Genomic DNA, 230,686 nt, shown 5'->3' on the forward strand with positions numbered 1-230,686 from the left:
TAGAGCTAGAATCAGGTTCTGCAGTATCAGCTTGTTGCGCTGCTTTACGGGCTTTCGCACGAGCAACGGCAGCAGCAATAGCGGCTTTCTTCGGATCGACCTCGGCTTCTACCGTTGAAGCAGATTCCGTGTTAGAGCTAGAATCAGGTTCAGCGGTATCAGCTTGTTGTGCTGTTTTACGGGCTTTCGCACGTGCAACGGCAGCAGCAATAGCGGCTTTCTTCGGATCGACCTCGGCTTCTGCTGTTGAAGCTGATTCTGTATTTGAACTTGAGTTGGGCTCAGTAGCATCAGCTTGTTGCGCTGCTTTACGGGCTTTCGCACGTGCAACGGCTGCAGTAATAGCGGCTTTCTTCGGATCGACTTCGGCTTCTGCTGTTGAAGCTGATTCTGTGTTTGAACTTGAATCGGATTCAGCGCTATCAGCTTGTTGCGCTGTTTTACGGGCTTTCGCACGTGCAATGGCAGCAGCAACAGCATCTTTTTTACCATCACCGCTTTCTACTGGTGCTGACGTTTGTTCTTCTGCGGCAACCTTCTCGGCTTCTGCTTTTCGTTCACGTGCTAAACGTTTACGTTCTTCTCGTAATTTCGCCATTTCTGTATTATCAGGAACAGCGGCGCTTTTATCTGTATGGGCCGCTTGTTTGGCTTTTGCCCGAGCAATAGCGGCAGCTACGGCGGGCTTCTTTTCTGTATCTGGTGAATTTGCAGCGACTTGTTTGGCTTTCACGCGAGCAATGGCTGCGGCTACCGCATCATCACCACCCTTAGCTGCAGTTTCTTTACGACGATCATCAGCTGCTTTCTTAAAGCGATTTTCACGCTCAGCTTTGTCTCGTTCCATGCGTGCATTTTTAGCTTCAAAGCGTAATCTTGCGCGCTCGGCATTGGCTTCATCTTGTTTTCTGGCGGTGATTTCAGATTTAGCCTGACGGTAGTATTGAACAAGTGGAATTTCACTTGGGCACACATAAGCACACGCACCACATTCAATACAGTCGAAGAGATTATATTCTTCGCATTTTGCGTAATCTTGATCTTTCGCGTACCACTGCAATTGCTGAGGCAATAAAGACGCAGGGCAAGCTTCTGCACACGCAGTACAACGAATACATGCCATCTCGTGCGTATGTAAAGGTAATTCTTTTCGTTTAGGTGCAAGAATACAGTTTGTGACTTTAGTAACAGGCACATCGGCGTGAGGTAAAGTGAAGCCCATTAATGAACCGCCAATAATGACACGAGGGTATTTCTTATCTGGTTGATAGCTGTAGTTATCAAGCAGGTATGAAATCGGCGTACCGAGGCGCGCAAAAACATTACCACGTTGCTGGAAAGCTTCACCTGTTAATGTTACGACTCGTTCAATCAAAGGTTCGCCATCGATAATTGCACGTTTAACAGCAAAAGCTGTTCCCACGTTTTGTACAACTACACCGACCGATGTTGATCGTGCTTGGCTGGGTACTTCACGCCCAGTCAGTACTTTAACCAGTTGCTTGGAACTGCCTGATGGGTACTTAGTGGGTATCACTCGAATAATGATGTGATCATCTTTCGTAACGTGCTTTTCTAATGCTGTAATCGCTTTGGGCTTGTTGTCTTCAATACCGATAATCGTTAACTTTGGTTTCACGATATGGCGAAGAATACGAATACCGTCAATAACCTCTGCGGCATAATCTTGCATCAAGCGATCATCTGCGGTGATATAAGGTTCACACTCTGCTGCATTGATGATCAGAATATCAACTTTACCCAAACCGCCTTGCAATTTACGGCTGGTAGGGAAACCTGCGCCACCTAACCCTGCAATACCACTGAGGCGTATTTTCTCAATCAGATCAGCAGATTCTTCGGCTGTATAATCAGCAATAGGTGATTGCTCACACCATTGGTCATTACCATCGCTGTCGATAACAATGCATAAGTCGGTTAAACCTGATGGATGAGCGATTGTACGTTGTTCTATTGCAGTGACTGTTCCCGACGTGGGCGCATGCACTGGTACACACATGGCAATATCACCTTGGGTCAGTGGCTGACCTTTTAGGACGTTATCGCCAACCGCAATAATAACATCGCCTCTAGAACCTATGTGTTGTTTCAGAGGGATAATAAGTTGTTGCGGTACGCCAGCGTGTTGCAGTTCAGCTTGATTAGAAATGGCTTTATTCTCTGCAGGGTGAACCCCGCCATGAAAATCCCAAAGCTGACCTTGCTTTATTTGTTCGATAATTGACAGCATGTTTACTCTACCTTGTCAGTATTGGGTTCAGTAGGAAGATTGACGACCGGAATCTGGTTAAGATCCCATTTCCAACTTTCCGGCGTATCTTTAACCGGAATCATCTCAATACAGTCGGTAGGGCAGGGGGCAACACATAAATCACAGCCAGTACATTCGTCTTTAATTACGGTATGCATCGATTTTGTACCGCCAACAATGGCATCAACAGGGCAAGCTTGGATGCATTTAGTGCACCCTATACACATGTCTTCATGGATAAAAGCTACGGTCTTTATATTTTCTTCTTCGTGTGCTGAATCTTGTACTTCCACACCCATTAAGTCGGCTAGCTTTTCAATTGCAGCTTGGCCACCTGGTGGGCATTTATTTATCTCATCGCCGTTTGCAATCGCTTCTGCGTAAGGGCGGCAACCCGGATAGCCACATTGACCACATTGAGTTTGTGGTAAAATGGCATTAATTTGTTCAACAATAGGGTCAGCTTCGACTTTGAATCGAATAGAAGCAAACCCAAGAATAAGGCCAAAAATTGCGGCTAAGACAGCTATTACAATAACTGCAATTAAAATTCCGCTCATTTACAGTTTCACCAATCCAGTAAAGCCCATGAAGGCAAGAGACATAAGACCTGCTGTGATCATTGCAATAGAGGCGCCTTTAAAAGGACCTGGAACATCTGCCGCAGCAATACGTTCTCGCATAGAAGCAAATAAAATCAAGACCAACGAAAAACCAACTGCGGCACCAAACCCATAAATAACGGACTCGATAAAGTTGTGGTGTTCATTGATATTCAATAGAGCAACACCTAATACCGCGCAGTTAGTCGTAATTAACGGTAGGAAAATACCCAGCAAACGGTATAGCGTTGGGCTCGTTTTATGTACCACCATTTCGGTAAATTGCACGACAACTGCAATAACAAGAATAAAGCTAAGAGTACGAAGGTATTCAATGCCAAGAGGCGCAAGAATGTAATTTTCCACGAGATACGCAGACACGGAAGCCAAGGTTAAGACAAATGTCGTCGCCAAGCCCATACCAATTGCAGTTTCCAGCTTCTTAGATACGCCCATAAATGGACATAAACCTAAGAATTTAACGAGTACAAAGTTGTTTACCAACACTGTACCGACAAGTAATAAAAGGTATTCAGTCATACCATCATAATTCTATTTGAAAGAGATCTTAGTATTATCTGATTTTGTGAAGGGTATAACAACTCCTCTCGGGCAGGGTTTTTCAAGTTTGGTGCTATTTTCCTGTTATAAATGAGGTAATGTGCATTTATTTTTATAATTCTGACTGCCTTACAGCATATCAATATGTTGTATTACATGTGTTTTAGTTTAAATCTGTGTTGGCAAACTGTAAGTAGGTAGTGCTTATTGCTGAATAATCAGCCAAAGCATCATCAATAAACTAGCCCCTTGCACTTTTTGTGATCGCTCTCGTTGTAAATATGCGTAATTAGGCGTTATCTGTCTGCTATAAATTCGATGAGTATCAATACAGAACATAAGGTAGAAAAGATGGATATTTTATTGTTAAGTAATGGCAAGATTGCGGGCAACCAGCATGTGATGGAGTTTGCGAGTGAAGCTGTTGTCGAGCAAATCAAACGAACTGGGGCTAAAAACTTAGTTCTGATCCCTTATGCTGTGATTCGTTCTAGCCATGATGCTCGTGTTGCCTTGGTGCAAGAAACATTTGATGCGTTAGGTTTAGATTGCAAAGTAACGGGTTTACATCGTGCAGAAGATCCAGTGAAGGCGATTCAAGAAGCTGAAGGTATTTTGGTCAGCGGTGGTAATACTTGGGTGCTGAACAAAACATTGCATGATTTAGGTTTAGTAGGACCAATTCGCAAAGCAGTTCTTGATCAAGGTACGCCTTATATTGGCTGGAGTGCAGGAACAAACATTGCTTGTCCTACTATTCGTACAACAAATGATATGCCGATCATTACAGGTGCGGTACTTTCGTCATTAAATTTAGTGCCATTCCAAATTAACCCTCATTACCTTGAAGCCAATGTGGAAGGTCACATGGGGGAAACCCGTGATGAACGTATCCAAGAGTTTTTAGAAATTAATCAGTATGAACCCGTTGTCGGTATTCCAGAAGGTACATGGCTACACCTACTAAATGGTGAATTGAGCTATCATACTGCGAACGGTAAGCCGTTAAAGCTGTTTAGCCATGGGGAAGACCCGGTTTACTATACTGCAGAACAAAGTGTTCAGTTTTTAATGGCGCATAGCTGCTAATAAAAGCGTGATGCACCCAAAGAGATAATTTCCCTTTAGTTCAGTTGGTAGAACGGCGGACTGTTAATTTGTGTGTCGCGGGTTCGAGTTCAGCAAGGGGAGCCAAATAAAAGGCCTCATCTTCGGATGGGTTTTTTTGCGTTTATAGCAGAATTTTGGTCGTAGGCATGTAATGGGAATGTAAAAAATCGAGGCGATATCGCCTCGATTTCATATTTCAAAGCAGTTTTTCTGATTTTGTTGGCCTTTGTTGTGTTAAATGTTTGCTTACATTTACAACTATTTGACAATTGAGTTGCTGTTCAAGCAATTGCCATCCAACTTATTCCATCTTACAAGGTTGATCTAACCTTTAGATGTGTCAAAAACGGACGTTATCTAGTGACCATTTTTGTATAGTTCAACAAATGATGGTTGGTATAAAGAGATGATTTTTTCAAAAATACGAGCCATTGTGATTTCCTCAATCAATTTAGGTTTTAATAGGGAAACTGTTTTTAACCCACCTAAAAGATGACTTTTCTCCTCTGGATGGTTCAACCTGTTTCTGCCGCTGATTATAGATATTTTCCTTAAAGTGAAAAGCAAAAAAAATTCTTTTTTTAGATTAGAATAACTAATCTGAAATCTGTTCTATTTTACACGTTAACTCTATAATTTTGATGTTAATGTCTAGGTCATATAGGCATGTAACAGATTTAGAACAAAGGCGAGTTACCCTTCTTTTTTCTAACTATGTATATCCGAGTGATGAATATTTTAAAATAAGGTGTCTTATCCTGTTAATTAGCGCCATATTTTACGAAAAATCTTATCTTTTAATACGTTATGCAACCTGTAAAAAGAGTGCTGTAAAGTTTGATCTATATCAAGTTGAACGGTGTTGATTGAAAAATGAACAGCTTTTATTGATGTTTATCAAAGAAAAATGTGTGATAAATCCTTTGCCGCGGGCGGTGAATGTCAGTAATATTAGCAATGACTTTATTAGCTGTAGCTTAACAATAAATCAACTAATTTGACACATAGCCGCAACATAAGAAGGAAGTCATTGATATCACTTGATATGGCAGCCAGGACGGCAATCAAATTGCGGGTTTGTACGCTACATTTTGCTAAACCCAACAACCGGTACACTGTGTAAGTACTGTCGTCACTCAGCCTGACGAAAAAAGGAGTTCAACATGTTCACTGATGTCGTCGAACTATCGAGATTACAATTCGCATTAACTGCGATGTATCACTTTTTGTTCGTACCACTGACTCTAGGTATGGCGTTCCTACTAGCCATCATGGAATCAGTTTATGTAATGACTGGAAAGCAAATCTATAAGGACATGACAAAGTTCTGGGGTAAGCTTTTTGGTATTAACTTCGCTTTAGGTGTGGCCACCGGCCTTACTATGGAATTCCAGTTTGGTACAAACTGGGCATACTATTCTCACTACGTTGGTGACATTTTCGGGGCGCCTCTTGCCATCGAAGCGTTGATGGCGTTCTTCCTAGAATCCACTTTGGTTGGTTTATTCTTTTTCGGCTGGGATCGTTTATCAAAACGTCAACACCTTACGGTGACATGGTTAGTTGCTATCGCATCTAATTTCTCTGCGCTGTGGATTCTTATTGCTAACGGTTGGATGCAGAACCCAGTAGGGGCTGAATTTAACTTTGAAACCATGCGTATGGAAATGGTGAGCTTTGCTGAAGTTATCTTTAACCCAGTAGCGCAGGTGAAATTCGTTCATACAGTCGCTTCTGGTTATGTAGCTGGCTCGATGTTCGTTCTTGCGATCAGTTCATACTACATGCTGAAAGGCCGTGACATTCCGTTTGCACGTCGTTCTTTTGCCATTGCGGCATCATTTGGTATGGCTGCGATTGTTTCTGTCATCATTCTTGGTGATGAATCAGGCTACGAGCTGGGCGATGTTCAGAAAACGAAGCTTGCTGCGATTGAAGCAGAATGGCACACAGAAGAGGCTCCTGCAGCATTCACTGTGTTTGGTTTGCCAAATCAAGAAACAATGGAAACCGACTTCGCCATTAAGATCCCATATGTGATGGGTATTATTGCGACACGTTCTACTGATACCCAAGTAACTGGCTTACGTGATCTGAAAGATGAACACGAAGTTCGTATTCGTAACGGTATGGTTGCGTATGGTTTACTTGAAAAATTACGTAATGGCGATCGCTCGCCAGAAAATGTAGCTGCGTTTGATGCAGTGAAGCAAGACCTTGGTTATGGCTTCCTACTTAAGCCATATACTGACAATGTTGTTGATGCAACGCCTGAACATATTGCTAAAGCTGTAGATGATTCAATCCCTACTGTTTGGCCGCTGTTCTTTAGCTTCCGTATCATGGTTGCTGCTGGATTCTTAATGTTGGGCATCATTGGTGCTGCATTTATCCAAACGTGCCGTCACAAGATCACAGAGAAGAAGTGGTTACTCAAAGCAGCGCTTTACGGTTTACCACTACCTTGGATTGCAATTGAAGCCGGTTGGTTCGTTGCAGAGTATGGTCGTCAACCATGGGCTGTAGGTGAGATCTTACCTGTATCTATGGCGGTATCTGATCTTGAGCCATCAGCAATTATCACAACATTGGTGTCAATGATTGCACTTTACACTGTGTTCTTGATTGCTGAAGTGTACTTGATGCTTAAGTTCGCACGTAAAGGTCCAAGTAGCCTGAAAACAGGTCGTTATCACTTTGAACAAAATGATGCACCACAGAATGTGGTATCGCGTCAGGTTGAAGCGTAATTCAGGGAGAGTAAGCAATGTTTGAATATGAAGTATTGCGATTCATCTGGTGGTTGTTAATTGGTGTGCTTTGCATCGGTTTCGCTATTACAGATGGTTTCGATATGGGTGTAGGTATCTTGTCTAACGTTATTGGTAAGACAGATACAGAACGCCGAATAATGATTAACTCAATTGCACCGCATTGGGATGGTAACCAAGTTTGGCTTATCACTGCAGGTGGTGCTTTATTTGCGGCTTGGCCTCTTGTTTACGCAACAGCGTTTTCTGGTTTCTACTTCGCAATGGTGCTAACACTGGCGGCTTTATGGTTACGTCCGTTAGGTTTTGATTACCGTTCTAAGATTGAATCGCCAAAATGGCGTAATACTTGGGACCGTGCAATCTTCGTTGGTAGTTTTGTGCCACCAGTTATCTTTGGTGTGGCTTTCGGTAACTTGCTGCAAGGTGTTCCATTTGTCTTGAGTGAATTTATGGTTCCGTCATACAAAGGTACATTCTTAGGCTTGCTAAACCCGTTTGCATTACTGTGCGGTATTGTTAGCTTGATGATGATTGTGACTCAAGGCGCAACCTACCTACAGATGAAAACAACAGATGCTTTGCATGATCGCTCTCGCAGCGTTGCATCGATTACTGCTGTTATTACAGCGGTATGTTTTGCTGCTGCTGGTGTATGGGCTCAGAGCATTGACGGTTACGTAATTACGTCTGAAATCATCAAAAATGGTCCTTCAAACCCATTAACAAAAGAAGTAATGCGTGAAACAGGTGCATTGTTCGCAAACTTTGATGCTTACCCATTACTATGGATTGCACCAATTCTTGCGGTTGTTATGCCATTGCTAACCGTTGTCGCTTCTCGTGCTAATCGTGCAGGTTTTGCATTTTTGACATCAAGCTTAACGATGGCAGGTGTTATCCTGACATTTGGTTTCGCATTGTTCCCGTTCATTATGCCTTCAAGCCTAGTACCATCGAATAGTTTGACAGTATGGGATTCAACATCAAGTGAGCTTACGCTGAACATTATGACTGGCGTAGCATTTGTTATGGTGCCAATTATTCTTGCGTACACTTCATGGTGTTACTACAAAATGTTTGGCCGTCTTGATAGCAAGTTTATCGAAGACAACAAAACTTCACTGTATTAAGGAGACAGACTATGTGGTATTTCGCTTGGATTCTTGGTGTTCTGCTAGCCTGCTCATTCGGTATTATCAACGCTTTATGGCTTGAAACAACTGAAGATATGGATAACAAAGGTGAGTAGCCTCAGCTTATGGGTCACACAGGCTCATCAGTTATTAGATAATGCACTATTACGTGCATTATCCTTTCTACTGGCGCTAGCATCTGCTGGGCTGGTCGTTTGGGAGCCTACTCATTTTGCTCTGGCTATTGGTGGTTTTGACTTAGTTACATCACCAACATTAATATGGGCAACCTGCTCGGCAATGATTTATGGGGTGGGCTTTGTGCCGCGCCATTGGTATTGGCAAGTTGTGTTTACTCCATTTATCGCCTTACCTATCTTGAGCTATATTATGTGGCTGCGTTTTAGTTACTAAACAAGGTTACATTTAGATACATAATAGACAGCCTATTACTAATTGAGTAATAGGCTGTTTTTTTTGCGTGAAATATACTTAATACCAAATCCATCAATTATCTGAACAGTTCAGCGAGAGTTAAAATGCTTTTAGGCAAGGAGATAAATAGAGGATCTAGTGGCTCTAAATTGAAATTTATTAACGCAGTATAAAAGTATTTTAAACTCGCCCAAAGGGAACACCACTGGAAGCCAACTTCTGTGTCTAGCGATTTCAAAAGAGAACCACTCTTCTATCAAACACTATCCTTGAACTCGACTCCCAGTGGTATTCTGAATGGTCAGATAATTAATGGAATTGGTATAACTAGCAAAGAAACGCTGTACAATACTGTTCTTGTTAGAAATGATATGCGTTGCTGCTGAAGATACTTTCGGGATATTTCATAAAGCTGATGAAGTTAGGTATAGTAGGCAAATTAAGCCTTTAAAGTCGTTATTAGGCATTTAGTTTCATCACTCTTGTGGATTAAACATGGCAGAAGAAAACATATTTAAATGGCCAATCACTATTTATTATGAAGATACTGATGTAGGCGGCTTGGTTTACCATGCTAATTATCTAAAGTTTTTTGAACGTGCAAGAACGGAACTATTAAGAAGTATCGGGGTCAGCCAACAAGAGCTATTTAAAAATAAGGCGAGCTTTGTTATTCGCCATATTGATATGGATTATTTAAAAGGCGCGCGTTTAGATGAGCAACTTATCGTGCAAACACGTGTTGAAACTGTAAAAAAAGCATCAATTATATTTTGTCAGGGTTTAGTTAACAATGCAGGTCATACCTTGTGTAAAGCTACTGTTAAGGTAGCCTGTGTCAATCCTGAAACCATGAAACCAACTGCAATTCCTCAATTTATTATGTCGGAGATTTCTAAGTGAGTGCTGAACTGTCAATTCTGGATCTTTTTCTACAGGCAAGCCTGTTAGTTAAGATCGTAATGCTAATCTTGCTTGGTATGTCAGTTGCTTCTTGGGCAATGATCATTAAACGTTCGCAGATTTTGTCTAACGCTGCTTCAAAAGCAGAGCGTTTCGAAGACCGTTTTTGGTCAGGTGTCGATCTGTCACAACTTTATAAAGAAGTTGAAGCGCGTAAAGATGATCTAATGGGATCTGAGCAAATTTTTTACACCGGATTTAAAGAGTATGCCCGTTTGCATCGCAGTAATGGACAAGTACCAGATGCTGTAATGGAAGGCACCTCTCGAGCAATGCGCGTCTCGCTTTTACGTGAAGTTGATGAACTAGAAACCAGCTTACCTTTCCTTGCAACGGTCGGTTCAATTAGCCCTTATATCGGTTTGTTTGGTACGGTTTGGGGTATTATGCACGCATTTATTGCACTTGGTGCAGTCAAGCAGGCAACACTCGCAATGGTCGCTCCAGGTATTGCAGAAGCGTTAGTTGCAACAGCTATGGGTTTATTTGCTGCGATTCCGGCGGTTATGTTTTATAACAAATTGACGAACCAAGTTTCTAAGCTTGAGCATACCTATGCGACCTTTATGGAAGAGTTTTCAAGTATTCTTCACCGCCAGGCATTTGCCGCTAACCAGGAGTAATAAGCAATGGCTTATCAACCTAAAAAGCGAAAAATGACAGCTGAAATCAATGTCGTACCTTATATCGATGTGATGTTGGTACTCTTGATTATTTTCATGGTTACTGCACCTTTTGTTACACAAGGGGTCGATGTTGAACTGCCGACTACTCACACCGCGAAAACTGTCGCTGATTTATCTGGTGATAATCCAGGTGCGCCAATTATTGTTGAGGTCGATCAAAACGGTGAGTTAGGTTTAAGTGTTGATAACGGTGACATGCTTCGCGGGTTAGCGCTTAATGATTTATTGACTCGCGTGAAAGCTGAATTGCAACTTAACCCTAAATCATTAGTGATGGTTGGTGGTGATGGACGAGTACCATACTCTTTTATTATCGAAACTCTTGATGCATTAAGTCAAGCTGGGGTTGGGTCTGTTGGTTTAATGACTGAACCATTAGACCAATAGGTAGGTAGTAGGATGAAAAATAATAATTACACTACTGCCGTCATCATCTCGTTACTTCTTCATGTTTTATTGTTAGTTGTATTGCTTTGGGGAACGGATTTCTCTATGAGCAAGCCCAAGCCTTCTGGTAATACGATTCAAGCAGTGGTTGTTGATCCCGCGTTAGTTAATCAACAAGCCAAACAGATTCGTCAGCAACGTGAAGCCGCCAAAAATGCGGAGCAAGACAGATTAAAGCGTCTTGAGCAGCAAGCAGCGTCATTAGAGAAGCAACGTAAAGCAGAAGAACAACGTTTAAGGCAGTTAAAATCCGATAAAGTTAAAGCGGAACAAGAAACGCGCCGTGCAGAAGCTGAACGAAAGCGAGTGAATGCTGAAAAGCTAAAAGTCGCTGAAGAAAAACGTAAAGCAGATGAAGCGACAAAAGTGGCTAAGCAACAAGCAGCCAAAGCAGAAGCGGATAGAAAGCAGAAACAAGAAGCTACGAAAAAAGCTGAATTAGCAAGGCAACAAAAAGTCGAGCAACAGCGTAAAGCAGAAGAAGCGACACGCAAAGCCGAAGCCGATCGTAAAGCTGCAGAGGAAGAACGTAAAGCACAGGTGGCTGCGAAGGAAAAAGCTGAAGCTGCTGCGCGTAAAGCAGAAGTAGCACGCAAAGAAGCCGTTCGTAAAGCGGCTGAAGCAAAAGAGCTTCAGCGTCAGCAAGAAGCGGCTTTAAACGATATGTTTTCAGGTCTTGAAACGGAAAGTGAGCAGCGAGGTGGTGCTCGTGGGCAATTTGTTGCTGATGAGGTCTCTCGTTATGGTGCAATCTATACTCAGATGATCCAGCAGAATTTGTTGGTTGATCAAAGCTTCGTTGGTAAAGAGTGCATTTTAACAATGCGCTTATCAGCTAATGGCTTGTTACTTAATGCATCAGAAGCCGGTGGAGATAATCGCCTCTGCCGTGCTGCGAAAGCTGCCGTTGTTAAAGTCAGTCAGTTCCCGATGCCAGATGACCCTCAGGTTGTCGAGAAGCTTCGTAGTATTCGACTTACGGTAAGCCCACAATAATGAAGGAGATATTGATGAAACGTTGGATAATGGGCCTATGTATTGCTCTGCTGAGCTTTAGCCAAATCGCACAAGCTGAACTTGAGCTAGTGATTACAGAAGGTGTCGACTCAGCTCGCCCAATCGGTGTTATACCGTTCACGTGGGAAGGTGAAGGTAAACTACCGACTGATATATCTTCGGTTATTGCATCTGATTTACAGCGAAGTGGTAAGTTTAGCCCTGTGGCGACAAGTAAAATGCCACAAACCCCCGATAGCGAAGAGCAAATTGATTATAACGCTTGGACTTCAATGGGGGTTGATGCGCTAGTAACGGGAAAAATTACCAAGAATGCAGACGGTAATTACGTTGTTAATTATCAGTTGGTTGATGTTGTTCGTGGCCAGTTAACCAGTGGTGAAAGCCGTGGTTTAGCAAATGGTGAATTGGTATTAACCAAAGATCATTTACTCGTTAATAATCGTGCAACCGTGAAAGAAACCCGTTTACGCCAGTATGCCCACCGTATTTCTGATGTGGTTTATGAACAGTTAACTGGCGATAAAGGTGCTTTTTTAACTCGTATTGCGTATGTAGTGATTGATGATAAATCAAAACATCCTTATCAACTTCGTGTTGCTGATTACGATGGGTTTAACGAACGTCTTGTTTTAAAGTCTCAGCAGCCGCTGATGTCACCAGCTTGGTCGCCTGATGGCAGTAAGCTAGCGTATGTTAGCTTCGAGAATCAGCAAGCACAGATTTATATCATGGATATCTACAAAGGTACTCGTGAGCTGGTTACTTCATACCCGCGTCATAACGGTTCTCCTCGTTTCTCGCCAGACGGTAAAAAATTGGCGATTGTGCTATCGAAAACAGGTAGCTTGCAAATTTATATTAAAAATCTAGAGACGAAAAAATTAACCCAAATCACATCAGGTCGAGCGAATAATACGGAAGCCTTTTGGGATCCAGATGGTAAGTCTCTGATTTTTACATCAGACAGAGGTGGTCAACCGCAGATTTATCGCGTAAATTTAGCAGATAATTCGACTAAGCGTTTGACTTGGCAAGGAAGTCAGAACCTTGGGGGGCAATTGACTCCCGATGGTCGTTATTTAGTGATGGTGAACCGTTCAGATACAGGTTTCAACATTGCTAAGCAAGACTTAAAAACCGGTGCGGTTCAAGTGTTAACCAAAACATTTTTGGATGAGTCACCAAGCATTGCACCTAATGGCGGCATGGTTATCTACAGTTCAGTTAATAATAAATCTAATGAACTGTCGTTAGTGTCGATTGATGGGCGATTTAAAGCTCGATTACCTACGACAAATGGGCGAGTACGTGCACCGTCTTGGGGCCCGTTCTTATAACATTTAGCGTTTTTGCGATAATAAAGGAAATATAAAATGCAACTTAACAAAATTTTAAAGGGTTTGGCAATTGCGCTGCCAATGATGACTCTTGCTGCTTGTAGCTCAACAGATAGCACTGATAGTTCAGCTGCATCAGAAACAACTGACGGTTCTGCTCAAACAGTAGTAACAACGCCAGTCGATGGTGGTTCAGCTGCACTTTCTGAGCAAGAGCTACGTAGTCAAGAGCTTCGTCAAGAGCAAACTGTTTACTTTAAGTTCGATACAGCAGAAATCCAAGCTGATTACCAAGCGATGCTAGAAGCACACGCTGAGTACTTGAGCAACAGTTCTGATGTTAAAGTGATTGTTGAAGGTCACGCCGATGAGCGTGGTACACCTGAATACAACATCGCTCTAGGTGAGCGTCGTGCAAACGCAGTTGCTCAATATCTACAAGCTCTAGGTGTATCTGCAAGCCAAATTTCAATTGTTAGCTACGGTGAAGAAAAGCCACTAGTGCTTGGTCACACTGATGCTGACTACGCTAAGAACCGTCGTGCGGTTCTAGTTTACTAATAGACAGGTAAACGATTATGAACAGTAACATTGTGCGAAATATCGCATTAGCGTTGCTGATTGGTGCGGCAACTCAAGTAGTTGCCGCTCCTGCTCCTGTTACTGAACTCAGTAAAAGCGGACAGGGCACCAGCCTTGAACGTTTGGAGCGGATGCTTGAGGCTCGAAATCAGGTTCAGCTTGATATGCAGCGTCAGCTTAATCAGTTAGCCTCAGAAATGGATCAACTTCGTGGTTTGGTTGAGCGTAATAGCTATGACTTAACTCAGATGTTAGAACGTCAACGTGAACTTTACCGTGAAGTGGATACTTTAAGTCAACAGCCACAAAAAGCTGCCAAGACAGATACTGCTGATAAGCCTGAGTCGGGTGAAACCTACAGCAGTGATGCCAGTGAAAATGAAGCGTATGAAAAAGCAGTTAACTTAATCTTAAAAGAGAAAGATTATGCGGGTGCAGTCACTGCATTTAATTCCTTTTTAACGACATACCCTGAATCTACGTACAAGGCGAATGCGCATTATTGGCTTGGTCAGTTGTACTTCACTCAAAATCAGCTAGCAGAAGCGAGTAAAGAATTCAAAGCTGTTACCAGCGATGAAAAATCGAATAAACGCTCTGATGCATTACTGAAGCTTGGTGTTATTGCTGAGCGCAGTAAAGATGTTGAATTGGCGAAGAAATATTACCAAGAAGTAATATCGACTTATCCAAGTTCAACCAGCTCACGGCAAGCCGAAGGTAGCCTGAAGCAACTTGGTAACTGATACCCCAAGAAAACGAATGTTTAAGGTCTGCCTGATTAAGGCGGGCCTTTTTGTTTTATTAAACAATCGGTTATGCGAAAGCTAAAAATTCCTTTTTAGACCGTGTATAATGCCCGGATAGTAAGGACTAGCTGATGAGCAAGTAAGTAATGAGCCTAACATACGATCCGTCTGAAACGATTTACCCGTTTCCGCAAAAACCTGTTCCATTATCTGAACAAGAGAAACTGACTCACGTCGAGAAAATCAAAGCGTTGTTGAAGGAAAAAGACGCTGTTTTGGTTGCTCACTATTATACCGACCCCGAAATTCAGGCCCTAGCTGAAGAGACTGGCGGTTTTGTTGGTGATTCTCTTGAAATGGCCCGTTTTGGTAATCAACATTCAGCCAAAACATTGATCATTTGTGGTGTTCGCTTTATGGGTGAGTCTGCAAAAATCTTAACGCCTGAAAAAAATGTTCTGATGCCAACCCTAGAAGCGGAATGTTCGCTAGATTTAGGTTGCCCTGCTGATAAATTCTCTGAATTTTGCGATGCTCATCCAGATCATACTGTTGTCGTTTACGCCAATACATCTGCGGCTGTTAAAGCACGTGCTGATTGGGTCGTCACATCAAGCATTGCCCTTGAAATTGTTGAGCACTTAGACAGTGAAGGTAAAGACATTATTTGGGGGCCAGATCGCCATTTAGGTGCTTACATTCAAAAAAATACTGGCGCTGAAATGCTATTGTGGCAGGGCGAATGTGTTGTGCATGACGAGTTCTCTGCAAAAGCACTTCGCGACATGAAAGCTCTTTACCCTGAAGCAGCGGTGCTTGTTCACCCTGAATCACCAGCAAGCGTTGTAGCGTTAGCTGACGCGGTAGGGTCAACTAGCCAGCTAATTAAAGCGGCAAAAGAGTTACCGAATACAAAATTAATAGTGGCAACCGACAAAGGCATTTTCTTTAAAATGCAACAAATGGTGCCAGATAAAGAATTGGTTGAAGCCCCAACGGCAGGTGCGGGTGCAACGTGTCGTAGTTGTGCGCATTGTCCGTGGATGGCAATGAACGGTCTTAAAGCAATTGAAAATGCACTAGTTGAAGGCGGAGAAAAGCATGAAATCTTCGTTGATGAAGCATTACGTGTAAAGTCATTAATTCCGCTTAATCGCATGCTTAACTTTGCTGCTGAATTACAATTGAAGGTGAAAGGCAACGCATAATTGTGCGGGGCCTCAGTCTTTTAAGTGGCGACCATGTGGTCGCCATTTTTATGTGCTACATTTGGTGTAAACATAATATAAATAGCTGTTATTTAAAATAAAGATAAGGAATGCTTTTCTATGAGCCAGACAATGTTAACCATTGCATTACCGCTAGCGTTAGCATGGATGATGTATTGTGTTGGTCTCACATTAACCTTTGCTGATTTTAAACGTGTTGCAACTTTTCCGAAAAAAATACTGGCAGGTTTAACTGCTCAATTAATCGGTTTGCCAATACTTGCCTATGCATTGATTCATCTATTGGCATTACCAGAGCCTATTGCTGTTGGCTTATGGCTATTGGCTTTAGCGCCGGGTGGGGCATCGTCGAATGCTATTACGCACTTGAGTGGCGGTGATACAGCGTTGTCCATCAGTATGACCGCGATAAGCAGCCTGATTATCCCACTTAGTTTGCCATTGATGCTGCCTTTAGTGTTCAGCGATACTCAGTTGGTTATACCCGTTAAGATGGCAATATTACAGCTGACGGCAGTAACGTTTATACCAGTAATGATCGGTATGATCATGAAGCAATATATTAAGGCTCCATGGTTTTCTTCGTTTATCTCCTTCGCTGGACGATCGTCATTATGGGCATTGTTTTTTACCGTAACCATTACGTTGGCTGCAAATACCCAAGTCTTTAATCAGCTGTTTTCTGTTGGATCTATTGCTGCAATCGTATTGTGCTTGAGTGGGATGATTCTTGGGGTAATTGTAGCTAAAACATTGCGTGGCGATAAGAGATTAGTCAAAACGTTAGCAATAGAGGTTGGTATTCAAAATGCAGGAACGGCTATTTTTGTGGCTGTTGTACAATTACAAAGACCAGAATTAGCACTTACCCCGTTATTGTATGGTGTGCTCATGAATATTCCGGCCCTGCTTATTATTCATCGAAATAAGCGACAAGGTGTATTGTTGAAGCCTTAGTTGACGTTGTAATTGAAAGGCTGCATAGGAAAAAGGTTGCCTGTTATTCGTCATAACATAGGGCAACCTTTTTTCATTTTAACGCTGCAGTTTTCTGATGCAGTGCTCTTGATATAGTACGCGTAATTAGTGAAGCGTCACTAATGCTTGTGCACGCTGTGTTAAGCCACATAGCATGTTCGGTACTGCTGCAAAGATCTCTTCAAACTGTGCCAGTGCATCTGCGCCTTCTTCAGATAATGCGACCATTGCATTTTCTGGATCGTATAGAAGCGTGATTGATAGCAATACGCCACCTAATAGGGCGTTATCTTCACTATGCTCAGGCATAATGTTTTCCCAATCATCACGTGCTAGCTGCCAGCCTTGTAGCATGCCTTCAGCAAAATCACGTGTTTCTTCCGAAACGAGTTCAGCGTCATCAAGTACACAGGTTTCAGGCCATTGCCATGTGCCTTCTAATAAGGACTCACGGCTCTCATTCCAGATATTAATAACTGCATTAGCGTAAGCTTCAAGATCTTCGTGGCTGGTAAATGGAGATGTTTCATCGCCACCCCATAGGTATGCTAACCATTCTGAAGGGTCTAACAAATGCGGTGCTGCTGCCATTGCAGTCACAAAACCATGCGTTTGCGCTTCAGTTAAAAGGTGGTTTGTTAGCTCAGGGTCTTGCAGTAATGCACCCAGTTGTGACTGTGAAGACATAGTTAATCTCGATTAATCGCTTGTATTGACTACTACTCATTGACCGACTCGAATATATACAGAGTGAAGGGCAATGAATAATAAGTAATGATGCGAGGTATTGTAGCAGCCTAGTTAAATATGGGCAGTAGCCACAACGTTATATTTTATGCGTAGTATTTTAACTTTGTCGAAAAGTGAACAATTATAAGACGTTTAGATGATTTTTGTTGACCGATCCTTATATGGTCACTATAGTGGCGCTCCGTTGTGGTATTCGTACCCAACGGAAATTTGTGGTGAGGTGTCCGAGTGGCTGAAGGAGCACGCCTGGAAAGTGTGTATACGGCAACGTATCGAGGGTTCGAATCCCTCCCTCACCGCCATCATTTAAAGAAGCCGTCTTCGTGACGGCTTTTTGCTATCTGCAATACCGAAAATAGTCTGAATAGCTATCTCTTCTGATATACCTTTTATTGGCGTGTTCATTTGTTAACCCCTCGGCAATTATAATGATTAAATATTGACCGACCGATTAGTCTGTCTATTATAGGTGCTAGATTGTTGCAATAATGTTGACTTATTGATTGTAAGGGTAAATATGAGTCAGTTTGATTTTGATAATATAGTTGTGGGGTCGGGGTTTGGTGGTGCTGTAAGCGCATTACGTTTAACCGAGAAAGGCTATCGTGTTCTCGTGCTAGAGAAAGGAAAACGGTATGAAGCCCAAGATTTTGCGAAGTCTAACTGGCGAGTTAATAAATTTCTATGGATGCCGTGGCTTGGGTTACGAGGTCCGCTGCAAGTTGCGTTTACGCGTAAATTGTCTGTTGTTCATGGCGCAGGTGTTGGTGGTGGGTCGTTAGTTTACGGTAATACTCACCTTGTTCCAGACGACAAAGTGTTTAATTCTCCTCCTTGGCTTGATATTCATGATGATTGGCAGCTGCGCCTCAAGCCATATTATGCCTTAGCGCAACGAATGATAGGGTTACAACAGAATGTATGGGAAGGCGAGGCAGATAAAACCTTAAAGCAAGTAGCTCAAGAGTTAGGATGTGGTGATACTTACACGACAGTTTACAGTGGCTTGTTATACCCAGAAGATCATGATGTTTTTGGAGCTGAACCCAACGAATCCACATTAGGTGCAGATCGTGGTGATCCATATTTCAATGGTGAAGGCCCCAAACGCAATAGCTGTAATTACTGTGGAAATTGTATGGTGGGTTGTCGAAATAATGCCAAAAATACATTGGATAAAAACTACCTGTATTTTGCTGAGCGAAATGGTGCTGAAATTCGCGCTGAAAGTAAAGTGACACGGATTGAACCCATTGCAAATGATGCAGGTTTACAAGATGGTAGTGCGGGTTATGTTATTACTGTTGAAGAGGGAGTGGGGCTGATAGGGCGGGAAAAATACACAATAACGACTCATGGTTTAACCTTATCTGCTGGTGTATTGGGTTCAATCCCGTTGCTGCTTAAAATGCGTGATGTTGATAAAACCCTACCCAATATTTCTACCGAACTAGGTCGTCAAGTCATGACCAATTCAGAAACATTGCTGACAGTGAATGATCGCCATGATCGGATGCCGAGTGTTGATCAAAGTCTGGGTACAGCAATCACTTCGATGATCCATCCGGATGATGAGACCAAGATCCAGGTTGTACGCTATGGTGCAACCAATGACGCTTCTTGGATAACTGTTCCCAATATCCCTTTAACCAGTAAACATGCAGGCATACCACGTGTAGCCACTATGCTTGGTAATATGGTTCGTCATCCAATAACGACGTTGCGTGTGATGAATCCAGTAGGGAAAGCGAAAAGAGGGGTATGGCTGCTGGTAATGCAAACTGCCCATAGTTATATCCACCTAGAGATGCGTAAACCGTGGTATTACTTGTTTCTTAAAAATACTTGGGTTCCTACGCAATATGCAGACGATGAAAAGTTGAGAAGCTATTTTCCGATTGCCCAAAAAGTGGCTGAAATGTATTGCAAAATAACGGGAGGAGACGCCGCTAATTTACTTCCAGAAGTTGTTGCGGGTACACCTTTAACGGCACATATGATGGGTGGTGCACGTATCGGTAATAGCGCCGAGAATGCGGTTATAGATGATAGCGGAGAGGTATTTGGTTATCAAAACCTGCGTATACTTGATGGTAGTATTATTCCCGGAAATCTAGGTGTTAATCCCTCATTAACCATCTTAGCGCTAACCGAACATGCAATGGCTCTGCTACCCGTATTTAATGAAGAAAGATCGAATGCAATTACGCCCGTTGCATTCGCTCCAGCGCTGACTCGTAATCCATCAGCTTATCAAGGTGGGGGTGTGTTACATCGACAGGCTGTGCAAGATAGTAATATGAACTGATCCATTTTCTCCTTTATTTATAAGTAGTTAATGTCAATTAGAAGCACCGTAATGGTGCTTTTTCTTTGTCTGATATTTAATATCAAAGTGAACTTGTATCGTGATTGTTGGAAATGTGAGTAATATGTAATTAACTTTCAGTTTGATATGATTTGTTTTTTAATTTCTCTGGTTGTAAATCATGATTTATCGATAGAAGTTGAGTGATTTATTCTGATTTTATACTTTAATTATGATGATAAATGCATGGCGATAAATGTTACTTTTATATGTCCTGTAGCGATAGTGTGATTTGTTGGGTATTTGTCTGGATAAATATAAGAATATACTGGTTAATTATCCGTTATATTTTTATTGTTCAATGTTGAATATTCATGGCTTAATTTTTTATTTCATTGTTAGTGTGTAACTATCTGTTATTAAATGATTTATTATCATTTCTTGTTGTTTTTATTACTGCTTGGTTTTATTGTCATATTTTGTGGGTAAATATCCATTACGGGGTGATTGTAGGTGATATCGATTAATTTTATGTGTTTACTGCCTTTTTAAAGTGCTTTTAATCCAACTTATGGTGGTTAAATGAGGCTTGAGTTTGGTGTTTTTTATCGATGTGGCACGTGAGTGGTGCGTGGGTAGTAAATTGTTCTAAAAACGAGGTTAAAACTAGTGGTAAATTTACCAACATATAAAAAATTCAGTATTTTATTTTAATGAAAACCTGTTCTAATACGCAAATCAACTGGATATAGTTAAGTATCCAGTTCAACTTTCTATTATTACCTAATAATCTGGTTTTATTTGCTATAGCTTGGGGGTTTAAAATGTCTGTCAAAGGTCAATTCAATATGCGTAACGCAGCGGCAGATACGTTTGCCATGGTTATTTTTAGTTTTATTACAGGCATGATGATTGAAGTTTTCGTGTCGGGTATGACCTTCGAGCAGTCTTTAGCATCACGAACCTTGTCGATCCCCGTTAACATTGCGATTGCATGGCCATACGGTGTGTTCCGCGATTACCTATTACGCACAGGTCATCGACTATCTCCCTCTAGTTGGATGAAGGGTTTATCTGACATGGTGGCCTACGTGTTGTTTCAGTCACCGGTTTATGCTTGTATTTTATTGGCTGTAGGTGCAGATAGTGATCAAATCATTACCGCAGTAACAAGTAATGCTTTTGTTTCTGGTGCGTTAGGTATTGTTTATGGGCAATTCTTAGATGTATGCCGTCGTATGTTTAAAGTACCGGGTTACTGTCGAGAGCTATCGCACCCAGAGCCTCAGCATCAAGAAGTGTAATCAATTGAACACGGGGTCTAAATAGAAAAGGCACCTTATTGGTGCCTTTGTTGTTTTTAGCGATTGTGTATCTGATATTCGAGTGTTTATATTTACGCTGTTTTCAAGTTCAGGTTGATCATTTCTATTGGAAAAGTCTCGCTTGGCTCGACGAGTTCATTTTGGGCTAGAATGGTTTGCAATTCCCACTCGTTTAGCTGATGAGTTTGTTTAAGAACGCCATAACAAGCATCATGGCAATGTTGGAATGCACGCCTTGTTGAGTAACCTTTTAATAAACCCGCGGTGAACAACGAAGATATCAGATCTCCAACTCCAACGGGTTGCTGAGCAAACGTTAAATGAGGACGCTGGGCCAGAAAACAACCTTCTGGTGTGGCTAACAGCATGCTGAACTTATCGTCTGAAACACAATATAGATGCTTAACAAGAACAACTTTGGGACCTTTAGCTAAAGCAATGTTGCAAGCTTTCACGGCATCAGACAACGAGTTAATTTCCATTTGTGCAAATTGGCTGAGCTCGAATTGATTCGGTACGATAACATCTGCCATTGGCATTAAATGATCTACCAAGTATTCCGTAATGCCGGGAGCAACGATACAACCTTTATCCGGTGCCCCCATGACAGGATCACAGATGTATAAGGATGAAGGATTTTGAGCCTTAACTTTTTCTACGGTTCTTATAATCGCTTCACATTGTTCAGCGCTTCCTTGATACCCCGTGAGAATTGCTTTACAACGTGTCAGCGCATCAATGTTATCAAGCCCCTGAACTAACTCATCAATATCTGAAGCTGAGAAAGCATGTCCCGTCCAACCTTGTTTATATTGAGTATGATTAGAAAATTGAACCGTATGTATTGGCCATACTTCGAACCCCATTCTTTGCATCGGAAAAATAGCAGAGCTATTCCCTGCGTGTCCGTAAGTAACATGTGATTGAATGGACAGAATGCCATGCATAATGTTTTCCTTTCTATTAGTAACTCAAGGAGGGATCCAAATTGCGTATTTAGAGTTATAGAAATAATCTAAAAGAGCATTTGGTGATTTGATTATTTCTTGTTTTAGGTGAACTTAAAATAATTGTGGGTATTCTAGCTTAAAATACTTAGCCCTATCATCTATAAATGACAGGGCTACTAATTAAGATAAGAAAGAATTTTTAAAACCCTAAACGTTACCGTGAGGCAATAACTTCAATTTCAACTTTTGCATCCAGAGGTAAGCGAGCAACTTCAACACAAGAACGAGCAGGGAAAGTCGCCTCATGAAGATTGAAGAAAGCTTCATAAGCTTCATTTACTCGGGCAAAGTCATTTAGATCTTTTACAAATACAGTGGTTTTAACAATATTATTGGCGTCTAACCCTGCTGCTCTGACAATCGCTAATGCATTTGTTAAAGATTGAGTTGCCTGCTCAGCAACGTCTTCTGGCATTGCTTTTGTTCCTGGATTTATAGGCAGTTGACCTGAGGTGATGACCATATTACCTAAATTCACACCTTGTACGTATGGACCAATAGCTTCAGGTGCATTGAGTGTATTAATTGCTACCATTGTATTTCCCTATTTATTTGAAATTGTTTAGCCTGTAAACGCTGGAAGCATGCCTAGCATCGACATGAAGTGGAATACGGCAGTTAAAATACCAAAGCTAATGACGACAACAATCATTGGCTTGCCACCTGGCGCTTTAAAGCCTTTATCACCATTCTCTAATGTGCGGGCTTTTCTCACGAGAAGTGCTGGAATAATACATGTCCAGACGGTAGCCGCAGCGCCGGCATAACCAATAGCAATGACAAAACCAAACGGAAATAGCAATGATAGGATCAACGGTGGTAGGAAAGTCACTAGCCACGTTTTTGCTCGGCCTTGTTTGGTGTCTTCGAGCTTGAATAAATCAGCCAAATAGTCAAACACCCCAAGTCCAACACCAATGAAAGAAGATAGAATTGCCGCCATTGAGAAGGTATGGATCGCATGCGCCACTTTGTCAGATTCAATGACTGAGCCTAATGTAGTTAGTAGTGCATCTACGTTGCCACCTTGCTCAATCACAGGTCCAAATTGACTTCTAGGTAAATTCCCATAAATGCTGAACAACCATAGAACATACAGACTTAACGCTATTATTGTGCCGCCTAAAATCGCATATTTCGCTTTTTCCTCTTCGCCGTAATAAGCACGCATTGTTGCCACAGAATGGTGATAACCAAACGACGTCAAAGCAACAGGCAGCATTGCCATTGCGTAGGGTGCGTAGCTCGTTTTTTCATTAATGGTATTAAACAAGATGGACATATCTACTTTGATCGCCAGCCCTGACACACCAAATACAAAGCTTAAGACCATAAATAAGATTAAAACAACGGAAATTCGGTCTACTGCTCGAGTTGAGTGCCAAACGAAGGGAGAAAATACCAAAACAAACAAGATTGAAGTAATTTTGCTATCGAGGCCCAAAATATCTTGAAGGATAAGGCCTGAAGATGTGATGTAGGCGTACAGCAAAATACCCCCAACAAAGTACACCATCAGGTTATTGAACATGTTGACCTTATCACCAAGTATGTCTTTGGTTACCGTGTTGAAAGATACCTTTAAGTCATAATTCTTGAATGCCTCTAGCAGCATCCAACCCGAAATGGTCATGACGACCATGGTAATTGTAATCGCGAAAACTGACCATGTTGTCCATGCACCTGCTCCCGCACTTGGGAGCCCCAGCATGCCCGCACCAACGCAGACACTGGCGATAATACATGCCCCTCCTATTAATGACGGATGTTTTTCCTTAACACTGTCACTTGATACTAATGACGGATTCTGTTCCATAATTCAGTCACTCTTGTAATTTCACGTTATTGGATTGATCACCCTAAACTATTTATTTTATTCTGTGCTTAGGAAAAAGAGCGCAACCGTAGGGTGCGCTCTTTGAGTGTGATTAAGCTTCTTCTAGAATCTTGGTTTCCGTTTTCACCGCTGTTTGCACAGGCTCAACTTCTTTAAGTCGAGCAGTAAAGTGACGAAGTACTGCTGGCTCATAAGTAAAATCAAGACCTTTCACATTTGCTGCGTTTGCCTTCACTTTTTGGAACGCTTCTATAACGAAATCCATATGCGTTTGAGTGTAGGTCGCACGTGGGATCGTCAAACGAAGTAACTCCGCAGGACAAGGATGTTGTTTACCTGTTGCTGGATCGCGACCGAGTAATAGAGAGCCAATTTCAACGGCGCGGATACCTGCCACTTTATAGAGTTCGCAAGCAAGAGCATGTGCTGGGAACTGCTCGGTAGAAATGTGTGGAAGCAGCTTACCTGCATCAACGAATGCCGCGTGGCCCCCAGCTTGCTGACATACGACACCGATAGTCTCCAGACCATCGACAAGGTATTGAACTTGACCGATGCGGTATGCCAGCCACTCCTGACGCATGCCGTCATAGAGGCCAACGGCAAGACGTTCCATCGCACCGCCTTCTAGACCACCGTAGGTTGGGAAACCTTCCTGAATCACACACAAAGTACGACACTCGGTGTATGCATCCATCATGGATTCATCTTTGAAGCAAAGTAGACCGCCCATCTGTACCATGGCATCTTTCTTTGCTGACATAGCTAGGCCGTCAGCATACTTATAAGATTCACGCGTGATTTCTTCGATAGTCCAATCTTTGTAAGCCTCTTCACGCTGTTGAATAAAGTAGGCGTTCTCAGCATAACGAGCGGAGTCCATGATCACTGGAATGTCATATTTCTGTGCGATCTCATACACGGCTTTTAGGTTAGCGATAGAAACTGGCTGACCACCCGCAGAGTTACAGGTAATTGTACTCACAATGTAAGGTACGTTTACAGGGTCTGCTGCAAGGATCGCTTCTTCTAGTTTGATGAGGTCAAAGTTACCTTTGAAATCTGCATTGATCGCGGTATCAAACGCTTCTTCTGTATACACATTTTTCGCCACACAACAGTTCACTTGAGTGTGACCTTGTGTGGTATCAAAGAAGTAGTTAGACAGTGCTACCATCTTGCTACGGTCTAGTCCCTTCTCCATTTCACGTTTCTTGATAAGGACAGGAATGTAGATTTGCTCGGCACCACGACCTTGGTGAGTCGGAATGGTTAATTCATAACCAAAGATATCTTTTACCGCGTTAGCAAGTGCGTAGTAGCTGCGGCTACCGCTGTATGCTTCATCACCACGGAACATTGCGGCTTGCATTTCTTGAGTAATGGCACCCGTGCCACTGTCAGTCAACAGGTCGATAAATACGTCTTCACTATCTAGCAGGAATGGGTTCATCCCCGCGTTTAAAATCGCCTCATCGCGATATTCACGAGTAGTGCGTTTTACTGGCTCAATAACACGGATACGGAATGGTTCAGGTAAGTGTTTAAAGTTTTCCATGATAATGCCTTTACTTTTATTTGGTGTTTTATGTCACCAGAAATTAATGTTTGGTTTTTATGTAAATAAAATTAATAGTATGCCTTTAATGTTATTTAATGCTTGATTTTATGGTGAGTAAAGTCGCGTCAAATAAATAACGAAATATAGGTGTATTAACTTTGCCTCAACGAAAAGAGACGTAAATGTTTCTATATTTATTTCGAGGGGAAATAGTAAGATATTTTATAATCTTCTATATACCATGGTGTTAATGATGATAATATTGAAAACTGCCATTTAAGATACATATTCATTTCATGTTCCCACATAAAATCAAAGTGAAAATGAATAGTCAATATTGTAGGTTTAATACGTTAAAGCGTCTTTGCTTGTACATATTAAGTTTAACCTAACAACACCAAAAATTAGTTGTCAAAATATGTTGGATTATTGAGGGCGCATAAAAATGGCCTCTGGAAATTATTCTGAAGACAAATGAAAGGACAGTTTGTGGTCTGCATTATACCAGGCTAACAATATTAGCGTCGAAGTGGATTGCCATTTGAGGTACACGTTCATTTTATGTCCTATATGAAAAAGCAATGCTTTAAACCAATAACGAAAGTATCCTATAGCTAAATTGATAAATATATACTAATTATCAATAAGTGTGACCAAGACAAGCAAAAACTCGCAAGTGGAAATTGAAAGCTTGTCATGTTGTGAACAAAGAACACTGAAAGCACATTTACAATTATTGTCATTATTAATAGTGACAGTATGATCCCTGGTCAGAATTAAAATAATGAATGAAACATACTTGTTACTACTTAAATCGTCACCATGTACTGGTCTACTGAAACAGTACTGTGCTTTAAAATACGAAAAGATATTACCAAATAACTATTTAGCAAAAGGGTGTGGTATTTTATCTTTTATCGATACTTCCAACTGAGGTGACGCAATGGAGATATCATGTTTGATAAATTTACTTTTGATTCGGCAATGTAAGTCATGGGTTAACCCTAAACGATGCCCTGTTTCTGCCGCATAAGCACGTACTTCAAAATTCTGACAGTTTGCCGTTAACCCTAAAAAGAACACTTCAGGTGCGGGGTTATCCAGCACTAATTCACATTCATCGGCAGCTTCAAATAATAACTGGGTAACTAACTCGCTATCAGATAAATATTGAACACTGATTGTAAGCGTTACTCGAGTAATGGCATCTGACAGTGACCAGTTGATAAACTGCTCGGTAACAAAGGATTTGTTAGGCACGATAACTTCTTTGCGATCCCAATCAACGATGGTTGTTGCGCGAGTTTTAATTTTTGCCACAACACCCGTCAACTCCCTAATGGTGACGGTATCACCAATTCGAATCGGTTTTTCGAATAAAATAATGATACCAGAAATGAAGTTAGCGAATATTTCCTGCATACCAAAGCCGATACCGACACCAAGTGCCGCAACAAGCCATTGCATCTTACTCCAATCGAAACCAATCAGCCCAGAGCCGATAATGATACCGGTGAAGATTGCAAAGTAGCGGGTGAGGGAAGTAATGGCATAACCAGTTCCAGGGCTAAGATCAAGGTGTTGGAGTATGAGTAGTTCCATCGCGCCGGGTAAATCTCGCGCGAGAATACCTGTTAAGAAGATAGCGAGAATGGCCAGTAAAACACTCTTAATTGTAATAGCGCTGAGTTGTTCAATACCATTAATGGTACTTGTTACATCCCACAGTGAGATATCTTCAAGTAGCGTGATAGCTTGATATAAGTCGTCCCATATCAATGATAATACGGCGACATAAATTAGTAATAACAATGAACGTAACAAACGTAAAGATTGTGCGCTAATTTTATCAAGATCAACTTCTGGTTCTTCTATTTCAATGTGTAATTCACTGCTTATTGGCGCATCATCTTTGTCTTCAAGTACTTCAGCTTGTCGCTGAGCGATTATTTCCTGGCGTTTTATTTTAGCTCGCTCGAAGGCCAAACGACGTTTTTGAATGAGCATTAAACGCTTTACTAAGTAATAAATAAGCAGAGTAATCACACCGATAACGGCAGACATTTCCATCTTATTCATGACGATTTGAGATGAACCTAAATAACCATTTAAAGCCGCATAATTTAAACCTTGAGGGATTAGAATCAGTGCCCACCAAAAAATGTGGTGTCCAATATGTGCTTTACCTTCAGGCACATCGCCATAAGTCATCGGTAATTTTACTTGCCACATGCGCCAGTGAAAATAACTGACGGCAATATTACTGATAATAAAGGCCAAACGCCCGAGAGTACCACTAATATCAATATCACTATAAAGGTAGGTGAAGTTTTGAATCACCATCATCGGGAGGTAGAACCATAATAGATTCCGATAATGTATAAACGTTTTGTTTACGACACTTTCATCCCAATTAAAGTGGCTGATAAATAAGCCATTATCTCTTACTATTTCACGCATAAAACAATAAACAACTAAAGCCAAAGGTAATGATAAAGCTTGGCCTAAATGATGAACGAAAGGGTACTGCCAGGCAGAGCTGAGTAATAGACCCGTAATGGTGACAATAATGGGTACTGGCCAAGCAAGGCAGAAAGAGAGAAAGACATTGATATAGCTGTAACTGAACTTGTCTTGTGTCACCTTTCCTATTTTTTGGCTCGTTTTCTCAAGGTATTTAAGCCAACGGCTGCGACACCAATTTAAACTCATAATAATAAGGGCGATAATGCCGATACCAATAAAGAGCTTTAGTTTTTCTATTACGCCTGGGGCTTTTAATAAATTAACCCATTGGAATGGTGAGAAAAACCATTTTAGTTTCTCCCACGTATCGGTAATAAGGTTCAGGTTAAACGTTTTGGCATCTGGTGCCCAAAAAAGTCGCTTTGTAGCTTCGGTTTTTAAATCAATAAGCATGTTATTTAACCGATCAAAAGCCACGGTTAATGTTGCTTGTTGGTAGATTAAAGTATCTGAAGCAGCTATTATTTTTTTTAATAAAGCCAAATTAGCACTGACGAGTTTTTTGGCTGTTTGTTGTTGCTCTGACGTAAGGGTTTCGATTTCAGTAAAATTTTTCGCACGTTCAGATAAAGTATCGTGTTGTTGTTGATACTCATATTTATTGATTTGGTTCTGAGCAATGTTTTTGTTTAAGGCTTCAATTGGAGGATTAGAGGGTAAACGATCTATTCGGGTTCGAAGGCTTTCACTGAATGCGGGGCTTAACTTAAGCCATTCAGACATCATATCTAAGTCATCAGCTGTTTTAGAGACGATGGTGATTTGTTCATTCGTTGTTTTTATCTGTTGCTGTACTTGCTCTCTTTTTGTAGAGAAGCTACCAAATGAAGATGACAGTCGTTGATTTGTTACAATTAACTGGCGCAGTACTGGTGGCTGATCAATTAAATTTTCTTGTAACTCATCACTGTTTTCAATATTCGTATCGGCGCTGGTTCGTAGTACTCGGTTCAGCATGTTTTGCAAGTTATTGCGGTAGGCCTGTCTAGCTTCAATTTCTAAATTGGCATAGGTGATTTTCAATTTAGTTAACGTACGACGATTACCTGAACTAAGTTGTTCAGCTTCCAGCATAAAGACTTGGCTAATATAAAACTGTTGTTCGATTTTTAATAACAGGGTTTCATTCAGAGCAGCGGTATCGCTACTGTCATGCTGAGTCTTTGCTAGTTTGGTTTCCACTTTCTTTATTTTTACCCGAAGTGCTTCTGATTGATAAGAAAACTCATCAATCCCATGTTCAATTTCAAGTAGAAGATTTTTGTCATTTTTTCGTGTGACCTCTAATTGAACTAAAGCGCTGTCTTGATCGGCAATTTCAAGGGTTAACTCTTCTTTGCCCCACTCAAAAAAATCAGGAAATTCAGTTGAAGAATAAGCGGCAATTTTTTGTTTTAGTTTATCAGCCTCTTGCGGGAATGTTTCAGTAACCATCTGGTACTGACGTGTTCTAATATTAAATTCTTTAGTTTTATCAATCTGGTTTTGTGCTTGTAAATAGCTATCAAGTTCTTTGATTGTTTCGGGGGTGTTCGGTAATTGGTTAAGTTCTTCAATTTTGCTGGTTAACGCAGCCTGCGAATCTTCAATCTCGTCTGCTATCGTCGAAAATGCAGTAAGAAGAGACAGAAAGAGGAAAAAGATAAAGTGGTGCGCTTTTAACATAGATATGCCTATATAAAATCCATAATCATGAAGGCTCTAAACCATAAACTTACGATAAAACGTATTGAATTACTTCAAAATAAAAGTGTAGCAGTGAATAAATAGAATTGATTGGCTTAAGAATAAGGCGATTTGGGCTAATAGTCGACAAACAAGAGTTGTTTGAAGAAAACCCCTTGACCCTATCGTTCTAAAACATTACATTAGCCGCCGTTGAGACGTAGAGCGTCTTGGCAACAATGTGGTGAGGTGTCCGAGTGGCTGAAGGAGCACGCCTGGAAAGTGTGTATACGGCAACGTATCGAGGGTTCGAATCCCTCCCTCACCGCCATATCTCTTTTAGAGATATAAAGACGGAGAGATGGCTGAGTGGTCGAAAGCACCGGTCTTGAAAACCGGCAAGGGTTTATAGCCCTTCTAGGGTTCAAATCCCTATCTCTCCGCCACATTCAAAGAAACCGCTACTCTGTTAGCGGTTTTTTTACGCCTGAAGTTTGCTAATCAGATAGGGATGCAGAACCCTAGACTGGGTTCACCTGAGCGAAGCGAAAGCACATTGCCCGTACCGAAGGTGCGAAAAGGCAATAGCCCGAAGGGTACGAGCTTGCGAGTAATAAATCCCTATCTCTCCGCCACATTTATCAGCGCCCTTTTTGCGTCTAGCGTATGTGGTAAGAGAGATTTGTTCCAAATCCACCTCACCCAGAACACTCCACCAGATTCAAAGAAAACGCTACTCTGTTAGCGTTTTTTTACGTCTGAATTTTGCTAATCAAATAGGGATGCAAAACCCTATACTGGGTTCACCTGAGCTATATTTTCCTCTCTCTTTAATACCTTGCAGTCCCAAAAATGAGAAAGTGACTTACACTTAATACAGGATAGTCGCAGGCAATTAATGTAGTTAGCTTGTTTAATTATGCCGTGAAAATGGGTCTTATCTATGGGTAAATTTCTGTATGTTTATCTACTTGGTATGCTAATGGTTGGCTGTACTAGCACGACAGCCATTCATCAACCTGATCATCAGTTTCGTCAACAATATATGGAACTCTATAGAACGATGGAGATGACACCAAAGACATACCCGATTCTTATTCTACAGCCGAGTGAAGCATGAGCAGAGGTAGCCATTTGTAAAATAACAACGAGCCTGAGGGCTCTTTTTTATGAAAGGTTAGATCATACAGTGGGTAAGAAATCAGGGTTAATCATTAGGTAAAGCGTGAATATTGAGTTTGGGATGAGGAGAAAACTCCGGTAATATCATCATGCCAAGTCGGTATCGGGTATGGGTATCATGAGCCCCAATAAGTAGGAATTTTCCATGATTATTGAACCAGTAGTAAAGGGGGTTGTTGCACGTTCAGCGCATCCATTTGGTTGCCAGCAGGCTATCCGCAATCAGATCAATTATGTGAGAACGGCTGACCCCGTTACTGATGGGCCGAAAAAAGTATTGGTGCTTGGCGCCTCGTCGGGGTTTGGTCTGGCATCTCGTATTTCACTGGCTTTTGGTGGTTCGATGGCAGATACCATTGGTATTTCTTTCGAGCGAGGGCCGAGTGAAAAAGGTGTAGGCACCGCGGGTTGGTATAATAATATTTTCTTTCGCGAAGAAGCTGAAAAAGCGGGTTTAATCGGTAAAAATTTCATTGGTGATGCTTTCTCGCCACAAATGCGCCAACAGGTTATTGAGTATATAAAGACAGAATTTGGTGGCCAGCTTGATTTGGTTGTATATAGCTTGGCAACGGGAGTAAGGCCGAACCCTGAAACCGGAGAGTTATGGCGTTCGTCAATCAAGACCATGGGTGAGCCTGTAACAGGGCCGACGATCAACATCGAAACCGACACAATGGAACAGATGACGATTGGGACTGCGACACCAGAAGAAGTTGAAGACACTGAAAAGGTGATGGGCGGAGAAGATTGGGCGAGTTGGATTGACATTCTGTCTGATGCGGGTGTTCTGGCGACTGGCTGTAAAACGGTGGCCTATTCGTATGTTGGCCCTAAAGCGACGTATCCCATTTATCACCAAGGAACATTAGGCAGAGCTAAGGCGCATTTGCATGCAACAGCTGATCAGCTTAATAACAAGATGTCTGAAATGGGGGGTGAGGCTTATGTGTCTGTCTGTAAAGCGTTAGTCACTAAAGCCAGTGTTTTTATTCCTGCCTTTTCGCCCTATATTCTAGCTTTGTTTAAGGTGATGAAAGACAAAGGTGTACATGAAGGATGTATTGAGCAGATGCAGCGACTCTATGCTCAACGTCTTTACGGAAAAGACAAAATAGTACCCGTTGATGATAACCGTTTGATCCGTGTTGATGATTGGGAATTAGAGGACGACATTCAGCAGCAAGTGAGTGAGTTAATGGCAAAAATCACCCCTGAAAACTTTACTACAATGGGGGATTACCAAGGTTATAAAACCGATTTTATGCAGTTAAATGGCTTTGATTTAGAAGGCGTTGATTATCAAGCAGATATTAGCTTTGAAACGCTAACGCAATTAGTGGCATAAATGCATAAGGGTCATGTCATGCGCCAAGTCAGTGAAAAACTACAGCCATGGCTTGAAGGTTTTAACCTGCAAGTAGCAGTATTAATTGAAAATGGTTTCAAACCGACAGCAACCAATGCCCGTGAAGGGCTAGCCAATTTAACGAAAGGTTTGGTTACTGATATTCCCGCTATTGCTTGGGTTCAAGATGATGTTGTCATCAACGATGAATGTAATGTACCTGTACGTATTTACCATCCGGCACCAGAGCAGGCTTTACCTGTTTTGGTTTATTACCATGGTGGTGGGCATATGGCCGGCAGTATTACGGTTTATGATCCTATCTGTCGGAAATTAGCGATAGCAACCCAGCATGTAGTGGTGGCTGTCGATTATCGGCTGGCGCCAGAATGGCCGTATCCTGCGGGTGTAAATGATGCTTATGCTGTTGTGAAAGGTATTTGGACAACATTGGATAGCTGTCAGATCCGGTATCAACAAGAATTAGTGATTGCAGGCGACTCTGGTGGTGGTGCATTGGTGGCAGCGGTAAGTGAACAGGCGCAATTTGATGATATGGTGAATATTGCCAAGCAAGTGATGATTTACCCAAGTCTTGACTACACCATGAACTCAGGTTCGATGGAACAAAATGCAACCGGATACTTGCTTCAGAAAGGCAAGGTAGCGTGGTATTTTGATAATTATTTACAAAATAATGAAGACCGCCAACGGGTTTCTCCATTATATGGCCGCTTTACCCCTGCATTGCCAGAAACCTTACTCTTTACTGTTGAGTTTTGCCCGCTTCGTGATGACGGGGTAAGCTATTGCAAAAAGGTTGAAGCGACTGGCGTGCAGGTTGAGCATGTACATTTCCCCGATATGATCCACGCCTTTATGAATATGGAAGATTTGGTAAAAAAAGAGTGCGCTCAAGTTTACCAAACCATTGCCCGTTTTCTACGCACCTAAGCGCGGTATGTTGTATCAGACTGCTGATAAAAGAATGCATTCTTCCTCTAATATTTGTTGTAACTCTGAAACACAACTTCCGCAGCCTGTTCCTGCTTTTGTGCATGCACTTATTTGATCGACTGATTTTAGGTGTTGTTCTCTAATGGCTTGGCAAATTGTATTTCTTCCAACTTGTTTGCACGCACAAATAGTTTTCCCTGCCGCTAATTTCCCCTCAGCAGTACCCGATATGAGTGAGCGCTCGACGGCAATGTCGATAGGTTCATCCAATAAGTTTTGTAGCCAATCTAAATCTTGTTGCTGCAAGTCATTAGCGACGAGATAGCAACTGCGTAAACGTTGTTTCTCGATATTTGCGTAGCGATATTGCCCGCTACTTGCTCCATTGAAGCTCAACTCACGCCCATTTTCGTGTTGGCAGTATTGTGAAAGGCGCAACATTAACTGTTCCGGTAATAAACAACTTGCGATTCGGTATAGATACCCGCCTGTCACTTTCTGACGTACCCAATAATCAAACTCGGTAATATCAAGAACCGTGCTGGATAGCAGCATAGCTTCACTTTTATAAGCGAAAGAGGCAATGGATACAGGAGTAAACTTGAACTCGGGTTGGCCTGATATATCGTCTGTTTTTGGGCTTATTAAGTTACAGACTTTACCGGCACTGGATGTCACGTTATTCCAATGTATCGGCATAAAGAGTTGCCCTTTGCCGACCTGTTTTGATATTTCAACCCGTACCTGAGCACTACCGAATGGGCTAGTGAGCGTAGCTATTGTATCGTGTTGTAGCGCATAATGTTCTGCATCTACCGGGTTAATAGATACAAAAGGTTCTGGTTTATGATCCCCTAAACGTGCTGATAATCCTGTTCGCGTCATGGTGTGCCATTGATCGCGAATACGGCCACTGTTTAACGATAAAGGGTAGTCAGTATTACATTGTAAAGCGGTTGGTTGGTGCTGCACGGCAATGAACTGCGCTTTTCCTGAAGGGGTAAAAAAACGGCCATCAGCGAAGAGACGCTTGTGCGTAATTTCTTTGTCAATATGTAGAACTGGCCACTGTTGTGGTGGTAATTGTGCGTACTGTTCAGTGGTTAGATGAGCGAGGCCGGTTAAGTTTAAATCACGTTTAGCATTATCGAGCCCTGTCATTATGGCGTATTCATTAAAAATTTCGGCTTCATGCTGATAAGTAAATGCCTTAGTAAAGCCCATCGCTTTTGCGACCTCACTGATTATCCACCAATCAGGTTTACCTTCACCAGGAGTAGGTAATAAGCGTCGTTGACGTGATATACGACGCTCTGAATTAGTGACAGTACCCGATTTTTCACTCCAACCTTGTGCCGGTAAAAGTACATCTGCACAACGGGTGGTATCGGTATCTGCAATGCAGTCAGACACCACAACCAGCGGGCATTTTTTGAGTGCGCGTTTAATTTTTTCTGCATCTGGCAAGCTGACGACAGGGTTCGTTGCCATTATCCAAATTGCTTTAATTTTACCATTATCAATTGCATCAAATAGCTCAATGGCTTTTAAACCTGGCTGAGTGGTAAGTGAGTCAGTTTGCCAATAGTCGCTGATTAATTGGTGATGTGTTGGGTTACCAAAATCCATATGGGACGCTAAAGTATTGGCAAGCCCGCCCACTTCACGTCCACCCATTGCGTTAGGCTGACCCGTAACAGAAAACGGTCCCGATCCTGGTTTACCTATTCGTCCCATCGCAAGGTGACAGTTTAAAATGCTATTTACTTTATCTGTGCCTTGAATCGATTGATTGACCCCCTGTGAGTATAGGGTGACGACCTTGTCAGTTTTGGCGTACAAACGATAAAAAGCGTTTAACTGCTCAATCGATAAACCTGTTTTTTCGGCAACCGTTGCAATATCGGCAGCATCTTTAGTAGCAAGATCTACTGCCTGTTCGAAACCTTCGGTATGTGCGTTGATATAAGCGTGATTCAGCTGGTGGTGTTGTTTAAGGTAGCTGAGTAAACCGTTAAACAAAGCCACGTCAGAGCCTGCGTTTAATGCTAAGTGCTGATTGGCGATCTCGCAGGTATCTGTTTTTCTTGGATCGATCACGATCACCTGCAGGTTGGGGCGGCGTTGTTTCTCGGCTTTAATACGCTGATATAGAACAGGGTGGCACCATGCGAGGTTTGAACCTGTAATAACGATCATATCGGCAAGCTCAAGATCTTCATAACAGCCCGGTACTGTGTCAGAACCAAATGCCCGCTTATGCCCAGCGACACTTGATGACATACATAAGCGTGAATTGGTATCGATATTGCCACTGCCAATAAAGCCTTTCATCAATTTATTCGCGACATAATAATCTTCAGTTAATAGCTGCCCTGAAACATAAAAGGCAACAGCATCTTTACCATGCTGTTCAATAATGTCTGAAAATTGTGTTGCCACGTGCTTAATCGCACTGTTCCAATCGACGTTTTGACCATCGATTGAGGGGTATTGTAGACGCCCTTCATGCGTGACTGTTTCGCCAAGGGCGAGCCCTTTTGAACATAAACGGCCATAGTTTGCTGGGTGATCAGTATCGCCTCGAATATCGAGTTGACCGCTGGCAGTAGGCTTCGCTTCAATGCCACATCCTACGCCACAATATGCACAAGTACTTTTAACCCAAGGGGTGACTTTGTTTATTGCCACAATCCTTCTCCTTAGCCTGTTCAGCTTTCTCTTTCTGGTTATATAAGAGACTGAGCAATAACTACGCCACATTGAGATAAGTGCTAAAACTCATGCTAGAGAAAGTATTAATTCTTACTTAACAATTGGTTACGGAGTTATATGATCAAAAATATAGTTTAGGTGATATTTTCACCTACTACTTAAGGGTTAATGCATCAAAAGTCGATGCTTTATTCTGGTGTCTCACGCACTCATTCTGTGCAACAGACCTTTATTTAGAGTGGAGTAATGAGCAATGGGTAAGAGGCTAAAATATGATTTGTGTGAAAATTTAGACTTTAATTCATTGAAATAAAGCGACTTTGTTAACTGAAGGAAACTACAAACGCACTACTGGCACTCTCTTTGCTGTAGCTCAATTCATAGCGTGCATGGAAGCGTAAGAGGAATTGAGTTATGTCGAATGAAGCCCCTACAAATAGCATTGTTAATTTTGCTGCAGTTACTGCCAAAGAAAGCCCGTTTTCAGGGAAAGTCAGCTTAGTGGGTGCGGGGCCGGGTGATCCTGATTTACTGACTTTAAAAGCCTTAAGGGTTATTCAGCAGGCAGATCTGATCTTGTTTGATCGCTTGGTGAGTAAAGAGATCTGTCAGCTATTCCCTTCTTCAACGCCTGCCTTGTATGTCGGCAAAGCCAAAGATCGCCACAGCGTACCTCAAGATGAAATTAATGAGCTTCTCGTGACCAAAGCCCAGCAAGGCTTAAATATCTGCCGCCTTAAAGGAGGTGACGCATTTGTGTTCGGGCGTGGCGGCGAAGAAATGTTGCGTTTAATGCAAGAAGGTATCGAAGTGGAACTTGTTCCCGGTATTACCGCTGCAGCTGGCTGCACCAGTTATGCGGGTATTCCATTGACTCATCGCGGTTTGTCTCAAGGTTGTACATTTGTGACAGCCCATGCAGAGAAAGAACTCGATATTCGTTGGGACAGCTTAGCGCTGCTTGATCACACCTTGGTGTTTTATATGGGGCTAAGCAAGGCAAGTTTGATTGCCGAAGAGCTCATCAAGTCAGGCTTAGATAGCAATACGCCAGCCGCCTTAATCGAAAATGGATGCTGCCCAAAGCAACGTGTAGTACGCGGTAAGCTGAATGAACTTGCTGAATTAGTCACTGAACATGACGTGAAATCCCCTGCATTAATTGTAATTGGTAAAGTTGTGGATCTGGCGGATCAGCTGCAATGGTTTGTGAGCTTGGATAACCAGAAAGCTGAACGTCTGATGGCGTAATCCGCAGATTGATTTAAAGCATTATTAGAAAAATAAGAGGATACAACATGGATAAGCAGCGTATTGTTGTGGTTGGAAACGGGATGGTTGGACACAAATTTATTGACACATTAGTGCAGGATGCCAATGCCGATAAATTTGATATTGTTACTTTTTCTGAAGAATCACGCCTAGCCTATGATCGCGTAAAGTTGAGTGCCTATTTTTCAGGAACAACAGCAGATGAATTGGCATTAACCGATGAAGGGTATTACCAACAACACGGCGTTAACTTTGTATTGAGCGATAAAGTTGTCGCGTTAGATACAGTTAACAATTATGTGGTTACTGAAAGTGGACGCCAAGAACCCTATGACAAATTAATCCTGGCAACTGGTTCATTCCCTTTTGTACCGCCGATTCCTGGGAATGACCAGCCGCACTGTTTGGTGTATCGCACCATTGAAGATCTTGAAGCGATCACAGAATCAGGTAAAGACAGCCAGGTCGGCGTAGTTATTGGTGGCGGCTTACTGGGGCTAGAAGCGGCAAATGCGTTGAAGAATCTAGGGGTTGAAACCCACGTTGTTGAGTTTGCTCCGCGCTTGATGGCGGTGCAGTTAGATGATGGTGGTGCGCGATTGCTGCAACGAAAAATTGAGCAGCTTGATGTTCAGGTACATACCGAAAAAGCGACCACAGAAATCGTGGCGGGTGAAACATGTCGCTACCGCATGAATTTTGCAGATGGCAGCTTTCTTGAAACCGATATGATTGTATTTTCTGCGGGTATTCGCCCTCAAGATGAATTAGCGCGTCAATATGGCCTAGAGGTGGGTGAGCGTGGCGGAATAGTGATTAATGACAACTGCCAAACGAGTGTCGACAATGTTTACGCCGTCGGTGAGTGTGCACTGTGGCAAGGGCGAATTTTTGGTCTAGTGGCACCTGGCTACAGTATGGCAAAAGCGGCTGTTTCACATATCAGTGGTGGTACGGGGGCATTTACAGGTGCAGATATGAGCACAAAGTTGAAGCTGCTGGGGGTAGATGTTGCCAGTATCGGTGATGCGCATGGGCAAACTGCAGGTGCACAATCTTACACCTTTAATGATGAAGTCGAGCAAATATACAAACGTCTTATTATATCGGAAGACGGTAAAAAGATATTAGGTGCAGTATTAGTGGGTGACGTTGATGCCTACGGTACGTTATTACAAATGATGCTCAATGATATGGAATTGCCAGAAAACCCAGCCGCATTAATATTGCCAGCGGTTGATGGCGAAGCAAGTTCAGGCTTTGGTGTTGATGCCTTGCCAGATTCAGCACAAGTATGCTCATGTTTCGATGTAACCAAAGGGCAGATCAAAGAAGCTGTCGCCAATGGTTGTACCGATATGGCGAGTATTAAAGGCACAACCAAGGCATCCTCGGGTTGTGGTGGCTGTACTGGGTTGGCAAAACAAGTGTTAGATGCTGAATTAGCGAGCCTTGGTTTTGAGGTGAAAAATGATATTTGTGAGCACTTTGCTTATTCGCGAAAAGAACTGGCTGACATTATTCGCATTAAGGAAATTAAGACATTTGATGAATTGCTAACGAGTCACGGTGAAGGGCTTGGTTGTGAAGTTTGTAAGCCAACTGTGGGATCGATTCTAGCCTCATTTTGGAATGATTATGTATTAGATGACCAACATATTGGGCTGCAAGATACTAACGATATATTTCTTGGCAACATGCAAAAAGATGGCACTTATTCTGTTGTCCCACGTATTGCTGGTGGTGAGATAACGCCAGAGAAATTAATTGTATTAGGGCAGGTAGCGCAAGAGTTTAATCTTTATACCAAAATTACGGGCGGGCAACGCATTGACTTATTTGGTGCACAATTACATGAACTTCCGAGTATTTGGAAAAAACTCATTGATGTGGGTTTTGAGACCGGTCATGCCTACGGCAAATCGCTGCGTACCGTGAAATCGTGTGTTGGTAGCACATGGTGTCGTTATGGGGTGAAAGACAGTGTTGGTTTTGCGATAGAAATTGAAAACCGTTACAAAGGATTACGAGCACCGCATAAGATCAAATTTGGTGTTTCAGGTTGTACCCGTGAATGCGCAGAAGCACAGTCGAAAGATGTCGGTATCATCGCGACAGAAAATGGCTGGAACCTTTATGTGTGCGGAAATGGTGGTATGCGCCCGCGTCATGCTGATCTTTTTGCATCAGATTTAGATGATAAAACCTTGCAGCAATATGTTGATCGATTCTTGATGTTTTATATTCGCACAGCCGATCGATTACAGCGAACATCGGTATGGCTAGAGAACATAGACGGCGGGCTCGATTACCTTAAAGAAGTCATTATTGATGATAAATTAGGGCTAGCAGAAGAGCTTGAAAACGAAATGGCGCGTAATATTCGAAACTATCAATGTGAATGGAAAACAACCATTGAGTCATCTGAAAAACTCAAACGTTTCCAGCATTTTATCAATAGTTCTGATCCTGATAATAAGCTTTCTTATATAACAGAGCGAGAGCAGCGTCGCCCAGCAACTAAATTTGAACGTATTGATATTGTGGAAGTGACTGATTAGGTCATTCATTTTATCCCTCTATATTAATTAATAGCTGAAAAGGAAAATATAAGATGAGTGATTGGAAAACAATTTGTCACCAAGATGATTTAATTCCCGATACCGGGTTGTGCGCATTATTTGATGATGAACAAGTGGCTATTTTTTATTGTGGTGGTAATCAGAGCCTATATGCATTATCGAATTTTGATCCAATCGGCGATGCGAATGTTCTATCACGTGGTATTGTCGGATCTATTGGCGATGAAGTTGTCGTAGCATCACCACTTTATAAGCAACATTTTAACCTTAAGACTGGAAAGTGCTTAGAAGCGCCTGAACATACATTAAAAACGTACCCTATACGCGTAAGTGACGGCGAGGTTCAGTTGCAGGTAGTGCTGTAATTTAAATAAATCAAATGGTTATGATTTAAATCATAGAGGCTTACTGCCTCTATTTTTTTGTTTATATTTTGTCCTTAATTTCAGTGTTTACCTTGATTAAAGCTTATATGTGTACTATCAGTGCATACTTTTCGTTAGTTGCCCAAATAAAGGGCATTAGTTAACGGTAGTTGTAAAGTTACGAACTAACTTATTGTTTTTAAATGAATGTTTCTGTTTGTTTATGTGGCACGTAATGTGCTTTGTTATAAGAAGAGATGTTATTGATAAATAGAGGGATCTTTTCATGGGCAATAAGGATAAATTCAGTATATTTTCATTTACTGGCAAGATGAAAATACTTCATCTTAGTTGGTTTGCTTTTTTTATTACGTTTATGGTGTGGTTTAACTTTGCACCACTTTTACAATCCGTTAAAGAGTCGCTCGGCTTAACAACGGCAGAAATAAAAACACTGCTTATCTTAAATGTCGCATTTACTATTCCTGCACGTGTTGTTATTGGTATGCTGACCGACAAATACGGCCCACGCATTGTTTATTCGGCATTGCTCGCCATTTGTTCTATACCGTGTTTTGCGTTCGCATTGTCTGAAACATTTATTCAAGCGGCCATTTCGCGTTTTGCACTTGGCTTTATTGGAGCCGGTTTTGTTGTTGGTATCCGCCTAGTCTCTGAATGGTTCCCACATAATGAGCTAGGCACTGCAGAAGGCATTTATGGCGGTTGGGGTAATTTTGGGTCGGCAGCTGCGGCATTTACATTACCAACAATCGCAGTGATGTTTGGTGGTGAAGATGGCTGGCGCTATGCAATGGCAATTACCGGTGCAATGAGCTTGCTGTTCTCTTTTGTATTTTATGCCAATGTAACTGATACCCCTAAAGGCTCGACATATTTTCGTCCTAAGAATCTAGGTGCCATGGAAGTAACATCAACGGGGGACTTTTTCTTATTATTAGTCATGAAGTTACCTATGTACGGTGCATTGGCTTTATTAGCTTGGAAGCTATCACCGACAGGTATAGCGATGCTATCTGACACTATAGTTAACAGTATTTATATTGGACTATCAGTGCTGTACTTATATGAAGTATGGCAAACCTGGACGCTGAATAAGTCGATATTTTCTGAGCCAGTACCCGAGATTCATCAATATAAATTTAAACAAGTCGTGGTGCTGAACATTCTTTATTTTGCTACGTTTGGTTCAGAACTTGCCGTTATTTCAATGTTGCCTCTTTTCTTTTCTGAAACGTTTGAACTTACACCTGTAATGGCGGGAATGGTTGCTTCTGCGTATGCGTTTATGAACCTTATGTCGCGTCCTGGTGGTGGATGGTTATCAGATAAATTTGGTCGTAAACCAACGTTGTTGATTCTAACTGCGGGTTTAGCCATCGGGTATTTTTTCATGGGGCAAGTAAACAGTGAGTGGCCGTTATGGTTGGCTGTAGCGGCAGCAATGGCATGCTCTTTCTTTGTCCAATCAGGAGAAGGGGCTGTGTTTGCGACAGTGCCGTTAATAAAACGTCGTATGACAGGCCAAATTGCGGGTATGACAGGGGCTTATGGTAATGTTGGTGCCGTGTGTTACCTCACAGTATTGTCGTTAGTTGATTACAGCACATTTTTCTTAGTGATTGCAGGTACAGCGGTATTGGGCTTCATTACCTTATTGTTTATGGAAGAGCCATCAGGTCAGATTGCAGAAGTTAATGAGGATGGAAGCGTAACGTTAATTGATGTTGCCAATAATTAATACCATCCTTGATAAGCCTACTGTTGGTTTCATAGAAAAATAGTGAGTGAAGTGAAACGAAAAATGAAGGGGTTAAATAACTATATTGCATGGTTAGTTTAACCACTTCAGCTAATTCGCTAAACCTACTGCTTTGTAAAGAACATAGTTAGAAAGGGGGGCGTTATGACTCAAGCTTCATCGAGTACGCATTCAGCCAAAGAGTGTGTTAGCAACAATGCTTTGAATCGGGGTGAAGTAAAACAAAATACACCGCCTAAACAGCAAAAATCAATGTTGTTGTCATCAAACAAAAAAGTTGAAAATAGATTGCACGTTGCGATGGGCGGCTATTCAATTGCTGGTGTACGACCCATCAATCAAGATGCCTTTTCAGTTAAGCTGCCGAGCAGTAATAATGTCGTGAAATATAAAGGCATAGTGGCATGTATTGCCGATGGTGTTAGCTGCAGTGAAAATGCGCAACAAGCCAGCCAAACCAGCGTTACTCAATTTATTGATGAATATTACAGTACGCCTGATAGTTGGAATGTGAAGAAGTCAGCTTCGGCCGTATTAACGTCATTGAATCAGTGGTTGTATCAACATGGTCAGTACAGTGACTTGCGGCATAATGGCTTGGTTACAACGTTTAGTGGCGTTGTTTTAAAATCGAATACCGCGCATCTTATTCACGTGGGCGATAGCCGAATTTATCGCTATCGGCAGGGGAAATTAACCCTTTTAACCCGTGATCATTGCCGTAAGCAAAAAGGAAGAAATAGCTTTCTTACACGGGCGTTAGGCATGGACAGTCACTTAGAGGTGGACTACCAACAAGAACCTATTGATAAAGGAGATATCTTTTTTTTCTCCACTGATGGTGTACATGAATGGCTCACGAATAATGAAATAACAGCATTAATCTATGAAGGGAAAAAAGAGAAGAGAGATGATAGAGAGCAGCAAGCCAAAGCGATCATAGCGCAAGCACAAGCCAATGGAAGTGATGATAATCTAAGTTGTTTATTGTTAGAGGTACTTGACGTACCTAGCTTGAATATCGAAGAGGTCTATAACCAACTCACTGAAAAAGTAATTCCGCCGATACTCAAAGTTGGTAATACCATTGATAATCTCAAGGTTGTAGATGTGATACACAGTGGTACGCGTAGCCATGTATATTTAGTCAAGAATATTGAGGATAACGCAGAAGTTGCTCAGTATATATTAAAAGCCCCTTCTCCTAACTTTTCTGAAGATCTACTTTATCTTGAAGGGTTCACCAGAGAGCACTGGGTGGGATGCCAGCTTAATAACGCGAGTATTATGAAGATTTATGATCACAATACCAGCTCTCCATTTTTGTACCATTTGTGTGAATATGTTGAAGGGCAAAGTTTACGGCAATGGATGCATGATAATCCTAAACCCAGCTTTGAAAGTGTCCGTATTATTGCCAAAGGAATGATCAAGGCTATTCGTGTGTTTCAACGAATGGAGATGGTACACCGTGATCTTAAACCTGAAAATATCATGCTGGCAAAAGATGGGCGTATCGTGATTATTGATTTTGGTACGGTACAGGTTGACGGTTTAGATGAAATTGCGTCACCAGTATCTGAAGACGTACCCATGGGCTCGGTTGATTATATTGCCCCAGAATACTTGGCAGGAGAAAGAGCGCAGCATCAGTCAGATATTTTTTCTATTGGGGTGATTTTATTTGAAATGCTAACGGGAAAATTACCGTATGCCACACGACCTTCTCGGGTTGTACAGTCTATACCTCATCAAGATTGGCATTATATATCAGCGTGTCAGTATCGTGACGATATCCCATTTTGGCTTGATATTACGTTAAAAAAAGCCTGCCAGCCATCGCCAAAATTACGTTATCAAGCAATGTCAGAATTGCAGCAGGATTTTACATCACCCAACCCTCAAGTTGTTGCTGAATATGAAAGGTCACCACTAATACAGCGTTATCCCATCTCATTTTGGAAGGTAGTCTCTTTAGTGTTACTTGTTATTGTTTTAGCTGAAGGGTATTTTTTAATGATGTTATGAAGATATTCTAAAGACCCCAAATAAGATATTTACCCTAAACACTAATAAATATTAGTGTTTTTTTATGCCCGCATTAAATGTATTTAAGACTGATGGAAATATATGTAATAGCCGTTTTTTGTTCACCCCAGGAAAGGCTATGTTTCCTGCTGTGAACGTTAACTTTATGATTTAAATAATAAAAGTGATCGCCTTCATGATTTTTGAATTGTCTGTGTTATACCGAATAATAATTTGTTTAAGATCAATTTGCGACACAGCAGTGAGGTGTTACAAAGAGTACAGCCAGCGAGAGATATACATCGAAAAAAAATGAACGTACCGAGACTGATTACATTTAGTGGTGCTTTAACAAGATAACGTTAGAGATCATTACCGTAATGAGTTTTTAAATATTATGGAGAATTATTATGAGCAGTGCATTTTTTATCCCCTCGGTAAACTTAATGGGCGCTGGTTGTTTAACTGAGGCGGCAGATGCGGTTAAAGCACATGGCTTCAAAAAAGCATTAATCGTAACTGATAAAGTATTGAACCAAATTGGCGTGGTTAAGCAAGTGGTCGATCTGCTGGCTGAACGCAACGTAGAAGCAGTTGTTTTTGATGGCACACAACCTAACCCAACAATGGGTAATGTTGAAGCAGGTTTAGCGCTATTAAAAGCCAATGAGTGTGATTTTGTTATCTCATTAGGTGGTGGCTCGCCGCACGATTGTGCGAAAGGTATTGCACTTGTTGCTTCAAATGGCGGTTCAATTTCTGATTATGAAGGGGTTGATGTAAGTGCTAAACCTCAGTTACCACTTGTTGCGATTAATACGACAGCTGGTACAGCATCAGAGATGACACGCTTCTGTATTATTACTGATGAAGCGCGTCACATTAAAATGGCAATTGTTGATAAAAATACAACGCCATTAATGTCAGTTAATGATCCTGAATTGATGTTAGCAAAGCCAGCATCATTAACCGCAGCAACCGGTATGGATGCGCTAACACACGCTATTGAAGCTTACGTTTCAACTGCAGCAACACCAATTACAGATGCTGTAGCAATTAAAGCTATGGAGCTTATTCAGGCGCACTTACGTACTGCTGTAAATGATGGTCAAAACCTTGAAGCGCGTGAACAAATGGCGTACGCACAATTCATGGCAGGTATGGCATTTAACAATGCATCTTTAGGTTACGTACACGCAATGGCGCACCAGTTAGGTGGTTTTTACGACTTGCCACACGGTGTGTGTAATGCGGTTCTTTTACCTCATGTTCAGCGCTATAACGCTAAAGTATGTCCTGAGCGTTTACGTGATGTGGCAAAAGCTATGGGTGTGAATGTTGAAGCTATGACAGCAGATCAAGGTGCAGATGCTGCATTAGAAGCCATTCAAGTGCTATCGAAAGATGTAGGTATTCCAGCGGGTCTTAAAGACCTTGGTGCAAAGAATGAAGATATTTCAATTCTTGCTGATAATGCGTTGAAAGATGCATGTGGCTTTACTAATCCCAAACAAGCAACTCATGAAGAAATTTCTGAGATTTTTGCGGCTGCAATGTAATTGTTGTCAATGAAGGTTTACGCGTTAACTACTAGGTTTCGATAGTTAAGTGTAAGGCCTTCGTGCTAATAAAAAAGCGATCATTAATGATCGCTTTTTTTATAGAGTTGATAACCATATTTTTAACGTTAGCTTATAGGCACATTTACTTTTTTTGTCAGACAGTAGCTATTTTGTTGTGCCATTTAGTTTCTATTAAGCCGCATTAAATCGTGTAATATAAAAGGGTAACTCACTTACTAAGATTATATAAATTGTATAGAGGAAGATGTAATGGAAGCCGAACTACTCGAAATAAAGAACTTCCTTTCCCAATATCCGCCTTTTAATGAGCTTCCTGATGATGCTTTAATTTATGCCACCCAACATGTTGAGATTTCTTACTTTCGACAAAATATGCCCATTATTCATTTTGGCGATCACATTCAAGACCTTTATATGGTACGAAGTGGGGTTGTAGAGATTTATCGTCGAAACGGTAAGTTATATAACCGCCTTACACAGGGGGGCTTGTTTGGGCAGATGGGGTTATTAACTAATAATCGTGTCCGCTTTCCTGTTACAGCAATTGAAGACACCTTGGTTTACTGTCTTCCTGAAGCGATTTTTCAAGAACTGTATAATAATCATGATACGTTCGCAGATTTTGTTGAAGTAGAAGATAACGCTCGTCTAAGGCAAGCTATTTCCAATCAAGATGATCAAAACGATTTCACTACATCAAAAGTGAGAAGCTTACTGACTCGCGATGCGCCTTTTGTTTATAAAAATGAGTCGATACAGCTAGCTGCAATTAAGATGGCCGATGAAAGTGTCTCGTCTTTATTGATCATAGACCCTGATATTTTAGATGATAATGATAACGATACTAGCTCTGTAATCGGCATTATTACTGACCGAGATTTATGCACGCGAGTATTAGCTTCAGGTATCGACCCTAATGATACAGTAGCAAGTGTTATGACCTGCGAAGTCGTTTCTTTAGACCATAATGCTTATGTGTATGAAGCTATGCTGACCATGCTTCGTTCTAACGTGCATCACCTTCCTATATTTAAAGATAAAAAACCAATAGGTATTATCGAAACGACAGACATTGTTCGTTACGAATCGCAAAGCTCTTTATTATTGGTTAGTAATCTTTTCCAGCAGCAGAATATTGAAGATCTTGCTGTGATGTCGAACGAAGTAAAAGATAGTTTTGTACGTTTAGTTAATGAAGATGCAAATTCGCATATGGTGGGTACTGCGATGTCTGTTATAGGGCGTAGTTTTACACAACGTATTATTGAATTAGCAGAAGAAGAACTTGGCCCAGCACCTATTCCTTTTTGTTTTATCGCGCTCGGCTCTATGGGGCGGGATGAGCAGTTGATCGTTACCGACCAAGATAATGCGATTATTTTAGATGATAGCTATGATGAACAAAAACATGGTCGTTATTTTGAATCACTGGCTAAATTGGTGTGCGATGGCCTAGATAAATGTGGCTATGACTATTGTACTGGCGACATTATGGCAACCAACCCTATGTGGCGTATGACGCGTAGTGCATGGGAAGCCTGCTTTGCTGATTGGATTGAAAACCCTAGTCCGAAAGCCTTATTGAATACCTCTATATTTTTTGACCTTGATGGGGTGTATGGCAACCTTAAATGGGCCTATCAACTCAATGGGTTTATTGTTCGTCGAGCACGTAAAAATAACCGTTTCCTTGCTTGTTTAGCACGCAACTCATTAAATCGCACACCGCCACTGGGATTTTTTAAAGACTTTGTAATGGAAAAAGATGGTCGTCACAATAATTCCATTAATCTTAAACGTCGAGGAACAGCACCTCTTGCTGATTTGATTCGTGTCCATGCCCTTGCTGTAGGATCGCGATCTAAAAACTCTTTTGAGCGGTTAGATGACATTATCGAGGCGGGTATTCTACCTAAAGGGCGGGGGCGAGATTTACGTGATGCTATGGAGTTTATCTCGATGGTACGTATCCGTCACCAAGCTGTCGATGTAGAGCAAGAAAATGAGCCTGATAATAATATTGAGCCAGAAAACCTATCTGATTTTGAACGACGTAATTTAAAAGACGCGTTTCAGATCTTAAGTAACGCTCAGAACTTTCTAAAGTACCGTTATACCGCAAGCAATAACTTTAAGTAGTATGATGATGAAACGACTTTTTCAAACACCGAGTATAGATTGGACTACCCGGCATGCTAATAAGCAGGCTTCAGCAATACACCCTTTTCTTAAGGCGTTTTATTCTGCTCCACTAGTGACAGGAGACACGCCTTTAGATGAAATAGAATTTGTGGCGATGGATTTTGAAACCACAGGTCTTAATGTTAAAAAAGATGGCATCATTACTATTGGCTTGGTGCCTTTTACGCTTAACCGTGTATACATTAACCGAGCACAACATTGGATTGTTAGGCCACGTCAAAAGCTGAATGAACAGTCCGTCGTTATTCATAATATTACTCATAATGACATTCTGGATGCTCCTGATTTATCTGAAGTGATTGAACCTGTACTTGCAGCGTTGGCAGGGCGTGTCGTCGTCGTGCATTACCGTCGAATAGAAAGGGAGTTTCTTGACCGAGCATTGAAAGATAGAATCAAAGAGGGGATAGAATTTCCCGTTATTGATACCTTGGATTTAGAGGCTCACATTCAGCAGCGACTTAATGGTGGTTTTTGGAACAAGCTTAAAGGCAAAAAACCCCAGTCGGTACGTTTGGCACAAGCGCGTAAGAGGTATGGTTTGCCAGCATATACCCCTCATCATGCTTTAACAGATGCCATTGCCACTGCTGAATTACTGCAAGCGCAAATTGCCTACCATTATGATGCCAAGAAACCCATTGAAGGCTTTTGGTTGTAATGTTGATTACTGTTTAAAAGAAGAGTGCTATTTACCCTCTAAATAGCACTCTTCTTATCAGCAAAATGAGCCGTTTCACTTCAAACCTTACTTTAAGCTTTTTGTTATATCTCTTTAAATTAAAAGGGATTGTTTATCGTTGTGATGATGGGTTCATTGTGCAAATTATGCTTATGTTTTTCCGCAGTTTTTGAGCGAATATTGATAGTGCATTTGGGTGATTTGAGCGTAAAATTATCTTATATTTTCAAGTGTGCGTGAGTGCATAATTATGTCTGCTGAAAGAATTTATGTATCTCATTAACTTAATTTGAAATGTTTTAGTACTACTATTTCTATGTTTAATTAAACCCATTAAAAAATTAATTAAGAGTAGAAAATATTAGTGCACTAAAGAATATTTCAAATGCTCACATTAAAATCGGGTAAAAAACGAGCTGTCCAGTCGTTTTTTCTTCGTTTTCAATTGTTTTTGGTATTTTAATTAAGTAGCTGATAGAATTGCCGCAATATTTTGAATTAATATTGCTATGAGCACGAAGCTGTTTCTCGGTTTTTTTCGTTTGTTTGTTTCGTTCTCATAGTTATTTAACTCAACTAAAGCTACCTTTAGAGAGGGAAAATGACAAAAGGTATTGATAAATACAGTATAGATAGTACCGATTATACTGTTGGGCAGGACAATGTACAAAAATGGGGATTTGATGTTCATAATCCAGTATTTGGTATTAGTGCAGGACTAATTGCATTATTCCTAATTGCAGCATTGGTTTTAGATCCAGCCATAGCTAAAAGTACTTTAGATGGTATAAAGTTACAAATAATTAGCTCGTTCGATTGGCTCTTTATCTGGGCTGGTAACATCTTTGTCTTATTTTGTTTAGCTTTGATTGCTTCTCCTTACGGGAAAATTCGACTTGGTGGCGAAGATGCCGTTGCTGATTATTCTGTTATTTCGTGGCTATCTATGTTGTTTGCTGCAGGTATGGGTATCGGCTTGATGTTCTGGAGTGTTGCAGAGCCTGTCGCTTACTTTACTGGATGGTATGAAACCCCATTAGGTGTTGAAGCCAATACTCCTGAAGCCGCTAAGCTTGCTTTAGGCGCAACCATGTACCACTGGGGACTTCACCCATGGGCTATCTACGGTATTGTTGCTCTATCATTAGCATTCTTTTCTTACAACAAAGGCCTACCACTTTCCCTTCGTTCTATTTTTTATCCAATTTTAGGTGATCGAGCTTGGGGCTGGGCGGGGCACTGTATCGATATTCTCGCTGTTTTAGCGACACTATTTGGTTTGGCTACGTCATTAGGTTTAGGTGCACAGCAAGCTGCTAGTGGTATTCATCACGTATTTGGTATTGACGCCGGCATTGGATTGCAAATTGCCGTCATTTTTATAGTTACGTTACTAGCAGTTATATCTGTTGTTCGTGGTATTGATGGAGGAGTTAAAATCCTCAGTAATATCAATATGATTATTGCATTTTTATTGCTAGTTCTAGTTGCTGTAATTGGATACTCAGTATCATTCAGCTCTATTGCTACGACTTTTATGTCATATGCTGAGAACATTATTCCTCTTAGTAACCCACATGGTCGTAATGATGAAGCTTGGTTCCAAGGCTGGACTGTATTCTATTGGGCGTGGTGGATTTCATGGTCCCCATTTGTAGGTATGTTCATTGCGCGAGTATCTAGAGGTCGTACTATTCGCCAATTTATCACCGCAGTTCTTATTGTTCCAACAAGCGTTACATTAATTTGGATGTCTGTGTTTGGTGGTTTAGCCATTGATCAAGTTATCAACAATATAGGCGAGCTTGGTGCTAGAGGCTTAACAGACGTTTCACTGGCTATGTTCGAAATGTTTGATGTTATGCCATATGGCGCAGTGTTATCGATGATCGCTGTCGTATTGGTGTTGGTGTTCTTTATAACGTCTTCTGATTCTGGCTCTTTAGTAATCGATAGTATTACTTCTGGTGGTAAAGTTGATGTGCCTATTCCACAGCGCATCTTCTGGGCCTCTATGCAAGGTTCGGTTGCTATTGCGCTTCTATGGATTGGTGGAACAGAGGCTGTTCAGGCACTGCAAGCCGCTGTTATATCAACGGCCTTACCATTCACTTTCATATTGTTATTAATGTGTGTGAGTCTGGTTTTGGGTATGCGAACAGAGACTTTTAAGCGTTAACTTAAAAGTGAAATAAGCAACATTGTTTAGTCCTAAAATGGGCTGACAAAAAAGGCTAGCCCATCGGACTAGCCTTTTTATTTTAGGATAAGGGATACAGCATCAACTGACGCTAGATAACGGATTATTTTTCATTGTTGATACAGAGTATGGTTTGAAATATGCGGCCCCATTCTTTCCTTGTTGCTTAACCTCATACATTGCAAAGTCGGCTTGTTTCAGCACTTCTGGAATACTTTTTGCAAACGTTGGAAATTGGCTAATTCCGATACTGGCCGAGATGGTTAGTGACTTACCTGAAATCATGGTTGAGCTATTAAGTAAACTGACAAGCTTGCCTGGTAATAGGGACGGTGTAGCGCCTGAGGTATTTAGCTGAATTAATTCAATCACAGCAAATTCATCGCCTCCCATTCTTGCGCTAAAACAGTGTGGCTGCTCTAACTGTCGAAGGCGGCTAGCGACGTGGCGTAAGAATATATCTCCAGTATGATGCCCTTGTGTATCGTTTATTTTTTTAAAACCATCTAAATCAATTAGATAGAAATTGAATGCCTGATTGTTTTTGGCTAGTTTATCTAGTTTTTTATTTAACCACAGACGGTTTCTAATCCCAGTGAGTGAGTCGAACATTGCTAGGCGGTGATGGTAGCGAGATTCTCGCAATAAGAGATAAGCGATAATCATGCCAGTCAAAATTGTTGAAATTAATAGATACCGAAAAATTATTTCGAGTGTTGAAACCGCATTAATTTTATTACCTAAGTCATCACTCGATAGTCTAAATTTATGGTTTAAGTAGATTTGTAAATCGTCATAATCATTCTTAAAGAGGAGTAACAAACTCGATTCATTCTTGGTTCTTGGTAGTTGAAGAAGCTGTTCTTCCATCGCTTTTATATACGTGAAGTGATGGTCGATTTCGGTAATACTACCCTCAAATTGATGAAGGTGTTCGACGAGCGAGTTATTCACTATTGTGTTGAAACGACTCCACAGTATTTCGTACTGGATCAACATGTCGTTGTAATCACTGGTACCAAGTTGGTAACTCTGCAGTTGGTAAATAAATTCAGAGTATTCTTTTGTGAGTTGCAAAACGAACCATATAGCTTCATTTTGACTTTTCGATATCACTTCTGAGGTCTGTTTTAAATAGCTAACAGTCACCAATATGCTAACCACTAAAATTGGTGTAATGATATAAAGTGCTTTTTTTAATAAACGAACTGTCCATTTAATGAATGGAGAATGACTTTTTAGCTCCACTTTATTCAACCTTTATACTTTCTAGTTGCCAAATCATCTTAGCCAGGTAAGTCGTTTGCTGTAATTCGGCGTATTGGTCGAGAGGGAAAACTAGCCAGAAAGGTCCGTAATCACGGATTTTTAAATATTGTTCATCTTTTTTTATCGCAATAATAGGTTCGTATTGCAGCATCTCTTGCCAAGTAACTTCTGTTGTATAGTCGTTTAAGGCTTTTAGTCTTATTAACGAAGGCTTGATGCTATGTATTTCTAGCAAGGTACTGAGCTTCACGCCTTTGAATGCTGCTTGCCCGTTAATCCAAGGAAGTTGGGTGGTAATTGTTGTTTGTGGCAGTTGTTCGATCTGCTCTAAAGATACTGTAAGTTCGATTTTTTTGCCGTTGGCTTGGTGTGCTGAAAGCGTAATATCAGTACTGAGCGCTAAGGCGGAAGGTGAAGACAGTAAAAATACGAAAAAACAACTCATTAATAAGGGGGGAAACGATAGCTTCATGGTCATCCATGTACCTCTCATTTGAATATCCAGTGTCCTGTGAATTGTAACAGAATAGCAACGAGTATCACTATACAGTGTAGACAGTTCTCTGTACTGAAAGCGGTATTTTTTTGACTATATTTCACCACTCCCTATTGAGTGGGTCATCAATAGCATGGGTGTGTTTTTCGGTTAAAGTAATGGGCTAAACATATAGAAGAATCGTTCGCCCAATTTGTTTAACATTGGACGTCTGGTCCATTCATTATTATCAAGACTCGTTGAATTTTTAATATATTCTTGCTGTAGCCAACTCAATTGCTGGGTAAATTCAAGATTATCAACGGCTAAGGTGACTTCAAAATTGAGCCATAAACTGCGCATATCAAGGTTAACAGTACCAATTAAGCAATGAGTATTATCAATAACCACTGATTTGGTGTGTAGTAACCCGCCATGAAAACGATGAATCTTCACACCTGCTTGTAATAACTCCCCAAAAAAAGATCTACTTGCCCATTCAACCATTGTTGAATCATTTTTATCTGGCACAACAATGTGAACGCTAAGCCCCCGTTCCGCAGCACCTTTTAGTGCATGTTGTAAATGCTCGCTTGGTACGAAGTAGGGTGTCGTAATAACAACACTTTCTTGTGCTTGGTAAATACTTAATAACAGTACTTGGTGAATAATTTCGTCAGGCATACCCGGGCCTGACGGAATGACTTGAACGGTATCCATAGTATCGGGTGATACATCGATACTGCAGACAGGTAATTCAGGTAAGAAGCGTTGGCCTGTTTCGACCTCCCAATCCCATGCTTGAATGCAATTGAGAAGAGGAACGGTTGGTCCTGTTAAGCGCACCATAACGTCAACCCATTGCCCGACATCTGCTTTTGTTTTAAAAAACGCAGGATCAACCAAATTCATTGAACCTGTATATGCAATGGTATTATCAATGACGATAATTTTACGATGCTGACGTAAATCTAAGCGACGTAAAAACATGCGTAACGGAGATACGGCGAGTGCTTCAGTGATCTGAACACCAGCTTGGCGCATAAGTTTTGGCCAATGCGAGCGGAAGAATCGTAAGCTACCTGCAGAATCTAGCAGTAGTCTAACCGACACACCTCTTTTTGCTGCTTGAATTAATGCAACACCAACGGCATCAGCTAATCCACCAGGGTGCCAAATATAAAATTCTAGATGGACCGATTTTTTCGCTTGTTGAATATCTTCAATAATGGAATGGAGAATTTGCTGTGGGGAATCTTGTAACGATAGGGTATTTCCCGTTAAACCTGGTACACCAAGACGATTTTCGCATAAATCACTAATAGGGCGCGCATTTTGGCTCATTAACTGAGGTTGATGACTAGGGCAATCATTGAGCCGTTGAAACCACTCTGCAAATGGGTGAAACATATCGCGTGCACGTTCTGCGCGTTTTTTGCCTAAATTCAATTCGCCAAACAGTAGGTAGGCGAATACGCCACCAATAGGAATGATGTAAATTATCATTAACCAAGCAAGAGAAACGCCGACAATGCGACGCTGGAATACCACACGCATGGTTACACCAGCAATAATGAGCCAGTAAAGAAAAACACCGACCCAAGCTAAAACTTGATAAAACTGTTCCATATAAATGATTTATCAGACAGTAAATGAATAAATTATAAAACCTATTCTGCATCCTTTCTTGAATAAAACATAGCCTTTCCGACTCGTTGCTGTGCGCTATTCTATTTTAGGTGCATAAAAGAAGTGTATCTAAAAAATAATGTGCAATATGTAGGTGTGGCACGGAAAAAGTGTGGAGCGATTTATATTGGAAAACAGGCTATATAGCCAAATAAAAAAGTAATTAATAACTAAAGTGTATGAAATATGTACTAGTTTGTAATGAAATAGCAGTGATTGATCAAGAAATAGAAAAGCAGGCTTCACATTCTATTCTTAAACTGTTCTACTTGCTACTAACAGCATGTAGATGGATAACACTATGCTGTATATAATAGTTTACAGTGTTAATTTAACGCTGTAGTGAAAATAGTAAACACACATAATTAGAGATGTAATATGGCGAGTAGTTCAAGAGCGCAATTTAGTTCACGGATAGGATTCATCTTGGCAGCGGCCGGTTCAGCGGTTGGTCTTGGTAATATTTGGGGATTTCCCACTCAAGCAGCCAGTAATGGCGGTGCTGTTTTTCTTTTCGTATATTTACTGATGGTATTTGCTCTAGCATATCCCTTGTTAGTGGCTGAGCTAACAATTGGTCGCTATGGCAGTGCTAACCCGATTAAATCATTACGCTCTATATGGCCTCAGCAGCGTGGTATAGCCGCATTACTTGGTATTGCAGGTATGATTGCAGTATCAATGATTCTAAGTTTTTACGCCATTGTTGCGGGTTGGTTGTTTGGCTTCTTAGTCGGACCAATCTTAGAAGCAATTGGCTTCACAACGGCTGCTAACTGGCTTGAATCATTCAGTACCAGTCGTAACCTTATTTTGATGATCGTGTTCATGATCATGACCATTATGGTAGTGCGTAATGGTGTCGCAAATGGTATTGAGCGTTGGTCTACCCGTTTAATGCCAGTATTGCTGGTTCTGTTTGTCGTGATGGTGGGTTACATCTTAACGCAAGAAGGGGCAATGGAAGGCTTGAAGATGTTCCTTGTGCCAGATTTCTCTCATTTCAGCTCAGGTCTAGTAGTTAGTGCAATGGGGCAGGCATTTTTTTCCTTATCATTGGGCGTATGTTCAATGATGGTATACGGTTCATACCTGAGAAAAGATACCAATATTCCAAAGACTGCAGCCCAAGTTGCACTGCTTGATACGTCTGTTGCCTTTATTGCTGGTATGTTGATTCTGCCTGCAATGTTTGTTGCACAGCATAACGGTGTCGAGATATATAACGACGCTGGTGCTTTATTAGATTCTGATACGTTAGTGTTCAGTGTATTGCCTGCTATGTTCGAGACCATGGGGTCGGGTGGTGTATTCATCGGTATTCTGTTCTTTGTACTAATGGTTATCGCAGCACTGACGTCGTCTATTTCAATGCTTGAAGTCCCTGTTGCTTGTGCGACAGAAGAGCTGCAACAAGATCGTAAAGTAGCGGTATGGTGGATTGGTGGTCTAATTACAATATTCTCAGCAATCATCGTGTTTAACTTTGGTGATATGTTTGGCCTGGTGATTTCATTAACTACTGAATATGCACAACCAATACTAGGTATGTGTTTTGCGCTACTGGTTGGTTGGATCTGGAAGCGTGACCAAGTACTTCAAGAAATTAAAGAAGGTTACCCAGAATTAGAGCAAAGCTTATTCTGGAAAATCTGGCCTTGGTATGTACGTGTAGTGTGTCCAGTTATGATGCTGATGGTGTTCTTTGCTTAATTGCGCACATCTAAAACATTGAGAATTTAATTAATTAGCCGCTCATTCGAGCGGCTTTTTTACATCAGAGGCCACTCACTCCCTTTCAAACATATTTGACACAGAAGTAGACACGTTGAGTCACTCTAGAAAGGTGAGTTTTATTGGACTCTATACGGTGTTGCTCATTTTTAACGTAGAACCTCTATAAATGAGCGCCTTGCCTAGAACCCAATAAATTCTCGCTGAAACGAGCATCTTGAGGTGACTTGGGTATATACTGCGCGCCTTCAATGTTTTCTCTTTTTTTCTGGGTAATAATTATGTTCACTCTTGTTCATCAACATCCTGATTTTTTGGTTATTAATAAGCACCCAGGGGTGAGTGTCCATAAAGATGATGGCGATCAGCCTTTGCTTGCTGAAGTGGCAAAGCAGACGGGAGATGAGAAACTCTATTTAATCCATCGCTTAGATAAAATGACATCGGGTTTATTGTTATTAGGTCGCAATCGTCAAGCGGCAGCAGAATTATCAGGTAATTTTGCAAAGCGTGATGTTAAAAAATTCTACCTTGCTATTGGTACGAAGAAGCCAAAGAAAAAACAAGGTGTTGTAATTGGTGACATGAGCCGTTCTCGTCGTAGTAGCTGGAAGCTCGACTCGACCAAAGACAATCCAGCGATTACGCAGTTTTTCTCTACAGCGGCAGGCAATGGCCGACGTTGTTTTTTGTGTAAACCACATACGGGGAAAACACATCAAATTCGAGTTGCACTTAGAAGTGTCGGTTCGGGGATCACGGGTGATGAAATCTACGGAAATGAAGAGGCAGATCGTGGGTATCTTCATGCTTATGCATTGTCTTTCCCGTACAAAGGTGAAAATCAGCAGTTTATTTGTGCTCCCGATAAGGGGGAACTTTGGCAGGCTGAAGAGGTTAAACAAGCGTTAGTGGAATGGGCGACCCCTTGGCTTCTTGCATGGCCTAAACTGCCTAGAAAGAACTAAAGCGGCGATATGTTTCAGCCAAGCGAAATGATGGACTAAAATAAGCTGGTTAATAAAAGATCAGCTGAGTAACTGAAAGAATGAAAAGTAAACAGATTGCTAAGGGTTTGTTGGTTAAAATAAAGCTTTAGATCAACATATCGAGTTAAAACGATAAAAAAGAATGTCTATTTCTTCTGGTTGATTATAATTTGAACAAGTGCAAATATCTTTTTGATGAAGATCACATATAATACCCGCCTAGGATTTACCTAGTTTGAGGATTAAAATGCGCCTTACTCGCTCAGTCTCGCTCCGCATGCGTCTTAAAAAGAAAACGAATCAATCTCGTTTTTGGAGCTTAGCGTCAACTCGCCGTAATAGCCAAAAGATTAAGACTCGTATTCAACGTCAAAGACAAGTTCGCATTACTGCTGAGTATGTGGTTCTCGCTAATAGCCGCCTTCCTGAAGAAAACCTCAAATTGGTCGCATAAAGACAGATATTTGGATTAGAATAGCGCCCTTATTTCAATAAACCCAGTAGAGTTATGGAAATCAGCGCGCTACCAATCCTAGAACAACATCTGATCAATGAATTGACAACGCCACCCAATGAAGTACGGCGTTTATTTCATGGCCGTGGTCGTTGCTGGTCAGATTTAGAACAAATTACTGTAGATTGGTTGCAAGGCCAAGTTCTGGTTTCTTTGTTTAAAGAACCTACAGAAGCATTTCTTCAAGAATTGAATGTCTTACTTATCCGTTTAGTTGAGTCAGACGTTTGGAAAAACAGTGAGGCAACCTCCCTATTATTGCAGCACCGATCTCGCCAAGGTTCACCAACAGAAGTACTGTGGGGTGAAAGTTCTGATCATCAAAACGTCATCGAAAGTGGACTAACGTTTAAACTCGATCTTGGTCGTAATCAGAATAATGGTTTATTCCTTGATATGCGTTATGGTCGTCGTTGGGTTCAAGAACATGCACAAGGTAAGCGAGTGCTTAATTTGTTTGCCTATACCTGTGGATTTTCAATCGCTGCGATTGAAGGTGGAGCAGAACATGTTGTTAATCTTGATATGGCAAAGTCGGCATTAACTCGTGGCCGTGAAAATCATCACTTGAATAATCATGATTTAAAGAAAGTGAGCTTTCTTGGTCACGAGTTATTTAAGTCATGGGGTAAAGTCAGAAAGTCTGGACCGTATGATTTAATCATTATTGATCCGCCTTCTTTCCAAAAAGGCAGTTTTGCATTAACCAAAGATTATCAAAAAATCTTACGCCGTTTGCCTGAGCTATTAACAGAAGAGGGCAGCGTACTTGCGTGTGTGAATGACCCTTCTATTTCTTCTCAGTTCTTGATTGATGGTATGGCTGAAGAAGCACCAAGCTTAGTCTTTGAACAACGTCTTGATAATCCACCTGAATTCAAAGAAATTGAAACCGAAGGTGGGTTGAAAGCTTTGGTGTTTAAGCGTAAACAGTCGTAAGTATCTCTTACTAAAAAGCCCCTTCAACGCAGAACTTAGTTTAAGTAACGCATTGAAGGGGCTTTTATTTTTAATATACGTTTAACTTATTTATTGTGACAGTTCAGCACAATATGCAGCGTATACCGGTTGTTCTACGATTTTTCGGCCACGCATATCCATGATGATAATGTTATAACCTATGCCTTCATTAAACAGTGGACTTAATTCGTTACTAGAGCAGTAACTTTTAGCTGCATGGGTAGCTGCTTGGGTTGGGGCTATTTTACTTCCACCACCATATAAAATGGTAATTTCTACGATTTTATCACGCGCTTGTGCCTTCATGATTTGGTATTGATCTACCTTGTCATAAGGGGCTTTATTATTGATTGTCGTCGCTCGGCTTTTCGCCAAAGCAATTACTGCGTCATCTTCTGTTGATGCACAACCCCCAAGAATAAGCAGTGCACTAAGTGCGAGTATTTTTTTAAGCATTAAGGCAGTACTTTTTTGAATGGTTTTACAACCACATTAGCGTAAACACCAGCTGCAATGTATGGGTCTGCATCTGCCCAGGTTTTTGCTGCTTCTAATGAACTGAATTCAGCGATAACAGTAGAACCTGTAAAGCCCGCTTCACCAGGATTCTCGCTATCAATGGCTGGCATTGGACCTGCAACAAGAAGACGTCCTTCAGCTTGCAGTGCTTGTAGGCGAGCAAGATGCTGTTCACGTACACTTAGACGACGCTCTAAACTGTTTTCTACATCCTGAGAAAAAATCACATACCACATTCGGTTATTACTCCCTTCTTATTGTTGGCTGTTTTGCTCTGCCTATACTACCCAATAAAAAAAGCCTGAACTAGACGTTAAGGCTTTTTTGCAGAACAGGTACTATTTATTTGTATAATAAAGAGCGTTTTTATAGAAAAATGTGCTTTTAATACCGTTAAGCTTTTTTGATCGGGCGAGGGCGGCCTTCACTATTAATCGCTACATAGTTAAAGGTAGCTTCACAGACTCTGTAGCGATCGCCTACACTTTCGTGTGCAACAGGTTTAACCCATACTTCTAATCCGACGCTCATTGATGTGTTACCAATACGCTTGCACTCACCGTAACAGCATACAACATCACCCACTTTTACAGGGGCTTTGAAAGCTATACTATCAACAGAAACGGTAACGACACGGCCACCAGAAATCTCTTTTGCTAAGATTGCACCCGCAAGATCAAGCTGAGACATAATCCAACCGCCAAAAATATCACCATTGGCGTTAGTGTCTGCAGGCATTGCAAGCGTACGAAGCAGTAGCTGCCCGCGCGGAATATTATTTTCTGTATTCATTATTTAATCTGAACTCTATAACTTATTCTGAATCGGTTTCTTTCGGCATATGGTGGTAAATATATCCACCTGTGACAAGGGTAAAAATCAAAGTTAAGGCTAATAAACCGAATACTTTAAAATTAACCCACACATCGAGTGGTAAAGTGAATGCCACATAGATGTTTACGACGGCACAGACTGCAAAAAAGCCGGTCCATGCCATATTAATGCGCGTCCATACTGTATCGGGTAGTGTAATTTCTTTGCCCAACATACTTTTAATCAGTGGTTTGCCCATTGTTTGGCTAACTGCTAATCCAATAGAGAAAAGAGCATAGATAATGGTGACTTTCCATTTTATGAAGTTCTCGTCATGAAGGAATAGCGTTAATCCGCCAAATACAGTAACCATCGCGAAGGTCACTAACTGCATTTTTTCCACTTTCTTATATAAGAACCAAGTAACAGCAACCTGAATGGCAGTTGCTACTATCAATGCCCCTGTAGCCACGAAAATATCGTTGGTTTTGTATAAGACAAAAAAGATGATTAAAGGAATAAAATCGAGCAGTTGTTTCATTAAGTGGCAACCTCTACATTATATATCTTGTAAGTATACCCTGAGACAAACAAAAAGGCTGCAGCTAGTCAGGCTGCAGCCTTAATACCAAGTCATTATCTGGTATTAGCGTTTCTCTAAAGTGGTGATATAAACATACAGCAACGTCGAGATTACGTGAATGGCTGCCTGTGTTTGATGTTTGTGTGGGGGGTTACATCACAACATCAACACGACGGTTCATAGCTCGACCTTGTGAGGTTGTGTTACTCTCGATAGGCTGGGTTTCGCCGTAAGTTTTGCTCTTCAAGTTGGTATCTTTCACTTCGTTATCAATCAAATACTGCATGGAGGATTTCGCACGCTGTAAACCTAGCGTGTAGTTGTAACCTTGCGGGCCGACGCTGTCTGTATGGCCGTTTAGGGTTACCGTTTGTGGGCTGTTTTTAAGTTTTTGGGCAATGGTCTTCAGTACCGTTTGTGACTCTGGCGTTAGGTGCTGGCTGTCAAAAGCAAAATACACTCGGGCGATAAGGTTTTTATCCTGTGTTCTCGTTGTGTTCAATAAACCAGCGGTATTCAAGTATTCCCAGCATTGTGAACCAATGTTTGTTTCAGTTATGAGCGCCAACAATGCAGCTTTGATCGCGGTATCGCCAGTAGCCTGGTTGATTTGTAAATAGCCACTGCGGTGATGGGCAATACCGGTTATTTCACCAATTTGTGTGGTGTGAGTGATGGTTTGCGCGCTGGTTGAGCATAATGTCATGATCTGTTGGCTATCAGGTGTTACAGCATAGGCCGTCATTGAACTGAGCAGTACACCGGTTGCTAGGGCGGTCAGTGATAAATCAGAAAAGGTGCGTGGTATTGTCATGGTGATTAACTCTCTAAGTGGCGGTAATACAATTTGCTGATGCCGTCGGTTTTTGAACCTTTTTTGATCATCTCTAAAATTTCTTTAATCAAGTCATCCACATCGTCGACGTTGGTGATGTTGTTTTGGCCTACACAGTTTTTGAAGCCTTGTTGTCCTTGGGCGTCAAACTCAATGCCGAGTACCCCCATGTACAGCGGTTGATCACTGTCATTGAATTGTGCTTTTATGGTGTTACATAACCCTTGATTCACCAGTTGATTGAAGGTGCTGACGTAGGGCATTTCTTGTCCGTCACTTAACATTAAAATCATTTTAATACGTGAGTTATAGGCTGCTGATGTTTCAGTTGAGGGGGAAGTGGGGCGTCCTTGTTCTAATATTTGAGCGCCCCGGATCAGGCCTTGATAAACCGAGGTGCCGCCATCGGGTGACATGTTGTTTTGAATTGGAGACAGAGCTGTCTTCTCTGACGTAAGAGGAATGGTCCAAAAGTTACCCGAACACATCCCCCCGCTGTATAACTTCTGGTTGGTCGATTGGAATTGCAGGTTATTAGCTTTGGCCGTAAAAGTTTTAGCTACACTGCCGGGAAAGTTGATGTAAGAGTATGGGTCAGGAAAATACCATCCGCTCCCCGTTTCCGACTTAGAGGCATTCAAGATCGCATATACTGTGCGAGCATCACGCCTTTTTTTACCTGTGCAACTGTAATAGCCATTACTGCAATCTCTCACTTGGTTACGTGTCCATGTAGACCATGTAGACCAATCAATGTCTTCATAAGATGAATAGTTACCACCATTGAAATTCGGGCGATAGTCTAATTGAGTAATGCACCATCGGGTGTTACTGCGTTTTTCTTGTACACGCATGTTATAAGGCACAAATGCAATGCGGTTAGTGACTTCGACTTCGCCGTCTCGTGGCACTAATATTTCATTGGCAATGGCTTGAATTGCATCTTTGAGTGCTCGAATTTTATTGCCTTTCATCGAGCCTGAGAAATCGGAGACAAAGACAATATCGATATCTTTATCACCGAGATAAATTGGGTAATTACGCGCCAATGCACGGTTAGCAACGGTTTCGGTTGGCGCGAAACTTGGGATAATATCGCTACTTAACCACGAAATATGATTGGTTTTGGCTGTTACGCGGTATTGGAAATACTCTCTTTCTTCATTGCCGTCAGGTGTAGGGTAATTATCAATACCTTCAGAACGTTCAATCTTGATATTGTTAATACTGGTTATATTGCGGATATATGCTTGAATGTAGCCTGTAGCCAACTGGTTTTCATACGTTTTATCATCTTGGTTAGCCGTGGTTATTGCTAATGTGGCAGCTTCAGTAGCATCAGCCAATCGATTTTTTTTCTGGATATAGCGGGTGCCTTCAAGTGCCCAAAAAATCATGCCAAATAAAGGAATAAGGGCAAGTGCGGTATAGATACCTGCAGCCCCCCGCTGATGTCGTGGGCTGGTTATTTTATTCGAGGTGATACCTTGGTGGTTCATTCTCTTGATACTCATATTAACGTCCCACAATCGCTGACGATGAATGTAGATAAGCTTGCTGATTATTGCTTCCCATGAAGCGGCTAAACCAAGAATCGATTCGGTAACACACTGTTACTTGATACAGAGGTGCAGCTTTGCCTGAGGTTGACAATGGCACAAGGTTACGATGTGAGGTGAGCGCATCATCAGGATCACACTCCAAAGTATTATTCATGCTTTTGGTGTAACGATCGTAGTATTCCGTACTGCCGTTATAGCGTAAGGATTCCACCCGTAAACCAAAGGTACCTGTATCGGGACGATCCAATAACCGAGCTGCGAGGGTTTCCATGTCATCGGCATCTTTTTGGCTTACGGCATAACGCACAGTGCGTGAGCCGTCTACGTTTTGGGTGCTAAAAAAGCGGGTACGCTCTTTCAAAATATTGACTAAGGAATAACTGGTGCGATCCAGATTTACCCGATTCAACAACTGGTAGGCGATGTCACCGGTGAAGATTAATAATGCGCACAAGAAAAACAGTACGAAAGCCATTTCGATAGCAAGCACGCCATGCTGTTTATTCTTCATTGATCGGCCACCCTTCATGTTCTTGTTCGGCTAATATGTCGCGTGTAATAGTGCGATCAACTACATTGCCAATGAAAAACATGGGTAAGTAGCGATATTGCAAGCTGTATAACGCCAATTCACAACGCTGACATTCACCAATATGTGGAGTGTCTTTAATCAGGCTTTGATAGGTGTCGTAATAGGTGATTGAAAAGCGGTAGCGTTTTGGTTTTACTAAGTAATGCCAAATTTCACCTTCACTTTCAAATATCTGTTGTAAGCGGTTTTCATAGGCGGTGTTATAGCGTTCACTTTCAAATACGCGGGTATCACGAGTAGATTCGCGCAGAGCAGATTCAGTCAAATTAATTATGTAAATAAGGCGACTAGCCTCAAAAATAGCGAATGTCACCAGAAAGAGAACAATAGCACTCATGGCAAATTCGATACTGAATACGCCCCGTTGTTTATGCCGGTTCATGTTGCTCCTCATTACTTATCTCATGGCTCTCTTTATTCTCTGTATTACCTGATACTCGCAATGCGTACACCAAAGCCATGAGTTGATCGTCAGTAATTCGTTCGCCCAGCACTTGTTTGGCTTGGGGGATATCACCCAGTTGAATCAATGCTATGGCAAGATTGAACGACACTTTTTGTTGTTCAGGACTGTGCTGAAAAACGGGTAATAAGATATCGACTGCTTGTTGATAATGGGCTTGGGCAATAGCCAATACAGCGAGGTTATTTTTGATCGCAATGTCATCGTGCCCTTTCAATCGGGCTTGATCGAAAGCCTCTTTGGCCAAGAGATATTGACTGGTATAGCTGTAAACAATCCCCATTTCGAGATCTAAATCTGATGCGGAATAGCCTTGCTGTTTGGCATGTTGGTACGCTGTGAGTGCGCGCGAATAATCATCTGATGCGGCATACACATTACCTGCGAGAAACGAGAAAGTAGCCCCTTGGTAATTGAGCTTTTCTAGTTGGTCGACATAGAAACGGGCAGATTCAATGTCTTTGTTGCGGTAGTAGGCATCGGCCAGTGACAACATCACTTTGGGATCGTTAGGCGATGTGATTAATGCGGTTTTGTAATAGTTGATTAAGCCTGCATAATTACCGACTGCTTTTAAATCGGATTCGGTAACGGTGTGCTGAGTTGTCGAGGTGACACAGCCGACTTGCGACAGTAAAAGAACGAATAAAAAAGTTAGTCGTATCATTGGCCTATGTCCACTGTCATTTGCATCATTCCCGGCGCTAGAATCAAAATAACGATAGGAAACATAATTAAGAGAATCAGTGGCACACTCATTTTGGCGGCGAGTTTGCCGATTTTTTCTTCCATGGTGAGCACCTGCATTTTCCGCATGTCTTCTGCTAACGCACTTAATACATTGGCGATAGAGGTGCCGTATTGCAGGTTTTGAATCAGTGTTAGCGTAAAACTGCGAACATCTGGGGTAGGAATACGCTCACTCAGTTCGATCAGTGCTTTTTCTAATCCCTTGACGCGTGCCCCATCAGCGGTTTTTTTGATGTGGAAACACAGGTCTTTGTCGAAAGCTTCTAATTCAATGCTGAGGTAGGTGAGCGCGGCTTCAATAGTCATCCCGGTTTGCACACATACCGACATCATATCGAGCATGTAAGGCAATTGGCGTGACGTTTTGAGGATCAGTGCTTTCTTACGCATCGACAGCACCATTTCTGGTACCAGCAAAATAGTGATCATCGCTACAGCGCTAATTGCAGCTTTATTCATTAATGAGAGATCAGATATGATCACCACAACGCAGGTAAAAATGACAAGAGTAAGCTTAGCGGGTACGTAATACTTAGCGAATTGGGTATTATAGAAACCTGCATCAACAAATTGCTGTTCCAGATCTTGCTGGTGGTTTCTGCCTAAGCGCGTAATGAAGCGGTTTAATCGGGTAAGCCGCCCGTCTTTTTTGGCGCTCAGGTAACTTTCGACATGGGCTTGCTTGGCTTGTTCTGTATGCCATTGCGACAGCTTCCATGCGCAAACGGCACTGAGGATAAAAAGGCTAATAAAAATAAAGATCATTAACGAACTCCTCGGATCAATAACCAGATGATGAACAACCCTAACGTTTCACTACCGACTACGTAATACAGTACATAACGACCATTTGGGTCGGTCAGTACATAATTGAGATTTTGTGGACTAATGAAACTCAAGATCACCATAAAAATGAAAGGCAGAGATGCCACTATCTTGGCGGATAAGCGAGCTTCTGAAGTCATGGCGCTTTTTTTCTTGTCGAGAGTACGGCTATCAACTAATACTCGAATCAATCGGGCCATTACGGCTTTTAATTGACCTCCGCGCGACATATTGGCCCTAATGGTGACAACGAAAAATAAGAAGGTTGGGTAGGGGTAGTGTTTGCTAGCACGCTTAAACACTTGTTCAGGTGGTTCACCTAGTTTTAAACGTTCTCCCATGTCTTGGAAAAGATCGCCGACTTTGTTGTCGAGGGTTTTACCTACATAGCTGATTGATTGCATCACACTTTCGCCTGCTGTGACGGCACTCATCATGATGTTGAGGGCATCAGGAAAGGCTTGTTCAAATTCATTCTGACGTTTTTTAATTAACCACGCCCATCCCCATAGAAAGCCTAATGCTGGCATAAGAAACGGTAACCAATAACTGTTTAAAAGCAATAAATAGTTGTTGATGTACACTCCAATCGACGTCAGTAACATCATGAAGATTGATAGCTTAAGCCAAGCTTTGTTACCCAACATGGCAAAGGCAGGACTGAAGTTCATTAGTAGGATCTTCCACCATGTCAGGTGCTGAAGTGATTCCATATTCACGGCCTGAATGGTATCGCTGTTGGTATCGTCTAATGGAGCCACAAAGAAGGTATCTATTAACGAACGCTGGCGACGCTTATACAGTAATATCGCCACGCCAAATAATAAGAGAGAGAGATAAATACTCATTGTTGGCCTCGGAAAGCAGCAACCAGCTCGTCTTGCAGGCCGTAATACGCAGCGCGTTGCATCAGAATAGAACGCTGCATGATGCCTTGTGTAACGAACTTACCGCGTACATTTTCATTAGGTTTACCTTCTGACGCTTGGAAGCGGAACAGCTCTTCCATCACCACGTTTTCGCCTTCTAAACCCACTATTTCAGACAAGCTGGTGATTTTACGTGAGCCATCACGTTGACGGTTTACTTGCACCACCAAGTGCACGGCGCTAATAATCGTTCGGCGAATAGCATCCAAAGGTTGGTTTAAACTGGCCATCATTACCATGGATTCCACCCGTGAAATGGCATCTCGGGGGGTGTTGGCGTGCAAGGTCGACATAGACCCATCATGACCAGTGTTCATAGCTTGCAGCATTTCAAAGGCTTCGGAACCACGACATTCCCCCAAAATAATACGATCGGGCCGCATACGTAATGAGTTAATTACCAGTTCACGTTGTGACACCGCGCCAGTATTTTCAATGCTGGCAGTACGGGTTTCTAAACGTACTACGTGGGGTTGTTGTAACTTAAGTTCGGCAGCATCTTCAATCGTGACGATACGTTCATCTTCACTGATGAAATTAGACAAGGCATTTAGTAGGGTGGTTTTTCCCGAACCGGTACCGCCAGAAATTAAAATATTGAGGCGACACCGAGCGGCAATCATTAATACACGTGCCATGTCTGGCGAGAGTGATCCAAAGGTGACCAATTCTTCTAAACCGATTTTATGTTCACGGAATTTACGGATTGATATGGTAGTGCCATCTATTGCTATCGGTTTGATCACGATATTGACGCGGCTACCATCCTCTAAGCGAGCATCAACCATAGGGGATGATTCATCGACGCGGCGACCGACCCGTGATGCAATGCGCTGGGCGATTTCTAATAATTGCGCTTCGTTGACAAACACTACATCAGAATGTTGCAGTTTTCCGTTGCGCTCGAAGAAGATGTGATTGGCACCATTGACCATGATGTCGGTAATGGTGTCATCTTCAATTAGCGGTTGCAGCGGACCCAAGCCAATCAACTCATCAACCAAGTTTTTGACTAACAAGTTGCGCATGGCTGTGGAGACAGGGCGGTGATAGTTACTCGCCAACACGTCTACGGCATTCTGAATTTGTTTAACCAACTCTTCTTTCGACATTTTGACAATGGCTTGGGCATCCAGTACTTCAAATATTTGATTACGAAAAGTAAGGTAGAGCTCTTTATTGGTATTCATCGTTTAAACAACCCCCTCAATTTCGCCATGGATGAGCGGTGATTACACAAGGTTTTTCCATGTAACAATAGGGCCATATCATTGAAGGGACCTGCCGCACTTTTCTCTAATTTATGCAAGCGCTTACCGTCCAACAATAATGATGCGAATCGTTTGTCATATTGCAAGGTGACATCGACAACTCGACCTAAATAGGTGCTAACTTCTTCTCTCGTTAAGGAAAACGCCACGTCAGGGCGGTGAACATTCATAAAGGTCAGTACACGTATGTCGAGGCTGTGCGTTAGGCTTATTTCTTCAATTTGTTCAATGCGAAAACGAGCCGAACGTACTGAAGAGACGGTCGGCTCAACAACAATGATCATCACGTCATGGCGTTCAACCAATTGATGAAGGTTCAATGAGAAATCGACTGAGCCAGAGAAATCTTCGATGATAAAGTTGGCCTGACGCATTAATAAATCATTAATGCTATCGGTATAACTTTGTAGAGTGCTGGTCGGTTCATTCCCTTCAATTGCCAGCAGACGTAAGTGATCGGTGACTTTAATTAAGTAATCACTGGCAGTCGCTTCATCCATGTCATGCAGCTGTAGCGCCAAGTTATTGGCATCTTGTTTTTGGAATTGTTTAAGGCCTAACACTATATCGATATTACTGAAGGCATACTGGTGGTCGATCAATATGGTTTCTGCACCAGAATGCGCCAAGCAAGCGGCCAGTTCTGCACTGATCACCGTATTACCGACACCACCTTTACTGCCTAATACCGCAACCCGCTTGGCTTTACGATTTTGACTCACACCTGCAAAACGTTGTTGATTGGAATGTACATGGCGTAAGAAATCGGTGATCTCTTGTTTATTTGCAGGCCAAAATAGGTAATAAAATCCCATTTCTTTTAGCCCACGTAAGGTGGTGATAGCATCTTCCTGACCAATTACCACGACGCCTTTGTGGTTCGGTAAACGGCTGGCAAAAGATTTGGCGTCGTCGACCACATTTGTTGATTGGTTTAGCTCAAGAATGATGATTTCTTGCAGTGTAGAATGTTCTAATTTATTGCTTTTTTTACTACTGTAATCGGTGCTTTGGCTTTGATTTTTAAGGCAATCAGGTGCTTGCCAGCCTTCAAAACGAAAGACTTCTTGCACCAAGTTTAAGCAGGCATCTGTTTGGTAGAACAAGGTACAACCTGTCGGTCCCTGATGTTCTCGGCTTTTTTCGGTGGTCTGACTAATCGCTTTAGCGAGATCGAACATGATTAATCTTCCCTTATCGCGTTAATTGTTCAGGGTGACTGATTTGCTTCAAACGTAAGCTGTCGACAAAGCAGCCTTTACGTAGTTGCTTAACACCTGAAGTTAAGATCGGACACGTTTCAGTTTTCACTTTGTAAGCCGAGATCGTGACAGCGTAATCGGAGGTTGTTGTGGCGGTTGACTGTTCGGTGCTTTGACGTTGTACGGCGATATCGCTGGGCTTTAAGCCGTTGTTCAGGAGGCGTTGCTTCACTTTTAACGCCCATAGCTTGCCTTGCTGGGTGCTGTAACGTACATCGACTTTGCCGTTGGCCCCATCGGCTTCAAACGCAGTCAGATAATCCAACAGTTGTTGTTGATCGTGTTTGGCCGCATCGTGTTTCAAGCTGATAGTGAACGTGTCGACTTGTTGGTACACCAAGGCTTCGCTGCCTAAAGTATCGTCAGCGTGATCGGCGCAAGCTGTTAAGACGGTTATGGCAAAAAAAAGAGTCAGTAAGCGTTTCATTGAATGAACCCTCCTTCGCTGAGCATCTGGATTGCAAGCTTATCAGCGTGTGTTTGGTTAGTTTGTTGGTATTCAGCCGATTCTTCGTTTTGGGTTATATTGAATAAGCGGCGTAGCGTGGTGGTTTTACGCATGTGTGGTAAACGTACATCCGTCGGTGAAACTGGCTTGACCAAATTCACGGTTGCGACAATCACCAACTCGGTTTTCTTTCGGGTGGTGCTAGATTTACGGAATGCGGCGCCTAATATAGGAATGTCACCCAGTAGCGGAATCTTGCTGATTTCTTCTATGTCATCGCTGCTCATCAAACCACCGAGCATGAAGCTGTCGCCATCGGCCAATTGAATGGTAGTCATGGCACGGCGTGAAGACAGTTGTGGAACTTCGATGCCCGCGGCTTTTACATAACCATCAACGGCACTGACTTCTGGCGCGAGTTGTAATTTGATCTTTTTATTGCTCAATACTTTGGCTGACAGTTCAAGTTTGATACCGAATTCTTTGAAGCTGATATTGGTCGAGTTATCGTTGGTGACGATGACGGGGACTTCCCCACCGACTAAGAAGCTAGCCGATTCGCCGGATAAGACGGTAAGGTTAGGTTCCGCTAATATTTCGGCAATGTTGTCGTTACCAATTGCGTTAATCACGGTAGATAAGTCGTTGGCTTTAAATTCTAAAAACGAAAATTCACCGACACTACGGCCAACTGTGGACCAGTCGACCCCGATGGTTTCATTGAATTCTTTTGTGACTTGTGCAACAGAGATTTTGACGTTTACTTGTTGTGCTTGGGCAACCACTAAACCTTCAATTATGCCTTCCCAGGTGTAATTTTTGCTGTAGCGGACCCAATTGGCTTCTTCAAAGCCGGATTCGACAAACTTCAGCTTTTCGGCTTCGTTATAGCGTTCGATTTCTTTTTTGCTTAGTAAGGTGGCAACCATGCGGTAGATATCGTCACGCTGTTTTTCATTGTTGACGGTGCCACGAATAGCCACTTGTTCGCCCACTGAAGTCACAGAGATACTTAAGTCTGGGTAGTAAAGCTTGAGTTGTCGGCGCACTTGCGACAGGTTGATGTCGACATGGTAGCGCTGTGATAGCAGCACTTGGTTATCTTTACCGTAAACGATAACTTTGGCTTGGCCAATTTTATTTGAAAAAATGACCAATTTACGGCTGTCGATCACTTTGTAATCGAGGATGTCAGGTTGGCTGACAAACACTGTGCCGATTTCTTGTGAAAATTCGAGATTATTGGCGTCATTCAAGGTGACGAATTTATCCGAAGCGAAAACGGGTGAGCTGAGGCAGATGAGCATCAGGCTAATCACCGTTTCGTTGAAAGATAAAACAGAGCGAAAAGGATTGAACATTAGAAAACTTCTCCAAGACGATCGCGACCAGCACCACGCAACTCAACGATACCTGTGTAGTTTTTGATGACGTCACTGACATCAGCATCAGGTGTTTGGCGGTAATGTTGGCTACGGTAAATTTCGATGTACATGGTGCGTTGTGCTAACGATAACTTGGCTAAGTCGTCTGGATTTACTTCGATAACGACAGTGGATTCATTTTCATTCGAGATATTGACCTTAGGACGAATGGTTGAGGTTGTTGTCGATCGTTGACCGGATTTTTCTGCCAATGTGTTTGACTGTCCGACTGACATCACTCGAATTCGTTGCATCAGTAAAGATGCACGTACGCCCTCAAAATTTTCTAACGTCGATGTGGTATTTGAGAGATTGGTTCGTGGTGAGCTGACTGCCATAATGTCAATGTAATCGCCTGGCTGAATGTAATTATCAATCAGGTTTTTGGACGCAATGGTCAACGGGTAGAGGGTCATGTCACCACGAGTGATCAGGTTGAGGTAACCTGCTTCTCCGGGTGAGGTTTGGAGTTCTGGAAATACCAATGCCCCTTGTTTAACGTCCATATTCATCAATGTTGTGGGCTCAAATTTTAAGGTCACATCGCTATTTATCCCTAATGAAAGGGCGGCTTCTTCGGTTAATTGTTCTCGCGTAAGTGATGACGGCGACAATGCTTGTCCGCGTGCTAACGGAGATGTTGCACGCCACACTGTGATGTATTTGATTTCTTTTTCTTCGGTCGCGGAAGTGCTGGCGGTATCTGTGGTTGATAACAAGGTATCGGCCATGCCATATAATCCGGTGAGTACCGCTAAAAAGGCGATTACAAAAATAATTTTTGAGTTCATCGTTATCTTTTATAAATAACTGGCAAAGATCTGTAGACCAAACCCACAGGCAATGGCTACGCCATAAGGTAGACCACGGGCTTTTTCAGGCGAGCTTCGCTGTATTAATTGATATTTGATGAGATAGATCACGGCCACGACGCCACCGAATAGCGACGTAAAATATAAGGCAGAAATCAGCTGCTGCGGTGACAAAGCCACAGCAAAAGCAGATGCTAGTTTCCCATCACCAGCCGCTACAATATTAAAATAAAACAGTAGCAAGCTTATTAGAAGCATGATGATTGAACTGATTATCCCATCAGCTAGTTGATGCTGAGAAAATGCTAGAATGAGCGACAGTGAAAACACTGCCGCACATACAATATTAGAAATACGGCGATACCGAATATCTAAATAGGTGACCCATAGCATTAAAAGTGGCATTAGTTGTAATGAAATGTTCATATTTTAGTAATGCCAAGGTTTATTTTTAAGGAGCCATTTTTGTTAGTTCGGCAGTAATCAATGCAAAACCTTTTGTTAAGGCTTGAATTAAACTTCCCTGTGTACTGAAAACTGCACCTAGTAATACCGCCATTGCAACAGCAATTAAGCCGTATTCAATCGCAGTTACACCACGCTCATCATTTTTGTATGTGTATAGAAACGCCATAGTGTTCGCATATAAATTGTTCATTTCTTTCCCTTTATTGTAATAACTTGCCCGTTGAAATAGCCAATGAGGATATATTAAGGTACCGCTGTATTGATGAACAATTAGGAACCATATGTATTGCTTATATGTCGACGTTAAAAGTGCGACTGGTATGTGCAGATCTCTCATTGCCGATATAGTGATAATAAGTAACGATTCAAAATAGCGGCAAGATATATACGTATCAATTAAAGAAATAAAACGCTCAGGGGTACGTTATATTAATTAACTTAAATCTTTGTATGACAATTTATTACTAATGACTGTATTTACAAAAATAACTTCTGGGTATTGGGCCCTAAAATAGAGCCCATTTTCTGAATGTTCCTTTAAAGTATATCTATATCGGTGAGGCGTTTTTGTAGCCACATAAGGGCTGGAGTTAATAAGGTACTTTTGGGCCAAATGAGTGAGGCTTTCCAGTAATTGTTTTTGAGTTTATTAAATGAAAAGGAGATTTTTCGTAAACGTTGTAGCTCAAGGTCTTGTTTCAGAACAAAATCGGGTAAACAACTTACGCCCATACCCGTTCGACATAAAGATAGAATAGTGTGAATGTCTTCTACGTGCCATAGCTGGGAGGCAGATTTGATTTCACTTAACCCTAGGTCATCAATATTTCCTGGAACCAGTAAGCGGAGTTGGCAAAAATCGTGATAACTGATCACATTCGACTTGGTATTGAGGTATGTTGGGGATGCTACCCATGAGCTATTCATATGAAAAGCCGTTGTAAATTCAAAATTGAGCTTATTTTCAAATGGAAAAATGCCTAACGCCAGATCGAGATGTTTGGCATGGACTTCTTTTGCTAATAAAGCACTGCTTTGCTGCATTAAGAAGAGTTCGACATTGGGGAAAGCTTCGGAAAAGTCACGGATGATCTGGATAACATCGGGGCCACAAACTAAAGGGTCGACGCCTATCTGTATTTTTACATCATTCATGGTGTAGATTGTTTTCGAGCTTTCGATGAAGCTGTTGTAATGCGACATCATGAGTTTGGCATTACGTAAAAGCTGTTCTCCTTTTTGGGTTAATCGTGGGTATTGATTGGTACGGTCAAACAGTTGAAATCCTAAATCTATTTCAAGATTTTGAATGGCCAAACTAACGGCGGCTTGCGTTTTTTTTAGTTCCCGGCCAGCGGCGCTGAAGGAACCTTGTTCGGCAGCAGTGATAAACGAGTTTATATTTTCAAGTTGTATCTTCATTTTCTTGTTCATTATTTTTATTTTTAATAAGAAATTACACGTTTGTATTTCGCCATGCGTAAGTGCTTAAACAGAGTAATGGTTACTTAAACAGAGTAGTGATTACTGAATAACAGTCCTGTTGCTTGTTATTTATTAGCAAATATGAATATAAAATTAGTGCTTATATTTCATACGAGAATACCTATAGCCTAATTGTCTAGCTATTCATACATGTATAAGCCTAAAAGATGGTATCAATAAAAAATTATTATATGGTTAATTGATAAGAATTCGAATTCGTAACTTTATGTAATGGCGAGATTCACGGTGACACTTAAGTTAGAATAAAATAAGCTCTTTATTTTTGACTGCAATATGGATAAATGAGACGCAATTGATTTATTTACTTAGATAATTAAGAAAAGGTATCGCAGGGGACAGGGTAGAAACGTCTACTTTAATATCGTTAACGGTAAGATGAATAAAACAGGACGTGAAGTTTAGAGTAATATGAGATTTTTATTTTTGTCAAAGCTGATTCTATAAGGTATTAGATTTGAACATATGAAGTAAAATTTTTTCCCCTTTAATGGTATGAGTAAAGCTAACTAACAACCTAGCTCTAAAAATAACAGATAAAAAAACCACTCTAGGAGTGGTTTAGTGTGGATAAATTGTAGAGATATAGCGTCTGCTTTTTAAGCTTTGCTTGCTTCTTCATTATCGCCAATATAGCTATCAACAATAACAGCACAAGCAGCATCCCCAGTGATATTCAATGCAGTACGTACCATGTCGAAGATACGGTCTAGAGCAAAGAGTAACGGTAGACCTTCAATAGGAATACCTGCTGAAAGCAATACAGCAACCACCAAGAATGAAGGGCCAGGTACGCCCGCTTGACCGACTGCACCTAATGTTGAAGTAACGATAATGGCGATATAAGCACTCATACCAAGATCAACGTTAAACATTTGTGCAAAGAAGATGGCAACCAAACCGTAGTAAATAGCATTACCACTCATATTGATTGTTGCGCCTAATGGCAAAACAAATGAAGCGGTTGAATTACGAACACCTAGTTCTTCTTCACAGGTTTCCATCGTAACAGGCAGTGTTGCCATTGAGGAGGCTGTCGATAATGCAACAGCTTGCGGTTTCTTCATTGCTGATAAAAACGCAATTGGTGAAGTTTTACTAAACAGCTTGATCATAATCGGGTAGAAAATGAAGCCGTAGATAAGAATTGCAGCGATGTAAACAACGAATAGTTTAAATACCACCATTAAGGCGCTAAAACCGAACGTACCCACAGCGTCAGCCATTAGCCCGAATACGCCCAACGGTGCAATTTTCATTACAACATTGATCATCCAAACCATTGCGTCAACGACAGCATTAACACCGTTAATCAGTGGATCGCGACGTTCTTTTTCTAACTTCGATACAGCTACGCCAAAAAAGAGGCAGAAAACAAGAATTTGAAGAATATTAGCTTCATTAAGAGACTGGAAAACGTTTGTCGGGATCATACCCAAAAGAGTTGCCCAAAATGAAGGTAAATCACCTTTTTCAGCGTATGCATTAGAAAACATGCCTTCGACGCCAGTAAGATCGATGCCAACGCCAGGTTGGAATACTTCACCCATTACTAATGCCAGTGCAACGGCTACTGCTGATGTAAAAGCAAAGAAACCTAATGTTGTCAGTCCTACTTTACCTGCTGAGTGGCTGCTTCCCAAACCAGCCGCACCAGAGATAATCGCAACCGCAACCAATGGAATAACAAGCATCTTAATAAGATGGATGAAGATACTACCAAGCGGTGCAAAAATGCTGGCAGAATGTCCCATCATTGCGCCAACGATTGTACCTACAATCATCGCAATAACGACTTGAACGCCGATGTTGCCCAATAATCCTTTTTCTTTTAACACTTTCGATGCCCTCTGTTGTGTTTGTTACTGCTGTTGTGTTTTGTTGGTTTTGTTTCGAGTTAAGTTTTTTCAATGTTATAAATGTTAACTCAATATTTTGCGACTGTGTTTTTACACGCAATTTTAGAGCTTATCAATCATTCTTTTCGATATTTTATTCTATTGATATAAATCAAACTTATGTTTGTTTGGTGCGATTGATGGCTTTTTAAACCGTGAAAGAGTGATGTGTCGGAAATGTAGCTTTTTTATGTTACGAATATTGAGAGGGGAGTTAACAGCAGAAGGTTTGACTAAAAAAAACCGCACAGAGTGCGGTTTTTAAGTCGTTATGAAATAGCAGTGTATTAGCTAAGCTTACTTGCTGTTTTCATGTCACGAATAAATTGGCCTAAATTATCAAGCATTGCAGCATGATCGTTTAGGCTATTTTCGATGATTTTGACTACAGCAGAACCAGATATTGCCCCAGCGGCACCGGCTTCAATCGCTTCCTTTACTTGTGCTGGTTCAGATATACCAAACCCAAGTAGGGCTGGTGGAGCATTATGCTTAGTAAGACTTTCGACTAAGTGGCGAATTGGCTTACCTGCTTTTGTTTCAGCACCTGTGACACCAGCGCGAGACAGTAGATATGTGTAACCACCGCCTAATTCAGAGACTGATTTCAATGTTTCATCAGTAGCATTGGGTGGTGCAATAAAGATAGGGTGAATGCCGTATTTTTCAGCTGCCACACGGAACTCTTCTGATTCTTTGATTGGCACATCTGCAATCAATACTGAGTCGACACCAGCATCGGCACACTTTTTATAGAAGGTTTCGATGCCAGCAGTAAACACCAAGTTTGCATACATTAACAAGCCAATTGGCATGTCAGGATATTTTGCGCGAATTTGAGTTAATAATTCGAAACACACAACAGGTGTTGTACCTGATTCAAGCGCACGAATAGTTGCACCTTGAATGGTTGGGCCATCAGCCAATGGGTCGGAGAACGGGATGCCTAATTCAAGCGCATCTGCACCTGATTCAACTAAAGTATCAATGATTTTCATTGATTGCTCAGGGGTAGGGTCGCCAATCGTTACGAAAGGAACAAATGCGCCTTCATTTTTTGCTGCTAGGCGATTAAATAATTCTTGATAACGATCCATTACAGTACTCCCTTTGCGTCCAAAATATCGTGTACGGTGAAAATGTCTTTGTCGCCACGACCTGAAAGATTAACAACCAAAAGTTGCTCTTTTTCTGGTTCAGCTTCGATCATTTTTAGTGCATAAGCCAATGCGTGGGCAGATTCTAACGCCGGAATAATACCTTCTTTACGCGCCAGTAACTGGAATGCATCGAGTGCTTCATCATCGGTTACTGAGCCGTATTCAGCACGGCCTATTGCGTTAAGGTGTGCGTGTTGAGGCCCAACAGATGGGAAATCGAGTCCTGCAGATACTGAGTAAGATTCTTCAACCTGACCATGCTCATCTTGCATCAATGGTGCTTTCATGCCAAAGAAAATACCCAGTTTACCGTGTTTAAGCGGTGCACCGTGCATGTTGGTATCTAAACCTTTACCTGCTGGTTCTACACCAATTAAGCCCACGTCTTTTTCATCGATGAAATCTGAGAACATACCAATAGCGTTTGAACCACCACCGACACATGCAATAACGGCATCGGGTAGGCGACCTTCTTTTTCTAAGATTTGCGCTTTGGTTTCTTCACCAATGATGTGTTGGAATTCACGAACAATTGTTGGGAATGGGTGTGGACCTGCAGCCGTCCCCAGTAGGTAGTGTGCTTCTTCATAAGTTGCAGACCAGTCGCGCATTGCTTCATTACAGGCATCTTTCAGAGTAGAAGACCCAGAATGCACAGGAATAACGGTGGCACCCATTAATTTCATGCGGAATACATTGGGGCTTTGACGTTCAATATCTTTTGCGCCCATGTAAACGCGACATTTAAGATCTAATAGTGCGCATGCTAATGCGGTTGCAACACCATGCTGACCTGCGCCCGTTTCAGCAATGATTTCTTTTTTACCCATGCGCTTAGCAAGTAGTGCCTGACCTAATACTTGGTTGGTTTTATGAGCGCCACCGTGAAGTAAATCTTCACGCTTTAGGTATAACTTTGTTTTTGTGCCTTTAGTCAGGTTCTGACATAACGTTAAGGCTGTTGGACGACCTGCGTAATCTTTTAATAGGTCGATAAACTCTTTTTGAAAGGCTGGATCTTGTTGTGCTTCAATAAAAGCATCTTCCAGCTGATCTAGCGCTGGCACTAAAATTTGCGGTACGTACTGACCACCAAATTCACCGAAGTAGGCATCTAATTTGCTCATAATCGTTTCTAATCCTTAATACTTTCTGATTGCTGCAAATGCCGCATTCAATTTCGTTTGATCTTTTTTACCCGGTGCGCTTTCTACACCAGAGTTTAAATCTAATCCGCGGCAACCAAGCTTGACTGCTTCGCTGACATTGCTTGGGGTAAGCCCGCCAGCTAATAGAATATTGTCTTTCGCTGTTTCACTCAGTAGCGACCAATCAAATGTTTTGCCTGTGCCGCCACTTTGTTGACCCACTTTACTATCGAGTAAGTGCTTATCGGCTTGCCAACGGGAAAAGTCGGGTAATACCGCTTCTACCCCGTGTGCCTTCCAGATTTCACAATCTACGGGAAGCTGTGCTTTTAAATTCGTGACATATTCTGGAGTTTCATCACCGTGTAATTGCACGGCAGATAGAGCCAATGATTCAGCTGCTTTTTTGATTGCTTGTGGATCAGCATTACGGAAAACACCGACATACTTAAGTGGTGCGCCACTCATTACCATACGGGCTTGTTCGATATCGACATGACGAGGAGACGAGGAAACAAAAATCAAACCACCGTACACAGCACCGCTTTGATAGGCAGCAGATGCATCGTCGGCATGGGTTAAACCACATACTTTATTCTCGCCAAGCAGTACTCGTCGTACAGCCAGTTCTAGATTGTCTTCAGACATTAGCGAACTTCCGATTAAGAAGCCATTCGCATATGCTGATAAATCACGGATTTGTTGGTTGGTACTAATGCCTGATTCAGAGATTACAATCGTACCTTCAGGCAAACGCGGTGCGAGTTCTTTTGTACGATTCAAATCAATGCTTAAATCGCGCAAGTTTCGGTTATTGATCCCAACGACTTTGGCTTGTAATGCGATTGCACGCTCAAGCTCTTCTTCGTTGCTGACTTCAGTTAACACGCCCAAGTTTAAAGAGTGCGCAAGCGTTGATAGCTCGCGGTATTCTTCGTCATTCAGCACAGATAGCATCAAGAGAATGGCATCAGCTTGATAGTGGCGCGCAAGGTAAACCTGATAAGCATCGATCATGAAATCTTTACAGAGAACAGGTTGGCGAACTTGATTACGTACTTGCGGCAGAAAATCAAAGTTACCTTGAAAATACTTCTCGTCTGTTAATACGGAAATAGCATTGGCATGGTTATTGTAAACACTGGCAATGTAATCAAGGTCAAAGTCCTCACGAATTTGACCTTTAGACGGCGATGCCTTTTTACATTCTAAAATGAAAGCGGCAGTATCGCTGGTCAGTGCATCGTAAAAGCTACGATCACTGGGTGTTATCGTATTAACAAAGCTTTCAAGAGGCTGGCTTTGCTTACGGGCTTCAACCCAAATACGTTTATCTGCAACGATTCTTGCTAGTACTGTTTCCATGATTAACCTCGTGCCGCTAATTTACTAACTAGCTCATACGCTTTACCTGATTGCATGGCTGCAATCGCTTGCTGTGTATTCGCTTTTAAATCTTCCTGACCAAATAGACGTAATAACAAAGCTACATTGACTGCGACAGCACCTTGCTGAGCATCAGTGCCTTTTCCGGTCAGAATATCAGTGATGATTGCGCGGTTTTCTTCTGGCTCACCACCTTTAATCGCTTCTAATGGGTATGTTTCAAGCCCAAAATCAGCCGGTGTTAAGGTGTATTCTTTAATTTCACCATTAATGATTTCAGCGACAAGTGTTTCGCCATGAATAGCCACTTCATCAAGACCTGAACCATGAACGACTGCGGCGCGCTTCATGCCCATTGCGACCATTGTTTCAGCAATAGGGCGAACCAATGATTGATCGTACACACCCATCAATTCAATTTTAGGTCGTGCAGGGTTAATGAGAGGACCTAATACATTAAAGATCGTACGTGTTTTTAAGGTTTGGCGTACAGGCATCGCGTGGCGAACACCGCTGTGATACTCAGGCGCAAATAAGAAACAGACGCCAAGTTCGTCGAGTGCACCACGGGCATTTTCTGGTGTCATCGCGAGATTGATGCCAAATTTATCCAGTAAATCAGATGAGCCAGATTTGCTTGATACGCCACGGTTACCGTGTTTTGCAATTTTGACACCACAGGCTGCGGCAACAAATGCAGCTGTAGTGGAGATATTGATGGTGTTAGCCCCGTCGCCACCAGTACCTACGATGTCGGCAAAATCGTATTCAGGGCTAGGAAATGTATTGGCATTCGCAAGTAAAGCACTCGCTGCCCCTGCGATTTCAGCGGGGGTTTCACCTTTGATTTTAAGTGCAGTCAGAACTGCAGAAAGTAAAATTGGGTCTACATCACCTTTGATGATGGCATCAAACAGTACGTGGCTTTCATCTTGCGTTAGCGCCTGCTGGGCATAAAGTTTGTCTGCAATTTCGAAAATTTTAGCGTCCATAACCATCATCCTTAATCTTTATCGTTTGTCTGAGTTGTTTTTGTTGTTTCTATGTCGCTTTCTACTTTCGACATTACCCAGCTCAAAGTATTCGTTAGCAGTTGTGCGCCTTGGGTCGTTAGAATCGACTCAGGGTGGAATTGAAACCCGCAAACGCGATCAGCATCATTGGTAACAGCCATAACGAGGCCATCAACATCGGCAACAATATCCAGCGTTTCTGGTACTTCGGTAGCGACTAAAGAGTGATAGCGCGCAATCGATAGTGGATTGGGCAAATCACCAAATACCTTATGTTGGGTGTGATTCATCATAGCCGATTTCCCGTGAACGATTTCCCCCGCGCCTTCTACTTTACCGCCGTAAGCTTCAACAATGGCTTGATGACCAAGGCAGATACCTATAATAGGTACTTCCCCTTTAATGCGTTTGATTAGGGCTGGCATACAACCAGCGTCAGCTGGTGCACCAGGCCCTGGTGACAGCACTAGCACTGGGTTTTCTTTATTTGCTAGTGCCTGTTCCATTTGTTCAACGCTAAGGCTGTTGCGGTAAATGGTTACCGGATGGCCTAATGAACGGAACTGATCAACCAAGTTGTAGGTAAAAGAGTCAAAGTTATCCAATAGAACGATATGTGCTTGTGCCATTGTTTTAGCTCCTCATTTACGGCTTAGTTTTTTAGTTTCGTTTAAGCTGTGCGCTTTGCGAATCGCGGTAATAACAGCCTGTGCTTTACCTCGTGTTTCATCTGCTTCAGCTTGGGGTATTGAGTCGTATACGACACCAGCACCAGCTTGAACACTTGCGATCCCGTTTTCGACATAAGCTGAACGAATCACAATACAGGTGTCCATATCGCCATGACCCGTTAAGTAACCCACTGCACCACCATAACTACCACGACGACGTTGTTCTACATCACGAATCAGCTGCATGGCACGAATTTTTGGTGCACCTGTTAAAGTACCCATATTCATACATGCTTGGTAAGCATGTAATGCATCAAGATCACTGCGTAGTTGCCCAACAACACGAGACACTAAATGCATCACGTGACTATAGCGGTCTACTTTTAGTAGGTCGGCCACATAACGGCTACCTGGTTCACTGATACGTGCAACATCGTTACGCGCTAAATCAACCAGCATCATGTGTTCCGCGTTTTCTTTTAAGTCACTGCGTAACTCAAGCTCAATACGTGCATCTAAATCCAGATTAATTGACCCATCTACATTCTTTCCGCGATGGCGTGTGCCTGCGATAGGGTAGATTTCGACTTGGTTGCTTTCTGTACAGTATTTCAGTGCACTTTCTGGCGAAGCACCAAATAAGGTGAATTCTGAATCTTGTAAGAAGAACATGTACGGGCTTGGATTACCGATTTTAAGTTCTTTATAAGCAACAAGCGGTGAAGGGCAAGGTAATGTGAATTGACGAGAAGGCACCACTTGGAATACATCACCAGCAATGACGTATTGCTTCAAATCTTTCACCGTTTGGCAGAAGTCTTCATCACTAATACTGGCTTCTGGCTTACAACGTTCAAGAAGCTCTGCTGCTGGCACAGGTTTAGGCGCTAGGCAGGCTTCTTTAATATGCTGTAAACGGCGGCTTAGTTCAAAGTAGCTAGCGGTATATTGTTCACCACCAAACAAGGTGGCTTGAAGTTTACCTTTACGGCGCTGGTGATCGATAACCAGTAAGGTTTCAGCAATATAGAAAAGGTAATCAGGGCAGTTATTGTCTTGTGTTACATTAGGTAGAGGCTCAAAGCCTGCGACTAAGTCGTAAGCGAACAAACCTCCTAAAAATAATGCTTCACGCGGATGAGCCGATGTGTCGAAGGCATGTTGAATCATGCGTAGTGCATCAAAAGACGACGTTTGACGTAAACGGCTGTCTTCATCGAGTGTGCGTTCAGCTGCTGGGAAGTGTAAGACTAAACACTGCGCTTCTCGCTCGACGGTAATATCGTTAGTAACAACGTTTTCGATAGTTTGAAGTACACATAAGCCATTATCGGTTAATGCTTCAAGACGTACTTCTTTACCACGGCATACAATGCGTACTGCGGCATCAACTAACATTAAACTTTGAAGATCTTGCTTAGAGTCGACTTCTGCCGACTCTAACAATAGGTTATGTGGGCGATTACCACATACGGAGTAATATAATTCCGTTGGATCTGCAACATAAGGTACATCAAGGCTAAGGACTTCTAATTCACCAGCACCTAATGGGGTAGTATTCACAGCGTTCTCCCTGCCGCTTCTACAAACGGTTTTAGTTCTTGCATTAACTGTTCGAACATTGGACCGGTAAGCGCTTGGTGCCCATCAGATAATGCTTCACACGGATTAAGGTGTGATTCTACGATGATGCCATCAGCGCCAACTGCAGCAGCTGCACGGGAAAGTGGAATAACCAATTCACGTACACCAGTTCCATGGCTAGGATCAACGACTACTGGTAGGTGAGTGCGTTGCTTCAAATAAGCCACTGCATTTAAGTCTAATGTATTACGTGTCGCTGTTTCAAAAGTACGAATACCACGTTCACACAAGATAATATTTGGATTACCTGCATCGTAAATGTATTCCGCAGCCAGCAACAACTCCTCGATAGTGGCTGAAAGTCCGCGTTTGAGCAAGACCGGTTTTTTACTTTCGCCCACGGCTTTTAATAATGCGTAGTTTTGCATATTCCGCGCGCCAATCTGTAGGCAGTCTACATATTCACACAGTGATTCAACTTGGCTCACTTCCATGACTTCAGAAACAGTTGGAATGTTGAGTTCTTTCTTGGCTTTTTGTAATAATTTCAAGCCTTCAATACCCATGCCTTGGAAATCATATGGGCTGGTGCGTGGCTTATATGCGCCGCCACGTAAAGCTACGGCACCGTGCTTTTTAACCACTTCAGCAACAGCCATTAACTGCGCTTCAGATTCAACCGAACAAGGGCCAGCGATAACCGCGAATTTGTTGCCACCGACAGAGGCATTACCAAAGCGAACAACGCTATCGTGCGCTTGTACTTCACGGCTAACCATTTTGTATTTGGTTAAAATAGGCTTTACTGTTTCAACACATGGGTAAGCATCTAGATTTAATTGTTGTAAAACACGCTCATCGCCTAATGCGCCTAATACGATACGTTCAACACCTGGCATATATAAAGGCTTTAGGCCTGATGCTTCAATGCGGTTTAGGATTTCTTTAGCTTGTGCTTCTGTTGCTTTAGGCTTTAGTACGATAATCATGTCTTGACCCTTTTGAGTTTGATGCATTTACTCTTGAGTAACGCAGGCATCACACTGATAAATTATTTGAAATTTTGGTATAAAAAAGCCCGCATCTGGCGGGCTTATGTCTATTCTGTCCGTTAGGAACAGCAAATCACACAACCCGTATAGAGAAGTGCCACCACCATGAGATGAAGAAAGCGCGAAGCTGTCGGTTAATTTGCTGTAACATGTAAAAGTCCTGTTCTGTAGAGTCTTACTACGGGTAATTGCGTACTAGTAAACTAGTTCATTGATGTAAAGTCAAGAGATAAGTCAGAAATAAAATTATGTTATTTGATTTACACAGCCACACCACAGCATCTGATGGGTGCTTATCGCCAGAAGAATTGTTGAAACGAGCTGTTGAACGTAGAGTTGATGCGCTTGCGATAACTGATCACGATACGGTGGAAGCGCTATTGCCTGCTCAACGCATCATTGATGAACAAGAGTTACCTATAACTCTGATCAAAGGCATTGAAATATCTACGCTTTGGAGTAACTTTGATATTCATATCGTGGGGTTGAATATTGATTCTGAGCATCCAGCATTAACCGCACTTATTCAAGAGCAAGCCGATCGTCGTACCGCAAGGGCGCTAGAGATGGCTGAGCGATTGGCGAGAAATAATATGCCTGGCGCTTATGAAGGTGCAATGGCATTAGCCAATGGTGCAACAATTACACGGGCTCATTTTGCGCGTTGGATTGTTGAGCAAGGTTACGCAAAAAACATGCAGGCAGTATTTAAGAAATTCTTAACTCGGGGAAATCCGGGTTACGTGCCGCCAGCTTGGTGCTCGATTGCTGATGCAGTCGCTGTTATTCATGCTGCTGGTGGTCAAGCTGTCCTTGCGCATCCCGGTCGCTACAAAATGACGGCAAAATGGTTAAAGCGACTTTTAGCTACTTTTGTTGAAGCGGAAGGTGATGCAATGGAAGTTGCTCAGCCACAGCAAGGACAACAAGAACGTCGCACCTTAGGGGATTATGCGATCACTTATAATTTACTTGCTTCTCAAGGCTCTGATTTCCATTACCCGTCTCCTTGGACGGAATTAGGTCGTAATTTGTGGTTACCGAAAGGTGTAACAGAAGTTTGGCTTGATTGGGATGTTGAGAAGAAGCGAGTTGATGAGGCGGTATCGGCAGATCCGACATCGCCACCGGAGGATAAATGAGCCAATTTTTTTATGTTCACCCTGAAACCCCGCAAGCCCGTTTAATGACGCAGGCGGTTGCGATTATTCGTAATGGTGGCGTTGTCGTGTATCCAACCGACTCAGGGTATGCATTGGGTTGCCAACTTGAAAATAAGCAAGCGCTTGAACGTATTTGCCAGATCCGTCGATTAAACGATAAGCACAATTTTACATTGTTGTGCCGTGACTTGTCTGAAATTGCCAACTACGCACGTGTTGATAATGCGGCATTCCGGTTGTTACGAAGCAATACACCAGGCGCGTACACGTTTATTTTTAAAGGTACGAAAGAAGTGCCACGTCGTTTAATGAACCCTAAACGTAAAACGATTGGTATCCGTATTCCTGATAATGCGATTGCTTTAGCTTTGCTTGAAGAGTTGGGCGAGCCATTAATGTCGACCAGTTTGATTTTACCGAATAGCGATGTTGCTGAATCTGATCCTGAAGATATCCGCGATAAGTTAGAGCATGCGGTCGATTTAATCATGAATGGTGGTTATTTAGGTGAGCAACCGACTACCGTGATTGATTTTAGTAATGATGAAATGGAAGTGTTACGAGTTGGTGCGGGTGATCCAACACCGTTTAGCTAATGCTTTTAATATTTCCTGTTTGAATACATATCTGTAAATTGATAGTCAGCTAGACTATTTTTGAGATAGCGTATGAGTGAATACTTTGGCATAATATGCGGCTATCTTTAAGATGGCTTAAAGTGTTCTGATGAGTATTTCGACGCCTGTGAAGGCGACAAAGGTTTGTCTATAATGAGTGAAAAGTTACAGAAGGTGCTAGCGCGTGCTGGCCAAGGGTCTCGTCGTGAGATCGAATTAATGATTCAAAGCGGTCGTGTGAGCATTGACGGCGTAGTTGCGAAGTTGGGTGATCGTCTAGACGATTTATCCGTTCTTGTTCGTCTCGATGGTCACAAGATTGATCTGGTTTCACCTTCTGATGAAGTGTGTCGTGTTCTTGCTTATAACAAACCTGAAGGTGAGTTATGTACGCGTCACGATCCTGAAGGTCGCCGAACTGTATTTGATCGTTTACCTCGTCTATCAAGTGGCCGTTGGGTTTCTGTTGGTCGATTGGATGCAAATACCTCCGGTCTATTGCTATTTACCACTGATGGTGAATTAGCTAACCGTCTGATGCACCCAAGTCGAAGCGTTGAACGTGAATACATGGTTCGCGTTTTCGGTGAGATTAACGAAAATATGGTTAAGAACCTAGTTCAAGGTGTTGAACTAGAAGATGGTATGGCACGTTTTGAAGACGTTGTGTATTCTGGCGGTGAAGGTATGAACCATACTTTCTACGTTGTAATCACAGAAGGCCGTAACCGTGAAGTTCGTCGTTTGTGGGATTCACAAGGCGTAACAGTAAGCCGTCTAAAACGTGTACGTTATGGTGATATTTATCTAACGAAAGATATGCCTCGTGGCGGTTGGATGGAACTAGAGCTGAAAGAAGTTAACTATCTTCGTGAAGTGGTAGAGCTTGAAGCTGAAGAAAACACAATGCTGACGGTCGAAGGCCAGAAGCGTAAACGTGGTGTTCGTCAGATTCGTCGTGCCGTACGTCGTCACGAAGAACGTGTTACTGAAACACCTCGCGGTCGTCGTGGCCGTACGAGTAACCCTGATGAACGTCGTTCTTCAACACGTAACAGTGAAGTTGAAGGGCAAAACGCGCCAGCTGGGAAGCGTAAGCCGTCAGGTAAGCCTTCAACGGCTAAGCCGACACGTGGCAAGCCATCTGCTGGTAAGCCTGCGCAAGGCAATCGTCGTAAAACAGACGAAAGCAATGAGCCAGCAGGGAAGCGTAAACCGTCAGGTAATGGTGCTCAACGTCGTAACCCGCTAGCGGGTAAGCCACGTACACGCCAATAAGACTCGTCTTAGTAAACAGACATAATAAAGCCGACGTGAATACGTCGGCTTTTTGTTATTTCTCGTCTTTTCAGAACGCTTTATATTTAGCTTTTTGGTTGTGCATCAATGCATTGACCATTCACATCTTTACTTTCTGGTCCCATTAAATATAGGTACAGTGGCATAATGTCTTTGGGTGTTTTTAATAAGCCTGAATCTTCCGCTGGGAATGCTTTTGCGCGCATGCCTGTACGAGTACCGCCTGGGTTAATCGCATTGACACGAACTGTTGTATTGCACATCTCGTTGGCTAAAATTTCCATCATGCCTTCAGTGGCAAACTTTGACATAGAGTAGGCGCCCCAAAAGGCACGACCTTCATGGCCAACCGTTGACGTGGTGAAAATCATGCGACCATCTTCAGATTTTTTGATCAATGGCATGATAGCTTGAGTCATCAAAAACTGTGCTTTAACGTTTACATGCATCACATCGTCAAAGGTATCTTCACCAAGTTGGTCGAATGGGCTTAATACGCCAAGTAAACCAGCATTGTGTAATACGCCATCTAAACGGCCGAACTGCTCTGAAATGGTTTCAACCATATCAATATAGTGCTGCTTCGTTGCACCACGTAAGTCGAGAGGGATAATCGCTGGTTGCTTGTAGCCTAGCGTTTCAATTTCATCATAAACAGCTTCAAGTTTCGCAACGGTACGACCAAGCAAAATAACAGTTGCACCGTGTGCTGCATAACTAATGGCTGCTTGACGACCAATGCCATCACCAGCACCAGTGACCAGAATGACGCGATCTTGTAGAGAATCCGCAGCGATTTGATATTCCACGTGTAACTTCCTTATTGGTTTGTCATTATTAATATACCAAAATTACCTCAAGATGCAGGATCCTCGCTAAATCTGCACACGTAAAGTCGCTTGGGTATAATCACTTTTAGTCGAAGTGAACAATAACAGAGATCCTCAAGTTACTCACTAAGGTCACTCAGAATCCTGTATTTTTAGGTCGCTGGATATACAGAGTAAACATTACTTTTGCTTTTCTATTGTATTGCGATAGCGGTACAGGTGGCAACTTGGTTACAATGGGAAAAGACCATCATTCTGTGATTGGTATCAATTTATTAAAGCGAGGACTTAAGATTGGAATTTTTGTTTGATTATGGGCTGTTCTTAGCCAAGATTGCGACAGTCGTTATTGCGCTTGTCGGTATCCTTGTTTTAGCGAAAGGTTTAAACGGGCGTCACGGTTCACAAAAGGGTGAATTAGAAGTCACAGACTTAACTGAGCAGTATAAAAATACGGTTCATCAATTAGAAGAGCACTTATTTGATAAACCGCTATTGAAAGCACGTGATAAAGCGACAAAAAAAGAAGATAAAGAAAAAGAGAAAGCACGTCAGAACGAAATTAAAAAAGCCGCTAAAGAAGGCGATTTGTCTCATGTTCGTGAGTCTCGTTTATTTGTCATCGATTTTCACGGTAGCATTGATGCGCGTGAAGTATCTTCTTTGCGTGAGGAAGTCAGTGCCATTATTGCCGTTGCAATTGAAGGAGATGAAGTATTGCTTCGCCTAGAAACGGGCGGCGGTATGGTACATGGCTATGGTTTAGCGTCTTCACAGCTTGACCGCTTGAAATCTGCAGGTATCAAGTTGACGATCTCTGTTGATAAAGTCGCCGCTAGTGGCGGTTACATGATGGCATGTGTGGCAGATAAAATTATTTCAGCGCCTTTTGCTATTGTAGGTTCTATTGGCGTTATTGCTCAGCTACCAAACTTCAGCAAAGTATTGAAAAAGAATGATATTGAGTTTGAACAAATCACTGCGGGCGAATTTAAGCGCACATTAACGATGTTTGGCGAAAATACCGATAAAGCACGCGACAAATTCCAAGTTGAAATTGAAGAAACGCATGGTTTATTCAAAGACTTTATTGCTATTCACCGTCCAGAATTGGATCTAGAAAAAGTGGCAACCGGAGAGCACTGGTTTGGTAATCAAGCACTGAACCTAGGGCTTGTTGATGAAATCGGTACAAGCGATAATTTCATTACACATGCTTGTAAAGATCGTGAAGTATTAAATGTTCGCTTCGTTCAACGTAAGAAACTGGCAGAAAAATTAGCGGGTGCAACGGGTGAAGCGGCAGATAACTTGTTATTGAAATGGGTAAGTCGCGGTCAACGTCCATTCATGTAATAGCTGATAGTATATTGATGGTTGGTTGCTTTTATTAAGCTGGTTTTATGCCAATATAGACATATCTCTGACTATCTATTTATTCAGAATGGTATTAGTTAAACAATTGTAGTTAATAAGGTTTTTCGATGGATCAAAAGTGGGCGCTGTTTTCTTTTAAAGGTCGATTAAGACGACGTGATTACTGGTTATATAGCTTGCCTGTTCTCTTGGTTACATTACCTGTCTTTTGGTATACCAGCCCAAGTAACATGGGCAATAATCAAGCGCTGAAAATATTGGCTATGGTTATTTTATTTTTTGTCTTTTGGGCATCATTGGCGCTGAATATTAAGCGCCTGCATGATCGTAATAAAAGTGCTTGGTGGGCGTTGTTGACCTTTGTACCTTTAATTGGTCCTGCTTTTGTTATTGTTGAACTTGGTATGCTCGACGGTATAAAAGGAGACAACCAATACGGTCCGGATCCAAAAGGACGTTCTACCCCAACGAAAGATGATAAAAAAGAAACGATAACCATCGACATGTAAGTTGTTTGGACACTTTTTTATTGAATAATAACCCGCTTATTGGCGGGTTATTTTTTTGATTTTTAAGGTGATAATTCGTGAAAATAAACGTTGTTTTTTACTTTTTAACAACGATTTTTTTTATAATCCCTTGCGTCAACAAACAATTTACGGCTTAATCTTGCAAAGTAAACTCGGGTGACAGCTTATGCGCTAGATATTTAAACATGTTAAATACCGCAGTTGTATTGGTGGTCGGAAGACCATTGTCATCGAGGAAATATTCACCTTTAAATACCAGCACATCAGCTTTTTCTTCAACAGATGTTGCTCGCATGCCTTTAATGTAGGCATCGTGATCTTGAATCAGTTGATTGGCGATCAGTAAAAGGCTGTCTTGGGGAATTGATTTTTTATCGCTCATGATGAATGACGTCTCTGGAAGAAATACGTCATTAGTTTATTCATCTTGTCAGGAGAAAACAAATCCTTAATAACGCTGGGTATATTTTCATTCAAATGTTGAATAGTGATTAAACAAAAAGCAATTATGGAAAAAATCTGTGAGCGATGACTAAAAATCATGGTCGTGAATAGTCAAAGGCTGTCGTGAGGTGGTAATGATTAGCGCCTTTAATTACTTCATCTACTCTCTATATAGTGAAGTTTTAAACAGAATTTTGACTAATTAAAAGTGGGTTTTTGATTTTTAACGTATCATTAACAACTGTAGAAGGGGCGAGCAAACAGTTCGTTTTTCTCAAAAAGCAGTTGACCTTCTTGAATAGTAGCCCAATATTGTAATAGCGTTGACGTGCCAATTTTCTTTTTTTTAGCATGCAACTTTTTGTTTTTATTTAAAATTTAGCGAGCACGAGGACGTAATAGAGTCATTATGGGTAAATCTCTCGTTATTGTGGAGTCCCCTGCCAAAGCCAAGACTATTAATAAGTACTTGGGCAAGGACTTCATTGTAAAGTCAAGCGTTGGTCACGTACGTGATTTGCCAACGGGTGCACGTAATGCCGGAAAAAAAGCGGCAGCACAATCAACCGCAGGGTTGAGCGTTGAAGAAAAAGCGCGTCTTAAGAAAATCAAAGACCGTAAATCTCTAATCGGGAAAATGGGTGTTGACCCTTATAACGATTGGGATGCGCATTACGAAGTGCTTCCGGGCAAAGAAAAAGTCGTTAATGAATTGCAAAAACTTGCTGCCGATGCTGACTTTGTTTACCTAGCTACCGATTTGGACCGCGAAGGAGAAGCTATTGCATGGCACCTTCGTGAGATCATTGGTGGTGATGATGCACGTTATAAGCGAGTGGTATTTAATGAGATCACTAAAAATGCAATTCAGCAGGCGTTTGAAGAACCTGGTGAACTGAACATTGATGGTGTTAACGCTCAGCAAGCTCGACGTTTTCTTGATCGCGTAGTGGGTTTCATGGTGTCACCTCTTCTTTGGAAGAAGGTTGCCCGTGGTCTATCTGCTGGTCGTGTTCAGTCTGTAGCGGTAAAGTTGATTGTTGAACGTGAACGTGAAATTAAAGCGTTTACACCAGAAGAGTTCTGGGACATTCATGCGAATACATTGACTGTTGGTAAAGATGCACTGCGTTTGATGGTTTCTCAGCAGGCGGGTAAAGCTTTCCGTCCGGTAAATGAAGCACAAACCATGGCGGCTAAATCTGTACTTGATAGTGCAGAGTATAAAGTGGTCGATCGTGAAGATCGTCCAACGAGTAGCAAGCCTTCAGCACCTTATATCACATCAACACTACAACAAGCGGCAAGTACCCGTCTTGGTTACGGTGTAAAACGTACAATGGGTTTGGCTCAGCGTCTATATGAAGCGGGTTATATTACCTATATGCGTACCGATTCGACCAACTTGTCGAATGATGCTGTTGTAGCCGCTCGTGAATTTATCGGTAACGAATACGGTGAGAACTATCTCCCGAAAGAAGCGATAAAGTACGGTAGCAAGAAAAATGCACAGGAAGCGCACGAAGCGATTCGTCCTTCAAGTGTTGAAGTTCAAGCTGAAAATCTTGAAGGTATGGATGCGGATGCAGTTAAGTTGTACGACTTAATTTGGCGTCAATTTGTATCTTGTCAGATGGTGCCAGCGAAATACGATTCAAGCACAATTACGGTTCAAGCTGATGAGTTTACGCTTAAAGCTAAAGGACGTATTTTGCGCTTTGCAGGTTGGACTCTAGTACAGCGTCCATCTGGTAAGAATGAAGATACAACATTGCCTACAGTTCATGTTGGCGATGTTCTGAAGTTAGAAGGCGTTGAGCCTAAACAACACTTCACTAAGCCGCCAGCGCGCTTTACAGAAGCTGCATTGGTTAAAGAATTAGAGAAGCGTGGCATTGGTCGTCCTTCAACATACGCATCAATTATTTCTACGATTCAAGATCGTGGTTATGTGCGTGTCGATCAACGTCGATTCTATGCAGAGAAAATGGGTGAAATCGTATCAGATCGTTTGGATGGAAGCTTCCCAGATCTGATGGATTTTGATTTCACTGCTCGCATGGAAGGTAACCTAGATAAAATCGCTGAAGGCGAAAAGAACTGGAAAGCCGTTCTTGATAACTTCTTTAGCGACTTCACAACTGAGCTTGAAAAAGCCGAGTTAGATGAAGAAGAAGGGGGCATGAAGCCAAACAATATCGTTGTTACTGATATTGAATGTCCTACATGTTCTCGTCCTATGGGTATTCGTACAGCATCAACTGGCGTATTCCTCGGATGTTCAGGTTATGCGCTACCGCCAAAAGAGCGTTGTAAAAAAACGATTAACTTAGGTGATGAAGACGGTATTGTTAACGTGCTTGAAGAAGACGTTGAAACTGCTGCATTGCGTGCTAAAAAGCGTTGTCCGAAATGTGATACCGCAATGGATGCATACCTGATTGACCAAGATCGTAAATTGCATGTTTGTGGTAATAACCCAAGCTGTGATGGTTACATTGTTGAAAAAGGTGAATTCAAGCTGAAAGGCTATGAAGGACCATTGATTGAATGTGACAAGTGCGGTTCAGACATGGAACTGAAAACGGGTCGTTTTGGTAAGTACATGGGTTGTACGAACGAAGATTGTAAAAATACTCGTAAGATTCTTAAGAATGGTGAAATTGCACCACCTAAAGAAGACCCTGTACATTTACCTGAGATTCCATGTACTCAAGATTCTAATGCGTATTTCGTTTTACGTGACGGTGCTTCAGGCTTGTTTATGGCTGCAAGTACTTTCCCTAAATCGCGTGAAACACGTGCGCCGCTGGTTTCTGAACTAGTACGCTTTAAAGATCGTTTATCGCCTAAGTTTTACTACTTAGCAGAGGCACCGACAGAAGATCCGGATGGTCGCGAGGCTGTTGTTCGCTTTAGCCGTAAGAGCAAAGAGAACTACGTCCGTACTGAAGTTGACGGCAAGCCATCAGGCTGGACTGGCCTTTACGTTGACGGTAAGTGGGAAATTACCGATAAGCGCAAAAAGCCGAAGAAAGAAAAAGCCGAAAAAGAAGATAAATAAAATAACCGCCGAAAGGCGGTTTTTTTTACGTTTTTTTACTGGTAACTATTGTTCAAATAATGCTGAAGTATTACCAATATCTAGGAATAATTCTTAGTTGCTATTTTTAATGATGAGTATGTCATTAATGTCGTGTGTTTGTTTAATCGCATCTGTCGATTGTACTTTGTTATGAGTATTAAATGTTAATAATGCGTTTGTTTTTTCAATTTAAAATAAGTTATAACTTTTTGGACTAATGTAATAAGCGTTACATCACAATGTGAATTAATATCCACAAATATAATCCGGCTTAATTAAAGCGAGGGATTAATTATGACAAAAAAATTAGATCTTATGCCCGTTATAAAAACGACACTCATAGTTATGGCTGTTATTTTTGTTTCGCAGGTGTTAATAGGTAAGCAAGTTATTTCATTTGGTTCAGTAGCTATTCCAATTCTACCCATGTTATTTGCGGTAATGATTGGTATGGCTATTTCATTAGTAATAGTTCGAGACAAAATAAAATTATGGGGAAAAGTATTTACTGATAAAGAAGAATCATTTGCATCTAATATGGTCGGATTTTCCCTTTTAATTCTAGGTACTCAATATGCTGGAATGATTATCCCTAATATCGATAATATTTTAGAAGCAGGTGTGCCATTAATTTTCCAAGAGCTCGGTAATTTATTACCTATATTTATTGCAATTCCTCTTGCTGTTAAGTTTGGTTTAGGCCGTGAAGCCATTGGTGCATGTTCATCTATTAGCCGTGAACCCTCAATTGCCGTTGTTCAAGGGAAGTATGGAACGGGTACACCAGAGTACATTGGTGTTCTTGCTATTTATCTTTGTGGTTCAGTGATAGGCACGCTTTGGTTCAGCGTATTGGGTAGCCTTGGCTCACTTTCAGGTCTTCATCCGTTGGCATTAGCCGCAGGTAGTGGTGTTGGCAGTGGTTCGATGTTAAGTGCAGCATCAGGTGCTCTAGTGAGTACGCTAAGCCCTGACATGGCCGCTCAAGCATTGAGTATCGCGGCTGCATCTAACTTACTTTCGTCAGTGATTGGTGCCTTGTCTCTTACATTTATCGGCTTACCGCTTGCTGAATTCATGTATAAAATTTGCAATAAAAAAGAGGTAGCGACTAATGCTTAAATCTATTCATGATATGAAATTTGTGTTTCTTGCTTTAGCTCTGGCTATTTTTACAGAAACATTAACAACGGGAACACCTTTATTCAGCATGTGGGATAGTGCGGTTGCCATGTCGGTAATTGTATTCTTGGCATTAGTAACAAAACATTATATTAATTCGCCTTTACCTGCGTTTGCATATGCAACATTAATTGGTATTGCAATTTGTTTACCTGATACTGTTCTTCGAACTTTCTTCTTAGATTCAATTGGGAAAGTTGGTTTCTTATCTTGTTGTGTTCCGCTACTTGCTTTCGCTGGCTTATCGGTTGGTGGAAAGATGGAAGAACTTAAAAAGTTATCGTGGAAAATTGTTGTTTTATTTCTGATTGTATCGACTAGTTGTTTCTTTGGCGCATCAATAATCGCGCAAATCGGCTTCACTATGAAAGGTATTATTTAATGACGTTAGGTAAATTCAAATTAAATGCAAACGTATTAGAACTACGTGATTTTAGTATTAACACCCGTCGTCACCTTCATATGATTCCTGAATTATCAGGAGAAGAAGTTGAAACATCAACATATTGTAAATCACTGATGGTTGATTATGGCTACCAAGTAACGTCTTACGATGGATATACTGGTTTTATAGCCGATCTGGTTATTGATGCTTCATTGAAGACCATTGCATTTCGTGCCGATATGGATGCACTTGAAATGGATGATTTAACGTGTAATGAGCATTCATCGACGAATAAAGGCCGTGCGCATAACTGTGGTCATGATACACACATGACTATTGCGTTAACTGCTGCAAATTACTTGGCAAATAACCAAGAAGAATTACGTCACAATATTCGATTTATCTTCCAAATGGCAGAAGAAGATATGCGTGTTGATGGCGCCAATAAAATGGTTGAACTTGGTTGTATGGATGGTGTTAATGAAGTTTATGCCCTTCATAATGACGCCGCACAAGAATGTGGCACTGTATTAGTTAATAACGGTATTATGTCTTCATATGGCTGTGCATGGACACTTGATATTCAAGGTGTATCAGCACATGGTTCAACACCACATAAAGGCCTTGATGCGATTCGTGAAGGTGCACGTATTGTTGAGGATATGGACTATATTGTAGCCAAGAAAACGAATCCATTTTCGCCTGCTGTTTTCGTCTGTGGGATGTTTAATGGCGGTACGATTCCAAATGCAGTTGCTGCAAATGTTCAGGCTCGTGGCACTATCCGCTCAATGGACTCTGAAACCGATCAGGTACTGAAAAATAGCTTTTCATCTCTTGTTGCTCAAAGTGAGTTACGTGGTTATACCACGTCAATTACTCATTGTGGTTACCCTGCCATTATTAATCATCAATTTGCTTATAATCGTGTTGTTCAGGCTGCGAATAAAACGGTTCCACCTGAATTACTGAATGCTAATTGCACACCAATGACTGGCAGTGAAGATTTTAGCTTGATGATTGAAGCGACAGGCGATAAGTGTGGCGCTATGTTCTTTTTAGGTTCTGGTAATAAGGAGAAGGGTATTTGTAATTATCTGCATTCAAACCCTTACTTTGTCGATGAGGATTTCTTATTAGTCGGCGCTCAAATCTTTATTAATTTAGCGACTGATTAACTGAGCTATTCGCTTATATTTGTCATCTAATAGAATAAATACCTACTCAGATACTAGTTGCTACTATGTACCTGAGTAGGTTTTTTTAGTAACGCGGTAACTCAAACTCTTGAGATATTTTAAATATTTCATTGTTAGTTGAGTGTGCAATCACTTCCATAACTTCTTGTTTCAAGTGTGGGGCAAAGCTTTCAATGAAGTCATACATGTGTTTTTGCAAGAAGACATTTCTGCTATAACAAATCCATGCGTCGCAATCAGGTATGATTCCTTCAAGAGGAATAGCAACGATGTCACCGTCACAAATTTGTTTAGCGGCAATTGTCGCAATGATACCGATACCGAGATCCATGCTTACATATTGTTTTATTACGTCAACATCCATAGCGGTCATGAAGTAAGTCGGTTTTATACCTTGCTCTGCAAATGCGTTATCTTGTGCTATTTTACCTGTAGAACCAGAATCATAACTAATCAGGTTGTATTTACTGATCATTTCTAGCGTGATGTCTTTCTCTTTTCTCAATGGGTGATTCGATGGAAGAATAAGGCTTAGTGACCATTTATAGGCAGGAAGGACGATCAGATCTTTATCTCGTTCTACGTCTTGCGCAACAATAGAAAAGTCAGAATGTCCTTTTTTGATAATAGCACCATTCTCATCGGGGTGTGCAGCTCCAATATGAAAGGTAATATCAGGGTGTTTCTTTACAAATTTCTCGACTGTCTTAGGCAATAAGAATCGCGCAATCGTGTTGGTTGTATAGATGTTTAAGCAACCACCTTCAGGGTTGAGATAATCTCTGGAGATCGCGTATATACGTTCTTCGACAGCCAGCATTTTCATGCCTTCGTCAATTATCTGCTTACCAATACTGGTAATCGCGTTTAGGTTTTTACCTTTACGCTCGAAGATCTTAACACCAAGTTCAGCTTCAAGTAGACCTATTTGCTTACTTACACCTGGCTGCGTGGTATAGATACTTTTTGATGCTGCAGAGATATTTAGATCATGATTTACTATCGCTCTTAGATAGCGTAGCTGTTGTAGTTTCATTTAAACGTACCTGAGAATAAGTATTAAAAACCCCGCTCGATAGCAGGGCTTAGGTATTTAGTTACTTACTACACTCTATCGCTATACTGCTAATGGCAAATACTGTTCCATTATGAGTCTTATGGCGATCCCTGATCATAAGTTTCAAAAAGTTATAAGAAGTACTAATGCGATCGATAATTCCATTATCAACAAGAATTGGCATATTCACTACTCCTTGTTATCTCATTGTATTTATCCGGAAAAAAGCGAGTAAATCAAAGCTTAATGTGGGTTTATTTGTCTATTTATAACCCTGAAATTAGTGTAATCGTTCATGATGCTATAATCAATGACAATCAAATACCAAGCCTAGCCAACAAGAGTACATGGTATTAGACCGCCCGCAGCAGGTATGCCGCTATGAAATCGGAACATATCGTCTTCAGAGTTAATTAACGCAGCTTCTTTTTCACCAATGATACGAATACGGTCTGAAATGTTGTGCCCCGCAATTTGTTCCGCTAGTTGTAAGTAATCTTGATAGTGACGGGCTTCTGAGCGTAATAATGAAATATAGAATTTCTGTAATTCGTCATCCAAAAATGGGGCTAATTTAGCAAAGCGCTCACAAGATCGAGCCTCGATATATGCGCCAGCAATCAACTTATCAATTAACGTTGCAGGTTCGTGTGTACGAACCGCTTTCATTAGCCCTTTCGCATAACGACCCGCACTTAAATTACTGTAAGGGATATTACGGCTTACCATGATATCTAATACTTGTTCAAAGTGGTGGAACTCTTCTTTGATTAAGCGGACCATTTTGTCGATAAGTTCAGGTCCATGTGCAAAGCCTTCTTTGGCAACTAAAGGGGCTGACAGTCCATTTTTTTTGCCATGAAAGGCGTCTGTACTTCGCACTCTGCCATAGACAAAATCTTCATAAGGTTTTGCCCATTCGAGTAATGCTTTTCCACTATCTGCATCTACCGCGTACTTGCGGATCAGCCACATGGCTGTTTGGCTTGCTTTTAGCTCGCAGTTACAGTGATCGACCAGTAATCCTGTTAAGTTTTTAGGTTTAATGGCTTCGTTTATCCAAGCATCTGGGGTTTCACAGTATAAGAACTGTTTGATAGGCGAGAGTAGTTCGTCAATCATCTGTTGAGTTTTATTCATAATCGGTTCTATCTAGTGGTATGTTTCTGCGTAAATATTAAATGATTACTCGACTATTGGTGGAAATATAAAAATAGCGCAGTCGTAAAAAAGGTCGCACCAGCGACCTCTTCAATAATTATCGATCTTCAATATCTGCCTTATGCTGTCTGGTGTTTACCATTTGCGTTTTGGCTGGAACAATACATCTAATTCATCGTGTTCTTTATCTATGATTTGTTGGCGTTCTTGCTCGTGGTTTTGTGATTGACTATTATCAATTTCACTTAGCATAACTTGCAGCTTTTCACGGGCTTTATTAGCGTAGTTATCATTCTTGCTAGACAGAACATCAATGCCTTTTTTCAACAATTGTTTGGCTGTACCCAGTTGGCGTTTCAGACGAGCATCGTTAGCTCGTTTAACGACATTTTCAATGTTGATGCGTAGTTGAATACCTTCAAGGCGAGCATTTTCTGTTACAAAAGCTTGAGTCGCTAGGCGACCTTTACTGTGTTCATTTTTAATGACCGTTTTGAGGCGCTTAACCAGTTGTAACATGCCGATGGCTTGCTTATCAGTACTTGGTGTTTTGAAGCTTGCCACATCCGCATTAGAGTAATTAGCTTGTAAGTGTTTAATTTGTTCAGCAACATTTTTAATACGTGCTGGTAGGCTCTTTTCCGTAGGATCTGTATCGCTCATAGATTGTAAGGCGAATAAGATACGTTGATTTAGGCAGACTAATAATTCTTTGCTGTAAGGTAAGTGATGCGCATTACCAATTAGGTCTTCAGTCGCGTCTATAACGGCGATATGTTTTGCCAGTTCTTGTTGTTTCTCACTCTCTAAACGTTGACGGTACTGAATAATAACGTTATAGCCAACGATCAATATCAGCAACAAGGCAAATAGGCCTATTACTAAAGGTATACTCATAAGATACGTCTATCTTCCATGCGATTTTTTAGTCGAACTTGTAAGATACACCATCTATCTTTTTGGTGATAGCGAGATCCCTCAAAGTTAATAGGAATTGTGTTAATTTGAGTTATATGCCGGTTAAAAGAGATTATTTAATAAAGATTTAAAGGCAATAAGTAGACAGCCTTGGTGTTAATGCGAAAAAGAGCAAACAAACATGATCAAAACCCGTACAATTGATATGAATCACATGGTTACAGACTGATATTAATCTCGTTGAATAGTTACCCCCGAAATATTCAATGCTCACTTGTAATTGGTATAAAATGTAATGGACTATAGTTGGGCGGTATCATGAAATTACAACAAATAAGATATATCGTTGAGATTGTGGACCATAATCTTAATGTTTCCTCTACTGCAGAGAGTTTATATACCTCACAGCCTGGCATCAGTAAGCAAGTTCGTTTACTGGAAGATGAGCTAGGTGTTCAAATTTTTGAACGCAGCGGTAAGCACCTAACAAAAGTGACGCCTGCAGGTGTAGATATAGTGCGTATTTCGCGTGATATTTTATCTCGAGTTGAAAGTATTAAAGCTGTTGCTGGTGAGCATACTCACCCTGAGATAGGTACATTGAATATAGCGACGACACATACCCAAGCTCGTTATGCATTACCTCATGTTATTAAGTATTTTACGGCTCGATATCCCAAAGTGTCGTTACACATGCATCAAGGTACGCCTTCCCAAATAGCAGATGCTGTTGGTAATGGTACGACAGATTTTGCTATTGCAACTGAAGCTCTGCATTTATATCAAGATATGATTATGTTGCCTTGTTATCACTGGAATCGTTCGATTGTTGTCAGAACGGATCACCCATTAGCGAAAAAAGCAGATATTACTATTCATGATTTAGCCGCTTATTCGTTAGTAACCTATGTATTTGGTTTTACGGGGCGCTCAGAACTTGATAGTGCATTTAATCGTTCAGGTTTAACTCCGCGAATTGTCTTTACAGCAACCGATGCAGACGTTATTAAAACCTATGTACGCTTAGGTATTGGTGTTGGTGTTATTGCAAGTATGGCGATGGACCCTGAGGTGGATAGCGATCTTGTTGAGATTGATGCGAGTCATATTTTTGAAGCAAGTACGACTAACATTGGCTTTAAGAAAGGTACATTTTTACGTGCCTATATGTATGATTTTATGGAACGATTTGCACCGCATTTAACTCGTGAAACGGTTGATCAAGCCGTTGCATTGAAAACAAATGAAGAAATTGAAGTCATGTTTGCAAGTATGGATTTACCAGTACGCTAACGATTTTATTTTAGTTTTTAATGACGATGTTTAAAAACCGCTGAGTTAGCGGTTTTTTTATGTCTGCTTACTGATGCCTAGCACTATGGAGAAATTAGTATAAAATATCGGCCCATCAAACCATACAGTATTTGAGAACGACTACATGGCTGGCTATGCCCAACAATTTCGACAACTTGATGATGTATTGTCCAAAAATAAAGCGTTTTGGCAATTTATGCCTTTTGCTGAAAAAGACAGTGTATGGTTGCAAACACACCCCGAGATGTGTGCATGGCTGAACAGCTTAACGGAGCAACATCTTGAAGAATTAAATACAGATAGTGATAAATTGGTCGCCGCTTTATCTCGCTGGATTCCAGACGCTGCTGTGTTGCACCAATTATCGCTATGCCAACCATTAGCATCAATCGATATCGATGTGCCTTATGGCTTAAACTCGGGTATTCCAGGGCGAAAGTGGACTCAAATAAATGCTTTTAATGCGGCATTACCGCGTTTGCAATTACCTTGGTTAGAGTGGTGTGCCGGTAAAGGGCATCTTGGTCGTATTTTAGCGGCAACCCATGATATGCCAGTCACGAGTTTAGAGTGGCAGCAACAACTTTGTGTTGATGGTGAAGCATCTGCTAAGCAACTTAAATTGCCGATTCATTTTGTACAAGCTGATGTATTTGATGAGAGTTGTGATACTCATATTCACCCCAAACAACATGCTGTTGCTTTACACGCATGCGGTGATCTACATGTGTCGCTATTACAGCGAGTGGTAGAGCGACAAGGTGCTGCGGTAAGTGTGTCGCCGTGTTGTTATCATTTAATTCGGTCTGAAATATACCAACCGCTTTCGCGTACAGCGAAACAAAGTACGATTTCCTTAAACAAACACGATTTACGCTTACCATTACAAGAAACGGTTACTGCAGGGAAGCGTATTCGACGCCAACGTTTTTTAGAAGTCAGTTTTCGTTTGGGTTTTGACTCGTTACAGCGGCACTTGCTAAATAACGATGAGTATTTACCCGTTCCCAATGTACATAAAGCATTATTAAATGAAGGTTTTGCTGCTTTTTGCTTATGGGCTGCTGAAAAGAAAAATATAGAGCTAAGACCCAATATTGATTTTGAATATTGGCAGCAAGAAGGCGAGCGACGACATGGCATTATTGAACGAATGGAATTAGTTCGTCAGCTATTTCGACGCCCGCTGGAAATGTGGCTAGTACTTGATCGTGTTTGTTATTTAGAGCAGTCAAATTATGACGTATCCCTAGGCACATTTTGTGATAAACCGGTAACACCACGAAATATACTTATTCATGCTGAGCGTAAAGGTAGCTAACAATGACAGACAAGGGCTAAACAAAAGATGGAGACCACAACACTTATTTATTGTGCTCTCGCATTGGCTGCGGGTTGTTTTGTTCAAAGTACTGTCGGTTTTGGAATGGCAATTGTTGCAGCTCCAATTATTTATTTCTTTGAACCTAAATTTGTGCCAGGCGTAATTACGCTAGTGGGCTTTTTTCTCGCGTTGATTAACATGTGGCAGTATCGTCAAATGTTATCGTTTAAAGGCTTAACCGCAGCATTCGTTGGTCGAGTACCTGGCACTATTGTTGCTGGTGTTTTGCTGATGTATATTACATCGGAATCCTTGGCGTTAGTACTGGGTATTGGCGTGTTATTAGCCGTTGTTATCAGTTTAACGAAAGTGAGTATTCGACCTACGCCAAAAGCGCTTTTTTGGGCCGGTTTTGTGTCTGGTGTTATGGGAACAAGTACCAGTATCGGCGGACCACCAATGGCACTAGTATTACAACATGCAGAAGCGGGTAAATTACGCGCAAATCTTGCTGGATATTTTGCGTTTAGCTGTTTGTTATCATTAGTTGCCCTGTCTGCAACTGGGCATTTTAGTTGGTGGCATTTTAAGTATGGAATGATGTTATTACCTGCGCCATTAATTACTACATGGTTTGCTTACCGAGTTCAGCATTTAATTAAGGCGGAATGGCTGCGTTATGCCCTTTTGATTTTATGTTCCGTATCTGGTGTGCTGGCTATGTGGCAAGGACTTAGCCCTTTGATGGTATAAAGGAATTTATCCCCAAGCGATTTAAACATGCAGGGTTTGTTATAAAAAAGGTCTCGTTAGAGACCTTTTTTATACCGCTAATTATTGTGTATGACAAAGGCTATGATTAGGTGATTCTGGGACTTCATTCAGCAGCGCAAACCCAGATTCTTCCAATTGATGAGCAGGCATGGGCTTTGCTAAGTAATAGCCTTGGCAATAATCAAAGTTACACATTTGCAAATATTGTAATTGCTCGATTGTTTCTACACCCTCGGCAACGACTTTTAAATCCAATTTTTCACAAATCGCTTTCGTGGCTTCGATAATTGCGCGGCTTCCTTTGTGGTTTCCTTGCACAAAGCTTTGATCAAGCTTTACTGTGCTAATTGGCAAATCTTGAAGTTGTGACAAAGACGAGTAACCAGTGCCAAAATCATCTAGATAGAGTTCTATTCCCAATGCCGCAAGGTCTTCTAAGCATTGTTTTGCATCATCATATTCCTGCAGCATGGTTGATTCTGTTAACTCAAGCGCTAATTGTGCAGGGTTGATATTATAGCGCAGAATCATTGCTTCAATGGTGGGAGCCAAGCTAGCTTGTAATTGCGCTCGCGATAAGTTAACACTCATCATGAATGCTTTATCATACTTTTGTTGCCATGCCGCCAGCTGTAAAAAAGCCGTTTTAAATATCCATTTTCCAAGCGGGACGATTTGACCCGTTTCTTCGGCTAACGGAATAAATTCGGCGGGTGATACTTGGCCTAATTCTTCATCATACCAACGAATTAATGCTTCAAACCCTTTTAACTTTCGTGTTTTTAAATCAATAATTGGTTGGTAATACAGTTCGAACGCTTCCATTTCTAGAGCGAGTGTTAAGTGATGGCGCAATATCATTTTTCGATATAGTGCTTCAGCCATATCAGGAGAAAAGTGATGACTACAGTTTCTTCCTCGCAGTTTAGCGCGGTGCATGGCCATATCAGCTTGAGTAACTAATGTTTCTATATTATCTGCATCATCAGGGTAGCTAGCGGTACCAATACTACAACCAATCGATAATTCGCCCACTTCTTTTAAGTGAAAGGGCTTATTCAGCTTGGCAATAATATTCTTAGCAAAGGAAAGTGTGTTCTGAACATTACGGTGTTCGACTTGAATTATGAACTCATCGCCACCGAAACGCGCTAAGAGCCCTTTATGTTGCAGTGTTTCTCTTAAACGTATTGCTATTGCTTTTAATAACTTATCACCAATAGCATGGCCATAAGTATCATTGATCATTTTAAAACCATCGATATCGAGGAATAATAAGCTATACGGCTGTTGTTGATGGTTCGATTCGTTTATCGCATTTGAAATGCCACGGCGGTTTAATAAATCAGTTAAGAAATCATGCTCTGCATTATATTTTGCTTTCTTTAATTTCTCTTTTTCTGGGCTGATATTTGTGAGATGTAAGAGTAGTTGCTGCTCATCTTTCAACCACTTTCCTTCTACGTCAAACCAAAGGTGACTTTGACCCGTCCAACATAGTTTTTTGTTGTGAATCGTACCGTCTATTTTTGCTTTATTGAGCCATGATTCAGCACTACTGATATCGCCAAGGAAGTTTGCAAGATCGTACAGATATTTACCAAAAGAAAGGGTAAAAGCATTGTTAGCACTGACTAATATTCCTTCCTTATTAAAAAGTAAGGCAAGGTTTGAGCAATCAGAAAAGGCGAGAGCACGTTGTAATGTTGATTCTTCAGCAATAACTTCGACCAACATTGCTGTACGACCATCGGGTAATTTAATTCCGGAGAATACACATAATGCTTTTTTTAAAATTTGTTTTGGTGTGAAATTCCACCAGGTTTTAATGATTTCATCTTTATTAAAACGTAAGCGGTAACCATTTAATGTGGCTTCTACTGCTTCAGACATATCGTGAGCAAGATCTCGAGAGGTTAATTCATGTAAGGAATCGGCTTCCCAAAGCGGTAAAGCGCTTAAATTAGCCCAGATGATTGTCTTATTATCAATATCAAAAACCCAAATAGGGCTCTGAAGGTGATTGAAGGGGAAAAAAGTCTGATTTAACAACGGTACTATAACATTGATTAGCTCAAATGATATCGGCAGGATAGCTTAAAAACTATGTTTTAAATATGAATTTAACAACAAACCGTGATATTACTTCATTTCTATTGTTTGCAAATCATTAAGAGCTTGATAAGTGGAAATAAAATTAAGGCAAACTATTTTATTTCCACCTTATGCTATGTTTTCTAGTTTAATGCGAGTTTTACTTGAAAACCGAAAAATTGTCGATCATAAGGCGCACCTGCATTAAGCGCAAAATTCGCTGCATTTGTGTCACCAAACCATGGGGTGTAACTAAAGCTAACATCTGCATCACCATTCCACATATCTGTTATCCAATAGTGGATATGACCGACAGGGTTTAAGAAGAATAAGGTAACATCACCAACAGCCTTAGAGCCCATGACCTCACCACCGCGAGCCGTAATCTCTAGTTCCTTTTGGAACATCAATTCACCGACGGCAGCACCAAATAATGGTGTGACGATAATATCTTGAATAGAGGGTACTTCTGCAAACGCTTCTACCCCATACTCCCAGAAAAAAGTAGACATGGTTGCGGAGTATAAAAATGACTCCCATTCGTCAAAACCAGAATGACGTGCTGCAGTATAATAAACACCGCCAAAGTAAGGGTGCATAACATAGTTTAAAACGTGGTCATCTTGGTCCCAAACTGGCCCTTGACTGACGTTATCCCACCACTTGCTACCGAGGTTGCTTAAGTTACGATCGTCTTCATCCCAATTGGTGACACTTTCAGGCAGTAAGGTCATTGCAGCGACGGTGGCAAGGCTTAAACCAAAGATGGTGTAAGACTGTTCAAGCAGGTAATCCCAATCTTTTTCTGATGAAACAGATAAGTACATAGGAATTGTATTTACCGCATTATCTGCAAACAAAGGTGCTTGCTCTGTGTTGCTTTTATCATCAGAAGAAGACAAACGGTATGAAGGCTGTGCCCCATATTCTAAAAATATACCCTGATTATCGTAACCTTGATTTTGGAATGACTGATTCATTGTTATGCCATTACGAGTTGTATCACGCCCAGTAAGAGGGTTTACGTAACTCTGAGTGTCATAACTAAAATTGTTTTTTGCATCATCCCAAGCAAAAACGGGTGAACTGAATGTACAACCAAGGATAAGTGAAGATAAAAGTGTATTGCGCAATTGATGCCCCAGATTTTAAAATATTTGTCCGTTTACTACTGATTTTTGCTTGTTGGACTAGTGGTTTATTTACATCAAAACAGTTGCTTACACATAAAGGGTAAATGCTAATTGTTAAATATACCGTCAATCCAATGAGTTGTGCGTAAAGGTGTAGTGCAACGTGTCGTGTGTGAGCGAATTATTACTGAAAACAAGTAAAATTCCTAGTAATAAATAAGGGGGGGAATGTGTACAAGCTCTGGGGCTAAGAGCTTGTACAAGAAGAGATTTTCAATTAATTCAGTGGCTTATTGCATGGTGTTCAAATGCTTATCCGACGGAAGGGATGATCCCAATCATTTGTAACAATTGTGCAGAGATGATGAGTATTCCAATACTTGTCACAGTAATTAATGCCGGTGTGCCCCCACGAACTTGGTAAGTCGCTGTCTTTATTTCTTTATCTGTTGTTGCCGTATGTGTTTCTTTACCTACTGGTAGAGTGTTTATTTGCTTACGCTGAGCTCGTACCATCGCAACAGGTAGAAAAATCGCCAAAATAACCAGTGCAATTGCTGCATAGCCCAAGGCCATAATAAAGCCCTGTGGGTAGAATAGGGCGAAACAAAGAGGTGGAACAAAGGTCACCAGTGCTGTTTGCATACGACCTTTTACTTGATTATCACGATTTAAAATATCAGAGATAAAATCAAATAAGCCTAAACTCACTCCTAGGAAAGACGTTGCTAAGGCTAGGTCAGCAAATACTGATACAGATTGGCTAACGAGCGGGTTATGTAAAATATTGCTCAGTGTGGCAATAAACGAACCCAGTGTTGTACTTGCCATTAAATCGGGCTGACCAAGCACACCTTGACTTGCTACTTGCCATAATATGTAGACCATCAGTGGTGTGGCAGAGCCAATGACCATTATTTTACGTAGTGCTTTAATATCCAAACCGACATAACGAACAATGGAAGGAATACTACCGTGAAAGCCAAAAGAGGTAAAAATGACGGGCAGTGCTGAAATGATTAATCCTTTTTGGATAGGCATCTCAACTAAATGAACACCTTGAACATGTGGCATTAATAGAAAAAGCATAACGGCTAATGCGATAACTTTTAATGTGAACAATATGCGATTAACCATATCGACTGAATGTGTACCTATAGATACAACCGTTGCAATAATAACGGTAAATCCAACCGTGCCTACTTGAGGGGCGAGATCCAGTCCCATCCAATTCGTTAACTTGTCATTTAACTGGCTGCCGCCGCCTGCAATGTATGCTGCACATAATGCGTAAAATAGGAACATCATTGCGAAGCTGGCAATCACTTGACCTTTGCGGCCCAGTAACTGATGTGCCAGGGTATGCAATGTTGCATTTTTATCGGCATGTTGGTGTACCTCAAGCATTAATAGAGCGGTATAAATCATTAATGCCCAAATACCCACCATCGTTAATGTTGCTGCTGTGAACCCCAACCCTGCTGATGCGAGAGGGAGAGCTAGCATTCCCGCCCCGATTGTTGTGCCTGCGATGATCAGCGTACTGCCGAAAGTTTTACTCATAGTCATTGAAGTCATTGTTCCCAGTTAAATTTGTGTTCATAAAACTTTACACTTAATCACGCTATTGTGGTTATCGATAGTCAGTGTCGTAATGAAAGGTATTCACGTTTTTTATTCATTATTCAGTAGTAATGTATAGGTGTAAGGCAGTTGACCTAGTCTATATGCTGGCTAGTACCTTAATGCTAGTTTTCTTTACTGTCAACTTTTGATGGTTTTGATGTAAATGTAAGTTTACATGTTGGTGGGTTGATATCTGCGATAAGAAAGACTGAATTGATGGAGAAGAGTAACGCATTGATCTCTACTGCTTTAATCAGAGAACAAATTCTCGCTGAAACGTGCATCTTAAGGTAACTTGGGTATACAAATCGGATGACATACAAAGATGAGGGAAGCCATGTTACAAGTTGCGATGATTAGCACCGGAGAAGAAGTGTTACACGGTGATATTGTGGATACTAATGCTGCGTGGCTATCACGTCTATTTTTTGAGCGTGGTTTAGCGTTATCTAGACGTACAACTGTCGGCGATCAACTTGAAGGTTTAGCGGCTGAAATTGAGCATTGTAGCCTAACCTCTGATGTGGTTATCGTGAATGGTGGTCTTGGGCCAACAAGTGACGACTTAACGGCTCAAGCTGCTGCGATTGCGGCTGATGTGGGTTTAGAGCAATCTGACTACTGGGTTGAACAGATGCATGAAAAGTATCAAAAGCTCAATCTTGTTATGCCCCAATCTAATTTGAAGCAGGCAATGTTACCCGAAGGTGCCGAGTTACTTGAAAATCCGATAGGTACAGCTTGTGGGTTTGCGATGAAATTAAACCGCGCTTGGATCTTTTTTACGCCTGGTGTGCCAAGTGAATTTAAAAAAATGGCGCAAGAGCAAATCTTAACGCGCTTAAAAGCCACATATACTGAAACGGAAAAGTTGGATTGCCATCGTTTTTATACCTTTGGTTTATCTGAGTCAGGTATTGGCGATACTTTAGCGTCTGTTTCGCTGCCGAAAGGGTATGAGTTGGGTTACCGTTCGTCGTTGCCGTTTATTGAAGTGAAGCTGTTTGCACCAGCTGCAGATACCAATGCACTTGCTTTCCAGCAACAGATGATTGATTTACTCGGTGAGAATGTCGTGAGTATTGGTCAGACACTTCCTGAGCATGTCGGCGCGCAATTGGTAGCGAAACAACTGACACTCGCTTTGGCGGAGCAATGCTCTGGGGGATGGTTGATGAATTGGCTGCAAGATTATCCCGATGCGAAAGCGCAATTACGTCAAGGGTGGATGTTAGGGACGGTAGAGGCGGCAGAGTTAGCCGCTTCAGATCAATTGGAGTCGGCATTGGCGATGGCAACTGCCACCCGTGAAAAAACAACATCAGATATCGCGCTGGTTTCAGGGCCAATTTATGATGGAAAAGTGGCTGTTGCGATGGCGACCCCCGACGGTGATTGGGCACAAGTTATTTCAACTAAACGACAATATGGCTCACGAGATATGCGTAGCTTGATCGCAACGGTGATGTTAGACATGTTACGCCGTTGGTTGGATGATCAGCCTGTGATGGGGCAATTCAGCTCTCTGAATCGCGAAAGTGAGATATTCTTAACGAGCTGATTTCATGCAGGGAGCACGTCTGCTAACAACGCCGACAGGATGATGAGATAGCAAAAGAAAGTGCAGTTAGTCTGCACTTTCTTTTTGTGGTCAGTGCCTAGGCTGGTTTTACGTGAATATTCGCAACATATTCATCTTCTGCCCAATACAGGCGCTCTGCCACATGCGCTTCTTCGTTGAGTGTAACGTCGCGTAAGACTCGATCTTTGAAGGCGTGATAACCCGCTTTATCAATTAAGTGACCCATATGCATGTACACTGGTGTCCCTGCTAAAATCTCTTTCTCGAAGGCAAACAAGTTGTTCAAGACTTGATGAATAACGTCTTCTGTTACCCAGTTTAAAAATAATTTGCCGACGCGCGGTGTGCGCTTTGATGTTCGTCCGCCCAGTTTCACCATGTACAACTGTTTGGGGTTACGTTGCCATGCCAAGGTTGGGCAGGCGAGTACACATTCTCCGCAGCCGATGCATTTGCTGACTTCTTTGGTTGCTTTACCATGTTTGATCGACAAGCAATTCGCTGCATGCTGTGAACAGACTTTTACGCAGGCTCCACAACCTATACAGCGTTCTGATTTGAAGTCTATTTGCGCGATCCCCAGAATACCAAAGTCAGCCATGTTTGCTTTGGCGCAATCGTTGGGACAGCCTGCTAACACCAGTTTGAGATGATAAGGCTGCGGGTAAACATGGTGCTCTAAGCGCTGTGCTAATCCCGTGGTATCGGTATTGGCTTTTTGGCAAATTTGACTACCTTGGCATGCAACAATATTACGTCCACCAATAGTCTGGTAACCCGCTTTGGTATCTTCGACATCAATGCCGCAGGTGGCAACAGTGATGTCTTCAATAAACGGCGCAAGGGCTTTATTTACTGCAGGTATATCTTGGTACTTAATGCCAGGCATAGCTAGTTTTTGACGAGTGGTGAGGTGAATGACACCATTACCAAAGGTCTCGGCAATATGCTGGGCAGTAGACAGTAAATAGGCTGGCATGATACCACCGGGAATACGCACGCTGATCATGCATTCTCCCCGTACTTTTGATAGGCGATAATCCCCATTGGCACGGGTTTTAATAATATCGACATCGAGACTCATGATGTTTTCCTTAATCTATCAATTGTTGGGTCTGATCAAAGCGGAACACAGGGCCATCTAAACAGACGTACTTATCACCCATGCGGCAGTGTCCACATTTGCCAACAGCGCAAGCCATACGGCGTTCATAATCGACCCAAATTTGTGACTGAGCTAGACCTTTCTCAAGGAACGCAGCAACCACAAACTTGATCATTATTGGTGGTCCTACGACGACAACTTGGAGTGTGTCGGGCTGCGAGAGATCAAGCTCATCAATGTATTCTGTAACCCGACCAATCCGAAAATTATCGGTAGTTTCCCCTTCGTCTAGCGTGGTAATGAGGTTGTGCGTGTTACGCCATAAATGCATGTCATTGCGATACAAGACAGCCTGTTCATTCTTAAACCCTAAAATCATATCGAGTTGACTAATTTGTTCAGGGTGATGGCAAAAATGCGATATCAAGCCTTTGACTGGGGCGACACCTGTACCACCTGCAACAATTACTAGATGTTTATTCTGGAACGCCTCCATCGGGTAGCCATTCCCATGAACACCGCGCATCCAAACATTATCTCCGGCTTGTAACTCAAACAACTTTTCGGTGACGAGGCCCACTTTGCGGATCAATAAATCGATATAGTCATCGCCGTAATCTGATACGGAAATAGGGGCCTCTCCTACCATGGGTAAAGAGACTTCTACGAATTGACCGAAATGAGTATCAAAGTCTTTACTGACGCGAAAATTCCATTCCAGTTCAGTATGCTTTTCAATTGCCAAAATCTTGTATGCTTTTGGCAATAAGCGATTTTCCGGTTGTTGCTGTTGATGAATCTCTGATTGCGGTGCGGTCTCGCAACGACACCCTGTGTGCTGTACATCATGTGTATGACTAGACATGAGTGACCTCTATCTTTTGGTGGGTGGAAAATGCATGTTCGACTTCGTCATTGAGATGTTGTTCAACAATATCGGTCATACGATTGATGATGTTGGTGAACGAGATATAGTGTGGGCAGCGATCATCACAACGGCCGCAACCGACACACATGTGATCATGACCTTGTCGGGCTTTGTAATCATTTACCTTATGCAAGGCTCGGTATCGTAGGCGCTCACCCGTTTTATCTCGAAAGCTGTGCCCTCCAGCCATATCGGCAAAGCCGTTGGTCATACAACTGGCTTGCTGTCGTCTGCGTTCTCCCACTTTATGGTTTTCGTCATAGGCAACGTCAAACATGTTGTAGCAACTGCATGTTGGGCAAGATGTAGTACAGCGACCACAGCCAATACAGCGGCTGTCATATTCACTCCATACTGGATGCTTATGTAGTATTTGACGGATAAGATTGGGATCGTTGCATACTTGATCCGGAGTTCTGACTTTTGTGGGGTTGGATTGAACAAATTGTGGGGTGAATTCGATTTCTTTGCCTGCGTTGTTTAAGTAATTTTGTAGTTCAGGATCTTTGGCCATGAAAGCCACGCCGTTGGCATCGAAGCGAGCAGCAGCATCATAGTTATCTGTTGTATTGCTGTTCATCGACACACAAAAACAATTTTCAAAACTTTGTGCGCATTCTATTAATACTAACTTTAGCTGTTGGCGTAATCGGCGATAATAAATATCTTCATTATTGCCGTTATTTAAATACATGTGATCAAGACGCTTAAGGGCATTAATATCACAAGCCCTAAGAAATATAAGGGTTGGGCGTGCTTCTATTTTTGACTCTCGTAATTCGTCACCATTAAAGTGAAAGAGCGTCTGGGTTATAGGTGTTACTGCTTCTTTGGGTGAAAAGTGGGATTTTTCTTGCCACACTATATCACTGGCTTGGGTTACCGATAAATATGTTAAATTATCGGTACCTGCAAAACGCCCCCCTTTATTCTCATACCCTGGGGCGAGAATGTTATAATGAGGTAATAATGTCTGAATAACCTGATTCAGCTCTGTATGGGTTAAATAGGTAGCCATTAACACATGCCTTCTAGTTGTTCATTGTAAAGGGAAGTTGCTGCTGATGATTGGTCGAGTTCATTAACCATGTTCAGGTTCTCGGAAATTGAGACGGTTTCCCCGACAACAATTAGTGAGGGCATTGGAGGGGTATGCAGGGTTAAATACTCATCCAACTGTGACAATGTAGTCACGTATTGCTGGTGGTTTGGATGCGTACCATTACTAATTATGGCGACAGGGGTGCGGTTGTTCATGCCGTATAACATTAAGTTTGAGGCAATCCAAGAAGCGCGATGTAGTCCCATATAAAATACTAAGGTGTGCTGAAGGTTAACCAATACCGCCCAATCAATACGGTAGTCATCGTTTTCACCTCGGGCAGTTACTACAGTGAATCCCCGCGAGATACCGCGATGAGTCAAAGGAATACCGCTGTAAGCACAACACCCTAATGCGGCAGTAATACCCGGAATAATTGATACTGGCACATGGTGTTGGCGTAAATACAGTGCTTCTTCACCACCACGACCGAATACCATTGGATCCCCACCTTTTAGTCGGCAGATGTTCAATCCACGCTGTGCCATCGAAACCAGCATATGGTTAATACCGTGTTGAGTTGCCGATGGGTTGTCGTAGCTTTTGCCGACTTCAATGATATGTGTCCCTGGTTGCGCTAGCTGCAAAATTTGTTTCGTTACTAGCTGATCATGCAAAATGACATCAGCTTGCTTGAGCGCATTAACAGCTTTTACTGTTAGTAACTCGGGATCGCCTGGTCCTGCGCCCACTAATGTGACATTGCCAACTACTGACGAAGGGGTTTCGATAACATACATAGTCATTACCTGCGATGGAATTTATTAAAAAATAAAACTAGGCATCAAGTTGCTGTAAATAGTCGGTGAAAGTGCGCGGTAAATCTATTCAAGCTTAATGAATGTAGGGTTAAGAAATAATGAAATGTAAAATAAAAATGTAAAGACAATCACTATGTTGAAATCTTATTGATATATATCAAATAAGGCGGGTGCTGAGAACGTTTTTTAATGACAAAAGAGGAGGGTGTGAAATTAAATAAAGCATTTTCTTTTAATAAATGAAGGGGAATATTACTTTCCAGATTTGAAATGTAGAAGGAAATATTTTAATTAGCTTAAAATATAAAATAAAACTGAAACGTTTGTCATACTTTTGTCAAATTATGAGTATTTCATCACAGGCATTGTAAACAGTGTTTAATTGGTACAAAGTAAATATTTACAGGGTCTCACACTATAGTGTTGATTGTGGAGGTTGGTTGTATCTATTGTTGCTCCACGATACTTGTCCGATAAAAGTACCCAGCCGATTAATGATGAAGGAAAGACCTTATGACATTCAAAATGAAAAAAATTGCTCTTGCAACGTCAGTGGTAGTATCAGCGTTAATGCTACAAGCGTGTAACGATACAACAGAGTCAACGCAGGTATCATCAGATAGTCTTGCTGAAGCGCCAGCGACTGAAGTGGCAAAGGCTGAAATGAAATCATTAGATGTTAATGTTATTTACCTTGATCGTCGTATGCTACCGCCGGGTGCCGTGCTAGAAGTGACTCTTGAAGATGTATCAAAAGCTGATGCACCGTCAGAGTTGATTGTTAGCCAGTCAATGGAACCCGCGTCAGCGCCTCCATACGTGATGGTATTGGATTACGATACGACAAAAATTGTAGATAAGCACCGCTATAGCCTACGAGCCACGGTTAAAGTACAAGATCAGTTGGTGATGACATCTACCACTAGTATTAACCCATTTGCTGAAGGGGCAACTACACCTATTGAAATTAAACTGGATCGTGTCGCACATAATAAAACGACAGATACTGTAGATAATGCCGCTTTCACTGATACTTATTGGGCGTTAATGCAGCTGAGCGGTCAAGATGCCAAATTGGGTGCAGAAGAAAAAGAGGTGTTTATCCAGTTTGCATCTGAAGGTAATGCTGCCCACGGTTTCTCGGGATGTAATTCGTTTAAAGGTAGTTTTGAAATAGACAAAGGCAAACTAAGTATGGGTTCTGTTGCGGCAACACAGATGATGTGTATGGACGATATGGATCAAGAACAAGCATTTTTGAGTGCAATGGGGCAGTTTGCTAGCTACAGCGTACAAGGTGAAGCGCTGACGGTGAGAAATAACCAAGGTGAAGTGGTTGCTACATTTGAATCTCGTGACATGAACTAAATATAATTAATAATGTGGTGAGTAAACCTCTATTACGTGATGTGTACTGAAGAATCTGATAGCAATACGGTTATGATAATCGTGAAGTTGTCAGATTTTTTATATAGAGGGTACTGATATAGTTTTGGTAATGCTGGTGCTGTGAACGAGTAAGGTTGCGGTTACATTGCTTCTTTGGTTGCTATGTATGTTAATTGGTAATCAAATTCGATATCGACGTTGGCTTTAGGTGTTGAACGACAAGCAAGAATTTCGTTTGAACCGACAAACGCCATCGCATCTTGTTGGTCTACTGCCCCTGACTTTAATTTACAGCGACACGCACCGCACATGCCGTTACGACATTGGTATTCAGGTTGAATACCGGCATTTTCTAATTGGGTAAGCAAAGATTCACGGCTATTGCCGTGAACCTCTTGACCGTTAACCTTTATGGTTAGTCGGCTCATAGCTCGAAGTCACCGAGATCGTCTGCACTTACATCGTTGTCAATTTGACCAACAAGGTAAGAACTGATTTCTGCTTCTTGTGGAGCAACCTGCACATTATCAGAAGATAACCATGAATTAATCCATGGAATCGGGTTCTGATTAGCACCAGGATAAGCCTGATCAAGACCTACCGCTTTCATGCGTAGGTTTGTGATGTATTCAACGTACTGACAAAGAATTTCTTTGTTAAGACCAATCATCGAACCATCTTTGAATAGGTATTCAGCCCATTCTTTTTCTTGTTCAGCTGCTTCTTTGAAAATTTCAAAACATTCTTGCTGGCATTCTTGCGCAATATCAGCCATTTCTGGATCATCGTGTCGACCACGAAGAAGGTTCAGAATATGTTGAGTACCCGTTAAATGCAGTGCTTCATCACGAGCAATGAGCTTGATGATTTTCGCATTACCTTCCATTAATTCACGTTCGGCAAATGCAAATGAACATGCAAAGCTGACGTAGAAACGGATAGCCTCAAGTGCATTAACAGACATCATACAAACGTATAATTTCTTTTTAATCTCACGCAAATTAACAGTGATTGTTTCACCATTAACAGTATGCTTTCCTTCGCCTAAACGGTGATAATCGCTAGTTGCTGCAATTAGGTCGTCATAGTACTTAGAAATATCACCAGCACGTTTGATGATATAGTCATTTTCGACGATATCATCAAAGACAATCGCAGGATCATTCACGATATTACGGATAATATGCGTATAAGAGCGAGAGTGAATTGTTTCAGAAAAAGACCACGTTTCAATCCATGTTTCTAATTCTGGTATCGACACTATTGGCAGAAGAGCAACGTTTGGACTACGGCCTTGAATCGAGTCAAGCAGTGTCTGATATTTCAAATTACTGATGAAAATATGCTTTTCATGCTCTGGTAAATTATTGTAATCAATGCGATCACCAGATACATCAACTTCTTCTGGACGCCAGAAAAAGGAAAGTTGCTTTTCGATGAGTTTTTCGAAAATTTCGAATTTTTGTTGGTCATAACGAGCAACGTTAACAGATTGACCAAAGAACATCGGTTCTTTCATCTGATCGTTATTAATTTGACAAAAAGTGCTATACGCCATCATTTCCTCAATATTAAAGGGGAGCCGTAGCTCCCATTCAATGTAAATACTTAAATTTTACAGCTTACACAATCTTCTGCATCGTCTTGGTTATCAGACGCACCATCACGGGTGTTGTGATAGTAAAGTGTCTTCACGCCCAGTTTATACGCGTTAAGCAGGTCTTTTAGCAAGAGCTTCATTGGCACTTTGCCATTTGCTTGCTTGCTTGGATCGTAGTTAGTGTTAGCTGAAATCGATTGGTCGATAAATTTCTGCATAATACCAACAAGCTGTAAGTAACCGTCATTGCTACCGATATTCCACAGTAGTTCGTAGTTATCTTTATATTTGCTGTACTCTGGAACGACTTGTTTCAGAATGCCATCTTTAGAGGCTTTTACAGAAACAAAACCACGTGGCGGCTCAATACCATTTGTTGCATTTGAAATCTGAGACGATGTCTCTGATGGCATTAATGCAGACAAGGTTGAGTTACGTAAGCCGTGCGTTTTAATTTCTTCACGTAAGGTTTCCCAGTCGTAATGAAGTTCTTCACTACATACATCATCGATAGCCTTTTTATAGGTATCAATAGGAAGAATACCTTGCGCATACGTTGTTTCATTAAATGCAGGACATGCACCTTGTTCTTTTGCCAAGCCAACAGATGCTTTCAATAAGTAGTATTGAATCGCTTCAAATGCTTGGTGAGTAACATTGTTTGCACTGCCGTCCGAGTAACGTACGCCATGTTTTGCAAGGTAGTATGCATAGTTGATAACGCCAACCCCCAGAGTACGACGATTCATTGTTGAACGACGGGCTGCAGGTAGTGGGTAATCTTGATAATCAAGCAATGCATCAAGCGCACGAACCGTTAAGTCTGCAAGCTCTTCCAAATCATCCAGTGTATCAATCGCACCTAAGTTAAAGGCAGATAGTGTACAAAGAGCAATTTCACCGTTTTCATCTTCAACATTATTCAGTGGCTTGGTTGGCAGTGCAATCTCAAGACAAAGGTTAGATTGACGAATCGGTGCAACCGCCGGATCGAATGGGCTATGTGTATTACAGTGATCGACGTTCTGAATATAGATACGACCAGTAGAGGCACGCTCTTGCATAAGAAGAGAGAACAGCTCGATAGCTTTAATTGACTCTTTCTTGATGCTTGCATCTTGTTCGTATTTTACGTAAAGACGTTCAAATTCGTCTTGGTCAGCAAAGAATGCATCGTATAAACCCGGAACATCAGACGGTGAGAACAAGCTGATGTTTTGACCTTTGATTAGGCGTGTATACATCAGTTTATTAAGTTGAACACCGTAGTCCATGTGACGAACACGGTTTTCTTCAACACCACGGTTGTTCTTCAGTACCAGTAGTGATTCTACTTCACGGTGCCAAATAGGGTAGAACAAGGTAGCAGCACCACCACGAACACCGCCCTGAGAACAGCACTTAACTGCTGTTTGGAAGTATTTATAGAATGGGATACAACCAGTGTGGAAAGCTTCACCATCACGAATTTCAGAGCCAAGAGCTCGAATACGGCCAGCATTGATGCCAATACCTGCACGCTGAGAAACATAACGTACAATTGAGCTTGCTGTTGCGTTGATTGAGTCTAGGCTATCGTCACATTCAATCAATACACATGAGCTGAATTGACGAGTCGGTGTACGAACACCTGACATGATCGGTGTTGGTAATGAGATCTTAAATGTCGATGCGGCATCATAGAAACGCTTAATGTAGCTAAGGCGCGTTTCTTTTGGATACTTACCGAAAAGGCAAGCTGCAATTAGGATGTATAAAAACTGTGCACTTTCAAAAATTTCGCCTGAAACACGGTTTTGTACTAGATACTTACCTTCTAGCTGTTTTACAGCAGCATAAGAGAAGTTCATATCACGCCAGTGATCGATAAAAGTATCCATCGTGGCAAATTCTTCAGCGGTATAGTCTTCAAGCAAATGGCTGTCGTACTTACCTTTATTTACAAGGTTCGTAACATGAGCAAAAAGTGTTGGTGGCTCGAATTGACCATACGCTTTTTTACGTAGGTTAAAAATTGCAAGGCGTGCTGCAAGGTATTGGTAATCTGGAGACTCTTCTGAAATCAGATCAGCTGCAGCTTTGATGATGGTTTCGTGGATGTCGGCGGTTTTTATACCATCGTAGAATTGGATATGAGACTTAAGTTCTACTTGAGATACCGATACATTGGTTAGGCCTTCTGCTGCCCAATCAATAACACGGTGGATTTTATCCAGTTCGATAGTTTCTTTACGACCATCACGCTTTGTTACTGTTAGCTGTTGATTCATTGTAGTTTGATTTCCCGAAATCCTTCCATAGCAGTGTTTTGCAATTTTTGATTTAAGATTAGCAAAGAATGTGACCTTTGCTAGGTTTTCTTATTGGTCAAAAACACTACATATTGGGGTGCTGAGCTTGATGGGTTACAAGATAGTGATGATTTGACGTTTTTGCAAGATGGTATTTTTTAACCAGCTGTGGATAACGTGGGGATTGAAATTTTTAGTTAGTGCCCACTAACACGATGCTGGTAGGCGGGTTAGTATTAAAGAAAATTGCAACAAATTATCATGAGTTTTTTTATGAAATTAAAATATATTTACCTTGATCTTTAGTCGTTTTAATACAGGGTGCTTAACGTCAAAATCTTGGTTAATAAATGATTCAATTGAGCTGTTTTTGGTTTTCTAGTGTGGTAATTAGAGAATAGGGTGAATTAAGAATATCGTGTGCATTCCAGTGGCACGGAGTATGTTCTATACCAATGTATCCCCAACCTGCGACATAGGCGTGCATTTTTGCGGCTTGTGCTGCGATCATATCTTTTTCAATATCGCCAATATAGGCGCAAGCAAGATTATCGACATTAAGTAATTCACTGGCATAAAGTAGAGGCTCAGGATGGGGTTTAGCAACTTCAAGGGTGTCTCCGCAGACCACAACCTGCGCTTTCATTAGTTCAGGAAAGAAAGGTAATAACAGGTCAGTTAGGAAGCCTGGCTTGTTCGTCATAATACCCCAAGGGATATTGTGTTGCTCTAAATAGGCGAGTAATGGTTTTATGCCGTTATAAAGTGAAGTGCTAACACAAATCTTTTCTTGATAATAATCTAGAAAAGCTTGGCGTAAATGCACCATATCTAAATGTTGCGGTATTTCACCAAAACCCGCGCTTAATAATCCTTTAGCCCCATAACTAGTATTTGCTTTTATTTGTTGATCATTAAGCGGTCCATACCCGTGATCGGCTAGCACTCGGTTAGCGGCATCGGCCATATCGGGGGCGGTATCTAATAATGTACCATCAAGGTCAAATAAAACGGCTTTTATCGTCTTCGACATTTTGTATATCCCTATAGCAAAGATTTAGAGGCTATAGAAAGCATATACCCAAGTTACCTTTCGAGTAAGAAGAAGTACTTGTAATCTGTTGAACGGCTGAAGCTAGAGAGCAATTTGTGATACGTGAAGTATTACTTGTGTAAGGTGTTATTCGAAGATACAAAAAAGGACGCTTAGCGCCCTTTAGTCAATTTTTTATAACTTACGCTTTTGTAACTTATGGTTTCACGGTGTGAACGATGTAATTCACCTCAACACTCTTACCTAGCCAGTAGTTATCAGTCAGCGGGTTATAGTGTAAACCTGTGATATGACGATCTTGCAAAGGCGTTTGATCAATCATTGCGATAAGTTCAGAAGGGCGAATGAATTTCTTGTGGTCGTGAGTCCCTTTTGGTACCAGTTTTAATAATTGTTCAGCACCGACAATCGCAAATAAATACGATTTAGCATTACGGTTTAAGGTAGAAAAGAAAACATGCCCGTTAGGTTTCACCATTTTGGCGCATGCCGCAATAACCGATGCGGGATCGGGAACGTGTTCAAGCATTTCCATACAAGTGACAATATCGTATGTTTCTGGATGTAATTCTGCTTGTTCTTCAGCTGTACGTAGTACGTAGTCTAATTTTGCACCCGTTTCTAATGCATGAAGGCGTGCAACCGTTAAAGGTTCTTTACCCATATCAAGGCCAGTAACATCTGCGCCTTCATTTGCCATGCTTTCAGCAAGAATGCCGCCACCACAGCCTACATCAAGAATTTTTTTACCAAACAGCCCGCCAGCGTGGTCAACCACATAGTTAAGGCGAAGTGGGTTGATTTGGTGCAAAGGTTTGAATTCACCCTCTAAATCCCACCAACGTGACGCCATATCTTCAAATTTACTGATTTCTGCCGGATCGACATTTAACTGTTTGGTCATGCTTATCGCCATTTTCCTTAATTGATTGGCGGATTATAAGCCATGAATTGATAGAACTGAATGAGGCGAGTGTGGAAAGTGAAAAAGAAAAGGAAAAAAAGGGACTAAAAGCAGTGAAAGTGATGGTATCACTGCTTAATATGATTTTTATCAAATATAAATTTCTATTACTTCTTGGCGTTAAGTTATTCAGATGTACCAGTGAGACTAAATGTTAAAAATTCAGGGCTGATAGAACCAGAAGAAAGGGTTAGTGCTGCCAAAATAAGTATAAGAATGTATTTGCCACCAATGATACAAAGCCCGATGGTGTTGATTGCTGTTCCTAACATAACGACCTCACTTTTTAAGTCAATTACAGTTATTGCTTAATATGCATGTTGTTTTACTTAGTACAGGAGTGATACTACTCGGAGCTCGTTTATGAAAATTGATAACGATCACTTTTCTATTCAGTGTGGAGTCAGTTTGGTGATGAATATGTATTAAAAGCGGGGTGGGTTGTTTTTTTACAATTGCTTACAACTTAATCAAGAGTGGCAGTAAACGTAATTAGAAAGCAATGGGGTTGGTTGATAATTAATCATTCAAAAGAAAATACATTCAGATGTTGCTCTCATTGTTTCTGATTTTTTCTAAATACGCTAAATTACTCACAACATACGTCGTGAAATGTGTGCCTATTAAGTGTGAATTATGCTATATTCTCGCACCTTGCACGTATTAAAAATACGACAGAAATTACCTGAGGGATATTGGCTCAATGAGCGATCTTGCAAAAGAGATCACGCCCGTTAACATTGAAGATGAGCTGAAAAGCTCGTATCTCGACTACGCGATGTCAGTTATCGTGGGTCGTGCTCTTCCGGATGTGCGTGATGGCCTAAAGCCAGTGCACCGTCGCGTATTATTCGCGATGAATGTGCTAGGCAATGACTGGAATAAAGCTTACAAAAAATCTGCCCGTGTGGTTGGTGACGTAATCGGTAAATATCACCCGCATGGTGATAGTGCTGTATACGATACTATCGTACGTATGGCGCAACCATTCTCGCTACGCTACATGCTTGTTGACGGCCAAGGTAACTTTGGTTCTGTCGATGGTGATTCAGCGGCGGCAATGCGTTACACCGAAATCCGTATGTCAAAAATCGCCCACGAATTGTTGGCCGATCTTGATAAGGAAACCGTTGATTATGTGCCTAACTATGATGGTACAGAATTCATTCCAGCGGTTATGCCAACTAGGGTTCCAAACCTTTTAGTTAACGGTTCATCGGGTATCGCGGTTGGTATGGCAACAAACATACCGCCCCATAACCTAGGCGAAGTGATTAACGGTTGTTTAGCATTTATCGATAATGAAGATATCACTGTCGAACAGCTAATGGATTATATTCCTGGACCGGATTTCCCAACTGCAGCCTTGATCAACGGCCGTAAAGGTATCATTGATGCTTATCATACTGGACGCGGTAAAGTTTACATGCGTGCCAAAGCGAGTATCGAAGTAGAGAAGAATGGCCGAGAAACCATTATTGTCACAGAGATTCCGTACCAGGTTAACAAAGCACGCTTAATCGAAAAGATTGCAGAGCTAGTTAAAGATAAGAAAGTTGAAGGCATTAGCGCACTACGTGATGAGTCTGATAAAGATGGCATGCGTATCGTTGTTGAATGTAAGCGTGATGCGGTAGGTGAAGTTATTCTGAATAACCTTTACTCGCAAACTCAGCTGCAAACAACATTTGGCATTAACATGGTTGCACTTGACCATGGCCAGCCTAAGTTGTTCAGCCTTAAAGAAATGTTGAAGTGCTTCGTTAATCACCGCCGTGAAGTAGTGACTCGTCGTACTATCTACGAATTGCGTAAAGCACGTGAACGTGCACACCTTCTTGAAGGTCTTGCAATTGCTTTGGTTAATATCGATGAAATCATTGAATTAATTAAAAGCGCACCAACACCACAAGTTGCACGTGAAGAGCTATTAGCTCGTCCATGGCAGCTAGGTGATGTTGCGGCAATGCTTGAACGTGCTGGTGTTGACGCTGCACGACCTGAGTGGTTAGAGCCACAATTCGGTATTCACGGTGGTCAGTACTTCTTAACTGAACCACAAGCACAAGCAATTCTTGAGCTACGTTTACACCGTTTAACAGGTCTTGAGCACGAGAAGATCCTTGAAGAATATAAAGGCCTTCTTGATGTTATCGAAGAACTACTTCTTATTTTAGGCAGCCCTGAGCGCCTAATGGAAGTGATTCGTGATGAGCTTTATGCTGTTAAAGAACAGTTTAACGATGAACGTCGTACTGAAATTACAGCAGCAAGCCATGACATCGATCTTGAAGATCTGATTACTCAAGAAGATGTTGTCGTGACTTTATCTCACGAAGGTTACGTTAAGTACCAGATTTTGAGCGATTACGAAGCTCAGCGTCGCGGTGGTAAAGGTAAGATAGCAACACGCATGAAAGATGAAGATTTCATCGAGCGTCTGCTAGTGGCTAATACACACGATACTATTTTGTGCTTCTCAAGCCGTGGTCGTATGTACTGGCTGAAAGTTTACCAGCTACCATTAGCGAGCCGTACTGCTCGTGGTAAGCCAATCGTGAATATTCTTCCATTGGAAGAAGATGAACGTATTACTGCTATTCTGCCTGTACGTGAGTACGAAGCAGATAAGTATGTATTCATGGCAACCGCAGATGGTACTGTGAAGAAGACACCATTGACTGATTTCAGCCGCCCTCGTAGCGCTGGTATCATTGCTGTGAATCTTCGTGAAGGCGATTCATTGATTGGTGTTGATATTACTAACAGCACCGATGACATCATGCTGTTCTCTAAATTCGGTAAAGTTGTTCGCTTCTACGAAAGCGCCGATGAGAATGGTAAAGGTGGTGTTCGCGGAATGGGCCGAACTGCTGCGGGTGTCCGTGGTATGAAGCTTGCTGAAGGTGATAAAGTTGTATCACTGATTGTTCCACACAACGAAGGTGATGTACTAACAGTAACTGAAAATGGTTACGGTAAGCGTACAGCACTTACAGAATACCCAGCGAAGAGCCGTGCAACACAAGGTGTTGTATCAATTAAGGTTTCTGATCGTAATGGTAGCGTTGTTGGTGCAGTTCAAGCTGAAGACGGCGATGAGTTCATGATGATCACCAACGGTGGTACGTTAGTCCGTACACGTGTTGCTGAAGTAAGTCGTGTCGGTCGTAACACTCAAGGTGTTACATTGATCCGTACTGCTGAAGAAGAACTTGTTGTTGGACTACAGCGTATTGACGAACTAGAAGTTGTTGAACTGGAAGAAGACGCTATCGTAGATGGTGAAATTGCAGTTGACGGCGAACAAGTTGTCGATACTGATGCAGCACAACAGCCAGAAGCAGATTCAGAGCAAGACGAAGCAACTGACGAAGAGTAATCTTGTTAGCTTGATACGTTAATAAAAACGCAGCCTAAGGGTTGCGTTTTTTTATGCCTGAAAAGCGTCAATTAATGGCTGATATGACCAAATATTACTGAGTTCTCCTTTTTTCTATAAATAGTTACGCCTAGGGCTTTTCAGAATTGAAATAAAGGTGTAAAAAATGATATACCCAAACCACTTCAAGATGCAGTGTTCAGCGAGAATTCAGTGGCTTTTAGGCAAGGCTGCCATATGAGCGAATAGGATTCTATTTGGAGTGTGGCTAACGCAGTATAAAAGCCACTGAAACTCGCCCTTTGGGAGCTCCTCTGGAAACTCACTTCCGCGCAAAATGTGCTTGAAATGGGATTCTATTTGGAGTGTGGCTAACGCAGTATAAAAGCCACTGAAACTCGCCCTTTGGGAGCTCCTCTGGAAACTCACTTCCGCGCAAAATGTGCTTGAAATGGGATGCCATTCCTACATACATTTCGCTTGAATTGAATTCCCAGAGGAAGCTCTGAATCATGCATCTTGAAGTAGTTTGGGTATGAGTCGATTCTTGTCACAACGTCTTTTAAGCGTATCGAGTGACAGGCATAAAGTGAATATTCCCCATTACACAGCAGGAGCACGTTTTTCATCATGGAAAAAGTCTATAACTTTTGCGCTGGCCCAGCGATGATCCCAGCGGAAGTTTTAAAAAAGGTTCAGGAAGAGCTCATTAACTGGAATGGTTTAGGTACGTCTGTGATGGAAATCAGCCACCGCAGTAAAGAGTTTTTAGCGGTTGCAGAACAGTCGGAAAAAGATCTACGTGAGCTTTTAGCTATTCCTTCCAATTATCATGTACTTTTTTGCCATGGCGGGGCTCGCGGGCAATTTGCAGCCGTTCCTATGAATCTGTTGGGCGATGCAAATACTGCAGATTATATGGACGGTGGCTACTGGGCACACAGTGCTATCACTGAAGCCAAGAAGTATTGTTCGCCTAACGCGGTTGATATTACGTGTGAACGCGAAGGTAAAAAAGCCATTTTACCAGCCAGTGAGTGGTCACTTTCAGACGATGCTGCATTTGTGCATTTCTGCCCGAATGAAACCATTGATGGAATCGAAATTCGCGATTTGCCTGAAACGGATAAGCCGATTGTTGCCGATTTATCATCAACGATTCTTTCTCGTCCTATCGATGTTTCAAAGTATGGTGTTATTTATGCGGGTGCACAGAAGAATATTGGTCCAGCTGGCTTAACGATTGTTATCGTTCGTGATGATCTTCTTGGTAAAGCCAAGCAAGAAATTCCGAGCATTTTTGATTACACCGTCTTAGTCGATAAAGAATCGATGTTTAATACACCTCCGACATTTGCTTGGTATTTAGCGGGTGAAGTATTTAAGTGGCTGAAAGAGCTCGGTGGTTTGGAAGCCATGAAGCAACGTAACGATGCGAAAGCTGAATTATTATATAACTTCATTGATAGTTCTGATTTTTATAAGAACGATGTTCACGTAGATAACCGTTCTTTCATGAATGCCCCTTTTCAGCTAAAGAACCCTGAATTAGACGCTAAGTTTTTAGAACAAGCCGATGCTGCTGGTTTGAAAGCGCTAAAAGGGCACCGTGTGGTTGGTGGTGTGCGAGCTTCAATCTATAACGCAATGCCTATTGAAGGTGTGCAAGCGCTCGTCGATTTCATGCGCGAGTTTGAGCAAGAGAATGCTTAATTGCAATTGATGATAGCGTTAATGAAAAAACCGTCGAAAGACGGTTTTTGTCTGAATTTAGCTTTTTTACCAATCATTTACTAATACGTTGAATGATAACCACACTGCAATCTGCATTATAGGTTTCGTTACCACCGCCACTGACCCTAAAAGGTCTCTATTATCCTTTTTTTACCGCTGTCTTATTATTAATAATCAGACAGAGTCTTTACATCGCCACCTGTAAGCTTATCTATACTCTTCAGGTTTCAATTAAGTCGAAATGTATATTCCTGTTTGTATTTTTACTTGAATGACATTGTTTATAAAAAGAACAGTATTCTCAGGTGGTATGGTTATGGAACGATTGACATTGGTCACTCTAATTAGCGTGGCTTTAGTGGGCTGTGGCGGTGATTCTGATTCTAGCTCAGATAATTCACAAGTCACGACAAAGACATTAAATGGATATGTTGATGATATTTCTTATAGTGATAAAAGCATTTCAGTTAGCAATTTAACAGTCGATGCAGACAATGCTAACGTTCAATATCAATCTCAAACTTATCCGTTCGAAACGATTACAAAAGGGACTCACATCAGTGCTGATTTACGTGATGATGTTGCAAATAATATTGAATTAGACCCTGAATATACCGGTCAAGTGTCAGCAATCCTTAATGATAAGATCACTGTTAATAATATGGAGTTTACTTACGCGGAGCTAAGTTCAGATATAACTGTGGGAGATTGGGTGTTAATTTCAGCTCAAGTACATGCAGACTCAAGCTGGAAAGTCACATCGATTAATGAAATATCAGCTTTATCCTTTTCTGAGATAGAAGGGTCGATATCTCAATTAGATGTAAATGCTTTCACGTTTATGATTGGCAACGTGCTTGTTGATTACTCGAATGCCATTTTAGATGATATTCAAGTTATCCAAAATGGTTTGTGGGTCGAGGTCGATGGCCAATATCAAAATGGGCTGATAATCGCATCTAAGGTAGATGCGGAATCGGCGTCAGATTTTGATGACACTGATGTAGAAGGCATTATTTCATGGGTTAATTCAACTCAAACTGTTTTTGAACTTAATCAGCGAACAACCATAATGGTTGATGAATCGACACGGTATGACGATGGTAACCAATCAATGCTAATGGCTGGTTTTAAAGTCAATGTTGATTTAAAAGTGGTTAATGGAAAATTAGTCGCGATTGAAGTGGATTTTGATGATGATACTGGCATTCAAGGGCGAGAGTTTAACGTCGAAGGTGAAGCCTCATATGGCAACTCAGTCGTGAGTATTAACGGTATTGATTTTCCTATTGGGCCAAATACGGTGTTTGATGATGGTTTAACGATAAACACCTTAGCTGGACAGTGGGTTGAACTCGATGGGCGAGACGTTAATGGGCAGTTCGTTTTAAAAGAGATCGAAAGAGAAGATAAAGACAACGAGATAAGCCTAGAAGGTAAGGTCTCCGGAAATACGATTTGGGGCTATTCGTCATCCGATGGTTCATTAGGTATATTTAATGGACAATGGGTTGAAATAGAGTGCCAGCGTGATGCCTCTAATAACTTATCATTTTGTCGTTTAGATCCTGATTAAAGTGAAGTTATATTTCTACTGGTTCATTAGAAAAAGCGCTAAGGCGCTTTTTCTATATATCGGTGCTATTCGGTTATTAGGCACAAATGAATAGCATTAATCATTTATGCAAAACGCATTGTTCAAATAACACTGAATAGATTGCTCACTCGCATCAAATTGAGGCGTCGGGACTTCTTTAGGATTAACCCACAACCAGCCTTCACATTTATCAGGTTCTTTTAGTTCAGCGTTGCCAGTGAAATCAGTCACAAGTAGTGCAACGCTTATGTAGTGTTTGCCGGATTCATGAAACGTCGCGAGGTTATTCGTTATAGCGATGACTTCAGGGTTACGAATAATAATCCCTGTTTCTTCTTCCATTTCACGTGCAGCACACTGAGTAAATGTTTCACCAATCTCCATATGCCCACCAGGAATAGAGTAGTAAGGGGCGTGACTATTTTTACGTTTACCAATCAGAATTTCACCCTTGTCATTTACAACAATAATACCAATGCCGACTTTAGGTGTTTCAGAACTCACACTTGATTCCTTATTTAATGGTAATTTCGCGTTTAAACAAGCGATACGACGCAGTTTAGAGTACCTTCTGGTTAGACCAAAAGCTATATAAAGAAGGAATAGGTAAATGGTACTAGCGAACTGATGCATTATTCGCTAATCTGCAGAAACGCCCAAAATACAGGATTGAAGAATAACAGATGGAAAGTTTAACGTTACAGCCGATAAGCCAGATCAGTGGGGAAGTGAATCTACCGGGTTCGAAAAGTGTTTCTAACCGTGCACTATTATTGGCAGCGTTAGCGCAGGGTACGACTCGTCTTACTAACCTTTTAGACAGTGATGATATTCGCCATATGCTGAATGCACTAAAGCAGCTAGGGGTAAATTATCAATTATCAGCAGATAAAACAGTCTGTGAAGTGGAAGGTCTTGGTTCTGCATTCAATGCGTCACAAGCTTTAGAGCTATATCTCGGTAATGCAGGTACTGCAATGCGCCCGTTAGCTGCGGCGCTTTGTCTTAGTCAGGGTGAATTTGTATTAACTGGCGAACCTCGAATGAAAGAGCGCCCGATAGGGCACCTAGTTGATGCACTCCGTACCGCAGGCGCAGACGTTACTTATCTAGAAAATGAAAATTACCCACCGCTAGCTATTAAAGGCACAGGCCTTAATGGTGGTGAAGTTGAAATTGACGGTTCGATTTCAAGCCAATTTTTAACTGCTTTCTTGATGGCTGCACCAATGGCGACACAAGACACGGTTATTCGTATTAAAGGCGATCTAGTTTCTAAGCCCTATATTGATATTACGCTGCATATTATGGCGCAATTTGGTGTTACGGTAGAAAATCGTGATTACCAAGAGTTCTTTATCCCTGCAGGGCAGACATACCAAGCTGCTGGTGACTTCCTAGTGGAAGGGGATGCGTCATCTGCTTCTTATTTTTTAGCTGCTGCTGCGATTAAAGGCGGTGAAGTTAAAGTGACAGGCATTGGTAAAAAAAGCATTCAAGGCGATGTTCAATTTGCACATGCACTTGAAATGATGGGGGCTGAGATTGAATGGGGCGATAATTATGTTATTGCTCGTCGTGGCGAATTAAAAGCCGTCGATATGGATTTCAACCATATTCCTGATGCCGCGATGACGATTGCTGTTGCAGCATTATTTGCAGAAGGCACAACGTCTATCCGCAATGTGTATAACTGGCGCGTGAAAGAAACGGATCGCTTAACGGCGATGGCGACAGAGTTACGTAAAGTTGGCGCAGAGGTTGAAGAAGGTAATGACTATATTACTATTGTACCGCCAACACAGTTACAGCATGCAACGATTGATACCTATGACGATCATCGTATGGCAATGTGTTTTTCGCTAGTCGCATTGAGCGATACGCCGGTTACGATTAACGATCCTAAATGCACATCTAAAACTTTTCCTGATTATTTCGATAAGTTGGCAGGATTAAGTCAGCCTGCTTAAAGTATCTAAATTCAGTTTAGTGTAAAGCCCACGTAACGTTACTCGCTCTAGTAATGTTGCGTGGGCTTTTTTATATATACGAAGACTATATTGAAATCTGGCAGCTCAAAATTCCAACATTAATTATGACGTACACGTTTATCTAGATTCTTTTCTCGATTCGCATATAACTTTTCGATTTTATTACGTATAATGCGTCCCCGTTTAGTAAGCAGTTTTGCTGTTTAACGAAAAGATTGCTGAAATAATTTCGGAGAAACTTATGTCTACTCATGCTCCAGTCATCACAGTTGATGGACCAAGTGGTGCCGGTAAAGGCACGCTATGTATGCTGTTGGCAGAAAAATTAGGCTGGCATTTACTCGACTCTGGCGCCATTTATCGAGTATTAGCACTTGCTGCCATTCACCATGGTGTTGATCTAGAATCTGAAGACGTTTTAGTACCATTAGCTGCGCATTTAGATGTTCAATTTAAAGCTGAAGGTGACTTAGTTAAGGTTATCCTAGAAGGTGAAGACGTTTCTGGCGAATTACGTAAAGAAGAAACGGGCATGGCTGCATCAAAAGTGGCTGCATTACCACGTGTACGAGAAGCATTGCTGCGTCGTCAACGTGCCTTCAGTAATGCTCCAGGTCTTGTTGCTGATGGTCGTGACATGGGTACCGTTGTTTTTCCTAACGCGATCGTAAAAATATTCCTAGATGCAAGTGCTGAAGAACGTGCTAACCGCCGTATGAATCAGTTGCAACAAAAAGGCTTAGATGTTAACTTTGGCAGCCTTTTAAGCGAAATTCAGGAACGTGATGACCGAGATCGTAATCGATCTGTAGCGCCATTGCGTCCCGCGGAAGATGCTTTGGTGCTAGACTCTACTGATATGTCAATAGAGCAAGTTACAGCCCAAGCATTCGCTTATATAGAAAAAGTTTTAGAACAAAAATCCTAGTCTACCGAATAATCGGTTAGGCGCTGTCGGTATCATGGATGACAACTGACTTTTTTATCAACCCCATGAGGTAGGATACCCATGGTTGTTTATCATATTGAAGATTAATTAAATGACTGAATCTTTTGCTTTACTCTTTGAAGAGTCTCTAAACGAAATCGAAACACGCCCAGGCGCTATCGTTAAAGGTACTGTTATCGCTATCGAGAACGGTTACGTTCTTGTTGATGCAGGCCTTAAGTCAGAATCTTCTATCCCAGTTGAAGAATTCAAGAACGCTGCTGGCGAACTTGAAATTGAAATTGGTGCAGAAGTTGACGTAGCACTTGATGCTATCGAAGATGGTTTCGGTGAGACTAAACTTTCTCGTGAAAAAGCTAAGCGTCATGAAGCTTGGATCCAGCTTGAAAAAGCTTACGAAGAAGCTGAAACAGTTGTTGGTATCATCAACGGTAAAGTTAAGGGCGGCTTCACAGTTGAACTTAACGGTATCCGTGCGTTCCTACCTGGTTCACTAGTAGACGTTCGTCCAGTTCGTGACACTGCTCACCTTGAAAACAAAGAGCTAGAGTTCAAAGTAATCAAGCTTGATCAGAAGCGTAACAACGTTGTTGTTTCTCGCCGCGCAGTTATCGAATCTGAAAACAGCGTTGAGCGTGACGAACTACTTGCTTCTCTACAAGAAGGTATGGAAGTTAAAGGTATCGTTAAGAACCTTACTGACTACGGCGCATTCGTTGATCTTGGCGGTGTTGATGGTCTTCTTCACATTACTGATATGGCTTGGAAACGCGTTAAGCACCCAAGCGAAATCGTTAATGTTGGCGATGAAATCAACGTTAAAGTTCTTAAGTTCGACCGTGAGCGTACTCGCGTATCACTAGGTCTTAAGCAACTTGGCGAAGATCCATGGGTAGCAATCGCTAAGCGTTACCCAGAAAGCACTAAGCTTTCTGGCCGTGTTACTAACCTTACTGACTACGGTTGCTTCGTTGAAATCGAAGAAGGCGTTGAAGGTCTTGTACACGTTTCTGAAATGGATTGGACTAACAAAAACATCCACCCATCGAAAGTTGTTAACGTTGGCGACGAAGTTGAAGTTATGGTTCTTGATATCGACGAAGAACGTCGTCGTATCAGCCTAGGTCTTAAGCAGTGTAAAGCTAACCCATGGCAGTCATTTGCAGAAATGCAAGCTAAGGGCGATCGTGTAACTGGTAAGATCAAGTCTATTACTGACTTCGGTATCTTCATCGGTCTTGACGGCGGTATCGACGGTCTTGTTCACCTATCTGACATTTCTTGGAATGTTACTGGTGAAGATGCAGTTCGTGACTTCAAGAAAGGCGACGAAATTTCTGCAGTAGTTCTAGCAGTAGACGCAGAGCGTGAGCGTATCTCTCTTGGCGTTAAGCAGATCGAAGAAGACCCATTCAACAGCTACGTAGCTGATAATAAGAAAGGTGTTCTTGTAAACGGTACTGTTACTGCAGTTGACGCTAAAGGCGCAACAGTAGAACTAGCTGAAGGCGTTGAAGGTTACCTTCGCGCTTCTGAAGCATCTGTAGATCGTGTTGAAGACGCAACTCTAGTACTTTCTGTTGGCGATTCTGTTGAAGCTAAATTCACAGGCGTTGATCGTAAGAACCGCGTAGTTAACCTATCTGTTCGTGCTAAAGATGTTGCTGAAGAGCAAGAAGCAATGGCTACTCTGAACAAGCAAGAAGAAGCTTCGTTCGGTAACGCTATGGCTGACGCTTTCAAAGCTGCTAAAGGCGAATAATTGAGCTTAGAGAGAAAAGGCTTTTAGCATTTTCTCTCTAAACGGTTATACTATTGAGAAACATACTAAAAACGGAGTGTTTATGACAAAGTCTGAATTAATTGAAAGGCTATGTAGTCAACAAACACATCTTTCTGCCAAACAGGTAGAAGATGCAATCAAGGAAATCCTTGAGCACATGGCGGGTACCCTTGCAGAAGGCGACCGTATTGAGATCCGTGGCTTTGGTAGCTTCTCTTTACATTACCGTGCTCCGCGCGTAGGTCGCAACCCTAAGACTGGTGATAAAGTTGAGCTGGATGGTAAATACGTTCCTCACTTCAAGCCAGGCAAAGAATTACGTGACCGTGTTAATGCTGCAATTGCTGCTTAACCGCGAATAGAACAAAAAAACGGCATACTACTTAGTATGCCGTTTTTTTATGTCTATTGGTCATGGTTTGATAAGTAAATTTGCTGCATAATCAAGACATCAAATTATTGAACAAGCCTGAGGATTTACGATGAAGATAATAAGCATTCTTATTTTAGTGGTTTGCTTTCTGATCACCCTTGCATTAGGTGCTCAAAACCAAGAACTTGTTAATTTTAATTATCTTGCCGCTCAAGGAGAATTCCAGTTATCGACTTTACTGGGAATTGCATTCGGTTCAGGCTTTGGGCTTGGTTGGCTGATTTGCGGTATGCTATATCTAAAAGCCCGCTTTTCTAAGAATCGTCTAACGAAGAAAGTTGTTAAGCAGCAGAAAGAGTTAGATCAGCTTCGTGCTGAGCCTATTAAGGAATAACATTTAATGCTAGAGCTGTTGTTTCTGTTACTTCCTATCGCCGCCGCTTACGGTTGGTATATGGGTAATAGGAGCGCTAGTAATCAGCGCCAAGAGCAATCTCATCACATGTCACGTCAATACGTGACAGGTTTGAATCTACTGTTATCTGATCAGTCTGATAAAGCGGTAGACCTTTTTATTGAGTTGCTTCAAGTTGATAGCGAAACAATTGATACTCACCTTGCTTTGGGAAACTTATTCCGAAGCAGGGGTGAGGTCGATCGTGCAATTCGTATTCACCAAAACCTTATCGCCCGTCCCAACCTTACCATTGATCAACGAAACCTCGCATTACAGCAATTAGCAAAAGATTATATGGCAGCAGGTTTTCTTGATCGTGCTGAAAAAATCTTCGAACAGTTACTTGATGAGCCAGACCACCGTAAAGGTGCACTACAGCAGTTGTTGTCTATTTATCAACAAACCCGCGAGTGGGAAAAAGCGATAGAGATGGCAAGCCAACTTGTTAAGATGGGAAAACCCAAACTTAAGCATGATATTGCCCATTATTGGTGTGAGCTTGCGATGCTTGAGATCGGGGCTCAAAATCAAGATAAGGCGAAGCAATGTTTAAAGAAAGCCTTATCTGCAGATAAAAACTGCGTACGTGCTTCGCTAACAATGGCACGTATTCTGATTAAAGGCGGAGAATATAAAGCGGCGTCTAAGCAGCTTGAACGTGTTACCGAGCAAGAGGTCGATTTTGTTGGTGAAGCCTTACCTCTGTTACTCCAATGCTATGAAGCGACAAATAATGAATCGGGTTGGTTGAAATATTTACAACATTGTGTAGATATGAAAGCGGGCTCGACGGCTGAATTAATGCTCGCTGATGAGATATACAAACGTGAGGGAGCTATTCTTGCTCAAACGTTTATGACTCGTCAGCTGACAAAAAATCCGACTATGAAAGGCTTTTATCAACTGATGGATTATCACCTTGATGAGGCTGAAGAAGGTCGAGCAAAAGAAAGTTTAACCAGTTTACGTCATTTGGTGGGTGAGCAGCTTAAAATGAAGCCTCATTATCGTTGTCATAAATGTGGTTTTGCCACCCATTCTTTATATTGGCAGTGTCCTTCCTGTAAAGGGTGGGGTACCGTTAAGCCAATTCGTGGTCTCGATGGTGAATAATACCTGTGGGTATTTTTCTGGCTATAAAATCGAATAATGTAAAAGGGCTACCTTAATGGTGAGCCCTTTTTTTAAGTTACCAAGTTAACTATAAAACGAAGTCTAAGCAGGAGATTCAATGTTAGACCCTAAAGTGATTGTCGCACTCGACTACCCGAACCAAGATGCAGCATTAGCGTTTGTAGACCGTATTGAACCGGGAAGCTGTCGTCTGAAAGTGGGTAAAGAAATGTTCACTTTATATGGCCCTGACTTCGTGCGTAAATTGCATGAGCGTGGTCATTCTGTATTTTTAGACCTGAAATTCCATGATATTCCAAATACTTGTTCGCGTGCGGTTGCCGCTGCGGCAGAGTTAGGGGTCTGGATGGTAAACGTTCATGCAAGTGGTGGCGAGCGTATGATGGCTGCCTCACGTGATATTCTAGAACCGTATGGTAAAGATCGTCCACTATTGATTGCAGTAACGGTATTAACCAGTATGGAAGCATCAGACCTTGCGGGTATTGGTATTGCCTGTGCACCACAAGAACAAGTATTAAACTTGGCAACATTAACTAAAAACAGTGGCCTTGATGGTGTGGTTTGTTCTGCTCAAGAATCAACGATGTTGAAATCAGCATTGGGTGAAGAGTTTCAGTTAATTACTCCAGGCATTCGTCCTGTTGGTAGTGCTGCTGGCGATCAGCGTCGTGTTATGACACCTGTTGAAGCCGTTAATGCGGGTTCTGATTACTTAGTTATCGGCCGCCCGATTACACAGGCTACTGATCCTGCAGCTGTATTAGCAGAAATAAATAAATCACTGGCTTAATTGTTTTACAATAAAAAGCAAACGTTTACTAATCCCGCTATTACCTACTAGTAATAGCGGGGTTTTTATATTCAAATTAACATTTAATCTTGGGTGTCGCTTTACTGATTCTATTGGTTCTATCGTGTGTTGGGGCAGAGAAGTGACTATCTAATAGTTTCTGAGTCAGTGAGTGCTGTGGCGAACTGAATACTTCTGACGTTGGTCCTTTTTCTACAACTTCACCATCTTGCATGACGATCACTTTATCGGAGAAGTGTTTAACTACCCCCATATGTTGCGACACATAAACATATGACAAGCCCATTTCTTCTTGAAGCTCTAAGAGCAAGTTCAGTATCTGAGATCGCATTGACATATCGAGCCCATTTAACGCTTCATCAGCAACGATAATACATGGCTGAAGGATCAGAGCTCGTGCGAGCGATACACGTTGTTTTTGACCCGTAGCAAGCATCTGAGGGTAAAAATACGCATGTTCAGGCAATAAACCTACTCGTTTCAAAGTAAGCATAATACGACGCTCACGCTCTTGTGGGGTCATATTGGTATTTCGTTTTAATGGGCCTTCTAATATGCGACCAATTTGGATTCGTGGGTTCAGCGATGTATTGGGATCTTGGAAAATCATGCGGATCAATTTACATCGAGTTTGAAAATCTTTCGGTGCTAACACTTCACCATTAACTCGAATTTCACCTGCGGTAGGCTCAACAACACCTGAAAGCATTTTGGCTAACGTTGATTTTCCAGAGCCATTTTTCCCGATAAATGCAATGGTTTCCCCTGCTTCTAACTTGAAAGAAATTGGTTTAATGGCCTCAATAGTACGGCGGCGAAATAACCCTGCACGATAGTGATAAGATTTTTGAAGGTTATCAACTTCAAGTAAAGAACTCATTTCTTTTTATCCTCCATATTCAGCGGGAAGTGGCAGCTGAATTTATGGCTTTTTATCTTCCTACGTTTGGGTACTTCTACACATTTACGTTGTGCATGTGGGCAACGTGGACCTAATCGGCAACCAATAGGCAGATGCTGAAGAGGGGGGATAGAGCCTGGCAGGGTTTCTAATTTACTTTTGTGTGACACATCTAAGCTAAAGTCAGGCATCGCTCGCATTAGCGCTTCAGTATAAGGGTGGTGTGGTGATTCCAGTAATTGCTTTCGGCTACCTGATTCGACAGATTGGCCACAATACATCACGGTAATACGATCTGCCCACTGCGTTACAGTCGTTAAATCATGGCTGACAAGTAATATGGTGGTATTACCTAATTGGTTCATACGGCTTAATAAACGGAATATTTGCGCCTGTGTGATCGGGTCTAAATCATTGGTTGGTTCATCGGCAATAAGCAGGCGAGGGCGGTTTGCAATCGCCATGGCAATCATTACCTTTTGACACTCACCATCGGTCAGTTCATACGGGTAGCTTTTCATTACGCGCTTATGCTCTTTGATACCAACTTTGTGTAGTAGTGCAATCGCTTGTTTTTGACGCCAATGAATACGTTGCCACCATCGACCTGAAAAAGATGATGAAGGTATGGCCTCTTCTAATTGCTCACCAATATTCTCAGATGGGTCAAGACAAGAAGAAGGCTCTTGGAAGATCATTGCAATTTCACGGCCCACAATCTTTCGACGTTCACGTGTTGATAGAGTCAATAAATCGACATCTCCTAGACGCAAGCGATCGGCCGTTACTTTCCAGTTGTCTTTTGTGACACCAGCAATGGCCTTAGCTACCAAGCTCTTACCTGAGCCTGATTCACCAACAAGCCCCCGGATTTCGCCTTCGTTTATGGTTAAGCTCATGCGATCTACCGCTTTAACCATACCTTGTGGAGTATCAATCTCTATCGTCAGGTTACGAATATCGAGTAATGGCATTTAATCAATCCCCGCATTTAATGCTTGGCGGAGTCCGTCTCCTACTAAGTTTACAGATAAAACGCTAAACATGATTGCAAGCCCTGGCAAGGTTACGGTCCAAGGTGCTAAGTAAATTAATTCAATGGAATCTCCCAGAATTGAACCCCACTCAGGAGAGGGTGCTTGCGCGCCTAAACCTAGAAAGCCCAGTGCAGCAATGTCTAAAATCGCAATGGAGATAGCACGTGTTAATTCAGTTGTAATAACGGTTAAAATATTGGGCAAAATTGAGTTATACAGTAGGTAGAAGTTGTTAGCCCCATCAAGGCGTGCAGCAATGATATAGTCTTTTTCTACTTCAGTGTGAACGGCGGTATAAACGGCACGAATAAATCGTGGAATTAATGCTAACCATATCGCCAACAAAATGTTGGTTTCACCTGGCCCCATATAAGCAACAACAATAATAGCTAATAATAAAGAGGGGATAGATAAAACAGTATCAAGTACATGGTTAAGTATGCTTGATTTTAAACCGCGAGTCATACCTGCAGTTACACCGATTAAAAAACCGATTAGACTTGCGGCAAGAGCGACGAGTAATGCATAGCCAAATGTGAGCTGAGAGCCGAGTATTAGGCGAGTTAAAATATCTCGACCAAGGTCATCAGTACCAAAGAAGAATTCAACATGACCAGATTGATCCCATGATGGTGGCATAAGCAGCTCCCCAACCTGATGGTAAGGGGAATATGGCACTAACCACGGAGCTGTGATGGTTATTAATATCAGGATGAGTAAACACCACAGACCAAACATCGCTAATGAGTTAGCTTTGAAATTGATCCATGAACGCTCCCACTGTGTTGGGATTTTTTGTTCCTGATAAATGTTATTTGATAGCATACCATTCTTTCCTTACGAGCGGATTCACGGCTGCACCAGCAAGATCTGATAGTATATTTGCCAATAATATAAAGCTTGCTACTGTAATTACGCCCGCTTGAATTGCCACATAATTTTGATCTGCAATCGCGTTTAACAACCAACGACCAATGCCCGGCCAGTTAAAAATTGATTCTGTAAGCATGGCAAATGTCATCATGGTTGAAAATTGCATACCTAACTTAGGAATAATCGGCGGTAGGGCGTTTTTCATGCCATGACGCCTAACAATTTCAAACATTGATAAGCCTTTGGTTTGTGCAACTTTGATATAATTTTGTGTCATTACTTCAGAGATAGAGGCACGCGTTAGTCGTATCACTTCCGTTGTTGGTGCCATAGCCAGTACTAGTGTGGGCAATACGAGGTGTCGAATAACATCAGATAGCGCTTCTGAACGGTAAGGTTTATCCGATAATAAAACATCAATGATCGCCACCCCAGTAACGTGGTCAATTTCGTACAACAGGCTGTAACGACCCGCGACAGGTAGCCAACCAAGGTTGAGTGAAAACATCAAAATTAGCAGCATCGCTAGCCAAAATAAAGGAATGGAATACCCTAAGATAGTGATTGAAGATATAAGGGTATCAGTAAACCGGCCACGCTTTACGCCTGCGAGTGTACCCAGTGGTATACCGACAAATAACGATAGTATAAACGCGAAAAAACACAGCTCTAACGTAGCAGGAAACACCATCATAATTTCATGTAAAATGGGGTCTCCGTTTTGATTAAGCCCTAAATTGCCCAGCGCTAATCCTTCAATGTAGCTTAACCAGCCACTCCAAAATGGTTGGCTGCTCCATGCTGATGCTTCGTCTAAGCGTAGAATACTAAAACCAATCATCGTCAAAATAGCGAGAGTGATGATGAAAAGATTTAATCGGCGAATGGTATATATAAGCATATTTTACTCGCTTCGATAAACACTGGAAAATGAGCGAGTACCGAAAGGACTCATCTGTAATCCACCTAATGATTTATGGTGAACCTGAAAGTGCACGCCATGCGCTAATGGAATTAATGGCACTTGTTGATCTAAAATATTTTGCGCCCGATGATAATAATTTAAGCGTTGATCAAGCTTATTGGTACGTAAAGCAAGCTCGAGTAAATTATCAAAATCTAGATTACACCAATTGGCAATGTTAAGCCCTGCCTGTTTGGCATCGCACGATAATAGTGGACGTAGGAAATTATCAGGATCACCATTATCAGCAATCCATCCCGATAAGATAAGATCAAAAGATGTTGATTCCCCCATACTGATACGATCAAGCTTATCTTGATGTGACATCGTCACCTCAATACCAATTGCTTGTAGATTTGCTTGAATCAGCTCTGCTGTTTTTCGAGGGCTAGGGTTATAGGGGCGAGGTTCTGTGGGAACCCACATCGATAATGTTAGTTCATTATTGTACCCAGCTTCTTTTAATAATCTAATGGCTGCTTCAGGATCGAAATCCAATGCTTGGCTCTTGTGGTTATAAGCCCATGACATAGGTGGCAACATACTTTTTGCTTTGGTGCCAGTACCGTAATAAACCGAACCCAATAAATTATCGCGATTAATGGCAAGGCTAATGGCTTTGCGTACGCGAATATCTTGCAAGATAGGCTTGTTATTATTGAGTGCTAGAAACGATACATTCATGCCTGTTTGCGCCATTAATTCAAATTCTGAGCTACCAGAAATGACAGATAGTTGGCTGGCAACTGGTGATGAGAGTACATCACATTCGTGACTTAATAGTTTAGCCAGCGAACCTGTGCCGCGCGATGATATATCGAACACCACTTGATTCATTGGGGCAGCACCTTGCCAATAACCCCAGTGACGTTTCAAACGAATTAGATCGTTAGGTATGTACTGGTCTAAATAAAAAGGCCCTGTCCCGATAGGTTTCATATCGAGTTGGTTTAGCTGACCGGCCTGAAGAAGCTGTTGCCCGTACTCTTGTGAGTAAATGACCGCATAGCTTGTAGCTAAGTTTGATAGAAAAGAGTTATCAGGACGGCTTAAAATAAATTTAACGGTATGGGAATCAATCGCGACAATATCATTGATTAATTTATCAAAAGCTAAACTTTCAAACCAAGGATAACGACCACCAGAGATGTTAAAGAATGGGTGACTAGGGTCAATAACTCGCTTAAAACTGAAAATAACATCTTGAGCATTTAGCTGACGAGTTGGGGTGAACCAATCCGTATTTTGGAACTCAATGCCTTTACGTAGCGCAAGAGTGTATTCAAGTCCGTCGTCACTAATCGACCAGCTACGAGCTAGTCCTGGCAGCGGTTGGTGGCTAACAGGATCGAGCACTAATAAGCGGTCAAATATTTGAGCGGCTAGGGTATCTGTTGTCAGCCCACCGTCTGTCAACTGTGGATTGAATATTGTGGGTGTGTCTTGGCCACAATAAATGAAACCACGGCTTCGTATATCAGTATCTTTTTGTGGCTCAGAACAACCCATAAGGCTAACTAGGCTAAAACAAGCAAACAAAAGGCGAGTATATGCGCTCATATCGTAAAGACGTCGAATGAAATCAAGTCGTTAAATTTAACATTTTCCATCACAGCCACCAAGTAATCATCCTTGATATCCACCTTTTTCTTAACGTTATGTTGCTTAAATAATAGCCATGCTTTTAGTTTTGCTGAAATTATGGAGATTAATTGCTCAACCTCAAGATAAAATGAAAGAAATGCGACCCTGCAAACATTATTCTTCGTTACTGCCGACTAGCTGATATTTACGCAATAGCCCTCTCAGTTGATGGTAGCTTAAACCCAATAATTCAGCGGCTTTTCTTTGATTAAATTTGGCTTGTTCCAGCGCGTTACGCATTATTTCGATTTCTTGATCTTGTTGCCATTGACGTAAATCCATTGGGAAAATAACGTCAGTAGTTAAAGCATTTGTTGAATCTTCCGCTGTGCAAGTGTCATCTTTTTTATCGTGCCAAGGGGCATGAAAAGGGTTAATGATAATATTTTCGACAGGTTCATCTTCAATGCTATGACGAAACACCGAGCGCTCAACCACATTTTTAAGTTCACGAATATTGCCAGGCCAGTGATACTCGAGTAGTGCGGCACGTGCTCGTGGAGTGAAACCAGAAAAGTAACCAAACCCTAATTCACGACACATACGTACGGCATAGTATTCAGCTAATGGAAGAATATCGTCGAAGCGTTCACGTAATGGTGGTAGATGAATAATATCAAAAGCAAGACGATCGAGTAAATCAGCCCGGAATTTACCTTCTTGGGCAAGCTGAGGCAAGTCTGCATTGGTTGCACAGATTAAACGAACGTTAGCTTGGCAGGTCTTACTGCCACCGACTCGTTCATATTCCCCATATTCAATAACGCGTAGTAATTTCTCTTGTACCCCGAGTGGTGCCGTGGCTAATTCATCAAGAAACAAGGTGCCATCTTCTGCTCGCTCAAAACGCCCTTGATGCCTTCCTTTTGCGCCAGTAAATGCGCCAGCTTCGTGACCAAATAGCTCTGAATCAATTAAACCATCACTTAGCGCTGCACAATTTAAGGTTATTAAGGGCTGATCCCAACGGCGAGATAAGTAATGCATTCGTTGTGCTATTAGCTCTTTACCTGTACCTCGTTCACCTAAAATAAGGATCGGGCGATTAAGTGATGCTAATCGAGATGCCTGATCTAACACGGTAAGGAACGCTTCCGATTCACCGATTAAATTATCTTTATTTTGCATGGTTAATCTCGCTAAATATTGGCGTATCACCCCACACCATAGCAGTCTATTTATTGAGCTGTAAAGTTAAGTGTATGATTTTTATTGAACAAAAAGTTGGCACGCGACTTGATATATATTTGATGTGACATTAAGTTATTAATTATAAATCGGCCTTACGTGCAGGTTTAATAAAGGAGTTTTTATTATGGGTATTTTTTCTCGCTTTGCAGATATTGTTAATGCAAATGTAAACTCACTGCTTGATAAGGCTGAAGATCCACAAAAGTTGATCCGCCTTATTATTCAGGAAATGGAAGACACGTTAGTTGAAGTTCGTACCTCATCAGCGCGAGCATTAGCTGATAAGAAAGAACTGCAACGTCGTATTAATTCGATTGAAGCACAATCAAATGATTGGCAGCAGAAAGCGAGTTTGGCATTACAGAAAGGTCGTGAAGATCTTGCTCGTGCGGCGTTAATTGAAAAGCAAAAAATAAGTGACGTAGCACTAACACTGAATGAAGAGTTCAAGTTAGTTGAAGAAACGATTGATAAACTAAGCTCTGAAGTTGCAGAGCTAGAAAGAAAGCTGCAAGAGACACGTGCTCGTCAACAATCATTGGTTCTTCGACATAAAGCGGCGGGTAATCGTCGTGATGTTCGTCGTCAACTTGATACAGGTAAAGTCGATGAAGCACTATCAAAATTCGAGCAATACGAACGACGTATAGATGAGATGGAAGCAGAAGCTGACAGTTACAACCTTGGTCGAGGTAAAAACTTAGAAGATGAATTTGCGGATCTTCAGGCTCAAGACAGCATTGAACAAGAGCTGGCTAGAATGAAAGCGAACATTAAAGATAAAGAGTAGTATCATTCTTGATAAGTTAATAATCAGATACTTATCTTGATGAATGTTATCTACTCTGATTAATTTGGAACAATGTCGATTCTGCGCGGAAAGGAGAAAAACGAATGTCTATGGGTTTTATTGTTGGTCCGTTAATGGTGTTTTTAGTCATTGTTGCACCATTATGGTTGATTCTTCATTACCGCAGTAAGCGTCATGCGAGCCAAGGATTATCTGGTGAGGAGCATGAACAATTGCAAGCGTTAGCGATCCGCGCAGAACAAATGCAAGATCGTATTTCAACGCTTGAGCGCATCCTTGATGCTGAAGCTCCCCAATGGAGGCATAAGTAATGAGTAAAATCTTATACCGTGATACAAAAAATGGAAAATTGGGTGGGGTGTGTGCGGGTATCGCAGAATACTTTGGTATGGAAATTTGGCTTGTCCGAATTCTTGCGGTATCAGCATTTTTACTCGGCGTTGGCTTTTTTGCGACATTGGCGTATATCGCGGCGTGTTTAATACTTGATAAAATGCCGGAAGAACGTACACAGCAACAAACGACATATAAAGAACATAATGTGAAACAAAAGCCATGGCAAGCGGGGCAACCTGCAGAGCAGATTTTACGAAATGTAGAATCTGAATTAAATGGTATGGAAGGTAATTTACGCAAAATGGAAGCTTATGTCACATCTTCCGCATTCAATGTTGATCGTGAGTTTAAGAATCTATAAAGCTTACTATACGTACATCTCACTAGTTACAATGAGCAGGCTTAGGCCTGCTTTTTCGTTGATGGTTAATTGTACTCAATTGGTATAAATAACGAGTAATGTTCATTATCAGTTAATTTTACTTTGTGTATGCTATCTCCAGAATAAAAAGAAATAAGGCATGATATGAATCGTATTGGTAATGAGTTAAATAAACTGGTTAATCGTAGTTTAGATCGTCACGTACGTTTAGCGGTAACGGGATTATCTCGATCGGGTAAAACTGCATTTATTACTTCATTGATCAATCAGCTACTGCATGTCAGTACAAATCCACGTTTGCCTCTTTTTACGGCGGTACGCGATGGTAATTTACTGGGGGCTAAGCGAGTCCCTCAACGTGATATGCATGTACCAAAATTTGGCTATGATGAAGGCATGGGAGCATTGTTGTCTTCACCGCCAGCTTGGCCAGAACCGACTCGCGATGTTAGCCAGACACGATTAGCGTTACGTTATAAACCACAAAAAGGCCCGATGAAACTGTTTCAAGAAACAGCCACTTTGTATCTTGATATTGTGGATTATCCGGGGGAGTGGTTACTTGATTTACCTTTGCTTGATCTGGATTTCATGACGTGGTCTAAACAGCAGACAAAGGTATTAAAAGGTAAGCGGTTAGAATTAGCGCAAGAATGGATAGCTATGGGGGAAACATTCGACCCCTTTGCTCCTGCTGATGAAGTTTTAATTGAACGCATTTCGGCAGCATTTACTGATTACTTGTATAAGTGCAAGGCTGAAGGTGGATTACATTGGGTTCAGCCTGGACGTTTTGTGTTACCTGGCGAGCTAGCAGGGGCGCCGGTATTGCAGTTTTTCCCTATGATTTGGGAACACAACTATACCGAACAACAACTTCAACAAGCCGATGAACACAGCAACATAGGTATGCTGAAGAGCCGGTATAAATACTATCAGCAGCATGTTGTAAAAGCGTTTTATCGAGATCATTTTTCAAAATTTGATCGTCAGATCATATTGGTCGATTGTTTACAGCCATTGAATGCTGGAACCGAGTCATTTAATGATATGCGCCAAGCGCTGGATCAGTTAATGCAGAGCTTTAAATACGGGCGTAGTTCGTTACTACGTCGATTGTTTTCACCGCGTATTGATAAAGTATTATTTGCAGCGACAAAATCAGATCATGTAACGCCAGAACAACATCCGAATTTAGTGAGTTTATTGCAGCAGTTAGTGAATGAAGCGTGGCAAACGGCATCGTTTGAGGGTATTAAAATGGATTGCGTTAGCTTGGCATCTATTCAAGCAACAGAACCTGGCTTTGTTGCTCATCAAGGGTCACAAGTACCTGCTTTACGTGGGTGTAATCTTGAAGGGGAGCCCCAAACAATATTTCCTGGCGAAGTCCCCCGTCGATTACCCAACGAGAGCTTTTGGCAAAATAATGGTTTTGATTTTGTGAATTTCCGTCCATTAGCCCAACAAAGCGATGAACCATTGCCTCATATCCGTATGGATAAAGCGCTTCAGTATTTGCTAGGAGATAAGTTGAAATGAGTGAGCCTTCGCAAAATAAAGCATTTAAAACCAAAATTGTGTTTGATGATGCACAGCCAGCAGATTCTGAGGCTGAATTGACAGCTCAAGTGCAATTTGCAGAAAGTAATACCTTTCTGCCAGAAGTGAAAGCTGATGATGATATAGAAGAACAACTTTCTCATTCTTTGGCGAGTAAACCGAAAAAACGTTCGAGCTGGTTTAAAGGCTTACTTATCGCTGGCGCGGCGATGACGGGTTGGCAAACGGTGGATTATGTTGCATCTGCCTATCAGACTGGTGATTGGTTAGCATTAGGTTGGAGCGTTATTGTTGCTGGTATTGCGACAATGGGAATAACAGCGCTTGGGCGTGAATTATTTAAGCTCCGTCGCTTAAAGCAACGTCAAACTGAGCGTGAACAAGCACAAATGTTATTAGATGCAGACGGTATTGGGCAAGGTAAAGCTTTTTGTATGAAGCTGGCTAAGCTGAGTAATATCCGTGATGAACATGCAGGTTATGACCGGTGGATTCAGTCATTAGCTGCTACGCATAATGATCGGGAAGTGCTTGAGCTGTATGATCAAATGGTACTCAGTCATCAAGACCGATTATCACGCCAGCTTGTGGCTAAATATTCGAGTGAAGCAGCAATCATGGTTGCAGTGAGCCCACTGGCTGTAGCAGATATGTTGCTGGTGGCATGGCGAAACTTCAAATTAATCGAGCAAGTCTCTGTCGTCTACGGGGTTGAGCTGGGCTATTGGTCTCGTATTAAATTGGTCAAATTAGTATTAGCCAATATGGCTTTTGCTGGTGCTACGGAAGTGATTGCTGATACGGGTATGGACATGCTGTCGATGGATTTAGCGGGCCGAGTGTCAACCCGAGTTGCCCAAGGTGTGGGGGTAGGTTTACTGACGGGCCGATTAGGGCTTAAAGCGATTACATTAATGCGACCATTGCCGTGGCAACCCGATCAACAGCCTAAATTGAGTGAAATACGACGTGATTTGTTGCTGAAGCTAACACATAAAAATGAAAGCCCACAAAATAAGTAATAGTAATAAATAACAATGAGATAATTGTTTTTTTTATGATAATTATTGGCTTGGTCGACTATAAAGTGAATTTATAGTCGACTAATCTCTCATCATACAACATCAGTGACTTGACTCATTTTCCGCTTCGTCGCACACTTCATAAGTGTCAACTATTCCTGACACATTAAACTGAATTATCATAATATTAATTGAAAGCGTAATTCCGCTGAAGTTAAGCGACGTTTATATCATAAGGCGCACGATATGAGGCTACAGGTCTTTTGTGAAGATCGACTAGGAATGACCCGAGAGCTGCTGGATATTCTTGCCAGCCAAGAGATTAATCTCAGGGGAATTGAAATTGATCGCATTGGTATTATTTATCTCAATTGTCCTGAAATTGAATTTGAACAATTTAGCCAGCTTATGTCGCAAATTCGTCAGTTAGACGGAGTTACAGATGTACGGAAAATTCAGTTCATGCCGAGTGAACGAGAACATAAAGAGCTAAAGGCCCTATTACAAACGCTGCCCGATCCATTTTTCTCTATAAACCTCAGTGGCAAAGTTGACCTAATTAATGAAGCTGCAGAGCAATTAATGAGCAACGTAAGTACGGATGTTTTGGGTGAGTACATTCAAATTCTTCTTGGCTTTAACTACACTCGATGGGTCGAAAAAGAAGGTGCAAATAAGCGCAGTGAAATGGTCGTAATTGCAGGTTTAGACTACCTGATGGAAGTTATGCCTGTTTATGTGACAAACGAGAATGAAGAGTCTGTCATGGTGAGTGCTGTGATTTTACTCAAATCATTATCTGAAGCAAAAATGCCCATCGCAATGCGAGAAATTAGTGGTGATAACGGCTTTGAACATTTAGTCGGTCAATCTTCACGCTTTAAGCACCTTTTAGTTCAAGCGAAGAAGCTAGCATTGCTCGATGCCCCTTTACTGATTCAAGGCGAAACAGGAACCGGTAAAGAAATGTTGGCGCGAGCTTGCCATCAACGTTCAATGCGTCGTGAGCATCCATTCCTTGTCGTGAACTGTGTCTCAATGCCGGATAATGCAGCAGAAACTGAATTATTTGGCTTTTCGGGAGGCGCAAATGAAGCTGGGAAAAAAGGCATTTTCGAACAAGCTGCTGGTGGTACTGTTTTCTTATATGAAATCGGTGAAATGTCAGCACATTTACAAATAAAATTACTTCGATTCTTACAGGATGGGACTTTCCGTCGCGTAGGCGAAGAAGAAGAAATTAAAGTCGACGTACGTGTCATTTGCTCGACTCAGAAAAAGTTACCGGATCTTATTGCTGCGGGGGAATTCCGTGAAGATTTGTACTATCGCTTAAATGTATTGGCCCTCGTTGTGCCACCATTACGTGAACGTACTGCTGATATTGTGCCACTTGCTGAGTTATTCTTAGCGCAGTTTGCTCAAGAATTGCAGCAAGCTAAGCCTAAAATTTCAGATAAGCTTTCACAGTACCTTAGTCAGTACGCATGGCCGGGTAATATTAGGCAATTACGTAACGTATTATTCCGTGCGATGACACAAGTCGAAGGATCTGAAATTACAATCGATGATGTTCAACTGCCAGAGAACGAAACAACCAGCATTATTAGTGACGAAACACTTGATGGCTCACTGGATGAAATCATGAAACGTTATGAATCAGGTATATTGTCTAATCTTTACAGTAGTTATCCATCAACTCGAAAGTTAGCAAAACGTTTAGGTGTATCTCATACTGCGGTAGCAAATAAATTGCGAGAGTATGGTTTAAGTAAGCGTTAATTACTTATTCTATTATCAGGTAAATACCACACTGAGATGAGTGACAGTGTGGTATTTCTCTTTATTTAATAATGGTTGGTATCAATGATAGTTGACCTGACTCTAATGCCAGTAACTGAGATACAACTTCTTGACCGTAGCGATAATTACACAATGAATTGTTGTTGTTGAGCACGCGATGACAAGGAATAATAATCGGAATGGGGTTTACGTTTCTCGTTATGCCAATCGCTGGCGCCGCATTCGAAGTGCCAAGTTTATCTGCGATTTGTTGGTAGTTAAAGGTTTCACCAAAGGGGATTTCAGTGAGCGTATTCCAGACTTTCTGTTGAAACGGTGTGCCTTGAGGTGCTAAAGGAATGGTGAATTTTTGCCTTTTCCCGCTTAGGTATTCTGTAAGTTGATTCGTGTAAGGTTTCATAGCTTTGGCATCATGTTCCCAACTTGAATCGGGACAAAATCCAGCGCTACCCACAGTGAGTTGTCGTAACCCCTTGCTGTCAGCAAGAAGGTAGACTTTTCCTAGTACAGTATCAATAACGTCGTAATACATCATAACAGCCAAAGTACACCATAAGGTTTAAGGGAATAATTTGTTTAACTCAATTATAAACCGCTCTACAACATTAGTGGTTGATGAACTTAAGATTCGTTTGATCGGTAACAAAGATTCTGCTCGAATTACAGCTTATTACCAAAAAAACCGAGTATATCTACAGCCTTGGGAACCGTTACGCGATGAAAATTTTTTCTTACCTGAAGGGTGGGAGAAAAGGTTGTTACAACTTAACGAACTTCATAAACATAATCTTGCTTATTATTTTGTTATTACGACGAAAGAATCAGATGACATAATAGGGGTTATTAACTTCAGTAATTTAGTGAAGCACCCATTTCATGCATGTCATGTAGGCTATTCATTAGCAGAAGCTTATCAAGGGAAGGGCATTATGCACCGTGCTCTTGATGTCGTTGTTGAGTGGATGTTTGAAGAGAAGCAGTTTCATCGTATTATGGCCGCCTATATGCCAAGAAATAAACGCAGTGGGAAAGTGTTAGAAGACTTAGGCTTTGAAAAAGAAGGTAGAGCTAAAGAGTATTTACTGATCAATGGTAAATGGGAAGATCATATACTTACCGCAAAAACAAATCATAATTGGGTGCCACCTAAGTAGTTAACAGTTTTATATCTGTTAGTAATGCTGTTATCCAATAAAAAAGGCTTGCTATTACAGCAAGCCTTTTGCATTTTAAAAATTGTTATTCGACAGTAAGAATACGCATATTGTTAGTCGAACCAATCGTATCCATTACATCACCTTGAGTGATAATGACAAGATCACCCGTTGTTAAGTAACCATGTTCTTTTAGAACAGCCAGTGCGTGTTTAGCCGCTTCAAGGCCTGCGTCGCTATCACGGTCGAAATAGACTGGTGTTACACCGCGGTATAGTGAAGAGCGGTTAAGTGTGTTTTCGTTACGAGACATAGCAAAAACAGGTAAACCAGATGAAATACGAGACATCATTAATGGTGTACGACCTGACTCGGTCATTGCTACCATCGCTTTTACGCCTTCCATATGGTTTGCAGCATACATGGTAGACATTGCGATTGTTTCTTCAGGTGAAGCAAATGTGCGAGCTAATCGGTGATTGGATACATTGATACTTGGCTCTTTTTCAGCACCTACACAAACACTCGACATTGCTTGAACAGTTTCAACTGGAAAATCACCAGCCGCTGTTTCTGCTGAAAGCATTACAGCATCAGTACCATCCAATACGGCGTTAGCAACATCCATGACTTCTGCTCGTGTTGGCATCGGGCTAGTAATCATCGATTCCATCATTTGAGTCGCAGTAATTACGGTACGGTTAAGGCTACGAGCTCGACGAATTAACTTCTTCTGAACACCAACCAGCTCAGGGTCACCAATTTCAACACCAAGGTCGCCACGAGCAACCATTACAACATCAGATGCCATGATGATGTCATCCATCGCTTCTGTTGTTGCAACAGCTTCTGCACGTTCAACTTTAGCGACTAACTTAGCTTCTAGACCTGCATCTAATGCAAGGCTTCGAGCATACTTCATGTCTTCGCCGTTACGTGGGAATGACACAGCAAGATAATCAACACCCATTTTGGCTGCGGTAATAATGTCAGCTTTGTCTTTCTCTGTTAGCGCTTCAGCAGAAAGACCACCGCCTTTTTTGTTGATGCCTTTATTATTAGATAACGGACCACCAACGGTGACTTCGGTATGTACTTTATTACCACTCACAGCTGTTACTTTTAACTGAACTCGACCATCATCTAGCAGTAAAAGATCGCCAGTCACAACATCATTGGGTAGCTCTTTATAGTCAAGGCCTACTGCATCTTGATGGCCTTCACCTTTTGGCAGATCACTATCTAGCGTGAACTTATCACCGATAGCCAGTTGGATTTTACCGTCTTTAAAAGTAGAAACTCGAATTTTCGGACCTTGGAGATCGCCAAGAATAGCAATATGTTTACCAAGCTTTGCTGCAATTTCACGTACCATTTTTGTACGTTGGATATGATCTTCAGGGCTACCGTGAGAGAAGTTCATTCGAACTACGTTAGCACCAGCGGCGATAATTTTTTCAAGGTTGTTATCGCGGTCAGTTGCAGGACCAAGTGTAGTTACGATTTTGGTACGTCTTAGTTGTTCAGACATTTGAAACTCCATCTTTTATTTAACGGCTCATTATGGCTATACCGATCATTATGTGGATCAGTCACTAACATGATGAAATATTACTACAGGAAAAGGCGTGAGAGAGCTGTCCTTCATCAATAAACTGAAAAAAAACATACATTTTTATGTAAGTAAATAATGCATAATTTCTTACAAATGTTGAATAATATTCATCTAAGTATAGTTATTGATTAATTGATTACGTAAATGGATCCAATGGGTAAGCTGCTTGTTCAATATTTCATGAAAAAAAAGCACGAATATTCATTCGTGCTTTTTATTGTTAATGAATGATACTAATTCAGTATTAAAGAACATTATCTTTTGAAAAACGAGAGTCTTTTAATGATTCCTTTACACGCTTTAAGTTTTCTCTAAAGCCTGAACCACGACGTAATGTAAAACCTGTAGCAAGCACATCTATGACAGTCATTTGTACAACACGGCTAGCCATTGGCATATATATGTCAGTATCTTCTGGTACATCAAGACATATAGAGAGAGAACATTCACGATCAAGTGGTGAATCTTTGGCTGTAATACCAATAACCGTTGCGCCATTTTCACGAGCAATACGTGCGATATCAACCAAACTTTTAGTACGACCAGTGTGAGATATCATCACTACAACATCACCATCTGAGCAATTAATAACACTCATGCGCTGCATAACGATGTCGTCGAAGCATACAATAGGGATGTTAAAACGAAAAAATTTGTTTTGCGCATCATGTGCAACAGATGCTGATGCACCTAAGCCAAAGAACGATATTTTCTTTGCTTGAGTCAACAAATCAACAGAACGATTGATTTGTACTGGGTCAAGACTATTCTTAGCTACATCAAGACAAGCCATTGTAGATTCAAATATTTTTGATGTGTAAGCATCAGGGCTATCATCTTCTTCAACGTTACGGTTAACGTAAGGCGTTCCATTTGCAAGGCTTTGCGCTAAATGCAATTTAAAGTCAGGGAAGCCTTTTGTGTCTAAGCGACGACAGAAACGGTTAACCGTTGGCTCACTAACATCCGCCATTTTAGCAAGCGTAGCAATACTAGAATGAATAGCGGTTTGTGGTGATGCAATTATTACTTCAGCAACTTTACGTTCGGACTTACTGAAGTTATCTAAATTTTTTTGAACTTTTTCTAGGGTATTCATAGCGATTACCGCGTTAGTTACTGAATTACATTCGTAGGCTTAATTAAGATATAAAGCCAATATGGTGAAACTATACTACTTTTTATCGATTCGCTCCTAGTAGTTAGCTTTCTATTTTTATTATAGTTTGATCGGGATCGACTTTTTTCTTTCAGTTTTGAAACTAAATTTAAAAAATAAGGCTTTTTTTGCTCTTATAAAAGGTTATTTTGTAGTTTAATTTCATATGCGAGGAATTAATTTACAGGGTAAAATAAATAAAGAGTTATTTTATATCTTTTGGCATGCTTTAGTATTTTATGGATATAACAAGACAAGGTAATAATATGAAAGTAAGTATATGTGGTTGTGGCTGGTTAGGTTTACCGTTGGCAAAAAATTTAGTATCACAAGGTTTCGATGTCTACGGTAGTAAAACAAGTCTGGAGGCGGCTAAACAGCTAGAAAGTGTCGGTATTCATGGGGTTGAATTAACAATTCCACTTGAACCATCGCACATTAGCTCTGAAATGAACGCTTTTCTTTCCACAGGTTTATTGGTTATCAATGTTCCACCAAGACGAAGAACAATACAGAGTCATGAATATATTGCTTCGGTTTTATCCTTATCTAAGGCAGCAAAGGATAATGGTTGTAAGCGAATTGTTTTTATCAGTACTACATCGGTATATGGCGATATGCAAGGTGAAATCACTGAGTCAATGCAACCAAGTCCTGATAGTGAATCGGGCATCGCACATTACAAATTAGAACAACAGTTGCGTGACACCTGGGGGGATGATTTGGTTGTCTTGCGCTTATCTGGTTTGATTGGTCCTAAACGTCATCCTGCTAAGTTTTTATCGGGGCGTACTGGTATCAAGGGTGGGAAATCACAGGTTAATTTGATTCATCTCGATGACTGTATTCAAGCCATCACGAGTATTATTGTAAAGTCACCGGATGTAAAAACACTGCACCTAGCTGCGCCTTTCCATCCAACGCGAGAAGTATATTACACTGCAAGTGCATTAAAAGTGGGTCTCGATCTACCGATTTTTGAGGAAGATTTAACACCAAAAGGGAAAGTGATTAATTCAGAAAGAACAATTGAAGTTTTAGGCTTATCTTTGAAGCATCCTGATCTAGCGATATCAGCGTTAGACATTGGGAAATCTTGATGTGCTAGGTAAAAAAATCCCGTTGAAATTCAACGGGAAAATGTTTTTACACAATAAGGAATTTGTAGCAGCAGTGGCAATTCAGACTATCAAGGTCAATGTAACTTGGTCACCCTTCGGTAAGCATGCAAACCAGTAATCTCAATCATAGTAATAAGAGTGTGCATTGCGCAGTTAGTTCAAATTAATTTCAAATAAAGTCGAACATTTATTTTTTACCCACACGGAAATGCTAGTTTTTTGTGGTTTTTAAGATAAAAAAATCCCGCTGATAAATAAGGTCAGCGGGAGGAATGTTCCATAAAACAATTAGGAGTTTGTAGCAGCAGTGGCAATTCAGACTATCAAGGTCAATGTAACTTGGTCACCCCTTCGGTAAGGATGCAAACCAGTAATCTCAATCATAGTAATAAGAGTGTGCATTGCGCAGTTAGTTCAAATTAATTTCAAATAAAGTCGAACATTTATTTTTTACCCACACGGAAATGCTAGTTTTTTGTGTTTTTAAAGATAAAAAAATCCCGCTGAGAATAAGGTCAGCGGGAGGAATGTTCCATAAAACAATTAGGAGTTTGTAGCAGCAGTGGTAATTCAGACTATCAAGGTCAATGTAACTTGGTCACCCTTTTGGTAAGGATGCAAACCAGTAATCTCAATCATAGTAATAAGAGTGTGCATTGCGCAGTTAGTTCAAGTTAATTTCAAATAAAATCGAATATTTATTTTTACCCACACGGAAATGCTAGTTTTTTGTGTTTTTTAAGATAAAAAAATCCCGCTGAGAATAAGGTCAGCGGGAGGAATGTTCCATAAAACAATTAGGAGTTTGTAGCAGCAGTGGCAATTCAGACTATCAAGGTCAATGTAACTTGGTCACCCTTTTGGTAAGGATGCAAACCAGTAATCTCAATCATAGTAATAAGAGTGTGTATTGCTTAGTTAGTTCAAATTGGTTTCAAAAAAATGGGTTATTTATTTTTACTGGCAGGGAAATGATGATTTTGGTGATTTTTTGTGTTTTTTAAGATAAAAAAATCCCGCTGAGAATAATGTCAGCGGGAGGAATGTTCCATAAAACAATTAGGAGTTTGTAGCAGCAGTGGTAATTCAGACTATTAAGGTCAATGTAACATAGTCACCCTTTCGGTAAGGATGCAAACCAGTAATCTCAATCATAGTAATAAGAGTGTGTATTGCTTAGTTAGTTCAAATTAATTTCAAAAAAGTGAATTATTTATTTTTACTGGCAGGGAAATGATGATTTGGGTGATTTTTTTGTGTTTTATAACATAAATAAATCCTGCTGATAATAATGTTAGCGGAATGGGGTTTTCATAAAAAGCTTTAGGCTAAAGATAATACAAAAAAAACTCGCTGAATATCAGCGAGTAGAAGTTTAAAGTATTCAAACACAATAAGTAGGAGTTTCAGCAGTAGCATTGCTGATTAAAGGAACGATTTATTCGTGTGGGCGGCCAGCTCACAAATAATTCTTTAATCTTAATGTCAATATATAGGACTCGTGTTTTCAGGGTTAGTTCAAATTAGTTCTATTTAAATTTAGCAGTTAGTATAAAGTACTGATCTTACGATTTAATTAATATTGTCATTTCATTTAGGTGAAGTGTTTTTTATTGGAAACATATGATGCAAATCAGAGCATCGCAACGAGTATTCTGGCACATTATCATCAAGCTATCTCAACACGTTGGATTCAGAGTTTCGCTGAAACGAGCACTTTGAGGTAACTTGGGGATTAATATCTCTATTATGTTCTAAATCCCTTTATCTGTCTGGCACAACCTTTCTACAATTAAATGTGCCAGACGTGGTCTACGACGTATTGAAGGAGAGCAAAGTGGCTCTGAATCTTGACCTAGATACCTATTTAAACCAGCTAGAACAACTTGTAAATATCGATTGTGGTACGCGTACACCATCTGGCATAGCTAAAATTGCAGATGTGTTGACACCAATGTTTGAACAAATTGGCTTTCATGTTGAACGTTTTCAATTACATCAGGAAGCTGGTCCTTGCCTAAAAATAACCAATAAGCCAGACGCACAGTTTTATGACGTGATGTTAAGTGGTCATATGGACACCGTTTTTCCTGAAGGTACAGTCGCTGAACGTCCGATGACATATGATAACGAGAAAGCATACGGTCCTGGTGTTACTGATATGAAATCTGGCATATTGAGTGCTTGGTATGCTTTACAAGCGATGACGATCGAAGAACTAGACAGACTTTCAATTGTCGTAGCTTTAAATTGTGATGAAGAAATTGGTTCATTATATTCTCGTGAATGGTTAGAAAGTATTGCACGTCAAAGTCGCCAGGTATTAGTGTGTGAAGCGTCACGACCGACTGGAAACCTTATTCGATCACGTAAGGGTAACGCTAAATATGAACTTGAATTTCATGGGGTGGCTTCTCATGCTGGTTCCGCTTTAGCTGATGGTATTTCTGCTATTTATGAGCTAAGCCATTGGTCGTTGGCAATTAAGGATATGGTTAATCTGAGTACTGGCACCACGATGAATGTGGGGGTTATTGAAGGGGGCATGGCTGTTAATGTTGTGCCCGATTACGCAAAAGCCATTGTTGATCTACGTTTCTGGAATACAGAAGAAGCAAAAGCGATCGATAAAACGTTACGTGAAATGGCGGAAAACCCTTTTGAAAAAGGGGCAAGCGTTACTGTAAATCGTGTCACTTTTAAGCCATCGATGCAGCCAACAGAAGACACCGAAGCACTGATAAAGTTGGTGAGTGAAGAGGCTGATAAATTAGAACTGACGTATGGTTGGGAAGATGCCGGTGGTGGTTCTGATGGTAACTTTACTGCCGCTCTTGGCATACCGACGTTAGATGGTTTTGGTCCTATGGGGGCTGGCTTCCATAGCGATAAAGAATATTTGCTGATTCATTCTATTCAGCCTCGTATTCAGTTATTAGCCAATGTATTAAAACGTATCTAATACGTTATCTATATATAAATCATTGAAAAGCCTCTTTTTAGAGGCTTTTTTATATTCAGGCATAGCTAAATAAAGAAAACCCATCTCTATTATAGGGGACGGGTTATGAAGAATGTCTTCTAAGAAAAAGCAGTGGCATAATATAAGACCTGCTAGTCCAGTATTTGTTCCCAAAAATGTGATCTTTTTTCAATAAAACATGATCTTTAAAGTGAGATTTGGTTCTATTAGGAATAAGTACAACCATTACTTATTGATTAATAGTTGGTTTACCATTTCTTGAACTCAGGTCTTTTTTCCATTTGTATAAATAAAACACACATCAAGTTCTAAAATTCTGTACATCCTTCATTGAAAGGTAATGAAGGATCACTGTCACATTTTAAGATGTATTCCAATATAGGATACGTAAAACCAACGTTATTTAATTGATTTTAACTTGTTAAATATGTTGTCGAGATGTAAAGTTCAAACATGTGTTTAATACGGGTGAATGAAATGGCAGGAAAGGGAGAAACAAAAGGTCGTATTTTGGATGCTGCTGAACTGCTATTTGCTGAGCATGGATTCAAAGAAACCTCATTAAGAACGATAACAAGTAAAGCTGGCGTTAATTTAGCTTCAGTTAATTATCATTATGGTGATAAAAAAACGCTGGTCAGAGCTGTACTTAGTCGCTATTTAGAACAATTCATGCCTTCGCTTAAAAATGAATTGGAAGCATTACTCAAGCACGATGAAATTACAATGGAAGATGTTTTTCGCTGTGCAAAACAACCTTTATCATCATTGAATGATTATCGCCCTTGTGGCACTACTATCTTTATGTCGTTGATTGGACGAGGTTATACCGATGTTCAAGGCCACTTACGCTGGTTTATCATAACGCGCTACAACGATGTGCTAACCCTTTTTACTAGCGCGGTATGTCGTGCAAATCCTTCACTTGATCCTGAAACTCTTTTTTGGCGTCTGCATTTCACGCTGGGTGCATCAGTATTTACCATGGCATCAAGTAAAGCATTGTGCGAAATCGCTGAAAATGATTTTTCCTGCAAAGTTGAAACCGAAGATCTTATTGATCGTTTAGTCCCTTATTTAGCGGCGGGTGTTGCTGCACCTATCGATCAAGGTTTGTCTTTAGTTTCATCTCCTAAAACCGGCACAGAGTAACTCGAATGATTTAACGTATTCCTACATTAATAATAACGATAAATGAAACAAAAGGACCTGAAAAATGAGCACTTTAACTAATTTGCGTCAACGCTACATCAGTGATCCCGCTTTTAAAATGTTTAAAAAAGTGCTGCCACCATTATCTGATACAGAGCGAGAAGCGATGGAAGCAGGTAGTGTGTGGTGGGATGGAGAGTTGTTTAGTGGTTCACCTAATTGGAATACTTTGCTGACTTACCCAAAACCAAAGCTCACGGATGAAGAGCAAACGTTTATCGATACAAAGCTCGAAACTTTACTGGAGATGCTGAATGATTATGAAATTGTTCAGGAAGACAAAGATCTTTCGCCAGAGGTATGGACGTATCTACGAAAAGAAAAGTTTTTCTCGCTAATTATTAGTAAAGAGTACGGTGGATTAAATTTTTCTGCGCTGGCGAACTCTACGATTGTAACAAAAATTGCTACGCGTAGTTTAAGTGCGGCTGTCTCTGTTATGGTGCCTAATTCGTTAGGGCCTGGTGAGTTGCTGTCTCATTATGGCACGCAAGAACAAAAAGACTATTGGTTACCACGTCTAGCGCATGGTGAAGAAGTGCCTTGTTTTGCCTTAACAGGGCCTGAAGCGGGTTCAGATGCTGGTGGTATACCTGACATGGGGGTGGTGTGTTACGGCGAGCACCAGGGCAAAGAAGTTTTGGGTATTAAGGTGAGTTGGAATAAGCGTTATATCACGCTAGCACCTGTTGCTACTGTATTAGGCTTGGCGTTCAAGCTACAGGATCCTGATGGTTTAATTGGTGATAAAGCCGATATTGGTATTACATGTGCCTTGATCCCCGCAGAACACCAAGGCGTTGAGATTGGTGAACGTCACGATCCATTGAATATGGCATTCATGAATGGCCCTACACGTGGGCAAGATGTCTTTATTCCGATGGATTGGGTCATTGGTGGGCAAGAATATGTGGGTCGTGGCTGGCGTATGCTGGTGGAATGTCTGTCAGCTGGTCGTGGTATTTCATTACCTGCGTTAGGTGCCGCAATTGGTCACCTAACAGCACGTACTACGGGAGCATATTCCTACGTGCGTAAGCAATTCGGTATGTCGATTGGTAACTTTGAAGGCGTAGCACAAGCGATGGGACGTATTGGTGGTTACACCTATATGTTGGAAGCGTCTCGAACGCTAACTACAACGTCGCTAGATCAAGGTGAAACTCCCGGAATTGTTACGGCGATTGCTAAGTACCATATGACAGAAATGGCACGTACAATTTTGAACGACTCGATGGATATTCATGCCGGACGTGCGATTCAGCTTGGGCCTATGAACTACTTGGGCCACCATTACTTCGGTATCCCTGTTGCGATTACCGTCGAAGGCGCAAATATTCTGACCCGAAACTTAATGATCTTTGGTCAAGGGGCTACACGTTGTCACCCATTTGTACTGAAAGAAATGGAATCTGCTGCGAACCCTGATGCTAAACAAGGTGCAAAAGAATTTGATAGCTTGTTATCAAAACACATCAGTTTTGCGGTGGGTAATGTCGCGAAGTCAGTATTGAATGCATTCACGGGTTCACGATTTAATTCAGCACCTGTTAGTGGTGAAACTGCGGTTTATTATCGCCATTTATCACGTATGAGTAAGGCACTAGCCGTTGCTGCTGACTTTGCAATGTTGAGTCTTGGTGGTGAGTTAAAGCGTCGTGAGCTGGTATCTGCACGATTGGGTGACGTACTCAGCCACTTGTATTTAGCCTCTGCAACCTTGAAGCGTTTTGAAGATGAAGGTCGTCAACAGCAAGATCTTCCGATGGTGCATTACGCGCTACAACATTGTTTACACCAGTGTGGTGTTGCCTTTCATGAAGTGCTTAACAATTTCCCACGTAAAGGGGTAGGTCGTACATTGCGTACCATTCTATTCCCGCTTGGTATTCGTTATGACGCACCGAGTGATGAAGTAACGGTTCAAATTGCAAAACTACTGATGACTCCAGGCGCACATCGTGAGCGTTTAACTAGTCTCTGCTACGTAGGCGATAAAGAGTCTGATCCGGTTGCGATTATGGAACGTGCGTTTGTTGCCATGTACAGCGTGAAAGATATTGAGCGTAAATTGGTACAAGCAACGAAGTCGGGTGAGATCCCGCGCAAAGTTTCATTAACAGAAAAGTTACAAATCGCGCTGGGTGCGGGTATTGTCACAGAAGTAGAAGTTGAAAAAATGCACAATGCTGACCAGTTGAGACAGCAAGCGATCCAAGTGGATAACTTTGATGCTGATAAATTCAAAAAAAGTGGTCTGCAACCAGGAAAGGCGGCTTAAGAGTTATTGTGCCATTTGTGTTCAGTAATTCTTTAAAAGAATAATAAACCTGGTGTCTCCCATGTGTCATGCAATGATTGAAAAATCGATTGTATGGCACTTTTTTTTGCTCAACGATCTGACCATTTACTTACCTATAATGGTATAACACCTCCAACCACTGTGTTTTTTTCAGCTTTTAGACATAAAAATAATGCGAAGTTGCCAGTAACCTTTTATCCTACAGTCAATTATGTAAGGGAAGTTGAAGATGATCATCAAACCTAAAATTCGTGGATTTATTTGTACAACAACGCACCCTGTGGGTTGTGAAGAGAACGTTAGAGAGCAAATTGCATACACTAAAGCTCAAGGTCCAATTGCAAATGCACCTAAGCGTGTACTTGTTGTAGGCTCTTCTAGTGGTTACGGTTTGTCATCACGTATTGCTGCGGCATTCGGTGGTGATGCCGCAACTATTGGTGTTTTCTTTGAAAAGCCAGGTACAGAGAAAAAACCAGGTACAGCAGGTTGGTATAACTCAGCAGCATTCGACAAATTGGCTAAAGAAGAAGGTCTTTATTCTAAGAGCCTGAATGGCGATGCTTTCTCTCATGAAGCGAAACAGAAAACAATTGATCTGATCAAAGCCGACCTAGGTCAGATTGATATGGTGGTGTATTCGTTAGCATCACCTGTTCGTAAAATGCCTGAAACAGGTGAAGTTATACGTTCAAGCCTAAAACCAATGGGTGAAACATACACAGCAACAGCCGTTGATACGAACAAAGATGTATTAATTGAAGCAAGTATCGAGCCTGCAACCGAGCAAGAAATCGCTGATACTGTTACCGTAATGGGCGGTCAGGATTGGGAGCTTTGGATTAATGCTCTATCTGAAGCGGGTGTTTTAGCTGATGGTTGTAAGACCGTTGCTTACAGTTATATTGGGACTGAAATTACTTGGCCTATCTACTGGCATGGCGCACTAGGCAAGGCGAAGATGGACCTTGATCGTGCAGCATCTGAATTAAATAACAAGCTATCTGCTACTGGCGGTTCAGCGAATGTTGCCGTATTGAAGAGTGTTGTTACCCAGGCAAGTTCTGCAATTCCAGTTATGCCACTTTATATCGCAATGGTCTTTAAGAAGATGCGTGAAGAAGGCGTGCATGAAGGTTGTATGCAGCAAATCTATCGTATGTTCACTCAGCGTTTGTACAAGGCTGACGGTACAGCACCTGAAGTAGACGAAGAAAATCGTTTACGTCTTGACGATTGGGAACTGCGTGAAGATATCCAGAAGCACTGCCGTGACTTATGGTCTAGCGTAACCAATGAAAACTTGTTTGAAGTTGCTGATTACCAAGAATATAAAGACGAGTTCATTAAGCTATTCGGCTTTGGCATTGATTCAATTGATTATGATATCGATGTTAATACACTGGTTGAATTTGATGTAGAAAATATCTAATCATATTTAATTAGTATAAAAAACCGCCTCATTGGGCGGTTTTTTATTTGGGGAGACTAAAATTGAAATTATCAGTTTTTCGGTAAATTAATGATAAAAGCAGCACCTTCTATACTTGCTGTTTCTACATGAATTTGGCCTTGATAACTTTCTACTATCTCATGACAAACCGATAGACCAATACCTTGACCGGGATTGAGTTGATCAGCACGAACACCACGTTGAAAGATTGCTTCTCGCATATCAGGTGTCACACCTGGCCCATCATCTTCAATACGAATGATGTAATGGTCGCTATACTCTGCGACATTAATGCGTACTTCACTGATACAAAACCGGTAAGCATTTTCCAAAATATTACCGAGTAGCTCCATGAGGTCGTCACGATTAATAGGTAATTTTAACGATGTGTCGAAGCTCTCGGAGAATGTCACCTGCTTATCGGCATATATCTTACTGAGCATACGAGCAAAGCTATCTATAGCGGGTTTAAGCTCCGTTTTGTTTTTCTGTAACCCTTGCTGCCCCATCATTGCACGCTTTAGCTGGTACTGAACCAAATTGTCCATTTGACTGATCTGCTCGAGTACTCGCTGGTTTAATTCAGCACGCGAAATCTCTCTGTCGTCTAGTAAGGCATTGGTTGCCGCAAGACGTGTTTTAAGACTATGGGCTAAATCATCCATCGAATGGCGATAACGTCCTTTTTGGTCGTTGCTGATTCGAATAAGGCGGTTTAAAGCGTGGGTGATGTCTTGTAACTCCATCGGGAAGTTACTATCAAGGCTTTCACGCTTAGCATCAGTCATTTGATCAAGCTGTGTAGCCAGTCGACGTAATGGCTGGAAGCTCCAATGAAATGCGGCGATTAAAAATGCGATGGCAATAAGAACAAATAAACCTAAATAAAAGGTCGTGCGTTTATGCAGTTGCGTGAGCGATGCCTCGTAGGGGCCAGCAGGGCGAAGTACTACTAATTGATAAATAGTGCCACGTTCTTTGTCTCGACTCAGGTTATAGGCAATGTAGCTGCTTTCATCGGGTAATTTAATTAATGTCGGTGTGGGTATTTCTTCTGGTAGATTACGGCATATATCTGCAAGGTTTACGGTTTTAGCTTCATCAGAAAGCCATACTGTATTGTCATTTTGGTCACAAACGACAGACATGTAATCACTGTCTGAAGGGTCGACAGAATCTATCCACTTATCGACATCTTTAATCAATCCAGCTCGATTAAGTTGTGCCACAACCATTGGCATCTGGGCCACTAACTCTGAAGAATACGAAGCCATATAACTTTGTGAGTAGAGCTGGTTAATAACCCCTGCAAGTGCAGAGGTTATTAATACAATGATAGCTACAGATGTCACTAAAACCCGGCGTCGAAGACGAGGTTGAAGAATGACTGTCTTCATTGAGCTTGCAACTCAAAAATGTAACCCTGACCACGAATGGTCGTAATAGGGTTATCTTGTCCTGTTGTTATGAACTTCTTACGTAGCCGGCTTATCATTACCTCGATTGTATTCGGATCGCCTTCTTGATCTTCATAAAGTACATCCAGTAAACGTTGCTTTGAAACAACCTGACGGCTATGGCGCATGAGATACTCAAGTAAATCATATTCAAATGCTGTTAGCTCAAGTAGGGCCTCACCAACAAACACTTGCTTTGCTAGTAAATCGACACGGATATCACCCGCCGACATTTCTGGTTTTACAAAGCCAGCACTACGACGAACTAAAGCACTTAAACGAGCAACCATTTCTTCTTTTTGAAACGGCTTAACTAAATAATCATCAGCACCCGCTTCTAGACCGGTTACTTTATCTTGCCAATTGGCACGCGCTGTTAAAATGAGGACAGGTAAGCGAAGCCCTTTTTTTCGCATATCTTTTATCAAGCTTATTCCGTCACGATCAGGTAAACCTATATCGACAACCGCAATATCATTAGGATAATTTTGTGCAAAAAACAGACCTTCTTCGGCTGTGCCTGCACATTGGACTTGATGACCCAATTCACTGAGTTGAGATTTTAGGTGATGACTCAGAATTTGATCATCTTCGACAATTAGGATTCGCATAATTTTGATTACCAAAGATAAATATATCTAATGAATATACTTAATAGAAAAGAAGCTTGCGAGATTAAGTGTAGGGAATGTGACTGAATAGACGCTGACTCATTAAATTTTAGCGATAACAAATCATTTTTGCATCGTTTAGCAACAATTACAGCCCTTAAATCATGGCTCTTTCTATTAAAACGATATGTGAATTAATAGAGAAAAGCCATGAATCATATACCCATCATTAATTCATGATAATGATTAACGTACCAGCAATCGTTAACAGTACGTTGGCAATGGCATAAGTACCAGCATAGCCTAAAGCTGGAATTGTACTTCGAGCATGTTCATTGATCATATCCATCGCAGGTGCACAAGTTCGAGCACCAATGATGGCACCAAATAAAAGTGCACGGTTCATCTTCAGTACGTAAGCACCAAACAGGTAAGCCAATACAACAGGGATCACACTCACCATTAAGCTAGTGACTAAGACCATAGGGCCAATATGTGCAAATGAATCGAATAAATTAGAACCCGCACTTAAACCGATCCCCACCATGAAGACCATTAAGCCAAGATCTTTTGCCATATTAAGCGCACCTTGGGGTACATAGCCAAAAGTAGGGTGGTTAGCACGTAGGAAGCCTAATGTAATACCTGCAATCAGAAGTCCAGCAGCACTACCTAAACCAAATGCAACGTGACCAAATGCTAATGTAATCGAACCGATCAGTAGCCCAATGATAAAAAAACAGCAGAATGCTAATAGATCGGCAATTTGACTGTGAATTGAGATAAAACCAATACGCTCAGCAAGACCAAGTACTCGACTTTTTTCTCCACTGACTTGTAAAATATCCCCTTTATTCAACAGAATATTATGGTCCATCGGCATCTCTATTTGAGCGCGAACAACACGGTTCAAGAAACAGCCGTATTCTGATAAATTGAGCTCAGATAGGCGTTTACCTGCGATGTTGTCATTTTTAACCACAATTTCTTCTTCAACAATTCGAAGGTCGAGCAGATCACGGTCGAAAACTTCTTTACCGTTTCGAAAGCTAGGATCCAAACGGGCATGGCTGTCTGGGTAACCCACTAAGGCAATCTCATCCCCTTCTTGTAAAATAGCATCACCATCAGGGTTTGCTAATATACCGTTTCGTCGTACGCGTTCAATGTAGCAGCCAGTTTGACGGTAGATACCCAACTCTCGTAGGTTACGACCATCAATCCAGTTAATAAGCTCAGGACCAACGCGATAAGCGCGAATGATCGGCAAATACACTTTACGTTGAGCAACTTCGCCAATACCGCGTTCACGCGCAATTTGTTGCGACGATTCAGCAAGGTCTTGTTTTTGTAACTTAGGCATTAGCTTCGCTAGAAAAATAAGACTGATTAAACCCATCAAATAAGACATGGCATAGCCAACACTTAGGCTATCAATAGTTTGTTTAATGATATCAGGGTCGCTAATGCCAGATAACCCGGAATTCAATGCATCTTTTGCACCTACAAGCACAGGTGTTGCCGTCAATGAACCTGCCATTAAGCCTGTCGCTAAACCTATATCAAGTTCAAGGTAGTGAGACATGGTTAACGTAATGGCAATAGCAGAAAGTAGCACAACAAGGGCGAGTAAAAGATAGTGTTTACCGTCTCGGAAGAAAATACCAAAAAAGTTGGGGCCAGCTTCTATACCAACACAAAAAATAAACAGCATGAAGCCAATATTTAATGCTTCAGTATTGAAGGTGAATCCGGCATTACCGAACAGTATGGCAGTCAGTAAAACACCAATAGAATTGCCTACTTGCATCTTAGCAAAACGAATTTTACCAAAACTTAGACCAACAGCGAGAACAACAAAAAGCAACAGAATATCATTCTGATGGAGAAGGGATGCTACATCGATATTCACAACATATTTTCCGGGAAGGGGAACACAACAAAAGTGACGAAATTCTAGCTGATTTTAGAGATTTGTCATATCAGAATTCCATATTTATTCGATTATTTTTTTCTTAGAATAGCTATTAGATAAAGTTATGCCTTTTGCACATCTTAACCGTTTATCGTGTGTTATAACCAAATAAATAAAGATGATTATATTTAACATCTCTGTAGCATCTGGCAAGTATGAAAGGTAGGAAACAACAGAACTAATAAGGGCTGAATAATCAGCCCTTATTGATTCATCTAACAGCAATAGTGCCGCTCGCCATTATTGAAAAAGGCTTAGGTTTTCTTTTGCGTATGCTTCAAATTCTGTATAGCCACCAACGTGGTCTTGGTCAACAAAAATTTGAGGAACTGTTTCAACAGGTTTTCCAACCGTTTTTTCTAGATCAGCTTTGCTGATGCCTTCCGCGTGAATGTCTACATAACGGAAGTTAAAATCGTCGCGCTCTTCTTTTAGTTTTTCAGCAAGGTCTTTTGCACGAACACAGAATGGGCAACCAGGACGACCAAAAATAACAACGAACATAATATCTCTCCTCAAATTTATTGAGTTTACTATAACTTGCCAACGACCGATGAGAAAGCGGGTTTTATCTCTTACTCTGATAGATAAAACCGATTGACGTTTTTTGTATACATCTAAAAAGGTATGAGAAATATATAAACGACGAAATCAGCCTGTAGAGGCTGGTCTTTTCTTAGACATTGTAAACACCTTGGAGAACGAATTGATTTAGCGTGTTCGCTAACATGATAATTAAGCGTCACTTTCATTACAGATATTTGTGTGGTTCATCAATGTTTTATGTGACGAAGAACTTATTCCTTCAAGTTGAAATTTTATAGCGGTTAAATATTGTTCAGAATCAAAATGAGTAACTCATATTCCGTAATACTAACTCAGGTATATGATTACTAATTTAAATACTCACTTATTTATAGTTAAGTAAAGCAGTCAGGTTTCACATGCAATTCAGATAATAAGACTGTGTTTTAGGTGATTATTCAAATTTGTATTGTAGTTTGTGTAATGGAGTACCTATGTTTCAGTTTATGACATCGTCTAGGATTGTTTTTGGTGAAGGGGCGTTAATCAACTCATTCTCTACACTCAATCAATTTGGCTACAGTGTGTTATTGGTAACAGGGAAAGATAATCAGCGCTCTGAACCTTTAGTTAATTATTTGAAGCAACAAAACATGCGCTATCAGCAAGTGGCTGTATTGGGCGAGCCTCTTATTGCAATGATTGAAGAAATGGCTGCAATGGGGAGGCGTTTTCGACCTGATATGGTGATTTCTATCGGTGGTGGTAGTGTACTTGATGCTGGTAAAGCCCTTGCCGCATTGATCCCTAACCAAGGCAGTGTTTATGATTATGTGGAAGTGGTTGGGCGTAATGTACCGCTTCAAGCTAAACCCTTACCATTTATTGCGATTCCCACGACCTCAGGTACCGGATCTGAAGTCAGTAAAAATGCAGTGCTTCGTTCAGCCCAAGAAAATGTAAAAGTGAGCCTAAGAAGCGCAGATATGCTACCTGACTTAGCAATCATTGATCCAACGCTGACCTATGGCATGGATCCTGTTCTGTCGGGATGCTGCGGCATGGATGCGTTCACTCATTTAATGGAAGCCTATGTTTGTGGTGCGCCTAATCCACTCACCGATATGGTTTGTGAAGAAGGGTTGCGACGATTGGCTGGTGCTATTGTACCTGCTTGTGAAGGTGATGATCCTCGTGCGCGTTCTGATATGTCATTTGCAGCAATGTTAGGAGGAATGGCATTAGCCAATGCCAAGTTAGGTGCGGCACATGGGCTAGCATCTTCGTTAGGGGGCAGGCTGAATGCGCCACACGGTTTGATAACGGCACAACTTGCACCGTATGTTATGCAAGAGAATGTGTTGGCGGCAAGAGAAGCAGGACGAGCCGATGTACTCAATCGTTATCGGCAGTTAGCTTGTATTCTGACAAGTAGAACAGATGCCGATATTGCCGATGGCATTACTTGGACAAAGCGAACGTTAGAGCGTTTAAATTTACCATCTGTCTCTGAATATGGATTGTGCGATACCATGTTTGATGAAGTAGCTGAAGATGCACTGCTATCAAATGCAATAAAAGGAAATCCGTTGCCTTTAAACAAAGAGCGTCTACAAGGGATTCTTGAGCAAATATGCCAAGAATGTAAAGTTGATATCTCGAACCAAGTATAAGGAGATATAAGTAGGAATAATTAGCTCAATAATCATATTTATTGGGATTTGTGATAGATTAAGTTGAATTAATTGATCTATCACTAGTCTTATTCTTTTAAGAAAGAAAAAGATAGCTGGTGAAGGTCAATTTCAATGAGCTATTGGTCTCTTGGTAAAGTGCCATCATAAATGTGATAAGGATATCCATGAATCAAACGATCGATACTATTTTGCAACACCGTTCTATTCGTCAGTTTACCGATCAAGCTGTTGATGCAAAATTACTATCGTCTTTACTCGATTGTGCAATAGCAGCATCGACATCGAGCTTCATACAATGTGTCAGTATTATTCGTGTTACTCAATCAGATACGCGTCAAAAATTAGCACACTTAGCGGGTGGACAACCTTATGTTGAGACCGCTGCAGAGTTTCTTGTTTTTTGTGCCGATTTTAACCGTCACCAACAAATTCACCCAGAAGCGCAGTTAGGTTTTACAGAGCAAACGCTTATTGGCGCTGTTGATGCGGCACTTATGGCGCAAAATTGTTTATTAGCTGCAGAGTCTATGGGGTTAGGCGGCGTGTACATTGGTGGTCTTCGTAATAACCCAGAAGCGGTAGCTGATGTTTTAGCGCTGCCTCAGCATGTGATTCCGCTTTTTGGATTGTGTTTGGGTTACCCGTCTCAAGCGCCAGAAATTAAACCGCGTTTACCGCAATCGATTATCGTGCATCAAGAGCAGTATCAACAGGCGCTTAATCAGTCTGAATTACAAAATTACGATGAAGAAGTGCGGGAATATTACAGAATGCGTACTGGCGGAAATAAAGAAATGTCCTGGTCAGAACAAATTACCAATGCTCTAAGTAAAGAGGCTCGACCATTTATGAAAGATTTTATTAATAGTAAAGGCTTTAGTACAAAGTGATAGTCAGATACACTTAATACCAATAAATATCATGTGTGATAGCATTAAATGTTGACTTTATTTTAACATTATCAATAGGTTTAGTTTATATAATCAATAGATTACACAGAAGATAATAATAAGTAAGAAGATCGGATACAGAATATGAACTATACGGGAAAAGTCGCTGTTGCTCTTGTACTTATGGCGTTGCTTAGTGCTTGTGGAAGCACACCTGACAATAGACAAGGTGTAACGTCGACCATCAATACTGACGATGCAGTCAGAAACGCACAAAACATTTACCAAAATTGGCAGGAAAAAATACAAAATATTGAGCACTTACAGCTCTATTCACCCAATAAATATGATGTTGTTCAAGCGCATTGGAAAACAGCAGATTCGACTTATCAAAGCTTTGCTGGTTCACCTGATACGGCATTTAAAAGCTACTCTATTTTTTCATCGGCGACTTATCTTGAGCGTTTTTTAGAAGAAATTAATCAAGCACAGATGACGCTGACTAAGCTAGAAAAACTAAAAGTCAAGTCAGATAGGGTTCTTGCGCCAGCGATAAAGCAAATGGCTTACCTTAATTCTTTAGATGCTGCGCGTTATTATCGTAGTGAATATACAAGGCTAAACCGTTTTTATGCCAAGCTGTTCAATTATATAGATAATGATGATGTTTCTGATGCACGAGAAGAGCAAGAAGAATTTTTAGAGCGTAGCTTTAGCTTAGAAATTAAAACAGTAAAGAAGATTTATATTGCACCGCTTGAGACGAAGCTGCGTGAACTACGTAGAAATGATGTGCGCTATTATGCGCCGTTAAGTTACTCTCGTGTTGAAACAGAAATTACTGACGGTAATCGTATTATTGATTTAACGCCTCGAAATTTTACAGCCATTGATAAGAAAGTTATCGATATTCAATTTGAACTTGATCATGCCGCTCATATTGCGCTTGAAGTCAAAGGTCTACGAGATCGCAGCAAAGATGACTATGAAAATTTCATTCTAGAAATAGAAAATAAGTTACTGCGTATTTCCCGTGCTCTAGATAATCAAGATCTGCGCAATCAGCCAATAAGATCACAAGCGAAATTGATTACAGAAGGCGTTTTATCTGCACGCAAGAGTAATTTCATTCAAACACAGCCATATTACGCTGATGATAAAAGTAACGACACATCTATAGAGCAGGTAACAGCGTTAACAAAGCTAGTGGAAGCTCAGAAACAACAGATTCAACAATTACGGCTAGAAGCTAAGTCTGCACTAAGCATTGATGAAAGTGTAGCTGCTCAGCAAAATGGCAACGCAGAACTTGCAATACCAATTAATGCAGCAAAGAATGCAGAGGTTGAAATTTCAGAATAACTGACTGTGCAAATATGAACAGAAAAGTAGCCAATGGCTACTTTTTTTGTTTCTACTTATTATCAACCTTCTTATGTGGCTCATTAACGGCAGCCTGTATTTAGAATTAGTAACAAAAAATCAGGTATAAACTCAGCACTTTAAATGTGTGTTTTTTGTTACTTTTAAGTGGGTGGTAATTTTGTTTGGTTTGTTTTTTTATTGTTGTTTAATAAGCGCTTATCATGATTGCTTTTGCATAAATCAACCGTAAGCACATTTTCGGAACATGCCATTAACATCCACACTTTCCTTCTCGTGTTTCTAAATCTATTTTTTTTATCTTTGGTTGAATTTTCACCAAAATTGGGATTGATCTACTCTGCAGCATCCATTAGAATGCGCGGCGCATTTGTAATGCATCCATTTTTGAAATTTTATTGATTTTTTTGAATTTTACTCCTGTAGGGGAACTAAATGTCCACAAAACTAGCTAACCCAGCGCCATTAGGCTTAATGGGTTTTGGTATGACCACAATCCTTTTAAATATCCACAATGCGGGCTTTTTCCCGATTGACTCTATGATTCTTGCAATGGGTATTTTCTACGGTGGTATCGGTCAAGTGCTTGTTGGCATGATGTGCTTTAAGCGTGGTGATACATTTGGCACTACAGCATTTACTTCTTACGGTCTATTTTGGCTAACACTTGTTGGTCTTTTGGTTATGCCTAAGATGGGCCTAGCGGATGCAAGCCCTGCACACTTCATGGGCTGGTACTTAGGTCTTTGGGGTGTATTCACTGCATTTATGTTCGTTGGTTCTCTTTGCTACCCACGTGCTAAGCAGGTTGTATTTGGTTCTTTAACGGTATTATTCTTCCTTCTTGCGGCACGTGATTTCACGGGTAGCGAGCTAATCGGTACAATTGCTGGTATCGAAGGTATTTTCTGTGGCGCAAGTGCAATTTACTTTGCAATGGCACAAGTATTGAACAACGAATACGGTCGTACAATTCTACCTGTTGGTGAATTGAAGAAAGAAAAAGTAAGCTTAAAAGCTGCTGCTTAATCTTTCGCGATAAATAAACCTCGTACGAGTGATTCGCTAGACGAGGTTTTTTTATATCTAATTTTTGGTGCTATTTAACTTTAACCTTAAGCGCTGCCTCCAGCAATTAAGCAGTACTGACTATTGCGTTGGAGTGAGCCTATTTAATGCATGCATGTCGTTATTTTCGCGTGAGTTGGTGCGAAACTGCGATGGTGTAATACCATATTTACGTTTAAAAGCATCACAAAAGTAAGCGGCACTGCCAAAACCTGAACAATGGCTAATTTGAGAAATAGAGTAATTAGCAAACGTTAAATAATTTAATGCTATCCCCATTCTTATATCCAGCAGTAATTGGCTGAATGATACCCCTTCTTTAGCAAGGTGACGGCGCAATGTTGATTGTGTTGTGAAAAGAGCCTTCGCCATACCATCGACACTCCACTTACGCTTCGGATCTAGCGTTATCAATCGTGCAATCATGCGTTCTTTAGGTTCATCATAATTAAATCGAAACACATTAAAAACATCGACATTTGCTTCATCTAATGCCATTAAAATAAAGACTAAAGATTGTTTCAAGAAACATTGCTCTAATTGCAGATCGCCCAATATAGGCAATGCTTGCTGGAACAGCGCGAAGTTATTAGTAATAGTTTCAGGTGTTTCTACAAAGTAGTTGGGCGTATTTGTTTTTGCTTGAGCGCCAATATGGGTTATCGCGCTTAAATTAGTGAATGCGTCGGTTAATGTTTTTTCACTGATCAGTAGTAGCTCAAGCTCGATCTGAGCATGATTCTGTTGAGTTACAGAACAAGAGATATGACTAAATTTTGGAATGATAAATGTAGAATCTTTCTTTATTCCAATCTCAATACCGTTGATATTTATAATGCCTGTACTGTTCTTTATATTGGCAATAAGGTGATTATCAATATAAAACTCTTTGAGTAAAATGTGGCTTTGAGAAAGGATATGTTTGTATTTCATCTTGTAGATAGTTCTCGAAAAGTAGCGGTAACTGAAAGCGCCTATTTAACTGTTGCCATCCTTGCAGTTATCTGGAGTATAGGGCGAAATCTAAACTGAGAATAGAGTATAGAAGTGCTTTATATCAATTTAAGTTCACTTAGTGGATTGCTCTTAAGATATTGAATGAATTTCTTAATGCGATTTTTCAATAAGCTATGCTTAGAGCTGTTGAACAATAAATTGGTGCTTTTTACAGCAAACTATCGGTATGCGATTAAGAAAGCAATCAGAAAAGCGCCATGCCTAAAGCAAATTAAGGAGGAGTTATGGCTCAGCGTTACGCTGCCATTATTGGTGCGCTAGTTGCCGATGCTGCAAGTATGGGGACGCATTGGATTTATTCACCTGAGCGAATTAAAACGCTATCTGAATTACCACATTTTCCCTTTATTGAACCCAATGCTCAGCATTACAAAGACGTTGAAGGTTATTATGCTCATGATAGCTTAACGACGGGTGAGTTGACCGCCTACGGTGAATGGTTAGCATTATATATACGTTTGCTTGCGGAACCTGAAATAAGCACGCATCAAATTCAGCAACATATCCTTGATTACTTTGGTCCTGGTGGAGATTTCATTGGCTACATTGATAGTCCAACGAAAGCATTATTATTAACCTTGTTTTCACTCGAACCTGATGATTGGCCAGAAGATTCTGGTAGTAGTGAGGATGATCAAAACCCAGCATTATGTGCAATACCCGCATTGGTTGCGCTCAAATACCCCTCTGAACAGTTAGAGCAAGAGATCGACCGTATCGTAGGGATTACGCACCAAAATGAACAAGCGTTGACAGCAGCGAAAGCATTTGCGAGCGCATTGAATGAAGCACTGCGTTCTCGTCGAATGGAACCTGTGTTGAATGTATTAAAGGTGAAATCACCGATTGAAATTCAAGACCTGATTGAAAAAGTACGGTTATTAGATGGGGATGTTAACGATCTTACTCATGTTTTTTCACTCATTAGCCCTGCATGCCATTTAAAAGATAGTATCCCCATGGCAGCTTGGATCTTACAGAACAGTAGTAGCTATACTGAAGCAATAATGAAAAATATTCAGGTTTCAGGTGATACGTGCGGGCGGGGGATCTTGATTGGAGCACTTGCTGGAGCATGTTATGGCTTTGGTGATGAAAAGGGGATTCCTATCTCATGGCTCACCACATTGCAAAATGGAGAGGCTCTCGCGGAAGATATTGAGGCATTGTTGAAAGTTGCAAAAAGCTAACTTTCTATAAAAGAATAAAAACACGGTAGCGATTGTAATTACTATCGTTGAAATTAAAAAGCCCCCGTTACTTAGTAGAGTAACGGGGGCTTTTAATAAGTACGCGTAGACAATAATGCGACTATCTTAAACAGTGACAGATTTAGCAGAGAACTTTAATAGCCAGACCACCCTGAGAGGTCTCACGGTATTTAGCGTTCATGTCTTTGCCTGTTGCCAGCATTGTTTCAATTACTTTATCAAGTGAAACACGAGGTTCCGAAGAACGACGTAGTGCCATACGGCATGCGTTAATTGCTTTAACCGCTGCGATACCATTACGCTCGATACATGGAACTTGTACCTGACCAGCAACAGGGTCACATGTTAGGCCTAAGTTGTGCTCCATCGCGATTTCAGCTGCCATACAAACTTGATCAGGGCTACCACCCATCAGTTCAGCAAGACCAGCTGCAGCCATTGAACATGCTACACCTACTTCCCCCTGACAGCCTACTTCAGCACCAGAGATAGATGCATTTCGCTTATAAAGCCCACCAACTGCACCAGAAGCTGCAAAATAGCGAGTGTAATCTTTAGGGCCAACATTCTGGATGAACTTATCGTAGTAAGCCAGTACTGCTGGAATGATGCCACATGCGCCATTCGTTGGTGCTGTAACAACACGGCCACCTGCGGCATTCTCTTCGTTTACAGCAAATGCGTACATGTTAACCCAATCAACAACCGTCATCGGGTCTGTGCTTAGGTTTTCAGTTGTCATTAGTTGTTGGCGAAGTGCTGCTGCACGACGTGGAACACGTAGTGGACCAGGCAGAATACCTTCTTCGTTCATACCACGCTCCATACATTCACGCATGGTTTTCCAGATATTTGCAAAGTAGGTGTTGATATCGTCTTCTGCATTCATTGCACGTTCGTTAGCCATTACAAGGGCGCTAACAGAAAGACCGTTTTCTTTACAGTGTGCAAGAAGGCCTTCTGCCTTAGTGTACATGTAAGGCACCTTGACGTTTGAAACTTGTTCTTTGCCAAAGTTTTCTTCGTCGACGATGAAACCACCACCGATAGAATAATAAGTTTTAGTGTACGACACTTCATCGCTAACCCAAGCGGTGATAGTCATACCATTTTCGTGAAGAGAAAGATTCGTTGTATGAAAGTTCATGCCTCCTTCACGAGGGAACTCTACTGTATGGCAGTGCATGCCAACAGGTAAGCGTTCTGTTTCTTCTACGCGAGCAATAAAACCAGGGATGCTGTCAATATCAACATGTTCAGGACTATTACCAGCAAGGCCCATGATGATAGCGATGTCTGTATGGTGACCTTTACCGGTAAGAGAAAGAGAGCCATAAACGTCAACGGTAATTTTAGTTATATCTCGTAATTTACCCATAGCGCGTAAGTCATCAATAAATTCCTTACCTGCTTTCATTGGACCAACAGTGTGCGAACTGGAAGGACCCACACCAATTTTGTAGATATCAAAAACACTGATCATGCGTATTACCTCAGTCGGGGGAAGCGATCTTGCCTCCGGCCAAGACTGTCATAGTTTTTATAATTCTCGCCCCTTCCTTGGCGAGATCACTAAAAAAGCAAAAAGAGCAGTAGGCAAATGCTTCCTGCTCTTTTGTGTTGTCTATTCTACTCTAATTGACTTAGAAGACTATGCGTTGTAGCACATTTTTTCGGAAGAAAAAGCCGTAAATGATCATTCATTACGGCTAGAGTAGATGAATCTTTTACAATGCGCCGTAGATTACTGAAGTAATTGCAGCAATACCACATAGAGCAGTGAAAAGTTGTACCGGTGCAGATGTCTTGTACTTAGCCATTGCTGGTACTTTGTACATTGCTACAACAGGCATTAGGAACAAGATTGCAGCGATCATCGGTGCACCCATTGTTTCAATCATACCTAGGATGCTTGGGTTAACTACCGCAACCATCCAAGTTGTAATAACGATGAAACCAAGAGAGATTTTCTCAATCTTTTTAACTGGCATCTTAGAGCTAGATTTCACTAGACCAACAAGACCTTCATGTGCACCAAGGAAGTGACCGAAGTAGCTTGAAGTGATAGCAGCAAAAGCAACTAGAGGACCAAGAATTGAGATTAGCGGAGATTCGTGAATGTTCGCTAGGTACGATAGAACACTGATGTTTTGTTCTTGTGCGATAGCTAGTTGCTCTGGTGATAGAGAAAGAACAACAGAGAATACGAAGAACATAACGAAGCTCATAAGCATCATTGCTGCACCACCAGTGATCATGTCAGTCTTTTTAACTGCATCTTCACCGTAAACGCGGCGCTGTTCTTTAGAGAACTGGCTGATGATTGGGCTGTGGTTAAAAGAGAAAACAATAATTGGAATAGCTAGCCAAATAACAGAAGGCATAGAGCTCCAATCAGGGCTAACAGAAACCATTGTTGTATTCCACTCAGGCACTAGGTAGATAGATAGTGCTAGTAGAATAAATACTAGAGGGTAAACCATTGCAGACGTTGCTTTAAGCATCAGTTCTTTGCCGAACACAACACCAGCAGTCATTGCGATGATTAGGCCGCCAGATAGCAACCAACGTGGAATTGACTCCATACCCATTTGGTTAACTAGGAAAGAATCAACAGTGTTTGTAATACCAACACCGTATATTAGAACAATCGGGTAGATAGCAAAGAAGTAAGCGAAAGTGATGATTTTTGCGCCAGACTTACCGAAGTGCTCTTCAACAGTATCGGTGATATCTGCTTCAGGGTTTTTTGCTGAAAGAACAAAACGAGCAAGACCTTTATGTGCAAACCAAGTCATTGGTAGTGCAATAAGAGCCAGAATAACTAGAGGCCAAAAGCCACCAGCGCCAGCTTTAATTGGAAGAAAAAGAACACCAGCACCTACTGCTGTACCAAATAGTGAAAGTGCCCAAGTGAAATCTTTATATGTCCAACTTGCTTTTGCAGCGGTAGTTGCTGCTGTATTCGAAGTGGTTTGCATGATTATCTATCCAAAGTGTTTTACGGAACGGGAATTAGGAACGGAGCGCATTCTCGCTATTTCCTGAAGTAAAACTTTGATCGAGATCCCGTTATGTAATCAGTGCAAATTGCCATACAAATAAAAGTGATCTTTGTCACGTTTATTATCACCGTAAAATAAGGGAAACTAATGTGTCACATTAGTTTTGATCATGCCAGAGCTGGTTTGATAGCACTTTTATCATTTGGGCAGTGGCTCCCCAAATTGAATAATTGCTGAATGGAATTGAATAAATATTGTGTAGGCGGCCATTTATTTGGAACTGCTGACTGTGCATATTCACTGGGTTTAATAGGTATTGAATAGGCACTTCGAATAACTCATCAACTTCGCTGGGGTCAAGCTTTGGCGTGTAATCTGCCGCTATTGTTGAAAGGAATGGCGTTACCATATATCCGCTTATTGTAGGCAGAGCCGGCAGTTGCCCAAGTATATGATTTCGACTGCATAATATTCCAGTCTCTTCTTCTGTTTCACGAAGCGCGGTAGCAACTAAATCTTGATCGAAACTTTCGTGTCGACCACCAGGAAAAGCAATTTGGCCTGGGTGATGTTTTAAGTGGTTTGCACGGCGAGTTAATACAATATTGTATGTGTTATTACGGGGAACGAGAGGGATCAGCACAGCCGCGGGCTTAAAAGTATCTGTAGCAGATACATGCTGGCGTACACGCTCATTATGACTCTTGTCATAATTCGTGGTTGGCGCAAGCATAAAGCGGCTTAATATTTGTTGCTGACTGATCATAAACTGTCCGTGTTTACTGTAACTGCTTATCTTGTTCGCGATGAACGAGATCTAAGCAGTTACAATTTTACTATTCCAAGTCATTTGGTAATAGAGTAGTTAATAAAATAGACTACTGTCTTAAGATTGGCAGAATTCTACTTAGTTTGTCCAGTGTTTCCTGATATTCACTGTCAGATTTGCTATCTGCAACCACTCCACCGCCAGCCCAAGCGTATATCTTCTGCTCTTGAGTGACTAAGGTTCGTATCGTAATGCTAGTATCCATGCGACCACAGCGGCTGATATAGCCAATGCTGCCACAGTAAATACTACGGCGATGCGGTTCTAATTCTTCAATTATAGACATAGCTCGTACTTTCGGGGCGCCTGTAATTGATCCTCCAGGGAAACAAGCACGTAATAAATCCGTTGCCGAGTATTGTTGGTCGAGTTCGCCTGTTACCGTGCTAACTAAGTGATGAACCGCGGGGAAGCTTTCGATTTCAAAAATGCTTGGTACTTTGACACTACCGGGTTTTGCCACTCGTCCAATATCATTGCGTAGCAAATCAACAATCATCAAATTTTCTGAGCGATCTTTTTCAGCATGACGTAAGTCGTCGGCATAGGCTTGGTCTTGTTCTACATTCTCTGAGCGTGGGCGTGTACCCTTGATTGGCTTTGTTTCAACGTAACCTTGGTTATGTTGTAGAAAACGTTCTGGTGATACAGACAAGACAGTGCCGTGTTCAGTGCGGATAAAACCAGAGAAAGGCGCGCCATTCGTTTGCTCTAAACGCAAGTAAGCTTGCCATTCATCACCGCTATAAGAAGCCTGAAAACGTTGTGCAAGGTTAATTTGATAACAATCACCAGAGAGTAAATACTCTTGGACTTGATCAAACTTGTTGCAATAACTGCCAATTGTCATGTTTGCAGACCAATCAGTTGTTAATGAAAAGTGTTTTCTTTGTTGTGGCGCGTTATTTTTGTGCTGCGTTAAGCTGTTTTCTTTGTGCTGTTTTAGCCATTCTAAACGTTGACTACCAGAGGGAGAGACTAAAAAGAGCGTCTGTTCTTGGTGATCGGCAATCAATGCCCAATCATAAATACCCACTGCCATATCGGGTGCAGAAATATCGTGTTCAGCCAACGATGCAATTTTTTCAACCCGCCGACCGAGGTCATACGCAAAATACCCCAGTGCACCACCAATAAATGGCACATCAGTCATAGGGTTAAGTGAGGGGAGTAGATCTTGTTGAATATGCTGAAGCAAAGAGAACGGATCATCAGTGCTAGTTTTTTCATCACCATTTGAAAATTTAATACAGGTTATTTCACCTTGTGTCTCTAAAGTGGCTAAAGGATCAGCAACTAGAATATCAAAGCGATTATCTGGGTGATTATTGGCAGCAGAACGTAATATCATCGCCCACGGCAGACTTGATAATGGTGAAAACCACTCAATAGTCTTTTCTGGGCTGTAATCAAGTTGCTCAATGCTTAGTTTGGGATGTGATTTACAAATCATTTTCTTTTTTGTGACAGGTATTCAATTGGCGCGTAGCGCGAAGTTGAGCGCAAGAGTATCATAACCACAGCTTTTATTACGACGCCCAAGGACGATCCATCGCGTTTTATTTTCTAAAGGGTACACAGAAATAAAGTGAAATGGACATTTGCCATGTGGAGCATGGCCGCGTGATAGCATTTTGGCGAAGGATATTTGGTTATACGAATCAATGTACTGTCGCTATAAATGAGAATCACACACTACATTGGAAGCATTTTGTAGTGACGAATTAAAGCTGGGCGCCATGGAATTATAATAATCAACGAGGGCAATTATGACCGTCATCCGTAAAGAAGATGTGATTAGTAGTGTTGCTGATGCATTACAGTATATATCTTACTACCATCCACTTGATTTTGTTCAAGCATTGGAAAGAGCTTACAACAAAGAACAGAGCCAAGCTGCGAAGGATGCTATCGCACAGATTTTAATTAATTCACGTATGTCTGCAGAAGGTAAGCGTCCTATCTGTCAAGATACGGGGATTGTGACATGCTTTGTTAAAATCGGAATGAATGTGCAGTGGGAGAGCGATCTTACTGTTCAGCAAATGGTTGATGAAGGTGTCCGTCAAGCTTATAGCAACCCAGATAATCCCCTACGAGCATCTGTTGTCGCCGACCCTGCTGGCACGCGTAAAAATACAAAAGACAATACACCAGCAGTTGTTCATATTGATATGGTGCCAGGTAATAAAGTTGATATTCAAATTGCAGCCAAAGGCGGCGGTTCTGAAAATAAAACGAAGATGGTGATGTTAAACCCTTCTGATGACGTAGCTGAGTGGATTGAAAAAACAGTGCCATTAATGGGCGCGGGTTGGTGTCCACCTGGTATGTTAGGCATAGGCATCGGTGGTACGGCTGAAAAAGCGGCAGTATTAGCAAAAGAGTCGTTGATGGAATCGATTGATATCCATGAGCTGCAAGAGCGTGGCGCGCAAAATGCCGAAGAAGAATTACGTTTAGACATTTATAACCGTGTGAACAAATTGGGTATTGGTGCGCAAGGGCTTGGCGGGTTAACCACAGTTGTTGATGTGAAAATTAAAACAGCGCCGACACACGCTGCTTCTAAGCCTGTTTGCATGATCCCTAACTGTGCGGCTACGCGTCATGTGCATTTTACACTTGACGGTACAGGTCCTGCTGAATTAACCCCACCGAAGCTAGAAGACTGGCCAGAAGTGACATGGGAAGTGGGCGAGAGTGTTCGCCGTGTTAACGTTGATGAAATTACTAAAACTGATGTTCAGGAATGGAAATCAGGCGAAACGGTTTTATTGTCAGGTAAAATCTTAACCGGCCGTGATGCAGCACATAAACGTATTCAAGATATGTTGGCTCGTGGTGAAGATTTCCCGGTAGATTTTAATAACCGCTTTATTTATTACGTGGGTCCTGTGGATGCAGTTGGTGATGAGGTTGTTGGCCCTGCTGGTCCTACAACGTCAACGCGTATGGATAAGTTTACCGATATGATGTTAGGTCAAGCTGGCTTAACGGGCATGATAGGTAAAGCTGAACGTGGACCTAAGGCGATTGAGTCGATTAAAGAACATAAAGCTGTTTACTTAATGGCTGTTGGCGGTGCTGCATACTTGGTTGCGAAGGCGATTAAGAAAGCACGAGTAGTTGCATTTGAAGACCTCGGTATGGAGGCTATCTACGAATTTGAAGTCGAAGATATGCCTGTAACTGTTGCGGTTGATTCTGCCGGCACTAATGCACACGAGACAGGTCCAGACACTTGGAAGGTCAAAATAGCTGAAATGGATGCTTAATTTATAGCTATTTGATATTAATTTACGTTTTTAAAGGAGCCTGTAGGCTCCTTTTTTATACGATTCGATTGCATTGTATCTCATCATTTATTTGTTTCTGATTTTTACTGAATAAACCCACCTTAAGATCGAATTCGCCCATTTAACTTGTTAACCTTCCCAGCTTTTATTGTTTTTCTTATTTTTTAGTAGCTTGTTGGATTTTTGTTAGGCTTTATTGACTACACTACGTGTTTGTAGTCTTTTTATTAACGAATGGAATTTTAAGCTCGTGTTGAGCTTTGGCTAATTAGAGACATATAAGATAAAGCATTAGGAATTGCCAAAAAATTATAAGGATGGAGAGGTTTATGGGGCGCATAATAACAGCCACATTATTGTCATGTTTCATTTTGACAGGATGTGGTGAAAAGAAGGTGGAGGTTCCTGAACCGGACTCTCGACCGATAAAGTTACAAACGGTATCAGTTGGTGATAATCAAACATTTCGTACATTCCCCGCAGTTGTTGAGGCTGGAGATAAAGCAGTATTAGCTTTTCGTGTATCAGGGCAACTTTCATCTGTTGATGTAAAGCCGGGTACAGACGTTAAGCGAGGGCAAACACTTGCGACCTTGAATCAAGATGAATTTCTATTATTCGTTGAACAAGCACAAGCAAACTATGAATTAGCATATGTTCAATTTAAACGTGATGAAGAACTACGTAAAACTAATGTTGTTTCAGAGCTTGATTATGACACCTCTAAAGCTGACTTGAAACAAGCAAAAGCAGCATTAAGTAAGCAGCAATCTAATCTAGGTTATGCCACACTCGTCGCACCTTATGATGGTACTTTATCATTGTCACTTATTGAAAACTATGAATACGTGATGTTGAAAGAGCCCGTTTTACATATTCAAAGTGCTGGTATCATTAATGTAACTTTTCAATTACCAGATCACCTGTTTAGTCGTTTTCAAGGTCAATACGATCAAAACCCAAGCGTTATCTTCGATACCATACCTGGTGAAACTTATCCTGCTCAATTTAAAGAAATAGATACGGAAGCAGATAAAAAAACATCGAGCTACACCGTTACCTTATCGATGGAGCGCCCAAAAGAAAAAAATATTCTTCCAGGTATGGCGGGCTCAGTCAAAGTATTAATTCCACAAGGCAATCTAGGTGCCATCTCTAAACGTGCCATCATGCAAGATGGAGATGCAATGTATGTTTGGCTTGTTGATAAAGACGGTATCGTTCATAAAACGCAAGTTGAATTAGATGATAAAAGGCATGTAATTAAAGGCTTAAACGACGGTGATACTATCGCGACCTCAGGTATTAATGAATTGCAAGAAGGTCAGAAAGTGCGCGAATGGATTAAGGAGCGAGGATTATAATATGAAAAAATTATCCTTTATCGTTTTAGCTATAGGCACTGCACTGGTATTACAGGGGTGTGAAAAATCTGTTGTCGAGAGTGTTCAGCGTGTTCAACCCGTTTATGTTGAGACAGTGGCATTGGCTGCAGAAGCTCCTCAATTGACTTTCCCTGCTGTTGCTGCGGCCGCTGATAAATCGAGCCTATCTTTTAGAATCCAAGGTGAAATTACCCATATATACGTAAGACCGGGTGATTTGGTAAAAAAGGGGCAGCTATTAGCAGAACTGGACCCTCTTGATTATCGATTGGAAGTTGATAATGCGCAGGCTAAATATAATGTGGCTGATAGTCAGTACCGACGTTCGGCAAAACTCGTTGAAAATGGATACATTGCTCAATCACAATTTGACGAATTAAAAGCGCAACGCCGTATTGAACGCGCAAGGTTGAATATTGCAAAACTCAATTTGAAATTTACACAAATTAAAGCACCATTTAATGGAGTTATTTCTCGTGTACCGATTGAACAATTTGAGAATGTGCAAGCCGGTCAGCAGGTGATGAATATTCACAGTGCCAGAATGGTGGATATCCATATTCAGGCACCTGATTTAATCTATTCAAAAAGTTCTGCAATTGATATTGATGTATCAAAACCTGACGCTAGAGTTCTCACGTCAAATGGTAATGAATATAAGGCAAAATTGAAAGAATTCACGACAGAACCCGATCCAGAGTCTGGTTCATTTCTTGTGACGTTAACCATGCCAATGCCTGCAGATAACTTTATTTTAGATGGTATGGCTGTTGAAGTAAGAGCTGATGCTCAAAAGTTGAATATCTACAAAAAAGGTGAACCAGTTATTCCGTTGGAAGCCATTTTTAATGAAGACGGCGATAATTTAGCACTGGCCGATAAGTTTGTATGGGTTGTTAAAGAAGACATGACGGTAGAAAAACGTCGTATATCAACCGGCAACGTTGTACCAAAAGGTGTTCGAGTACAGTCTGGAATAGAGCAGGGTGAGACTATCGTTGTTGCTGGTGGTAATCGTTTACGTGCTGGACAGCAAATTAAAGTTATTAGCATGGAGGCTGGACAATAATGAAACAAGATATCGCAGCCTATTTTATAAAGAATAAAGTTGTTAGTTGGATGATAACCCTGATCTTTCTGATCGGCGGCACAATGGCTTTCTTCGGGCTAGGAAGGTTGGAAGATCCCGCGTTTACGATTAAAGACGCGATGGTGGTAACGGCGTACCCAGGTGCCACACCTCTTCAAGTTGAAGAAGAAGTTACCTATCCAATAGAAAAAGCGATTCAGCAGTTAACGTACGTTGATGAAGTTAACTCTGTATCAAGTCGAGGTTTATCGCAGATCACTGTGACCATGAAAAACAATTATGGTCCTGATGATTTACCCCAAATTTGGGATGAATTGCGTCGGAAAGTCAATGATATTAGACCCAATTTACCACCAGGGGTGGCTGACCCTTCAATCATTGATGATTTCGGTGATGTATACGGCATTATGCTGGCAATAACGGGGGACGGATATTCGTATAAAGAACTTAATGACTATGTTGATTACTTCCGCCGAGAAATTGAGCTAGTTGATGGGGTGGGAAAGGTTGCGGTGACGGGAACGCAACAAGAACAAGTCTTCATTGAAATTTCAATGCAACGGTTGAGCAACCTAGGGATCTCTCCACAGACAATCTACGGCACCTTGGCAACCCAGAATTTGGTGACCAGTGCTGGCGCTGTAAAAATAGGGACTGAATATATTCGCGTTCACCCTACTGGTGAGTTTAAAGATGTTGATGCCCTTGGTGATTTAATTATTACGGATACAGGTGCTGAAGGGTTAATTTACTTACGTGATGTTGCAACGATTACGCGTGGCTTTAAAGAGGTGCCTGATAACCTTATAAGCTATAACGGAAAAGTTGCACTTAATGTGGGTGTATCTTTCATTGATGGCGTGAACGTCGTAGAAAAAGGTAAGGGTGTTTATCAGCGATTAAATGAGCTAAAAGAACAACAGCCTGTTGGTATTGATATTGGTGCTGTTTATAGCCAACCCGATGAAGTCGACCAATCTGTAAAGGGCTTTATTGTCAGTCTTGGTCAAGCGGTTGCGATTGTTATTGTTGTACTGCTTTTCTTCATGGGGATGCGCTCAGGTATCTTAATCGGCTTGATTCTGTTGCTTACAGTATTGGGTACGTTTGTATTCATGAACATAATGGCAATAGATCTACAGCGTATTTCTTTGGGGGCATTGGTTATTGCGCTGGGTATGCTGGTGGATAATGCCATTGTAGTGGTCGAAGGCATTCTCATTGGAATACAAAAAGGGCGAACAAGGATGCAAGCTGCATCCGATATTGTTACCCAAACTAAATGGCCGCTACTAGGGGCGACGGTGATTGCCGTTACAGCATTCGCACCGATAGGCTTATCTCAAGATTCTACGGGTGAATATTGTGCAACGTTATTTAGCGTGTTGTTAATTTCACTCATGCTTAGCTGGTTTACAGCAATATCGTTGACGCCATTTTTTGCTGATATGTTCTTCAAAGGTGTTAAACATAATAGCGATGGCGAAGAGAGTGATCCTTATAAAGGCCTCGTATTTGTCTTATATAAGCAATCGCTAGAAAAATGCATGAAGTACGCATGGACAACCGTGATCGTATTGATTGTGATGCTAGGTGCAAGCTTGTATGGCTTTACGCAATTGAAACAGTCGTTCTTTCCGTCATCAACAACACCCATGTTTATGGTTGATGTATGGTTACCTGAAGGTACCGATATTCGTTCAACGAACGACAAGCTACAAGAGCTGGAAGGATGGGTTAATCAGCAAGATACCGTCAGTTATGTCTCTTCAAGTGCAGGTAAAGGTTCTCAGCGCTTCATGTTGACCTATTCGCCAGAGAAGAGTTACTCGTCGTACGGTGAACTGATTATACGTGTCGATGATTATGATGCAGTGATGCCGATGCTGCGTAAAGTGAGCGCTGAGTTAGATGCTAACCATCCCGATATTGAATACAAACTCAAACGGATTGAGTTAGGTCCCTCATCAGGTTCTAAAATTGAAGCGCGTTTAGTCGGGCCCGACCCAACCGTTCTTCGTCGTTTAGCCCAGCAGTCGCTTGATATTATGAGAGCAGATCCGGGGGCTTTCAATGTACGTCATGACTGGCGTGAACGTACAAAAGTGCTCGAGCCTATCTTTAACGAAAGCCAAGCACGCCGTTATGGTATAACCAAGGAAGATGTTGATGATTTATTTCAAATGGCATTTTCAGGGTTATCTGTTGGTATTTATCGTGATGGCACAAACCTAATGCCGATTGTTGCACGTTTACCTGAGCAAGAACGTGTTGATGTGAGTAGTATTGAAGGCATGAAGATTTGGAGCCCTGCAATTCAAGGTTATGTTCCACTGCAGCAAGTGATGCTAGGCGTCAATGTTAAATGGGAAGATCCGTTAGTGGTACGTAAAAACCGTAAACGTATGCTAACCATTATGGCTGACCCTGATCCTCTGGGCGATGAAACGGCTGCGACACTGCAAGCTCGAATTCAACCAAAAATTGAAGCGTTAGATTTTCCACCGGGTTATTCATTAGAGTGGGGTGGGGAATATGAATCATCGGCAGATGCCAAAGCATCGTTATTCCAAACAATGCCAATGGGTTATTTATTCATGTTCTTAATCACTATCTTCTTGTTTAACAAGGTTAAAGAGGCTGTGATTGTATGGGCAACGGTGCCGCTTGCCATTATTGGCGTAACAACAGGGCTTCTTATTTTGAATACGCCGTTTGGTTTTATGGCGTTGCTGGGCTTTTTGAGTCTATCAGGAATGCTGGTTAAAAATGGTATTGTGCTGCTTGATCAAATCGAGATTGAAATTAGCAGTGGTAAAGACAAATACCAAGCTGTAGTCGATGCGGCAGTGAGCCGTGTTCGCCCTGTATGTATGGCTGCGATTACAACGGTATTGGGCATGATCCCGCTATTGCCTGATGTGTTCTTTAAGCCAATGGCCGTTACCATTATGTTTGGTCTTGGGTTTGCTACAGTACTCACACTGATTGTGGTTCCAGTGTTGTACCGTATGTTCCATCATCTTAAAGTGCCTGAAGCACAGTAGTGTTTTAGGGATAGCACAATAAAAAGGGCTCCCGCAGGAGCCCTTTTTTTATCTGTATATTTTCATCTGAATATTGTCCTATCCTGAGATAGGTTTATTGCCATCTATCGCTTTTTATATTAACGACAGCGTTAATCTAATGAATTAGATAACTTTCCATAGCATTGCTTCGCCAGCTCGGATTGGTACCACTTCATCGCCACCAAATGCCATTGTTTCAGGCACGTTCCAGCTTTCTTTTTTAAGTGTAATGGTATCGGTATTACGTGGCAGGTTGTAAAAGTCAGGACCATTTAAGCTTGAAAATGCTTCTAATTTATCTAATGCGTCTGCTGCTTCGAATACTTCAGCATACAATTCGATTGCTGCATGTGCAGTGTAAGAGCCAGCACAACCACAAGCTGATTCTTTTCGACCTTGTGCGTGTGGCGCAGAATCAGTACCCAAGAAGAATTTAGGGCTGCCGCTTGTTGCTGCTTTAACCAAGGCATCTTGGTGAGTATTACGCTTTAGAATTGGTAAGCAATAGAAATGCGGGCGAATGCCACCTACTAACATATGGTTACGGTTAAACATTAGGTGATGAGCGGTAATAGTAGCCCCAACATTAGGGCCTGCATTTGTTACAAATTCAACGGCATCAGCAGTTGTGATGTGTTCCAATACCATTTTAAGATCTGGGAATTGCTCAACAATCGGTGCTAGAACAGTGTCTAGGAAGACTTTTTCACGGTCGAAAATATCGATATCGTGAGCGGTTACTTCACCATGAATAAGCAGAGGCATACCAGCTTCTTGCATTGCTTGTAGTGCAGGGCGAATATGATCAATCGATGTTACGCCCGAATCTGAATTCGTTGTTGCACCCGCTGGGTAAAGTTTTGCAGCGTATACATGGCCAGATGATTTAGCCTTGTGGATTTCTTCAGCGGAGGTATTGTCGGTTAAATAGATAACCATAAGAGGGGAGAAGTTGCCTTGAGGGCCTTGGGCAATTATACGTTCACGGTAAGAGAGTGCAGATTCTGTATCAATAACTGGTGGGATCAAGTTAGGCATGATTATCGCTCGTCCCATATACCGGCTGATGTCACGAACAGTATCTTTTAATACGTCGCCATCGCGTAAATGAACATGCCAGTCGTCAGGACGTGTAATTGTAATTGTTGTCATATTTTCTTCCCTCCCAAAAAATTCGCCCGATTCTAAAAGCATACACGCACTAAGTAAAGGTCAATTATCGCACTAACCAGCAATTGTTGATTAATAACGCAATCGTTTGGCTTTAACCCAGTATAAGTTTAGTTGAATGAGCGTAATTCCTATCGATTCATAGTGGTCGTAAAGTAAAAAACAATAAAAAGGCCAGCATATGCTGACCTTAATAGTGGTGATTTTTTAGTTTGTGATGTGCTACTCGTTTTATAGTTTAAATCGGTGTACCAGTGTGTTTTGCTGACTGGCAAGTTCATCAAGCTTAGAACTGGCGTCTGCCACTTCTTCCATTGAACTGAAGTTAGCATCGGCAATATGACTGATGTCTTCAAGGCTACGCGCGATAGAACCTGTCGTACATTGCTGTTCTTCAGCGGCTTGAGCTATTTGCGCACTCATTTGACTAATTTCCATGATAAGTGCTTGAATTTCTTCCATTGCACCGTTGGCATCAGAGGCTTGTGTAATACTGCTTGTCATTTCAGTTACACAAGTTTGCATAACGCTAACCGCTTGCCCTGAACTTGATTGTAAACTTTGAATCATCTTTTCAATTTCAGATGTTGAATCAGTGGTGCGTTTAGCCAGTACTCTGACTTCATCTGCGACGACTGCAAAACCTCGACCTTGATCACCGGCTCGCGCTGCTTCGATTGCCGCATTCAATGCCAATAAATTGGTTTGATCGGCAATGTTTCGAATAACATCGAGAATTGAACCGATATTACTACTCATTTCTTGTAGTTTAGAAACAGCATGAACGGATTCGTCTAAACGGTCTGAAAGTTGGTGTGCGGTGTGAATGTTTTTGCTCATCACATCACGGCCGACTTCTGATGCCCTTTCTACCTCGTGTACGCGCTCCATCGATTGCTGTGCACTTAACGATACATCCGTAACAGATTGCTCCATTTCGGTCATCGCAGTTGCAACAGAGGCTGTTTGCTGACGTTGTTCATTTAATCGGTGTTTTGCTTTTGTCGTTGTTGTTTGGTTCTCTGCCGCAACCGTTGTTAGCCCCTCTGATGCTTGGCTTAATTTACTGAGTATTTCTTGTAAATTACCTGCAAGCGTATTGATGTGGTGACTTAATTTATCGAATTCAATAAAAGTATTGCCATTGATTCGCTGGGTCATATCACCATTCGTTAATGCTTCTAATGTTTTCAACGTTGATACAAGAGGTTTACGAACGCAACCAGCCAGATACCAACCAATGAATATGGCCAGTAATGATACACAGATACCGATTAAAATGGAGTTGGTATAGCCTTGGCTGTAGGTATTATTGGCACTTTCTATTGCTGAATCCATCTGAGAGTTCGCCAGCGTTCTGAAGTTATCAAGTAACATCATTGCTTGATCAATTTCAGCGGCTAGCACTGCAATATTGTCGTATAAACGATTTCTTGCTTCTATATATTCATAATGCTGATCAAGTACCCCACCTTTTTGACCAATATCTAGCGTGTATTGAGCGACGGTTTTGTCAAAAATGCGTTTTACTTCAGGTAGTTGTGATGTGAGGGCTCGATATGATTGGCCAAGATGATTAACGAATTTTCTGTTATTTTTAAGTGCCTTGTCAATTTTCGCGATATCTTCAGTTGCGAGGGCATCTGATGTAATCGTCTCCGTTTTAGCTAGCTGATTAAAGTAACTCATTGCGATCATTTTTACGGAAAGATTATCTTGATCAGCAATATATTCTTTCATACGGATATTGAGTTCAGTGTGTAGTTGTTGAAAGCGGCGCGTGGATTGTTGACGCTCTTCTTGGGCGAGCAATTGAACACGATAGTTGTTCATTGCATTGTGTGCCTCGTTGAAGTAACGCTCTTCTAATGCCGAGAGCTCTTTAAGGTAAGCATTTAACGTTGGGTTGCCTTTTGCCACGTTAGTCAGTTGCTTTCTTGCTTGTACAAATGCTTCTTGGGCCTGAGTAAAGTTAGTTTCATAGGTTTGCATCCGAGTGGGATCTTGCGTGGTAAGGTAATCCTTAAAAATCTTATCGGCTGCTAGCAGATTGACACTTGTTTGGTTTGTCGTGGAAACAAGTGGTAGTGCATTTGTCGTCACAGATTCAAGTTGTTGGTGAATGCGGCTTGTTCCATCAAGCATCAGAATAATAGTGGCAATAAGCAGTGCGACCATTACCGCAAACCCAGCATACATACGCTGTATCACTGACGTTTGTTTTTTTGATTTCATAATATCCCTAAAGAGTATATTTCAAGGTGAGCGTTCAATGCTTACTCACAACGTTAATTTAGAATGAGGCTTTATTAATTACACAGTATGAACTTGTCTGTATTGGCTTTTTATCATTCTTGCTGCTGAAATTTTAATCAATAAAATAAGTCGTTAAAAACAAGGGGAAATCGACCTTTCATTACTCTATCAGTCTTTTTAAGAACGTTATTATCATCCTTAATAATAAGTAATTGAATAAGCGCATACTTTGACGGCTGCATCAAAAAAAAACTATTTCTCTGTAACTTTCACTGGTAAAGTTGTTTAAAACAGTGTCCAATATTGCCCTGTGCGTTTTACTCAAGCATACTGATGGCGTTAGTTTTAACCTAAACGGAGCTTGATATGGCAGAAGAAACTATCTTCAGTAAAATTATTCGCAAAGAAATTCCAGCAGATGTCTTGTATCAAGATGATTTGGTCACTGCTTTTCGTGATATCAATCCACGAGCACCGAGCCATATCTTAATTATTCCTAATAAGCTTATTCCTACAATAAATGATGTAGAAGCTGAAGATGAAGTAATGATGGGGCGCATGTTCACTGTTGCACGTAAGCTAGCAGAGAAAGAGGGTGTTGCAGAAAATGGTTACCGCTTAATTGTGAATTGTAATCCGCATGGTGGACAAGAAGTTTACCATATCCATATGCATTTACTGGGTGGTCGTCCATTAGGGCCGATGTTAGTCGGGTAAATGTAATTTCCGAGTTACTTTAAGGTGCAACGTGTACCTTGAAGTGACTTAGGATGGTCTTGGTTTGTTTTTATATCGTATATTAGCTAGTCTTTTTTGTTTTAATCGAAATAGGGCTAGTATTCTCATATCTCAGGATTTTTATAGGATGTGGTTATCAAATTCATGTTTAAACATGCCACAGTAGTGCTGCTTTCTTTTAGTTTAATGGCTTGTGCTAACTTATCTACTCAAAATTTGTTTAGCCATTATAGTGCTGCAAATGCTGATACACATCTGGCACTAGAACAAGGCTTATATAGCAAAGCTGTTGATGCGCTACCTGATGCCCCTGCTGGGGATATTCTTGATGGCATGGAGCGCGGTCGAATAAGTTTTGTTGCTCAGCAATATCCAACCAGCTTTGGTGCTTTTCAGCGTGCCGATATGGCAGTGAAAGAGCAGCAACGTCAGGCAACGATTCAGGTTTCTGAAGGCTTGAATCAGGCGGGAGCTCTGTTAACAAACGATAATATGATCACCTATGAGCCTGCCGATTATGAGCTGGGCTTTTTACATCTTTATTTAGCATTGAATTATCTTGAGCAAAAAAAGCTTGAAGGTGCCTTAATTGAAGTTCGTCGTGCCAATCAGGTACAAGAAGCGGCACGTAAGCAGCGTGAGGCACAATTAAAGAGTGCTGAAAAAGAAGTACAGAAAAAAGGCATTAGCAATAATGTTGGAGCTGTACTCGCTCGTTACCCTGATGCGGGGAAAAAGCTTGGTCAGGTGCAAAATGGTTATTTATTCTATCTGTCAGGGGTGTTGTATGAAGCCGATGGCAATTTGAACGATGCCTATATTGATTACAAGCGTGCTTTTGCCGTTGCCCCGAGTAATACCTTTATAGCGAATACTGTTTTACGTGTAGCAACAGCCTTGAACATGACCAACGATTTACCTACTTTACAAGCACGTTATGGCAAGTATGAAAAGCCAGAGCAAGGGAATGGTCGAGTTGTTATTTTTGATGAGCAAGGTGTAGTACAAGCGCTTGATAATTGGCGTTTGCCATTATGGTTACCTGATAGCCGTGGTGATGGAGCAATATACAACTTAGCATTACCTTATTATTCGAATAAACAGGTTAAACGTTTTACGCCGCTAAAGTTAGACAACCAGCCAGTGAATAGTGGACAAGTCACGAACGTGAACGACATGGCAAAAAATAGTTTAAACGAAGCACTACCCGCCATTGTTGTTCGACAATCATTACGTGTATTAGCTAAAAATGAAGTGCGTAAAACAGCATCAAGTAAGGGAAATGATGTCGGTAATGTTTTAGCGAATATCTTTAATACCTTAACAGAGCAACCAGATACCCGAAGTTGGCAGTCGTTACCTGCAAATGTGGATATCTATCATAAGGACTTAAGTGCTGGAACGCATAATTTAAGTTGGAATGGACAGCAATTGAATGTCGATGTAAAAGCTGGTCGAACAACCATGGTTTGGGTGTCTCGACAAGGTAATCAGGTTAGTTGGTGGTCGACGCTACTAGGAGGAATCTAATGAAATATTTATCCATATTGTTATTCGCTTTCGCACTCACCGCTTGTAGTACAACTACATCGGGTATCAGTATAGAAAGTAGTAACCAAAATGTTGTTATTGGTAATTCGTCACTGGCGAATCGTTTATCTATTGAGCGTGCAACCGTCGGTCATAACAATGGTTTGATGAAAGCTGGCGTGCCTGTAACAAGCAAAATCAGTAGTGATTTAGAGCTACAGTACCGTTTTTATTGGTATGACGGTCAAGGCTTAGAGATCAGCGGTAGTGATTCACCTTGGCGCCAGTTTATCTTGCACGGCAAAGACACCATGACATTGCAAGCTATGGCAAGAAGCCCAGAAGCGAAGCAATATCGTATTTATATTCGAGAAGCTAATTATTAATTACAACGTTTGTTGTAAATACAACCATTGAAGGTAAGAAAATGAAAAAAAGTATTATTGCAGTATTGGGTGTCGCTGTTTTATTAGGTGGTTGTGCGCAAAAGGTTAGTTATGGCGATGCGCAGCAGGCAGAAACAACAACGATTGAATTTGGTTCAACGGATCTGCAGAAGATTGCAGAAGAGATGACAGATAGCATGCTAGCATCTGGCTCTGTTGCTGCGATTACGGGGGCGAATCAGCGTCCAATTATCGTTGTTGATAGCATCAAAAACAAAACCAGTGAACACATTGATACAGAATCTGTAACCGATTCAATCAGTACGCGTTTACTTAACTCTGGTAAGTTCCGTTTTGTTGATATGACACGTGTTGAAGCGGTACGTAAGCAACTTAACTTCCAAAATGATGATGAGTTAGTGAACCAAAGTACTGCGATTCAGTTTGGTCAAATGGTTGGTGCTCAATACATGCTGTACGGCAACTTATCAAGCATAGTGAAGCAAGCGGGTAGTGATAAAGACGTTTACTACAAAATGACAATGCGCCTGATGGATCTGAAAACAGGTCTGATTGAGTGGGCTGATGAAACTGAAATTCGTAAGCAAGAAGCAAAAAGCTTTCTTGGTTGGTAATCTTAGTTAATTCACATTAGTGATAAATGATTTAGGTTATTGCTTGTTCGTTATATCGACCGATATCAATGAGCAGGAATAACCTAATTTTATTAGAAAGGTACTAGCTAGAAGGTACTAAGTGGAATCATTCGATCAATCAGTGCTTAGAGTCCTAAGCGATGTTGAATTTATTACTGCAAGGCCACTTTCGGGGGGTCTTAGCAATCGATGTTGGTTACTTGAATTACGTCATCATACCCCGCGACATAAACCTGATTCCTCTCTACGCTCTGCACCTCAGAACGTTAGCTATGTCTGGCGTCCGAATGCAGCTTCATCCCGTGCTTTTGGGGTGTCTCGTCAACACGAATACCAAATATTGTCATTAATTCAGTCTCAGCATATCGCTCCTGCCCCGTATAGGTTATTAGAGAGCGGCCTATTAGTTGAGTGGGTGACTGGGCAGGTTGTCGAAGAAGAGCAGACAACGTCTAGTGATAATACTAAACAACTTCCATTGTTATCAGACGTTGAATTAATGGCATTGCAGGCGAGGGTGCATCAGCTTCCAATGCCTACTTGGCGGTTAGAAGTGAAATCCAAAGCTGAGCACTATTGGCAGTTCATACCTGAACATGTAAAAACGCCCCTTCTTCAGTCTGTATATGCTGATTTCCAATATAACGCATTACCAATTGGTTTTGCTGATACGTGTTGCCATCATGATTTAGGCCGTTACAACATTATTCAAACAGAAGATGGTGGGTATAAGATTATTGATTGGGAGTATGCTGCGGCTGGTGACCCATCATTAGATCTTGCGTTAACAATTAATGCCAACGGGCTAGATCCTTTAATGGCTGTTAATGCATATTGTTCAGCGCTTCAGATAACAGGCACTCAGGAATGGCATCAAGCGGTAGCATTGTGGCAACCGTGGTGTGAATTCTTATCTTTATTGTGGTTTCTTGTAGGCGCTGAACTTTGGCAGGATGACACATACACAGAACAAGCCTTGCAGCTGCTGGTTACACTTACCGACAAATAATGGTTCTTTCGTTGATATGAGTATGTAAAGTCAACTTGGGTATATAGTTTATATATCAGTTGAGCTAGGTATTATCTAAGAATGACTAAAAATGGTACACGATGGGTGTGTTGTTCACTCATAATTGTATTGCTTACTGGGTGTACGCTAAGGCTCGGCTACAATACATTGAATTTTTGGGTTACCTATTATCTTGCAGATTATGTCAGCCTTAACTCAACGCAAGAGCGTGCATTTGAAAGAAACCTAGATATCGCTTTGGTGATTCACCGCACCAAAGAACTGCCTAAATTCCACCGCTTAATTGATGAACTGCAAGCTGACTTGGCTAAACCGCTTAGCTTTAATCAAATTCGTGGCTATTATTTAAAGTTCACTGAGGCTGGTAAAGAGTCTACGAGTGTTTTTTCGAAACCTTTTGCCGCAATGATTCAATCGCTAAGTGCAAGTCAAATTAATGAGCTAAATCAGAACATAGAGAAAAAAATAGAGCAGGTCATCGCAAAAAGAAAGAGATTATCGCCAAAGGAAAAAATGGTTATTCGGCGTGATAAATTACAAGATGCAGCCCGTGGTTGGATAGGCTCTTTGTCTAATAAACAAAAAGCGATATTGCTTGAATTGACTGAATATCAGGTTGAAATGGAGCCTATATTTTTTTCAATATGGCGTGATTTTCTTCGTGATTGGCAAGAGCTTATGAAAAACCGGAATAAACCAGATTTTGAGCCTAAACTGAATGTGCTATTACAACAACTAATCGCTTTTGAAAACGCTAGGGTACAGCCTGACATAAATGTCTACCTAGCAAGACGCTTTGATGTATTACGTCGGTTAAACCATACGTTAAGTGGCAAGCAGACACGTTATTTGAATCGTAAATTGGTTGATATGCGAAAAGATATTGCCATGTTGATCAATGAAAAATGATGTTTTTGCAAACGGAGTCATAGTTTTCAATTTCAGCCTTTTAAACCTTACAAAACATGTTAGATTAAATTCTTGTAACGAAAAAATGCATAATTACACGCCAGATGGTGATGTTTTGTTAAGAGCAATAGGGAGAAGATATGATTATTTATCTGCACGGCTTTGATTCAAATAGCCCAGGTAATCACGAGAAAGTGTTACAACTGCAATTCATTGACCCTGATGTTCGTTTCGTTAACTACAGTACTTTGCATCCTAAGCATGATATGCAGCATTTAATTAAGGAAGTGCATAAATTAATAGAAGAGTCAGACGATACTAAACCATTAATTTGTGGGGTTGGGCTGGGGGGATATTGGGCTGAGCGTATTGGTTTTTTATGCGGTATTAAGCAGGTTATCTTTAACCCAAACCTAAACCCTAACGTCAATATGGAAGGGAGGATCGATCGCCCTGAAGAATATATAGATATCGGTACTAAGTGTGTTACCGATTTTCGTGAAAAAAATGCAGGTAATTGCCTCTGCGTACTTTCAACTAATGATGAAGTGTTAGATAATCAGCTCACAAGTGATGCGCTCAGTGATTTCTATAAAATCATTTGGGATGAGACACAAAATCATAAATTTAAAAAGATCTCGCAGCATCTACAAGCTATGAAAGCGTTTAAAGAATAGTCTTAAGCCCTCCTACACCTCAGACGGATCACAGATCCGTCTGCCAGATTTAGTCAGTCTGTATACCCAAAGAATTCTATAAAATAAAGAGGAAGTTATTGTGACGCGTATTATCGTTGTAGGCGGTGGCGCTGGTGGTCTAGAGCTTGCTACAAAGCTTGGAAGAACATTAGGTCGTAAAGGGCGCGCCCAAGTCACATTAGTTGATCGTAAAGCCAGCCATTTATGGAAACCACTTTTGCATGAAGTTGCAACAGGTTCTATGGATGCCGGTGTTGATGCTTTAAGTTACCGTGCTCATGCAAAAAATCATCATTTCGATTTTCAAATGGGTAGTTTGAAAGAAATTGATCGTGAAAATAAGGTGATAATATTAGATGAGCTTCATGATGAGCACAATGAACTGCTAATGCCTGAACGTAATATTGATTACGATATATTGGTTATGGCGATTGGATCTACATCCAATGACTTTAATACGCCAGGTGTAAAAGATAACTGTATTTTCCTTGATAGTCCGGAGCAAGCACATCGCTTCCGTACTGAAATGAATAACCAATTCTTGAAGCTTCATGCGAATAAAGAATTAAAAACAGTTGATATTGCGATTGTTGGTGCTGGAGCAACAGGTGTTGAGCTATCTGCTGAACTGCATAATGCTGTTGCCGAATTACGTACATATGGCTTTGGTGATTTAGACAGTTCACGTTTGAACGTTAACCTTGTTGAAGCTGGTGAGCGTATTCTACCTGCATTACCGCCACGTATTTCATCAGCAGCTCACAGCGAATTAACAAAATTAGGCGTGAATGTTCGTACGATGACAATGGTGACAAAGGCTGACTCTACTGGTCTAACAACTAAAGATGGTGAACATATTCCGGCGCAAATCATGGTATGGGCTGCAGGTATTAAAGCACCTGATTTCATGAAAGATATTGCCGGGCTAGAAACTAACCGTATTAATCAGTTAGTGGTTAAGCCAACGTTACAGACAACGCGAGATGACGACATTTATGCAATTGGTGATCTTGCATCATGTGTGCAAGAAGACGGCAGTTTTGTACCACCTCGCGCGCAGGCTGCACATCAAATGGCAAGTCGTTGTTTCTCTAATATTGTTGCTAAAATTACAAACCGAGAGCAAAAGCCTTATATATACAGTGATCATGGTTCACTGGTATCACTGAGTCGTTTTTCTACCGTTGGTAGCTTGATGGGTAACCTGACTAAAGGTTCGATGATGGTAGAAGGGCGTATTGCACGTATCGTGTATATCTCTCTATATCGCATGCACTTAGTCGCTCTTCATGGTGTATTTAAAACTGGTTTGATGATGTTAGTCGGTCGTATTAATCGCGTACTTCGCCCGAACTTGAAGTTACACTAATACTGTTTGTTATATTTTTTAACATGTTGATTTAAATAAAAATGCCAGCCTTGTTATAACAAAGCTGGCATTTTTTATGCTATTTTAGTCATGTAGAGATAAAAAATCTGCTTATCACTCTAGTCGGTAACAGTTAGTTAATCTTGAATAATTCGACATCAAAAATCAATACAGAGCCTGGAGGAATGCTACCAGCACCACCGTTACCATATGCTAATTCTGACGGGATAAAAAAGCGTGTTTTCTCGCCAACAACCATCAACTGCACACCTTCCGTCCAGCCTTTGATTACTTGATTCAAACCAAAAGAAATTGTTTCGCCGCGATCAACAGAACTATCAAACACCGAACCATTAATTAATGTGCCGTGGTAGTGAACGGTTACTTTATCTGATGCTTTAGGGTGCTCTGTCCCCGTTCCTTCTTGTAAAACTAAGTACTGAAGACCTGAATCTGTCGTTTTCACACCGTCTTTGAGTTTATTTTCTGCTAGAAACTCCTGGCCTATTTTGATGTTTTCGCCAGCAGCTTGTTTGTTGCTGTAAGAACGCTGTACAAAGAAGATCACTAAGCCAATAAGGGCAATGGTAACAATAATTTTAAACACGGTGTTTTCCTAACGGTTAGATTTTCAATAAGTTTACTGTAATTAAGCTTGGAAATGTACTGGTTTAACGTGGAAACAGATCTTCAGGAATCAAAGAATATACCAGCCCATTTTGGGTTTTTCCATGAGTAAATATTCGGTTTCTTGCTTCACATTCAAACTGTGCATTACAGGCGATGGCTGTTTTTTTGCTCGGATAGTTATCAGGGTGAACGATGATTTCTAATCGTGTTAACCCTAAAGTCATAAAAGCAAACTGTGCAAGCGCTAAACAGGCTTCCGATGCAATACCTTGGCGGTGGTATGACGTCCGTACCCAGTAACCAAGGTTGGCAGAATTACACATAGGAATTAATGCACTGATAGAAACACTACCAACAAAGGTATCGTCAAAACGGTCAAAAATAGCAAGTTCATAGCTCATGTCTGTTTGCCAGCTTAATCGGCTAGACGCAATCCATTCATGGGCATCATGCTGATCGTAATGCGGCGTGCACCACTCAAGCCAAGGGCTTAATTGTTCGGTAGATTCTTGAACTGCAGTAAGGTGATCGAGTAAATCGACAGTTTTAAAAGGACGTAAAATTAATCGCTGAGTTGATAGCTCAAAGTCCATTTTCATTATAATTGTTTACCTACTCTTTTTTGTGGCTTCGATAAAACGAGATGTTCTATCGAAGCATAGCATTGAATTAGCGCAACATTATGATCAACTACTTACCTTGAATGGTATAAAAAGCCCCCGCAATGCGAGGGCTAATTGGCAGTATAATTTAGCTTCCTACTCGGCGTACTTGAATAATAACGCCTAGCAGTGGGTTATCTAAGTAATGTATTTCGCCACTGCGCATACGGCGCTGTTGTGATAATCGATAAGGCTTCAAAAACTCTTCAACCTTAATGTTCTTTTTCACTTCTTGTAGGTGACCAATTTGAACATTACTGTTTACGTCAATGCCATTTTCTGTGGCTGTATCAGTATTAACATTCATCGCATTCTGTTCATTAACAATGCTTTCAAGTAGTGGCTTCGTCATAATAACTTCACGACGACTTGGCTCTCGTAAATCGAGGTTGGCATCTAAAAATAAATAATGCTGAACATAGACTTGTAGCATTCCGTTTAATTGATATAGCGAATCAGATCTTGTATCGGCATTGTTATTGGAATTTGATAGCAGAGAGGTGCTGTTATCTGCTGTGATTGTAATGCCATCATTGTTGCTATCACTGTCAATTGAAATGGCGTTCGTAGGTTGTTCAACATCCTTTTTTGAACGGCCATCAGGTAAAAACTGCTCAGAAAAATCACGACCAGCTGTGATATATAACTTAGGTGCATTAGCCTGATTCTGATCACCTTGGCGCCATGCAATGTGGGCAAGAGGCGTAAAGCCAGCGTGTTTTTTAAGTTTGTTATACTGGGCATCAAGTGCATATTGGCTAGACGGTAGAATAGTTACCCCTTTCGCTTTTAATGCCGCGGTATCTTCTAAAGATAGGGCGCCTTGCATATCAACTTGTTTGAGTTGTTCGGGCCAAGATTCGTTAACCTGTTCAGGGTTAATATTTCGCTTGAATAGAATCACTTCTACATCAAACTGTCTCGCCGCAAATGATGGCCAACTAACGGCCAGAAGAAGCAAATAAATCAGTTTTTTCAAGGTAATCTCCGCACTTCAGTGCTTGTATTTCCAATTCATACAAACGGCTGACTTAGTAAAGTCAGCCGTTTGGTTTGTATGTTTTGGATTATATTGTGTTTTCTGATAATTGGGTTAGTAGCTGGTCCACAAACTTGATTCGTTCTTTGCGATCTGTCATTGGTGCCATGACTTTTAGTTTAGTTGGACCTTCCATACGGTAATGTTGAGGCTTTGATTGCAGTAAACCGACGAGAAAAACAGGGTTAATGGCAGCATCTTGTTCAAATTCAAGATATCCACCTTTTTCACCCGCCTCAATACGACGAATACCGGCTGTAGCTGCTTTTAATTTTAAATTATTTACCGTTAGCAAGTTGGTTGTTGCTTCAGGTAATAGACCAAACCGATCAATCAGTTCGACTTTTAAATCGTTTAAATCTTGCTCATCAATCGCACTGGCAATACGCTTGTACAATGATAAGCGCATGTTGATATCTGGAATGTAATCATCAGGCAGTAACGCGGGTAAACGTAGCTCTACTTCCGTCTGTTTACGTAGCAAATCATCAAGTGATGACTCTTTGCCTTCTTTTAATGCTTCAACCGCTTGTTCTAGCATTTCCATGAATAGTGAAAATCCAATGGATTGAATTTGACCGCTTTGTTCGTCACCTAATAATTCACCAGCACCACGAATTTCAAGGTCATGCGTTGCAAGAGTGAAGCCAGCACCAAGATCTTCCAGTGATTCGATGGCCTCTAAACGTTTGACTGCATCTTTCGTCATACGTTTTTTGTGCGGTGTTAATAAATAGGCATAGGCTTGGTGGTGTGAACGTCCAACACGACCTCGAAGTTGGTGTAATTGTGCTAAACCAAGGTTGTCGGCACGATTCATAATGATCGTATTGGCTGTCGGAATATCAATACCGGTTTCGATGATTGTTGTACAGACGAGTAGGTTGAAACGCTGATGATAAAAGTCGCCCATCACTTTTTCGAGTTCACGTTCTCGCATTTGACCATGAGCAAAAGTGATACGTGCTTCTGGGATCAGCTTGGCTAACTCTTCGGTAGTTTTCTCTATGCTGTCGACTTCATTGTGTAGGAAGTACACTTGACCGCCACGTGTTATTTCACGTAGTACGGCTTCACGCACAATGGCATCATCTCTCTCTCGTACAAAGGTTTTAATGGCTAAGCGGCGTGCGGGCGGTGTTGCAATGATAGATAGATCACGCATCCCACTCATAGCCATATTTAACGTACGAGGGATCGGTGTTGCCGTGAGGGTCAAAATATCAATATCAGCACGAATGGCTTTAATTTTCTCTTTTTGACGCACACCAAAGCGGTGTTCTTCATCAACGACTAATAAGCCTAAATCATGGTATTTAACGGATGCGTTAAGTAATTTATGCGTGCCGATGAGTATATCAATTTTGCCGTCTTCGGCATCAAGCATGACTTGTTTTTGTTCTTTAGCTGTTTTAAAGCGTGAAAGTACTTCAACACGAACGGCCGTATTGGCAAAACGGTCACGGAAGTTTTCAAAATGTTGTTGTGCCAACAATGTGGTAGGCACTAATACCGTGACTTGTTTGTTGTTATCAATAGCAACAAACGCAGCACGCATCGCAACTTCTGTTTTACCAAAGCCAACATCACCACACACAAGGCGGTCCATGGCTCTAGGCTGACACATGTCTGAAAGTACGGAATTAATCGCTAAGGCTTGGTCGTGGGTCTCTTCAAAAGGAAAACCACTACAGAAATCAGCATAAGACTCTCTATCTAACGTGAACTTAAAGCCTGGTTTTAGTTCTCGCTTGGCGTAAACATCGAGTAATTCTGCTGCTACATCGCGTACTTTTTCAGCTGCTTTTTTACGTGCTTTTACCCATGCTTCGCCACCGAGTTTATGCAGCGGAGCACTTTCATCAGCACCGCCAGAGTAACGGCTAATCAGGTGCAGTGATGCAACTGGTACATAGAGCTTTGCGCCTGCATGGTATTCAAGCATGACATATTCAGTTGTTATGCCACCAGCTTCTAATGTTTGCAGACCTTGATAGCGACCAATACCGTGATCGATATGAACCACGGGCTGACCGATTTGTAATTCTGCCAAGTTACGAATAATGGTATCGGCATTAACACTTTTTTTCTCATCACGACGACGGCGTTGGTTAACGCGCTCACCGAGTAAGTCACTTTCACAAATAAACGCGACAGAAGGCGATTCAAGAATAAAACCTTGTTCTGCAGCACCAATAACCAGCGTGTAATTACTTGGTGCTTCAATGGCTTCTTCTAGGCTTGCGCACACCATTGGACGCATTTTTATACGAGCTAACAGATCGAGTAGTGCTTCACGTCGACCTTCAGATGCAACGGAAAAGACAACTTTGCCTTTGAATTGCTCGGTAAAACGACGTAGCGCAGCAAAAGGTTCTTTAAGTTGTTGATTGATGATTATTTCAGGAACAGGCGTTAACGTCGGGTTGTAGCGACCCGTTTTTTCGGGTTCATTTTCATGGCGAATTCGAACTTGCGGTAGCGCTTTAAAGCCGCGGAACATCTCATCTTTTGTTAGCCATAATTCTTTGGGTTCTAGCAAAGGGCGTAAGGGGTCAACACGACGCTGATCAAAGCGATGATCTGCATCTGCTAAGAAATGATCAACGGACGATTCTAATTCCCCTAATGTCACCAATAAGGTTTCATCGGGTAAATAATCGAAGAGTGTTTCAGTATTTTCAAAAAATAACGGCTGCCAATATTCAATACCTGCAGGCCAAGTACGTTTGCTTACTTGCTGATAGATTGATTCGGGTTCACGTCGAGCTTCAAAACGTTCACGCCAACGCATTCGGAAATTTTCAATCGCAATTTCATCAGTCGGGAATTCATGTGCGGGTAATAAATTGATGCTATCAATTTCACCCGTTGAACGTTGATTTTCAGGATCGAACTGACGAATGGAATCAACTTCATCATCAAAAAAGTCAATACGGTAGGGCTGATTGCTGCCCATTGGGAAGAGGTCGAGTAATGAACCTCGGCTGGCATATTCACCATGCTCCATGACTTGATCGGCATGACGATAGCCTGATGATTCAAGCTGCAAACGAAGTTTATCAAGTGATAGGCGATCACCATTTCGTACAATCAAAGCATGCTTTCGAAGGTACTCTCGCGGTGTTAAACGTTGCAATAAGGTACTAATAGGAACCAGAATAATGCCATCAGACTGGGTCGGTAACTTGTATAAACGTGCTAGGCGATCAGACGTAATATCTTGGTGTGGTGAGAAATTATCGTATGGTAGTGTTTCCCAGTCAGGAAATACGTTCACTTCGACAGACGTGAACTGACTAATTTCTGGTTGTAGGCGCAGCGCTGTTTGCGTATCAGGTACAACAGCAAGGACAGGGCCTTGATGTGCGTGAGACAGTTCAGCGACAGACAGTGCCAAAGCAGCACCAGATAGGTTACCAATGAAACGGTTATCCCCTTTTTTACTCGGCAGGGGCAGTGAGAGTAATGATAATGCTTTCATGTGATTAACTTATGATTCTGTTCGCTGTTGGGCGCGTATGCGCAGTAATTTTTGCTGAATATGCAAAGCAGCACGGATCAGAAGATCACGGTCATCTTCTTGTAAACGGTTATAGCGCAGAGTGATCGCATATTGAGCTTGCTTTTCATCTGAGTCGTCTTCATGCACTTTAGTTCCACATGCTGTTACGTTTGCATAACAGTATATTGCAGCTGGTGGGTGCTCAAGAAACAGCTTTACTCTAACAGATGTGCCAACAGTAAAAGGAGAATCTGAAACAAAGGTAAGCTGACTAGCACCAAAACTGTCGGTAATATAACGAAAATTAGGGTTATCTTGTTGAGATAATACAAAAGAAAGCAGTAAATTTATTTTACTGTTTTGGGCTGCAAGGTAAGTCAGTAATGCTTTACTGTCTTCTTTACCAAACCCCTTAAGCGTGCGCTCTGCACTTTCTTCTAAACCGCTGCATTCGCTGGCGACACGAAATAAAGGGGGGATTTCCTGAATAAACGTTTGTTCATCAGGCAAGCACTCATCGCTAGCCAGAGGTTCTACGTTTATGGTTAGCCCTGTATGGACTGAAAAATATTCGTCCTGTTCCATGTCGCTCTCGTTATTAATTAACATTCGCAACTATTCCCTGTATTACAGGTCGAACAGCTATGCGAGTGTTAGTATTTATTCATAATTACTCGATTATCACTTAGGTATTGCATTCGAGCAAGTAAACACATCTGACTGTACGTTTTTTACTCTCTGTTTTTACATTAGTTTTACGTTGTTGCATGGTAATCAAAGGCAGCAACGGGTATTCTTTCTTTACTCTAGACAAGGGATGGTTTCTCTAACCTATGTTTCATCCAGTATCTTTCTTTATCGGTCTACGCTATCTGCGTGGTCGTTCAGGTGACCGATTCAGTCGCTTTGTATCATATATGTCCACTGCAGGTATCACCATTGGTGTGCTGTCTTTAGTGACTGTACTTTCCGTTATGAATGGCTTTGAGCAACAACTAAAAGACCGAATTTTAGGTGTTTTACCTCAAGCCGTTATTTCTCAAGATGACGGGCGCATGCCTGTATCAGATACCGTTCCTCAATCATTGCAGCAATTACCTCATGTTACTCATGTTACGCCGATCACCCGCGGTGAAGCGGTACTGCAAAGTGCATCGTCATTAGCGGCTGGCAATATGATAGGAATTGACCCTAGCTATTATGAACCCATCGCGATGGACATGACGGTTGGGAAGTTAGATAACCTTGTCGCTGGCAGCTATCGCGTTGTTATTGGTCAAGCATTAGCCAATCAACTTGGGGTGCAAGTAGGTGATAAAATCCGCCTAATGGTAACCAGTGCAAGCCAGTACACACCGTTAGGACGTATTCCAAGCCAACGTAATTTTACCATTGAAGGTTTCTTCGACACAGGCTCTGATGTTGATAAGCAACTTATTCTTACAAATATCCAAGATGCTGGAAAATTACTCCGTTATAAAGTGGATCAAATAACGGGATGGCGATTATTCCTCGATGATCCTTTTGCTGTGACTGAACTTGCTCAAGTACCCATGCCGAATGATTGGCAATGGTCAGATTGGCGAGAACAACGCGGTGAGCTGTTTCAAGCCGTTAAAATGGAAAAGAATATGATGGGCTTAATGCTTGGGCTGATCATTGGTGTCGCTGCATTTAACATCATTTCAGCCCTGATTATGGTGGTGATGGAGAAGCAAGCAGAAGTCGCCATTTTAAAAACCCAAGGTATGACTAACCGGCAAGTACTGATGGTATTTATGGTTCAAGGTGCTAGCAGTGGTGTTATTGGTGCCGTGAGCGGTGGCGTGCTAGGCATATTACTGGCGTCGAATTTAAATACGGTTATGTCCGTTTTTGGTGTGCAATATCTTATGGCTGGTGGGTCTCTACCAATTGTTATTGAACCTCTACAGGTTATGTTCGTCATTTTAGGTGCTATTTTGTTAAGTCTTATTGCCACTATTTTCCCTTCTTATCGTGCGGCATCTGTTCGTCCTGCTGAGGCATTGCGTTATGAGTAATTCGTTATTAGTTTGTCATGGTTTACGTAAAATTTATCGCGAAGCTCAGCTTGAAACTGAAGTGTTGAAAGGGGTTAGTTTTGCCATTGAGCCTAATGAATTAGTCGCAATTGTTGGCTCATCAGGTTCAGGTAAAAGCACGTTATTACACTTATTAGGTGCACTTGATGAACCAAGTGACGGTGATGTGTTTTTTAAAGGCCAAAAATTGAATTCGATGAGCGCAAACAAACAAGCGAAAATTCGAAATCAGGAAATAGGGTTTGTTTATCAGTTTCATCATTTGCTTGCCGATTTTAGTGCCATGGAAAATGTCGCTATGCCACTATTAATCGGCGGCATGGCAACAGATAAAGCTGAGTCAAAAGCAAAATCTATTTTAGACATGGTTGGTCTTAGTCACCGCTATGAGCACCGGCCTTCCGAATTGAGTGGTGGTGAACGTCAACGTGTTGCCTTTGCTCGTGCATTAGTCAACAACCCATCAATTGTATTGGCTGACGAACCTACGGGTAACCTAGATCATAAAACGGCACTCGAAATCTATGATCTAATGTGCAAGTTAAATAAAGAGTCGGGTACGGCCTTTTTAGTGGTTACTCATGATAATGAATTAGCGGCGAAGTTAGATCGTTGTATGCATATGCAAGACGGTAACTTGGTTCAGGTTGAGGTAGCTTAATGTTTCGACCTTTATCTCTTTATATCGGTAGCCGTTTTAGCCGAGCGAAACAACGAAACCGGATGGTATCGTTCATTTCTATTTCATCTATTTTGGGGATTGCCGTTGGTGTCGCAGTCATCATCATAGGGTTATCGGCTATGAATGGTTTTGAACGTGAATTACAAAATCGCGTATTGGCTGTTATTCCTCATGGTGAACTAGAAGCCGTAAAAGCACCGTTGACTGAGTGGCAACCCATACTCGAAACGGTAAAGAAACACCCACGAGTAACAGGTGCAGCGCCGTATGTTTCATTTACTGCTCTGCTTGAAAAAGGAAGCAATCTCAAAGCGGTGGCAGTGCGTGGTGTAAACCCTGAAGAGGAAATACAAGTCAGTGCGTTACCACAGTATGTAAAAGATAACGCTTGGCAGAATTTTTCTGCGGGCAACAAGCAAGTTATTTTAGGGCAAGGCGTTGCTCAAAAACTGCAGATTGGGGTGGGTGATTGGATTACAGCAATGATCCCAAACGCCGACTCAGAGAAAAAGCTCCGTGCACCACATCGTATTCGTTTACAAGTGTCTGGCTTATTAGCGCTTGGTGGTCAGATTGATCATAATTTTGCGATTATACCGCTAGCTGACGCCCAGCAATATTTATCAATGGGTGAGGGAGTCTCGGGAATTTCGTTAAATGTCGATAATGTGCTTGATGCTCAATCTATTGTGAGAGAAGTCGGCTTTACCTTGCCTGTGTACGTCTATTTAAAAAGTTGGACACAGAAATACGGCTACTTGTATCGAGATATTCAGATGGTGCGCACCATTATGTATTTGGTGATGGTACTTGTGATTGGTGTTGCCTGCTTTAATATTATCTCAACCTTGATGATGGCTGTAAAAGATCGAGCGCCAGACATAGCTATTCTTCGAACAATGGGGGCCACTGATGGTTTGGTGAAATCCATCTTCATTTGGCATGGTTTATTATCTGGTGTTGTCGGTAGCCTTGTTGGATCGATTCTTGGCTCTTTAGTAGCGGTGAACCTGACCAGCTTGGTTAAAGGGCTCGAAACGTTGATCGGACACCAGTTTTTATCTGGTGACATCTACTTTGTGGATTTCTTACCAACCGAGTTAGAGATTAATGATGTTGCGGTTGTTGCTATAACAGCTATTCTTTTAAGCTTACTTGCGACTTGGTATCCCGCGCGCAGAGCAAGCGCTTTACAACCAGCACTGGTGTTGAGCGCAAAATAGCATTTACTTATCCAGGTTGGAATAAGTGTAAAAAAACCGTCATTTTCGACGGTTTTTTTGTTTTAGGGGAAGGTTGCTTAATCTCTTCAAATTGATGAGGGCTTTTTACCTTTCTTAAGAAAACAACTGATGATCAGAGTCATAATACCCAACCCTAGGGTTGCAAAGGGCGCTAGCATAAGAGCTACTGTTGTAATTCGTGCCACCTTTTCTGGTAAGAATGTGAGTGAGTAGCCGATGCCTGTGAGTAGTAATACCCAAGCGATGGCACTTAACCAAGCAAAGCGAAAAAAGTGCACTTGGTTTTTAATGCGTATCCCCATCATCAAAGGTAATAGAGAACGCACTACAGGAATAAAGCGAGCAATAAATAGCGCGATTAGACCGTGACGAAAAAGCAGGTTATCAACTGTTTTCATTCTTTGTGCCGGAACTAAATTTACCCAAGACTGTACTTTAGGCAAATGCTTTAGCCATCGCCCCTGCATATAAGCAACCCAGCTTCCTATTGCAGCTGCGAGTGTAAGCAGTAAGACGATAGTTTTAAAATCAATGATTCCCATCGCACCTAATGTGCCAGCTAAAATGACGATACTGTCGCACGGCAAAGGTGCAGCAGGTAATAATGCACTCTCTAAGAAAATGACAAATGTGACGCAAAAATAAATCATTGCGATGCTTTCAGGGTTTTCTAGAATACTAAAATTTTGATGCCATAGTGCCGAGAAAATAGCCATGAATGACTCGAACATACGGGTTACCTTTCTGTTATTAATTAAATATATAAATAGCGAGTTGAAAGGTATTGTTATGCTCGTGTATGAATGAATTTGTACTGTAGGTTGTTAAAATGCTGGCCGTTAAGTACATATCGCCGCTCAGACAAGGAGAACAACTTTGTTAGAGTTTGCTCTGCTACTTTATTCGCCGCCGATAATCGAGCTGAAAAGTAGAGATAGTACTGAATATTGTGTAACGATGCCGGGAGAGGTCTCCATTGTCTTTTTTGTTCAACACGAAAGCTACGTTGGGTTGAAATATAGGCGTCGTGATTATCATTCTGAATAAGAGTATGAGAAAAATGTACTGGATTGCTTGTTGCTTGTTGGCTGCTTTCCGTGACATTGACCGTTATCACCAATACTAAAAAAGTACTGAGTAAAAAATAGTTAAATATTTTACGCAAGGTAATTACTCAGAAATGAAAGCCTTATGTCTTTTACTCAAGTTTGAAAATAAAAGCAATCTGTTTATGGGGGCGGGCTGCAATAGAATGAAGTATTTGAGTGTGAAGAGTACCCATTGAAGTGTTTGAGTTGGAGAACCATAGACAGTAGTGAACTCGCTCTAAAATATAATTGTAGTGAAAACAAACATATTTAAGATAAATGTGGTCACTCTCACTTTTAAGGGAATGGGTGTTTTTTTGCTTGCTGCATTATTTATATAAACGTAAAAAAACCCCGCGAACGAGGTTTTAGTGAAATGCAGCATTCAATGCTTATTGGGTTTCTAAATAAGTCTTAGTTGCGAAATTTACGTTTCTTCCAGCTTCTTACTACCGAGTAACGCCATAAACCGCGAATACCAAAGTAACCAATTAAAGAAAAAGCAATGCCAGTAGTAAAACAGCCAAGCATAAAAGGTGGACCTATCTGGCTCATTTGGTGAAGCAGGAACTCCCAAGACAGCTCAAAATGGAATGGCTGAGGTGGTGAATTCATCAACCAAGCCCCAACCTTATACGCACCATAAAATAATACGGGCATCGTAATAGGGTTGCTAATCCACACTAATACAATAGAAAGAGGGAGGTTTACACCAAACAGAATGGCGAGTCCGGCCGCCATTATCATCTGGCTGGGCAGTGGAACAAACGCCATAAACAGACCCACAGCAAAAGCACCCGAAGCAGAGCGGCGATTAAGGCACCATAGGTTCGGGTTATAAAGCACATTACCGAAAATTTTAAGTGCTTTTTGGCGCTTAATTGTTTCGTGATTTGGTAAAAAACGTTTAATAAGTTGTCTTGGCATCGATATACATACGCTTTGAAAACAATGATCTGAAAGTCATTAATTGCGAATACTAAGTATTAAAACATAAAGCATGAAAATACTATTTTAAATCAACAGGCTTAAGGCAATACACAATGAACCAAGCGGTTACTGGCATTGCAATAGGGCTTTTGTTTCTTCATTGGTGGCATGCCATTCCAGATTATCTCTGGTTTGTGACTGCCGTAATGCTAGGTGCCGTAGTTTCTTATTTTTTACGTATTCATTTATTGATCTGGATTGCGTTAGGTGCCGCTATGGCAGCTTTAAGTGTAAATATTTATACAAATTCAGTAAAAGAAATACCTACTGACCGTGAGAATATTACCATAGTTGCTAAGGTAAGTAGCCTACTTAATAGCGAGATCTCCACTAGTACAATAGATTTCAAACTCTTAACGCTCAATTCTTACCCAATAGATTCATATACTCCTTTAAAAGTTCGCTTAAATTGGCGACAGCCTCCTGAGATGTATCAAGGCCAAATTTGGCAGTTAATGGTGAAACTTCGCCGTCCGTATGGGCGATTGAATAGTGCAGGCTTTGATGCTGAAAAGTATTTCGTTGCAAACAGTATTCATGGGCGAGGCACCATTTTAAGCGGAACGATTGTAGACAGCTCTTACATCGATAGCCTTAGTGTAGAACAAACAGCACGGACACTGAGTGACAATAGTACGGCTATTACCTTGCGGCAGCGTATTTTCACTCAGGCAATGACAGAGTTGGCTGATAAAACCCATAAAGCGTATTTAATGGCTTTAGGCTTTGGCGTACGCGATGCATTAGAGCCTCATGATTGGCAACGGCTAAGAGACAGTGGCTTAGCCCATTTAATGGCAATTTCAGGGCTACATATCGGTTTAGCGATGTTATTAGGCTGGTGGCTTGGCAGTAAGATATGTGCGCTTTTGCCGGAGCGTAATCGTTTGATATGGTTACCGTTATGGAGTGGTTTTGCGTGTGCACTGGGGTACGCATGGTTAGCGGGTTTTAGTTTGCCAACGGTACGCGCAGTATTAATGTGTGCAATTGTGATGATTTTAATCAGGTTACGCATTAAGTGGCCAGGTTGGAAAATTTTTATTGCCGCTCTAGCTATTTGTTTAATGCTCAACCCGTTAGCGTCTTATGCTGCGGGATTTTGGATGTCTTTTACTGCTGTTCTCATTTTATATCTTGCGAATTTGGGTGGCGTAAGGCGACAACACACTGATCAGACTGAAAACAAGATTGATTATCAGAAAGATCAATTGTGGGACAAGATGAAAGTATTAGCGCAGTTACAGTTTGTGTTATTGCTGTTTATGTTACCGCTTCAATGGTATTGGTTTGGTGGAATTTCGCTACTCGCTCCATTTATCAATTTCGTTTCTGTCCCTTGGGTGAGTACATTGACTGTGCCTTTGGTTTTAGCTGCCATTGCGACGGTGTGGTTTCCTTGGTTGTCGAATGTTTTTTGGCAATTTGCCGATTGGACCTTATATCCAGTTATTTGGTTGGCTGAGCAATCTGTTGGTACGTGGTTATCGTTATCATCCGCATGGTTGCCTTTCTTAATAGGGGGAATGGCATGGGCAGCGCTAGGGTGGTTTGTTTCTTGGCGTAATTTCAAATGGATACATATCTCAATTTTTATTGTGTTCGTATCTTGGGGGATCCCTTTATTTTTCCAGCAAGCAATGTCTACGTTGATGACTTTTAATCAGTCGTTTTTAGCCAATGATACTGATGTAAATCATGATAAATCTTCAATAGATGATGTTGCTTCACCGCTATGGACAGTCAATATGTTGGATGTGGGGCATGGTCTTGCAGTGTTAATTGAGCGCAACGGGAAAGCGGTTTTGTATGATACGGGAAACCGTTGGCAACAAGGCAGTATTGCTACATCTGTCATAGAACCCGTGCTGAGAAAGAAAGGTATTAATCAATTAGATGGGTTGATTTTGAGCCATGCAGACAGCGATCATGCTGGTGGTTTTGCTATTATATCTCAGCAGTTTGAACCAATTTGGAAGCGTAGCAGTGATCGTCGTGATGATTTTCGTCCCTGTGTGCAAGGAAGCCACTGGCAATGGGAAGGACTCAACTTTGAGGTGTTGTGGCCACCTAAAATTGTTAAACGGGCTGCTAATCCTCATTCATGTGTTGTGCAAATAAACGATCTAGCCATTAGCCCCGAGAAATCAACCAATGTACTACTGACAGGTGACATTGATGCGATATCTGAATTACTTTTAGCTCGCCAATACCCAGATCTTGATCCACATATCCTATTTGTTCCCCATCATGGCAGTAAAACCTCGTCAACCAATACGTGGTTGGCTGGAATGTCTCCTGAATTAGCTCTGGTATCGAGTGCTAAATATAACCCTTGGAATTTACCCTCAACTCAGATTAAGCAACGTTATATTGATAAAGGTACAGCGTGGTTAAATACAGCACAAACCGGACAAGTTTCCATTGTTATTGAAGCAGGCAGCAGAAAAACACAACGCTATCGACAAGATATTGACGATACTTGGTATCGACGTTTATTTTCGAATGAATGATGCTTTTAAGGCGTGAAGATGCGAGAAGTTAGTCTGATAATGTCGATAGGCTTTTTAGAACAAATATAGCTGTATAATCAATGAGCGAAAAGTAGATAAGGCATGCATCAATGACTTAACTTATTTGGCGCAATCCTCGTATCAGAGTAGAATGATAGGAATTGTTTTTAAGAAAAATGAATTTTAATGACACAGTCTACTGAACAATCAACACTGGATACGTATAAACGACTTTGGCCGTATATCAGTTTCTATAAGGCTGGCTTATCAGTCGCGGTCGTTGCGCTAATCATTAATGCATTGGGTGATACCCTAATGTTATCGATGATTAAGCCTCTTCTTGATGAAAGCTTCGGTGGATTAGAGACCATTGAATCAGACTTTCTTTCTATGATGCCATATTATTTAGTCGGATTAATGATACTACGTGGCGCGAGTGGCTTTGTGTCAACATATTGCTTGTCTTGGGTGTCTGGCAAAGTTGTAATGAATTTACGCCGTGGTTTATTTAATCATTTCATGAAAATGCCAGTGAGCTTTTTTGATAAAGAATCTTCTGGAGCCTTACTTTCTCGAATTACTTATGATTCAGAACAAGTTGCTTCTGCGACAAGTAGCGCGCTAGTTAGCATGGTACGTGAGGGGGCATCTATCATTGGCTTAATGGCATTGATGTTCTGGAACAGCTGGCAGCTTTCGGCCATTTTATTGGTTATCGCTCCTGTTGTGGCATTCAGTATTCGCTTTGTGTCTAAGCGCTTTCGTAAAATTTCAAAAAATATGCAAGATGCCATGGGGTCTGTTACATCATCTGCAGAGCAAATGCTAAAAGGGCACAAAGTCGTATTAAGTTACGGTGGTCAAGAGGTTGAAAAGAAACGTTTTGATTCTGTAAGTAATAATATGCGCCAGCAAACAATGAAGTTAGTGTCTGCGCAGGCGATTGCCAACCCGGTAATTCAGGTAATTGCATCGTTTGCTTTGGTGGTTGTATTAGTCTTGGCTAACTCTGAAGCGTTACGTGCTGAGCTTACCCCCGGTACATTCGCTGTCGTATTTGGTGCAATGTTTGGTTTGATGCGTCCTTTGAAAGCATTAACCAACGTTACTTCGCAATTCCAACGCGGTATGGCTGCTTGTCAAACCTTGTTTGAATTGATGGATCTTGAAACTGAAAAAGATAACGGTAAACATGAAATTGCGCGTGTAAACGGTGATATTCAAGTTAAAGATGTTACGTTCACTTATCCAACCAAAGATACGCCAGCATTGCGTAATGTGTCGTTTGATTTACCTGCTGGTAAAACACTGGCACTTGTTGGACGTTCGGGTTCGGGTAAGAGTACGATTGCGAATCTATTAACGCGTTTTTACGATATTGATTCAGGCGAATTGATATTAGATGGTCGCGAGGTTAAAGATTATCAATTATCAAACTTACGCGAACAGGTTGCAGTCGTTTCTCAAAATGTGCACCTTTTCAACGATACTATTGCAAATAACATTGCTTACGCAAGTGGCGATAGTTTCAGTCGTGCTGATATTGAAAAAGCAGCAGAGCTTGCTTATGCGATGGATTTCATTAAAGACATGCCACAAGGCTTAGACACAATTATTGGTGAAAACGGTGTTAGCCTTTCTGGTGGTCAGCGTCAACGTTTAGCCATTGCGCGCGCACTATTACGTAATGCGCCAGTGTTGATTTTAGATGAGGCAACATCAGCCCTTGATACTGAATCTGAACGTGCTATTCAGTCGGCATTGGATGAATTGCAAAAAGATCGTACGGTTTTAGTGATTGCCCACCGCCTGTCAACTATTGAAGGTGCCGACCAAATCTTAGTGGTTGATGATGGTGAAATCATTGAACGTGGTACGCATAGTGAATTGATCAAACATGATGGTGCTTACGCGCAACTTCACCGCATTCAATTTGGTGATTAATGGCTGCACTTATTGAAAAGTTTTGGTTTGGGCATCATCCGAAAGGTTTTATGCTGTTACTGAATGTACTTTTTTGGCCAGTGTTTTGGCCATTGAGTAAACTCTTTGGTTTTATCAGTGTTCGTCGCCGTAATAAGTACCAAACGGGTGAAAAGGTCGCTTATCGGGCTCCGGTGCCAGTTGTTGTTGTTGGTAATATTACCGCAGGGGGCAATGGTAAGACGCCCGTTGTTGTATGGCTCGTTGAACAGCTACAAGCGAAAGGGCTTAAGCCGGGGGTTGTTTCTCGTGGTTATGGTGGTAAAGCGCCACATTACCCTTATTTGGTTGAAGATAAGACATCAACAGACCTTGTTGGTGATGAACCTGTATTGATTCGTCGAAGAACGGGGGCACCTGTTGCAGTATCACCTAAACGTTCTGATGCCGTAATGATGTTACTTGAACATGATGTTGATGTGATTATTACCGATGACGGTCTACAGCATTATGCTCTCGCACGAGACATCGAATTTGTTGTTATTGATGGTCAACGCCGCTTTGGTAATCAGCAATTACTACCATTAGGACCATTGCGTGAAGCGTGTGATCGCTTAGCTGACGTTGATTTCTTGATTTGTAACGGTGGAAAGGCGCAAAAAAACGAAGCTCCGATGCACCTGCAGCCCTCAGCATTAATCAATGTTAAAACGGGCGAGCGATGTTCAATTAATGAATTAGAGAATATTGTGGCAATGGCCGGCATTGGCCATCCCCCCCGTTTTTTTAAAACATTAGAAGAGCTGGGAGTAACCCCTGTACATTGTCAGCCATTTACTGACCATCAGGCATTCTCAGAAATGGAATTAAAACATTTGGCCCAACAGGGACAACATTTAGTGATGACAGAAAAAGATGCGGTTAAATGCCACGCCTTTGCGCAGTCGAATTGGTGGTATGTACCTGTAGATGCAGTGATACCCACATCGAATGCGACTGCCATTATTAATCGAATAATTAAGGTAAAGGAAGAATATGGATCACCGTCTGCTTGAAATCGTAGCATGCCCAGTATGTAAGGGTAAATTGAACTACGATAAAGAAAAAAATGAACTGATTTGTAAGTTTGATCGTCTAGCTTATCCTATTCAAGATGGTATTCCTGTATTGATCGAACCTGAAGCGCGAACGCTGAGTTCAGACGAGGTAAAGTAATGTCATTTACGGTAGTTATTCCTGCGCGTTATCAATCAACCCGCCTGCCGGGTAAGCCTTTGGCTGATATTGGTGGTAAGCCAATGGTTCAGTGGGTGTACGAGCAAGCTAGTAAAGCCGGTGCAGATCTCGTGATCGTAGCAACGGATGACCAGCGTATTGTTGATGCCGTTAAAGCCTTTGGCGGAGAAGTTTGTTTAACGCGAAATGATCATGAATCAGGCACAGAGCGCCTTGCTGAAGTGGTTGAAAAATATCAGTTAGCAGATGATCATATTGTCGTTAATGTACAAGGTGATGAACCATTAATTCCTGACACCATTATTCGACAAGTCGCAGATAATCTAGCAAACAACAATGCACCAATGGCAACGCTAGGTGTCGAGATTGATCACGAAGATGAAGTGTTTAATCCAAACGCGGTGAAAGTTGTGTTGGATAAAGATGGCTATGCGATGTATTTCAGCCGAGCATCTATTCCTTGGGATCGTGATAACTATGCGAAGTCACCAAAGGAAATTCATCATAATTTATTACGTCATATCGGTATTTACGCTTATCGTGCTGGGTTTATAAATACTTACATCAACTGGGAACCAAGCGCACTTGAAAAAGTGGAAGCATTAGAACAGCTTCGCGTACTTTGGTATGGCGAAAAAATCCATGTTGCTGTTGCTATTGATGCGCCTCCCGCGGGTGTTGATACACCGGAAGATTTAGAGAAAGTACGTGCATTAATTGGCTAAGAGTCATAAGCGTTCATCATTAGCTGTAAATAGCCGTTATCCACGTATCAATAAGGCGTTGATAAACAAATAAAAAGACCACTCAAACGAGTGGTCTTTTTTTATCTTAGCTTTTTAGAAGTCAACATTAAAACCGACTAGACTTTCGCTGTATCAGTCGTTGTATCTGTTTCAATGTCTTGATTAAAGATGGTGTCATCAGCTTGCCCCAGTACACGAGAAGTAATGGTACCGGCCGTCATGGCACCACTAACGTTTACAGCAGTACGGCCCATATCAATCAATGGTTCGATTGAAATAAGCAGACCAGCAAGCGCTACAGGCATATCAAGAGCAGAGAGAACAATTAGCGCAGCAAATGTTGCGCCACCACCCACACCCGCAATACCAAATGAACTGATTGTTACAATCGCAATAAGCGTTGCAATAAAACCTGGGTCTAGTGGGTTAATGCCAATGGTAGGTGCAATCATTACTGCAAGCATCGCAGGGTATAGACCTGCACAGCCATTCTGGCCCATTGTCGCCCCGAATGATGCCGAGAAGTTTGAAACCCCTTCGCCGTTACCCAGTTGCTTAACTTGTGCATCAATATTTAGTGGGATAGTGCCAGCGCTCGAGCGTGAAGTGAAAGCAAATAGCAGTACAGGAAGGATTTTCTTCAAGAAACGAATTGGGTTAACGCCGACAAATGAAACAAGAACCAAGTGCATAACAAGGATCAGTGCTAATCCAACATAAGACGCAATTACAAAATTAATTAGGCTTAGGATATCAGCATAGTTAGAGCCTGCGACAACCTTGGTCATCAACGCAAGAACACCGTAAGGCGTTAGGCTAAGTACCATACGTACTAATGTACGAACAATTTCTTGAGCAACGTTAATAAACTTTTCGAAGCTTGCACCCAATTCAGGGTGAGTACGCATAACACTCAGGCTTGCGACACCAATGAAAGCAGAGAAGATAACAACGGCAATAGTCGATGTAGCACGGCTACCAGCTAAGTCAGCAAATGGGTTACCAGGAAAGAAAGAAATAACCATGTCAGCAAACGACACCGCTTCAATGTTCGTTAAGCGTGATTCAAGCATTTCACCACGTGCAATTTCTCGTGCACCTTGCACAATACCATCGGCAGATAAGCCAAACATATTGCTAACAAGAATACCAATTAACGCTGAAGCCGCTGTTGTCGCCAGCAGAATACCAATGGTTAACCCTGAGATTTTACCCAGTGAACCTGAGTCTTTCACTTTCACGATAGCGCCAATGATAGATACCATGATTAGCGGCATGATGATCATTTTCAGTAGGCTGACATAACCAGCACCAACAATGTTTACGTACTCAAGTGTGTCTGCAACTATCTGGCTGCCACCACCATAAATAAGTTGCAATGCTCCACCAAAAAGTACCCCTAAACCAAGGCTTGTAAACACGCGCTTAGATAAAGTTTGTTCAGTGCGTTGTTGCTTCAGTAACAAAGCAATGAGTAGGGCAAAAAAAGCCAAGTTGATAATGGGATAAATCATGGAGGAATCCTAAAAAAGAGAAATTAAGCCGTAAGTCCGTTTACTTACTTATTACAAAAGTGTGTTGTGTCTAAATATATTTAAGAAATATCGACAGAAGCATCAATATGCTTAGGGCGTAGATAATATGACGTGAGTCGCAAAACCGTTAGTACTTTCAGGTGAATTTGCTATGTAAAAATCGCACATAATAAAACTTTTAGTAATAAGGGCCGTGATGTGCACTTCAATCAGAAAAGCGAAATAAAATAAGCATTTGCTTGGTGAATAAAAAAGGCCAGCAATGAATGCTGGCCTTATGTATATTTGTTGCAGCAGATTGTATGGTTCGTTTTTTACTAAATATTAGCGCAATTTTACTAAGACGCTTTAAAGCGTAGTATTGCTATCGTCTTCACTTAAAATTTCGACTGGGCTGATATCAGCATTCTTATTGGCTTCATCAGCTTTGTCTTTTTCAACGTTGGCTGCTTTATCGCGTATTCTTTGCCAAATCTGCCCCATGGTTTCATGCCAATAGCGCTCAGTTTGCTCGAGATACTTTGCTTTAGGCGCGTATCTATCCCATGGTTGTTTAATCTTATTACTGGCTAAGAAGTTAGTAGGGGCGGGTGTAGGGGTTAGCCCTGCCTGATTAAATTCATACAATGCACGCGTCATATGGCTTGCAGAAGTCACGAGTACCAAATTTTTATTACCGACAACGGATGCTGCTTGAAACGCTTCTTCCCAAGTATCACGGGCAGTTTCAAGTAATAAAATATCAGATTTGTTTACCCCTAGTGCTAATGCGACTTTTGCCATCATACGTGCTTGGCTTATATCACTGCCTCCACCATAACCGGATAGAATCAATTTAGCCCCAGGAAAGAGGCGATAAATGCGCATGCCTTCAGATAAGCGCATTAGGGCTGTGCGGGATAGTTCGGATGTTATTGGCATTGCCTTGTCAATAACATGCCCACTTCCCAGTACCATGATGTAATCAACAGGTGTTGACGAAGGTACAAACGGTTGGTTTTCTGTTTCTAATGGGCGTAATAAACTGGTCGCAATCGGTTGGAAAGCGACCATGAAAATCCCTAAGAACGCAAAAGCGATAAAGCAAGAAGCAAGTCCTTTTCGACGGGTAAACCATAAAATCAATAACCCAATGAACCCAAGAATAAGCATCGCGGGTAGGGGCATAAGTAAGGCAGATATCATTTTTTTTAGTTCAAACATGCAATGTCGTCCGAAATTTCAGCAATCAAGCTTGAAAAAGCATCACAAGCCTTTATTCCTATAACGCTTGTGAGAAAATAAGCTTCATTTTTTTTGAACCACTATCATAACGTAAAGTTGCCGTGATCGAAGATCGAAATTTTGATGATTTAGCGCAAAAATTTGCGAAAAACATATATGGCACTGCCAAAGGGCAGATCCGACAAACAGTTGTCTGGCAGGATATAGAGCAGATTCTATCTGGGTTCGACGATGATATTCCGCTGCGTGTTTTAGACGCTGGTGGGGGTATCGGACAATTGTCACAAAAAGTTGCAGAGTTAGGTCATCATGTCACTTTATGTGATCTTTCTGGTGAAATGCTGACACTAGCCGAGCAGGAAATTGCTAAAAATGGACTTCTTAAGCAATATCGCTTAGTTCATAGTCCTGTTCAGCATATTGGTGACCATCTTGATGAACCTGTCGATTTGGTGCTTTTTCATGCAGTGATGGAGTGGCTATCAGACCCAATAACAGTACTTGACCAATTATTGGAACAAGTCAAACCTGGCGGTGTCATTTCAGTGATGTTTTATAACTACAATGGGTTGCTATTTAAAAACCTAATTTGTGGTAACTTGACGCACATAGAAGAAGGTATGCCTCATCGTAAGCGTTTTAAGCTGCAACCGCAGCAAGGCATTAAGCCTGATGAGGTGTATAGTTGCCTGATAAACGCGGGATTAACTATTTTAGGTAAAACTGGCGTGCGCACTTTTCACGATTACATGCAAAATGCGATGGTTGGTGATTACAGTTTTGAACAAGTTCTTGAGATGGAGCAAAAGCTTTGTCGTCAGGAGCCTTATTTGTCTTTGGGGCGCTATATTCACGTTTATGCACGTAAACCCTTGTACGAAGAGGTGAAAGTGAACGGCAGTAACTGTGAATAAGCATTATTTACCCTTATAAAAGAACATATTACCCATAGAACAGAACATAACAGCAATAAGGACAACGGATGAGTGAAGTTTCCCAGACCGTTCCTGAGTTGGTGACTTGGGTTAAGCAGCATGATTTCTCGCTTAACTTACCAACCGAACGGCTGGCGTTCTTGTTGGCGATTGCTGTATTAAGTGGCGATCGCTTTGATGAAGAATTAGGGGAAGGAGAGTTGATTGATGCGTTCCGTATTGTGAGCGATTTATTTGATCAATCAAAAGAAACTCTAGCCTTTCGTGCCAACAACGCCATAAATGAATTAGTACGTCAGCGCTTAATTACGCGCTTTACCAGTGAAATGAACGACGGTGCAAGTATTTACCGTTTAAGTCCATTAGCACTCGGTATAACAGACTACTACGTACGTCAACGTGAGTATTCGACGCTGAAATTGTCAATCCAATTAGCGATGGTTGCTGATGAAATTAACAAAGCAGCAGATGCAGCACAAAAAGGCGGTGACGAGAAGCACTGGCGACTGAATGTTTACGCAGTGTTGAAATATTCAGTGGCAGAAATTTTTGACCGCATTGATTTAAACCAACGCACAATGGATGAGCAACAACAGCAGGTGAAAACCAATATCGCTGAATTGTTGACTCAAGATTGGCGAGCGGCAATTACCAACTGTGAAGCGTTGCTTAACGAAACATCAAGCACGCTACGTGAATTGCAAGACACCTTGCAAGCTGCTGGTGACCAATTGCAAACACAGTTGCTGATTATCCAAGAAGAAATTCAGGGCAATATTGAACTGGATTTCGTTGATGGCATGATCTTTATTCTACAAATGAAGCTAGACCGCATTATTAATTGGGGTCAGCAAGCGATTGATTTGTGGATTGGTTATGATCGCCACGTACATAAATTTATTCGAACAGCTATCGATATGGATAAGAACCGGGCATTTAGCCAGCGTTTGCGCCAATCGGTAACAGATTACTTCGACAACCCATGGCTTCTTACATATGCCGATGCCGAACGTTTACTTGATATGCGCGATGAAACCTTAGTTTTACGTGATGATGAAGTAACAGGCATCGTACCTGAAGAAATGGAATTTGAAGAACTTAGCCTAGTCAATGATCAGCTTTCTGATCAAGTTGCTGAAATGCTAAAAGCCCATAAAGAAACAGGTGCAGCCATTAATTTGAGCTCGCTTCTGAAAGATTATTTGGCTCAACACCCACAAGCGCGACATTTTGATGTAACGCGAATTGTAATTGATCAGGCAGTAAGACTTGGGTATTCCGAATCTGACTTCAATGCCATTCAGCCTGATTGGGAAGCGATTAATGAACATGGAGCCAAGGTACAAGCCAATGTCATCGATAAATATTGAAGAATATATGCCTGAAAAGCTGGCAAAAGCGATAGCTAACCCACTTTTTCCGGCGCTAGATAATGCGCTCCGATCTGGTCGTCATGTTTCTAGCGAAGATTTAGATAACCACGCTTTACTGATCGAGTTTGAGCGTGAGTTAGGTATGTTTTACCGCCGTTACAATGCCGAACTTATTCGCGCACCAGAGGGGTTCTTTTATCTGCGCCCACGTTCTACGTCATTGATTGGTCGTTCAGTGTTGTCTGAAATCGACATGCTGGTCGGTAAAGTGCTGTGTTTCTTATACCTTAGCCCTGAGCGTCTTGCCCATGAAGGTATTTTTACCAATCAAGAGCTGTTTGACGAACTGTTAGTGTTGGCTGATGAAAAAAAGCTAATGAAGTTTGTTACACACCGTGCATCGGGTTCCGATCTTGATCGTGAAAAACTGTACGACAAAGTGAAAACGTCGCTTCGTCGTTTACGTCGTATCGGTATGCTTATCCCAATTGGTGAAAATGGTAAATTCCGTATCAGTGAATCGGTATTCCGTTTTGGTGCTGATGTACGAACGGGTGATGATGTGCGCGAAGCGCAATTACGCCTAATTCGTGACGGTGAAGCTGTTGTGCATCAACAAGAACCAAGTCAATCAAGCTTACTTGATGGGTTTGACGCGGATGACACTGAACATCATGATTCAGAGCAGACAATGCAAGAGGGTGAAGTCTGATGGAACGCGGTAAGTATCAATCACTCACAATGGTCAACTGGAACGGCTTTTTTGCTCGTACTTTTGATATCGATAATTTGGTTACCACATTATCTGGCGGTAATGGTGCGGGTAAATCCACCACCATGGCTGCGTTCATCACGACTTTAATTCCTGATCAAAGTCTTTTGCATTTTCGTAACACCACAGAAGCGGGTAGTTCAAACGCATCTCGTGATAAAGGCTTGCACGGTAAGTTAAAGCCGGGTGCGTGTTATGCGGCATTGGATGTCGTTAACTCGAAAAAGCAGCGCATTATTTTTGGTGTAAAACTGCAGCAAGTCGCTGGTCGCGATAAAAAAGTCGATATTAAACCGTTCCTTATTCAAGGCTTGCCATCACACGTTAAACCGACTGAATTATTGGTTGAAACCTTGTCTGAAAATCAGGCTCGTGTTCGCCAAATTAATGAAGTGAAAGAAATTGCGGGTGAATATGAAGGCGTACAATTTAAAGCCTTTAATTCTGTTACGGATTATCATACGCAAATGTTTGAATTTGGTGTATTGCCAAAGAAATTGCGTAATACCCAAGACCGTTCTAAATTCTATCGTTTAATTGAAGCATCACTGTACGGTGGTATTTCAAGTGCCATTACCCGTTCGTTACGTGATTACTTATTACCACATAATTCCGGTGTGAAAAAAGCTTTCCAAGATATGGAAGCGGCATTGCGTGAAAACCGCATGACATTAGAAGCGATTAAGCTGACTCAAAGCGATCGTGATTTATTTAAGCATTTGATCTCTGAAGCAACACACTATGTTGCGGCTGATTATATGCGTCATGCTAATGAACGTCGTAATAAGCTAGAAACAACGCTGAAATTACGTGGCGAATTATTAGGTTCACGTAAGATACTGGGCGATCAAAATAACTCACTGACTAACATGTCAGGCGAGCTAGACGAATTAAATGATCGTGAAAGTGCTTTAGAGCAAGATCATCAAGCAGCGTCTGATCATCTGCAACTTGTACAAAATGCAGTACGCCAGCAAGAAAAGATCGAACGTTATAAAGAAGATCTAGAAGAATTAACCGAGCGTCTTGAAGAGCAGGTAATGGTCGTTGAAGAAGCGGCTGAGCAACTTGCAATGGCTGAAGAACAAGCTGTATTAACTGAAGAAGAAGTTGATAGCTTGAAGACGCAGCTTGCTGACTACCAGCAAGCATTGAATATGCAGCAAACCCGTGCTTTACAATATCAACAAGCGGTTCATGCTTTAGAAAAAGCACGTGAACTGTCGAATGCTAATGATTTATTGGCTGATAACGCACCTGCATATTTGTCGCAACTAAAGCGTGACCAAGAATTACAAACCACAGCTTTATTGGCACTTAAACACAAGTTGGATATGTCGTCTGCGGCGGCTGAACAATTTGAGAAAGGCCTTAAAATTGTCCAGACCATTGCGGGTGCCATTGACCGAGCAACGGCTGGTCAAAAAGCCCGTGAATTGATCACACATGCTCGTCGACTTCGTGCGGTTTCAGAGCGAGGTGATCAGCTAAAAGGTCAGTACCGCGATCTTGAACGCAGTGTGCGTAATCAACGTCAAGCGGTTGAGCTGGCAGAAAGTTACAGCAAGCGTTTTGCAACTGTTGTAGATAGCGAGTTAGTGTTAGCAGAAGAGCAAGCTCGTCATGAAGCTACATTCGAAAGTCTTGAGCAAGAACAAGAAGCTTTAGTTGATCAACGCAACGACTTGCGTCGTCAAGAGCAGCAACTAGGAACTCAAATCAAGTCTTTAGAAGCGTCGGCGCCCGCATGGATTGCCGCATCTGATGCACTTGAAAAACTGTCTGATCAGGTAGATGCAGAATTAACAGATAGTCAGTCTGTTATGAATGCAATGCAACAAACATTAGACAATGAACGTGAAGTTTCTGCTCATCGTGATCAGCTTGCCCAGCGTAAGCAGCAACTTGAGCTTGATATTGAACGTCTTGCACAGCCTGGTGGCAGTGATGATGCACGTTTAAGTGGCTTAGCAGACACACTTGGCGGCAGTCTACTGTCGGAAATCTATGATGACATTACTTTAGCTGATGCACCGTATTTCAGCGCGATGTATGGTCCTGCTCGTCATGCGATTGTTGTACCTGACCTTAAAGATATTAAAGATAAGCTCATCGCATTAGAAGATTGCCCCGACGATCTCTATATCATTGAAGGCGATGTTGATTCATTTGATGACAGCGGTTTTGATGTTGATGAATTAGACGGGGCGATATGCGTTCATTTAAACGACCGTCAATTGCGCTATTCTCGTTATCCGAAGGTGCCTCTATTTGGGCGAGCAGCTCGTGAGCAACGTCTAGAGCAATTGCGTGAAGAGCGTGATCAACTGATTGAAGACCACGCGAAATCTGCATTTGATTCGCAAAAGTTACAGCGTTTATATCAGAGCTTTAATAGCTTTGTCGCGACACACATGTCGATAGCATTCAATGCTGATCCTGAAGCAGAATTAAAACTTGCGAGAGAAAAGCGAAATCAAGCGACCCGTCAATTAGCCGATGCAGCTGCTAAAGAACAACAGCAACGTAGCCAGCTTGTCGCTGCGCGTGAAGGGTTAGCGTTATTAGGTAAACTGAACCCGCTTGTTAACCTGCTAGAAGATGAAACATTAACAGCTCGCTTTGAAGACGTAGAACAACAGCTTTTACAGCTTGATGAAGCGCGTAATTACTTAGACCGTCACGGTAAAGCCATTACAGAGCTTGAAGGTTTAGTGTCTGCGCTAGATGCGGATCCTGAGCAATTTGATGCATTACAAACAAGTTATGTTGATGCTGATAGCCGACTACAGGCTCTTAAGAAGCAGATTTTTGCTGTTGCTGATTTAGTAGAGCGCCGCCATCACTTCACGTATATCGACTCAGTTGAGTTAGTGAATAAAAGCTCAGAGCTAAATGAGCAGCTTAAAGCTAAATTAATAGCCGCAGAGCGTGAACGTACACGTTGCCGTGATGCTCTTAAACAAGCTCGTGCACAAGCGAATCAGTACAACCAGTTAATGGCGTCGTTGAAAAGTTCGCATCAAGCGAAACGTGAAACAGTGCTAGAGTTTGAGCGTGAATTGCAAGAGTTAGGTGTTCGAGCTGATATTGAATCAGAAGAACGTGCACGTATTCGCCGTGATGAGCTTAACGAACGTCTGCACAGTTCGCGTAACCGTCGCAGTGAGCTAGAAAAAGCGATTACGTCCATTGAACTCGAAATGAAATCACTGCTGAAACGTTTACGTAAAGTGGGTAAAGACTACCAAGATGTTCGTAAGTTGGTCGTGAATGCAAAAGCAGGCTGGTGTGCAGTATTGCGTTTAGCGCGCGAAAATGATGTTGAACGCCGTCTACACCGTCGTGAAATGGCGTATATGTCTGCTGATGAATTGCGTTCATTATCAGATAAGTCATTAGGTGCTTTACGTCTTGCCGTCGCAGACAACGAAAACTTGCGTGATGCCTTGCGTGCTTCTGAAGATATTTCGCGCCCTGAGCGTAAAGTGTTGTTCTACATTGCGGTTTATCAACACCTTCGTGAGCGTATCCGTCACGATATCATTCGTACCGATGATCCGGTTGAAGCGATTGAAGAGATGGAAGTTGAACTCGCACGCCTTACTGAAGAGCTAACAGCACGTGAACAACGTTTGGCTATCAGCTCTGACTCTGTTGCGAATATTATTCGTAAAACGATTCAGCGTGAGCAAAACCGTATTCGTATGCTAAACCAAGGCTTACAAAATATCGGTTTTGGCCAGGTTAATGGTGTACGACTAAACGTTAAAGTACGCGAGACGCACGAATCGTTACTGAGTGGTTTGGCTGAACAGCAAGATCAACACCAAGATTTATTTGGTAATAACCGTTTAACCTTCTCAGAAGCGATTGCGAAGTTGTTCCAGCGCTTGAATCCTCATATTGATATGGGTCAGCGTTCGCCGCAAATCTTAGGTGAAGAATTATTGGATTACCGTAACTACCTAGAATTAAGCATTGAAGTAAACCGTGGTACAGATGGTTGGCTACAAGCTGAATCTGGCGCGTTATCCACGGGTGAAGCCATTGGTACGGGCCAGGCAATTCTACTGATGGTGATTCAAAGCTGGGAAGAAGAATCACGTCGCTTACGCGGTAAAGATCTTATCCCATGTCGTTTATTGTTCTTGGATGAAGCCGCACGTTTAGATGGTAAATCCATTGCGACATTATTCGAACTTTGTGAGCGTTTGGATATGCAATTATTAATTGCAGCACCAGAAAACATTAGCCCTGAAAAGGGGACTACCTACAAGTTAGTGCGTAAGATTTTCAAAGATCGAGAGCACGTACATGTGGTGGGTCTTCGTGGTTTTGGACAAGAACCAAAGAGCGAAACAAACATACAAGAGATGTTAGATTTGAATCCTGCATAATAGCTTATGTATTGAAAAGGCCAGAGAAATCTGGCCTTTTTTATATTTAAAATATATTCTCGGTTTTCTCCCTGTCACGTAATTCCTTTTTTCTCCCCCTAGAATTGTCTTGTTTGTAAGATCATTTTCTCAATGTTTAATAACGGCCCCGATAAATTTATCACACCTCAAATTACTCCTAAAATTTCATTACCAATCTGATTTGCTAGGTGGGTATTAATGTTGGATTCGGCCATCCAACATAACAATTTCTGTAATCTCGTAGGGGTGATGACATGAAAAAAATAATTTTAATGGTGCTCACCATGTTTGTGGTGGTTGGGTGCGGCGGTGGCGGCGGTGATTCTAGTACAACATCGGCTTCTGATAGTGGTTCTGACGGTTCAGGTGGAACAGCAACAAGCAGCGATGGTGCGAAAGAAGATGTGCCAATTTCTGTTGATGTCGTCGTACCGCCAACAGAAGTACCTGATGGTGATGAATTGCAAGCTTGTGTTGCTATCGATGCTGTAAGTGTGACGGATTTAGCCGGCACGATTACAGAGTGGACGACCAAAAGTATGAACAACCCAGATGAAATCAGTAATAAGCAATGTATTCCTGCTGATTCCTCTATTCCGGTTGATAACGATGGTTACCCAAAATTTATTGTGATCGATCTTCATGACTTAACTGGTGTGGATATCATTCAGTTAATTTCTGATCAGTTAGTGGCAGCTGGCGAATATACTGGTATGTCGTTGTCTGTTATTCAGGGTACGTATGATTCACTAATAGGAGACACTCTTGGTCAGCCACAATATTACTCTTATGTTGGTGATGCTTTAAATAAACAATATATGGAAGTGGTGGATGAGCTGTCTTTTGATGGGCTAGATATTAATATCGATGTACCAACGACTTATACCATGACATTTGATCTTAGAAGCATGTTGCAGATGCTTGAAAATGCGTATTACTTGAAAAATAAAGGATTACGTTTAGTCGATAATTTAATGGCCGCAACTATTTATGGTGATGTTGATCCGGCAACATGTGATTCTGCAGAAAATGCGTATGTGTATCTTTATGACAGTGATGACTCAGGTTATGGTGATTTAGGGTCTGATACCTCACCCGTTAGTACGGCGAAAGTTATTGATAACCAATATTCAATGGGCTACGTGCCAGAAGGAACATACGATGTTGTGTTAGCGTGTAATGCGTTGGCAGATTTACCTAATCAGATTGATTTGGATATCGATCTAGATGAAGATTCTATGCATGACGATCAATCTGTTAGTGGTGGGCAAGAGTACTATAAGCCTTTCTAACTGAGCATTTGTTGTACGAGATAAAAGCCGAGAAATCTTAAAAAGTTTCTCGGCTTTTCAGCTTTTTGTCATACTATGTCGGGTTTTTGTTGATGATTTATTCAGCGGTTATTCAGTTAAGGTGGGTCATTATGGTCCTTTTTAATTCGATCGATCTCTCATTATTAAAATCCTAGAATAAAATGCTAGCTAACTTAACCTCCTGACCAAACTGTAATTAAACGATAATGTCGTGGTAAATGGTCACTTATGCTGTATTTTTATGGTTGTTTTTTAACCGCTAGTTCTATAACTTCTCTTCTCAACGTCACCCAGTCATTTGAAAGAGACATTTTTATGCCAGCAGTTATGACCCTAAAAAAAGTTGTTATCAGTGCAATGTTCGGCTTTGCTGTAACTGGATATGGTATTTCAACTGCCAATGCGTCAGTTACCACGTCTCCAGCTAATCACCTACTTTCTACATTGAAGTATGTTGAACTTGAAGCTGATCAGGGTGATACAAATATGCAGCTTTTTCTCGGGCGTGCTTATTTAGAAGGAACTAATGGTCTTAAGGTTGACCGACTAAAAGGTATGTATTGGTTACAGAAAGCAGCTGTTGATATGCCTGAAGTTAAAACTATGATTGCTGATTTATTTAAAGCAGGTCAGGTTGTACCTAAAGATACGTCGCAAGCTTTATATTGGTATACAGAAGCAGCAAAAGAAGGTTCAGTACCCGCAATGGTTGAGTTAGGCTCATATTATGCGTCAGGGGCTACGGGTTCAGTTGATTGTGCCAATGCGATAAAATGGTTCAATGATGCATCAAATGGTGGGTCGTTAGAATCTAAGCGTAATCTGGTATGGTTATATGCAACCTGCACCGACGAACGCATGCGTGATGGTGAACGTGCTCTTAAGTTAGCGAAGCAAGTCTTAAGCCGCACTGGAACGGGTGATGCGGGTGATTATGATAATCTTGCAGCCGCGTATGCAGCATGCGGTGAATTTTCAAAGGCGGTAAATGCACAAAAAGAAGCGATTGGTAAGTTAGAAAAAGACGTGCCGAGTAATAAAGCTGAGCGAGTAAATACACAGCGTATTGCTAAGTTCGAGCAGCGCTTACAGCTTTATAAGCAAAGCCAAACACTTTATAGCGCTTCACTTTAATCATGATTTAATCGCCGATAAATAGATTTCTAATAAAAGGGCTGACTTCTAATACTCTAGCGAGTTATGGAAGTCAGCCCTTTTTGATCGCAGTTTATTTTCGTGACAAGAAGCCGATGAAAAATGACTAGCTTTTGTGGTAAATAGATAAAACCATAGATTTATTGCTTAGCAATTTCGATGGGATTAGTGTCTTCTACTTGCATTAACTTATTATACTTTGCGACCGTTAGCTCGAATTGGATTTTTTCTTTGGTTGGAACCGATGACGCCATTGGAATCTTAGCTGTTATTGGGTTTACGGGTTTATTTCGAATTAAAAACTCATAATGGATATGTGGGCCGGTAACTCGACCAGTTTGCCCGGATAATGCAATCTGTTGTCCACGAGATACTTTTTGGCCTTTTTTTACTAAGATTTTGCTGTTATGCAAATATCGGGTTCGGTAATTTGTCCCGTGTTGAATAACAATATAACGCCCAGCATAAGGGTGGTTAGTGGTCATTACCACGATACCATCACCGGTTGCTAATACTGGTGTTCCACTTGGTGCCGCAAAATCGACACCATTGTGTGGTGCCCGGCGACCAGTAACGGGATGACGACGGTTCGCATTAAAGTTTGAACTAATGCGCCAGCGTTTAGCTGAAGGGTAAGGTAAAAAGGCACGTTGCAGGCTTTCACCGTTCGCATCGTAATAATTACCGTCTTCATGTAAGTAGGCTGATATTATTCGACCTCGGTTTTCAAGCCGAATAGCTTTAATGTCGTGCAGTCCCGTGGCTTTGCCTTCGATATATTGATTCGCAACGACCACTTCAAATGTATCGCCAGCCTTAAGATCCCGCGAAAAATTAATCTTATCTTTTAACAAGTTAATGATTTCATTTATCTCACTGAAATCTAATCCTGCTTTTTGAGCCGATACCGAGAAGCTGCCATAAATGCTGCCGGCAGCAACAGATGACTTCCACGTACCTGGTAACGTAATTTCCTCAAATTCAAATCCACCCTCATTCACTCGTTGGTAGTCAACGCGCTGAGCGGCATTAAATTCTAATTCTAGTTTATCTAAACGCTGCCCCGAGTCATCTAACCAGAACCGCAAAAGGTGGCCTGGTCGCAAAGTATCGATACGTAAATTATCTAAGTCAGCTTCCATTACCAACTGCATATCAGATAATGGAATACCGAGTTTTGCAAAAATTTCACTTAACGTATCACCTGATTGAATCTGATATTCATAGTTAGGCGGTTTTACAACGTCTTTGATTGAATCGTTACGAGGGCCCGAAGCGGGGGCTGGGTTTACTGATGTGAATGATGCGATATCTAATTCTACGTCTTGAATAGGACTAGAACGAAAAGATAAAACTGTCGCAACAGTGACCAAAGATAATCCCGCAATGCTTAGTAATTTATAGTTAATAAACTTACTTAATACTGTCATTTTAAACGTCGACATAAATAGAAGTGCTCATCATTATTATTTTTTTGTGTTGTATTTGCGCCAAATAGGCACAAAATTTCACCATAAAAACACAGCATTTCTGAACGGTAAATGAACTGACGTCTCGAGAGGTTAATTTATGAACAATTAATGATTTGAATTTTACAAGCAACTTAGGAAGGTTTGTTTTTTGTTAGTTTTTACGATAATCGGCAATCTCAAAACTGTGATGCAGCTCAGATGTGCTTCAAAACATGTGTGTTTGTAACATTGTTAACTATACTTTTTTAACGGTTACCTCATGAGTATTAAGGTGAGGTGGGTGGCATATTTAGAATAGGATATTAGCAATGAGTAGTGTCGATAATGTTGCCGATAAAGATAAATCAAAATATGAGTGGCGATCATTTATTTTCATCACTGTTTTTCTCTTTCCCATTTTGTCTGTAGCGCTTGTTGGTGGTTATGGCTTCATTGTCTGGGCACTACAAATCTTCTTCCTCGGTCCTCCCGGCCACGGCTAATTCAAATCACAGTCAATAAACAGACAGGTTAAGATTATGATGAGTTTTATTAAAAAGCTGTGGGGCACTTTTTGGCGTCCTGCGGTGCATATTAGTTTAGGCATACTCACGTTAGGCGGCTTTGTTGCAGGTGTGATTTTCTGGGGTGGCTTTAATACGGCACTAGAAATTACCAATACAGAAAAGTTTTGTATTGGCTGCCATGAGATGAAAGATAATGTGTACGAAGAATTACAAACAACAGTACATTGGTCGAATAATGCCGGTGTAAGAGCAACTTGCCCCGATTGTCATGTTCCTCATAACTGGACAGATAAAATTGCAAGGAAGATGCAGGCAAGTAAGGAGGTATTCGGCGCTATTTTTGGCACGATCGATACCCGCGAAAAGTTCTTAGCAAAACGAGGAGAGCTGGCACAGCATGAATGGGAACGTTTTGCGTCTAATGGTTCACTCGAATGTAAAAACTGCCACCAATACGAGAGTATGAAGTGGGAGGAAATGTCGACTCTGGCACAATCACAAATGAAGCAAGCTGCCGAGAAAGATCAAAGTTGTTTGGATTGTCACAAAGGAATTGCCCATAACTTACCTGACAATATGGATGCTTCTGGTGGCATGGTATCGCAGCTAGTGTCAAAATCTCAAAACACCAGCTATACCGAAGGCAACAATTATTTCAGCGTGCGTTACTTGCCAATGTATGAAGATGAGGCCTTAACCCAAAGTGGCGGAGAACTGAACCCTGCTTCTGAAGTAAAGGTCGTGGCAGTGAAAGGCGATGCAATACAAGTTGAAATAAATGGCTGGCGTAAAACAAAAGGGTTTGGGCGCGTCATATCTGAAGATTTTGGGATGAATATTCCGACTGCAGCGTTAAGCAAAGATGCTGCGCAAAATGACATGTTAGTGCAAAAATTTGAAGAAAAAGAAGATGATTTAACCGGGCTTCCTTGGCAGCGTGTAACGGTAAAATTGTGGATGCCTAAAGGTTCACTAGTAGATAATGTAGATGTGATCTGGAGTGAAACAAGGCCTGCTTACACAACCAACTGTAGTGTTTGTCATACTCAGCCAGCAGAAAACCACTTCGACGCCAATACGTGGCCAGGTATGTTTAACGGCATGCTAGCGTTCGTGAACCTCGATCGTGATAGCGAAGCGTTAGTGCTTAAATACCTACAAAAACATTCATCAGATTTTTCTGATTCTGGTCACTAAATAATACCCTTCTGGATAAGTCGATAATTAGATGCTTGTCTAGGGTGGTGTAATAGAGAGAGCGAGGGATTTTTTATGTCTCTGAGTCGACGTAAATTTTTGAAAGGGCTAGCAACGACAAGTGCGGCGTCTGTGATTGGACCAAGCCTTTTGGTGCAAGCTGCTAATGCTGCGACAGAAGGTGCAGCCACTACTGCCGATGGGGTCTGGAAGGTATCGGGTTCTCATTGGGGGGCTTTTCGCGCCCGTATTTATAACGGTAAAGTGCAAGAAATTAAGGCGTTAGAATTAGATAAATATCCGACTGATATGTTGAAAGGTATTAAAGGTATTATCTATAGCCCTTCTCGTGTTCGGTACCCGATGGTGCGGCTTGATTGGTTGAAAAAGCACAAATACAGCGGTGAAACACGGGGTAATAATCGCTTTATTCGGGTGACATGGGATGAAGCATTAGATCTGTTCTATCAAGAACTAGAACGGGTTCAGAAAGATTATGGCCCTTGGGCGTTACATGCCGGCATGACAGGCTGGCGACAAACAGGGCAGTTCCACAGCTGTACATCACATATGCAACGTGCTGTTGGTATGCACGGTAATTTCATGACGAAAGTTGGTGATTACTCAACTGGTGCTGGTCAAACTATTTTACCTTACGTGTTAGGTTCAACAGAGGTTTACGCGCAAGCAACATCATGGCCAGAGATCTTATCGAACAGTAAAACGATTGTGTTATGGGGTAACGATCCCTTCAAAAATACACAGGTAGGTTGGCAAGCTGAAACACATGGCTCGTATGAGTATTATGAGCAGTTAAAAGAGAAAGTGGCAAAAGGCGAGATCAAAGTGATCTCTATCGATCCTGTTAAATCAAAAACGCAGAATTACCTGAATTGTGATCAGCTTTATGTAAACCCACAAACAGACGTGGCGTTCATGTTGGCCATTGCCCATACACTTTATAAAGAAGATCTTTACGATAAAAAGTTTTTAGAGACTTATGCGTTAGGCTTTGATGATTTCTTACCGTATGTACTTGGTAAAGCAAAAGATAACGTAGAAAAGACGCCAGAGTGGGCAGAAAAAATCTGTGGTGTGAAAGCGGATCAGATACGTGAACTGGCCCGTTTACTGGCAAAAGATCGCACACAGATAATGTTCGGTTGGTCGATTCAACGTCAGCAACATGGTGAGCAACCTTACTGGATGGGGGCTGTTGTAGCGGCAATGCTGGGTCAAATTGGTTTACCCGGTGGCGGTGTTTCTTATTCACACCATTATAGTGGAGTGGGCATTCCTCCGACAGGTGCGGCTGGGCCGGGTGGTTTTCCACGTAATGTGGATGAAGGGCAAAAGCCTAAATGGGATAACGATGATTTTAATGGTTACAGCAAAACTATTCCTGTAGCCCGATGGCTTGATGCGATTTTAGAGCCGGGTAAAGAAATTAAATACAACGGCAGTAAAGTGATCCTGCCAGATACGAAGATGCTGGTAGTGAGCGGCTGTAATCCTTGGCATCATCATCAAGATCGCAATCGAATGAAGAAAGCGTTTCAAAAGTTACAAACGGTCGTAACTATTGAGTTTGCATGGACAGCAACATGTCGATTCTCTGACATCGTTTTGCCTGCTTGTACTCAGTTTGAACGTAACGATATTGATTTATATGGTGCGTATTCGGCAAGTGGTATTTTGGCGATGCATAAGCTGGTGGATCCGCTTTATCAGTCGAAAACTGACTTTGATATTTTTACTGAGCTAACACGACGGTTTGGTCGCCAGAAACAATATACACGTGGTATGGATGAAATGGAGTGGG

At 41.5% G+C, this 230,686-nt stretch carries 192 protein-coding genes, 4 tRNA genes and 1 other annotated feature (1 of these 197 cut by a window edge); of the genes, 106 read left to right on the forward strand and 90 right to left on the reverse strand.

Annotation, left to right across the window (positions count from 1 at the left end):
• The 3 genes from rsxC to rsxA form a co-directional block, all read right to left on the reverse strand.
• Positions 1 to 2,251, reverse strand: a 2,251-nt coding sequence (rsxC, locus tag C9J48_RS13970; protein WP_107281167.1) for an electron transport complex subunit RsxC, incomplete at its 3' end; no start/stop codon positions are given.
• Between the two features lie 2 nt (positions 2,252 to 2,253).
• The gene (gene rsxB, locus C9J48_RS13975; protein ID WP_006233068.1) at positions 2,254 to 2,832 is read right to left on the reverse strand and encodes an electron transport complex subunit RsxB; all 579 of its coding nucleotides are present in this window, start codon (positions 2,830 to 2,832) and stop codon (positions 2,254 to 2,256) included.
• Positions 2,833 to 3,414: an electron transport complex subunit RsxA gene (gene rsxA / locus C9J48_RS13980; protein WP_006233069.1), complete on the reverse strand. Its 582-nt coding sequence runs from the start codon at positions 3,412 to 3,414 to the stop codon at positions 2,833 to 2,835. It lies immediately after the preceding gene.
• A gap of 372 nt (positions 3,415 to 3,786) precedes the next feature.
• Between rsxA and pepE the strand changes: the two genes are divergently transcribed.
• From pepE to C9J48_RS14055, 15 genes are all read left to right on the forward strand, one after another.
• Positions 3,787 to 4,524 (forward strand): dipeptidase PepE, encoded by a 738-nt coding sequence (gene pepE / locus C9J48_RS13985; protein ID WP_006233070.1) that lies wholly within the window; start codon positions 3,787 to 3,789, stop codon positions 4,522 to 4,524.
• Between the two features lie 29 nt (positions 4,525 to 4,553).
• A tRNA-Asn gene (locus tag C9J48_RS13990) sits at positions 4,554 to 4,629 on the forward strand.
• 1,079 nt (positions 4,630 to 5,708) lie between these two features.
• Positions 5,709 to 7,295, forward strand: coding sequence for a cytochrome ubiquinol oxidase subunit I (gene cydA / locus C9J48_RS13995; protein WP_006233072.1), 1,587 nt, complete (start codon positions 5,709 to 5,711; stop codon positions 7,293 to 7,295).
• A 17-nt stretch (positions 7,296 to 7,312) separates the two neighbouring features.
• Entirely contained in the window at positions 7,313 to 8,449 is a 1,137-nt protein-coding gene (gene cydB / locus C9J48_RS14000; protein WP_006233073.1) for a cytochrome d ubiquinol oxidase subunit II, read from the forward strand.
• Positions 8,450 to 8,460: 11 nt separating this feature from the next.
• Positions 8,461 to 8,568, forward strand: a complete 108-nt coding sequence (cydX, locus tag C9J48_RS14005) for a cytochrome bd-I oxidase subunit CydX (protein WP_006233074.1) — start codon at positions 8,461 to 8,463, stop codon at positions 8,566 to 8,568.
• Positions 8,561 to 8,866 carry a cyd operon protein YbgE gene (ybgE, locus tag C9J48_RS14010; RefSeq protein ID WP_006233075.1) on the forward strand — a complete coding sequence of 102 codons (306 nt, stop codon included), beginning with the start codon at positions 8,561 to 8,563 and terminating at the stop codon, positions 8,864 to 8,866. The genes cydX and ybgE overlap by 8 nt, the downstream gene beginning before the upstream one ends.
• 516 nt (positions 8,867 to 9,382) lie before the next feature.
• A complete protein-coding gene (gene ybgC, locus C9J48_RS14015) occupies positions 9,383 to 9,790 on the forward strand; it encodes a tol-pal system-associated acyl-CoA thioesterase (protein WP_006233076.1) in 408 nt (135 codons plus the stop codon).
• Positions 9,787 to 10,473 (forward strand): protein TolQ, encoded by a 687-nt coding sequence (gene tolQ, locus C9J48_RS14020; RefSeq protein WP_006233077.1) that lies wholly within the window; start codon positions 9,787 to 9,789, stop codon positions 10,471 to 10,473. The genes ybgC and tolQ overlap by 4 nt, the downstream gene beginning before the upstream one ends.
• A 6-nt stretch (positions 10,474 to 10,479) precedes the next feature.
• Entirely contained in the window at positions 10,480 to 10,923 is a 444-nt protein-coding gene (gene tolR, locus C9J48_RS14025; protein ID WP_006233078.1) for a protein TolR, read from the forward strand.
• A gap of 12 nt (positions 10,924 to 10,935) precedes the next feature.
• The gene (gene tolA / locus C9J48_RS14030; protein WP_006233079.1) at positions 10,936 to 11,979 is read left to right on the forward strand and encodes a cell envelope integrity protein TolA; all 1,044 of its coding nucleotides are present in this window, start codon (positions 10,936 to 10,938) and stop codon (positions 11,977 to 11,979) included.
• An 11-nt stretch (positions 11,980 to 11,990) separates the two neighbouring features.
• Positions 11,991 to 13,340 carry a Tol-Pal system beta propeller repeat protein TolB gene (tolB, locus tag C9J48_RS14035; protein WP_036804040.1) on the forward strand — a complete coding sequence of 450 codons (1,350 nt, stop codon included), beginning with the start codon at positions 11,991 to 11,993 and terminating at the stop codon, positions 13,338 to 13,340.
• A gap of 36 nt (positions 13,341 to 13,376) precedes the next feature.
• Positions 13,377 to 13,901 (forward strand): peptidoglycan-associated lipoprotein Pal, encoded by a 525-nt coding sequence (gene pal / locus C9J48_RS14040; RefSeq protein WP_006233081.1) that lies wholly within the window; start codon positions 13,377 to 13,379, stop codon positions 13,899 to 13,901.
• A 17-nt stretch (positions 13,902 to 13,918) separates the two neighbouring features.
• Positions 13,919 to 14,668, forward strand: coding sequence for a tol-pal system protein YbgF (gene ybgF, locus C9J48_RS14045; protein WP_006233082.1), 750 nt, complete (start codon positions 13,919 to 13,921; stop codon positions 14,666 to 14,668).
• Between the two features lie 149 nt (positions 14,669 to 14,817).
• Positions 14,818 to 15,879, forward strand: coding sequence for a quinolinate synthase NadA (gene nadA / locus C9J48_RS14050; RefSeq protein WP_006233083.1), 1,062 nt, complete (start codon positions 14,818 to 14,820; stop codon positions 15,877 to 15,879).
• Positions 15,880 to 15,999: 120 nt separating this feature from the next.
• Complete coding sequence (locus tag C9J48_RS14055; protein ID WP_006233084.1) at positions 16,000 to 16,857, forward strand: bile acid:sodium symporter family protein; 858 nt, start codon at positions 16,000 to 16,002, stop codon at positions 16,855 to 16,857.
• Between the two features lie 126 nt (positions 16,858 to 16,983).
• Here the strand turns inward: C9J48_RS14055 and C9J48_RS14060 are convergent, their stop codons facing one another.
• On the reverse strand, positions 16,984 to 17,565 hold the full coding sequence (locus C9J48_RS14060) for a UPF0149 family protein (RefSeq protein ID WP_006233085.1): 582 nt from the start codon (positions 17,563 to 17,565) through the stop codon (positions 16,984 to 16,986).
• A gap of 277 nt (positions 17,566 to 17,842) precedes the next feature.
• Between C9J48_RS14060 and C9J48_RS14065 the strand changes: the two genes are divergently transcribed.
• The 3 genes from C9J48_RS14065 to C9J48_RS14075 all read left to right on the forward strand — a co-directional run bounded on the left by C9J48_RS14065 (position 17,843) and on the right by C9J48_RS14075 (position 21,240).
• A tRNA-Ser gene (locus tag C9J48_RS14065) sits at positions 17,843 to 17,930 on the forward strand.
• A 215-nt stretch (positions 17,931 to 18,145) separates the two neighbouring features.
• Positions 18,146 to 19,936, forward strand: a complete 1,791-nt coding sequence (locus tag C9J48_RS14070) for a GMC oxidoreductase (RefSeq protein WP_006233086.1) — start codon at positions 18,146 to 18,148, stop codon at positions 19,934 to 19,936.
• 824 nt (positions 19,937 to 20,760) lie between these two features.
• Positions 20,761 to 21,240: an L-alanine exporter AlaE gene (locus C9J48_RS14075; protein ID WP_006233087.1), complete on the forward strand. Its 480-nt coding sequence runs from the start codon at positions 20,761 to 20,763 to the stop codon at positions 21,238 to 21,240.
• A gap of 92 nt (positions 21,241 to 21,332) precedes the next feature.
• Here the strand turns inward: C9J48_RS14075 and pdxY are convergent, their stop codons facing one another.
• The 6 genes from pdxY to mscM all read right to left on the reverse strand — a co-directional run bounded on the left by pdxY (position 21,333) and on the right by mscM (position 29,860).
• Positions 21,333 to 22,208 (reverse strand): pyridoxal kinase PdxY, encoded by an 876-nt coding sequence (gene pdxY / locus C9J48_RS14080; protein ID WP_006233088.1) that lies wholly within the window; start codon positions 22,206 to 22,208, stop codon positions 21,333 to 21,335.
• A 217-nt stretch (positions 22,209 to 22,425) separates the two neighbouring features.
• Positions 22,426 to 22,806, reverse strand: a complete 381-nt coding sequence (locus tag C9J48_RS14085; RefSeq protein WP_006233089.1) for a Rid family detoxifying hydrolase — start codon at positions 22,804 to 22,806, stop codon at positions 22,426 to 22,428.
• A 27-nt stretch (positions 22,807 to 22,833) separates the two neighbouring features.
• Positions 22,834 to 24,087: an aromatic amino acid transporter gene (locus tag C9J48_RS14090; protein WP_006233090.1), complete on the reverse strand. Its 1,254-nt coding sequence runs from the start codon at positions 24,085 to 24,087 to the stop codon at positions 22,834 to 22,836.
• Between the two features lie 112 nt (positions 24,088 to 24,199).
• Entirely contained in the window at positions 24,200 to 25,666 is a 1,467-nt protein-coding gene (gene tnaA / locus C9J48_RS14095; protein ID WP_006233091.1) for a tryptophanase, read from the reverse strand.
• A gap of 197 nt (positions 25,667 to 25,863) precedes the next feature.
• Positions 25,864 to 25,977: a tryptophanase leader peptide gene (tnaC, locus tag C9J48_RS28430; RefSeq protein ID WP_081450126.1), complete on the reverse strand. Its 114-nt coding sequence runs from the start codon at positions 25,975 to 25,977 to the stop codon at positions 25,864 to 25,866.
• Between the two features lie 574 nt (positions 25,978 to 26,551).
• Positions 26,552 to 29,860 (reverse strand): miniconductance mechanosensitive channel MscM, encoded by a 3,309-nt coding sequence (gene mscM / locus C9J48_RS14105; RefSeq protein ID WP_006233092.1) that lies wholly within the window; start codon positions 29,858 to 29,860, stop codon positions 26,552 to 26,554.
• A 243-nt stretch (positions 29,861 to 30,103) separates the two neighbouring features.
• Between mscM and C9J48_RS14110 the strand changes: the two genes are divergently transcribed.
• From C9J48_RS14110 to C9J48_RS14125, 5 genes are all read left to right on the forward strand, one after another.
• Positions 30,104 to 30,191: transfer RNA gene (locus C9J48_RS14110), tRNA-Ser, on the forward strand.
• Between the two features lie 24 nt (positions 30,192 to 30,215).
• A tRNA-Ser gene (locus C9J48_RS14115) sits at positions 30,216 to 30,306 on the forward strand.
• 497 nt (positions 30,307 to 30,803) lie between these two features.
• Positions 30,804 to 30,980, forward strand: a complete 177-nt coding sequence (locus C9J48_RS27925; RefSeq protein ID WP_006233093.1) for a hypothetical protein — start codon at positions 30,804 to 30,806, stop codon at positions 30,978 to 30,980.
• A 207-nt stretch (positions 30,981 to 31,187) separates the two neighbouring features.
• Positions 31,188 to 32,390 (forward strand): enoyl-ACP reductase FabV, encoded by a 1,203-nt coding sequence (gene fabV / locus C9J48_RS14120; protein ID WP_006233094.1) that lies wholly within the window; start codon positions 31,188 to 31,190, stop codon positions 32,388 to 32,390.
• 18 nt (positions 32,391 to 32,408) lie between these two features.
• Positions 32,409 to 33,344 (forward strand): alpha/beta hydrolase, encoded by a 936-nt coding sequence (locus tag C9J48_RS14125; protein WP_006233095.1) that lies wholly within the window; start codon positions 32,409 to 32,411, stop codon positions 33,342 to 33,344.
• A 15-nt stretch (positions 33,345 to 33,359) separates the two neighbouring features.
• Here C9J48_RS14125 and C9J48_RS14130 read toward each other — a convergent pair whose 3' ends face one another.
• Positions 33,360 to 36,038 (reverse strand): nitrate reductase, encoded by a 2,679-nt coding sequence (locus C9J48_RS14130; protein WP_006233096.1) that lies wholly within the window; start codon positions 36,036 to 36,038, stop codon positions 33,360 to 33,362.
• Positions 36,039 to 36,476: 438 nt separating this feature from the next.
• On the opposite strand from C9J48_RS14130, the gene cobA (C9J48_RS14135) reads away from it, so the two are divergent.
• The 9 genes from cobA (C9J48_RS14135) (at position 36,477) to C9J48_RS14175 (ending at position 50,738) form a co-directional block, all read left to right on the forward strand.
• Complete coding sequence (gene cobA / locus C9J48_RS14135) at positions 36,477 to 37,313, forward strand: uroporphyrinogen-III C-methyltransferase (protein WP_006233097.1); 837 nt, start codon at positions 36,477 to 36,479, stop codon at positions 37,311 to 37,313.
• A gap of 47 nt (positions 37,314 to 37,360) precedes the next feature.
• Entirely contained in the window at positions 37,361 to 39,895 is a 2,535-nt protein-coding gene (gene nirB, locus C9J48_RS14140) for a nitrite reductase large subunit NirB (protein ID WP_006233098.1), read from the forward strand.
• A gap of 53 nt (positions 39,896 to 39,948) precedes the next feature.
• Positions 39,949 to 40,281, forward strand: coding sequence for a nitrite reductase small subunit NirD (gene nirD / locus C9J48_RS14145; protein WP_006233099.1), 333 nt, complete (start codon positions 39,949 to 39,951; stop codon positions 40,279 to 40,281).
• Between the two features lie 286 nt (positions 40,282 to 40,567).
• Positions 40,568 to 42,043: a NarK family nitrate/nitrite MFS transporter gene (locus C9J48_RS14150; protein WP_006233100.1), complete on the forward strand. Its 1,476-nt coding sequence runs from the start codon at positions 40,568 to 40,570 to the stop codon at positions 42,041 to 42,043.
• A 165-nt stretch (positions 42,044 to 42,208) separates the two neighbouring features.
• Positions 42,209 to 44,092 (forward strand): bifunctional protein-serine/threonine kinase/phosphatase, encoded by a 1,884-nt coding sequence (locus C9J48_RS14155; RefSeq protein ID WP_006233101.1) that lies wholly within the window; start codon positions 42,209 to 42,211, stop codon positions 44,090 to 44,092.
• Positions 44,093 to 44,502: 410 nt separating this feature from the next.
• Positions 44,503 to 45,651, forward strand: a complete 1,149-nt coding sequence (gene yiaY, locus C9J48_RS14160; protein WP_006233102.1) for an L-threonine dehydrogenase — start codon at positions 44,503 to 44,505, stop codon at positions 45,649 to 45,651.
• Positions 45,652 to 45,924: 273 nt separating this feature from the next.
• Complete coding sequence (locus tag C9J48_RS14165) at positions 45,925 to 47,814, forward strand: DUF294 nucleotidyltransferase-like domain-containing protein (protein WP_006233103.1); 1,890 nt, start codon at positions 45,925 to 45,927, stop codon at positions 47,812 to 47,814.
• Between the two features lie 7 nt (positions 47,815 to 47,821).
• A complete protein-coding gene (locus tag C9J48_RS14170) occupies positions 47,822 to 48,538 on the forward strand; it encodes a 3'-5' exonuclease (protein WP_006233104.1) in 717 nt (238 codons plus the stop codon).
• 622 nt (positions 48,539 to 49,160) lie between these two features.
• Complete coding sequence (locus C9J48_RS14175; protein ID WP_006233105.1) at positions 49,161 to 50,738, forward strand: BCCT family transporter; 1,578 nt, start codon at positions 49,161 to 49,163, stop codon at positions 50,736 to 50,738.
• Between the two features lie 102 nt (positions 50,739 to 50,840).
• Here the strand turns inward: C9J48_RS14175 and C9J48_RS14180 are convergent, their stop codons facing one another.
• The 3 genes from C9J48_RS14180 to cls form a co-directional block, all read right to left on the reverse strand.
• On the reverse strand, positions 50,841 to 52,007 hold the full coding sequence (locus tag C9J48_RS14180) for a GGDEF domain-containing protein (RefSeq protein WP_006233106.1): 1,167 nt from the start codon (positions 52,005 to 52,007) through the stop codon (positions 50,841 to 50,843).
• 1 nt (position 52,008) lies between these two features.
• A complete protein-coding gene (locus tag C9J48_RS14185; protein WP_242610868.1) occupies positions 52,009 to 52,521 on the reverse strand; it encodes a putative pterin-binding protein in 513 nt (170 codons plus the stop codon).
• Positions 52,522 to 52,674: 153 nt separating this feature from the next.
• Complete coding sequence (gene cls / locus C9J48_RS14190) at positions 52,675 to 54,132, reverse strand: cardiolipin synthase (RefSeq protein ID WP_006233109.1); 1,458 nt, start codon at positions 54,130 to 54,132, stop codon at positions 52,675 to 52,677.
• 438 nt (positions 54,133 to 54,570) lie between these two features.
• Between cls and C9J48_RS14195 the strand changes: the two genes are divergently transcribed.
• The 4 genes from C9J48_RS14195 (at position 54,571) to C9J48_RS14210 (ending at position 58,368) form a co-directional block, all read left to right on the forward strand.
• Positions 54,571 to 55,905: a sodium-dependent transporter gene (locus tag C9J48_RS14195; RefSeq protein ID WP_050764923.1), complete on the forward strand. Its 1,335-nt coding sequence runs from the start codon at positions 54,571 to 54,573 to the stop codon at positions 55,903 to 55,905.
• Positions 55,906 to 56,207: 302 nt separating this feature from the next.
• A complete protein-coding gene (locus tag C9J48_RS14200; protein WP_006233111.1) occupies positions 56,208 to 56,894 on the forward strand; it encodes a TIGR01621 family pseudouridine synthase in 687 nt (228 codons plus the stop codon).
• A gap of 268 nt (positions 56,895 to 57,162) precedes the next feature.
• Positions 57,163 to 57,369: a hypothetical protein gene (locus C9J48_RS14205; protein WP_006233112.1), complete on the forward strand. Its 207-nt coding sequence runs from the start codon at positions 57,163 to 57,165 to the stop codon at positions 57,367 to 57,369.
• Between the two features lie 54 nt (positions 57,370 to 57,423).
• Positions 57,424 to 58,368: a class I SAM-dependent methyltransferase gene (locus C9J48_RS14210; protein ID WP_006233113.1), complete on the forward strand. Its 945-nt coding sequence runs from the start codon at positions 57,424 to 57,426 to the stop codon at positions 58,366 to 58,368.
• Between the two features lie 90 nt (positions 58,369 to 58,458).
• Here C9J48_RS14210 and gspS2 read toward each other — a convergent pair whose 3' ends face one another.
• The 27 genes from gspS2 to aroF all read right to left on the reverse strand — a co-directional run bounded on the left by gspS2 (position 58,459) and on the right by aroF (position 83,297).
• Positions 58,459 to 58,845: a type II secretion system pilot lipoprotein GspS-beta gene (gene gspS2, locus C9J48_RS14215; RefSeq protein ID WP_006233114.1), complete on the reverse strand. Its 387-nt coding sequence runs from the start codon at positions 58,843 to 58,845 to the stop codon at positions 58,459 to 58,461.
• Positions 58,845 to 59,144 carry a YciI family protein gene (locus tag C9J48_RS14220; protein ID WP_006233115.1) on the reverse strand — a complete coding sequence of 100 codons (300 nt, stop codon included), beginning with the start codon at positions 59,142 to 59,144 and terminating at the stop codon, positions 58,845 to 58,847. The genes gspS2 and C9J48_RS14220 overlap by 1 nt, the downstream gene beginning before the upstream one ends.
• Positions 59,145 to 59,301: 157 nt before the next feature.
• Positions 59,302 to 59,700: an acyl-CoA thioester hydrolase YciA gene (gene yciA / locus C9J48_RS14225; RefSeq protein WP_006233116.1), complete on the reverse strand. Its 399-nt coding sequence runs from the start codon at positions 59,698 to 59,700 to the stop codon at positions 59,302 to 59,304.
• A gap of 22 nt (positions 59,701 to 59,722) precedes the next feature.
• Positions 59,723 to 60,262 carry a septation protein A gene (locus C9J48_RS14230; protein WP_006233117.1) on the reverse strand — a complete coding sequence of 180 codons (540 nt, stop codon included), beginning with the start codon at positions 60,260 to 60,262 and terminating at the stop codon, positions 59,723 to 59,725.
• Positions 60,263 to 60,455: 193 nt separating this feature from the next.
• Entirely contained in the window at positions 60,456 to 61,118 is a 663-nt protein-coding gene (locus C9J48_RS14235; RefSeq protein ID WP_006233118.1) for an OmpA family protein, read from the reverse strand.
• A 5-nt stretch (positions 61,119 to 61,123) separates the two neighbouring features.
• Positions 61,124 to 62,653: a TadE/TadG family type IV pilus assembly protein gene (locus tag C9J48_RS14240; protein WP_242610869.1), complete on the reverse strand. Its 1,530-nt coding sequence runs from the start codon at positions 62,651 to 62,653 to the stop codon at positions 61,124 to 61,126.
• Between the two features lies 1 nt (position 62,654).
• Positions 62,655 to 63,212 (reverse strand): tight adherence pilus pseudopilin TadF, encoded by a 558-nt coding sequence (tadF, locus tag C9J48_RS14245; protein WP_006233120.1) that lies wholly within the window; start codon positions 63,210 to 63,212, stop codon positions 62,655 to 62,657.
• Positions 63,202 to 63,675 carry a TadE/TadG family type IV pilus assembly protein gene (locus C9J48_RS14250; protein WP_006233122.1) on the reverse strand — a complete coding sequence of 158 codons (474 nt, stop codon included), beginning with the start codon at positions 63,673 to 63,675 and terminating at the stop codon, positions 63,202 to 63,204. Before C9J48_RS14250 ends, tadF begins: the two co-directional genes overlap by 11 nt.
• Positions 63,662 to 64,423 carry a tetratricopeptide repeat protein gene (locus C9J48_RS14255; protein ID WP_006233123.1) on the reverse strand — a complete coding sequence of 254 codons (762 nt, stop codon included), beginning with the start codon at positions 64,421 to 64,423 and terminating at the stop codon, positions 63,662 to 63,664. Before C9J48_RS14255 ends, C9J48_RS14250 begins: the two co-directional genes overlap by 14 nt.
• Entirely contained in the window at positions 64,420 to 65,271 is an 852-nt protein-coding gene (locus C9J48_RS14260; protein WP_006233124.1) for a type II secretion system F family protein, read from the reverse strand. Before C9J48_RS14260 ends, C9J48_RS14255 begins: the two co-directional genes overlap by 4 nt.
• Complete coding sequence (locus C9J48_RS14265; protein WP_006233125.1) at positions 65,271 to 66,179, reverse strand: type II secretion system F family protein; 909 nt, start codon at positions 66,177 to 66,179, stop codon at positions 65,271 to 65,273. The genes C9J48_RS14260 and C9J48_RS14265 overlap by 1 nt, the downstream gene beginning before the upstream one ends.
• Entirely contained in the window at positions 66,176 to 67,450 is a 1,275-nt protein-coding gene (locus C9J48_RS14270) for a TadA family conjugal transfer-associated ATPase (protein ID WP_006233126.1), read from the reverse strand. The genes C9J48_RS14265 and C9J48_RS14270 overlap by 4 nt, the downstream gene beginning before the upstream one ends.
• Positions 67,447 to 68,712 carry a CpaE/TadZ family protein gene (locus tag C9J48_RS14275; protein WP_006233127.1) on the reverse strand — a complete coding sequence of 422 codons (1,266 nt, stop codon included), beginning with the start codon at positions 68,710 to 68,712 and terminating at the stop codon, positions 67,447 to 67,449. The genes C9J48_RS14270 and C9J48_RS14275 overlap by 4 nt, the downstream gene beginning before the upstream one ends.
• Positions 68,713 to 68,725: 13 nt before the next feature.
• Positions 68,726 to 69,220 carry a hypothetical protein gene (locus C9J48_RS14280; RefSeq protein WP_006233128.1) on the reverse strand — a complete coding sequence of 165 codons (495 nt, stop codon included), beginning with the start codon at positions 69,218 to 69,220 and terminating at the stop codon, positions 68,726 to 68,728.
• A complete protein-coding gene (locus C9J48_RS14285; protein WP_006233129.1) occupies positions 69,217 to 70,602 on the reverse strand; it encodes a type II and III secretion system protein family protein in 1,386 nt (461 codons plus the stop codon). Before C9J48_RS14285 ends, C9J48_RS14280 begins: the two co-directional genes overlap by 4 nt.
• Positions 70,602 to 71,456 (reverse strand): RcpC/CpaB family pilus assembly protein, encoded by an 855-nt coding sequence (locus C9J48_RS14290; RefSeq protein ID WP_006233130.1) that lies wholly within the window; start codon positions 71,454 to 71,456, stop codon positions 70,602 to 70,604. The genes C9J48_RS14285 and C9J48_RS14290 overlap by 1 nt, the downstream gene beginning before the upstream one ends.
• A 9-nt stretch (positions 71,457 to 71,465) precedes the next feature.
• Positions 71,466 to 71,903: an A24 family peptidase gene (locus C9J48_RS14295; protein ID WP_006233131.1), complete on the reverse strand. Its 438-nt coding sequence runs from the start codon at positions 71,901 to 71,903 to the stop codon at positions 71,466 to 71,468.
• Between the two features lie 25 nt (positions 71,904 to 71,928).
• Positions 71,929 to 72,135, reverse strand: coding sequence for a Flp family type IVb pilin (locus C9J48_RS14300; RefSeq protein ID WP_006233132.1), 207 nt, complete (start codon positions 72,133 to 72,135; stop codon positions 71,929 to 71,931).
• A gap of 347 nt (positions 72,136 to 72,482) precedes the next feature.
• On the reverse strand, positions 72,483 to 73,367 hold the full coding sequence (locus C9J48_RS14305) for a LysR family transcriptional regulator (protein ID WP_006233133.1): 885 nt from the start codon (positions 73,365 to 73,367) through the stop codon (positions 72,483 to 72,485).
• A 680-nt stretch (positions 73,368 to 74,047) separates the two neighbouring features.
• Entirely contained in the window at positions 74,048 to 75,232 is a 1,185-nt protein-coding gene (locus tag C9J48_RS14310; protein ID WP_050764929.1) for a dicarboxylate/amino acid:cation symporter, read from the reverse strand.
• Positions 75,233 to 75,633: 401 nt separating this feature from the next.
• Positions 75,634 to 76,443 (reverse strand): tryptophan synthase subunit alpha, encoded by an 810-nt coding sequence (gene trpA, locus C9J48_RS14315; protein WP_006233135.1) that lies wholly within the window; start codon positions 76,441 to 76,443, stop codon positions 75,634 to 75,636.
• Entirely contained in the window at positions 76,443 to 77,633 is a 1,191-nt protein-coding gene (gene trpB / locus C9J48_RS14320; RefSeq protein ID WP_006233136.1) for a tryptophan synthase subunit beta, read from the reverse strand. The genes trpA and trpB overlap by 1 nt, the downstream gene beginning before the upstream one ends.
• Positions 77,634 to 77,648: 15 nt before the next feature.
• The gene (gene trpCF, locus C9J48_RS14325; RefSeq protein ID WP_006233137.1) at positions 77,649 to 79,019 is read right to left on the reverse strand and encodes a bifunctional indole-3-glycerol-phosphate synthase TrpC/phosphoribosylanthranilate isomerase TrpF; all 1,371 of its coding nucleotides are present in this window, start codon (positions 79,017 to 79,019) and stop codon (positions 77,649 to 77,651) included.
• A gap of 2 nt (positions 79,020 to 79,021) precedes the next feature.
• Complete coding sequence (trpD, locus tag C9J48_RS14330) at positions 79,022 to 80,032, reverse strand: anthranilate phosphoribosyltransferase (RefSeq protein ID WP_006233138.1); 1,011 nt, start codon at positions 80,030 to 80,032, stop codon at positions 79,022 to 79,024.
• Between the two features lie 11 nt (positions 80,033 to 80,043).
• Entirely contained in the window at positions 80,044 to 80,682 is a 639-nt protein-coding gene (locus C9J48_RS14335; protein ID WP_006233139.1) for an aminodeoxychorismate/anthranilate synthase component II, read from the reverse strand.
• Positions 80,683 to 80,694: 12 nt separating this feature from the next.
• Complete coding sequence (locus C9J48_RS14340; protein ID WP_006233140.1) at positions 80,695 to 82,287, reverse strand: anthranilate synthase component 1; 1,593 nt, start codon at positions 82,285 to 82,287, stop codon at positions 80,695 to 80,697.
• Positions 82,284 to 83,297 (reverse strand): 3-deoxy-7-phosphoheptulonate synthase, encoded by a 1,014-nt coding sequence (aroF, locus tag C9J48_RS14345; protein ID WP_006233141.1) that lies wholly within the window; start codon positions 83,295 to 83,297, stop codon positions 82,284 to 82,286. Before aroF ends, C9J48_RS14340 begins: the two co-directional genes overlap by 4 nt.
• A gap of 79 nt (positions 83,298 to 83,376) precedes the next feature.
• Positions 83,377 to 83,472, reverse strand: a sequence feature (Trp leader region).
• A 136-nt stretch (positions 83,473 to 83,608) separates the two neighbouring features.
• On the opposite strand from aroF, the gene rnm reads away from it, so the two are divergent.
• The 3 genes from rnm (at position 83,609) to rluB (ending at position 86,418) form a co-directional block, all read left to right on the forward strand.
• Complete coding sequence (gene rnm / locus C9J48_RS14350; protein WP_006233142.1) at positions 83,609 to 84,502, forward strand: RNase RNM; 894 nt, start codon at positions 83,609 to 83,611, stop codon at positions 84,500 to 84,502.
• On the forward strand, positions 84,499 to 85,119 hold the full coding sequence (locus C9J48_RS14355) for an L-threonylcarbamoyladenylate synthase (RefSeq protein WP_006233143.1): 621 nt from the start codon (positions 84,499 to 84,501) through the stop codon (positions 85,117 to 85,119). The genes rnm and C9J48_RS14355 overlap by 4 nt, the downstream gene beginning before the upstream one ends.
• A gap of 174 nt (positions 85,120 to 85,293) precedes the next feature.
• Positions 85,294 to 86,418 (forward strand): 23S rRNA pseudouridine(2605) synthase RluB, encoded by a 1,125-nt coding sequence (gene rluB / locus C9J48_RS14360; protein WP_006233144.1) that lies wholly within the window; start codon positions 85,294 to 85,296, stop codon positions 86,416 to 86,418.
• A gap of 86 nt (positions 86,419 to 86,504) precedes the next feature.
• On the opposite strand, the gene C9J48_RS14365 is transcribed toward rluB, so the two are convergent.
• Complete coding sequence (locus tag C9J48_RS14365) at positions 86,505 to 87,248, reverse strand: YciK family oxidoreductase (protein WP_006233145.1); 744 nt, start codon at positions 87,246 to 87,248, stop codon at positions 86,505 to 86,507.
• A 315-nt stretch (positions 87,249 to 87,563) separates the two neighbouring features.
• On the opposite strand from C9J48_RS14365, the gene sohB reads away from it, so the two are divergent.
• Both sohB and C9J48_RS14375 read left to right on the forward strand, forming a co-directional pair.
• Entirely contained in the window at positions 87,564 to 88,625 is a 1,062-nt protein-coding gene (sohB, locus tag C9J48_RS14370; protein WP_006233146.1) for a protease SohB, read from the forward strand.
• 128 nt (positions 88,626 to 88,753) lie between these two features.
• Positions 88,754 to 89,155 (forward strand): DUF805 domain-containing protein, encoded by a 402-nt coding sequence (locus C9J48_RS14375; RefSeq protein WP_006233147.1) that lies wholly within the window; start codon positions 88,754 to 88,756, stop codon positions 89,153 to 89,155.
• A 154-nt stretch (positions 89,156 to 89,309) separates the two neighbouring features.
• Here C9J48_RS14375 and C9J48_RS14380 read toward each other — a convergent pair whose 3' ends face one another.
• The gene (locus C9J48_RS14380) at positions 89,310 to 89,558 is read right to left on the reverse strand and encodes a YciN family protein (RefSeq protein WP_006233148.1); all 249 of its coding nucleotides are present in this window, start codon (positions 89,556 to 89,558) and stop codon (positions 89,310 to 89,312) included.
• Between the two features lie 471 nt (positions 89,559 to 90,029).
• Here C9J48_RS14380 and topA point away from each other — a divergent pair, with 471 nt between their 5' ends.
• The 4 genes from topA to C9J48_RS14400 all read left to right on the forward strand — a co-directional run bounded on the left by topA (position 90,030) and on the right by C9J48_RS14400 (position 95,450).
• Positions 90,030 to 92,684 carry a type I DNA topoisomerase gene (gene topA / locus C9J48_RS14385; protein ID WP_006233149.1) on the forward strand — a complete coding sequence of 885 codons (2,655 nt, stop codon included), beginning with the start codon at positions 90,030 to 90,032 and terminating at the stop codon, positions 92,682 to 92,684.
• A gap of 315 nt (positions 92,685 to 92,999) precedes the next feature.
• Positions 93,000 to 93,827, forward strand: a complete 828-nt coding sequence (locus C9J48_RS14390; RefSeq protein WP_006233150.1) for a DUF3100 domain-containing protein — start codon at positions 93,000 to 93,002, stop codon at positions 93,825 to 93,827.
• On the forward strand, positions 93,820 to 94,269 hold the full coding sequence (locus C9J48_RS14395) for a hypothetical protein (RefSeq protein ID WP_006233151.1): 450 nt from the start codon (positions 93,820 to 93,822) through the stop codon (positions 94,267 to 94,269). Before C9J48_RS14390 ends, C9J48_RS14395 begins: the two co-directional genes overlap by 8 nt.
• Positions 94,269 to 95,450: a M20 metallopeptidase family protein gene (locus tag C9J48_RS14400; RefSeq protein ID WP_006233152.1), complete on the forward strand. Its 1,182-nt coding sequence runs from the start codon at positions 94,269 to 94,271 to the stop codon at positions 95,448 to 95,450. The genes C9J48_RS14395 and C9J48_RS14400 overlap by 1 nt, the downstream gene beginning before the upstream one ends.
• A gap of 85 nt (positions 95,451 to 95,535) precedes the next feature.
• On the opposite strand, the gene C9J48_RS14405 is transcribed toward C9J48_RS14400, so the two are convergent.
• From C9J48_RS14405 to C9J48_RS14415, 3 genes are all read right to left on the reverse strand, one after another.
• Positions 95,536 to 96,507, reverse strand: coding sequence for a LysR substrate-binding domain-containing protein (locus C9J48_RS14405; protein ID WP_006233153.1), 972 nt, complete (start codon positions 96,505 to 96,507; stop codon positions 95,536 to 95,538).
• Between the two features lie 351 nt (positions 96,508 to 96,858).
• The gene (gene miaE, locus C9J48_RS14410) at positions 96,859 to 97,668 is read right to left on the reverse strand and encodes a tRNA isopentenyl-2-thiomethyl-A-37 hydroxylase MiaE (RefSeq protein ID WP_006233155.1); all 810 of its coding nucleotides are present in this window, start codon (positions 97,666 to 97,668) and stop codon (positions 96,859 to 96,861) included.
• A 156-nt stretch (positions 97,669 to 97,824) separates the two neighbouring features.
• Positions 97,825 to 98,586, reverse strand: coding sequence for a hypothetical protein (locus C9J48_RS14415; protein WP_006233156.1), 762 nt, complete (start codon positions 98,584 to 98,586; stop codon positions 97,825 to 97,827).
• Between the two features lie 339 nt (positions 98,587 to 98,925).
• Here C9J48_RS14415 and cysB point away from each other — a divergent pair, with 339 nt between their 5' ends.
• The 3 genes from cysB (at position 98,926) to C9J48_RS14430 (ending at position 101,998) form a co-directional block, all read left to right on the forward strand.
• The gene (gene cysB / locus C9J48_RS14420) at positions 98,926 to 99,900 is read left to right on the forward strand and encodes an HTH-type transcriptional regulator CysB (RefSeq protein ID WP_006233157.1); all 975 of its coding nucleotides are present in this window, start codon (positions 98,926 to 98,928) and stop codon (positions 99,898 to 99,900) included.
• Between the two features lie 145 nt (positions 99,901 to 100,045).
• Complete coding sequence (locus tag C9J48_RS14425) at positions 100,046 to 101,242, forward strand: methyltransferase (protein ID WP_006233158.1); 1,197 nt, start codon at positions 100,046 to 100,048, stop codon at positions 101,240 to 101,242.
• Positions 101,243 to 101,269: 27 nt separating this feature from the next.
• Entirely contained in the window at positions 101,270 to 101,998 is a 729-nt protein-coding gene (locus C9J48_RS14430) for a sulfite exporter TauE/SafE family protein (protein WP_006233159.1), read from the forward strand.
• An 81-nt stretch (positions 101,999 to 102,079) separates the two neighbouring features.
• On the opposite strand, the gene C9J48_RS14435 is transcribed toward C9J48_RS14430, so the two are convergent.
• From C9J48_RS14435 to C9J48_RS14445, 3 genes are all read right to left on the reverse strand, one after another.
• A complete protein-coding gene (locus C9J48_RS14435) occupies positions 102,080 to 104,071 on the reverse strand; it encodes a putative bifunctional diguanylate cyclase/phosphodiesterase (protein WP_006233161.1) in 1,992 nt (663 codons plus the stop codon).
• Between the two features lie 185 nt (positions 104,072 to 104,256).
• The gene (locus C9J48_RS14440) at positions 104,257 to 105,246 is read right to left on the reverse strand and encodes a DUF3943 domain-containing protein (protein ID WP_006233162.1); all 990 of its coding nucleotides are present in this window, start codon (positions 105,244 to 105,246) and stop codon (positions 104,257 to 104,259) included.
• Positions 105,247 to 105,558: 312 nt separating this feature from the next.
• Positions 105,559 to 106,815 (reverse strand): aromatic amino acid transport family protein, encoded by a 1,257-nt coding sequence (locus C9J48_RS14445; RefSeq protein WP_006233163.1) that lies wholly within the window; start codon positions 106,813 to 106,815, stop codon positions 105,559 to 105,561.
• 394 nt (positions 106,816 to 107,209) lie between these two features.
• Between C9J48_RS14445 and C9J48_RS14450 the strand changes: the two genes are divergently transcribed.
• Positions 107,210 to 108,433 (forward strand): CinA family nicotinamide mononucleotide deamidase-related protein, encoded by a 1,224-nt coding sequence (locus tag C9J48_RS14450; RefSeq protein WP_006233164.1) that lies wholly within the window; start codon positions 107,210 to 107,212, stop codon positions 108,431 to 108,433.
• Positions 108,434 to 108,530: 97 nt separating this feature from the next.
• Here the strand turns inward: C9J48_RS14450 and asrC are convergent, their stop codons facing one another.
• Genes asrC through cobA (C9J48_RS14470) form a run of 4 tightly spaced genes read right to left on the reverse strand, consistent with a single transcriptional unit; the run spans position 108,531 to position 112,329 of the window.
• Positions 108,531 to 109,538 (reverse strand): sulfite reductase subunit C, encoded by a 1,008-nt coding sequence (gene asrC / locus C9J48_RS14455; protein ID WP_006233165.1) that lies wholly within the window; start codon positions 109,536 to 109,538, stop codon positions 108,531 to 108,533.
• A 10-nt stretch (positions 109,539 to 109,548) separates the two neighbouring features.
• On the reverse strand, positions 109,549 to 110,424 hold the full coding sequence (asrB, locus tag C9J48_RS14460) for an anaerobic sulfite reductase subunit AsrB (RefSeq protein ID WP_006233166.1): 876 nt from the start codon (positions 110,422 to 110,424) through the stop codon (positions 109,549 to 109,551).
• On the reverse strand, positions 110,417 to 111,505 hold the full coding sequence (asrA, locus tag C9J48_RS14465) for an anaerobic sulfite reductase subunit AsrA (RefSeq protein ID WP_006233167.1): 1,089 nt from the start codon (positions 111,503 to 111,505) through the stop codon (positions 110,417 to 110,419). The genes asrB and asrA overlap by 8 nt, the downstream gene beginning before the upstream one ends.
• Positions 111,505 to 112,329: a uroporphyrinogen-III C-methyltransferase gene (cobA, locus tag C9J48_RS14470; protein ID WP_006233168.1), complete on the reverse strand. Its 825-nt coding sequence runs from the start codon at positions 112,327 to 112,329 to the stop codon at positions 111,505 to 111,507. Before cobA (C9J48_RS14470) ends, asrA begins: the two co-directional genes overlap by 1 nt.
• A gap of 534 nt (positions 112,330 to 112,863) precedes the next feature.
• On the opposite strand from cobA (C9J48_RS14470), the gene C9J48_RS14475 reads away from it, so the two are divergent.
• The gene (locus tag C9J48_RS14475) at positions 112,864 to 113,718 is read left to right on the forward strand and encodes an META domain-containing protein (RefSeq protein WP_006233169.1); all 855 of its coding nucleotides are present in this window, start codon (positions 112,864 to 112,866) and stop codon (positions 113,716 to 113,718) included.
• Between the two features lie 161 nt (positions 113,719 to 113,879).
• Here C9J48_RS14475 and yfaE read toward each other — a convergent pair whose 3' ends face one another.
• The 6 genes from yfaE to C9J48_RS27930 form a co-directional block, all read right to left on the reverse strand.
• A complete protein-coding gene (gene yfaE / locus C9J48_RS14480; protein WP_006233170.1) occupies positions 113,880 to 114,167 on the reverse strand; it encodes a class I ribonucleotide reductase maintenance protein YfaE in 288 nt (95 codons plus the stop codon).
• Positions 114,164 to 115,297 carry a class Ia ribonucleoside-diphosphate reductase subunit beta gene (gene nrdB / locus C9J48_RS14485; protein ID WP_006233171.1) on the reverse strand — a complete coding sequence of 378 codons (1,134 nt, stop codon included), beginning with the start codon at positions 115,295 to 115,297 and terminating at the stop codon, positions 114,164 to 114,166. The genes yfaE and nrdB overlap by 4 nt, the downstream gene beginning before the upstream one ends.
• 50 nt (positions 115,298 to 115,347) lie before the next feature.
• Positions 115,348 to 117,609, reverse strand: a complete 2,262-nt coding sequence (nrdA, locus tag C9J48_RS14490) for a class 1a ribonucleoside-diphosphate reductase subunit alpha (RefSeq protein WP_006233172.1) — start codon at positions 117,607 to 117,609, stop codon at positions 115,348 to 115,350.
• Between the two features lie 376 nt (positions 117,610 to 117,985).
• Positions 117,986 to 118,663 carry an HAD family hydrolase gene (locus C9J48_RS14495; RefSeq protein WP_006233173.1) on the reverse strand — a complete coding sequence of 226 codons (678 nt, stop codon included), beginning with the start codon at positions 118,661 to 118,663 and terminating at the stop codon, positions 117,986 to 117,988.
• 217 nt (positions 118,664 to 118,880) lie between these two features.
• Positions 118,881 to 119,588 (reverse strand): bifunctional 2-polyprenyl-6-hydroxyphenol methylase/3-demethylubiquinol 3-O-methyltransferase UbiG, encoded by a 708-nt coding sequence (ubiG, locus tag C9J48_RS14500; RefSeq protein ID WP_006233174.1) that lies wholly within the window; start codon positions 119,586 to 119,588, stop codon positions 118,881 to 118,883.
• A gap of 185 nt (positions 119,589 to 119,773) precedes the next feature.
• Positions 119,774 to 119,920, reverse strand: a complete 147-nt coding sequence (locus C9J48_RS27930) for a hypothetical protein (RefSeq protein ID WP_006233175.1) — start codon at positions 119,918 to 119,920, stop codon at positions 119,774 to 119,776.
• Between the two features lie 431 nt (positions 119,921 to 120,351).
• Here C9J48_RS27930 and gyrA point away from each other — a divergent pair, with 431 nt between their 5' ends.
• From gyrA to C9J48_RS14515, 3 genes are all read left to right on the forward strand, one after another.
• Positions 120,352 to 123,030 (forward strand): DNA topoisomerase (ATP-hydrolyzing) subunit A, encoded by a 2,679-nt coding sequence (gene gyrA, locus C9J48_RS14505; RefSeq protein WP_006233176.1) that lies wholly within the window; start codon positions 120,352 to 120,354, stop codon positions 123,028 to 123,030.
• A 630-nt stretch (positions 123,031 to 123,660) separates the two neighbouring features.
• A complete protein-coding gene (serC, locus tag C9J48_RS14510; RefSeq protein WP_006233177.1) occupies positions 123,661 to 124,743 on the forward strand; it encodes a 3-phosphoserine/phosphohydroxythreonine transaminase in 1,083 nt (360 codons plus the stop codon).
• 337 nt (positions 124,744 to 125,080) lie between these two features.
• Positions 125,081 to 126,340 (forward strand): DUF5666 domain-containing protein, encoded by a 1,260-nt coding sequence (locus tag C9J48_RS14515; protein WP_006233178.1) that lies wholly within the window; start codon positions 125,081 to 125,083, stop codon positions 126,338 to 126,340.
• Between the two features lie 96 nt (positions 126,341 to 126,436).
• Here the strand turns inward: C9J48_RS14515 and C9J48_RS14520 are convergent, their stop codons facing one another.
• Complete coding sequence (locus C9J48_RS14520) at positions 126,437 to 126,865, reverse strand: nucleotide triphosphate diphosphatase NUDT15 (RefSeq protein WP_006233179.1); 429 nt, start codon at positions 126,863 to 126,865, stop codon at positions 126,437 to 126,439.
• A 179-nt stretch (positions 126,866 to 127,044) separates the two neighbouring features.
• On the opposite strand from C9J48_RS14520, the gene aroA reads away from it, so the two are divergent.
• The 7 genes from aroA to pyrF all read left to right on the forward strand — a co-directional run bounded on the left by aroA (position 127,045) and on the right by pyrF (position 133,841).
• On the forward strand, positions 127,045 to 128,331 hold the full coding sequence (aroA, locus tag C9J48_RS14525) for a 3-phosphoshikimate 1-carboxyvinyltransferase (RefSeq protein ID WP_006233180.1): 1,287 nt from the start codon (positions 127,045 to 127,047) through the stop codon (positions 128,329 to 128,331).
• A 262-nt stretch (positions 128,332 to 128,593) separates the two neighbouring features.
• Positions 128,594 to 129,280 carry a (d)CMP kinase gene (gene cmk / locus C9J48_RS14530; RefSeq protein ID WP_006233181.1) on the forward strand — a complete coding sequence of 229 codons (687 nt, stop codon included), beginning with the start codon at positions 128,594 to 128,596 and terminating at the stop codon, positions 129,278 to 129,280.
• Between the two features lie 112 nt (positions 129,281 to 129,392).
• The gene (rpsA, locus tag C9J48_RS14535) at positions 129,393 to 131,063 is read left to right on the forward strand and encodes a 30S ribosomal protein S1 (protein ID WP_107281169.1); all 1,671 of its coding nucleotides are present in this window, start codon (positions 129,393 to 129,395) and stop codon (positions 131,061 to 131,063) included.
• An 82-nt stretch (positions 131,064 to 131,145) separates the two neighbouring features.
• Positions 131,146 to 131,436, forward strand: a complete 291-nt coding sequence (ihfB, locus tag C9J48_RS14540; protein WP_011219115.1) for an integration host factor subunit beta — start codon at positions 131,146 to 131,148, stop codon at positions 131,434 to 131,436.
• A 130-nt stretch (positions 131,437 to 131,566) separates the two neighbouring features.
• The gene (locus C9J48_RS14545; protein ID WP_011219114.1) at positions 131,567 to 131,851 is read left to right on the forward strand and encodes a LapA family protein; all 285 of its coding nucleotides are present in this window, start codon (positions 131,567 to 131,569) and stop codon (positions 131,849 to 131,851) included.
• 6 nt (positions 131,852 to 131,857) lie between these two features.
• The gene (lapB, locus tag C9J48_RS14550) at positions 131,858 to 133,027 is read left to right on the forward strand and encodes a lipopolysaccharide assembly protein LapB (protein WP_107281170.1); all 1,170 of its coding nucleotides are present in this window, start codon (positions 131,858 to 131,860) and stop codon (positions 133,025 to 133,027) included.
• A gap of 118 nt (positions 133,028 to 133,145) precedes the next feature.
• Positions 133,146 to 133,841: an orotidine-5'-phosphate decarboxylase gene (gene pyrF, locus C9J48_RS14555; RefSeq protein ID WP_107281171.1), complete on the forward strand. Its 696-nt coding sequence runs from the start codon at positions 133,146 to 133,148 to the stop codon at positions 133,839 to 133,841.
• A gap of 76 nt (positions 133,842 to 133,917) precedes the next feature.
• Here pyrF and C9J48_RS14560 read toward each other — a convergent pair whose 3' ends face one another.
• The 6 genes from C9J48_RS14560 to pspF all read right to left on the reverse strand — a co-directional run bounded on the left by C9J48_RS14560 (position 133,918) and on the right by pspF (position 140,409).
• Positions 133,918 to 134,742 (reverse strand): peptide ABC transporter ATP-binding protein, encoded by an 825-nt coding sequence (locus C9J48_RS14560; protein ID WP_006233506.1) that lies wholly within the window; start codon positions 134,740 to 134,742, stop codon positions 133,918 to 133,920.
• Positions 134,739 to 135,737 carry a peptide ABC transporter ATP-binding protein gene (locus tag C9J48_RS14565; RefSeq protein WP_006233507.1) on the reverse strand — a complete coding sequence of 333 codons (999 nt, stop codon included), beginning with the start codon at positions 135,735 to 135,737 and terminating at the stop codon, positions 134,739 to 134,741. The genes C9J48_RS14560 and C9J48_RS14565 overlap by 4 nt, the downstream gene beginning before the upstream one ends.
• Positions 135,738 to 136,625 carry a putrescine export ABC transporter permease SapC gene (gene sapC, locus C9J48_RS14570; protein ID WP_006233508.1) on the reverse strand — a complete coding sequence of 296 codons (888 nt, stop codon included), beginning with the start codon at positions 136,623 to 136,625 and terminating at the stop codon, positions 135,738 to 135,740. It abuts the gene before it with no gap.
• Positions 136,612 to 137,574: an ABC transporter permease gene (locus C9J48_RS14575; protein WP_006233509.1), complete on the reverse strand. Its 963-nt coding sequence runs from the start codon at positions 137,572 to 137,574 to the stop codon at positions 136,612 to 136,614. The genes sapC and C9J48_RS14575 overlap by 14 nt, the downstream gene beginning before the upstream one ends.
• Before the next feature lie 3 nt (positions 137,575 to 137,577).
• Positions 137,578 to 139,197 (reverse strand): ABC transporter substrate-binding protein SapA, encoded by a 1,620-nt coding sequence (sapA, locus tag C9J48_RS14580; protein WP_006233510.1) that lies wholly within the window; start codon positions 139,195 to 139,197, stop codon positions 137,578 to 137,580.
• Positions 139,198 to 139,395: 198 nt separating this feature from the next.
• Positions 139,396 to 140,409, reverse strand: a complete 1,014-nt coding sequence (gene pspF / locus C9J48_RS14585; protein WP_006233511.1) for a phage shock protein operon transcriptional activator — start codon at positions 140,407 to 140,409, stop codon at positions 139,396 to 139,398.
• 187 nt (positions 140,410 to 140,596) lie between these two features.
• Between pspF and pspA the strand changes: the two genes are divergently transcribed.
• From pspA to tyrR, 6 genes are all read left to right on the forward strand, one after another.
• Positions 140,597 to 141,262 carry a phage shock protein PspA gene (pspA, locus tag C9J48_RS14590; protein ID WP_006233512.1) on the forward strand — a complete coding sequence of 222 codons (666 nt, stop codon included), beginning with the start codon at positions 140,597 to 140,599 and terminating at the stop codon, positions 141,260 to 141,262.
• Between the two features lie 104 nt (positions 141,263 to 141,366).
• Positions 141,367 to 141,594 carry an envelope stress response membrane protein PspB gene (gene pspB / locus C9J48_RS14595; protein WP_006233513.1) on the forward strand — a complete coding sequence of 76 codons (228 nt, stop codon included), beginning with the start codon at positions 141,367 to 141,369 and terminating at the stop codon, positions 141,592 to 141,594.
• Complete coding sequence (pspC, locus tag C9J48_RS14600) at positions 141,594 to 141,980, forward strand: envelope stress response membrane protein PspC (protein WP_006233514.1); 387 nt, start codon at positions 141,594 to 141,596, stop codon at positions 141,978 to 141,980. The genes pspB and pspC overlap by 1 nt, the downstream gene beginning before the upstream one ends.
• 165 nt (positions 141,981 to 142,145) lie before the next feature.
• Positions 142,146 to 143,543, forward strand: coding sequence for a YcjX family GTP-binding protein (locus C9J48_RS14605; protein WP_006233515.1), 1,398 nt, complete (start codon positions 142,146 to 142,148; stop codon positions 143,541 to 143,543).
• Entirely contained in the window at positions 143,540 to 144,586 is a 1,047-nt protein-coding gene (locus tag C9J48_RS14610) for a YcjF family protein (protein ID WP_006233516.1), read from the forward strand. The genes C9J48_RS14605 and C9J48_RS14610 overlap by 4 nt, the downstream gene beginning before the upstream one ends.
• A 246-nt stretch (positions 144,587 to 144,832) precedes the next feature.
• Positions 144,833 to 146,368 carry a transcriptional regulator TyrR gene (tyrR, locus tag C9J48_RS14615; RefSeq protein ID WP_036804394.1) on the forward strand — a complete coding sequence of 512 codons (1,536 nt, stop codon included), beginning with the start codon at positions 144,833 to 144,835 and terminating at the stop codon, positions 146,366 to 146,368.
• Positions 146,369 to 146,429: 61 nt separating this feature from the next.
• On the opposite strand, the gene C9J48_RS14620 is transcribed toward tyrR, so the two are convergent.
• Complete coding sequence (locus tag C9J48_RS14620) at positions 146,430 to 146,924, reverse strand: methylated-DNA--[protein]-cysteine S-methyltransferase (protein ID WP_006233518.1); 495 nt, start codon at positions 146,922 to 146,924, stop codon at positions 146,430 to 146,432.
• A gap of 37 nt (positions 146,925 to 146,961) precedes the next feature.
• Between C9J48_RS14620 and rimJ the strand changes: the two genes are divergently transcribed.
• Positions 146,962 to 147,543, forward strand: coding sequence for a ribosomal protein S5-alanine N-acetyltransferase (gene rimJ / locus C9J48_RS14625; protein WP_006233519.1), 582 nt, complete (start codon positions 146,962 to 146,964; stop codon positions 147,541 to 147,543).
• Positions 147,544 to 147,628: 85 nt separating this feature from the next.
• On the opposite strand, the gene pyk is transcribed toward rimJ, so the two are convergent.
• The gene (gene pyk / locus C9J48_RS14630) at positions 147,629 to 149,074 is read right to left on the reverse strand and encodes a pyruvate kinase (RefSeq protein ID WP_006233520.1); all 1,446 of its coding nucleotides are present in this window, start codon (positions 149,072 to 149,074) and stop codon (positions 147,629 to 147,631) included.
• A 328-nt stretch (positions 149,075 to 149,402) separates the two neighbouring features.
• On the reverse strand, positions 149,403 to 150,257 hold the full coding sequence (locus C9J48_RS14635) for a MurR/RpiR family transcriptional regulator (RefSeq protein WP_006233521.1): 855 nt from the start codon (positions 150,255 to 150,257) through the stop codon (positions 149,403 to 149,405).
• Positions 150,258 to 150,583: 326 nt separating this feature from the next.
• On the opposite strand from C9J48_RS14635, the gene C9J48_RS14640 reads away from it, so the two are divergent.
• The 5 genes from C9J48_RS14640 (at position 150,584) to fabV (C9J48_RS14660) (ending at position 159,367) form a co-directional block, all read left to right on the forward strand.
• On the forward strand, positions 150,584 to 151,417 hold the full coding sequence (locus tag C9J48_RS14640) for an NAD-dependent epimerase/dehydratase family protein (protein ID WP_006233522.1): 834 nt from the start codon (positions 150,584 to 150,586) through the stop codon (positions 151,415 to 151,417).
• Between the two features lie 1,858 nt (positions 151,418 to 153,275).
• Entirely contained in the window at positions 153,276 to 154,400 is a 1,125-nt protein-coding gene (locus C9J48_RS14645; RefSeq protein ID WP_006233524.1) for a M20 family metallopeptidase, read from the forward strand.
• A gap of 498 nt (positions 154,401 to 154,898) precedes the next feature.
• Positions 154,899 to 155,573 (forward strand): TetR family transcriptional repressor PsrA, encoded by a 675-nt coding sequence (gene psrA / locus C9J48_RS14650; RefSeq protein ID WP_006233525.1) that lies wholly within the window; start codon positions 154,899 to 154,901, stop codon positions 155,571 to 155,573.
• Between the two features lie 64 nt (positions 155,574 to 155,637).
• Positions 155,638 to 157,914 (forward strand): acyl-CoA dehydrogenase, encoded by a 2,277-nt coding sequence (locus tag C9J48_RS14655; protein WP_006233526.1) that lies wholly within the window; start codon positions 155,638 to 155,640, stop codon positions 157,912 to 157,914.
• 250 nt (positions 157,915 to 158,164) lie between these two features.
• Positions 158,165 to 159,367 (forward strand): enoyl-ACP reductase FabV, encoded by a 1,203-nt coding sequence (gene fabV / locus C9J48_RS14660; RefSeq protein ID WP_006233527.1) that lies wholly within the window; start codon positions 158,165 to 158,167, stop codon positions 159,365 to 159,367.
• 71 nt (positions 159,368 to 159,438) lie between these two features.
• On the opposite strand, the gene C9J48_RS14665 is transcribed toward fabV (C9J48_RS14660), so the two are convergent.
• The 4 genes from C9J48_RS14665 to C9J48_RS14680 form a co-directional block, all read right to left on the reverse strand.
• Complete coding sequence (locus C9J48_RS14665; protein WP_006233528.1) at positions 159,439 to 160,785, reverse strand: ATP-binding protein; 1,347 nt, start codon at positions 160,783 to 160,785, stop codon at positions 159,439 to 159,441.
• Positions 160,782 to 161,456 carry a response regulator gene (locus C9J48_RS14670; protein ID WP_006233529.1) on the reverse strand — a complete coding sequence of 225 codons (675 nt, stop codon included), beginning with the start codon at positions 161,454 to 161,456 and terminating at the stop codon, positions 160,782 to 160,784. Before C9J48_RS14670 ends, C9J48_RS14665 begins: the two co-directional genes overlap by 4 nt.
• A gap of 229 nt (positions 161,457 to 161,685) precedes the next feature.
• Positions 161,686 to 163,368, reverse strand: coding sequence for an aspartate:alanine antiporter (locus tag C9J48_RS14675; protein ID WP_006233530.1), 1,683 nt, complete (start codon positions 163,366 to 163,368; stop codon positions 161,686 to 161,688).
• A 303-nt stretch (positions 163,369 to 163,671) separates the two neighbouring features.
• A complete protein-coding gene (locus tag C9J48_RS14680) occupies positions 163,672 to 163,935 on the reverse strand; it encodes a GrxA family glutaredoxin (protein WP_006233531.1) in 264 nt (87 codons plus the stop codon).
• 515 nt (positions 163,936 to 164,450) lie between these two features.
• Here C9J48_RS14680 and C9J48_RS14685 point away from each other — a divergent pair.
• The 4 genes from C9J48_RS14685 (at position 164,451) to C9J48_RS14700 (ending at position 168,955) form a co-directional block, all read left to right on the forward strand.
• Entirely contained in the window at positions 164,451 to 165,629 is a 1,179-nt protein-coding gene (locus tag C9J48_RS14685) for an iron-containing alcohol dehydrogenase (RefSeq protein WP_006233532.1), read from the forward strand.
• A 188-nt stretch (positions 165,630 to 165,817) separates the two neighbouring features.
• Complete coding sequence (nfsA, locus tag C9J48_RS14690; protein ID WP_006233533.1) at positions 165,818 to 166,543, forward strand: oxygen-insensitive NADPH nitroreductase; 726 nt, start codon at positions 165,818 to 165,820, stop codon at positions 166,541 to 166,543.
• Between the two features lie 144 nt (positions 166,544 to 166,687).
• Positions 166,688 to 167,905 carry a hypothetical protein gene (locus tag C9J48_RS14695; RefSeq protein WP_006233534.1) on the forward strand — a complete coding sequence of 406 codons (1,218 nt, stop codon included), beginning with the start codon at positions 166,688 to 166,690 and terminating at the stop codon, positions 167,903 to 167,905.
• A 456-nt stretch (positions 167,906 to 168,361) separates the two neighbouring features.
• Complete coding sequence (locus C9J48_RS14700; RefSeq protein ID WP_006233536.1) at positions 168,362 to 168,955, forward strand: acetate uptake transporter; 594 nt, start codon at positions 168,362 to 168,364, stop codon at positions 168,953 to 168,955.
• Between the two features lie 120 nt (positions 168,956 to 169,075).
• On the opposite strand, the gene C9J48_RS14705 is transcribed toward C9J48_RS14700, so the two are convergent.
• On the reverse strand, positions 169,076 to 169,927 hold the full coding sequence (locus tag C9J48_RS14705; RefSeq protein WP_006233537.1) for a helix-turn-helix domain-containing protein: 852 nt from the start codon (positions 169,925 to 169,927) through the stop codon (positions 169,076 to 169,078).
• A gap of 308 nt (positions 169,928 to 170,235) precedes the next feature.
• Between C9J48_RS14705 and C9J48_RS14710 the strand changes: the two genes are divergently transcribed.
• Positions 170,236 to 171,201, forward strand: a complete 966-nt coding sequence (locus C9J48_RS14710; RefSeq protein ID WP_006233538.1) for an ADP-ribosylglycohydrolase family protein — start codon at positions 170,236 to 170,238, stop codon at positions 171,199 to 171,201.
• 142 nt (positions 171,202 to 171,343) lie between these two features.
• Here the strand turns inward: C9J48_RS14710 and C9J48_RS14715 are convergent, their stop codons facing one another.
• From C9J48_RS14715 to pabB, 4 genes are all read right to left on the reverse strand, one after another.
• A complete protein-coding gene (locus C9J48_RS14715) occupies positions 171,344 to 172,705 on the reverse strand; it encodes an L-serine ammonia-lyase (protein ID WP_006233539.1) in 1,362 nt (453 codons plus the stop codon).
• 244 nt (positions 172,706 to 172,949) lie between these two features.
• Positions 172,950 to 174,203 carry an aromatic amino acid transport family protein gene (locus C9J48_RS14720; protein WP_006233540.1) on the reverse strand — a complete coding sequence of 418 codons (1,254 nt, stop codon included), beginning with the start codon at positions 174,201 to 174,203 and terminating at the stop codon, positions 172,950 to 172,952.
• A gap of 181 nt (positions 174,204 to 174,384) precedes the next feature.
• Positions 174,385 to 174,993: a CoA pyrophosphatase gene (locus tag C9J48_RS14725; RefSeq protein WP_006233541.1), complete on the reverse strand. Its 609-nt coding sequence runs from the start codon at positions 174,991 to 174,993 to the stop codon at positions 174,385 to 174,387.
• Positions 174,994 to 175,105: 112 nt separating this feature from the next.
• Positions 175,106 to 176,509 (reverse strand): aminodeoxychorismate synthase component I, encoded by a 1,404-nt coding sequence (gene pabB / locus C9J48_RS14730; protein ID WP_006233542.1) that lies wholly within the window; start codon positions 176,507 to 176,509, stop codon positions 175,106 to 175,108.
• Between the two features lie 316 nt (positions 176,510 to 176,825).
• Between pabB and C9J48_RS14735 the strand changes: the two genes are divergently transcribed.
• From C9J48_RS14735 to C9J48_RS14750, 4 genes are all read left to right on the forward strand, one after another.
• A complete protein-coding gene (locus C9J48_RS14735; RefSeq protein ID WP_006233543.1) occupies positions 176,826 to 178,334 on the forward strand; it encodes a fumarate hydratase in 1,509 nt (502 codons plus the stop codon).
• A gap of 350 nt (positions 178,335 to 178,684) precedes the next feature.
• A complete protein-coding gene (locus C9J48_RS14740) occupies positions 178,685 to 179,719 on the forward strand; it encodes an efflux RND transporter periplasmic adaptor subunit (RefSeq protein ID WP_006233544.1) in 1,035 nt (344 codons plus the stop codon).
• 1 nt (position 179,720) lies between these two features.
• On the forward strand, positions 179,721 to 180,809 hold the full coding sequence (locus C9J48_RS14745; protein ID WP_006233545.1) for an efflux RND transporter periplasmic adaptor subunit: 1,089 nt from the start codon (positions 179,721 to 179,723) through the stop codon (positions 180,807 to 180,809).
• Complete coding sequence (locus tag C9J48_RS14750; protein ID WP_006233546.1) at positions 180,809 to 183,877, forward strand: efflux RND transporter permease subunit; 3,069 nt, start codon at positions 180,809 to 180,811, stop codon at positions 183,875 to 183,877. The genes C9J48_RS14745 and C9J48_RS14750 overlap by 1 nt, the downstream gene beginning before the upstream one ends.
• Positions 183,878 to 184,021: 144 nt before the next feature.
• On the opposite strand, the gene pyrC is transcribed toward C9J48_RS14750, so the two are convergent.
• Together pyrC and C9J48_RS14760 are read right to left on the reverse strand one after the other, a co-directional pair.
• Entirely contained in the window at positions 184,022 to 185,050 is a 1,029-nt protein-coding gene (gene pyrC / locus C9J48_RS14755) for a dihydroorotase (protein WP_006233547.1), read from the reverse strand.
• 249 nt (positions 185,051 to 185,299) lie between these two features.
• Positions 185,300 to 187,303 (reverse strand): methyl-accepting chemotaxis protein, encoded by a 2,004-nt coding sequence (locus C9J48_RS14760; RefSeq protein WP_006233548.1) that lies wholly within the window; start codon positions 187,301 to 187,303, stop codon positions 185,300 to 185,302.
• Positions 187,304 to 187,690: 387 nt separating this feature from the next.
• Here C9J48_RS14760 and hinT point away from each other — a divergent pair, with 387 nt between their 5' ends.
• From hinT to C9J48_RS14800, 8 genes are all read left to right on the forward strand, one after another.
• On the forward strand, positions 187,691 to 188,041 hold the full coding sequence (gene hinT / locus C9J48_RS14765) for a purine nucleoside phosphoramidase (RefSeq protein ID WP_006233549.1): 351 nt from the start codon (positions 187,691 to 187,693) through the stop codon (positions 188,039 to 188,041).
• Positions 188,042 to 188,197: 156 nt separating this feature from the next.
• Positions 188,198 to 189,592: a COG3014 family protein gene (locus C9J48_RS14770; protein WP_036804420.1), complete on the forward strand. Its 1,395-nt coding sequence runs from the start codon at positions 188,198 to 188,200 to the stop codon at positions 189,590 to 189,592.
• Complete coding sequence (locus C9J48_RS14775; RefSeq protein WP_006233551.1) at positions 189,592 to 189,978, forward strand: YcfL family putative periplasmic lipoprotein; 387 nt, start codon at positions 189,592 to 189,594, stop codon at positions 189,976 to 189,978. Before C9J48_RS14770 ends, C9J48_RS14775 begins: the two co-directional genes overlap by 1 nt.
• A gap of 41 nt (positions 189,979 to 190,019) precedes the next feature.
• Entirely contained in the window at positions 190,020 to 190,613 is a 594-nt protein-coding gene (gene lpoB / locus C9J48_RS14780; protein WP_006233552.1) for a penicillin-binding protein activator LpoB, read from the forward strand.
• 121 nt (positions 190,614 to 190,734) lie between these two features.
• Positions 190,735 to 191,643 (forward strand): phosphotransferase, encoded by a 909-nt coding sequence (locus C9J48_RS14785; protein WP_006233553.1) that lies wholly within the window; start codon positions 190,735 to 190,737, stop codon positions 191,641 to 191,643.
• 81 nt (positions 191,644 to 191,724) lie between these two features.
• Positions 191,725 to 192,573 carry a DUF6279 family lipoprotein gene (locus C9J48_RS14790; protein ID WP_081450133.1) on the forward strand — a complete coding sequence of 283 codons (849 nt, stop codon included), beginning with the start codon at positions 191,725 to 191,727 and terminating at the stop codon, positions 192,571 to 192,573.
• Positions 192,574 to 192,713: 140 nt separating this feature from the next.
• Positions 192,714 to 193,250, forward strand: coding sequence for an alpha/beta hydrolase YcfP (ycfP, locus tag C9J48_RS14795; protein WP_006233555.1), 537 nt, complete (start codon positions 192,714 to 192,716; stop codon positions 193,248 to 193,250).
• 100 nt (positions 193,251 to 193,350) lie between these two features.
• A complete protein-coding gene (locus C9J48_RS14800) occupies positions 193,351 to 194,640 on the forward strand; it encodes an NAD(P)/FAD-dependent oxidoreductase (protein WP_006233556.1) in 1,290 nt (429 codons plus the stop codon).
• Between the two features lie 133 nt (positions 194,641 to 194,773).
• Here C9J48_RS14800 and bamJ read toward each other — a convergent pair whose 3' ends face one another.
• From bamJ to C9J48_RS14825, 5 genes are all read right to left on the reverse strand, one after another.
• Positions 194,774 to 195,247, reverse strand: a complete 474-nt coding sequence (gene bamJ, locus C9J48_RS14805) for a BamJ family beta-barrel-assembly machinery protein (protein ID WP_006233557.1) — start codon at positions 195,245 to 195,247, stop codon at positions 194,774 to 194,776.
• Between the two features lie 64 nt (positions 195,248 to 195,311).
• Positions 195,312 to 195,869, reverse strand: a complete 558-nt coding sequence (locus tag C9J48_RS14810; RefSeq protein ID WP_006233558.1) for a GNAT family N-acetyltransferase — start codon at positions 195,867 to 195,869, stop codon at positions 195,312 to 195,314.
• 151 nt (positions 195,870 to 196,020) lie between these two features.
• Entirely contained in the window at positions 196,021 to 196,911 is an 891-nt protein-coding gene (locus C9J48_RS14815) for a peptidoglycan binding protein CsiV (RefSeq protein ID WP_006233559.1), read from the reverse strand.
• An 88-nt stretch (positions 196,912 to 196,999) separates the two neighbouring features.
• A complete protein-coding gene (gene mfd, locus C9J48_RS14820; protein WP_006233560.1) occupies positions 197,000 to 200,455 on the reverse strand; it encodes a transcription-repair coupling factor in 3,456 nt (1,151 codons plus the stop codon).
• A gap of 9 nt (positions 200,456 to 200,464) precedes the next feature.
• Positions 200,465 to 201,061, reverse strand: a complete 597-nt coding sequence (locus tag C9J48_RS14825) for a hypothetical protein (RefSeq protein ID WP_036804418.1) — start codon at positions 201,059 to 201,061, stop codon at positions 200,465 to 200,467.
• A gap of 248 nt (positions 201,062 to 201,309) precedes the next feature.
• Between C9J48_RS14825 and lolC the strand changes: the two genes are divergently transcribed.
• The 3 genes from lolC to lolE are packed head-to-tail and all read left to right on the forward strand — an operon-like array spanning position 201,310 to position 204,444.
• Positions 201,310 to 202,518, forward strand: coding sequence for a lipoprotein-releasing ABC transporter permease subunit LolC (lolC, locus tag C9J48_RS14830; protein ID WP_006233562.1), 1,209 nt, complete (start codon positions 201,310 to 201,312; stop codon positions 202,516 to 202,518).
• Positions 202,511 to 203,200: a lipoprotein-releasing ABC transporter ATP-binding protein LolD gene (gene lolD, locus C9J48_RS14835; protein ID WP_006233563.1), complete on the forward strand. Its 690-nt coding sequence runs from the start codon at positions 202,511 to 202,513 to the stop codon at positions 203,198 to 203,200. The genes lolC and lolD overlap by 8 nt, the downstream gene beginning before the upstream one ends.
• Positions 203,200 to 204,444, forward strand: coding sequence for a lipoprotein-releasing ABC transporter permease subunit LolE (gene lolE / locus C9J48_RS14840; protein ID WP_006233564.1), 1,245 nt, complete (start codon positions 203,200 to 203,202; stop codon positions 204,442 to 204,444). Before lolD ends, lolE begins: the two co-directional genes overlap by 1 nt.
• An 86-nt stretch (positions 204,445 to 204,530) precedes the next feature.
• Here lolE and C9J48_RS14845 read toward each other — a convergent pair whose 3' ends face one another.
• Both C9J48_RS14845 and C9J48_RS14850 read right to left on the reverse strand, forming a co-directional pair.
• Entirely contained in the window at positions 204,531 to 205,196 is a 666-nt protein-coding gene (locus C9J48_RS14845; RefSeq protein WP_006233565.1) for a DedA family protein, read from the reverse strand.
• A 771-nt stretch (positions 205,197 to 205,967) separates the two neighbouring features.
• Positions 205,968 to 206,480: a DUF2062 domain-containing protein gene (locus tag C9J48_RS14850; protein WP_006233566.1), complete on the reverse strand. Its 513-nt coding sequence runs from the start codon at positions 206,478 to 206,480 to the stop codon at positions 205,968 to 205,970.
• A 116-nt stretch (positions 206,481 to 206,596) separates the two neighbouring features.
• Between C9J48_RS14850 and C9J48_RS14855 the strand changes: the two genes are divergently transcribed.
• From C9J48_RS14855 to kdsB, 5 genes are all read left to right on the forward strand, one after another.
• The gene (locus C9J48_RS14855) at positions 206,597 to 209,056 is read left to right on the forward strand and encodes a DNA internalization-related competence protein ComEC/Rec2 (protein WP_006233567.1); all 2,460 of its coding nucleotides are present in this window, start codon (positions 206,597 to 206,599) and stop codon (positions 209,054 to 209,056) included.
• 186 nt (positions 209,057 to 209,242) lie between these two features.
• Positions 209,243 to 211,000 carry a lipid A ABC transporter ATP-binding protein/permease MsbA gene (gene msbA / locus C9J48_RS14860; protein WP_006233568.1) on the forward strand — a complete coding sequence of 586 codons (1,758 nt, stop codon included), beginning with the start codon at positions 209,243 to 209,245 and terminating at the stop codon, positions 210,998 to 211,000.
• A complete protein-coding gene (gene lpxK / locus C9J48_RS14865) occupies positions 211,000 to 212,034 on the forward strand; it encodes a tetraacyldisaccharide 4'-kinase (protein ID WP_006233569.1) in 1,035 nt (344 codons plus the stop codon). The genes msbA and lpxK overlap by 1 nt, the downstream gene beginning before the upstream one ends.
• On the forward strand, positions 212,015 to 212,194 hold the full coding sequence (locus C9J48_RS14870; RefSeq protein ID WP_006233570.1) for a Trm112 family protein: 180 nt from the start codon (positions 212,015 to 212,017) through the stop codon (positions 212,192 to 212,194). The genes lpxK and C9J48_RS14870 overlap by 20 nt, the downstream gene beginning before the upstream one ends.
• Positions 212,194 to 212,940 carry a 3-deoxy-manno-octulosonate cytidylyltransferase gene (kdsB, locus tag C9J48_RS14875; RefSeq protein ID WP_006233571.1) on the forward strand — a complete coding sequence of 249 codons (747 nt, stop codon included), beginning with the start codon at positions 212,194 to 212,196 and terminating at the stop codon, positions 212,938 to 212,940. The genes C9J48_RS14870 and kdsB overlap by 1 nt, the downstream gene beginning before the upstream one ends.
• Before the next feature lie 137 nt (positions 212,941 to 213,077).
• Here kdsB and C9J48_RS14880 read toward each other — a convergent pair whose 3' ends face one another.
• Positions 213,078 to 214,475 (reverse strand): L-cystine transporter, encoded by a 1,398-nt coding sequence (locus tag C9J48_RS14880; protein WP_006233572.1) that lies wholly within the window; start codon positions 214,473 to 214,475, stop codon positions 213,078 to 213,080.
• A 369-nt stretch (positions 214,476 to 214,844) separates the two neighbouring features.
• A complete protein-coding gene (elyC, locus tag C9J48_RS14885) occupies positions 214,845 to 215,699 on the reverse strand; it encodes an envelope biogenesis factor ElyC (RefSeq protein WP_006233573.1) in 855 nt (284 codons plus the stop codon).
• 122 nt (positions 215,700 to 215,821) lie between these two features.
• Here elyC and cmoM point away from each other — a divergent pair, with 122 nt between their 5' ends.
• The 6 genes from cmoM to C9J48_RS14915 all read left to right on the forward strand — a co-directional run bounded on the left by cmoM (position 215,822) and on the right by C9J48_RS14915 (position 225,668).
• The gene (gene cmoM, locus C9J48_RS14890) at positions 215,822 to 216,634 is read left to right on the forward strand and encodes a tRNA uridine 5-oxyacetic acid(34) methyltransferase CmoM (protein WP_006233574.1); all 813 of its coding nucleotides are present in this window, start codon (positions 215,822 to 215,824) and stop codon (positions 216,632 to 216,634) included.
• Positions 216,635 to 216,702: 68 nt separating this feature from the next.
• On the forward strand, positions 216,703 to 218,025 hold the full coding sequence (gene mukF / locus C9J48_RS14895; protein ID WP_006233575.1) for a chromosome partition protein MukF: 1,323 nt from the start codon (positions 216,703 to 216,705) through the stop codon (positions 218,023 to 218,025).
• Entirely contained in the window at positions 218,006 to 218,740 is a 735-nt protein-coding gene (mukE, locus tag C9J48_RS14900) for a chromosome partition protein MukE (protein ID WP_036804379.1), read from the forward strand. Before mukF ends, mukE begins: the two co-directional genes overlap by 20 nt.
• Entirely contained in the window at positions 218,740 to 223,200 is a 4,461-nt protein-coding gene (gene mukB, locus C9J48_RS14905) for a chromosome partition protein MukB (protein ID WP_006233577.1), read from the forward strand. Before mukE ends, mukB begins: the two co-directional genes overlap by 1 nt.
• Before the next feature lie 275 nt (positions 223,201 to 223,475).
• Complete coding sequence (locus tag C9J48_RS14910; protein ID WP_006233578.1) at positions 223,476 to 224,513, forward strand: hypothetical protein; 1,038 nt, start codon at positions 223,476 to 223,478, stop codon at positions 224,511 to 224,513.
• Positions 224,514 to 224,849: 336 nt separating this feature from the next.
• Complete coding sequence (locus tag C9J48_RS14915) at positions 224,850 to 225,668, forward strand: tetratricopeptide repeat protein (RefSeq protein ID WP_006233579.1); 819 nt, start codon at positions 224,850 to 224,852, stop codon at positions 225,666 to 225,668.
• 161 nt (positions 225,669 to 225,829) lie between these two features.
• Here the strand turns inward: C9J48_RS14915 and C9J48_RS14920 are convergent, their stop codons facing one another.
• Positions 225,830 to 227,134, reverse strand: a complete 1,305-nt coding sequence (locus tag C9J48_RS14920; protein WP_107281174.1) for a peptidoglycan DD-metalloendopeptidase family protein — start codon at positions 227,132 to 227,134, stop codon at positions 225,830 to 225,832.
• A 335-nt stretch (positions 227,135 to 227,469) separates the two neighbouring features.
• Here C9J48_RS14920 and torE point away from each other — a divergent pair, with 335 nt between their 5' ends.
• The 3 genes from torE to torA all read left to right on the forward strand — a co-directional run.
• Complete coding sequence (gene torE, locus C9J48_RS14925) at positions 227,470 to 227,643, forward strand: trimethylamine N-oxide reductase system protein TorE (protein WP_006233652.1); 174 nt, start codon at positions 227,470 to 227,472, stop codon at positions 227,641 to 227,643.
• A 36-nt stretch (positions 227,644 to 227,679) separates the two neighbouring features.
• Positions 227,680 to 228,864, forward strand: coding sequence for a pentaheme c-type cytochrome TorC (gene torC / locus C9J48_RS14930; protein ID WP_006233653.1), 1,185 nt, complete (start codon positions 227,680 to 227,682; stop codon positions 228,862 to 228,864).
• A gap of 75 nt (positions 228,865 to 228,939) precedes the next feature.
• Positions 228,940 to 230,686 carry the 5' portion of a trimethylamine-N-oxide reductase TorA gene (gene torA / locus C9J48_RS14935; RefSeq protein ID WP_006233654.1) on the forward strand. The gene runs 731 nt beyond the window's last position, so 1,747 of the gene's 2,478 nt are visible here — the first part of the coding sequence; it begins with the start codon at positions 228,940 to 228,942; its stop codon lies beyond the right edge, outside the window.

The organism is Photobacterium profundum (assembly GCF_003026285.1).
In the GTDB taxonomy this organism is placed as follows: Bacteria; Pseudomonadota; Gammaproteobacteria; order Enterobacterales; family Vibrionaceae; genus Photobacterium; species Photobacterium profundum.

Excerpts from the sequence above, each read along its gene's own strand:
- rsxB (WP_006233068.1), bottom strand. The coding sequence starts at position 2,832 with ATGAGCGGAATTTTAATTGCAGTTATTGTAATAGCTGTCTTAGCCGCA.
- rsxA (WP_006233069.1), bottom strand. The coding sequence starts at position 3,414 with ATGACTGAATACCTTTTATTACTTGTCGGTACAGTGTTGGTAAACAAC.
- pepE (WP_006233070.1), top strand. The coding sequence starts at position 3,787 with ATGGATATTTTATTGTTAAGTAATGGCAAGATTGCGGGCAACCAGCAT.
- cydA (WP_006233072.1), top strand. The coding sequence starts at position 5,709 with ATGTTCACTGATGTCGTCGAACTATCGAGATTACAATTCGCATTAACT.
- cydB (WP_006233073.1), top strand. The coding sequence starts at position 7,313 with ATGTTTGAATATGAAGTATTGCGATTCATCTGGTGGTTGTTAATTGGT.
- cydX (WP_006233074.1), top strand. The coding sequence starts at position 8,461 with ATGTGGTATTTCGCTTGGATTCTTGGTGTTCTGCTAGCCTGCTCATTC.
- ybgC (WP_006233076.1), top strand. The coding sequence starts at position 9,383 with ATGGCAGAAGAAAACATATTTAAATGGCCAATCACTATTTATTATGAA.
- tolR (WP_006233078.1), top strand. The coding sequence starts at position 10,480 with ATGGCTTATCAACCTAAAAAGCGAAAAATGACAGCTGAAATCAATGTC.
- tolA (WP_006233079.1), top strand. The coding sequence starts at position 10,936 with ATGAAAAATAATAATTACACTACTGCCGTCATCATCTCGTTACTTCTT.
- pal (WP_006233081.1), top strand. The coding sequence starts at position 13,377 with ATGCAACTTAACAAAATTTTAAAGGGTTTGGCAATTGCGCTGCCAATG.
- ybgF (WP_006233082.1), top strand. The coding sequence starts at position 13,919 with ATGAACAGTAACATTGTGCGAAATATCGCATTAGCGTTGCTGATTGGT.
- nadA (WP_006233083.1), top strand. The coding sequence starts at position 14,818 with ATGAGCCTAACATACGATCCGTCTGAAACGATTTACCCGTTTCCGCAA.
- C9J48_RS14055 (WP_006233084.1), top strand. The coding sequence starts at position 16,000 with ATGAGCCAGACAATGTTAACCATTGCATTACCGCTAGCGTTAGCATGG.
- C9J48_RS14060 (WP_006233085.1), bottom strand. The coding sequence starts at position 17,565 with ATGTCTTCACAGTCACAACTGGGTGCATTACTGCAAGACCCTGAGCTA.
- C9J48_RS14070 (WP_006233086.1), top strand. The coding sequence starts at position 18,146 with ATGAGTCAGTTTGATTTTGATAATATAGTTGTGGGGTCGGGGTTTGGT.
- C9J48_RS14075 (WP_006233087.1), top strand. The coding sequence starts at position 20,761 with ATGTCTGTCAAAGGTCAATTCAATATGCGTAACGCAGCGGCAGATACG.
- pdxY (WP_006233088.1), bottom strand. The coding sequence starts at position 22,208 with ATGCATGGCATTCTGTCCATTCAATCACATGTTACTTACGGACACGCA.
- C9J48_RS14085 (WP_006233089.1), bottom strand. The coding sequence starts at position 22,806 with ATGGTAGCAATTAATACACTCAATGCACCTGAAGCTATTGGTCCATAC.
- C9J48_RS14090 (WP_006233090.1), bottom strand. The coding sequence starts at position 24,087 with ATGGAACAGAATCCGTCATTAGTATCAAGTGACAGTGTTAAGGAAAAA.
- tnaA (WP_006233091.1), bottom strand. The coding sequence starts at position 25,666 with ATGGAAAACTTTAAACACTTACCTGAACCATTCCGTATCCGTGTTATT.
- tnaC (WP_081450126.1), bottom strand. The coding sequence starts at position 25,977 with ATGTGGGAACATGAAATGAATATGTATCTTAAATGGCAGTTTTCAATA.
- mscM (WP_006233092.1), bottom strand. The coding sequence starts at position 29,860 with ATGTTAAAAGCGCACCACTTTATCTTTTTCCTCTTTCTGTCTCTTCTT.
- C9J48_RS27925 (WP_006233093.1), top strand. The coding sequence starts at position 30,804 with ATGGGTAAATTTCTGTATGTTTATCTACTTGGTATGCTAATGGTTGGC.
- fabV (WP_006233094.1), top strand. The coding sequence starts at position 31,188 with ATGATTATTGAACCAGTAGTAAAGGGGGTTGTTGCACGTTCAGCGCAT.
- C9J48_RS14125 (WP_006233095.1), top strand. The coding sequence starts at position 32,409 with ATGCGCCAAGTCAGTGAAAAACTACAGCCATGGCTTGAAGGTTTTAAC.
- cobA (WP_006233097.1), top strand. The coding sequence starts at position 36,477 with ATGTCGAATGAAGCCCCTACAAATAGCATTGTTAATTTTGCTGCAGTT.
- nirB (WP_006233098.1), top strand. The coding sequence starts at position 37,361 with ATGGATAAGCAGCGTATTGTTGTGGTTGGAAACGGGATGGTTGGACAC.
- nirD (WP_006233099.1), top strand. The coding sequence starts at position 39,949 with ATGAGTGATTGGAAAACAATTTGTCACCAAGATGATTTAATTCCCGAT.
- C9J48_RS14150 (WP_006233100.1), top strand. The coding sequence starts at position 40,568 with ATGGGCAATAAGGATAAATTCAGTATATTTTCATTTACTGGCAAGATG.
- C9J48_RS14155 (WP_006233101.1), top strand. The coding sequence starts at position 42,209 with ATGACTCAAGCTTCATCGAGTACGCATTCAGCCAAAGAGTGTGTTAGC.
- yiaY (WP_006233102.1), top strand. The coding sequence starts at position 44,503 with ATGAGCAGTGCATTTTTTATCCCCTCGGTAAACTTAATGGGCGCTGGT.
- C9J48_RS14165 (WP_006233103.1), top strand. The coding sequence starts at position 45,925 with ATGGAAGCCGAACTACTCGAAATAAAGAACTTCCTTTCCCAATATCCG.
- C9J48_RS14170 (WP_006233104.1), top strand. The coding sequence starts at position 47,822 with ATGAAACGACTTTTTCAAACACCGAGTATAGATTGGACTACCCGGCAT.
- C9J48_RS14175 (WP_006233105.1), top strand. The coding sequence starts at position 49,161 with ATGACAAAAGGTATTGATAAATACAGTATAGATAGTACCGATTATACT.
- C9J48_RS14185 (WP_242610868.1), bottom strand. The coding sequence starts at position 52,521 with ATGAGAGGTACATGGATGACCATGAAGCTATCGTTTCCCCCCTTATTA.
- cls (WP_006233109.1), bottom strand. The coding sequence starts at position 54,132 with ATGGAACAGTTTTATCAAGTTTTAGCTTGGGTCGGTGTTTTTCTTTAC.
- C9J48_RS14195 (WP_050764923.1), top strand. The coding sequence starts at position 54,571 with ATGGCGAGTAGTTCAAGAGCGCAATTTAGTTCACGGATAGGATTCATC.
- C9J48_RS14200 (WP_006233111.1), top strand. The coding sequence starts at position 56,208 with ATGTTCACTCTTGTTCATCAACATCCTGATTTTTTGGTTATTAATAAG.
- C9J48_RS14205 (WP_006233112.1), top strand. The coding sequence starts at position 57,163 with ATGCGCCTTACTCGCTCAGTCTCGCTCCGCATGCGTCTTAAAAAGAAA.
- C9J48_RS14210 (WP_006233113.1), top strand. The coding sequence starts at position 57,424 with ATGGAAATCAGCGCGCTACCAATCCTAGAACAACATCTGATCAATGAA.
- gspS2 (WP_006233114.1), bottom strand. The coding sequence starts at position 58,845 with ATGCTTAAAAAAATACTCGCACTTAGTGCACTGCTTATTCTTGGGGGT.
- C9J48_RS14220 (WP_006233115.1), bottom strand. The coding sequence starts at position 59,144 with ATGTGGTATGTGATTTTTTCTCAGGATGTAGAAAACAGTTTAGAGCGT.
- yciA (WP_006233116.1), bottom strand. The coding sequence starts at position 59,700 with ATGAATACAGAAAATAATATTCCGCGCGGGCAGCTACTGCTTCGTACG.
- C9J48_RS14230 (WP_006233117.1), bottom strand. The coding sequence starts at position 60,262 with ATGAAACAACTGCTCGATTTTATTCCTTTAATCATCTTTTTTGTCTTA.
- C9J48_RS14235 (WP_006233118.1), bottom strand. The coding sequence starts at position 61,118 with ATGACAATACCACGCACCTTTTCTGATTTATCACTGACCGCCCTAGCA.
- C9J48_RS14240 (WP_242610869.1), bottom strand. The coding sequence starts at position 62,653 with ATGAGTATCAAGAGAATGAACCACCAAGGTATCACCTCGAATAAAATA.
- tadF (WP_006233120.1), bottom strand. The coding sequence starts at position 63,212 with ATGAAGAATAAACAGCATGGCGTGCTTGCTATCGAAATGGCTTTCGTA.
- C9J48_RS14250 (WP_006233122.1), bottom strand. The coding sequence starts at position 63,675 with ATGAACCGGCATAAACAACGGGGCGTATTCAGTATCGAATTTGCCATG.
- C9J48_RS14255 (WP_006233123.1), bottom strand. The coding sequence starts at position 64,423 with ATGATACGACTAACTTTTTTATTCGTTCTTTTACTGTCGCAAGTCGGC.
- C9J48_RS14260 (WP_006233124.1), bottom strand. The coding sequence starts at position 65,271 with ATGATCTTTATTTTTATTAGCCTTTTTATCCTCAGTGCCGTTTGCGCA.
- C9J48_RS14265 (WP_006233125.1), bottom strand. The coding sequence starts at position 66,179 with ATGAGTATTTATCTCTCTCTCTTATTATTTGGCGTGGCGATATTACTG.
- C9J48_RS14270 (WP_006233126.1), bottom strand. The coding sequence starts at position 67,450 with ATGAATACCAATAAAGAGCTCTACCTTACTTTTCGTAATCAAATATTT.
- C9J48_RS14275 (WP_006233127.1), bottom strand. The coding sequence starts at position 68,712 with ATGTTCGATCTCGCTAAAGCGATTAGTCAGACCACCGAAAAAAGCCGA.
- C9J48_RS14280 (WP_006233128.1), bottom strand. The coding sequence starts at position 69,220 with ATGAAACGCTTACTGACTCTTTTTTTTGCCATAACCGTCTTAACAGCT.
- C9J48_RS14285 (WP_006233129.1), bottom strand. The coding sequence starts at position 70,602 with ATGTTCAATCCTTTTCGCTCTGTTTTATCTTTCAACGAAACGGTGATT.
- C9J48_RS14290 (WP_006233130.1), bottom strand. The coding sequence starts at position 71,456 with ATGAACTCAAAAATTATTTTTGTAATCGCCTTTTTAGCGGTACTCACC.
- C9J48_RS14295 (WP_006233131.1), bottom strand. The coding sequence starts at position 71,903 with ATGAACATTTCATTACAACTAATGCCACTTTTAATGCTATGGGTCACC.
- C9J48_RS14300 (WP_006233132.1), bottom strand. The coding sequence starts at position 72,135 with ATGAACAATTTATATGCGAACACTATGGCGTTTCTATACACATACAAA.
- C9J48_RS14305 (WP_006233133.1), bottom strand. The coding sequence starts at position 73,367 with ATGAAGATACAACTTGAAAATATAAACTCGTTTATCACTGCTGCCGAA.
- C9J48_RS14310 (WP_050764929.1), bottom strand. The coding sequence starts at position 75,232 with ATGATTGTAGGTACAATCGTTGGCGCAATGATGGGACATTCTGCCAGC.
- trpA (WP_006233135.1), bottom strand. The coding sequence starts at position 76,443 with ATGGATCGTTATCAAGAATTATTTAATCGCCTAGCAGCAAAAAATGAA.
- trpB (WP_006233136.1), bottom strand. The coding sequence starts at position 77,633 with ATGAGCAAATTAGATGCCTACTTCGGTGAATTTGGTGGTCAGTACGTA.
- trpCF (WP_006233137.1), bottom strand. The coding sequence starts at position 79,019 with ATGGAAACAGTACTAGCAAGAATCGTTGCAGATAAACGTATTTGGGTT.
- trpD (WP_006233138.1), bottom strand. The coding sequence starts at position 80,032 with ATGGACGCTAAAATTTTCGAAATTGCAGACAAACTTTATGCCCAGCAG.
- C9J48_RS14335 (WP_006233139.1), bottom strand. The coding sequence starts at position 80,682 with ATGGCACAAGCACATATCGTTCTATTGGATAACTTTGACTCTTTTACC.
- aroF (WP_006233141.1), bottom strand. The coding sequence starts at position 83,297 with ATGATTATCGTACTAAAGCCTAAAGCAACAGAAGCACAAGCTAAAGAA.
- rnm (WP_006233142.1), top strand. The coding sequence starts at position 83,609 with ATGTTATTTGATTTACACAGCCACACCACAGCATCTGATGGGTGCTTA.
- C9J48_RS14355 (WP_006233143.1), top strand. The coding sequence starts at position 84,499 with ATGAGCCAATTTTTTTATGTTCACCCTGAAACCCCGCAAGCCCGTTTA.
- rluB (WP_006233144.1), top strand. The coding sequence starts at position 85,294 with ATGAGTGAAAAGTTACAGAAGGTGCTAGCGCGTGCTGGCCAAGGGTCT.
- C9J48_RS14375 (WP_006233147.1), top strand. The coding sequence starts at position 88,754 with ATGGATCAAAAGTGGGCGCTGTTTTCTTTTAAAGGTCGATTAAGACGA.
- C9J48_RS14380 (WP_006233148.1), bottom strand. The coding sequence starts at position 89,558 with ATGAGCGATAAAAAATCAATTCCCCAAGACAGCCTTTTACTGATCGCC.
- topA (WP_006233149.1), top strand. The coding sequence starts at position 90,030 with ATGGGTAAATCTCTCGTTATTGTGGAGTCCCCTGCCAAAGCCAAGACT.
- C9J48_RS14390 (WP_006233150.1), top strand. The coding sequence starts at position 93,000 with ATGACAAAAAAATTAGATCTTATGCCCGTTATAAAAACGACACTCATA.
- C9J48_RS14395 (WP_006233151.1), top strand. The coding sequence starts at position 93,820 with ATGCTTAAATCTATTCATGATATGAAATTTGTGTTTCTTGCTTTAGCT.
- C9J48_RS14400 (WP_006233152.1), top strand. The coding sequence starts at position 94,269 with ATGACGTTAGGTAAATTCAAATTAAATGCAAACGTATTAGAACTACGT.
- C9J48_RS14405 (WP_006233153.1), bottom strand. The coding sequence starts at position 96,507 with ATGAAACTACAACAGCTACGCTATCTAAGAGCGATAGTAAATCATGAT.
- miaE (WP_006233155.1), bottom strand. The coding sequence starts at position 97,668 with ATGAATAAAACTCAACAGATGATTGACGAACTACTCTCGCCTATCAAA.
- C9J48_RS14415 (WP_006233156.1), bottom strand. The coding sequence starts at position 98,586 with ATGAGTATACCTTTAGTAATAGGCCTATTTGCCTTGTTGCTGATATTG.
- cysB (WP_006233157.1), top strand. The coding sequence starts at position 98,926 with ATGAAATTACAACAAATAAGATATATCGTTGAGATTGTGGACCATAAT.
- C9J48_RS14425 (WP_006233158.1), top strand. The coding sequence starts at position 100,046 with ATGGCTGGCTATGCCCAACAATTTCGACAACTTGATGATGTATTGTCC.
- C9J48_RS14430 (WP_006233159.1), top strand. The coding sequence starts at position 101,270 with ATGGAGACCACAACACTTATTTATTGTGCTCTCGCATTGGCTGCGGGT.
- C9J48_RS14445 (WP_006233163.1), bottom strand. The coding sequence starts at position 106,815 with ATGACTATGAGTAAAACTTTCGGCAGTACGCTGATCATCGCAGGCACA.
- C9J48_RS14450 (WP_006233164.1), top strand. The coding sequence starts at position 107,210 with ATGTTACAAGTTGCGATGATTAGCACCGGAGAAGAAGTGTTACACGGT.
- asrC (WP_006233165.1), bottom strand. The coding sequence starts at position 109,538 with ATGAGTCTCGATGTCGATATTATTAAAACCCGTGCCAATGGGGATTAT.
- asrB (WP_006233166.1), bottom strand. The coding sequence starts at position 110,424 with ATGTCTAGTCATACACATGATGTACAGCACACAGGGTGTCGTTGCGAG.
- asrA (WP_006233167.1), bottom strand. The coding sequence starts at position 111,505 with ATGGCTACCTATTTAACCCATACAGAGCTGAATCAGGTTATTCAGACA.
- cobA (WP_006233168.1), bottom strand. The coding sequence starts at position 112,329 with ATGTATGTTATCGAAACCCCTTCGTCAGTAGTTGGCAATGTCACATTA.
- C9J48_RS14475 (WP_006233169.1), top strand. The coding sequence starts at position 112,864 with ATGACATTCAAAATGAAAAAAATTGCTCTTGCAACGTCAGTGGTAGTA.
- yfaE (WP_006233170.1), bottom strand. The coding sequence starts at position 114,167 with ATGAGCCGACTAACCATAAAGGTTAACGGTCAAGAGGTTCACGGCAAT.
- nrdB (WP_006233171.1), bottom strand. The coding sequence starts at position 115,297 with ATGGCGTATAGCACTTTTTGTCAAATTAATAACGATCAGATGAAAGAA.
- nrdA (WP_006233172.1), bottom strand. The coding sequence starts at position 117,609 with ATGAATCAACAGCTAACAGTAACAAAGCGTGATGGTCGTAAAGAAACT.
- C9J48_RS14495 (WP_006233173.1), bottom strand. The coding sequence starts at position 118,663 with ATGTCGAAGACGATAAAAGCCGTTTTATTTGACCTTGATGGTACATTA.
- ubiG (WP_006233174.1), bottom strand. The coding sequence starts at position 119,588 with ATGACCAAACAGTTAAATGTCGATCCGGCAGAAATCAGTAAATTTGAA.
- C9J48_RS27930 (WP_006233175.1), bottom strand. The coding sequence starts at position 119,920 with ATGTTAGGAACAGCAATCAACACCATCGGGCTTTGTATCATTGGTGGC.
- gyrA (WP_006233176.1), top strand. The coding sequence starts at position 120,352 with ATGAGCGATCTTGCAAAAGAGATCACGCCCGTTAACATTGAAGATGAG.
- serC (WP_006233177.1), top strand. The coding sequence starts at position 123,661 with ATGGAAAAAGTCTATAACTTTTGCGCTGGCCCAGCGATGATCCCAGCG.
- C9J48_RS14515 (WP_006233178.1), top strand. The coding sequence starts at position 125,081 with ATGGAACGATTGACATTGGTCACTCTAATTAGCGTGGCTTTAGTGGGC.
- aroA (WP_006233180.1), top strand. The coding sequence starts at position 127,045 with ATGGAAAGTTTAACGTTACAGCCGATAAGCCAGATCAGTGGGGAAGTG.
- cmk (WP_006233181.1), top strand. The coding sequence starts at position 128,594 with ATGTCTACTCATGCTCCAGTCATCACAGTTGATGGACCAAGTGGTGCC.
- rpsA (WP_107281169.1), top strand. The coding sequence starts at position 129,393 with ATGACTGAATCTTTTGCTTTACTCTTTGAAGAGTCTCTAAACGAAATC.
- ihfB (WP_011219115.1), top strand. The coding sequence starts at position 131,146 with ATGACAAAGTCTGAATTAATTGAAAGGCTATGTAGTCAACAAACACAT.
- C9J48_RS14545 (WP_011219114.1), top strand. The coding sequence starts at position 131,567 with ATGAAGATAATAAGCATTCTTATTTTAGTGGTTTGCTTTCTGATCACC.
- lapB (WP_107281170.1), top strand. The coding sequence starts at position 131,858 with ATGCTAGAGCTGTTGTTTCTGTTACTTCCTATCGCCGCCGCTTACGGT.
- pyrF (WP_107281171.1), top strand. The coding sequence starts at position 133,146 with ATGTTAGACCCTAAAGTGATTGTCGCACTCGACTACCCGAACCAAGAT.
- C9J48_RS14560 (WP_006233506.1), bottom strand. The coding sequence starts at position 134,742 with ATGAGTTCTTTACTTGAAGTTGATAACCTTCAAAAATCTTATCACTAT.
- C9J48_RS14565 (WP_006233507.1), bottom strand. The coding sequence starts at position 135,737 with ATGCCATTACTCGATATTCGTAACCTGACGATAGAGATTGATACTCCA.
- sapC (WP_006233508.1), bottom strand. The coding sequence starts at position 136,625 with ATGCTATCAAATAACATTTATCAGGAACAAAAAATCCCAACACAGTGG.
- C9J48_RS14575 (WP_006233509.1), bottom strand. The coding sequence starts at position 137,574 with ATGCTTATATATACCATTCGCCGATTAAATCTTTTCATCATCACTCTC.
- sapA (WP_006233510.1), bottom strand. The coding sequence starts at position 139,197 with ATGAGCGCATATACTCGCCTTTTGTTTGCTTGTTTTAGCCTAGTTAGC.
- pspF (WP_006233511.1), bottom strand. The coding sequence starts at position 140,409 with ATGCAAAATAAAGATAATTTAATCGGTGAATCGGAAGCGTTCCTTACC.
- pspA (WP_006233512.1), top strand. The coding sequence starts at position 140,597 with ATGGGTATTTTTTCTCGCTTTGCAGATATTGTTAATGCAAATGTAAAC.
- pspB (WP_006233513.1), top strand. The coding sequence starts at position 141,367 with ATGTCTATGGGTTTTATTGTTGGTCCGTTAATGGTGTTTTTAGTCATT.
- pspC (WP_006233514.1), top strand. The coding sequence starts at position 141,594 with ATGAGTAAAATCTTATACCGTGATACAAAAAATGGAAAATTGGGTGGG.
- C9J48_RS14605 (WP_006233515.1), top strand. The coding sequence starts at position 142,146 with ATGAATCGTATTGGTAATGAGTTAAATAAACTGGTTAATCGTAGTTTA.
- C9J48_RS14610 (WP_006233516.1), top strand. The coding sequence starts at position 143,540 with ATGAGTGAGCCTTCGCAAAATAAAGCATTTAAAACCAAAATTGTGTTT.
- tyrR (WP_036804394.1), top strand. The coding sequence starts at position 144,833 with ATGAGGCTACAGGTCTTTTGTGAAGATCGACTAGGAATGACCCGAGAG.
- C9J48_RS14620 (WP_006233518.1), bottom strand. The coding sequence starts at position 146,924 with ATGATGTATTACGACGTTATTGATACTGTACTAGGAAAAGTCTACCTT.
- pyk (WP_006233520.1), bottom strand. The coding sequence starts at position 149,074 with ATGTCTGAACAACTAAGACGTACCAAAATCGTAACTACACTTGGTCCT.
- C9J48_RS14635 (WP_006233521.1), bottom strand. The coding sequence starts at position 150,257 with ATGAATACCCTAGAAAAAGTTCAAAAAAATTTAGATAACTTCAGTAAG.
- C9J48_RS14640 (WP_006233522.1), top strand. The coding sequence starts at position 150,584 with ATGAAAGTAAGTATATGTGGTTGTGGCTGGTTAGGTTTACCGTTGGCA.
- psrA (WP_006233525.1), top strand. The coding sequence starts at position 154,899 with ATGGCAGGAAAGGGAGAAACAAAAGGTCGTATTTTGGATGCTGCTGAA.
- C9J48_RS14655 (WP_006233526.1), top strand. The coding sequence starts at position 155,638 with ATGAGCACTTTAACTAATTTGCGTCAACGCTACATCAGTGATCCCGCT.
- fabV (WP_006233527.1), top strand. The coding sequence starts at position 158,165 with ATGATCATCAAACCTAAAATTCGTGGATTTATTTGTACAACAACGCAC.
- C9J48_RS14665 (WP_006233528.1), bottom strand. The coding sequence starts at position 160,785 with ATGAAGACAGTCATTCTTCAACCTCGTCTTCGACGCCGGGTTTTAGTG.
- C9J48_RS14670 (WP_006233529.1), bottom strand. The coding sequence starts at position 161,456 with ATGCGAATCCTAATTGTCGAAGATGATCAAATTCTGAGTCATCACCTA.
- C9J48_RS14680 (WP_006233531.1), bottom strand. The coding sequence starts at position 163,935 with ATGTTCGTTGTTATTTTTGGTCGTCCTGGTTGCCCATTCTGTGTTCGT.
- C9J48_RS14685 (WP_006233532.1), top strand. The coding sequence starts at position 164,451 with ATGTTTCAGTTTATGACATCGTCTAGGATTGTTTTTGGTGAAGGGGCG.
- nfsA (WP_006233533.1), top strand. The coding sequence starts at position 165,818 with ATGAATCAAACGATCGATACTATTTTGCAACACCGTTCTATTCGTCAG.
- C9J48_RS14695 (WP_006233534.1), top strand. The coding sequence starts at position 166,688 with ATGAACTATACGGGAAAAGTCGCTGTTGCTCTTGTACTTATGGCGTTG.
- C9J48_RS14700 (WP_006233536.1), top strand. The coding sequence starts at position 168,362 with ATGTCCACAAAACTAGCTAACCCAGCGCCATTAGGCTTAATGGGTTTT.
- C9J48_RS14705 (WP_006233537.1), bottom strand. The coding sequence starts at position 169,927 with ATGAAATACAAACATATCCTTTCTCAAAGCCACATTTTACTCAAAGAG.
- C9J48_RS14710 (WP_006233538.1), top strand. The coding sequence starts at position 170,236 with ATGGCTCAGCGTTACGCTGCCATTATTGGTGCGCTAGTTGCCGATGCT.
- C9J48_RS14715 (WP_006233539.1), bottom strand. The coding sequence starts at position 172,705 with ATGATCAGTGTTTTTGATATCTACAAAATTGGTGTGGGTCCTTCCAGT.
- C9J48_RS14720 (WP_006233540.1), bottom strand. The coding sequence starts at position 174,203 with ATGCAAACCACTTCGAATACAGCAGCAACTACCGCTGCAAAAGCAAGT.
- C9J48_RS14725 (WP_006233541.1), bottom strand. The coding sequence starts at position 174,993 with ATGATCAGTCAGCAACAAATATTAAGCCGCTTTATGCTTGCGCCAACC.
- pabB (WP_006233542.1), bottom strand. The coding sequence starts at position 176,509 with ATGATTTGTAAATCACATCCCAAACTAAGCATTGAGCAACTTGATTAC.
- C9J48_RS14735 (WP_006233543.1), top strand. The coding sequence starts at position 176,826 with ATGACCGTCATCCGTAAAGAAGATGTGATTAGTAGTGTTGCTGATGCA.
- C9J48_RS14740 (WP_006233544.1), top strand. The coding sequence starts at position 178,685 with ATGGGGCGCATAATAACAGCCACATTATTGTCATGTTTCATTTTGACA.
- C9J48_RS14745 (WP_006233545.1), top strand. The coding sequence starts at position 179,721 with ATGAAAAAATTATCCTTTATCGTTTTAGCTATAGGCACTGCACTGGTA.
- C9J48_RS14750 (WP_006233546.1), top strand. The coding sequence starts at position 180,809 with ATGAAACAAGATATCGCAGCCTATTTTATAAAGAATAAAGTTGTTAGT.
- pyrC (WP_006233547.1), bottom strand. The coding sequence starts at position 185,050 with ATGACAACAATTACAATTACACGTCCTGACGACTGGCATGTTCATTTA.
- C9J48_RS14760 (WP_006233548.1), bottom strand. The coding sequence starts at position 187,303 with ATGAAATCAAAAAAACAAACGTCAGTGATACAGCGTATGTATGCTGGG.
- hinT (WP_006233549.1), top strand. The coding sequence starts at position 187,691 with ATGGCAGAAGAAACTATCTTCAGTAAAATTATTCGCAAAGAAATTCCA.
- C9J48_RS14775 (WP_006233551.1), top strand. The coding sequence starts at position 189,592 with ATGAAATATTTATCCATATTGTTATTCGCTTTCGCACTCACCGCTTGT.
- lpoB (WP_006233552.1), top strand. The coding sequence starts at position 190,020 with ATGAAAAAAAGTATTATTGCAGTATTGGGTGTCGCTGTTTTATTAGGT.
- C9J48_RS14790 (WP_081450133.1), top strand. The coding sequence starts at position 191,725 with ATGACTAAAAATGGTACACGATGGGTGTGTTGTTCACTCATAATTGTA.
- ycfP (WP_006233555.1), top strand. The coding sequence starts at position 192,714 with ATGATTATTTATCTGCACGGCTTTGATTCAAATAGCCCAGGTAATCAC.
- C9J48_RS14810 (WP_006233558.1), bottom strand. The coding sequence starts at position 195,869 with ATGAAAATGGACTTTGAGCTATCAACTCAGCGATTAATTTTACGTCCT.
- mfd (WP_006233560.1), bottom strand. The coding sequence starts at position 200,455 with ATGAAAGCATTATCATTACTCTCACTGCCCCTGCCGAGTAAAAAAGGG.
- C9J48_RS14825 (WP_036804418.1), bottom strand. The coding sequence starts at position 201,061 with ATGGAACAGGACGAATATTTTTCAGTCCATACAGGGCTAACCATAAAC.
- lolC (WP_006233562.1), top strand. The coding sequence starts at position 201,310 with ATGTTTCATCCAGTATCTTTCTTTATCGGTCTACGCTATCTGCGTGGT.
- lolD (WP_006233563.1), top strand. The coding sequence starts at position 202,511 with ATGAGTAATTCGTTATTAGTTTGTCATGGTTTACGTAAAATTTATCGC.
- lolE (WP_006233564.1), top strand. The coding sequence starts at position 203,200 with ATGTTTCGACCTTTATCTCTTTATATCGGTAGCCGTTTTAGCCGAGCG.
- C9J48_RS14845 (WP_006233565.1), bottom strand. The coding sequence starts at position 205,196 with ATGTTCGAGTCATTCATGGCTATTTTCTCGGCACTATGGCATCAAAAT.
- C9J48_RS14850 (WP_006233566.1), bottom strand. The coding sequence starts at position 206,480 with ATGCCAAGACAACTTATTAAACGTTTTTTACCAAATCACGAAACAATT.
- C9J48_RS14855 (WP_006233567.1), top strand. The coding sequence starts at position 206,597 with ATGAACCAAGCGGTTACTGGCATTGCAATAGGGCTTTTGTTTCTTCAT.
- msbA (WP_006233568.1), top strand. The coding sequence starts at position 209,243 with ATGACACAGTCTACTGAACAATCAACACTGGATACGTATAAACGACTT.
- lpxK (WP_006233569.1), top strand. The coding sequence starts at position 211,000 with ATGGCTGCACTTATTGAAAAGTTTTGGTTTGGGCATCATCCGAAAGGT.
- C9J48_RS14870 (WP_006233570.1), top strand. The coding sequence starts at position 212,015 with ATGGATCACCGTCTGCTTGAAATCGTAGCATGCCCAGTATGTAAGGGT.
- kdsB (WP_006233571.1), top strand. The coding sequence starts at position 212,194 with ATGTCATTTACGGTAGTTATTCCTGCGCGTTATCAATCAACCCGCCTG.
- C9J48_RS14880 (WP_006233572.1), bottom strand. The coding sequence starts at position 214,475 with ATGATTTATCCCATTATCAACTTGGCTTTTTTTGCCCTACTCATTGCT.
- elyC (WP_006233573.1), bottom strand. The coding sequence starts at position 215,699 with ATGTTTGAACTAAAAAAAATGATATCTGCCTTACTTATGCCCCTACCC.
- mukF (WP_006233575.1), top strand. The coding sequence starts at position 216,703 with ATGAGTGAAGTTTCCCAGACCGTTCCTGAGTTGGTGACTTGGGTTAAG.
- mukE (WP_036804379.1), top strand. The coding sequence starts at position 218,006 with ATGTCATCGATAAATATTGAAGAATATATGCCTGAAAAGCTGGCAAAA.
- mukB (WP_006233577.1), top strand. The coding sequence starts at position 218,740 with ATGGAACGCGGTAAGTATCAATCACTCACAATGGTCAACTGGAACGGC.
- C9J48_RS14910 (WP_006233578.1), top strand. The coding sequence starts at position 223,476 with ATGAAAAAAATAATTTTAATGGTGCTCACCATGTTTGTGGTGGTTGGG.
- C9J48_RS14915 (WP_006233579.1), top strand. The coding sequence starts at position 224,850 with ATGCCAGCAGTTATGACCCTAAAAAAAGTTGTTATCAGTGCAATGTTC.
- C9J48_RS14920 (WP_107281174.1), bottom strand. The coding sequence starts at position 227,134 with ATGTCGACGTTTAAAATGACAGTATTAAGTAAGTTTATTAACTATAAA.
- torE (WP_006233652.1), top strand. The coding sequence starts at position 227,470 with ATGAGTAGTGTCGATAATGTTGCCGATAAAGATAAATCAAAATATGAG.
- torC (WP_006233653.1), top strand. The coding sequence starts at position 227,680 with ATGATGAGTTTTATTAAAAAGCTGTGGGGCACTTTTTGGCGTCCTGCG.